At 64.2% G+C, this 196,093-nt stretch carries 188 protein-coding genes, 1 tRNA gene and 1 pseudogene; 48 read left to right on the plus strand and 142 right to left on the minus strand.

The window, feature by feature from the left end:
• Positions 1-359 (minus strand): annotated as a pseudogene (locus tag RUGAMON1_RS26425) (DUF3108 domain-containing protein); the annotation flags it as partial.
• 158 nt (positions 360-517) lie between these two features.
• Between RUGAMON1_RS26425 and RUGAMON1_RS26430 the strand changes: the two are divergent.
• A complete protein-coding gene (locus RUGAMON1_RS26430; protein ID WP_445233331.1) occupies positions 518-1,216 on the plus strand; it encodes a PhaM family polyhydroxyalkanoate granule multifunctional regulatory protein in 699 nt (232 codons plus the stop codon).
• A 24-nt stretch (positions 1,217-1,240) separates the two neighbouring features.
• Here RUGAMON1_RS26430 and RUGAMON1_RS26435 read toward each other — a convergent pair whose 3' ends face one another.
• The 5 genes from RUGAMON1_RS26435 to RUGAMON1_RS26455 all read right to left on the minus strand — a co-directional run bounded on the left by RUGAMON1_RS26435 (position 1,241) and on the right by RUGAMON1_RS26455 (position 6,503).
• The gene (locus RUGAMON1_RS26435; RefSeq protein WP_229224756.1) at positions 1,241-1,423 is read right to left on the minus strand and encodes a hypothetical protein; all 183 of its coding nucleotides are present in this window, start codon (positions 1,421-1,423) and stop codon (positions 1,241-1,243) included.
• A 165-nt stretch (positions 1,424-1,588) separates the two neighbouring features.
• Positions 1,589-3,316 (minus strand): tetratricopeptide repeat protein, encoded by a 1,728-nt coding sequence (locus RUGAMON1_RS26440; RefSeq protein ID WP_445233332.1) that lies wholly within the window; start codon positions 3,314-3,316, stop codon positions 1,589-1,591.
• Positions 3,313-4,038: a sensor histidine kinase gene (locus RUGAMON1_RS26445; protein ID WP_445233333.1), complete on the minus strand. Its 726-nt coding sequence runs from the start codon at positions 4,036-4,038 to the stop codon at positions 3,313-3,315. Before RUGAMON1_RS26445 ends, RUGAMON1_RS26440 begins: the two co-directional genes overlap by 4 nt.
• 144 nt (positions 4,039-4,182) lie before the next feature.
• Positions 4,183-5,946 (minus strand): FAD-dependent 5-carboxymethylaminomethyl-2-thiouridine(34) oxidoreductase MnmC1, encoded by a 1,764-nt coding sequence (gene mnmC1, locus RUGAMON1_RS26450; RefSeq protein ID WP_445233468.1) that lies wholly within the window; start codon positions 5,944-5,946, stop codon positions 4,183-4,185.
• Positions 5,943-6,503 (minus strand): DNA-3-methyladenine glycosylase I, encoded by a 561-nt coding sequence (locus RUGAMON1_RS26455; RefSeq protein ID WP_445233334.1) that lies wholly within the window; start codon positions 6,501-6,503, stop codon positions 5,943-5,945. The genes mnmC1 and RUGAMON1_RS26455 overlap by 4 nt, the downstream gene beginning before the upstream one ends.
• 83 nt (positions 6,504-6,586) lie before the next feature.
• Between RUGAMON1_RS26455 and RUGAMON1_RS26460 the strand changes: the two genes are divergently transcribed.
• Complete coding sequence (locus tag RUGAMON1_RS26460; RefSeq protein WP_445233335.1) at positions 6,587-7,045, plus strand: OsmC family protein; 459 nt, start codon at positions 6,587-6,589, stop codon at positions 7,043-7,045.
• Here the strand turns inward: RUGAMON1_RS26460 and RUGAMON1_RS26465 are convergent.
• Together RUGAMON1_RS26465 and RUGAMON1_RS26470 are read right to left on the minus strand one after the other, a co-directional pair.
• On the minus strand, positions 7,042-9,894 hold the full coding sequence (locus tag RUGAMON1_RS26465) for a diguanylate cyclase (protein WP_445233469.1): 2,853 nt from the start codon (positions 9,892-9,894) through the stop codon (positions 7,042-7,044). The two genes, RUGAMON1_RS26460 and RUGAMON1_RS26465, sit on opposite strands and share 4 nt — an antisense overlap.
• A gap of 189 nt (positions 9,895-10,083) precedes the next feature.
• On the minus strand, positions 10,084-10,602 hold the full coding sequence (locus RUGAMON1_RS26470) for a DUF4142 domain-containing protein (protein ID WP_445233336.1): 519 nt from the start codon (positions 10,600-10,602) through the stop codon (positions 10,084-10,086).
• A 130-nt stretch (positions 10,603-10,732) separates the two neighbouring features.
• On the opposite strand from RUGAMON1_RS26470, the gene RUGAMON1_RS26475 reads away from it, so the two are divergent.
• The 3 genes from RUGAMON1_RS26475 to RUGAMON1_RS26485 are packed head-to-tail and all read left to right on the plus strand — an operon-like array spanning position 10,733 to position 12,456.
• The gene (locus RUGAMON1_RS26475; RefSeq protein WP_445233337.1) at positions 10,733-11,098 is read left to right on the plus strand and encodes a COG4315 family predicted lipoprotein; all 366 of its coding nucleotides are present in this window, start codon (positions 10,733-10,735) and stop codon (positions 11,096-11,098) included.
• A 9-nt stretch (positions 11,099-11,107) separates the two neighbouring features.
• The gene (locus tag RUGAMON1_RS26480; protein WP_445233338.1) at positions 11,108-11,611 is read left to right on the plus strand and encodes an RNA polymerase sigma factor; all 504 of its coding nucleotides are present in this window, start codon (positions 11,108-11,110) and stop codon (positions 11,609-11,611) included.
• Positions 11,608-12,456 carry an anti-sigma factor family protein gene (locus RUGAMON1_RS26485; protein WP_445233339.1) on the plus strand — a complete coding sequence of 283 codons (849 nt, stop codon included), beginning with the start codon at positions 11,608-11,610 and terminating at the stop codon, positions 12,454-12,456. Before RUGAMON1_RS26480 ends, RUGAMON1_RS26485 begins: the two co-directional genes overlap by 4 nt.
• A 5-nt stretch (positions 12,457-12,461) precedes the next feature.
• Here RUGAMON1_RS26485 and RUGAMON1_RS26490 read toward each other — a convergent pair whose 3' ends face one another.
• Complete coding sequence (locus tag RUGAMON1_RS26490) at positions 12,462-12,953, minus strand: winged helix-turn-helix transcriptional regulator (RefSeq protein ID WP_116992689.1); 492 nt, start codon at positions 12,951-12,953, stop codon at positions 12,462-12,464.
• Between the two features lie 271 nt (positions 12,954-13,224).
• Here RUGAMON1_RS26490 and RUGAMON1_RS26495 point away from each other — a divergent pair, with 271 nt between their 5' ends.
• Positions 13,225-14,019, plus strand: coding sequence for a response regulator transcription factor (locus RUGAMON1_RS26495; protein WP_445233340.1), 795 nt, complete (start codon positions 13,225-13,227; stop codon positions 14,017-14,019).
• A gap of 32 nt (positions 14,020-14,051) precedes the next feature.
• On the opposite strand, the gene RUGAMON1_RS26500 is transcribed toward RUGAMON1_RS26495, so the two are convergent.
• The 3 genes from RUGAMON1_RS26500 to RUGAMON1_RS26510 form a co-directional block, all read right to left on the minus strand.
• Positions 14,052-15,599, minus strand: a complete 1,548-nt coding sequence (locus RUGAMON1_RS26500; protein WP_445233341.1) for a methyl-accepting chemotaxis protein — start codon at positions 15,597-15,599, stop codon at positions 14,052-14,054.
• A gap of 162 nt (positions 15,600-15,761) precedes the next feature.
• On the minus strand, positions 15,762-16,322 hold the full coding sequence (gene pnuC / locus RUGAMON1_RS26505) for a nicotinamide riboside transporter PnuC (RefSeq protein WP_445233342.1): 561 nt from the start codon (positions 16,320-16,322) through the stop codon (positions 15,762-15,764).
• Positions 16,323-16,365: 43 nt separating this feature from the next.
• Complete coding sequence (locus RUGAMON1_RS26510) at positions 16,366-18,360, minus strand: hybrid sensor histidine kinase/response regulator (RefSeq protein WP_445233343.1); 1,995 nt, start codon at positions 18,358-18,360, stop codon at positions 16,366-16,368.
• 158 nt (positions 18,361-18,518) lie between these two features.
• Here RUGAMON1_RS26510 and RUGAMON1_RS26515 point away from each other — a divergent pair, with 158 nt between their 5' ends.
• On the plus strand, positions 18,519-19,289 hold the full coding sequence (locus RUGAMON1_RS26515) for a substrate-binding periplasmic protein (protein ID WP_445233344.1): 771 nt from the start codon (positions 18,519-18,521) through the stop codon (positions 19,287-19,289).
• 24 nt (positions 19,290-19,313) lie between these two features.
• Here RUGAMON1_RS26515 and RUGAMON1_RS26520 read toward each other — a convergent pair whose 3' ends face one another.
• From RUGAMON1_RS26520 to RUGAMON1_RS26540, 5 genes are all read right to left on the minus strand, one after another.
• A complete protein-coding gene (locus tag RUGAMON1_RS26520) occupies positions 19,314-21,494 on the minus strand; it encodes a DUF6600 domain-containing protein (protein ID WP_445233345.1) in 2,181 nt (726 codons plus the stop codon).
• Between the two features lie 89 nt (positions 21,495-21,583).
• Complete coding sequence (locus RUGAMON1_RS26525) at positions 21,584-21,934, minus strand: hypothetical protein (RefSeq protein WP_445233346.1); 351 nt, start codon at positions 21,932-21,934, stop codon at positions 21,584-21,586.
• 49 nt (positions 21,935-21,983) lie between these two features.
• On the minus strand, positions 21,984-22,757 hold the full coding sequence (locus RUGAMON1_RS26530; protein WP_445233347.1) for a MipA/OmpV family protein: 774 nt from the start codon (positions 22,755-22,757) through the stop codon (positions 21,984-21,986).
• A complete protein-coding gene (locus tag RUGAMON1_RS26535; protein ID WP_445233348.1) occupies positions 22,757-23,401 on the minus strand; it encodes a response regulator in 645 nt (214 codons plus the stop codon). Before RUGAMON1_RS26535 ends, RUGAMON1_RS26530 begins: the two co-directional genes overlap by 1 nt.
• Positions 23,398-24,654: a sensor histidine kinase gene (locus RUGAMON1_RS26540; protein WP_445233349.1), complete on the minus strand. Its 1,257-nt coding sequence runs from the start codon at positions 24,652-24,654 to the stop codon at positions 23,398-23,400. Before RUGAMON1_RS26540 ends, RUGAMON1_RS26535 begins: the two co-directional genes overlap by 4 nt.
• 168 nt (positions 24,655-24,822) lie before the next feature.
• Here RUGAMON1_RS26540 and RUGAMON1_RS26545 point away from each other — a divergent pair, with 168 nt between their 5' ends.
• A complete protein-coding gene (locus RUGAMON1_RS26545) occupies positions 24,823-25,548 on the plus strand; it encodes a hypothetical protein (protein ID WP_445233350.1) in 726 nt (241 codons plus the stop codon).
• Positions 25,549-25,552: 4 nt separating this feature from the next.
• On the opposite strand, the gene RUGAMON1_RS26550 is transcribed toward RUGAMON1_RS26545, so the two are convergent.
• From RUGAMON1_RS26550 to RUGAMON1_RS26570, 5 genes are all read right to left on the minus strand, one after another.
• Positions 25,553-27,124, minus strand: coding sequence for an alpha/beta hydrolase family protein (locus RUGAMON1_RS26550; RefSeq protein WP_445233351.1), 1,572 nt, complete (start codon positions 27,122-27,124; stop codon positions 25,553-25,555).
• Between the two features lie 89 nt (positions 27,125-27,213).
• A complete protein-coding gene (locus RUGAMON1_RS26555; RefSeq protein ID WP_445233352.1) occupies positions 27,214-27,810 on the minus strand; it encodes a PEP-CTERM sorting domain-containing protein in 597 nt (198 codons plus the stop codon).
• Between the two features lie 97 nt (positions 27,811-27,907).
• A complete protein-coding gene (locus RUGAMON1_RS26560) occupies positions 27,908-30,256 on the minus strand; it encodes a beta-L-arabinofuranosidase domain-containing protein (RefSeq protein ID WP_445233353.1) in 2,349 nt (782 codons plus the stop codon).
• Positions 30,257-30,367: 111 nt separating this feature from the next.
• Entirely contained in the window at positions 30,368-31,438 is a 1,071-nt protein-coding gene (locus RUGAMON1_RS26565; RefSeq protein WP_445233354.1) for an SGNH/GDSL hydrolase family protein, read from the minus strand.
• A 35-nt stretch (positions 31,439-31,473) separates the two neighbouring features.
• On the minus strand, positions 31,474-32,322 hold the full coding sequence (locus RUGAMON1_RS26570) for a hypothetical protein (RefSeq protein ID WP_445233355.1): 849 nt from the start codon (positions 32,320-32,322) through the stop codon (positions 31,474-31,476).
• Between the two features lie 777 nt (positions 32,323-33,099).
• Between RUGAMON1_RS26570 and RUGAMON1_RS26575 the strand changes: the two genes are divergently transcribed.
• Genes RUGAMON1_RS26575 through RUGAMON1_RS26605 form a run of 7 tightly spaced genes read left to right on the plus strand, consistent with a single transcriptional unit; the run spans position 33,100 to position 38,527 of the window.
• Positions 33,100-33,594 (plus strand): DinB family protein, encoded by a 495-nt coding sequence (locus tag RUGAMON1_RS26575; protein ID WP_445233356.1) that lies wholly within the window; start codon positions 33,100-33,102, stop codon positions 33,592-33,594.
• A 45-nt stretch (positions 33,595-33,639) separates the two neighbouring features.
• Positions 33,640-34,173, plus strand: a complete 534-nt coding sequence (locus RUGAMON1_RS26580) for a glycine-rich domain-containing protein (RefSeq protein WP_445233357.1) — start codon at positions 33,640-33,642, stop codon at positions 34,171-34,173.
• A 25-nt stretch (positions 34,174-34,198) separates the two neighbouring features.
• On the plus strand, positions 34,199-34,939 hold the full coding sequence (locus tag RUGAMON1_RS26585) for a 2OG-Fe(II) oxygenase (protein ID WP_445233358.1): 741 nt from the start codon (positions 34,199-34,201) through the stop codon (positions 34,937-34,939).
• A gap of 37 nt (positions 34,940-34,976) precedes the next feature.
• The gene (argC, locus tag RUGAMON1_RS26590; RefSeq protein ID WP_445233359.1) at positions 34,977-36,044 is read left to right on the plus strand and encodes an N-acetyl-gamma-glutamyl-phosphate reductase; all 1,068 of its coding nucleotides are present in this window, start codon (positions 34,977-34,979) and stop codon (positions 36,042-36,044) included.
• An 8-nt stretch (positions 36,045-36,052) separates the two neighbouring features.
• Entirely contained in the window at positions 36,053-36,880 is an 828-nt protein-coding gene (locus tag RUGAMON1_RS26595) for a phytanoyl-CoA dioxygenase family protein (RefSeq protein WP_445233470.1), read from the plus strand.
• A gap of 4 nt (positions 36,881-36,884) precedes the next feature.
• Positions 36,885-37,574 (plus strand): hypothetical protein, encoded by a 690-nt coding sequence (locus RUGAMON1_RS26600; protein ID WP_445233360.1) that lies wholly within the window; start codon positions 36,885-36,887, stop codon positions 37,572-37,574.
• Positions 37,571-38,527, plus strand: coding sequence for an Ldh family oxidoreductase (locus tag RUGAMON1_RS26605; protein ID WP_445233361.1), 957 nt, complete (start codon positions 37,571-37,573; stop codon positions 38,525-38,527). Before RUGAMON1_RS26600 ends, RUGAMON1_RS26605 begins: the two co-directional genes overlap by 4 nt.
• Before the next feature lie 48 nt (positions 38,528-38,575).
• On the opposite strand, the gene RUGAMON1_RS26610 is transcribed toward RUGAMON1_RS26605, so the two are convergent.
• From RUGAMON1_RS26610 to RUGAMON1_RS26660, 11 genes are all read right to left on the minus strand, one after another.
• Complete coding sequence (locus RUGAMON1_RS26610) at positions 38,576-39,088, minus strand: DinB family protein (RefSeq protein WP_445233362.1); 513 nt, start codon at positions 39,086-39,088, stop codon at positions 38,576-38,578.
• A 343-nt stretch (positions 39,089-39,431) separates the two neighbouring features.
• A complete protein-coding gene (locus tag RUGAMON1_RS26615; RefSeq protein ID WP_445233363.1) occupies positions 39,432-40,211 on the minus strand; it encodes an enoyl-CoA hydratase in 780 nt (259 codons plus the stop codon).
• A 128-nt stretch (positions 40,212-40,339) separates the two neighbouring features.
• On the minus strand, positions 40,340-41,536 hold the full coding sequence (locus RUGAMON1_RS26620) for an acetyl-CoA C-acyltransferase (RefSeq protein WP_116992707.1): 1,197 nt from the start codon (positions 41,534-41,536) through the stop codon (positions 40,340-40,342).
• Between the two features lie 40 nt (positions 41,537-41,576).
• Entirely contained in the window at positions 41,577-42,029 is a 453-nt protein-coding gene (locus RUGAMON1_RS26625) for a PaaI family thioesterase (protein WP_008444563.1), read from the minus strand.
• Positions 42,030-42,099: 70 nt separating this feature from the next.
• Positions 42,100-44,499, minus strand: coding sequence for a 3-hydroxyacyl-CoA dehydrogenase/enoyl-CoA hydratase family protein (locus RUGAMON1_RS26630; protein WP_445233364.1), 2,400 nt, complete (start codon positions 44,497-44,499; stop codon positions 42,100-42,102).
• Positions 44,500-44,517: 18 nt separating this feature from the next.
• Positions 44,518-46,308: an acyl-CoA dehydrogenase C-terminal domain-containing protein gene (locus RUGAMON1_RS26635; RefSeq protein WP_116992709.1), complete on the minus strand. Its 1,791-nt coding sequence runs from the start codon at positions 46,306-46,308 to the stop codon at positions 44,518-44,520.
• Positions 46,309-46,363: 55 nt separating this feature from the next.
• Positions 46,364-46,984 carry a TetR/AcrR family transcriptional regulator gene (locus RUGAMON1_RS26640; RefSeq protein ID WP_445233365.1) on the minus strand — a complete coding sequence of 207 codons (621 nt, stop codon included), beginning with the start codon at positions 46,982-46,984 and terminating at the stop codon, positions 46,364-46,366.
• 270 nt (positions 46,985-47,254) lie between these two features.
• Positions 47,255-48,523 carry a DUF2264 domain-containing protein gene (locus RUGAMON1_RS26645; RefSeq protein ID WP_445233366.1) on the minus strand — a complete coding sequence of 423 codons (1,269 nt, stop codon included), beginning with the start codon at positions 48,521-48,523 and terminating at the stop codon, positions 47,255-47,257.
• 9 nt (positions 48,524-48,532) lie between these two features.
• Positions 48,533-49,684 carry a glycoside hydrolase family 88/105 protein gene (locus RUGAMON1_RS26650; protein WP_445233367.1) on the minus strand — a complete coding sequence of 384 codons (1,152 nt, stop codon included), beginning with the start codon at positions 49,682-49,684 and terminating at the stop codon, positions 48,533-48,535.
• Positions 49,685-49,787: 103 nt separating this feature from the next.
• Positions 49,788-51,098, minus strand: coding sequence for a BNR repeat-containing protein (locus RUGAMON1_RS26655; protein WP_445233368.1), 1,311 nt, complete (start codon positions 51,096-51,098; stop codon positions 49,788-49,790).
• A complete protein-coding gene (locus RUGAMON1_RS26660; protein WP_445233369.1) occupies positions 51,085-53,958 on the minus strand; it encodes a TonB-dependent receptor in 2,874 nt (957 codons plus the stop codon). Before RUGAMON1_RS26660 ends, RUGAMON1_RS26655 begins: the two co-directional genes overlap by 14 nt.
• 217 nt (positions 53,959-54,175) lie before the next feature.
• On the opposite strand from RUGAMON1_RS26660, the gene RUGAMON1_RS26665 reads away from it, so the two are divergent.
• Positions 54,176-55,195: a LacI family DNA-binding transcriptional regulator gene (locus RUGAMON1_RS26665; RefSeq protein WP_445233370.1), complete on the plus strand. Its 1,020-nt coding sequence runs from the start codon at positions 54,176-54,178 to the stop codon at positions 55,193-55,195.
• Positions 55,195-56,541, plus strand: a complete 1,347-nt coding sequence (locus RUGAMON1_RS26670; protein ID WP_445233371.1) for an MFS transporter — start codon at positions 55,195-55,197, stop codon at positions 56,539-56,541. Before RUGAMON1_RS26665 ends, RUGAMON1_RS26670 begins: the two co-directional genes overlap by 1 nt.
• Here the strand turns inward: RUGAMON1_RS26670 and RUGAMON1_RS26675 are convergent.
• Positions 56,538-56,921 carry an Hsp15 family ribosome-associated heat shock protein gene (locus tag RUGAMON1_RS26675; protein ID WP_445233372.1) on the minus strand — a complete coding sequence of 128 codons (384 nt, stop codon included), beginning with the start codon at positions 56,919-56,921 and terminating at the stop codon, positions 56,538-56,540. The two genes, RUGAMON1_RS26670 and RUGAMON1_RS26675, sit on opposite strands and share 4 nt — an antisense overlap.
• Entirely contained in the window at positions 56,918-58,081 is a 1,164-nt protein-coding gene (gene clsB / locus RUGAMON1_RS26680; protein WP_445233373.1) for a cardiolipin synthase ClsB, read from the minus strand. Before clsB ends, RUGAMON1_RS26675 begins: the two co-directional genes overlap by 4 nt.
• Before the next feature lie 87 nt (positions 58,082-58,168).
• Here clsB and RUGAMON1_RS26685 point away from each other — a divergent pair, with 87 nt between their 5' ends.
• Positions 58,169-58,969, plus strand: coding sequence for a substrate-binding periplasmic protein (locus RUGAMON1_RS26685; protein ID WP_445233374.1), 801 nt, complete (start codon positions 58,169-58,171; stop codon positions 58,967-58,969).
• 1 nt (position 58,970) lies between these two features.
• Here RUGAMON1_RS26685 and RUGAMON1_RS26690 read toward each other — a convergent pair whose 3' ends face one another.
• The 5 genes from RUGAMON1_RS26690 to RUGAMON1_RS26710 form a co-directional block, all read right to left on the minus strand.
• Positions 58,971-59,786, minus strand: coding sequence for an endonuclease/exonuclease/phosphatase family protein (locus RUGAMON1_RS26690; protein ID WP_445233375.1), 816 nt, complete (start codon positions 59,784-59,786; stop codon positions 58,971-58,973).
• A gap of 61 nt (positions 59,787-59,847) precedes the next feature.
• A complete protein-coding gene (gene nudB, locus RUGAMON1_RS26695; RefSeq protein ID WP_445233376.1) occupies positions 59,848-60,312 on the minus strand; it encodes a dihydroneopterin triphosphate diphosphatase in 465 nt (154 codons plus the stop codon).
• Between the two features lie 45 nt (positions 60,313-60,357).
• Positions 60,358-62,157, minus strand: a complete 1,800-nt coding sequence (gene aspS / locus RUGAMON1_RS26700) for an aspartate--tRNA ligase (protein ID WP_445233471.1) — start codon at positions 62,155-62,157, stop codon at positions 60,358-60,360.
• A 61-nt stretch (positions 62,158-62,218) separates the two neighbouring features.
• Positions 62,219-62,839, minus strand: coding sequence for a DUF502 domain-containing protein (locus RUGAMON1_RS26705; RefSeq protein WP_445233377.1), 621 nt, complete (start codon positions 62,837-62,839; stop codon positions 62,219-62,221).
• A gap of 25 nt (positions 62,840-62,864) precedes the next feature.
• A complete protein-coding gene (locus tag RUGAMON1_RS26710; protein ID WP_332853337.1) occupies positions 62,865-63,152 on the minus strand; it encodes an FmdB family zinc ribbon protein in 288 nt (95 codons plus the stop codon).
• Positions 63,153-63,337: 185 nt separating this feature from the next.
• Here RUGAMON1_RS26710 and RUGAMON1_RS26715 point away from each other — a divergent pair, with 185 nt between their 5' ends.
• Positions 63,338-63,703: a YXWGXW repeat-containing protein gene (locus RUGAMON1_RS26715; protein ID WP_445233378.1), complete on the plus strand. Its 366-nt coding sequence runs from the start codon at positions 63,338-63,340 to the stop codon at positions 63,701-63,703.
• An 18-nt stretch (positions 63,704-63,721) separates the two neighbouring features.
• On the opposite strand, the gene RUGAMON1_RS26720 is transcribed toward RUGAMON1_RS26715, so the two are convergent.
• From RUGAMON1_RS26720 to RUGAMON1_RS26745, 6 genes are all read right to left on the minus strand, one after another.
• The gene (locus tag RUGAMON1_RS26720; protein WP_445233379.1) at positions 63,722-64,315 is read right to left on the minus strand and encodes a methyltransferase domain-containing protein; all 594 of its coding nucleotides are present in this window, start codon (positions 64,313-64,315) and stop codon (positions 63,722-63,724) included.
• Positions 64,316-64,317: 2 nt separating this feature from the next.
• Entirely contained in the window at positions 64,318-65,886 is a 1,569-nt protein-coding gene (ubiB, locus tag RUGAMON1_RS26725; protein ID WP_445233380.1) for a ubiquinone biosynthesis regulatory protein kinase UbiB, read from the minus strand.
• On the minus strand, positions 65,883-66,485 hold the full coding sequence (locus tag RUGAMON1_RS26730) for a ubiquinone biosynthesis accessory factor UbiJ (protein ID WP_332853332.1): 603 nt from the start codon (positions 66,483-66,485) through the stop codon (positions 65,883-65,885). The genes ubiB and RUGAMON1_RS26730 overlap by 4 nt, the downstream gene beginning before the upstream one ends.
• A gap of 192 nt (positions 66,486-66,677) precedes the next feature.
• Positions 66,678-67,595 (minus strand): Tim44 domain-containing protein, encoded by a 918-nt coding sequence (locus tag RUGAMON1_RS26735; protein ID WP_445233381.1) that lies wholly within the window; start codon positions 67,593-67,595, stop codon positions 66,678-66,680.
• A gap of 13 nt (positions 67,596-67,608) precedes the next feature.
• Positions 67,609-68,343, minus strand: a complete 735-nt coding sequence (ubiE, locus tag RUGAMON1_RS26740; protein WP_116992725.1) for a bifunctional demethylmenaquinone methyltransferase/2-methoxy-6-polyprenyl-1,4-benzoquinol methylase UbiE — start codon at positions 68,341-68,343, stop codon at positions 67,609-67,611.
• A gap of 40 nt (positions 68,344-68,383) precedes the next feature.
• The gene (locus tag RUGAMON1_RS26745; protein ID WP_445233382.1) at positions 68,384-69,682 is read right to left on the minus strand and encodes an alpha/beta hydrolase family protein; all 1,299 of its coding nucleotides are present in this window, start codon (positions 69,680-69,682) and stop codon (positions 68,384-68,386) included.
• A gap of 141 nt (positions 69,683-69,823) precedes the next feature.
• Between RUGAMON1_RS26745 and RUGAMON1_RS26750 the strand changes: the two genes are divergently transcribed.
• Both RUGAMON1_RS26750 and RUGAMON1_RS26755 read left to right on the plus strand, forming a co-directional pair.
• Positions 69,824-70,000, plus strand: a complete 177-nt coding sequence (locus RUGAMON1_RS26750) for a hypothetical protein (protein WP_445233383.1) — start codon at positions 69,824-69,826, stop codon at positions 69,998-70,000.
• Positions 69,987-70,277, plus strand: a complete 291-nt coding sequence (locus tag RUGAMON1_RS26755; RefSeq protein ID WP_445233384.1) for a hypothetical protein — start codon at positions 69,987-69,989, stop codon at positions 70,275-70,277. Before RUGAMON1_RS26750 ends, RUGAMON1_RS26755 begins: the two co-directional genes overlap by 14 nt.
• A gap of 5 nt (positions 70,278-70,282) precedes the next feature.
• On the opposite strand, the gene RUGAMON1_RS26760 is transcribed toward RUGAMON1_RS26755, so the two are convergent.
• The 4 genes from RUGAMON1_RS26760 to RUGAMON1_RS26775 all read right to left on the minus strand — a co-directional run bounded on the left by RUGAMON1_RS26760 (position 70,283) and on the right by RUGAMON1_RS26775 (position 75,895).
• Positions 70,283-70,708 carry a gamma-butyrobetaine hydroxylase family protein gene (locus RUGAMON1_RS26760; RefSeq protein ID WP_445233385.1) on the minus strand — a complete coding sequence of 142 codons (426 nt, stop codon included), beginning with the start codon at positions 70,706-70,708 and terminating at the stop codon, positions 70,283-70,285.
• 17 nt (positions 70,709-70,725) lie between these two features.
• Positions 70,726-71,160: an HIT family protein gene (locus tag RUGAMON1_RS26765; RefSeq protein WP_445233386.1), complete on the minus strand. Its 435-nt coding sequence runs from the start codon at positions 71,158-71,160 to the stop codon at positions 70,726-70,728.
• A complete protein-coding gene (locus RUGAMON1_RS26770; RefSeq protein ID WP_445233387.1) occupies positions 71,160-75,179 on the minus strand; it encodes a DUF3683 domain-containing protein in 4,020 nt (1,339 codons plus the stop codon). Before RUGAMON1_RS26770 ends, RUGAMON1_RS26765 begins: the two co-directional genes overlap by 1 nt.
• Positions 75,180-75,403: 224 nt before the next feature.
• Positions 75,404-75,895 (minus strand): YqaA family protein, encoded by a 492-nt coding sequence (locus RUGAMON1_RS26775; protein ID WP_445233388.1) that lies wholly within the window; start codon positions 75,893-75,895, stop codon positions 75,404-75,406.
• 277 nt (positions 75,896-76,172) lie between these two features.
• Between RUGAMON1_RS26775 and ilvA the strand changes: the two genes are divergently transcribed.
• The 6 genes from ilvA (at position 76,173) to RUGAMON1_RS26805 (ending at position 82,165) form a co-directional block, all read left to right on the plus strand.
• Positions 76,173-77,708: a threonine ammonia-lyase, biosynthetic gene (gene ilvA, locus RUGAMON1_RS26780; RefSeq protein ID WP_445233389.1), complete on the plus strand. Its 1,536-nt coding sequence runs from the start codon at positions 76,173-76,175 to the stop codon at positions 77,706-77,708.
• A gap of 129 nt (positions 77,709-77,837) precedes the next feature.
• Positions 77,838-78,671, plus strand: coding sequence for an NADPH-dependent 7-cyano-7-deazaguanine reductase QueF (gene queF / locus RUGAMON1_RS26785; protein ID WP_445233390.1), 834 nt, complete (start codon positions 77,838-77,840; stop codon positions 78,669-78,671).
• A 339-nt stretch (positions 78,672-79,010) separates the two neighbouring features.
• A complete protein-coding gene (locus RUGAMON1_RS26790) occupies positions 79,011-79,493 on the plus strand; it encodes a PTS sugar transporter subunit IIA (protein WP_020704458.1) in 483 nt (160 codons plus the stop codon).
• 66 nt (positions 79,494-79,559) lie between these two features.
• Positions 79,560-80,495, plus strand: a complete 936-nt coding sequence (gene hprK, locus RUGAMON1_RS26795; protein WP_008444515.1) for an HPr(Ser) kinase/phosphatase — start codon at positions 79,560-79,562, stop codon at positions 80,493-80,495.
• 309 nt (positions 80,496-80,804) lie between these two features.
• Complete coding sequence (gene rapZ, locus RUGAMON1_RS26800) at positions 80,805-81,668, plus strand: RNase adapter RapZ (RefSeq protein ID WP_445233391.1); 864 nt, start codon at positions 80,805-80,807, stop codon at positions 81,666-81,668.
• Between the two features lie 98 nt (positions 81,669-81,766).
• Positions 81,767-82,165, plus strand: coding sequence for a VOC family protein (locus tag RUGAMON1_RS26805; RefSeq protein WP_445233392.1), 399 nt, complete (start codon positions 81,767-81,769; stop codon positions 82,163-82,165).
• Here the strand turns inward: RUGAMON1_RS26805 and RUGAMON1_RS26810 are convergent, their stop codons facing one another.
• The 11 genes from RUGAMON1_RS26810 to RUGAMON1_RS26860 form a co-directional block, all read right to left on the minus strand.
• Positions 82,166-82,540 (minus strand): VOC family protein, encoded by a 375-nt coding sequence (locus RUGAMON1_RS26810; RefSeq protein WP_445233393.1) that lies wholly within the window; start codon positions 82,538-82,540, stop codon positions 82,166-82,168.
• A gap of 96 nt (positions 82,541-82,636) precedes the next feature.
• Positions 82,637-83,101 carry an Lrp/AsnC family transcriptional regulator gene (locus RUGAMON1_RS26815; protein ID WP_445233394.1) on the minus strand — a complete coding sequence of 155 codons (465 nt, stop codon included), beginning with the start codon at positions 83,099-83,101 and terminating at the stop codon, positions 82,637-82,639.
• 6 nt (positions 83,102-83,107) lie between these two features.
• Positions 83,108-84,193 (minus strand): enoyl-CoA hydratase/isomerase family protein, encoded by a 1,086-nt coding sequence (locus RUGAMON1_RS26820; RefSeq protein WP_445233472.1) that lies wholly within the window; start codon positions 84,191-84,193, stop codon positions 83,108-83,110.
• Positions 84,194-84,225: 32 nt separating this feature from the next.
• Positions 84,226-85,167 carry an alginate lyase family protein gene (locus tag RUGAMON1_RS26825; RefSeq protein ID WP_445233395.1) on the minus strand — a complete coding sequence of 314 codons (942 nt, stop codon included), beginning with the start codon at positions 85,165-85,167 and terminating at the stop codon, positions 84,226-84,228.
• A gap of 101 nt (positions 85,168-85,268) precedes the next feature.
• Positions 85,269-85,628, minus strand: coding sequence for a ribosome hibernation-promoting factor, HPF/YfiA family (gene hpf, locus RUGAMON1_RS26830; RefSeq protein WP_026334892.1), 360 nt, complete (start codon positions 85,626-85,628; stop codon positions 85,269-85,271).
• Between the two features lie 77 nt (positions 85,629-85,705).
• Positions 85,706-87,184 carry an RNA polymerase factor sigma-54 gene (locus tag RUGAMON1_RS26835; RefSeq protein ID WP_445233396.1) on the minus strand — a complete coding sequence of 493 codons (1,479 nt, stop codon included), beginning with the start codon at positions 87,182-87,184 and terminating at the stop codon, positions 85,706-85,708.
• Positions 87,185-87,189: 5 nt separating this feature from the next.
• Positions 87,190-87,942, minus strand: a complete 753-nt coding sequence (gene lptB / locus RUGAMON1_RS26840; RefSeq protein WP_445233397.1) for an LPS export ABC transporter ATP-binding protein — start codon at positions 87,940-87,942, stop codon at positions 87,190-87,192.
• Between the two features lie 2 nt (positions 87,943-87,944).
• Positions 87,945-88,550: a lipopolysaccharide transport periplasmic protein LptA gene (gene lptA / locus RUGAMON1_RS26845; RefSeq protein WP_445233398.1), complete on the minus strand. Its 606-nt coding sequence runs from the start codon at positions 88,548-88,550 to the stop codon at positions 87,945-87,947.
• 10 nt (positions 88,551-88,560) lie between these two features.
• On the minus strand, positions 88,561-89,154 hold the full coding sequence (lptC, locus tag RUGAMON1_RS26850; RefSeq protein ID WP_445233399.1) for an LPS export ABC transporter periplasmic protein LptC: 594 nt from the start codon (positions 89,152-89,154) through the stop codon (positions 88,561-88,563).
• A gap of 12 nt (positions 89,155-89,166) precedes the next feature.
• Complete coding sequence (locus tag RUGAMON1_RS26855) at positions 89,167-89,709, minus strand: KdsC family phosphatase (RefSeq protein WP_445233400.1); 543 nt, start codon at positions 89,707-89,709, stop codon at positions 89,167-89,169.
• Positions 89,709-90,707, minus strand: a complete 999-nt coding sequence (locus tag RUGAMON1_RS26860; RefSeq protein ID WP_445233401.1) for a KpsF/GutQ family sugar-phosphate isomerase — start codon at positions 90,705-90,707, stop codon at positions 89,709-89,711. Before RUGAMON1_RS26860 ends, RUGAMON1_RS26855 begins: the two co-directional genes overlap by 1 nt.
• A 127-nt stretch (positions 90,708-90,834) precedes the next feature.
• Here RUGAMON1_RS26860 and RUGAMON1_RS26865 point away from each other — a divergent pair, with 127 nt between their 5' ends.
• Positions 90,835-92,817 (plus strand): monovalent cation:proton antiporter family protein, encoded by a 1,983-nt coding sequence (locus RUGAMON1_RS26865; RefSeq protein ID WP_445233402.1) that lies wholly within the window; start codon positions 90,835-90,837, stop codon positions 92,815-92,817.
• A 73-nt stretch (positions 92,818-92,890) separates the two neighbouring features.
• On the opposite strand, the gene RUGAMON1_RS26870 is transcribed toward RUGAMON1_RS26865, so the two are convergent.
• From RUGAMON1_RS26870 to RUGAMON1_RS26900, 7 genes are all read right to left on the minus strand, one after another.
• A complete protein-coding gene (locus RUGAMON1_RS26870; protein ID WP_445233403.1) occupies positions 92,891-94,078 on the minus strand; it encodes a GGDEF domain-containing protein in 1,188 nt (395 codons plus the stop codon).
• A gap of 80 nt (positions 94,079-94,158) precedes the next feature.
• The gene (locus RUGAMON1_RS26875) at positions 94,159-95,010 is read right to left on the minus strand and encodes an MOSC domain-containing protein (protein ID WP_445233404.1); all 852 of its coding nucleotides are present in this window, start codon (positions 95,008-95,010) and stop codon (positions 94,159-94,161) included.
• Between the two features lie 115 nt (positions 95,011-95,125).
• Complete coding sequence (locus RUGAMON1_RS26880) at positions 95,126-96,739, minus strand: NYN domain-containing protein (protein WP_445233405.1); 1,614 nt, start codon at positions 96,737-96,739, stop codon at positions 95,126-95,128.
• A gap of 116 nt (positions 96,740-96,855) precedes the next feature.
• Positions 96,856-97,659 carry a type 2 periplasmic-binding domain-containing protein gene (locus RUGAMON1_RS26885; RefSeq protein ID WP_445233406.1) on the minus strand — a complete coding sequence of 268 codons (804 nt, stop codon included), beginning with the start codon at positions 97,657-97,659 and terminating at the stop codon, positions 96,856-96,858.
• Between the two features lie 53 nt (positions 97,660-97,712).
• Complete coding sequence (locus tag RUGAMON1_RS26890; RefSeq protein WP_445233407.1) at positions 97,713-98,525, minus strand: response regulator; 813 nt, start codon at positions 98,523-98,525, stop codon at positions 97,713-97,715.
• The gene (locus tag RUGAMON1_RS26895; RefSeq protein ID WP_445233408.1) at positions 98,522-100,240 is read right to left on the minus strand and encodes a hybrid sensor histidine kinase/response regulator; all 1,719 of its coding nucleotides are present in this window, start codon (positions 100,238-100,240) and stop codon (positions 98,522-98,524) included. Before RUGAMON1_RS26895 ends, RUGAMON1_RS26890 begins: the two co-directional genes overlap by 4 nt.
• The gene (locus RUGAMON1_RS26900) at positions 100,237-100,965 is read right to left on the minus strand and encodes a Crp/Fnr family transcriptional regulator (RefSeq protein WP_445233409.1); all 729 of its coding nucleotides are present in this window, start codon (positions 100,963-100,965) and stop codon (positions 100,237-100,239) included. Before RUGAMON1_RS26900 ends, RUGAMON1_RS26895 begins: the two co-directional genes overlap by 4 nt.
• A gap of 180 nt (positions 100,966-101,145) precedes the next feature.
• Between RUGAMON1_RS26900 and RUGAMON1_RS26905 the strand changes: the two genes are divergently transcribed.
• Entirely contained in the window at positions 101,146-101,352 is a 207-nt protein-coding gene (locus RUGAMON1_RS26905; RefSeq protein WP_445233410.1) for a hypothetical protein, read from the plus strand.
• Positions 101,353-101,375: 23 nt separating this feature from the next.
• On the opposite strand, the gene RUGAMON1_RS26910 is transcribed toward RUGAMON1_RS26905, so the two are convergent.
• The gene (locus RUGAMON1_RS26910) at positions 101,376-101,885 is read right to left on the minus strand and encodes a YybH family protein (RefSeq protein ID WP_445233411.1); all 510 of its coding nucleotides are present in this window, start codon (positions 101,883-101,885) and stop codon (positions 101,376-101,378) included.
• A 157-nt stretch (positions 101,886-102,042) separates the two neighbouring features.
• The gene (ychF, locus tag RUGAMON1_RS26915) at positions 102,043-103,134 is read right to left on the minus strand and encodes a redox-regulated ATPase YchF (RefSeq protein WP_445233412.1); all 1,092 of its coding nucleotides are present in this window, start codon (positions 103,132-103,134) and stop codon (positions 102,043-102,045) included.
• A gap of 228 nt (positions 103,135-103,362) precedes the next feature.
• On the opposite strand from ychF, the gene RUGAMON1_RS26920 reads away from it, so the two are divergent.
• The 5 genes from RUGAMON1_RS26920 (at position 103,363) to RUGAMON1_RS26940 (ending at position 108,645) form a co-directional block, all read left to right on the plus strand.
• Positions 103,363-104,493: a sensor histidine kinase gene (locus RUGAMON1_RS26920; RefSeq protein ID WP_445233413.1), complete on the plus strand. Its 1,131-nt coding sequence runs from the start codon at positions 103,363-103,365 to the stop codon at positions 104,491-104,493.
• A complete protein-coding gene (locus RUGAMON1_RS26925; protein WP_445233414.1) occupies positions 104,490-105,257 on the plus strand; it encodes a LytR/AlgR family response regulator transcription factor in 768 nt (255 codons plus the stop codon). Before RUGAMON1_RS26920 ends, RUGAMON1_RS26925 begins: the two co-directional genes overlap by 4 nt.
• A 112-nt stretch (positions 105,258-105,369) precedes the next feature.
• On the plus strand, positions 105,370-106,371 hold the full coding sequence (locus RUGAMON1_RS26930; protein ID WP_445233415.1) for a formylglycine-generating enzyme family protein: 1,002 nt from the start codon (positions 105,370-105,372) through the stop codon (positions 106,369-106,371).
• 88 nt (positions 106,372-106,459) lie between these two features.
• Entirely contained in the window at positions 106,460-107,497 is a 1,038-nt protein-coding gene (locus RUGAMON1_RS26935) for a hypothetical protein (protein WP_445233416.1), read from the plus strand.
• A 2-nt stretch (positions 107,498-107,499) separates the two neighbouring features.
• Positions 107,500-108,645: an acyltransferase family protein gene (locus tag RUGAMON1_RS26940; RefSeq protein WP_445233417.1), complete on the plus strand. Its 1,146-nt coding sequence runs from the start codon at positions 107,500-107,502 to the stop codon at positions 108,643-108,645.
• On the opposite strand, the gene RUGAMON1_RS26945 is transcribed toward RUGAMON1_RS26940, so the two are convergent.
• On the minus strand, positions 108,632-109,903 hold the full coding sequence (locus tag RUGAMON1_RS26945) for an MFS transporter (RefSeq protein WP_445233473.1): 1,272 nt from the start codon (positions 109,901-109,903) through the stop codon (positions 108,632-108,634). The genes RUGAMON1_RS26940 and RUGAMON1_RS26945 overlap by 14 nt on opposite strands.
• 188 nt (positions 109,904-110,091) lie before the next feature.
• On the opposite strand from RUGAMON1_RS26945, the gene RUGAMON1_RS26950 reads away from it, so the two are divergent.
• The 3 genes from RUGAMON1_RS26950 to RUGAMON1_RS26960 all read left to right on the plus strand — a co-directional run bounded on the left by RUGAMON1_RS26950 (position 110,092) and on the right by RUGAMON1_RS26960 (position 116,762).
• Positions 110,092-111,915 carry a DUF885 domain-containing protein gene (locus RUGAMON1_RS26950; protein WP_445233418.1) on the plus strand — a complete coding sequence of 608 codons (1,824 nt, stop codon included), beginning with the start codon at positions 110,092-110,094 and terminating at the stop codon, positions 111,913-111,915.
• A 186-nt stretch (positions 111,916-112,101) separates the two neighbouring features.
• Complete coding sequence (locus RUGAMON1_RS26955) at positions 112,102-115,359, plus strand: DUF2339 domain-containing protein (RefSeq protein ID WP_445233419.1); 3,258 nt, start codon at positions 112,102-112,104, stop codon at positions 115,357-115,359.
• A complete protein-coding gene (locus tag RUGAMON1_RS26960) occupies positions 115,356-116,762 on the plus strand; it encodes a DUF3999 family protein (RefSeq protein ID WP_445233420.1) in 1,407 nt (468 codons plus the stop codon). Before RUGAMON1_RS26955 ends, RUGAMON1_RS26960 begins: the two co-directional genes overlap by 4 nt.
• On the opposite strand, the gene RUGAMON1_RS26965 is transcribed toward RUGAMON1_RS26960, so the two are convergent.
• From RUGAMON1_RS26965 to RUGAMON1_RS27000, 8 genes are all read right to left on the minus strand, one after another.
• Positions 116,725-118,029: an amidohydrolase gene (locus RUGAMON1_RS26965; protein ID WP_445233421.1), complete on the minus strand. Its 1,305-nt coding sequence runs from the start codon at positions 118,027-118,029 to the stop codon at positions 116,725-116,727. The genes RUGAMON1_RS26960 and RUGAMON1_RS26965 overlap by 38 nt on opposite strands.
• A 140-nt stretch (positions 118,030-118,169) precedes the next feature.
• The gene (gene pth, locus RUGAMON1_RS26970; protein ID WP_445233422.1) at positions 118,170-118,751 is read right to left on the minus strand and encodes an aminoacyl-tRNA hydrolase; all 582 of its coding nucleotides are present in this window, start codon (positions 118,749-118,751) and stop codon (positions 118,170-118,172) included.
• A 186-nt stretch (positions 118,752-118,937) separates the two neighbouring features.
• Entirely contained in the window at positions 118,938-119,573 is a 636-nt protein-coding gene (locus tag RUGAMON1_RS26975; protein WP_445233423.1) for a 50S ribosomal protein L25/general stress protein Ctc, read from the minus strand.
• A gap of 164 nt (positions 119,574-119,737) precedes the next feature.
• On the minus strand, positions 119,738-120,688 hold the full coding sequence (locus RUGAMON1_RS26980) for a ribose-phosphate pyrophosphokinase (protein WP_026334886.1): 951 nt from the start codon (positions 120,686-120,688) through the stop codon (positions 119,738-119,740).
• A 165-nt stretch (positions 120,689-120,853) separates the two neighbouring features.
• A tRNA-Gln gene (locus RUGAMON1_RS26985) sits at positions 120,854-120,930 on the minus strand.
• Between the two features lie 76 nt (positions 120,931-121,006).
• Positions 121,007-121,885 (minus strand): 4-(cytidine 5'-diphospho)-2-C-methyl-D-erythritol kinase, encoded by an 879-nt coding sequence (gene ispE / locus RUGAMON1_RS26990; protein ID WP_445233424.1) that lies wholly within the window; start codon positions 121,883-121,885, stop codon positions 121,007-121,009.
• 8 nt (positions 121,886-121,893) lie between these two features.
• Positions 121,894-122,532 (minus strand): lipoprotein insertase outer membrane protein LolB, encoded by a 639-nt coding sequence (locus RUGAMON1_RS26995; RefSeq protein ID WP_445233425.1) that lies wholly within the window; start codon positions 122,530-122,532, stop codon positions 121,894-121,896.
• Positions 122,533-122,542: 10 nt separating this feature from the next.
• The gene (locus tag RUGAMON1_RS27000) at positions 122,543-124,324 is read right to left on the minus strand and encodes a tetratricopeptide repeat protein (RefSeq protein ID WP_445233426.1); all 1,782 of its coding nucleotides are present in this window, start codon (positions 124,322-124,324) and stop codon (positions 122,543-122,545) included.
• A 146-nt stretch (positions 124,325-124,470) separates the two neighbouring features.
• On the opposite strand from RUGAMON1_RS27000, the gene mutM reads away from it, so the two are divergent.
• From mutM to mutY, 3 genes are read left to right on the plus strand one after another with little or no spacing between them, the layout of a single operon-like run.
• A complete protein-coding gene (mutM, locus tag RUGAMON1_RS27005) occupies positions 124,471-125,304 on the plus strand; it encodes a bifunctional DNA-formamidopyrimidine glycosylase/DNA-(apurinic or apyrimidinic site) lyase (RefSeq protein WP_445233427.1) in 834 nt (277 codons plus the stop codon).
• An 11-nt stretch (positions 125,305-125,315) separates the two neighbouring features.
• Positions 125,316-127,244, plus strand: coding sequence for a dynamin family protein (locus tag RUGAMON1_RS27010; protein WP_445233474.1), 1,929 nt, complete (start codon positions 125,316-125,318; stop codon positions 127,242-127,244).
• A gap of 14 nt (positions 127,245-127,258) precedes the next feature.
• Positions 127,259-128,389, plus strand: a complete 1,131-nt coding sequence (mutY, locus tag RUGAMON1_RS27015; RefSeq protein ID WP_445233428.1) for an A/G-specific adenine glycosylase — start codon at positions 127,259-127,261, stop codon at positions 128,387-128,389.
• Here the strand turns inward: mutY and RUGAMON1_RS27020 are convergent.
• Genes RUGAMON1_RS27020 through RUGAMON1_RS27060 form a run of 9 tightly spaced genes read right to left on the minus strand, consistent with a single transcriptional unit; the run spans position 128,386 to position 139,081 of the window.
• A complete protein-coding gene (locus RUGAMON1_RS27020; protein ID WP_445233429.1) occupies positions 128,386-128,769 on the minus strand; it encodes a hypothetical protein in 384 nt (127 codons plus the stop codon). The two genes, mutY and RUGAMON1_RS27020, sit on opposite strands and share 4 nt — an antisense overlap.
• A gap of 55 nt (positions 128,770-128,824) precedes the next feature.
• Positions 128,825-129,961 (minus strand): deoxyguanosinetriphosphate triphosphohydrolase, encoded by a 1,137-nt coding sequence (locus RUGAMON1_RS27025; protein ID WP_445233430.1) that lies wholly within the window; start codon positions 129,959-129,961, stop codon positions 128,825-128,827.
• Between the two features lie 12 nt (positions 129,962-129,973).
• Positions 129,974-131,617, minus strand: a complete 1,644-nt coding sequence (gene aroKB / locus RUGAMON1_RS27030) for a bifunctional shikimate kinase/3-dehydroquinate synthase AroKB (RefSeq protein WP_445233431.1) — start codon at positions 131,615-131,617, stop codon at positions 129,974-129,976.
• A 12-nt stretch (positions 131,618-131,629) separates the two neighbouring features.
• Entirely contained in the window at positions 131,630-133,900 is a 2,271-nt protein-coding gene (locus tag RUGAMON1_RS27035; RefSeq protein ID WP_445233432.1) for an Ig-like domain-containing protein, read from the minus strand.
• A gap of 43 nt (positions 133,901-133,943) precedes the next feature.
• Entirely contained in the window at positions 133,944-136,130 is a 2,187-nt protein-coding gene (locus RUGAMON1_RS27040) for a type IV pilus secretin PilQ (protein WP_445233433.1), read from the minus strand.
• Positions 136,127-136,672, minus strand: coding sequence for a pilus assembly protein PilP (locus tag RUGAMON1_RS27045; RefSeq protein WP_445233434.1), 546 nt, complete (start codon positions 136,670-136,672; stop codon positions 136,127-136,129). Before RUGAMON1_RS27045 ends, RUGAMON1_RS27040 begins: the two co-directional genes overlap by 4 nt.
• Positions 136,669-137,337 (minus strand): type IV pilus inner membrane component PilO, encoded by a 669-nt coding sequence (locus tag RUGAMON1_RS27050; RefSeq protein WP_445233435.1) that lies wholly within the window; start codon positions 137,335-137,337, stop codon positions 136,669-136,671. The genes RUGAMON1_RS27045 and RUGAMON1_RS27050 overlap by 4 nt, the downstream gene beginning before the upstream one ends.
• A 2-nt stretch (positions 137,338-137,339) precedes the next feature.
• Positions 137,340-138,005, minus strand: coding sequence for a PilN domain-containing protein (locus tag RUGAMON1_RS27055; protein ID WP_445233436.1), 666 nt, complete (start codon positions 138,003-138,005; stop codon positions 137,340-137,342).
• A complete protein-coding gene (locus RUGAMON1_RS27060; protein WP_445233437.1) occupies positions 138,005-139,081 on the minus strand; it encodes a pilus assembly protein PilM in 1,077 nt (358 codons plus the stop codon). Before RUGAMON1_RS27060 ends, RUGAMON1_RS27055 begins: the two co-directional genes overlap by 1 nt.
• A gap of 339 nt (positions 139,082-139,420) precedes the next feature.
• On the opposite strand from RUGAMON1_RS27060, the gene RUGAMON1_RS27065 reads away from it, so the two are divergent.
• On the plus strand, positions 139,421-141,781 hold the full coding sequence (locus RUGAMON1_RS27065) for a penicillin-binding protein 1A (RefSeq protein ID WP_445233438.1): 2,361 nt from the start codon (positions 139,421-139,423) through the stop codon (positions 141,779-141,781).
• Positions 141,782-141,806: 25 nt separating this feature from the next.
• Here the strand turns inward: RUGAMON1_RS27065 and cyaY are convergent, their stop codons facing one another.
• Positions 141,807-142,139, minus strand: coding sequence for an iron donor protein CyaY (cyaY, locus tag RUGAMON1_RS27070; RefSeq protein WP_445233439.1), 333 nt, complete (start codon positions 142,137-142,139; stop codon positions 141,807-141,809).
• A gap of 39 nt (positions 142,140-142,178) precedes the next feature.
• On the opposite strand from cyaY, the gene lptM reads away from it, so the two are divergent.
• Positions 142,179-142,361, plus strand: coding sequence for an LPS translocon maturation chaperone LptM (gene lptM, locus RUGAMON1_RS27075; protein ID WP_445233440.1), 183 nt, complete (start codon positions 142,179-142,181; stop codon positions 142,359-142,361).
• A gap of 5 nt (positions 142,362-142,366) precedes the next feature.
• A complete protein-coding gene (gene lysA, locus RUGAMON1_RS27080) occupies positions 142,367-143,644 on the plus strand; it encodes a diaminopimelate decarboxylase (RefSeq protein WP_445233441.1) in 1,278 nt (425 codons plus the stop codon).
• A 51-nt stretch (positions 143,645-143,695) separates the two neighbouring features.
• Here the strand turns inward: lysA and RUGAMON1_RS27085 are convergent, their stop codons facing one another.
• From RUGAMON1_RS27085 to RUGAMON1_RS27115, 7 genes are all read right to left on the minus strand, one after another.
• Positions 143,696-144,043, minus strand: coding sequence for a hypothetical protein (locus RUGAMON1_RS27085; RefSeq protein WP_445233442.1), 348 nt, complete (start codon positions 144,041-144,043; stop codon positions 143,696-143,698).
• An 89-nt stretch (positions 144,044-144,132) separates the two neighbouring features.
• On the minus strand, positions 144,133-144,255 hold the full coding sequence (locus RUGAMON1_RS27090) for a hypothetical protein (RefSeq protein WP_445233443.1): 123 nt from the start codon (positions 144,253-144,255) through the stop codon (positions 144,133-144,135).
• 53 nt (positions 144,256-144,308) lie between these two features.
• Positions 144,309-144,938 (minus strand): protein-methionine-sulfoxide reductase heme-binding subunit MsrQ, encoded by a 630-nt coding sequence (gene msrQ / locus RUGAMON1_RS27095; RefSeq protein WP_445233444.1) that lies wholly within the window; start codon positions 144,936-144,938, stop codon positions 144,309-144,311.
• A gap of 4 nt (positions 144,939-144,942) precedes the next feature.
• On the minus strand, positions 144,943-145,920 hold the full coding sequence (gene msrP, locus RUGAMON1_RS27100) for a protein-methionine-sulfoxide reductase catalytic subunit MsrP (RefSeq protein ID WP_445233445.1): 978 nt from the start codon (positions 145,918-145,920) through the stop codon (positions 144,943-144,945).
• 92 nt (positions 145,921-146,012) lie between these two features.
• Positions 146,013-147,167, minus strand: coding sequence for a c-type cytochrome biogenesis protein CcsB (ccsB, locus tag RUGAMON1_RS27105; protein ID WP_445233475.1), 1,155 nt, complete (start codon positions 147,165-147,167; stop codon positions 146,013-146,015).
• Between the two features lie 25 nt (positions 147,168-147,192).
• On the minus strand, positions 147,193-149,286 hold the full coding sequence (locus RUGAMON1_RS27110; protein WP_445233446.1) for a cytochrome c biogenesis protein ResB: 2,094 nt from the start codon (positions 149,284-149,286) through the stop codon (positions 147,193-147,195).
• Between the two features lie 122 nt (positions 149,287-149,408).
• Positions 149,409-150,089, minus strand: a complete 681-nt coding sequence (locus tag RUGAMON1_RS27115) for a c-type cytochrome (RefSeq protein ID WP_445233447.1) — start codon at positions 150,087-150,089, stop codon at positions 149,409-149,411.
• A gap of 137 nt (positions 150,090-150,226) precedes the next feature.
• Between RUGAMON1_RS27115 and yihA the strand changes: the two genes are divergently transcribed.
• Complete coding sequence (gene yihA / locus RUGAMON1_RS27120) at positions 150,227-150,955, plus strand: ribosome biogenesis GTP-binding protein YihA/YsxC (RefSeq protein WP_445233448.1); 729 nt, start codon at positions 150,227-150,229, stop codon at positions 150,953-150,955.
• A 29-nt stretch (positions 150,956-150,984) separates the two neighbouring features.
• Positions 150,985-152,001, plus strand: coding sequence for a porphobilinogen synthase (gene hemB / locus RUGAMON1_RS27125; protein ID WP_445233449.1), 1,017 nt, complete (start codon positions 150,985-150,987; stop codon positions 151,999-152,001).
• A gap of 98 nt (positions 152,002-152,099) precedes the next feature.
• Here hemB and RUGAMON1_RS27130 read toward each other — a convergent pair whose 3' ends face one another.
• The 12 genes from RUGAMON1_RS27130 to RUGAMON1_RS27185 form a co-directional block, all read right to left on the minus strand.
• A complete protein-coding gene (locus RUGAMON1_RS27130) occupies positions 152,100-153,335 on the minus strand; it encodes an ABC transporter permease (RefSeq protein WP_445233450.1) in 1,236 nt (411 codons plus the stop codon).
• Positions 153,332-154,534, minus strand: coding sequence for an efflux RND transporter periplasmic adaptor subunit (locus RUGAMON1_RS27135; RefSeq protein WP_445233451.1), 1,203 nt, complete (start codon positions 154,532-154,534; stop codon positions 153,332-153,334). The genes RUGAMON1_RS27130 and RUGAMON1_RS27135 overlap by 4 nt, the downstream gene beginning before the upstream one ends.
• Complete coding sequence (locus RUGAMON1_RS27140) at positions 154,531-156,522, minus strand: HlyD family secretion protein (RefSeq protein ID WP_445233452.1); 1,992 nt, start codon at positions 156,520-156,522, stop codon at positions 154,531-154,533. Before RUGAMON1_RS27140 ends, RUGAMON1_RS27135 begins: the two co-directional genes overlap by 4 nt.
• Entirely contained in the window at positions 156,519-157,190 is a 672-nt protein-coding gene (locus RUGAMON1_RS27145) for an ABC transporter ATP-binding protein (RefSeq protein WP_445233453.1), read from the minus strand. The genes RUGAMON1_RS27140 and RUGAMON1_RS27145 overlap by 4 nt, the downstream gene beginning before the upstream one ends.
• An 80-nt stretch (positions 157,191-157,270) precedes the next feature.
• Positions 157,271-160,855: a M1 family aminopeptidase gene (locus RUGAMON1_RS27150; protein ID WP_445233454.1), complete on the minus strand. Its 3,585-nt coding sequence runs from the start codon at positions 160,853-160,855 to the stop codon at positions 157,271-157,273.
• Positions 160,856-160,865: 10 nt separating this feature from the next.
• Complete coding sequence (locus RUGAMON1_RS27155) at positions 160,866-161,756, minus strand: ABC transporter ATP-binding protein (RefSeq protein ID WP_445233455.1); 891 nt, start codon at positions 161,754-161,756, stop codon at positions 160,866-160,868.
• Between the two features lie 131 nt (positions 161,757-161,887).
• The gene (locus RUGAMON1_RS27160; protein ID WP_445233456.1) at positions 161,888-162,724 is read right to left on the minus strand and encodes a hypothetical protein; all 837 of its coding nucleotides are present in this window, start codon (positions 162,722-162,724) and stop codon (positions 161,888-161,890) included.
• Positions 162,725-162,976: 252 nt separating this feature from the next.
• Entirely contained in the window at positions 162,977-164,872 is a 1,896-nt protein-coding gene (locus RUGAMON1_RS27165; RefSeq protein WP_445233457.1) for an FAD/NAD(P)-binding protein, read from the minus strand.
• 71 nt (positions 164,873-164,943) lie between these two features.
• Positions 164,944-168,090 (minus strand): efflux RND transporter permease subunit, encoded by a 3,147-nt coding sequence (locus tag RUGAMON1_RS27170; RefSeq protein WP_445233458.1) that lies wholly within the window; start codon positions 168,088-168,090, stop codon positions 164,944-164,946.
• 2 nt (positions 168,091-168,092) lie between these two features.
• Complete coding sequence (locus RUGAMON1_RS27175) at positions 168,093-169,241, minus strand: efflux RND transporter periplasmic adaptor subunit (protein WP_445233459.1); 1,149 nt, start codon at positions 169,239-169,241, stop codon at positions 168,093-168,095.
• Positions 169,242-169,380: 139 nt separating this feature from the next.
• Positions 169,381-170,736 carry an ATP-binding protein gene (locus RUGAMON1_RS27180; RefSeq protein ID WP_445233460.1) on the minus strand — a complete coding sequence of 452 codons (1,356 nt, stop codon included), beginning with the start codon at positions 170,734-170,736 and terminating at the stop codon, positions 169,381-169,383.
• Positions 170,733-171,461, minus strand: coding sequence for a response regulator (locus tag RUGAMON1_RS27185; RefSeq protein ID WP_116992802.1), 729 nt, complete (start codon positions 171,459-171,461; stop codon positions 170,733-170,735). Before RUGAMON1_RS27185 ends, RUGAMON1_RS27180 begins: the two co-directional genes overlap by 4 nt.
• A gap of 197 nt (positions 171,462-171,658) precedes the next feature.
• Here RUGAMON1_RS27185 and RUGAMON1_RS27190 point away from each other — a divergent pair, with 197 nt between their 5' ends.
• Positions 171,659-172,156 carry a Spy/CpxP family protein refolding chaperone gene (locus tag RUGAMON1_RS27190; RefSeq protein WP_445233461.1) on the plus strand — a complete coding sequence of 166 codons (498 nt, stop codon included), beginning with the start codon at positions 171,659-171,661 and terminating at the stop codon, positions 172,154-172,156.
• Positions 172,157-172,161: 5 nt separating this feature from the next.
• Here RUGAMON1_RS27190 and dsbD read toward each other — a convergent pair whose 3' ends face one another.
• On the minus strand, positions 172,162-174,132 hold the full coding sequence (dsbD, locus tag RUGAMON1_RS27195) for a protein-disulfide reductase DsbD (RefSeq protein WP_445233462.1): 1,971 nt from the start codon (positions 174,130-174,132) through the stop codon (positions 172,162-172,164).
• A gap of 113 nt (positions 174,133-174,245) precedes the next feature.
• On the opposite strand from dsbD, the gene RUGAMON1_RS27200 reads away from it, so the two are divergent.
• Positions 174,246-175,916 carry a M28 family peptidase gene (locus RUGAMON1_RS27200; protein WP_445233463.1) on the plus strand — a complete coding sequence of 557 codons (1,671 nt, stop codon included), beginning with the start codon at positions 174,246-174,248 and terminating at the stop codon, positions 175,914-175,916.
• Between the two features lie 54 nt (positions 175,917-175,970).
• On the opposite strand, the gene rplQ is transcribed toward RUGAMON1_RS27200, so the two are convergent.
• From rplQ to rpsJ (RUGAMON1_RS27355), 31 genes are all read right to left on the minus strand, one after another.
• Positions 175,971-176,369 (minus strand): 50S ribosomal protein L17, encoded by a 399-nt coding sequence (gene rplQ / locus RUGAMON1_RS27205; RefSeq protein WP_026334876.1) that lies wholly within the window; start codon positions 176,367-176,369, stop codon positions 175,971-175,973.
• Between the two features lie 242 nt (positions 176,370-176,611).
• The gene (locus RUGAMON1_RS27210; RefSeq protein WP_008444343.1) at positions 176,612-177,589 is read right to left on the minus strand and encodes a DNA-directed RNA polymerase subunit alpha; all 978 of its coding nucleotides are present in this window, start codon (positions 177,587-177,589) and stop codon (positions 176,612-176,614) included.
• A gap of 110 nt (positions 177,590-177,699) precedes the next feature.
• Positions 177,700-178,323 carry a 30S ribosomal protein S4 gene (gene rpsD / locus RUGAMON1_RS27215; RefSeq protein WP_008444341.1) on the minus strand — a complete coding sequence of 208 codons (624 nt, stop codon included), beginning with the start codon at positions 178,321-178,323 and terminating at the stop codon, positions 177,700-177,702.
• 224 nt (positions 178,324-178,547) lie between these two features.
• Complete coding sequence (gene rpsK, locus RUGAMON1_RS27220) at positions 178,548-178,952, minus strand: 30S ribosomal protein S11 (protein WP_008444339.1); 405 nt, start codon at positions 178,950-178,952, stop codon at positions 178,548-178,550.
• 14 nt (positions 178,953-178,966) lie between these two features.
• Complete coding sequence (rpsM, locus tag RUGAMON1_RS27225) at positions 178,967-179,332, minus strand: 30S ribosomal protein S13 (RefSeq protein ID WP_019923475.1); 366 nt, start codon at positions 179,330-179,332, stop codon at positions 178,967-178,969.
• A gap of 27 nt (positions 179,333-179,359) precedes the next feature.
• Positions 179,360-179,473: a 50S ribosomal protein L36 gene (gene rpmJ, locus RUGAMON1_RS27230; RefSeq protein ID WP_005663407.1), complete on the minus strand. Its 114-nt coding sequence runs from the start codon at positions 179,471-179,473 to the stop codon at positions 179,360-179,362.
• Positions 179,474-179,503: 30 nt separating this feature from the next.
• Positions 179,504-179,722: a translation initiation factor IF-1 gene (gene infA / locus RUGAMON1_RS27235; RefSeq protein ID WP_005663428.1), complete on the minus strand. Its 219-nt coding sequence runs from the start codon at positions 179,720-179,722 to the stop codon at positions 179,504-179,506.
• 18 nt (positions 179,723-179,740) lie between these two features.
• Entirely contained in the window at positions 179,741-181,075 is a 1,335-nt protein-coding gene (gene secY / locus RUGAMON1_RS27240) for a preprotein translocase subunit SecY (protein ID WP_445233464.1), read from the minus strand.
• A 32-nt stretch (positions 181,076-181,107) separates the two neighbouring features.
• On the minus strand, positions 181,108-181,539 hold the full coding sequence (rplO, locus tag RUGAMON1_RS27245) for a 50S ribosomal protein L15 (protein WP_116992806.1): 432 nt from the start codon (positions 181,537-181,539) through the stop codon (positions 181,108-181,110).
• Between the two features lie 27 nt (positions 181,540-181,566).
• A complete protein-coding gene (gene rpmD / locus RUGAMON1_RS27250; protein WP_036623375.1) occupies positions 181,567-181,749 on the minus strand; it encodes a 50S ribosomal protein L30 in 183 nt (60 codons plus the stop codon).
• A 10-nt stretch (positions 181,750-181,759) separates the two neighbouring features.
• Positions 181,760-182,278 (minus strand): 30S ribosomal protein S5, encoded by a 519-nt coding sequence (rpsE, locus tag RUGAMON1_RS27255; protein WP_026334874.1) that lies wholly within the window; start codon positions 182,276-182,278, stop codon positions 181,760-181,762.
• Positions 182,279-182,287: 9 nt separating this feature from the next.
• Positions 182,288-182,650 (minus strand): 50S ribosomal protein L18, encoded by a 363-nt coding sequence (rplR, locus tag RUGAMON1_RS27260; protein WP_020704378.1) that lies wholly within the window; start codon positions 182,648-182,650, stop codon positions 182,288-182,290.
• Between the two features lie 13 nt (positions 182,651-182,663).
• Positions 182,664-183,197: a 50S ribosomal protein L6 gene (gene rplF, locus RUGAMON1_RS27265; protein ID WP_116992807.1), complete on the minus strand. Its 534-nt coding sequence runs from the start codon at positions 183,195-183,197 to the stop codon at positions 182,664-182,666.
• Positions 183,198-183,207: 10 nt separating this feature from the next.
• On the minus strand, positions 183,208-183,603 hold the full coding sequence (rpsH, locus tag RUGAMON1_RS27270; protein WP_008444325.1) for a 30S ribosomal protein S8: 396 nt from the start codon (positions 183,601-183,603) through the stop codon (positions 183,208-183,210).
• Between the two features lie 14 nt (positions 183,604-183,617).
• A complete protein-coding gene (rpsN, locus tag RUGAMON1_RS27275; RefSeq protein ID WP_008444324.1) occupies positions 183,618-183,923 on the minus strand; it encodes a 30S ribosomal protein S14 in 306 nt (101 codons plus the stop codon).
• 7 nt (positions 183,924-183,930) lie between these two features.
• Complete coding sequence (gene rplE / locus RUGAMON1_RS27280; RefSeq protein ID WP_008444321.1) at positions 183,931-184,470, minus strand: 50S ribosomal protein L5; 540 nt, start codon at positions 184,468-184,470, stop codon at positions 183,931-183,933.
• Positions 184,471-184,476: 6 nt separating this feature from the next.
• A complete protein-coding gene (gene rplX, locus RUGAMON1_RS27285; RefSeq protein WP_008444319.1) occupies positions 184,477-184,791 on the minus strand; it encodes a 50S ribosomal protein L24 in 315 nt (104 codons plus the stop codon).
• A 9-nt stretch (positions 184,792-184,800) separates the two neighbouring features.
• Positions 184,801-185,169 carry a 50S ribosomal protein L14 gene (gene rplN / locus RUGAMON1_RS27290; protein WP_008444317.1) on the minus strand — a complete coding sequence of 123 codons (369 nt, stop codon included), beginning with the start codon at positions 185,167-185,169 and terminating at the stop codon, positions 184,801-184,803.
• A gap of 264 nt (positions 185,170-185,433) precedes the next feature.
• Positions 185,434-185,703: a 30S ribosomal protein S17 gene (rpsQ, locus tag RUGAMON1_RS27295; RefSeq protein ID WP_008444314.1), complete on the minus strand. Its 270-nt coding sequence runs from the start codon at positions 185,701-185,703 to the stop codon at positions 185,434-185,436.
• A complete protein-coding gene (rpmC, locus tag RUGAMON1_RS27300) occupies positions 185,700-185,891 on the minus strand; it encodes a 50S ribosomal protein L29 (RefSeq protein ID WP_020704377.1) in 192 nt (63 codons plus the stop codon). The genes rpsQ and rpmC overlap by 4 nt, the downstream gene beginning before the upstream one ends.
• 12 nt (positions 185,892-185,903) lie before the next feature.
• Positions 185,904-186,323 carry a 50S ribosomal protein L16 gene (gene rplP, locus RUGAMON1_RS27305; RefSeq protein ID WP_020704376.1) on the minus strand — a complete coding sequence of 140 codons (420 nt, stop codon included), beginning with the start codon at positions 186,321-186,323 and terminating at the stop codon, positions 185,904-185,906.
• Between the two features lie 2 nt (positions 186,324-186,325).
• Positions 186,326-187,129: a 30S ribosomal protein S3 gene (rpsC, locus tag RUGAMON1_RS27310; RefSeq protein WP_008444300.1), complete on the minus strand. Its 804-nt coding sequence runs from the start codon at positions 187,127-187,129 to the stop codon at positions 186,326-186,328.
• 10 nt (positions 187,130-187,139) lie between these two features.
• The gene (gene rplV, locus RUGAMON1_RS27315; protein WP_173595008.1) at positions 187,140-187,472 is read right to left on the minus strand and encodes a 50S ribosomal protein L22; all 333 of its coding nucleotides are present in this window, start codon (positions 187,470-187,472) and stop codon (positions 187,140-187,142) included.
• Positions 187,469-187,744: a 30S ribosomal protein S19 gene (gene rpsS, locus RUGAMON1_RS27320; protein WP_008444295.1), complete on the minus strand. Its 276-nt coding sequence runs from the start codon at positions 187,742-187,744 to the stop codon at positions 187,469-187,471. The genes rplV and rpsS overlap by 4 nt, the downstream gene beginning before the upstream one ends.
• Before the next feature lie 10 nt (positions 187,745-187,754).
• Positions 187,755-188,582, minus strand: a complete 828-nt coding sequence (rplB, locus tag RUGAMON1_RS27325) for a 50S ribosomal protein L2 (RefSeq protein WP_020704372.1) — start codon at positions 188,580-188,582, stop codon at positions 187,755-187,757.
• A complete protein-coding gene (gene rplW, locus RUGAMON1_RS27330) occupies positions 188,582-188,896 on the minus strand; it encodes a 50S ribosomal protein L23 (protein ID WP_008444291.1) in 315 nt (104 codons plus the stop codon). The genes rplB and rplW overlap by 1 nt, the downstream gene beginning before the upstream one ends.
• Entirely contained in the window at positions 188,893-189,513 is a 621-nt protein-coding gene (gene rplD / locus RUGAMON1_RS27335; RefSeq protein ID WP_026334873.1) for a 50S ribosomal protein L4, read from the minus strand. Before rplD ends, rplW begins: the two co-directional genes overlap by 4 nt.
• 3 nt (positions 189,514-189,516) lie before the next feature.
• Positions 189,517-190,173, minus strand: a complete 657-nt coding sequence (gene rplC, locus RUGAMON1_RS27340) for a 50S ribosomal protein L3 (RefSeq protein WP_020704370.1) — start codon at positions 190,171-190,173, stop codon at positions 189,517-189,519.
• Between the two features lie 216 nt (positions 190,174-190,389).
• Positions 190,390-190,644, minus strand: a complete 255-nt coding sequence (locus RUGAMON1_RS27345) for a DUF817 family protein (protein WP_445233465.1) — start codon at positions 190,642-190,644, stop codon at positions 190,390-190,392.
• Between the two features lie 114 nt (positions 190,645-190,758).
• A complete protein-coding gene (locus RUGAMON1_RS27350; protein WP_445233466.1) occupies positions 190,759-193,560 on the minus strand; it encodes a TonB-dependent receptor plug domain-containing protein in 2,802 nt (933 codons plus the stop codon).
• 305 nt (positions 193,561-193,865) lie between these two features.
• A complete protein-coding gene (rpsJ, locus tag RUGAMON1_RS27355) occupies positions 193,866-194,183 on the minus strand; it encodes a 30S ribosomal protein S10 (protein ID WP_005663509.1) in 318 nt (105 codons plus the stop codon).
• 359 nt (positions 194,184-194,542) lie between these two features.
• Between rpsJ (RUGAMON1_RS27355) and RUGAMON1_RS27360 the strand changes: the two genes are divergently transcribed.
• Positions 194,543-195,331, plus strand: coding sequence for a PEP-CTERM sorting domain-containing protein (locus tag RUGAMON1_RS27360; protein WP_445233467.1), 789 nt, complete (start codon positions 194,543-194,545; stop codon positions 195,329-195,331).
• 114 nt (positions 195,332-195,445) lie between these two features.
• Here RUGAMON1_RS27360 and rpsJ (RUGAMON1_RS27365) read toward each other — a convergent pair whose 3' ends face one another.
• Positions 195,446-195,763 (minus strand): 30S ribosomal protein S10, encoded by a 318-nt coding sequence (gene rpsJ, locus RUGAMON1_RS27365; protein ID WP_005663509.1) that lies wholly within the window; start codon positions 195,761-195,763, stop codon positions 195,446-195,448.
• Positions 195,764-195,891: 128 nt separating this feature from the next.
• The coding region (locus tag RUGAMON1_RS27370; protein WP_502806593.1) for an EF-Tu C-terminal domain-related protein at positions 195,892-196,093 on the minus strand (202 nt) is incomplete at its 5' end.

The raw sequence follows: 196,093 nt of genomic DNA on the forward strand, positions 1-196,093 counted from the left end.
CTGCTGCTCGTGCCGCTGTCGGCCGCCGGCGCCTCGGCGGCCGGCGCAGTGTCGGCCACCGCCACGGCCGGCGGCGGCGCCGGTTCCGGCGCAGGTTCGGGCGCCGGCTTGCGCTTGCGGGCCGGCTTGGCGGCCGGCGGCAAAGGCTGGACCTCGGCCGCGGGCGGCGTTTCCACATGCTTGGGCAGCGACAGGCGCAATTGAGCCGTCATCAGCGACTGCGGCAGCGGCGACGGCCGGTGCGACTGCGTCGCGAGGCGCTCGCCCACCCAATCGATCGCCAGGTAATGCAGCGCCAGCGTGGCTGCACATAAAACCAGCAGGCGGCGGCGTTGGAATAGATGGGTGCTTAAGCTCATGCCGCTAGTTTAACGTGTTCGGCCCGAGTCCGCGCCCATGCAGAAATGTTGTCAAAATCTTTTGAAGCACGCGCCTTTATCTGCTACGCTGGACGTTATTCCTACAGGAGACTTCCATGGCCCATACGCAAATGCCACACATACCAGGCGCAGCAGTAATGACGGATACGCTGGACTTCGTCAAAAACCTGTGGGGCAGCATGAGCGTGCCCGGCCTGACCGCACCGACGCTGTCGGTCGAAGAGCTGGACAAGAAGATCAGCGACCTGAAAGCCGTCGAGACCTGGCTCAACCTCAACATGAGCATGCTGCGCGGTAGCATCCAGGCGCTGGAAGTGCAGCGCGGCACCATCGCCACGCTCAAGTCAGTCGGCGCCAGCCTGGCGGCGGCGGTCAACCAGCCGCAGAACAAAGACCAAAAATCGATCTTCGACGCCAACCCTTACGCCTCGGCCTTCTTCCACCACGCCCGCGAGGCGGACAAGGACAAAGAAAAGGCCGCGGCGCCAACGCCGGCTCCAGCCCCCGCCCAGGCGGCGGCAGACAAGCCGGAAGCGGCGGCGTCGGACAAGCCGGCCCCCGCGCCGATGGCCAACCCGGCGATCTGGTGGAATATGCTGCAAGATCAATTCAAGCAGGCCGTGTCGACGGCGATGGCGTCCGAATCGATGATGGCCACGGCCGCGGCGCGCGCCACCGATACGGCCGCCAAGTTCGCCGCCGCCACCACGCCGGCTGCCGCCAAGGCCAAGCCGGCGGCAGCTGGCAGCGCCGGCACGCCGGCGGCCGCGACCAAGAAAGCCCCGGCCCGCAAGCGCGCGCCGGCCAAAGCCAAGCCGGCCGCCGTCAAGTCCTGATGGCCTGACGGAGCGCCGCGCCGCTTACGCCAGCCGCTGGATGCGGATGGCGTCTATCAGGCCGTCGGCCTGTCGCTGCACCTTCTCGATATCGATCAGGCCTTCCTCTTCGAGCTGTTTGGCGCTGTCGTGGGCGGTCTGAAAACTGTCCACGGTGTCGCCCTTGGCGGCGACCGGACGGATCCAGGCCACGCTGCCGACTTTCATTTTTGTATAAACTTCTTTTGCGATATCGCGCATATTTTAGTGCCCTTTATTTGCCCTCAATATTGACAGCGTATCAAGGCGCGGACAGGCCGCGCCTCGATTCAGTGTAATCATTTGCTGTCCCGGAAACAAGGCCGCCGCAGGCCCCGTTGTTGCGCCCAGCCGTCACTCATGGGCATCCGCATGCTTGTCCTGTATGGCGCCGTTGGCCGCTTCGTATTCGCTGGCGGCGGCCGCCGCCACCACGCCCGACATCGGCGCCAGCATCGCCAGCTGCTCCATCAGCTGGGCGAAGCGCTGCTGTCCCGGTGCGATGGCGTCGACATGCATCAGCACCTCGATCGCCTCGTCGGCCAGCTCGCGCACATAGCCGGTCTGCTGCAACTGCGAGATCAGGATCTGCGCGGAGTTGAACAGGATGCGCATATTGTGCGGCAGCGCCTTGCGCGCCACCCGCATCCACTCGACCGCCTCGACCAGCTTGCCGGTCTTCCACAGCAGCACGCCCTTGTTCATCATGTCCGCCGCTTCCTGGCGCGAGGCCTTGATCAGCTCCACGCCCTCGTCGGTCATGCGTGCCTTGTCGAAGATCTTCTGCACGTCCTCCAGCAGCGGCAGGTTGTCGTGGTTGTTGCGGGTGACGTAGCACAGCAGCCCCACCGGCGCTTCCTTGACGCCGACCGCGAACAGCAGCGTCGCCATATCGAGACAAGTCTCGGTGTCCGGCCGCTGCTTGGTTTCGTCGGCCAGCATCACTTCCAGCTCGTCGCCGGATTTGCGCGCGCGCCGGTAGTCGCCGGTCTCGTGATACACCAGCCCCTCGGTGATCTTGGCGCGCAGCTCGACCATGTCGCCGCCGAACTGGTGCACCGCCGCGTTCAGCAGGCGTATGGCTTCCTTGGTGTCGTTCTTCTGCGCGCACACGCGCGCCAGGCCGAAGAAGGCGTCCACCGTCTTCATCACCGAGTACTCGCCGATCTCTATGCATTTGCGGAAGGCCTTCTCGGCCACCGCGATCTTGTCCAGCTTGAGCGCGGTCTGGCCCAGCGCACGCTGGCGCGGCACCGAATTGGGCGACAGCTTGGCCGCCTTTTCCAGCACGCCGAAGGCTTCCTCGGTCTTGCCCTGCAACTGGAAGGCCTTGGCCAGCTGGTCGAAGGCGTCGATGTAGAAGCGGTTGTCGGCGATCACCGCCTGGAACATCGCCAGCGCCGCATTGAGCTCGCCGTTGTTCATCAGGATCTTGGCCAGGCCGCAGCGCGCCCAGTTGTAGTCGCGCTCCGCCAGCACCTGTTCGAACACCTTGCGCGCCTGTTCCGGTTCGCCGCTCTTGAGCAGCAGCGTGGCCTTCATGCGCAGCAGGTCGATTTCGTGCAGCGGATTGTGGGCCACCTGCTCGTCGCACAGGCGCGCCGCGCGCAGGTAGTCCTTGTCGGCGAAGGCCTGGTCGATTTCGCGGAAGATCTGCTTCTTGTTCCACACGCGGTTCAGGCGCGTCAGCAGCACGCCCTCGGTGATCGGCTTGATGATGTAGGCGTCCGGCTGGTGCTCGGCCGCGCCCATCACCGACTCCACGCTTTTTTCGGCGGAGACCATCAGCCACACGCTGCTGGGCAGCATCAGGTTGCGGATGCGCGCTTCCTCCAGCACCTGCTGGCCGTTCTTGCCGTCGCCGAGGTTGTAATCGCACAGCACCACGTCGTAGCGGGTCTTCGACAGCAGCACCATGGCCTCGCCGCCGCTGGCCGCCTGGTCGATATGCTTGGCGCCGAGGTTGCGCAGCGATTCGCGCAGCAGCTGGCGGATGCCGACAAAATCGTCGACCAGCAGGTAGCGCTTCTCGGCCCAATCGACAGCACCCTCCGCGACGGCGGTAATCGCTTCGACGCTCATGGCAGTCGCAGGACGAAACAGCCGCCGCCCAGGGTGCCGCCGTTTTCCAGCGCGATGGCGCCGCTGCGTTGGCGGTACTTGTGCATCTTCGCCACTTCGCTGGAGAAGTAGAGACCGAGGCCGCTGCTGTTGTTGAGGAAGTTGACGGCGCTGCGCTGGCTGTTCATGGCGCTGGCGCCGGCCTCCAGCAGCGACGGCGGGAAGCCGGCGCCGTTGTCCTCGACGCGCAGCTCGAGGTAGTCGCCGTCCACGCGCACCGCCAGGCGCAGGCGGTCGCCCGTGTAGCGGATGGCGTTGTTGATGGCGTGGACCAGCACCCCGATGATCAGGTCTTCATCCATGGTCCAGATGGCGTCCTGCGGGAAGTCCAGGTCGAGCGTGATGCCGCGCGACTGCAGCAGCGTGCGCGCCTGCCCCGCCACCTGCTCGACCAACTCGCTGATGCGGCAGGCCGCCGGATCGAACGGATAGCCAGGCTTGCCGACGTCCTTGTACAAGGCGAGCAGCTGGATCAGGTTGTCGTTGAGGCGTTTGGTCTGGTACAGCATTTGGCCCAGCTGTTCGTAGCCCGGCTGCTCAGGAGAGGCGGGCGTCGTCGCCAGCAGGTTCTCCAGCGTGCCATTGAGGACGCCGATCGAATTCTTCATGTCGTGCACAGTCGACGCCAGGAACATGAACAGCTCCGGCGATCCTTCGTAGTGCTGCGCATCTTCTTCATCCATCGTTCGGTTCTCCATGGACGGCGCCAGGCGCGAATGGGATTGTTATCAGTGCTGCATTATAGCCTGTGGATATAGCGGCGCCCAAGCAAGGATGGCGCCGCGCGGCACGGCGTTTGCGCGAACGCAACGGGGACAGGACCACGGCTACTGGCTGCGGCGGCGCTGTTTGAGCAGAAAACGGCCGGGATCGAGCGCATCGACCAGCACCGCTTCCAGCGGCGGCGGCGCGTTTTCCAGCTGCGACACCAGCAGTTCCGCCATCAGCGGCGCCCAGATCAAGCCGCGCGAGGCGTAGCCCAGCAGGCCATGCAGGCCGGGATGGCGCGGCACGTCGCGCAGCCGTTCCAGCCGGCCGGCGGACGGGTAGTCGGGCAGCGCGCCCGCCAGCGGCAGGCGGTCCGGCGCCGCGCAGCGGAAGCCGACCCGGCCCGCCAGCGGCGCGCTGGCGGCCAGGGCGGCGACGCTTTCACCCGGCACGATCTCGGCGAGGCGGGTCAGATTTTCCAGCTGGCTGGAAGCGCGCAGTTCGGTGTCGTCGTCGTTGTCGTAGGTGGCGCCGGCGCAGACGATGCCGTTGGCCGGCGGCGTGACGTAGGCCTCGCGGCAGACCACCAGCGGCAGCAGGGGCGGCGATGGCGCGCGGTCGTCATGCGCGTCGCGGGCGTCGTGTGCGGCACGGGCGTTGTGTGCGGCACGGGCGTCGTGCGCCGGATCGGGCACCGTCAGGTGCGTGACCTGCCCGCGCAAGCGCGACAGCGGCAGCTCGGCCGCCTGCGCGATGTTGATGGCGCTGGCGCCGTTGGCCAGCACCACCGTCGGCGCCTGCGCGATCAGCGTGCCGTCGCTGGCGCGCACCTGCCATTCGCCGTCCACGCGTCGCAGGTCGAGCGCCTCGGCCGCGAACACGCGCTGCAAGCGTTCGCCGCAGGCATCGAGCATGGCCTCGCACAGCGATGCGGGACGCACCCAGCCGCCCAGTTCAAACAGCCAGCCGCCGTGCGGCGTGGCGCCGCCCAGCAGTTCGCCGGCGGCGCCGGCCTCCAGCCAGCGCACGTACTCCGGCGGATAATCCCATGCCGCCACCACGTCCTGCTGCACCGTCGCATGGTCGGCGTCGCGCGCCAGTTGCAGCACGCCGCAGCTGGCCCCTTCAAATGCCTGGCCGACGCCGCCGAGCCGGCGCCACTCGCGCAGCGCGAAGGTGTAGGCGGCGCGGCTCAGGCGCGTGGGGATGTTGTCGTCCCTGGACAGCAGCGGCATGAAGATGCCGGCCAGGTTGCCGGACGCTTCCTGCGCCGGTGTCGCGTGGCGTTCGATCAGCGTGACCTGCCAGCCGTTGGCGCACAGGCGATGGCAGGCCGAGGAACCGGCCAGGCCGGCGCCGATCACGATCGCGCGGCGCACCGGGGCCGGTGGCGCTTCCGCTTGCGGCTTGCGGCTCCGGTAGACCGCGCTGAGGTCCTGCGTGCCGTCGACGGCCTGGCAGGCAAAGCCCGCCGCCGTCAATGCCCAGGCCAGCGCTTCATCCGGCGACTGCGCGTTCAGGGTGGCGCCCAGCATCGCCAGCTTCGCCAGGCCGCGCGCCAGCGACGCGGGGAACGAGGCGGCGACATGGAAGGCGTCCACCCGCGCGGCGATCTGCGGCAGCACCGCGTCCAGCGCGCCGACCAGCAGGTCCAGCGTGACGCGGCCGTCGTCGAGCAGGATGCGATGAAAGCCCGGCACATTCAGCGGCCACAGGGCGCGCAGCTGGGCGTCGGCCAACGTGTCGGCCAGCATGTCGACCGATGGCACTTGCGGCGTCACCGCCAGGTAGTGCAGCACGCCCTGCGGCGGCAGCGCGCGCCATTCGGCCATGAAGCGCTCGCCGCGGCCGAACTCCGTGCCGAGCACCACCCGCCGCGTCATCGCTTGCGCGCCCGGCAGAAGCAATCCGGCGCATGGTCGTTCACCATGCCGATGCCCTGCATGTAGGCGTAGATGATGGTCGAGCCGACGAATTTGAATCCCAACTTGGCCAGGTCCTTGGAGATGCGGTCCGACAGTTCGGTCTTGGCCGGACGCGGCCCCTCGGCGGCGGCCAGCGGCTTGCCGCCGACGTAGGCCCACAGCCACTGGTCCAGCGTGACGCCGCTGGCGCGCAGGCGCAGGTAGGCCTGGGCATTGGTGATCGCCGCCGCCACCTTCAGGCGGTTGCGCACGATGCCGGCGTCGGCCAGCAGCGCCGCCACCTTGTCGGCGTCGTAGGCGGCGATCTTTTCGGCGTCCCACTGGTCGAAGGCGGCGCGGTAGTTCTCGCGCTTGTTGAGTATCGTCTCCCAGCTCAGGCCCGCCTGCGCACCCTCCAGGTTCAGCATCTCGAACAAACGGCGCTCGTCGTGGCAAGGCACGCCCCATTCCTTGTCGTGGTATTCAAGGTAGAGGGGATTGGCCGGATTGGCCCAGCTGCAGCGCGTCTTGGTCATGGCTCGGAGGGATAGCGGAGAAGACAGCAGTATAGCAAGCGGCGGGGTATGATATAGGCCCCTTTCTATCGACGGAGCATCGCATGCAATTCGAAGCAAAGATTGAATGGACGCGCAACGGGCAGGATTTCCTGGGGCAGCGCTACAGCCGCGCCCACGCATGGCAATTCGACGGCGGCGCCACCGTGCCCGCCTCGTCGTCGCCGCTGTCGGTGCCGCTGCCGATGTCGGACGCCGCCGCCGTCGATCCGGAGGAGGCGCTGGTGGCCGCCGCGTCCAGCTGCCATATGCTGTTCTTCCTGTCGATCGCCGCCAAGCGCGGCCACACGGTCGACAGCTATCGCGACCACGCCGTCGGCGAGTTGGGCAAGAACGCTGCGGGGAAGATGGCGATGACGCGCATCGCGTTGCGGCCGGCGATCGTCTTCGCCGGCACGGCGCCGCCGGGCGCCGAGGAGCTGGAAGCGATCCACCACGAAGCGCACGACAAGTGCTACATCGCCAATACGCTCAATTGCGAAGTGGTGGTCGAAGCGGCCTAGGTTTCCAGGTCGCTGGAGAGGCCGACGCGGCGTCGTTCGCCGCCCAGCACCAGCGGTCCGGTCAGGTTGCTGACCAGCCGCACCTCGCCGTCCTCCACCGCCTGATCCAGATGCTGCATCAGGCGCGGGAAGATGCCGTCCGGCCGCGTGGCCGCGGTGCCGTACAGCGCCGCCCAGGCATTGCGGCCGGAACGCTTGGCGACATACAAACCCTGGTCGGCCAGCTCCACCACCTGCGACCATGACAGCAAGCGCGGTTGCTGCGGCAGGAAGGGGAAGCAGGCAAAGCCGATCGAACAAGTCTTGGACAACAACACGCCGTCCGGCAGCACGAATGCGCGGTCGGCCACGGCGCGGCGCATGCGCTCGGCCACCGCGTGCGCCTCGTCGCGATGCGTGGCGCGCGCCAGCACCAGGAATTCCTCGCCGCCCCAGCGGATCACATAGTCCGATTCGCGGAACACCTCGCGCAGGCGCTCCTGCATCTGCACCAGGATGGAATCGCCGGCCGCGTGGCCGTAGCGGTCGTTGACTTCCTTGAAGTGGTCCAGGTCGACCATGAAGAACACCAGATCGTTGGGAGCAATCAGGTCGCACTCGGTCAGCTCGCGATGCTGGCCGGCGTCGTAGCCGCGCAGGCTCAGGGCCACATCGGCGTCGACGTTTTGCAGGAAGAAGCGGCGGTTGCGCAGGCCGGTCAGCTGGTCGGTCAGGCTGACCTCCTCCAGCGCCTTGTAGGCCTGCTCCAGTTCCAGGTTCTTTTCCAGCAGCTGCTCCTGCGTCGCGCTCAGCGTCTTCAGGGTGGCCGCCACCTGGCGGTAGGCGCTGGCGTTGTCGAGCGCGATGGCGCCGTAGGCGCACAAGGTGCGGAAGATCAGCCGTTCGCGCTCGCCGTAGGCCGACGCCAGCAGCGACTGCACCGTCATCGCGCCCAGCACGCGCTCGCCCACCCGCAGCGGCGCGAAGATCAGGCTCAGGGTCGGCAGCGTGCCGGGGATCAGGTTGGGCGTGACATCGGCCTCGCCCAGTTCCACCAGGATCTCGCGCCGCTCGCGCACGCAGCGCGCCGAGTTGGCGTTCGGGTCCGACAGCGGCATCCGCACCGGCGGCACCGGCTTGCCGGCTTCCACGCCGAAGGCGCAGGCCAGCCATTCGTCGCCCGGCTCCAGCAGGAACACCGAGAAATGGGTGGCGTCGAGCAGGCCGTGCACGTGGCGGTCCAGCGCGCGGAACACCGCCGCCGCATCCAGGTGGGCGGTGATCTCCTGGCCGATGGCGCTCAGGTGCTCCAGCGTGGCGCTGGTCTGTTGCAGCACTTCGGCGCGCTGCGCCTCGGCCGCTGCCAGCTGGCGGTGATGCTCGCCTTCGGTCTGCGCGCGTTCGGTCTGGTACTGCACCTGCATCGCGATGGCGCGGTTGGTGGCCTGCTGGCTGTGGGTCTGGTCGCGCGCTGCGCTGGCCTGCAAGGAGATCGCGTAGGCGCGCGCGTGGTCGCCGATGGCCGCGTACTCGCGCGCGGTGGCGTCGAGCAGCGCGCCGGGCACCGTGTAGCCTTCGATGGTGGCGGCGATCTCCAGCGCCAGCTGCAGGTAATGCAGCACCGGATTGGCGGCCTGCATGTCGGCCGGCGGCGGCAACCGGTGGCGCGCGTGGATGTCGGCCAGCACATTGAGCGCGGCGATCTGGCTGGAGGCGTCGGCATGTTCGCGCGCCAGCGTCAGCGCGCCTTGCGCGGCGGCCAGCGCTTCCTCGGTGCGCCCCAGGTGCGACAGCGCGTGCGCCCGGCCGCGCCGCGCGCTGCTCTGGAAATCGGTCTGGCCCAGCGCGTCGCCGCGCGAGGCCAGGCGGGTGAAGCTGTCCAGCGCCGCCGCGTGGTTGCCCAGGTCCAGCGCCAGGTCGCCCTGGTATTCCAGCGCCACCGCGTAGGCGCGCGAACCGGCCAGCGGCGCCAGCGTGTTCAGGGCTTCGCGCAGCAGCGTTTGCGCGGCCTCGCGCTGGCCCAGCTGGCGCAGGGTTTCCGCCGTCTGCATCAGGCACATGCCGATGCTCAGCGGCCAGCCGGTGGGACGCGCCAGGTCCAGGCCGCGCTGCATCCAATCCAGCGCCGCCTCGTGCGCGTTCAGGCTGGTGAAGCCGTTGCCGATGTTGGTGGCGACGATGATGGCGCGCCGTATCTGCCCGGTCGCCAGCGCGGTTTCGTAGCTGAGCATGAGGTGGCCGATGGCGCGGCCGTAGTCGCTGCGCTGGAAGGCGCAGGTGCCGAAGAAGTCGCTGATCCAGCCGGCCGCCACCGGCGCGACGTCGGCCAGGTCGGTGCCGAAGCGTCCGCTCCAGCGCTGCTGCGCGGCCTTCCAGTCGCTGAAGGTGTCGCAGATGCCGGAGGCGGCGTCGATCACGTCGATGCGCACCGGGTCGCCGCCGGCGCGGGCGGCCAGCGCGGCCTGTTCCAGCCAGCGGTCGCCGGCGCCGCTGTCGCCGCGGTCATTGGCGACCCAGGCCAGCACCCAGCAGGCGTCGGCGCGCACGCGGTTGACCCTGGCAGGCGGGGCGGACGCCAGTTCCAGCTGCCGCAAGGCTTGTTCGGCCTGGTACTGGGCGGTATCGAGCTGGCCGTTCAGCCATTCCGCTTCGGCGCCGATCAGCAGCAGGCGGGCGCGCCGCAAGGCCGCCTCCGCTTCCGGCAGCATGGCCAGCAGCGGGGCGATCTCGGCGGACAGGGTTTGCGCGCGCAGCGGATCGCGCTGGCGCAGGTGCCAGGCGATCGTCATCAACAGCGGCAGGCGTGACGAACCGTGCGCTTCAGACAACTCCGCCTGCCAGCGCGCCAGCTCTTCATCGAGCGCAAACATATTCACCAAATAACTTCCTTTTACTGTGTGCCACCCGCTCCCGGTCGAAGCGGCAGGCGCCATTGCCTCAACGCATGTATGCGCTGTGACAGCATTATTCCACAGTTTACGGACCGCCCCGCCGGCCCTTGATAAGTCCCTGAAATCAAAGAGATTTTAGTTCCTTATGGAAATTATTTGACGCGGGCCTCAGTGTTTGGCCGGCGCGTTTTTGTCGCCCGTCATGGCTTGCACGGTTTGCAAGTGCTGGTCCACGGTCGGCTGCAGCTTCGCGGCCAGCGCCTTGACGTCGGCATCGCTGGCCTTTTTCTGGGCGTTCACGACAAACTTGTGCGCTTCATTGTGGTCGTGCACGCCGGCGTTGCTCAGGTAAGCCCGGTCGAAGGCCTCGCCGCTCAGGCTGTTCAGGCGTTCGGCCATTTTGCGGTGTTTGGCGTCCGGCTCGGTCGGCAACGTGACATTTTTGCTGCGCGCCACATCCTGCACCGCCTGCAAGCCCTTGGTGTGGTCGTCCACCATCTGCTGGGCGAAATTCTTCACTTCCGGCTTGCTCGCCTTTTCCAGCGCGATCTTGCCGGCCGCCACTTCCGCCATATTGGCCTGCGCCAGTTCTTCCAGGATGTGCTGATCGCCCTTGCTCAGATTTTGCGCGTAGGATGGCGACATGGCCGCAAACGCCAGGCCGGCGACAATGATGATTTTCTTCATGTTGTATCTCCCGTATTCAACGATCGGAGAATTTATTTTACGGTCAAGGGAATAATCCGGCCGTACCTTACGTATACGCACACAACGACGGTTCGCGCCGCCGTTCCACCCACTCGTCAAGGACCTTGCCATGAATACTGTCGCCCGCCTGTCTTCCCTCTTCGCCGCCCTGCTGCTGGCCGGCGCCGCCCATGCCGATACCGTCGCCAGGAAAGACGGCATCCTGGTCAATTCGGCCGGCATGACCGTCTACACCTTCGACAAGGACGCCGCCGGCAGCGGCACCAGCGCCTGCAACGGCCCGTGCAGCGAGAACTGGCCGGCCGTGGCGCCGGCCGCCAGCGTCGCCGCGCCGTATTCCACCATCACCCGCGAGGACGGCGCCAAGCAGCTGGCCTACAACGGCAAGCCGCTGTACCTGTTCAAGAAGGACACCAAGCCGGGCGACCGCAACGGCGACAACTTCAAGGACATCTGGCACGTGGTCAAGGACTAAGCACTGCCCATGCAAGACGAGCGCGACCGCCTGATCGCCTGCATCCCGCGCCTGCGCCGCTACGCGCGGGCGCTGCTGGGCGGACGCGCCGACGCCGACGACCTGGTGCAGGACACCGTCGAACGCGGCTGGGACAAGCTGGCCAGCTGGCGGCGCGGCAGCGACATGCGCGCCTGGCTGTTCGGCATCATGCACAATCTGCATGTGGACCAGCAGCGCCGGCCCGCGCTGGACACCGAGCCGCTCGACGACGAGCTGCCGCCGGCATCGGCCGACACCAGCAGCGACGGCCTGGCGCTGCGCGATATGGACCAGGCCCTGCAACAACTGCCGCCGGAACAGCGCGCCGTGCTGCTGATGGTGGCGCTGGAAGACATGCGCTACGACGAAGTGGCGGCCGCCCTCGATATCCCGCTGGGCACGGTGATGTCGCGCCTGTCCCGCGCCCGGGAAAGGCTGCGCCTGATCCTGCAAGGCCAGCCCGTGCCTGCCCCGTTAAAGGTCATCAAATGAATAGCCCCGTTACCGAAGCCGAACTGCAAGCCTGGGTCGACGGCCGCCTGCCGCCCGAACGGCGCGGCGCGGTCGACGCCCATCTGGCGCTGCATCCGGCCGAAGCGGCGCGGCTGCAAGCCTACCGCGACCACGACGCGGCGCTGCGCACGCTGTACCAGCCGCTGCTGGAACAGCCGGTGCCGCCGGCCATCCGCGCCCGCCTGATCGTGCCCGCGCAGAGTCACGGCTGGCGCGATTGGCTGGCCCCGCAAGCCGGGCCCGGCCACCCTTGGCCGCCGGCGCTGCGCGCGGCCGCCATGCTGGCGTTGACGGTCTGCGCCGGCGCCGCCGGCTGGCTGCTGCACGGCGCGGCCGACCAAGCGGCCGGCCGCCTGGCCGACGCCGACACCGGCGGCGCCGCCAGCCTGGCCGCGCTGCCACGCCGCGCCGCGCTGGCGCACGTGGTCTACACGCCGGAAGTGCGGCATCCGGTCGAAGTGGGCGCCGACCAGCAGGCCCACCTGGTGGCCTGGCTGTCGAAGCGGCTGGGGGCGCAACTGAAGCCGCCGCAACTGGCGGCGCAGGGCTATGCGCTGGAGGGGGGAAGGCTGCTGCCCGGCCAGAGCGGACCGGTGGCGCAATTCATGTACCGCGACGCCAGCGGCGCGCGCCTGACCTTGTACGTCTCGACCGAACAAGGCCACCACAAGGAAACCGGCTTCCGCTTTGCGCAGGAAGGCCAGGTCAGCGTGTTTTACTGGATAGACGGGCGCTTCGGCTATGCCCTGTCCGGCAACCTGGACAAGGCGGCGCTGGCCACCGTGGCCAACGCCGTCTACGCCCAGCTGGAACCGGCTTTGTGATCTCGTCAGGCGTGCTTGCTGATCTCGATCAGGCGCGATCGCATCAGATCGCTGGCGGCGGGGCCAGGCGCGAACATATAGTCCTCGTCGTTGATGGCCAGGCCGCTGTTGGCGTCGACCAGCACCTGATCGGCCGGCTTGCCGGTCTCGCGGCTGACCACCAGCAGGCTCGCTCCCTCCGGCGCCAGGTGGTCGTTGCCCCAGGCGATGAAGGCCAGCAGCACCGGCTTGAAGGCGCGGCCGGACTTGGTCAGCACGTACTCATAGCGCGGCGGACGCGCGCTGTACTGGCGGCGCTCCATCAAGCCGCCCTCGACCAGCCCGGCCAGGCGGCGGGTCAGCATGTTCGGGGCGATTTTCAGGCTTTTTTCAAATTCGTCGAAACGCGACAGACCGTAGAACGCATCACGCAGGATCAGGATACTCCACCACTCCCCGACTTTGCCCAGACTACGGGCGATGGGGCAAGGCATACGGCCAAAATCGGTATGTTTCATTTTTGACTCCTCGGTTCCAGGGGGTTAGCACATCACAGCGATTTCATTATTATCTATCCAAGAAACATGCGCTTTTGCTACAGGAGGCCACGGTTTTGATTGCGTAGAAATCTATTAAAAATATTTTGCGGATAGGCATAATTTGCAACAGTCATGCAAGCCGGGGGCGGAAAACGGGTGCGCAGGCTAAATCTGGAAAATAAATCCAAAACATAGGCATAATAGCTACTGGCGCGCTAAAACGTTATCAATCAGGTATCGAAGGTGGACCATGACTGCCAGCGACACACAACCCAGCATCCTGATCGTGGACGACTCCGCGTTCGAGCAGCGCATGCTGGTCGATCTGCTGAGCGAGCTGCCGTATAAAGTCTCGGTGGCCGTCAACGGCCTGCAAGGCTACCAGCTGGCGCTGGCCCAGCATCCCGACCTGATCCTGCTCGACGTGCGCATGCCCAATATGGACGGCTACACCGCCTGCCGCCTGCTCAAGGCCAATCCCGTCACCGAAGACATCCCCATCATTTTCCTCAGCGGCGCCGACGCCGACGAGGAACGCATCATGGGCCTGTCGATCGGCGGCGTCGATTTCGTCGCCAAGCCGTTTTCGCCGGGCGAGCTGGCGGCGCGCATCCAGGTGCACCTGAAGCTGGCCCGCCGCGCCAGCCGGCCGAGCGCGGCGGAGGCGCCCGGCGAGCCCCAGGAAGCGCACGAGGCCGATCCGGACGCCGTCATCGTCAACGCCGCCAAGCGCCTGATCGCCGACAACCTGTCCTCGCTGCCCGGCCTGGCCGACATCGCCCGCAGCGTCGGCACCTACCGCGAAAAACTGTCGCATGTGTTCCGCGAGCAGACCGGCATGACGGTGTTCGCCTTCATCCGCGAAACCCGCATCCGGCGCGGCGAGGAATTGCTCAAGGACACAGATATCGACGTCCAGGACATCGCGCTGATGATCGGCTTTAACAACGCCGGCAACTTCGCCACCGCCTTCCGCGAACGCCTGGGCGTCACCCCGAGCGCCTTCCGCCAGTCGATCCAGCATAAAAAAACGCCGCACGGCTGAAGCCGGCGGCGTTGTCCTGGGGCGCGGGGCCGTCAGCGCAGGCGGAACACCGCCACCACGCCGGCCAGGTTGGCGGCCTGCTCCTGCAGCGAACCGGCCGCCGCCGCCGCCTGCTCGACCAGCGCGGCGTTCTGCTGCGTCACCTCGTCCATCTGCACGATGGCCTTGTTGACTTCCTCGATGCCGGTGCTCTGCTCGCCGCTGGCGGCGGAAATCTCGGCCACCACGTCGCTGACGCGGCGCACGCTGGCCACCACCTGCTCCATCGTGCTGCCGGCCTGCTGCACCAGCGCCGTGCCCTTGTCCACCTGCTGCACCGAATCGTCGATCAAGCCCTTGATTTCCTTGGCCGCCGCCGCCGAGCGCTGGGCCAGGTTGCGCACCTCGGACGCCACCACCGCGAAACCGCGGCCCTGCTCGCCGGCGCGCGCCGCCTCCACCGCCGCGTTCAGCGCCAGGATGTTGGTCTGGAAGGCGATGCCGTCGATCACCGAAATGATGTCGACGATCTTGCGCGACGAGGCGCTGATCGAGTCCATGGTGGCGATCACCTCGCCCACCACCTTGCCGCCGTCGGCCGCGGTGCCGGAGGCCGACTGCGCCAGCTGGTTGGCCTGGCGCGCGTTGTCGGCGTTCTGCCTGACGGTCGAGGTCAGCTCCTCCATCGCCGACGCGGTTTGCTCCAGCGAGCTGGCCTGGCCCTCGGTGCGGGCCGACAGGTCCAGGTTGCCGCTGGCGATTTCCGCCGAGGCGGTGGCGATGGTGTCGGTGCCGCCGCGCACCTCGCCCACCACCCGCAGCAGGCTGTCGTTCATGGCCTTGAGCGAATGCATCAGCTGGCCCGTTTCATCGTTGCTGTTGCTGGCGATGTGGCCGGTCAGGTCGCCGTCGGCCACGCGGCGGGCGATGCCCACCGCCTCCTGCAGCGGCCCGGCGACGATGCGCGCCACCGCCGTCGCCAGCACCATGCTGACCACGATCAGCAAGGCCAGCGTGCCGAGGATCATCTTGCGCGACATCGAATACGTGTCGGTGGCCGACTTGTCGGCCGCGGCGCTGCCGTCGTCGTTGATCTTGACCAGGGCGTCGAGCTGCTCGTTGACCTGGCGGAACAGCTTGTTGGAGCCGCCGCGGAACAGCGCGCGCGCTTCATCCTTATTGCCGCCGCGCGACAAGCCCGCCAGCTTGCCGCTGGTGGCCAGATAGTCGTCCAGCGATTTCTGCAGCTCGGCGTAGATGCGCTTCTCTTCCGGCTCGGACACCAGCGCCGCGTACGAGGCTTGCTGTTTGCGCAAAGTTTCCAGCCGCGTCGCCATCGACTTGTCGGTGGCGCTCATCTCGGCTTCCTCGGTCAGCAGGATATGCGTGGCTTCGGAGATGCGGTAGCGCGACAGCGAGGCCTGCATCTGCCCCAGGTAGCGCACCGCCGGCATCCAGTTGGTGGCGATGTCGGTCGACGACTGGTTCACCTTGGCCAGCTGGCTCAACGAGAACAGGCCCAGGCAGCACGTCAGGGCGATCACGACACCGAACGCGACGATCAGCTTTTTGCCGATTCTTAAGTCGTAAAACCATTGCATGGCATCTCCTCTTGTAATTCCTTATGGAAATATCATGATAGAACGGGTGACCGCGAAAGTCACCCTTTCATTGCACGCCGGTCCAGCTCTGGCGCTATCGGTGCCGACGCTGCCGGGGGCGACGACCAGGCCCCGGGTTGTGCTTGTATATGCCGACAGAATCTACAGCGCGGCCATCTTGCGCTGCCAGAAGAACCAGGACACCAGCGCGTTGATCCAGTACGCCGCGTACAGCAAGGCGGTCAGGTGCAGGCCGCGGCTGGCGTACAGCGGCACCGAGATGGTGTTGACCAGCAGCCAGAACGGCCAGGTGTCGAGACGCCGCCCCATCAGCAGCAACTGCGCCACGATGCTGAACATCAGCACCGCCGAATCGATGAAGGGCGCGTAGGCGTTGGTATAGGCTTGCAGCATCAGGCCATAGGCGGCGGTGGCGGCGATGCCGAGGCCGACCATCCAGCCCAGCGCCGCCGGCCGGACGCGGCTGATCGGCAGCGCGCCGCCGCTGTCGCCGCGCAGCCAGCGCAGCCAGCCGATGAAACAGGTGACGATGAAGAACAGTTGCAGCGCGACGTCGGCGTACAGCTTGACGCTGTAGAACAGCGCGGCAAACATCGCGCAGCCGACCACGCCCAGCCACCACGAATGCACGTTGTTGCGTCCGGCCAGGACGATGGAGACCGTCATGACGACGTTGGCGGCGATTTCCAGGGGAGCGGTCAACAGGAGTTCCAATCCAGCATACAGTTTCGATCGCGGCGGGCCGCTACTGCTCCAACTGTAACACGGCTTGCAGCACGGCGATCTCGATCGGCTTGACCAGGTGGAGCGCGAAACCGGCCTCCTTGCTGCGCGCCTTGTCGCCCTCCTGGCCGTAGCCGGACAGCGCCAGCAGCTTCAGCTGCGCGCCGCCGGCCAGCCGGCGCAGATGGCCGGCCAGCTCGTAGCCGTCCATGCCGGGCAGGCCGATATCGAGGATGGCCACCTGCGGCATGGCGCCGGCGGCGGCGGCGATGGCCTCGACCGGATCGTAGGCCGCGACGGCGCTGTAGCCCAGCACGCCCAGCAGCTCGACCAGCGCATCGGCGGCGTCGCGGTTGTCGTCCACCACCAGCACGCTGGCGCCGCTGGCGGCGGCCTCCGGCGGTGCGGCCGGGGCAGCGGCAGGCTCAGGCGCGCCCTCGGCCAGCCCAACCGGCAGCGTGATGGTGAACGTGCTGCCGCAGCCCTCGCCGGCGCTGGCTGCGCTGACCTCGCCGCCGTGCATCTGCACCAGGTTGCGCACCAGCGCCAGCCCGACGCCCAGCCCGCCCTTGGCGCGGTCCAGCTGGCGGTTGCCCTGCACGAACAGGTCGAAGATATGCGGCAGCAAGTCCGGCACGATGCCGCAGCCGTCGTCCTTGACCTGGATCTGGATGGTCTGCTGCTGCAGCCGCGTGCTCAGCGTGATGTGGCCGCCGGCCGGCGTGTAGCGCGCCGCGTTGTTGAGCAGGTTGGACACCACCTGCGCCAGCCGCGCCGGATCGCCGTGCCAGCGCATGCTCGACACCTCGACCAGCAGGCGGTGGCGCTTTTGCTCCAGCAGCGGGCTGGCCATGTCGATCGCCTTGTAGAGCACGTCCGACAGCTGCACGGTTTCCTTGCGCAGCTCGACCTTGCCGCTGGCGATGCGCGAGACGTCGAGCAGGTCGTCGACCAGCCGCACCAGGTGGTCGACCTGGCGCTGGATCACGGCCTGCTCGTGGCCGGTGTCGGCGCCGCGCAGCTTCATCAGCTTGAGCGCGGTGACGATGGGCGCCAGCGGATTGCGCAGCTCATGCCCCAGCATGGCCAGGAATTCATCCTTGATGCGCGCCGACAGGTTGAGGTCGACGTTCAGGCGTTCGCTTTCGGCCATCGCCAGCGCCAGCGCGCGGTCGCTCTCGATCCGGCTCAGCGTGGCGCACACGGCGGCGGTGATCTGCTCCAGGAACTGGCGGTAGGGCTGGTCCAGCGGCAGCCGCGGCGACACCTGGAACACCAGCGTCAGGTCGTCGCACAGTTGCAGCTCGGCGCCGTGGATGACCACCACGCCGGCCTCGGCATCGGCGGCTTGCGCCGCCGCGCCGCGCCGCAGGGTGGCGCCGAGCAGGTCGCCCGGATTGCCGGCCACGCAGTCGGCCAGCGCGCCTTGCACCTGCGCTTCGTCACGGCAGTTCAGCAGGCTGCGCGCCAGCAGGTCCAGCGCGTGGCGGCGCCGTTCGGCCAGCACCTGGGCGGTGGTCTCGGTGCACACCACCAGCACGCCGCCCACCTGGTCGGCCTCGTCGAACACCGGGGTGTAGGTATAGCTCCAGTAGACGTCCTCGATGCGGCCGTTGCGCCAGATCGGCACCAGGTTGTCGGCATACCACCGCGGCTCGCCGCCATTGCGCACGCTGTCGATCTGCGGGCCGATGATGGACCAGGTTTCCGGCCAGCAATCTCGCCCGGCCTGCCCCAGCGCGGCCGGATGCTTGCCCTCGCCAAAGCAAGGCAGGTAGGCGTCGTTGTAGATCTGCACCAGTTGTTCGCCCCACCACAGGAACATCGGATGCACCGAGTGCATCACCAGGCCGGCCGCGGTGCGCAGCGAGGCCGGCCACTCCGCGACCGGCCCCAGCGGGGTGTGCTCCCATGCGTGGCGCCGCACCATGTCGCGCATGGTCGTTCCGGCGCCGATAAAGCGCCAGACGGGTTCGCACATGACGGTGGACAAGGCGGAGGAGGATTGCGCCGGCATAAGGGTTCCAGAGGCATAAAGCCAAAGTGTAGCAACTGTGCCATACAGGGGCGCACAATAGCGCAACGTTGCCAGAATTGCTTGCAGGCACGGCGATGTCCTTGACATTCCCGCTACATCTGGCAAATTGTAGCCATCAGAGAAGAAAGGGTTGCGCCATGCAAGCGGGTTGCGTCGGTTACGTCATGGCGTTCATGGTCGCGTCCGCGTTGCCGGCGCTGGCGGCGCCGTGCCAGATGAAAATGGCGCTGGAGCAATGGCCGCCCTATGTGTATTCCAAGCCCGACGGCCCGCCGTCCGGGCTGGACCTGGAGCTGGCGCAGGCGATCTTCAAGGAGGCCGGCTGCGCGCTGCAACTGCTGCCCGAGCTGCCGACCGCGCGCCGCCAGCGCCAGTTCGAGCTGGGCGGGCTGGACCTGCTGCTGGCCGCCTCCGACACCGCCGAACGGCGCAAGTACGCGCGCTTCAGCCTGGCCTACCGCTTTGAATCGGTGAGCATCTTCACCCGCGCCGCCAACCTGCCGCGCTACCAGAACGTGCGCAGCGTCGACGCGCTGGCCGGGAAAAAAGTGGCGCTGCTGGCGCCCAAGGTGGGCTGGTACGGCGCCGCCTATGCGCGCGTGCAGCCGCAGTTGCAGCAGGCCGGCCAGCTGAGCACCTTCCTCAACTTCGCGCAAGGCCTGCGCATGCTGGACGCCGGACGCGCCGACCTGATCCTCGGCGACACCGCCGCCCTGCGGCACGAAGCCAAAGAACAGGGCATCGTCATCGCGCCGCTGCCGTTCATCGTGCTGCGGGCGCCGGTGCATCTGATGCTCAACAAAAACAGCACCACCCAGGCCGATCTCGACCTGCTCAACGCCGCCATCCAGCGGCTGGAGAAGCAAGGCGTGCTGGCGGAAATCCGCGGCCGCTACGGCGTATCGTAGCCATCCCCGCCGCGCAGCGGCAGGCTATTCGTGCTGGGACTCATGCTTCGGATCCTTGCGCTCGGCCACGCGATGCGGCGGCGCCTCGGCGTGGGGACGGGCTTCGGGCTGGGCGGCCGGATGTGGCGCCGGAGGATGCTGCGCCACCGGCGGATGCACTTCCGCTTGTGGATGCGGCGCCGGCTGTGGACGGGCTTCAGCTGGCGGATGCGGCGGCGGCGGATGCGCCGCCACTTGCTGATGCGGCACGGACTGCGGATGCGCTTCCGGCTGCGGGTGCGGCACAGGCGGCGGACGCGACTCCGGCTGCGTGTGCAGCGCCGTCTGCGGATGCACCTCCGGCAGCGGACGCGGCGCGGACGCCGGATGCGATTCAGGCTGCGGGTGCAACGCCGTCTGCGGATGCGTTTCCGGCTGCGGGTGCGGGTGCGGCACAGGCTGCGGACGCGACTCCGGCTGCGTGTGCAGCGCCGTCTGCGGATGCACCTCCGGCAGCGGACGCGGCGCTGGCGCGGGATGCGATTCAGGCTGTGGCGGGCGTGCTTCCGGCTGCGGACGCGACGTCGGCTGCGGGTGCAAGGCTGCCTGCGGCGGTATCTCCGCCTGCTTCGGATTGTGCGCGGTCAGCGGCAAGGCCGGCGCGGCCGGTGCGGGAGGTTGCGCGCCATGTGCCCCGCCCTTCTGCGCCAGCTGCGGCTGCTGCGCGGCGGGTGCGGCTGGCGCGGCGGGCACGGCCGTCTTCGGCCGCTCCGCCCGCGCCATGCGGATATTGGCGGCTGCCTGGACGGCACCCGGCGCAGGCGTTCCTGCATGCGCCACCGGCGGCGCCGCCACCACGGCCGGCGCGGTCTTCGCCACCACCGGCCGCGCCAGAACAGCAGGCGCCGGACGCGCTCCCCCGGCTGCGCCATGCGGCGGCGCCGGCATGGGTCGCACCGCCGGCGCAGCCGCCAGCGGCGCGGCGGCCAATGCCTGCGGCGACACCCGCACCGCATTCTGGCGCACCGGCTGCGCCTGTGCGAACGCCGTGGCCGGCATCGCCGTCACCGCCTGCCGGTTCACATAACGCACATTGGTGATGTTGACGTTGTTGTAGACGTTGGTGATCTGCGTCTTGTTGACCACCGTATTGCTGGTATTGATGTTGGTGACATAAGTCGGGCTGGCCCGGTACGACGGCCGGTACACCTCGCGCGGCCCCAGCGGGAACCAGGCCACGCCATGATGGTCCGGCCGGTCGCCCAGCAGCAAGGTCGCCGCGCCCACGAACACCACCAGCGCCGGCGCATACACCGGGCGCTGCACCACCGGCCCCGGCACCCAGCCCCAGCCAGCCGGCGTTTGCGCCCAGCGGCCGTAGTGCGTCACCGCGAAGCCCCACGGCGCATCGTCAACCCAGGTCCAGCCCCAAGGGTCGACCCAGGACCAGTGGCCGTCGCGATACGGCGCCCAGTCCGGCGCCACGTGGGCCGGCATCCATACATTGCCGTAGCCCGGCACGTCGCGCCAGCTGCCGTTGTCGTCCAGGTCTTCGTAGCCCACCACATCGCTCGACACATAGCGCGCCGCCGCCGGATGCTCCAGGCGGCGGTCGCGCTGCGCCGACCACTGGTCGAAATCGTCGGCCGGCGGCAACTGGCCGACACTGAAATCCTGCAAGCCGGTGCCGGTGAAGCGATAAGCTTGTCCGGGATCGACCAGGTAGGAAGTGTTGTCGCCGTAGGCCTCGCCCTGGCCGTCGATCACGGCCACCTGGGTGGCGTTGCCGGAGGCGTCCACCTGGATACGGTAGTGGCCCGGCTTGCGGATGCTGAACGCCAGGTTGGGCGTGTCGATCTCCAGCACTTCATCGGGACGCAACTGGCGCACGCGCAGGTTCAGCCGCCCTTGCGACAGTTGCAGCTGGGTGGTGGTGTCGTTGGCGTTGAGCAGCGTGACCAGCGTCTCGCCGTCCATGCGCACGGCGGCCGGGCCGGCCCGCAGCTCATCGCGCGCGCCGGCCGCGGTCCACAGGCGGTCGCCCGCCACCAGCGGACGATTGATGCCCGCAGTTTGCCAGTCGTCCACGCCGGCGGCGGCGTAGCTCACGCCGCCGTTCACATAGGCCAGGCGCGCCACGCGCGCCGGCGGGTCGGCCAGCGCGGCGGCGCTGTACAAGCAGGCGGCGCTACCGAGCGCCAGCAAGAATCGGGATCGGATTGCCATAATGGGACTCGCAGAATAGACGTGAGCCCAACATAGCCGATCGGCGCGCTCCCTACTGTTCGTTGCCGCACGCCCGCGATGCCCCCGGACTACGGCAAGGCGGTCAACTTCGCGCAGTGACCAGCTTCCTCGACCTGGCACAGGGTGACCTTGCCGCCGCTTCGCTTGATCTGGAAGGCGGTCTCGCCAAAACCGAAGTCCGCGACAAACCGCCCCTCATGCATGTTCTTCAACGGCACCAGGCGATCTTGATTATCCGGACGGAGAACTGCGACTTGCTTATCCAGGTCAAATATCACCACCGATTTGGCGCCAAGCAATGTGTAGGGCATGGACCAGCGCCCGCCGACGCCGGTAGCGCCCGCCGCGTAACAGCTGTGCACGACGCCAGCCCCCAGCAAGGAAGTCATAAGGATGGTTTTAACGAAGTAGCGCATCATAAAATCTTAATTATTTAACAGTAATGTATAATTTATATCATATATTTTATTAATAGTGGTAACTCAGCGCGGTGCTGACGATGGCCCGGTTGCGCTGGCCCACCAGCGGACTGGCGGCGGCCTGCCCGCCCAGCCGGCTCACGCGCAGCCAGGTGTCCAGCGTGTACTTGTTCCCGAGCTGCCACGCCCAGGACGGTTGCAGATACACGCTCAACACGCCCTCGCGCGGCGCATACAGGCGATTGGGCTCGACCGCGGCCTGCTGCGCGGTCACGCCGAAATATTCCTGCAGATAGTGCTGGTTGGCCAGCAGCACGCCGGCGCCCAGCGACAGCGTATGGTGCGCCGCCACCGGCGTGGACGCTTCGGTCCACAGATGCGCTCTCAGCCCCAGGCCGCTGCTGCCGCTGCCGGCCATGATGTTCGCGCCGGCGCTGATATTGTGCTCCACGCGATAGGTGAGGAACAGGCCGGCCTCGGTGGCCAGGCCGCCGCGCTGGCCCGGCGTGTCGCTGCGCTGCTCCTTGGAACTGAAGCGCAGCTGCGGGCCGTATTCCAAGGCCGGGTCGTCCGACAGGTGCCAGCCCAGTCCCAGCCCGTCCTCGCTGTTCAGGTCGAGGAAGGCGCCGCTGCTCCACTGCACCCACAACGTCGGCAAGGCGGTGGTGCGGCGCTCGCCGCTCCTGTCATGCACCAGATCGTTCAGCGCCAGGCCGAAATAGATGTCCTGCGTATCCTCCGGCATCATCATGCGGGTCGGGCCGGCCTGCGCGGTGCCGCACGTCGACAGCGCCAACAGCGCCAGCAAAAACTTTTTCGTCATCAGATATGTCCCAGTTCCAGTCCGCGCAGCACCGCGCGCACCCGGTCGCGCACGCCAAGCTTGGCCAGGATGCTCGACACATGATTCTTGATCGTGCCCTCGCTCGGTCCCAGCGCGCTGGCGATTTCGCCGTTGTTGAAGCCGGCCGCCATCAGCGCCAGCACTTCGGTTTCGCGCGCGGTCAGGCGCTCGCCGGCGTCGCGCGGCGGCGCCGCGCCGGCGCTGCTTTCGTAGGCGCCGCGGGTGCGTTCGGTCAGCGCCGGCCGGAACACCGTGGCGCCGGCCGCCACCGCGCGGATGCCGTCGGCCAGCCGCTCCAGCGAGATGTCCTTGAGCAGGAAGCCGCGGGCGCCGGCGCGCATGCCCTCCAGCAGCGCCTCGTCGTCGTCGAAGGTGGTCAGCAGGATGGTCGGCGGCAGCAGCGCGGCCGACTGCTGCAACAGCGCGATGCCCGACAGCTGCGGCATGCGGATGTCGAGCAGCAGCACGTCCGGCTTGGTGGCCGTGGCCAGCGCCAGCGCGCCGGCGCCGTCGGCCGCCTCGGCCACCACGCGGATGTCGGGCGTCAGCGCCAGCAGGCCGCAGATGCCGCTGCGCACCAGCATCTGGTCGTCCACCAGCATCACGCGGATGATCGCCGTCATGCCGCCCCCGCGCCGGCCGGCAGCACGATCTCCATGCCGAAGCCGCGGCGCGGCCGGTTGCCGGCCTTGAGCTCGCCGCCCAGCAGCGCCAGCCGCTCGCGCATGCCGCGCAGGCCGTTGCCCTCTTCCGTCGCGCGGCTGCCGGCGCCGTCGTCCTCGATGCGCAGCAACACCGACACGCCGTCCGCCGCGCGCGCCAGTTCGATGTCCAGCCGGCCGGCGGCCGCGTGCCGCACGGCGTTGCTGATCGCCTCCTGCACGCAGCAGAACAGCGTGTGGGCCACCGCCGGCGAGGCGATTTCCAGCTCCGGCGCGAAGCGCAGCGCGATGCGCGGCTGCGGAATCCCGGCGCACAGGGCCGCCAGCGCCTCGCGCAAATCGATGCGCTGCGCGCCGCGCTCGCTGCCGACCACCACCCTGACCTCGGCCAGCAAGCCTTGCGCCAGCTCGCGCGCGGTGGTCAGCGCCGGCGGCGCGGCCGCGCCCGACTGGCGCAGCGACAGGTCCAGGTGCAGGTTGAGCGCGGTCAGGTGGTGGCCGACGATGTCGTGCAGGTCGCGCGCGATGCGCAGCCGCTCGGCCGAGCGCACCGTGTCGGCCAGCAGCAGCTGGGTCGCGCGCAGTTCGCCGTTGGCGGCCGCCAGTTCGATGCGGCCGCGCCGCTCGACCGCCGCCATATAGCCGATGCCGAAGGCGATGCCCTGCCACAGCGTCATCGTGCCCAGGTCCAGCAGCACTTCGCGCACCCAGCCGTCGCTACGGGTGTCTTCGTTGCCGGGCAACGGCGCCAGCACCAACAACACCAGCAGCAGCGCTTGCAGCGTCAGCCAGCGCAGGCCGCTGCGCAGCGCCAGCACCAGGCCCAGCTCGGCGGCCACCAGGTACAGCAACGAATGCGGATAACTGAGCGCGATCGCCATTTGCGCCGCCAGCATCGCCCGGCCCTGCCAGGCCGGCCGCCGCGCGCCGGCGCTGCCGCTGGTGCGCAGCCAGAACAGCAGCCCGAACAACAACATCAGCGCCACGTAGGCGATCAGGAACAGCAACACGGTCAGTTCGTCGCGGTCGGTGCCGGCGCGGATCGCCGACGGCGCCGGCGTGAACCAGCTGGCGGTCCATTGCGCCAGCTGGCCCAGCGGCGTATCGGTCTTGATGCCGCCGAGGCGGAAATGGCTGATATCGAGCGCGCCGCCGACCAGGCAGCCCAGCAGGCCGATGATGCCGATAAGATTGTGCTTGAAGCGGTGCAGCATGAGGTTCCTGGCGGGAGCATGAGTCGGGCCATGATACGCGAGGCCACCGGGCAACAACAGTGCTGGAAGTCATGTGGCATTTCCCCCACGCACAGGCGCTGCGGATGAGCGCGCGGCCGCGCTTTGACCTAGAATCGGCAGTCCCTGAACTCGCGTCCGCGCCCGCCGATGAAAACACTGCCGTTATGGCTCGCCGTCCTGCTGCCGCTGGCCGCCACCGCCGCAGGCGCCGGCGACGATCCGAAAGTGATCGTCAGCGCCGAGCGCGATTCGGAATGGAACAGCTACCGCCACGCCTACAAGGCGGCCGCCTTCTTCGCCTACTACACCCGCAGCCGGCCGCTGATCCAGGCCCACATGCAGATCCGCCCGCTCGACGCGGCCACCCCGCTCGACGGCCTGAGCCTGCACCTGGTGGGCGAAAAAACCGACACCACCATCGCGGTCGACGCCATCGGCCGCGCCGAGCTGCCCATGCTCAAGCAAGCCTACCAGGACGACGCCGTGCTGCGCCTGAACCGGCAGAAAGGCAGCTACTACTTCAGCGGCCGCTATTCGATCCGCGAGCACGCCGACGGCGTCTACGACCTGGCCGAACTGCGCGCCGCCTGCGAACAGCTGATCGGCGCGCAGCGCGAATCGGGCTACCGCATGCGCCTGTCCGGCAAGCAATGCCTGGGCATCAAATTCGTCTATCCGGCCGGCGCCGCGCCGGAAGTGCGCATCCAGACCGACGGCCCCGGCGGCGCCCTGCCGCTGGTCGACGCCCATCCGTTCGAAGGCAACTCGATGGGCATCTACAAGGTGGCGCTGTACCGCTACGCCGACTGGCCGCAACAGGGCAAGATCCTGACCCTGACCCCGCCGCTGGCCATCGGCACCTTGTACAACTAAGTCATCACTGGTAAGCCTTGAAGAAGTCGCGCGCCGCCACGTTGCAGCCGGCGAAGGCCATGTAGCCGTGGTAGTTGTTCGGATCGGCTGGATTGCCGTTGCCGGCGATCACCAGGCGCTTGGCTTCCGCGAACAGCGCCTTGGCGCCGGCGTACGGATCGTTGGGCAGCGAAGGCGTATCGACATCGAGCACCGTCACCAGATTGGCGGCGACGCCGTGGGCGTTGAAATAGGCCTGCGTCAGCGTGGCGTTATTGAACGGCACCTCGTCGTCGCCATTGCCGCCGCACATCAGCACCGGCACGGTCGGCACCCAGGTGCGCAAATCGTTCTTGAACCAGGCGGCGCGCATCGGATGCACGTGGGCGCAGTCGAGCGGCGCCGTGGCCGAGGTCACCGGACACGGATGGCTGACGATATCGTCGAGCAGCGCCGTCACGTAGGAAGACTTGAGCAGGCTCTGCTCAGGCGTGCCGTAAAAAGCCTGTTCGGACGCAGGCAGGCTGGCGTAGCCCGGCATGTCGCGCGCCAGCAGGTGCGGCGGCAACTTGCCTTTGGCGATCAGCGTATCGATCGGCAGCAGCGTCGGCGCCAGCGTCTCCATGGTGGCCGCGTAGCCTGGCTGGTACAGCTCGCTCGGAGCGGCATACAGATTGCCGTAGGCCTTTTGCCAGGCGGTGAACTGCAGCGTGAATTCCAGCATCGATTCGGCGCCGATCTGGGTCAGCCCGCGCAGCAGCTCGGGCGAACCGAGGCTGGCTTCATAGCTGACGCTTTCGGCGTAGTTGCCGCTCATCGGGGCCGACGCCGTCACGCTGATGCCTGCCGCCTGCATCGCGCGGTGGGTGGCCATCGTCACATAGCCGCCTTCGGAGTAGCCGGTCAGGAACAGCTTGCCATTCTCGCTGACCGGATGCGGCAGCTTGGCGAAGGCCTTGCGGGCGGCGGTCAGCGCATCGATCATGTCCTTGGACTGCTGGTCCGCCACGTGGTGCGGATGGTAGCTCAGGGTCGAGGTGTCGTAGCCGGCGTAGTTGGGCATGATCACGATGTAGCCCTGGGCCGCGTACAGCGCGGCGGCGGCGGCGCTGGTTTCGGCGTACGGCGCGCCGGGCGTCAGCACGCCCATGCGGATGTTGCGCAGCGGCGAACTGCCGTGGCCGTACATCAGTACCGGGCGCTTGCCGCTGCAGGCCGGGTCGCTGCCGTTGGGCGCCATCAGCGAACCGGAGGCGGTGGTGGTTTCGCCGGCCGCGCCGACGGTGCTGTATTCGAACTGGTGGAAATCGATGCTGCACTTGGGCTGGCCGGCGGCGGCCAGGATCTGCTTGCCGACGGTGCCGAGCCGGCCCAGCGCCTGCGCCATGCCGGCCGGATCGAGCGACTGCGCCAATGGCGGTGGATTGAACAGCAAGGCGCCGCGCGCGCCGGACGTGTCGGCCACGCCGACGGGCGGCGTCGGCACGTCGGGGACCGGGGTCGGGGTCGCCGCTGCCGGGGTGCCGCCGCCGCTACCGCAGCCGGTTAGCGCCGCGAGTAGCGCCGCGACGGCGAGGGTACTGAATGTCTTGTCCATGGAGTCTCCTGAATGAGGTGGTTCGTGGTTGAACCAGCCTGCATTCTGGAGATCGCCTCATGGACGCGCATGTGCCGGAAGGTAGACAGTCAGGCACGGCGCTGCTTGCGGCGCGCCACCAGGCCGAGCAGCGCCAGGCCGGCGCCCAGCATCGCATAGGTGTCAGGCTCCGGCACCGGAATGACGCGGCCGATGGCTTCGAATTCCGACACGGAGAAATGATTGTCGCCGGCGCCGGTGGTGCCGGAAATCATGAAGGCGGTGGCGATCACCGGCGCCCCCAGCACCACGCTGCCATTGTCCTGGCCCCAGGAGCGGTTCGGTATGATCACGGCGGCGTCGTGCCAGACGTTGGCGGTGTCGCGATACTGGACCAGATAATTGTTGTCATTGTCGGCCTGCAGGTTGAGCTGGCTGACCAGGGCGGTCTGGTTCAGCGTGACCATGACGGTATCGGCGCCGACATCGCCGGTCCAGAACACGGTGCCGGTATTCCACTGCGTGCCGATCGGCAAGTAGACGCCGTCGGTGACCGTGGACGCGGCGGCCAGCGCGCCACCGAGCCAGCCGTCGCTGTTGCCGAAACCGCTACCGGTCAACGTCACGGCGCCGTTCAGCGCCACGTTGTCAGCCAGCGCACTGCCGGCGCAGGCCATGCAGGCCAGCGCAATCGCAAGAGCTTTCATGTCTTCCCCTTTAGCAATATAAAATTGATAAGACGAGAAATCAGGATAGCATCAGCTCGCTAATGTTCAAGTCGAGCGTCTCGCGTGCGCGACAGTGTCATGCCAGCGTGTACAGCCTGACGCCGAACACCGGCCCCGCGGTGTGGCCCGGCTCCGGATCGAAGCGCACCACGACGCTGCCCTTGCCGCTGGTGAGGCGCGCAGGCACCGGATATTCCTGGTCGATGAACACACCGGGATGGTCGCCATCGAGCTTGACGCGCGCTATCCGTTCGCCGTCGATACTGATGTGGAAGTCGCGGTTGCGCTCCTCCCCCCAGTAGCTCGCCTGCAGCAGCAGCGGGCCGTCGGTGCACTTCATGCGGAAGCTGAAATAGCCGCCGGTGCGGGCATCGCGGCCATTGCGGCCACGGTAGGAAACGGGATAGGAGATATCCGATTGCAGGTCGTGATCGCGCTCCGGCTGCATCTCTCCCAGATGCATGACGTCCACCGAGCGCGCGGCCAGGTCCTTGAGGCGCGCCTCCTCCTTGCGGAAGCCGACTTCCGACGCGGCCCATTCGGCCTCCGTATAGACAGGGAAGTACACCGCCGCGCGCCGCTCGTACTGCGAGAAGAAGGGCGCAAACTTCATGTCGCCCGGCCGCCCGCTGCCCACGCTGCGGTACACGGACTTGCCCTGGTCCGCCGGCGCAAACGAAGCCAGGATGTTGGCGCCCACCAGCGCCGGCGCCAACCCGCTGAACGGCTTGTCGGCCGCGCCCAGGTCTGCCGCCAATACCATCGGGCCGCGCAGCAGCGCCACCACACGCTCGTTGCCGGGCGTGGATTCCAGCCGCAGATCCAGCGGCAGCGACAGGCGCACGCTGTCGCCCGCGCGCCAGCGCCGCCGCAGCAGCAAGTAGCCCTTATGTTTGCTGGCGGTCTGCGGTTTGCCATTGACCAGCACCTTGCAGGCGCCGGCCCACGACGGAATGCGCAGCGCCAGCGCGAACTCGCGCGGGCCTGCCAGGCGGCGCACTTTGAGCTCGATGTCGCCTTCGTACGGATAGCGCGTGTTCAGCTCCAGCCTTGCTGCGGCCGCCTTCCATTCCACCGTCGATGGGATGTAGAGGTTGACGAACAAGGTGTCGCCGTTCTCCCAGTAGATCGAATCGCCGTGCTTGGCGTGGCTCTCCATGCCGGACAGCACGCAGCACCAGAAGTCATTGTCCTCGCTGGAGTATTCACGCGCCACACCGGACATCAACGGCGTCATGTACGTGAACATGCCGGTGCGCGGATTCTGGTGCGCGAGGATGTGGTTCAGATGCGTACGCTCGTAATAGTCGAAGTAAGCGGCGTCGGGCGCCCAGCTGTAGAGGTGGCGCGTCATCTTCAGCATGTTGTAGCTGGCGCAGGCTTCGCAGGTCTGCTCGGTGATGTGGGCGGCGATGCTGTCCGGCGCGGAGAAGTATTCGCGGTCGCCGTTGCCGCCGATGACATAGCTGTGGTGCTGCGTGACGCGCTTCCAGAAGAAATCGACGGCGTCGGCGTCGCTGCGGCGGCCGGTCAGCTCGTGCAGGCGCGCCAGGCCGATCAGCTTGGGGATCTGCGTGTTGGAGTGCAGATTGGCCAGCTCGTCGCGGCCCTGCGTCAAGGGCAGCAGCACCTTGACGTGATACAGCCGCTGCGCCAGCGCCAGCCAGCGCTTATCGCTGGTGCGCGCATAGAGCTCGGCAAAGCTTTCGTTGATGCCGCCGTGCTCGCAGGCCAGCACCTGCTGCACCTGTTCGTCGCTGAGCGCGGCAAACACCTTGTCGATATAGCCCGCGAGACCCAGCGCCACTGGCAGCGCCTGCTCGTTGCCGGCATGGGACTGCGCGTCGAACAGGCCGGCGAAGACCTTGTGCCAATTGTACAAGGGCACCCAGCAACCATTCAGGTCGAAGCCTGCGGACCTGATCTCGCCGCGCATGATCTCAGGGAAGATTTCCTTGCCGTCGACCACCGCGCCGTCCTGGCGCTTGCGCATGAAGCCCGCCGCATAGCCGTCGCCGTGCGCCTGCTGCACGCGCGCCAGTTCGGCGACGATGTAATCGATGCGCGGCTTCAGCGCCGGATTGCCGGTTTGCGCATGCATCAGCGACAGCGCGGACAGATAGTGGCCCAGGCCCTCGCCCGCGATGGTGTCGGACTCCCAGCCGCCGTAGATGGCGCCCTTGGTCGGCAAGCCGGCAAAGCGGTGGTAATTGTGCAGGAAGCGGTCTGCGCTCAGGCGCAGCAAATAAGCCTGGTTGGCTTGCAGCGCGTCGGCGTAGACCGAGGGCAGCAAGCGGACAGATGATAGCGGTAGCGCCTTGGCGGTCGGCGGCACGCCGCCAGCCGTGGCGCCGATGGCGGTAGTGGTCCAGCCGGGAATCAATCCCAGACCGGCGGCGCCCCGCAATATCTGTCGACGATGCATACGTACCCCATGATAGATGGCTATCCACTAATGTACGTGCAGGAATGCCGGCCGTCTTGTGGCGGCGCCGCTAAAAGGATGACGAAATCGGCACAATTTGGCGCGAGCCGCTCACCATCCCATTTTCTTGCGGATGAACGTCGTCAGCTGCGCCGCGTTGGCCTGGTGCTGTTTGACGCGCGGATGGCCGCCAAAGCCGGTCCAGGGGAACACGATGGTATCGATCCGCCGGTCGCCGCCTTGCCGGATCTGGTCGACCGCAGCGCGCACATAGCCCGGCCATTTGGAGCCCTCCTGCACCGCATCCATGCTGCCCAGCGCGCACACGATGTAGGCCTTCGGATACAACGCGCGTATATTCTGCACGAAAGTACGGTAAGCCTGCACACGCTGCGCGTCGTCCGGCGGCGGCGACAGGCGCTTCTCGCGGTCGATCAGCCAGCGGTCGTTCTGGAACAGGTTGATGACCACCACGTCCGGCGTCCACGAGCGGAAATCCCATTGGGTGTCGTTGTTGCCGACGGCGCTGAGCTGGTCGTAAAAATCCGGCATCGTGAACGGGAACCAGCTGATCATCACGCCGATGCCGCTTTGCGAGATGATGTGCGCCTCCGCATCCAACGCCCGCGCCGTAATCGACGAGTAGGACATGAAATTGTTCTTGTCCTTCAGCAGATGGTCCGGCCCGTCGTCCGGCGACTCGTTGCCCATGCCGGTGGTGATGGAATCGCCGAAGAACTCGATATGACGCCGCTTGCGCGCCGGCGGCGGCAGCAGCTTGCCGCCATCGGCCAGCTCCAGGCCCTGGAACACCGTGCCGCCCTCCTCGCCTTCGGTGCGCTTGGTGATCAGGAAGCGGTGCGCGCCCGATCCCAAGCCGCTGGCCACCGCGTAAGTCTTGCCGCCCTGCGCGGCTTCGATGACCACCGGCTTGGCCAGGTCGCCGTCGATGAAGACGTTGAAGAAGTTCTTGCCCAGTTGGTCGTCCAGCTTGACCGCCAGGCTGGCGCCGGTGAAGTTGCCTTCAATACTGGTGCCGGGCCACGACAACATGGGCCGTGCGCGGTCGGCAAAGTCGATGCGCCCGGTGTACTGTAACTGCGCGTTATCCGCCTGGATCGCCACGCCGGCCAACGCCTGCCCGGCCAGGAAAAACGCCAACAACCCTGCTTTAAACTTCATCAAGACGTCTCCAATATTTCAATGGGATGTGACACTCAATCCGGGGTGGCCGAAAGGTGCAGATGCACGCGGCGATCGAGGCCCAGCGCCTTGATATCGGCGCCGAAGGCCTCCTCGATCAGGCGTGCCTTGAGTCCCGTGGCTTCCGCTTCCCTCAAAGCCCGCTCGATGATGGGCCGATAGCTGGCGGCTGAAGACGCCAGATAGAAACCAAAGTCGCCTGGATAATCCAGCAGCAGGTGCTGTTCCACCACCAGTTCGGGATGGGCGCGCGCCTCTTTCGACACCTCAATGACGCCACGCGGCAGATAATCGACGTGCCGGTTTTCCGCCGCCACCATCGCGTAAATCGTAGTCCACGGCGCGGCGTGCTCATACAGCGGCAAGCCCGCATTCTTCCATACTTTCACATCGCCCCAGCCGGCGCCGAAGCCGGCGATCAGCCTGGTACGCTTCAAATCGTCCACTGATTTGACTTGTGAAAAGACTTCCGTATCGGCTCGACGGATCAATAACACCCGCTGGCCGATCAAGCCATTGGTCAAGGCGTTACGCACCGGGACGATCTGCTCCTTGCTATCCTTGTCCTTCGATCGCATGCCGTAGAACAGATTGATGTCTCCCTTGCCCAGCATCCACCACATGCGGCGGGCGGGAATGTCTTTCACGTAGTGGAGATGGTAAGGTTGATGGATCAGCCGCAGAGACTCTTCCAGCAGGCGGATGAAGTAGGTGGCATGGCCATCGGACAACACCGCGATGCGCAGCTCAAGCGGCGCGGCCTCAGACGCAGAAGTGGACGCGGTCTCTGCCTCGCCAAATGCGGGGAGGGGTACAAACAGCATGCAAGCGAAAAAGCAGATGAACCGCGGCACGAAAAGCATTTTCGCGACTCCAGCGAACAATCGGGTCTTGTAGACTACCACAGGCTCTGCGGCGTAAAGGCCGACATGGCACACCTGGAATCCGGAAGCCGACTCACGGCTAAAGGATGCGGAAGTTGAGATTTTTCAGGGCTTTGACACGAAAGATGAGAATTTCTGGATTGCTAACTTTATAGGCAAAGTTAGCGACATAACTCCAGAGACGGGCGTCAGCGCAGCTTGTCGTTGGCAAGCTGGGCCTGCTCGGCACCCGTACCTACGCTTGTTTTTCTGATGCGGGACGCGATGGCGCGAAATTCGCGGGCAACCGGTCCCCTCCAACGTCGAGGTCCTCATGGGTACTGGCTCCGTCACTCGGCCAAGAGATAGAGAAACAACAGGAGCGCACCGCTGGGCGCCGCTCAGCTTGCACCAAAGTCCCCGCCGCTCTTGTACCGCGCCACCACCTGAGGAACGCCAGCATCGAGAAATGAAACGCAGCGGAAGTCGACGCAAGATTGTTGCAATATTTAGATTATATTTTTACTTATTTCTTGTTTTTTTTATATTCCCATGAAACACTCAAAAGGGTCTGCAAAAAACACTATGGTGCCATTTATTCAATGTACCAAGATTCATACGGTTCAGTCCATTTGAGACGCCTGTGACACCAGATGCAGTCATCGGGAGTGTGGTAGTTGTTGGGTGAATATCTGTTCAATTGATTGAAAAATAGACATTTTGTTTGCGGTGCGGACACCGGGCCAAGCCCCTGTGCTCGCCTAAACGGAGCTTACTATGACACCAGCATTGAAAACGGTTTCCCATCTTTTCACAACCTCGGAGCGCATGATCGCCGAGATCCTCGGCCACCTGGATGAAAAAAGCCTGCATTTCAGGCCATCCGAGGAAATGAACACCATCCTGCGTCTCTACGCCCATCTGTCCGTGCAGCGTCATCGCCTGCTCAACGCCTTGAACGATACCAAGGAAGCGAACCCTTTCGAAGCAAGCGCCGGCGAGTTTCCGCAGGCAAATGAGAAACCCGTTGCGAAGGCCAATGTCGACAAGGATTGGGCTGCCGTCAGCGCCGGCCTGCACCACACCTTGCAGGACTTGACCGAACACAAGCTGGCCGGTCCCGGCCGGGGCAAGGGGGTCTTTCCCACCGACGATGAAACCTTGCTCGGCACCATAGCCTTCATCGCCCACCAGGAGGCCTATCATATCGGCCAAATGTCCTTCCTGGCCCGCATGCAAGGCAAGCTGCCCAATGTTGGCCACCTCGGCTAATTCGGCCCCCCCCCCACTTTGTAGCCCCACTAGGAGAGAGAGACCATGAACGACAGCATTCAATTGCCTGAACTGAGTTTTGACTTCGTCGCCGCAGCACGCACCAGCACCGGCATTCTGGCCAAGTTGTGCGCCGACGAAGTGCGCACGCTGGCCCAGCGTTACCAGCGCTTCCTGGCCCTCAAGGCCATGCACCCGACGCGCGCGATCGCGCCCACCGAAATCATTGACGAGATGTGGCATCTGCACATGCTCCATCCGCGGGCCTACCACCGCGACTGCATGGCCTTCTTCGGCACCATTCTGGACCATGCGCCCGGCTTCGGTTCCGACGCGGCCACCCGTCCCGCGCTGCAACGCACCTTCGACCGTACCGCCGAACTGTGGGAACGTACCTACGGCGAACCGTATTCGATCGCCGGCCAGGATTTCCAGAACCTGATCATCTGCGCCGACGAGGAGGAGGCCGAGGAGGAGGAAGAGGAAGAAAAAGACGCACTGAGCGAACCACCGGCCCAGCCTGACGAGCCGCTCCAGAACGAACCAGACGCGCAGCAGCAGTTCAAACTGGCCGCCTAAGACGTTCTTCTCCTTGGGCTCCGCCGTGTTCAATCAGGCACTGTCGACCGACGCGATTGCCGCGTCCTTCCGCCAGCACGGCTTTGCCGTGGTTGACGGGCTACTGGACGGGGCTACTGCAGCCGCGCTGTGCGACGACATTGCCGCCGGCGCGGCGCAATTTAGTTTGGTCGCGCGTACCGGCGTCCATCCACGTCGCATGCTGTTTGAAACCGCACCATCGCCCGGCAAGCTGGCCGTGCTGCGCGAGCAGCTCGGTGTGGCCCAGAAAGCCGGACTGGTGACGGCGCTGCATGAACTGTGGGAGCCGCAGCAAGAACAAGGCGCCATTGCGACGGTGATGCGCCAGCTGCGCGCGCCCGCTACGCTGGCCTGGGTGGCGCAGCTGACGGGCGTACCGGTCGATACCTGCCAGGTCAGCGCGGTGACGCGTTTTCGGCGCGGCCATTATGTCGATCCCCATTCGGACCGGGTCGTCAAGTTCGGCAAGCGTCGCCGGATCGCCTTCGTACTGTTCTGCTCCCCGGACAGGCAATGCGGGGAGGGTGGCAATCTAGTCTTGCTGCGCAACGACGGCACGACCGAGATCTCGATCGCGCCGCGCATGAACCGCTTGGCCATGCTCGACGTCGAACGCATCCATCGCCACTTCGTGCCGGCCGTCACAGCCTACGACGGCGAGCGGCTTGCCATTCCCGGTTTTTATTGCGTCGCCCCTGTGGGGGGCATCGCTATTGACGTGCCACCCAGCGGGGGCGGCATTTGATGGGGCGTACACAAAGAGCGCACCCAGGAGGCAAGTCATGGAACAGGCACTGCGCGTTGGCATCATCGGACATACGGGTTACATCGGCGAGGAACTGATGACCTTGCTTGCCCGCCATCGTCAGGTTGCGGCTAGCACCATCACCCTGCCGCGCCCGGAAAGAAGCGCGGCTGCATCAGTGGGCGAATTTAACAAGAAGGCTCTGGGCGATGCGCGCCGTGCCTTGCGTCCGGACATTGCGCGCGCGCGCGTGATGCCCACGATGTCGCTGGACGAAGCCGAGCACAGCAACTTCGACGCGGTGCTCTTGGCCACGCCGCTGGAAGTGTCACTTGACCTGGCGCCTCGCTTTCTCGCGCGCGGCACGCGCGTCATTGACTTGAGCGGCGCCTTCCGCCTCAAAGACGCGCAAGCCTACAGTCGCCACTACGGCGCCGACCACCCCCACCCCGAATTGCTGGCCGAGGCCGTCTATGGCTTGTCCGAACTGGCCGGCCCGGCGCTGGCGACGGCGCGCCTGGTGGCCAACCCCGGCTGCCACGCGGCGGCCGTCTGCCTGGCGCTGGCGCCACTGTGTTCGGCAGGCTTGATCGCGGCGGGCAGCGCCGTGGTGTGCGACAGCAAGTCCGGCGTCAGCGGCGCCGGCAAGAAGGCCGTGGCGGCCACCCATTTTTGCGCTGTCAGCGACAATTTTCTGATCTATAACGCGTTAGCACACCGGCATGTCGGCGAAATCCTGGAGCAGACCGGCCTGGACGAAGCGCACTTCAGCTTCGTGGCCCAGCTGCTGCCGGTACGGCGCGGCATTCTTGCGACCCTGTATTTCAATCTGGCGCCCGGCAAGGACGCCGGCGACATCGGCGACGCTTACGAGGGCGCCTATGGCGCCAGCCCTTGCATCGGCATCTATGCCAGGGGAGCTTTTCCCAGCCTCGATTCCGTCGTCGGACGCAATGTTTGCCACATCGGCTATGACAGCGTCGAGCCGGGACGGCGCGCCGTGGTCGCGGTGGCGCTCGACAACTTGAGCAAAGGGGCCGCCGGTCAGGCCATCCAGAACCTGAACCTGATGTTCGGCCTGGACGAGACCGAGGGCTTGCACTGATGAGCAGCATGCTGTGCGCCAATCCCCTGTCGAGCACAATCGGCGCCAAGATCCGTAGCCTGGAGGTGGAAGGTTTCCTGGTTGTGCCCGATTTCCTCGACAGTGCCACCGTCGATGCGATCAGTGCCGAACTGGCGGCGCTCGAGATGCTGGTGCGCCCGGCCAACCGCCATCTGGCCGTGTATCGGGACGTGCATCTGGCGCCCTGTCCCGACGCCGTCGCCTTGATCGCCGAGGCGCGCATGCTCGCCTTCCTGCGGCGCGTGCTAGGCGACGAGCTCACCTGCATGTCGGCCAGCTATGCGCGTTACGCACCGGGCTACCCTGGCATGCCGCTGCATACCGACTGCCAACCCTACGGCTCGCGCCTGTTCGGCCCACTCGCGTCCGTGCCGGTGGCGCTGCGCGTGTTCTACTACCTCGACGAACTGACCGCGCGGCGCGCGCCGCTCAGGGTCGTACCCTATTCGCACCTGTGCCTGCACGGCGCGGCCCATCCCTACCAGCGCCTACGCCGCCATCCGGAAGAACAGACCATCGTCTGTCCGCGCGGCAGCGCCGTACTGATCAATCCACGCCTGTTCCACGCCGTTGGCCCGAATACCTCGTCTGCCACACGTGCCGTGTACACCCTGTCGTACCGCCCGGCCTGGGCCGGCCCGACCCGACGCGTGGCCGGCGGCGACCGCAGCCGCTTGCAAGCCTTGCCCGATCCGGTGCGGCGCCTGTTCGGACCGCCCAACGCGCGCCGCGCCGACCCCGCGCTGCCCTTGCGCGACGATCAACTCGTGCCCATTGGCGCCAGCCGATGGTTTGATGACCTGAAGGAGGAGTAAGCAAATGAAGATCGAATCCCCGTACCCCATATCGTTTTCCGGGATGCACGGCTGCGGCAAGAAGACCCTGCGCGACGGCCTGTGCAGCGCTATCGATGGCTACCACCCCATCCACTACAAGCTGCTCGAGCTCGGTCGCATGGTCGACGAGGACGGCCTGCATGTGTTCCGCGCCCGCGCCGGTGAACAAGACCGCCTCGTGCGCGCGGCCATAGCTCAAGGCGGGCAGCCGGTCACCAGCCGCCTCGGCATCCTCGATGTCGCCATCACCGCCTGCACCATGGCGCGCCTCGAGCGCATCGATGCGGACATCGTCGATGCCTTCGTCACCACTCTGGGCGACGACCTCGAACATGCCGCGCTGCCGCGCACGCTAGCCGTGGTGTTGACGCCGGCCGCCATCTTGCAGGAGCGCCTGCTGGCACGTGACCAGCAAGCCGGCGCCAGCAATACGCGCGGCCAGGCAAAGCTAGCCCGCATGGCCGCCTTCATGGAAGAGGTCTTCGTGCAGGGGATTTTCCCGCATCCCGTGATCGAGCGCCTGGTGGAGAGCTACCGCGAGCGCGACGCCCTGCTGGTGCTCGACACCGGCCAGCGCGACCGCGCCAGCGCCCTGGCCGACGTGCAAGCCTTCCTTGCTCAACGGCAGGGAAGCTCTGCGATGGCGCTGACCGAAGGCGGGGTGGCCGCATGAAGCTCCGCTACAGCCAGGCACAGGACATGCTCGCCAAAATCTTCGGCGCGACCGGAATGAGCGCGCACGAGAGCGATCTGTGTACACAGGAAATTCTCGATGCCGAATGGCGTGGCCGGACCGGCTATGGCCTGGAACTGGTGCCCATGATGGTCAAGTGGCACCGTGTCAAGAAACACGATCCGCGCATCGAGCTCGATCGCCCGGGGCGCGCCTTCATCGAAGGCGGCGACGCGGCCGGGCCGGTGGTGGCGGCGCTGGCGATGGATCTGGCGCTGCGCAAGGCACGCGAGGGTGGCATCGGCATCGTCGGCGCGCGCAACCGCTGGCCCTGGTATATCGCCGGCCACCAGTTGCGCCGTGCGGCGCAGGAAAACTTCATCGGCATGACCTGGAGCGCGGGCGTGTCGATCGTGGCGCCGTTTGGCGGCTTTCGCCCCGTCTTCGGTACCAATCCCATGGGCATTGCCGTGCCCGCCACGGGAGGACCGCTGGTGTTCGACACGGCCATGACGGCCGGCCCCGCCACAGCCTTGCGCGATGCGAAGAATACCGGGGGCGTCTTGCCCGACGGCCTGGCGCTCGACTCGGACGGCTTGCCCACCAAGGATCCTGAGCGCGGCCGCAAGGGCGCCTTGCTGCCGTTTGGCGCGCACCGCGGCAGCGGCCTAGCGATGATGATCGAACTGCTAGGCGGCGCCTGGGTCGGCGCCAAGACAGGCAAGAACGTGGCGGGTCCGCGCGGCTTCGTATTCCTGGTGGCCGATCCCGACCTGTTCGGCTACGGCGAGGGATTTGCCGAGCGGGCCGAAGGCTTGGTGGCGGAAATGCGCGCGGCGAGCAACACGCCTGGTGCCGTGCATATTCCGGGGCGCGGCGTAGTCGACTTCGAGCAGGCGGTCGAGATCGAAGAGGCACTGCATGCCAGCCTGATCGCCCTGCTGCCCAAGTAGGGAGGCCGGCGCGGGGACACAGCGTGCGTCCCCGCGCCGATTACGCGCTCAATGCGACAACGCACGGTCCGCCGTGCGGCGCGGCAGTGGCTGGCCGATGGCCTTGCGGATGCAGGCGATCTGTCCGATGTGATACGCCTCATGGAACGCGAAATAGCTGATCAGGCCAAGCAGGGTCGGATCGCAAGTTGGCAAATCATAGGACTGGGGGACAGCGAGGTCCTCGGCAGTGAGGTCGGCCAGCCGCCGTGCCAGCGCATCCTTTGATGCATTCCAGCGTGCCATCAGGGCCGGCAAATCGGGACGGCGCGCATCGCTTGCGCTGAGCGCTTCCGAGCCCCCCTTGTCGAAGAATTCCTGCCATGGGATGTCATTGTCCGCGCCCAGCAGCGTGAGCAGGCGCAGACGACCGACAAGGGCATGGCCGACTACCCAAAGGATCGAATTGGCACCCCCGGCCCGCTGTGCCTGGGCAGTCGTCGGCAGGCCAGACAGGGACTGCTCCATATAGTGGTCGGCGGCGCAAAACATGCTGGTGGCACAGCTCAAAGCAGCTTCCATAGACCATCCTTCGCGTGAAACAGAACACGTCCGCGCAGCGGCGCCTTCTACGGTTGACGATGTCAGGCGCGCGCAACGCGACAAAACATGTCGCCTGCACCAGCCGGACTGCTGGTACTTGCCGCTGCGCACCGCGTTCGCGATACGTCATGGCTTAGGCAAGGAAATCGCGATGCATCCTCCCCGCCAAGCCGACGTCGCCTCAGCTTGACTGTAAGATTATCATAACTTCAATGCACGCGGTGGCTTGTTAATTCGGCGCGGTCGCTGGCGTCTGTTGGCGCCGGCGCCGAATTGACCCAAGTGTCACTTTACGCTGAGTCAGCCCAATGCGGCTGTCAGTTCAATTGAACTTGGTGAAGTCCGGTTTGCGCTTTTCGAAGAAGGCGGTGAACGCTTCCTTGGCTTCCGGGGCGGCCAGCATGGCGCCGAAGAATTTGTTTTCTGCGGCGATGGCTTCGGTCACCGGGCCTTTGCGGGCGGCCTTCATCAGCTGCTTGGTGGCGCGGATCGAGCTGGCCGGCAGGGCGACCAGCTTGGCGGCCTGGCCTTCTGCGAACGCACGCAGTTCGGCGGCCGGCACGATCTTCGATACCAGGCCCATCTCCAACGCTTCCTGCGCCAGGAAGGCTTCGCCCAGCATCAGCTTCTCGGCCGCGCGCGGGTAGCCGGCGATCTGCGTCAGCAGGATGCTGGATGCGAACTCGGGGCACAGGCCCAACTGCACGAACGGCATCGAGAACTTGGCGTTGTCGGCCGCATAGACCAGGTCGCAATGCATCAGCAGCGTGGTGCCGATGCCGACCGCCGCGCCGGCCACTGCCGCCACTACCGGCTTGGTCGAACCGCTCAGCGCCATCATGAATTTGTACACCGAGCGTTCTTCGATGCCCGAGCCGTCGGTTGGACGCGCGGTCTTCATGAAGTCTTCCAGGTCGTTGCCGGCGGTGAAGATCTCCGGCTTGCCGACGATCAGGATGGCGCGCACGGCGGCGTCCTGCTCCGCTTCGTTGATGGCGTCGGCCATGCTCTGGTACATCGCCGAGGTGATCGCGTTCTTGCGTTCCGGGCGGTTGAATTCCAGCGTCAGCACGCCGTTGGTCTTGCTGCTCAAAATATCCATGTGATCTCCAAATGATTAAAGGGCGCCGTGGCGCCCTTTTTTTAACCCGCACCGCCATGCGGGGTCTGACCCCGTACGGGGTCAGACCCCTAAGCGGTAACGCGTGCGTATCGCTAAAGGATGCCGGGTTAGACGCGTTCGATGATACCAGCCGCGCCCATGCCTGCGCCTACGCACATGGTGACCATGCCGTATTTCAGGTTGTTGCGACGCAGTGCGTGCACCACGGTCGCAGCGCGGATCGCGCCGGTTGCGCCCAGCGGGTGGCCCAGGGCGATCGCGCCGCCCATTGGGTTGACCTTGGCTGGATCCAGGCCCAGGTCGCCGATAACGGCCAGTGCCTGTGCTGCAAACGCTTCGTTCAGTTCGATCCAGTCCAGCTGATCCTGGGTGATGCCGGCGGCTTTGCACGCATCTGGAATCGCGAACTTAGGACCGATGCCCATGATTTCCGGTGGCACGCCTTTGACGGCGAACGACGAGAACTTGGCCAGCGGGGTCAGGTTGTGCTCGCGCAGGAACTTCTCCGACACGACCAGCAGCGCGCCGGCGCCGTCGGACATCTGCGACGAGTTGGCGGCGGTGACCGAACCCTTGGCGGCGAACACTGGCTTCAGCTTGCCCAGCGATTCCACGGTCGAATCGGCGCGTGCGCCTTCGTCGGTGTCGACGGTGCGGGTCTTGATCTTGATCTCGCCGGTCGCCAGGTCTGGCGTGCGGGTGATGATTTCAACCGGGGTGGTCTCGTCCTTGAAGAAACCGGCCTGCTGCGCGGCGATGGCGCGGCGGTGCGATTCAACGGCGAACGCGTCCTGCGCTTCGCGCGAGATCTTCCATTGGGTCGCCACTTTTTCAGCGGTCAGGCCCATGCCGTATGCCATGCCGACGTTGTCGTCGGTGAACATGTTCAGGTTCATCGATGGGTGGTGGCCCATCATCGGCACCATCGACATCGACTCGACGCCGCCGGCGATCATCGCATCGGCTTCGCCAACGCGGATACGGTCGGCGGCCATGGCCAGCGCGGTGATGCCCGATGCGCAGTAGCGGTTGATGGTGACGCCGCCGATGGTCTTAGGCAGGCCGGCCAGCAGCACCGATTGACGGGCGATGTTGAAGCCCTGTTCCGCTTCCGGGAACGAGCAGCCGATGATGGCGTCGGTGATCAGCGCTGGATCCAGGCCAGGCGCTTGCGCCAGGGCCGATTGCAGCACGCGCACCAGCAGGTCGTCCGGGCGGGTCTTGTTGAACATGCCGCGCGGCGCCTTGCCGATCGGGGTGCGGGTGGCAGAGACGATGTATGCGTCTTGAATTTGTTTGCTCATTTTGTTCTTTCGAAAATTTTTGATCGAAGACTATGCGGAACTAGGAAGCCCGCTTCTCGGATAAATACCAATCCACTTGAACCTGTGCGGCCAGCGTGCCGGCGGCGTCGAAGATGTCGACTTCCACCGGGAACGCCACCTTGCCCTGCTCTTTCAGCTCGGCCTTCAGCGCGGCCAGATCGCCAGGGACGCGGCCTTCGGCGCGGGTGGCGCCCTTGGCTACTTTCTGGTACTGGATGCGCGATTCCTTGGCGACCGGGCGCAAGCCCAGGATCAGCTCCGCGAAGCCGCCAGCCATGGCCGCGCCGGAAGCCGTTTCGGCCAGCGTGAACAAGGCCCCGGCGTGCTGCGTGCCCAGGTGGTTATTGAGCTTCGGGTCCTCCGGCATCGACACTTTGGAAGTGCCGCTGCCGATCTCGTCGATCCTGATCCCCAGCAAGCGCACGAAGGGCAAGGTGTCCATCATTTGTTGCTTGATACGGTCATACACCATGCTTGGCCTCACGCGCAGTAGAACTTTGAAAACCAGCGATGCGGCGACCCGATTCAGGATCGACATCACGTTAATTGCGGACTGGCTTACCGGTCTGCATCATGCCCATGATGCGTTCCTGGGTCTTCGGATGGTTCAGCAGTTCCAGGAAGGCTTTACGCTCCATGTCCAGGAACCACTGCTCGTTCACGAACGAACCCTGGTCGATATCGCCGCCCGACACGATCTCGGCGATCATCTCGCCCAGCTTGAAGTCGTGCGCGGAGATGAAGCCGCCGTCGCGCATATTGACCAGCTGCGCCTTGATGGTGCCCCAGCCGTAGCGGCCGGTGACCTGCACAGGGGTCTTCAGTGGCGGACGATAGCCCTTGTCGAACATGGCGCGCGCTTCAACCTTGGCCACGTGCAGCAGCTCGTAAGGGTTGAACACGATCACGTCGTCTTCTTTCAGGTAGCCCATGGCCTGCGCTTCCAGTGCCGACTTCGACACGTTGGCGGTAGCGGCATTGGTGAAACCGGTTTTCAGGAATTGCAGGATGTCGGTGCCCTTGGCTTCCTTGAACGCGCGCACTGCCGCTTCTTTCAAGCCGCCGCCCGCAGGGATCAGGCCGACGCCCACTTCCACCAGGCCGATGTACGATTCGATCGACGCGACGCGCTTCGATGCGTGCAGCGCCATTTCGCAACCGCCGCCCAGCGCCAGGCCAGCAACAGCAGCCACCACCGGCACGTTCGAATATTTCATCGCCATGAAGGTGTCTTGCAGTTCGCGGATGATAGGGTCGACCGCTTTCGCGCCGCCCTGCATGAACGCAGGCAGTGCCGATTGCAGGTCGGCGCCGGCCGAGAACGCGCCGCCGTCGGCCGCGTCCGCGCTCCAGATCACCAGGCCCTTGAAGTTCTTCTCGGCTTCGGCCAGTGCTTTACGGAAGCCGGCGATCACGCCCGGGCTGATCACGTGCATCTTGGTTTTCAGCGAGATCACCAGGACGTCGTCGCCCGAGTGCCACAGGCGGACGTCGTCGTCTTCGTGCACGGTGGTGCCGGCGGTGCGGCCGTCGATGGCGCCCGAACCCAGTACCGGTGCGCGGAATGCCTGACGGTCGTAGACGGCCAGCGACGAACGCGGCACGAACGATTTCGACACTGCGGACCACGAACCTTCAGCGGTGTGGACGCCGCCTTTTTCAGCGACCGGACCTTCGAATACCCAGGCTGGCAGCGGCGCGTTGCACAGTGCGTGGCCAGCGTCGATGTCTTCCTTGACCCAGGTGGCCACTTGCGACCAGCCTGCGGCTTGCCACGTTTCGAACGGGCCGACGTTCCAGCCGAAGCCCCAGCGCATGGCGAAGTCGATGTCGCGCGCGTTGTCGGCCACGGTGTCCAGGTGGATCGCGATGTAGTGGAAAGCGTCGCGGAAGATCGCCCACAGGAACTGGCCTTGTGGGTTGGTCGATTCGCGCAGGGCCTTCATCTTCTTGACCGGATCTTTTTCCTTCAGGATGCGGGCAACGATGTCGGCAGCCTTGCCGCCGCCGGTGACGTATTCGCCGGTGGCGAAGTCCAGGCGTTGAATTTCCTTGCCAACTTTTTTGTAGAAACCGGCGCCGGATTTCTGGCCCAGCGCGCCTTTTTCCACCAGGCCAGCCAGCACGGCCGGGGTCTTGTAGACGGCAGCGAACGGATCGTTCGGCAGGTAGTCCTGCATGGTCTTGATCACATGGCCCATGGTGTCCAGGCCGACCACGTCCGCGGTGCGGAAGGTGCCCGACTTGGCGCGGCCCAGCTTGGCGCCGGTCAGGTCATCGACCACGTCCACCGACAGGCCGAATTTCTCAGCTTCGTGCACGATCGCCAGGATGCCGAACACGCCGACGCGGTTGGCGATGAAGTTAGGCGTATCTTTGGCGCGTACCACGCCCTTGCCCAGGGTGGTGGTCAGGAAGCCTTCCAGCTGGTCGGAAATTTCCGGCTTGGTGAACTCGGTCGGGATGATTTCGACCAGGTGCATATAGCGCGGCGGGTTGAAGAAGTGCACGCCGCAGTAGCGCGATTTCAGGTCGGCGTCGAAGCCTTCGGACAGCTTGGTGATCGACAGGCCCGAGGTGTTCGAGGCGAAGATCGCGTTGGCGGCGATGTGCGGAGCGACCTTCTTGTACAGGTCATGCTTCCAGTCCATGCGCTCGGCGATGGCTTCGATGATCAGGTCGCACTCGGCCAGCTTGGCCAGGTCGTCTTCGTAGTTGGCTACTTCGATCAGCGCGGCGTGGTCCTTGTTGCCCAGTGGCGCAGGCGACAGTTTTTTCAGGTTCTCAATGGCGCGCAGCACGATGCCGTTCTTAGGACCTTCTTTTGCCGGCAGGTCGAACAGCACCACTGGCACTTTGGCGTTGACGCAATGAGCGGCGATTTGCGCGCCCATCACGCCGGCGCCCAGCACGGCTACTTTTTTAACGATGAAATTGGTCATGTCGTTTCCTTTAAGTTCTTAGAACAGGTCGGCGTCGAGAGCCATCAGGTTGGCGGAGCCCGAACGTGCCTGGCGAATCAAGGTTGCAGTTTCTGGTTGCAGGCGGGCGAAGTAGAAGCGCGCCGTGGCCAGCTTGGCTTTGTAGAAATTGTCGCCGCTGTCTTCTTTGGCCAGGGCGATTTTCGCCATCTGTGCGAAGAAGTAGCTGTACACCATGTGGCCGACCACGCGCAGGTAAGGTACGCATGCCGCGCCGACTTCGTCCGGGTTCTGGAAGGCTTTCATGCCGATTTCCATGGTCAGCTTGGTGACCTTGTCGCCCAGGTCGCCCAGCGGGGTGACGAATTCGCTCATCGCTTCGTCGGTGCCGTTGTCTTCCACGAAGGCTTTGATCTTCTCGCCGAACTTGCGCAGCTTGGCGCCGTTGTCGCCCAGGATCTTACGGCCCAGCAGGTCCAGCGACTGGATGGTATTGGTGCCTTCGTAGATCAGGTTGATACGGGCGTCGCGCACGTACTGCTCCATGCCCCATTCGGAGATGTAGCCGTGGCCGCCGAATACTTGCATCGCTTCCGAAGTGGCGATCCAGGCGTTGTCGGTGATGAAGGCCTTGATGACCGGGGTCAGCAGCGCGACTTCGTCGGCGGCTTCCTTGCGCACTTCTTCGTCAGGGTGGTGCAGTTCGCGGTCGATCTGCAGCGCCACGTACGAAGTGAAAGCGCGCGCGCCTTCGGCGTAGGCCTTGCCGGTCAACAGCATGCGGCGGACGTCCGGGTGGACGATGATCGGGTCAGCCGGCATTTCCGGATTTTTCACGCCCGACAGCGAACGCATCTGGATGCGGTCCTTGGCGTAGATCAGCGCGTTCTGGTAGGCGATCTCGGTCAGGCCCAGCGACTGCATGCCCACGCCCAGGCGGGCCGCGTTCATGAACACGAACATGGCGTTCAGGCCTTTGTTCGGCTGGCCGATGATCCAGCCGCGTGCGCCGTCCAGGTTCATCTGGCAGGTCGAGTTGCCGTGGATGCCCATTTTTTCTTCGATGGCGCCGCAGGTGATCGGGTTGCGTTCGCCGACCGAGCCGTCTGCCTTCGGCAGGAACTTAGGCACCAGGAACAGCGAAATGCCTTTCGAGCCTTCCGGTGCGTCCGGCACGCGGGCCAGCACCAGGTGCAGGATGTTTTCCGCCATGTCGTGCTCGCCGGCCGAGATGAAGATCTTGTTGCCGGTGATCAGCCACGAGCCGTCTTCCTGTGGCAGCGCTTTCGAGCGCAGCATGCCCAGGTCGGTGCCGCAGTGCGGTTCGGTCAGGCACATGGTGCCGGTCCATTCGCCGGAGACCAGCTTAGGCAGGTAGACTTCCTTCTGGTGGTCGGTGCCGTGTTCTTTCAGGCACTCGTAGGCGCCGTGCGACAGGCCTGGGTACATGGTCCAGGCCTGGTTGGCCGAGTTCAGCATTTCGTAGAACGAATTGTTCAGCACGACAGGCAAGCCCTGGCCGCCGTATTGCGGATCGCAGGCCAGCGCGCCCCAGCCCGCTTCAACGTACTGCTTGTACGCTTCCTTGAAGCCTTTCGGCGTGGTCACGGTGTGGGTCGCTGCGTCGTGCTTGCAGCCTTCGCGGTCGCCCGAGTGGTTCAGCGGGAACAGCACTTCGGCGGTGAATTTGCCGCCTTCTTCCAGTACCTGGTTGATGATGTCGGCATCGACTTCGGCGTAGTCCGGCAGCGACTTCAGTTCTTCTTCCACTTTCAGGAATTCGTGCAGAACGAATTGCATATCCCGGATTGGCGCGACGTATTGACCCATGATTTTCTCCTGATGACTTTTGTAATGACTACGATGTGAATGAGTGTTTTTTACGTTATTGCTGTGCCACCACCGCGGATGGCGTTTGCGGATTTCGGTAGGTTTCGATCAAGCGCTCGAAGCCGGTGCCGGCCCGGCCCAGGCTGCCCGGAATGCGCAGGAAGCGCGCATCGTGGTGCAGTGCCAGGATCAGGCCGTACATCTCGTACACCAGCTGCTGCGGATCGGTGTCTGCCTTGAGGTCGCCGCATTCGACGCATTGCTGCACACAGCGCAGCAGCGCGCCCTGCCAGGCGCCGACCATGGCCATCAGCTCTTCGCGGATCGGACCTGGACGGTCGTCATACTCCACCGCGCCGCTGATGTAGATGCAGCCCGAGGCCACTTCCACGCTGACCCGCTTGACCCAGCGCGCAAACATCGACTTGAGCCGCTGGATGCCGCGCGGCTCCTTGACGCTGGGGAAAAACACTTCCTGCTCGAAACGATGGTGGTACAGCTTCAGTACTTCCAACTGCAAATCTTCACGCGAGCCGAAGTGGGCGAACACGCCGGACTTGCTCATGTTCATCTTGTCCGCGAGCAATCCGATGGTCAGGCCTTCCAGACCATCCCGGCTGGCCAAATCCAGTGCCACATCCAGGATTGCCGCGCGTGTCAGTTCGCCTTTGCGCATAAATTTAGTTGAGGTATTAATAATATTGCATCCCAAGGTAAATTATTCATGGAGAGAAAAGAGCATTCTGCTCCACTTGAATTTACTCCGTGTGAAAAGAATTGCGAACGCTCGTACTATTATCCACCGAGGGGTAAAAGTCAAACAGTACCGTTAGAGGTGGCGTTCTATTATCGCGACGCAACAGCGCTGTTGCCGAAAGGAACAACTTTCGGCAACAGCGTGGACGATGGCAGGAGTGGGAGATGGCTGGGCGACGGTGGCCGCAGCTCAGTATTTGACCGGATAATCCTTGGGGAACTGGCGGCCCGAGTAGGCCAGCTTCTGAGTCCAGTCCTGCGCCGGCGCGGTCCAGTAGGGATCGTTCTCAGGCAGGCCCAGCGACAGGAAACCTTCGGACGCGATGTACATGCTGCCGTTGTTGGAATACCAGTCGCCCAGCTCTGGATGGTGGCCGACGAAGCCGATGGTCAGGAAGCCGTCGCGGGTGAAGTTGCTGGGCTCAGACCACACGGCCTGGTGCGCCGCGTGCAGCGCCGCCCTCACCTGCCCGGCCGGCAGGCTGGCCGGCAACTGCCTGCGCCAGGCCAGCAGGCCCAGCGGCTGGAATACGGCGGTGCGGTAGGTCAGCGAGCGGCCGATGGGCGGATAGGTGCCAGTCGGCGAAATGAAACGCTCCAGGTGCTCGCTGTAGCGCTGCATGCGCTTGACGGCCTGCGCCAGCAGCTCTTCCGAGTTGCCGCCCCAGAAAGGCGTCTTGGCCCGCGCCAGCACTTCCAGGATCTCCACCAGCATCGGGTAGATCACGTAGGAGTTGTAGTAATCGAAGTGGAAGGCGTCGCCGTCCTTGATCCAGCCGTCGCCGGCATACCATTCGTTGATCTTGCGCACCGCCAGGCTGATGCGCATCTGGTCGTATTGCTCGCCGATCGACATCAGCCAGGCTTCGTTCATGGCGGCGAACAGCAGCCAGTTGGTGTACGGCGGATCGACCCGGCGCAAGCTCTTGATCTCGGCGACGATGCGCTGTTTGGTGATGCTGTCGAGCGGCTCCCACAGCGCTTTCGGCGCCCGCATCAGGGCGTTGGTGAAATAGGCCGAGTCGACCAGCGCCTGTTCCGGGCCCTTCCACAGCAGGTAGTCCGGGTTCTTCGGATCGACCGAGTTGGCATAGCTTTGCAGCGCCAGCTGCTGCAAGCGCTTGCGGGTCTTGCCCTCTGCCGTGCCGTCTTCCGGCAGCGCCAGCCATGGCGCTGCGCCGGAGATCAGGCGGCCGAAGCATTCCAGGTAGGTCACGCCCTGGTCGCGGCCGTCCCAGGTCGGGCTGAGCTCGACCGGGAAATTCTTTTTCAGTTTACCTTGCGCCATATTCGACAGCACCGGTTCGGCCATCCGTTGCAGCAGGCCGGCCATGTAGGCGCGCTCGCCGCCGGCGGCTGGCGATCTATCGGCGGCGGCGACGGCGCCGGCGCCGGCGCCCATCAAACCGGTGGCGGCCGAGCTGGCCAGCACCGCCTGCATGAAATTACGACGTTCCATCTTGTCCCCTTATTGTTGATCGAGTAAGCGTACCAGTTCCGCCGACGCCAGCAGGAAGGCGCCGACGCCGAAATCCGCGGTGGAATCCTGGTCCACCACCTGCCCCGGTATCGCGCGGTCGCCGATGGGCTGGACATAACCGACGCGCCCGTCCGGCTGCAAGGCCACCTTGCTCAGGTAGTGCCAGCTCTTGCGCACCACCGGCAGGAATTCGTCGCGCGCCAGCAGGCCGTGGTTGATGCCCCACAGGTAGCCGTAGGTGAAAAAGGCGGTGCCGCTGGTTTCCGGCCCCGGCGCGTGCTGCGGATCAAGCAGGCTGCGGGTCCAGTAGCCTTCCGGTTGCTGGGCGCGCTTGAGCGCCTGCGCCATGTCCTGGAAGCGGGCCACGTATTGCGCGCGGTGCGGATCGTCGGCCGGCAGTTCGTCCAGCACCCGCGCCAGCGCGGCGAACACCCAGCCGTCGCCGCGCGACCAGAAGTCCTTCTTGCCGTTGACGCTGGCGTGCGCCGGATAGACGTACTTGGCGTCGCGGTAGTACAGCTGCTCGGCCGGGTCGTACATGATGCTGTTGGCGTACTCGAAGTACTGGTGCAGCTTGTCCAGGTAGCGGCGGTCGCCGGTGGCCTTGTACAGCTTGGTCATCACCGGCATCACCATGTACAGGCCGTCGGACCACCACCAGTAATCGCTGCGCGGCGTGCTCATCTCGTATTCCATCACCTCGCGGGCGCGGGCGATCTTGCGCGGGTCGCGGTCCAGCTGGTACAGGTCGGCATAGGTCTGGAAGCAGATCTGCCAGTCGCCGAACAGCACGTGCTCGTCGGTTTCGCCATAGCTCAGCTGCCAGCGGCTCTTGTCTGTCGAGCGCGCGCCCATCCACTGGTTGTGCGCGGCCCAGGTCTCGGCATAGCGTCGGTAGTCCTCGTTATGCGTGACCTGGTAGGCCGCCATATTCCCCGTCTGATAGGCCGCCACATGCCAGAACGCCCATTGCTGCGCCGGCGTGCTGCGCTGCCAGTGGCCATTGACCTGCTCGATGATGGCGACCACTTCCGCCCGGCTGCCGCCGATGGCCGCGCCGTCGCCTGGCCGGGTGGCGCAGCCGCCCACGGCAAAAGCCAGCAGCAGAAAAAATCCTTGCGTGTATTTTTTGAAATTCATGGGACCGTTTGAAAAAAGGGCCGAAGGCGCAGGCGGGCCGCCTTCGGCATAAACACCCGGGAACCATGAAGGGGACCCGGTCTGGAGTGCTCTGTCAATCGCATCAAGGCTTCCACTGCCACACTTGCACCGGCGACGACGCGCCGGCGGACGCGCCCTCGCCGTCCAGCTGCCGCACGTCCTGCACGAACAGGTGCAGCTCGCCGCGACGTTTCCACAGTTCGGTATCGAACGACGGTTCCCATGCGCCCACCGGGGAGTCGCCCAGGTCGCGCACGGTCCAGCGCGGCCGGTGCAGATCGGCGATGGTCGCCACCGAGACCTTGTTGCCGCGCTCGGCGTCGCGGAACACCAGCAAGGCGCGGCGGCCGTTGCGACTACTGTCCACCATGATCTGCGGCCGCGACACCGGTATCGCCTTGGTGCCCAGGCCGCTGAGCGAAAACGGCGTGCGGCGGAAATCCAGGTCCAGCTGCCGCCATGCGCCGCCGTCCCGGTACAGCAGGTGGTACTGCGGCACCGCCGAACCTGCCGCGCGCCAGTAGCTGGCGATCACCGGCTGGCCGTCGGCGCCGGCCGCCATCGAAGTCTGATTGATCAGCTCGCTGTTCTGCGGAATGCGCGCCGCGTACTCCGCGCTGTCGGCCGTGATCGGCAAGGCATAGCGCTCACCGCTGCTGCGCTCCCACGTCAGGCCGCCGTCGCGCGAACGGGCGTAGGCCATGTCGTGGTTGCTGGCCACGTCCGGCGATTCGCGCCACACCCACGACAGGTGGACAACGCCGGCGCGGTCGACAAACGCCTGCCAGTAGGCGCTGCGCTGCCCTTCCCCGCCGATCAGATTGCTGTGCAGCCGGCTCCAGCTGGCGCTCGCCACGTCGTAGCGGTTCATCACCAGGTTGCCGTGGCCGGAGCCGCCGTCGCGGTAGAGGAACAGCAGGCCGCCGTCCGGACAGCGGAAGAACTCGGGATAGCTGGCCGACTCCTCGTCGCGCCCCAGCATCGCCGTTTCCGGCCCCAGCTCCAGCCCGCCGGGCTGCGTGCCGCGCGCATAGCGCAGGCGCTGGTTGTGCACGTCCCACGCCAGGTGCAGAGTGTGAGCGCCGTCGACCATGATGCTGATGCTGTTGTGCGCATCGGCCGCGTTGCCGCGATACTGCGTGCGGTGCAGGGTCCAGCGCGTGCTGCCCAGCTTGCGTTTGCCCAGCACCACGGCCGCATCCCGGTCGTAGAAGGCGATGTACTGCGTATCGCCGTCCGACACCAGCGAGTTCTTGCGAAACACCACGGCGTTGACCGAATTGTTGGCCCAGCCCGGCGCGACGTCGACCACGCGCGCGGGACCGGCAACACCGGCCCGCGCTGCGCAGGCCACGCAGGCCAGCAGCAGTAGCAGATGCTTAGAACTTGCCACGCAGCCCAACCTTGACGGTGCGGCCGTCGTACTTGGCGTAGTCCATGCGCGTCTTCTTGCCGCTGCCGTACTGGCCGCTGGCATCCTCGAAGTAGTCATAGGCCAGCGTGTTGGACAGGTTCATGGCGTCGAGGCGCAACTCCAGCTGCTCGCTGAGCTTGTAGCTGACGTTGGCGTCCAGGTAGCCACGTCCCGCGTGCCAACGGATCAGGTCGTCACCCAGGTTGCGCGGATTGTCCGGATGCAGCGAACGGCCCTTGTAGTTGTACGACATGCGCAGCGCCAGCGGTCCCCGTTCATAGTAGGCGGTGGTGCTGTAGGCATACTTGGGCACCGAGTTGACCGCGATCTCCTGGCCGGCGTTGGTGACCCACTTGGCGCTGTTGAACGGATCGATGTGGGTGTAGCTGGCCAGCGCGCCCAGGCCCTTGAACGGTTCCGGCAGGAAGGTGAACGCCTGCTGGTAGGACAGCTCGTAACCCTTGAGCGTCTGCTCGCCGGCGTTGGTGTAGCTGCGCAGGGTCATCGGCAGGCTCGGATCGACGCGGCCGTTGGCATCCTGGAAAATCGCGCCCAGCGCCGTGTCCGGCAAGCCCAGCGCGCCGAAGGTGGTGTTGGTGGTGTTGGCCACGGTGGCGTCGGTCAGCTTCTTCTTGAACACGGCGGCCGACAGCAGGCTGCCCGGCTGGAAGTACCACTCCAGGCTGGTGTCCAGGTTCTTCGACTGCTGCGGCTTCAGGCTGGCGTTGCCGGCGGTGGCCGAGTTGTCGAACGGGTTGGGGATGACGGTCTGCGCCGCGATGATCGACAGCGAAGCCCGGCTCACGGTCTTGCCCCACGAGGCGCGCCACATCAGACTGTCCGTCAAGTCCAGCGCCGCGCTGAAGGCCGGCAGCACATTGCTGTAGGTGCCCTGCTCATGGTTGGGAGCATAGACCAGGCTGGCGCCCTGCTGCTTGAAGTTGTCGATACCGGTTTCGGTGCGCGAGTAGCGCACGCCGGCGTTGAAGCGCAGCTCGTGGCCGCCGACCATGCCCTTGAAGTCGGACTGGATGAAACCGGTCGAGACTTTCTCCGTCGCACCAAAGCTCTGCGCCGGCGTGAAGGTCGCTTCCGAGTTGTAGGCCAGCGGATCGAAGGTCGAGAAGGTAGAGGCGCGGGTGAACGTGCCCCAGGCGTGCGGCCAGCCGGCGCCCATGTCCAGGTTGTCGATCGGCAGCGTGGTGGTCATCAGGCCGCGCATGCCGGCGTTGCCCAGTCCGTTGAGCTTGGCGGTGGCGGCGCTGGTGCCGTTGCGCTTGGCGATGCCCTTGGTGGTTTCCACATACACCAGGCCGGTCTTCAGGTGGCCGGTCCAGTCGCCGGGCAGGTCGTAGTCCCAGTCCGCCACCAGCCGGCCCTGCTTGCCCTTGTCGGTTTCGCGGGTCCAGGTGGTGCCGACGCCGAAGCCCTGGTAGTTGTTCAGGTCGGTGTAGCTGGCGGTGGACGACAGCGACGGGTAGACGTGGTCGGAACCGTAGCCGATGGTGGAGTCGACGCCGAAGATCTGGCCCGACAGCGTGTCCTGGTAGCTGACCGCGTTGCTGTTGTTGCCGCTCAGCTGGCCGGTCAGCACCAGCTTGTCGCTGGCGGTCCAGCGGCCGTTCAGCGCCGCATAGCCGAACTTGGTTTCATCCTCGCTGTAGGTGACGCCGCTGCTGTACGAGGTGTTGCCGAAAGTGCCGGTCAGCAGATTCGAGGCCGGATCGATCTGCACGTTCAGCGGCACCAGGCCGCTGTGGCCGGTCTGGCCGGCCGGCGCGGCGCGGTTGGTGGTCTTGCTGTTGCGGATCAGCAGGCCCATGTACATCTCGTCGCGGCTGTTGCTCAGCTTGGAACCCAGCACGTCCAGGCTCAGGTTCAGGTCGGCGGTCTTGTATTGCAGCGACGACACCAGGCCGTCGCGGGTGCGCTCGTTGGCCGAGCCGTAGAAGCGGTAGATGCGCGGCAGCAGCGCATTGTCGATCTGGCTGCGGCTGTAGCCGCCGAGGTTGGCGCGCGGGTCGTCGTAGTCGAGCTGCATCGCGAAGTTGCCCTTGACCGGGCTCTGGCTGCCCCGCGCCGAGCTGTTGTAGCCGCCGGTCGCCTCGAAGCCCGAGCGGTTGTTGGTGCTGGACGAATGCGACACGCCGGCCAAGAAGCCCCAGTGGCCCCAGGTGTTGGAAAACAGCGCGAAGCCCATCGGGTCGGCATGCTTGGACATGGTGTTGTACGACTCGGTCAGCGCATAGCGGATGGTGCGCTTGGGATTGTCGAACGGACGCGGGGTTTGCAGGTCGACCACCCCGCCCAGGCCGCCTTCGCTCAGCTCGGCCAGCGGCGACTTGTAGAAATCGACCCGGCCAAACAGTTCCGACGCGAACACGTCGTAGTTGAAGCCGCGCGCCGCGCTGCCGATGGTGCTGGTGGAGGTGGTGTTGACCGGCGCGCCGTTCAACGTGGTCACCGAGTACTCGGTCGGCAGGCCGCGGATCGAGATGCGCTGGCCTTCGCCCGAGCTTTCGTCGCGGTTGAGGATGATGCCGGGCACCCGTTGCAGCGATTCGGCGATATTCGCCTCGGGGAATTTGCCGATGTCCTCGGCCACGATGGAATCGCGCACGCCGATCGCCTGCTGTTTCAGGTTCAAGGCTTTTTGCAGGCTGGAGCGGAAGCCGGTCACCACCACCGTGGTCGGCTCGGCCGCGCCCTCCGCCGGCGCGGCGGGTGCGGCAGGTGCGGCCGGTGCGGCCGAGGCCGCCGTATCCTGCGCGGCGGCGTCCGCCCCGTAGGCAGCCGCCAGCGCCAGCGGCAGCAGAGAAGCGAGTAGTTTTTTACGCATTATTTCCCCCGTTGTTGTATGCAACAATCTAAAGTTCACTGTGTAGTTTTTTCACGCCGCGCCGGTGTCTCCCTAAAAGCGCGTCGCGCTGCTGCCTGATTTTTTGGCAAATCGCATATGGTCACGTTACCACCCATCGGACTCATCGTACAACTTAATTTTTCCGCAAAGACTGGCAAATATGTTGATTTGCTGCCGAATGTGGTATCGTGACCACATGGCAAAAGCAAGCAAACTCAGTGAAGTCGCGAAAATCGCCGGGGTCTCGCCGATCACCGCCTCGCGCGCAATCCGGGGCAACGGCTACGTGTCCGAGGCGGCGCGCACGCGCGTGCTGGCGGCGGCCGCACAGCTGAACTACACGCCCGACATGCTGGCGCGCCGCATGCGCGGCGACAAAAGCAAATTGATCGGCGTGTTCGTCAACCACTACGGCTCGCTGGTGCTGCATGAGATCACCAAGGCCATCAGCGACGAAGCGCGGCGCCAGGGTTACGACATCCTGCTGTTCAACGCCGAGCGCTTCGACCTGCCCAGCCGCACAGAAACCTGCGCCATGCTGAGCCAGCTGTGCGCCGGCCTGGTGCTGCTGCTGCCGAACGCGGCCGACGGCTACCTCGACGTGGTCGAGCGCCAGCCCCTGCCCTGCGTGTTCGTCGGCTTCGAGGCTCGTCCGATGAACTTGCCGGTGGTGGTGGTGGAAAACCGCATCGGCGCCCGCACCGCGGTCGAGCACCTGCTGTCGCTGGGACACCGCCGCATCGCCTTCATCGGCGGCACGGCCGGCACCGGCCAGGGCGCCGAACGCCTCAAGGGCTACAACGACGCGCTGCTGGCGGCCGGCGTGACGCCCGATCCGGCGCTGGCGGTGGACGGCAACTTCTCGCAGACGGGCGGCTATGCCGCCGCGGAACAATTGCTGTCGCTGGCCGAGCCGCCGACGGCGATCTTCGCCGCCAACGACGAGACCGGATTCGGCGCCATCGACGCCATCCACAGCCGCGGCCTCAAGGTGCCTGACGATATCTCGGTGATCGGCTTCGACGATATCTCGACCTCCAGCTTCGTCCACCCGCCGCTGACCACGATGCGCCAGCCCAACGCCGACATGGCGACGCGCGCCGTCGGCGAACTGCTGGCGCTGATAGAGGGTGGCGACAAGCAGGCCAAACGCATCGGCTTCCCGATGGACCTGGTGTTGCGCAGCTCCACCGGGCCGCTGCGCCGGCCGGGCTGATGGACAGCGACGGCGCCGTGGTCAGCACGCGCGTCGGCGGCAAACGCGCCGCCTTGGGCCTCGCCTCGGCCGGCCTGCTGGCGGTGCTGTTCTGGCTGTTGGTCGGCGACCTGGCGATCTCGATCCGCGAACGGGCCGCGCTGCCCAGCGGGCTGGAGCTGCTGCGCCGCAACGGCGCCTCCGACACCACCACCTCGCTGCTGATGTCGACCGTGCCCGCGCTGCTGAGCGTGCTGCTGGTACCCTTGCTCGGCTACCATTCGGACCGCCTGCGCAGCCGCTGGGGCCGGCGCCGGCCGTTCCTGCTGGTGGTGGCGCCGGTCGGCTGCGCCGCCATGCTGGGCCTGGCCTGCTCGCCGGCGCTAGGCGCGCTGGCCGATGCCGCGCTGGGCACGCTGTCGCCGGGACGCCGGCTGTGCAACCTGGCCGCCTTCAGCCTGTTCTGGACCATCTTCGAATGCGCCGGCATCAGCGCCGTGTCGCTGTTCACCGGCCTGGTCAACGACGTCGTGCCGCAGGGGCTGCTGGGCCGCTTCTACGCCGCCTTCCGCATCGTCGGGCTGGGCGTCGGCATCGCCTTCAACACCTGGGTGTTCGCGCTGACCGACCAGTACCTGGCCGAGATCCTGGTCGCCATCGGCCTGGTGTTCGGCCTGGCGCTGCTGCTGGTGTGCCTGATGGTTGACGAGCCGGCCTGCGGCGCCGATCACGACGGCCAGCGCGCCGGCGGCTGGCGCGCGCTGGCCGTGCCGCGCGCCCACGTGCTGGCCTGCTTTGCCCATCGCCCCTTCCTGTGGGCGGTGGCGGCCTTCATGCTGGCCAGCGTCACCTTCAGTCCGTTCAACACGTTTTACCAGTACTACGCCCACCTGTCCGGCATTCCAAAGGCGACGCTGGGCACGCTGACAGCCTATGGCTACGCCGTCTCCATCGCGTCCGCCTTCGGCATCGGCTGGCTGGTCGACCACTACGGCGCGCTGCGCGTGTCGAGCCGCATCATGGCGCTGTACTGCTGCGCCGCCGCGCTTGGCTACCTGAGCTTGGGCAACGCGGCCTGCTTCCCGTGGTTCTATCTGGCGCATGTGGTGGTGTCCGGCGCCTGGTTCACGGCGGCGGCGTCGATGCCGATGGCGCTGTTCCCCAAGGCCCGGTTCGTGCAGTACAACTCGAGCAAGGATTTGATGGTCGTGCTGGGCAATATCGTGGTCAGCGGCGTGCAAGGGCCGGTGCTCGACCTGTCCGGCCACGACTACCGGCTGACCTTGCTCAGCGGCGCGGTGTTCGCGCTGTTGTGCGTGCTGTGCCTGGCGCGCCTGCAGGCGCGGCCGGCGCCGGCGGACGGCTAGTCGTAATCGCTGGCCTTGCCCAGTTGACGGCGGTCGCGCTTGGTCGGCCGCCCTTTGAAATCCGCGCTCGGTTCGCGGAACATCTTGCGCTGCTCGGCCACGGTGGCGCGGCGCGCGACGCTGGCGTCGGTCTCTTCGTACAGGTTGCGGGCGATCGGCGCGGCCGCCCGCACGTCGGACAGGTTCATCACATCGACCTCCCAGCGGTCGGAGCCGTTGTCGATGTCCAGGGTGTCGCCGATGCGCAGCGCGCGCGCCGGCTTGACCTTGTCGCCGCCAAGCTTGACCTTGCCGCTGTCGACCGCCTCGGTGGCCAGCGAGCGGGTTTTGAAGAAGCGCGCGGCCCACAGCCATTTATCCAGTCTGACACTATCGCTCAAGCGTATTTCCCCACTGCGAAAATCCGCATCGCCAGCTTGTACGCGAAAAACGCGATCTCGTAGCCGACGCGGCGGAAGCGGCCGACGTGCTCGAAGTCGGCGTAGTTGACCACCACGCCGTCGGCGATGGCGGCCTCGATGTGCTGGCGCAGGTTGTGCGCGAAGACCGCATCCTTGATCACCACATTCGCTTCCTGGTTTAAGAACAGGCTCAAGCCGTCCACATTGCTCGAGCCTACGGTGGCCCAGTCGTCGTCGATCACCGCCACCTTGGCGTGCAACTGGGTCTTGTGATATTCCACCACTTTGACGCCGGCCGCAAGCAGCTTGGGGTAGAAGGAATGCGCGACCGCATCCTGCAGCCAGATTTCGCCGACGCCGATCAGCAACGTCACCTCGACGCCGCGCTGGGCGGCCGCCGCCAGCGCATGGCGGAACCTGGCGCCCGGCGCGAAATACGGATTAGCCAGCAGCACGCTCTTGCGCGCGCGCCCCAGCGCCTGCATGTAGGCGCGCTGTATCGTCCTGCGGTTGCGCAGATTGTCGCGCACCACGAAGCCGGCCTGCACCATGTTCTCGCGGGCGGCCTTGTTCACCTTGCGCATGTCGCGGTACAGGCCGATCCGCTTGATGATGCCCAGCTTGCCAAGGCGGCGCCACTGGGTCAGCGCCTCCAGCTGGATGGCAGCCACCAGCGGCCCGCGCACCTGCACCGCGAAATCCCAGCGCGGCGCCGACAGGCTAATCGCGTGGTTGTAATCGCAGTACATATCGTCGTTGATGTTGATGCCGCCGACAAAGGCGAGCTCGCGGTCGACCACGCAGATCTTGCGGTGGGTGCGGGTGACGCCGCGCTTGAACCAGGGATTGAACACGCGGTGCTCAACGCCGGCCTCGACCAGCTTCGCATGCATGCTGTTGACCTGGCGGCGGCCGGTGCCCCACCAGTCGGTGATCATGCGCACCTGCACGCCGCGCCGCGCGGCGCCGCTCAACGCCGCCAGCACCGCGCTGCCGGTGTCGTCGCCGGCAAAGATATAGGTTTCGAAATACACCTCGTAGCGGGCGGCGTCGATCGCGGCTATCAGCGCCGGAAAGAAATCGGTGCCCGTGTGGAGCAAGGTGACTTCATTGTCGGCGATAAAATTTACTGAGCGCATAGCTGGATTCTACCCTTGAGTTCCGAAATAAGGCGCTTCCATGGAAACGAGTCTATAATAAATTGCAACCCGCATGGAGCACGATGGATGCTGACCCGTAGTCTAATGACGTTGCTGGCGATGTGCTGGGCCCCGGCTATAGCCGCCGAGCTCGATGGCGACTGCCCCAAGGTGGTGCTGTCCGCCGATCCCGACTATCCGCCGCTGCACTGGTACGACGGCAATCAATTGCGCGGTCCCAGCATCGAGCTCGCCACCCGCATCCTGGCCGACCTGAAGATCCCCTATGAAGTGCGGTATGTCGGCCCGTGGAAGCGGGTGCTGGCCTATGCCTCGATCGGCAAGATCGATCTGGTGGCGACCCTGAAAATCCAGCCGGAGCGCGAACGCTACCTGGACTTTGTGCGCACGCCGGCGTTTCCCAATCCGGTGGCGGTGTTTGTTCCGCGCCAGCGCGCCTTTATCTTCAATACCTGGCAAGACCTGGCCAGCCACAAGGGCGGCATCGCGCTGGGCAATACCTTCGGCCAGGAGTTCTCGCAATTTGCCGCCGCCAATCTGCGGCTGGAGGAATCGGGCACGGCGGACAGCAATTTCCGCAAGCTGGGCCTGGGCCGCATCGACTATTTCGTGAGCGGCCTGTTCACCGGCGAGGCCTGGCTGGCGCGTCATGGCCGCAACGCGCAAATCGTGGCGATGCGCCCTTTCCTGGCGGAAGACAAGAACTATTTCGCCTTCTCCAAGTACAGCCCGTGCACCCGTTATCTGGACGCGTTCGAAGCGCGGCTCAAGGAGCTGGTGGCCAACAAGACCAACATCGCCATGCTGAACGCCAGCCTGCAAGGCCTGGACGTCAAGCTCGACAGCGCGACGCTGGGCCGCAAATAGTTCAGGCCAGCGTCAGGCTGGCGACGATGGGCGCGTGGTCGGACAGCTTGGCCCACAGGCTGCCGTGCATCACCTCCGCCGCCTCGACCTTGAAGCCGCGCACATAGATGCGGTCCAGCCGGAAGAACGGCAACGCCGCCGGAAAGGTGCGCGCCGGGTTGCTGCTGGACTTGCGGCGCAGCGTGCGCACGATCTCGTCAAGCGCGGAGTTGGAGCCGATCTGGTCGAAGGCCTCGACCACGCCGAGCGCATTGCGCAGTTCGCTGCCGAGGGTGTTGCGCCAGTCGTTGAAATCGCCGGCGATGATGACCGGCTCGCCGTCCGGCGCGGACGCGCGCACGGCCGAGATCAGCGCCTGGGTCTGGCGGCGGCGGCCCGCCTCGAACAGGCCCAGGTGCACCACATAGCAATGCACCGTGCCCTGCGGCGTCTCCAGCACGCAGTGCAGGATGCCGCGCTGTTCGTAGGCGTGGTCGGAGACGTCGTGGTTGGCCTGGTTGGCGATCGGGAAAGCGCTCAGCAGCGCGTTGCCGTGGTGGCCATGGTCGTAGATCGCGTTCATGCCGTAGGCGGCGTGGGCGTGGCGCGACTCGCCGGCGAAATACTCGTGCTGCGCGGCGGCGGGCCAGTGCTTGTGGCCGAAGTGTTCGGCGCCGTACTTGGCGGCGTTCAGGTCGTGCTTGCCCTGTACCTCTTGCAAAAAAACCACATCGGCGTCGAACAGGCCGATCGCCTGCTTGAGCGCCAGCACCCGCGGCTCGCTGCGGATGGCGGATACGCCCTTGTGGATGTTGTAGGTTGCGACTCGGATTTTCATATGACCATTCTAACCCTGAGTCCGCGATCGCGGCGTACGCCGCCACACATACCGGCAGCGATTAGCGCATCTGTTGCGGCAGCTGCTTAGGTAGCTGAAGAACGGCTTCGGCGTTGGAGGACGAGAAGCATTTGTCGGCCGCCTCCAGATACGGCAGCCAGACGTGGTTCAGGTGCTCGCGCGGGGCCAGCTTGATGGCGATGTCGCGCGGCACTTCGACGCTGAAGACGTGCTCGGTATTTTCCGTCACGCCGGGCGCGTAGCGGTGGCGCCACACCGGATAGATCGTGTAGACGTTGGACAGCTGCCAGTCGCGCAGCACGATGCGTTCACCGTCGGCGACGATGCCGGTTTCCTCGAACAGTTCGCGGCGCGCGGTGTCCAGCAGCGGCTCGTCGAGCGCGTCCAGCGAGCCGGTCACCGATTGCCAGTAACCGGGCCGGTCGGCGCGTTCGATCAGCAGCACTTGCAGGTCGGCCGTGTGGATCACCACCAGCACCGACTCGGGAATCTTGTAAGGCTTCATAGTTCGGATAAAAGAAAAGGCGCCGAAGCGCCCTTTCCATTGCAATTAGCTGGCTACTTTAGGCTCAGCCGCGCGCAGACGGATATGCAGTTCTTTCAACTGCTTCTCGTCCACTTCCGACGGCGCCTGGGTCAGCAGGCACTGGGCGCGCTGGGTTTTCGGGAAGGCGATCACGTCGCGGATCGAATCGGACTTGGTCATCAGGGTCACGATACGGTCCAGGCCGAATGCCAGGCCACCATGCGGCGGCGCGCCGTATTGCAGCGCGTCCAGCAGGAAGCCGAACTTCAGGCGCGCTTCGTCGGCGTCGATCTTCAACGCGCGGAACACTTTCGACTGTACTTCCTCGCGGTGGATACGGATCGAACCGCCACCCAGTTCCCAGCCGTTCAGCACCATGTCGTAGGCCTTGGCGATGCAGGCGCCCGGATTGGTTTCCAGCCAGTCTTCATGGCCGTCTTTCGGCGCGGTGAACGGATGGTGGGTCGCGGTCCAGCGGTCGGCTTCTTCGTCGTATTCGAACATCGGGAAGTCGATCACCCACAGCGGCGCCCAGACGTCGTCGAACAGGCCGGCTTTCTTGCCGAATTCCGAATGGCCGATCTTGACGCGCAGCGCGCCGATCGCATCGTTGACCACCTTGGCTTTATCCGCACCGAAGAAGATCAGGTCGCCGTCTTCGGCGCCGGTCAGTTCCAGCACCTTGGCCAGCGCGGCGTCGTGCAGGTTCTTGACGATAGGCGATTGCAGACCGTCGCGGCCCTTGGCCTTTTCGTTGACCTTGATGTAAGCCAGGCCGCGCGCGCCGTAGATGGCGACGAACTGGGTGTAGGCGTCGATTTCCGAACGTGGCATGTCGCCGCCCTTCGGTACGCGCAGGCCCACAACACGGCCGTTAGGCATGTTGGCGGCGCCGGAGAAGACCTTGAAGTCGACGTCCTTCATCACTTCGGTCAAGTCGGTGAACGACAGCTTGACGCGCATGTCCGGCTTGTCCGAACCGTATTTGCCCATCGCTTCGGCGAAGTCCATCACCGGGAACGGGTTAGGCAGCTCGACGTTCATGGTGTTGCGGAACACCTTGCGGATCATGTCTTCGAACAGGTCGCGGATTTCCTGTTCGGTCAGGAACGAGGTTTCGCAGTCGATCTGGGTGAATTCAGGCTGGCGGTCGGCGCGCAGGTCTTCGTCGCGGAAGCACTTGGTGATCTGGTAGTAACGGTCGAAGTTGGCCACCATCAGCAGCTGCTTGAACAGCTGCGGCGATTGCGGCAGCGCGAAGAAGTTGCCGGCGTTGACTCGCGACGGCACCAGGTAGTCGCGCGCGCCTTCCGGGGTCGACTTGGTCAGCATCGGGGTTTCGATGTCGATGAAGCCCAGCTCGTCGAGGTACTTGCGCACTTCCATCGTGACCTTGTAGCGCAGGCGCAGGTTGTTCTGCATCTGTGGACGACGCAGGTCCAGCACGCGGTGGGTCAGGCGGGTGGTTTCCGACAGGTTGTCGTCGTCCAGCTGGAATGGAACGGCCACGGAGGCGTTCAGCACTTCCAGTTGCGAGCAGACCACTTCGATCTTGCCCGACGCCAGGTTGGCGTTGACGGTGCCGGCCAGACGGTCCTTGACCACGCCGGTAACGCGCAGGCAGAACTCGTTACGCACGGCTTCGGCCGCCTTGAATACTTCAGCCTGCTCCGGATTGCACACGATCTGCACCAGGCCTTCGCGGTCGCGCAGGTCGATGAAGATCACGCCACCGTGGTCGCGGCGACGATGTACCCAGCCGCACAGGCTGACAGTTTGGCCAAGCAGCGCTTCAGTGGTGAGGCCGCAGTAGTGAGTACGCATTGAGGACATGTTTATTTCTCGGTTCAGGTTAAGTTACTCAGTTTATTCGGATGCAATTAATTTATTTGCCGGCGATTTCGATGGCCTTGGGCGCGTCTTCCGGCGCCACCACGCCCATCGAAACGATGTACTTCAGCGCCGCATCGACGGACATGTCGAGCTCGACCACGTCCTTGCGCGCCATCATCAGGAAAAAGCCCGACGTCGGATTCGGCGTGGTCGGAATGTAGACGCTGACATAGTCGCCCACCAGGTGGTTCTTGACGTCGCCGCCGGGGGTGCCGGTCAGGAAGGCGATGGTCCACGAGTTCTGGTGCGGATACGGGATCAGCACCGCCTTGCGGAAGGCATTACCGGACGACGAAAACAGCGTGTCGGACACCTGCTTGACGCTGGAATACAGCGAACTGACGACCGGAATGCGGGTCAGCAGTTTTTCCCACAGCTTGACCACGTAGTTGCCGACCAGGTTGTTGGTCAGCAGGCCGGTCAGGAACACGATCAGGACCGTCAGCAGCGTGCCCAGGCCGGGAATATCGAAGCCGATCAGGGTACGCGGCTGCCAGCGTTCCGGCACAAACAGCAGGGACTGGTCCATGGTGCTGATGACCAGGTTCAGCACCCAGGCGGTAATCGCCAGGGGCACCAGGATCAGCAAGCCGGTAATGAAATATTTACGCATCGATTACTCTTAGGGTGGGTGTGCTTCAGTCCGACTTCGTGCCGGAGGCGGGCGCGGCAGGCGCGGCCGCCGGCGTCTCCGTCGGAGCAGGCGCGGCCGGACCGGTCGCGGTGCCGGTCGCAGGCGGCGTGCCGCCACGGAAATCGGTCACATACCAGCCGGAACCCTTCAACTGGAAGCCGGCAGCGGTCAATTGTTTCTTAAACGTTTCTTTGCCACAGGACAGGCAAACAGTCAGCTGCGGGTCAGACATCTTCTGCAAGACATCCTTGGCAAAACCACAAGCCTCGCAGCGGTAAGCGTAGATCGGCATCCATTACTCCGCAAAAATCATCAAAACCCTGAATTATAAAGCTTTTTCCAGGCCGCTTGCCGGTTTCCTGTGGCCCGGGGCGGTCCAGGGGCGCCAGCCGCCGATTTCCGCGTTGTGCGGCCGCTCGCACATACAGCCCAGCAGGAACTCCTTATAACGGTGATACCAACCCAAAGGAGCTCAACATGATCAAGAAACTATTGCTTGCAGCCGCCATCGCGGCCTCCGCCGGTACCGTGACGCTGCCGGCGTCCGCAGCCGTCATCGTCGTACAAACCGCCCCGCCGGCGCCGCGCGATGAAGTGGCGCCGCCGCCCCGCCACGGCTACGTCTGGGCGCCGGGCTACTGGGACTGGAAACACAATCGTCACCTGTGGGTCAAAGGCCACTGGGAGCGCGAACGCCGCGGCTATGTCTATCACCAGCCGGTCTGGGCCGAACGCAACGGCCACTGGGAAATGACGCGCGGCAGCTGGGCGCGCGGCGACGCCGACCATGACGGCATCCCGAACGGCGTCGACAACCATCCCAACAATCCCCGCCGCAATTAAGGCAGCCACCCGTCTGCGCTAGCGGCGGCGCCAGACCATCCAGCGTTCCTTCCCCACGAACACGGGGATGGAATCGCTGACGGCGTCGTCGGCGATGCACTCGAAGTCCGCCTGCAGCAAGGCTTCCAGCTCGGCGCGCGTGATGCCGAACGGCGGCCCCTTGCGCGCATCGTCGAAGAAGAAGTAGCCGGCCAACAGCGTGCCCGGCGCCAGCAAGGCCGCCCAGCGGGCCGCCACCTGCGGCCGCATTGCGCGCGGCAAGGCGCACAGGAAAGCGCGCTCGTAAATCAGCTGCAAGGGCCGCTCCGGCCGCCAGGCGAAGAAATCTGCCTCGACCACGCGCGCCGCGTGCGCTCCGACCGCCGCCTTGCCCGCCGCCACCGCAGCCGGCGAAAAATCGATGGCCACCGCATCCCAGCCCGCATCGGCCAGGAAGGCCAGCTCGTAGGCCGAGCCGCAGCCCGGTATCAGCGTCGTCAGCGGTGCGCTGGCGGCGGCGAAGTCGCGCAGGGCCTGCGGCACGCCGCCCCGGTCCCAGGGCGTGAACTGGCGCTCGAAGCGCTCGTCCCAGAACGCCGGCGACATCGGGTCGCGCTGTGCAAAGTCCACCATGGTCAGATGAATTGATGCCAGCGCAGGTACAGCTGGTAGCCGGCCACACCGATGCCAAAGGCGCCGGCAAAATAAATCACAAAGCTCAGCAAGCGGTTGGTGCGCTGCTGTTCGTGGATCAGCACTTTGATCAGCTCGGTGTTATCGGACGGCTTCTCGCCCTGCTGCTCGAGCGCGCGGTGCAGCAAGCGCGGCAGTTGCGGCAGGATGTGCGTGTAGCGCGGCGCTTCCGCCTTCAGGCGCTGCCACATGCCCTGCCAGCCGACCTGCTCGGCCATCCAGTTTTCCAGGTAGGGCTTGGCGGTCTTCCACAGGTCCAGGTCGGGATCGAGCTGGCGGCCCAGGCCTTCGATATTGAGCAGCGTCTTTTGCAGCAGCACCAGCTGCGGCTGCACTTCGACGTTGAAGCGGCGCGAAGTCTGGAACAGGCGCAGCAGGATCTGGCCGAAGGAAATGTCCTTCAGCGGCCGGTCGAAGATCGGCTCGCAACAGGCGCGCACGGCGGACTCCAGCTCGTCGACCCGGGTTTCCTTGGGCGCCCAGCCGGACTCGATGTGGGCCTCGGCCACGCGCTTGTAGTCGCGCCGGAAGAAGGCCAGGAAGTTCTGCGACAGGTAATCCTTGTCGAAGTCGTTCAGGGTGCCGACGATGCCGAAGTCGAGCGCGATATAGCGGCCGAAGGTCTGCGGGTCGATCGACACCAGGATGTTCCCCGGATGCATATCGGCATGGAAGAAGCCGTCGCGGAACACCTGGGTGAAGAAGATTTCGACGCCGTCGCTGGACAGTTTTTTCAAGTCGACGCCGGCCGCTTCCAGGCGGTCGATCTGCGACACCGGGATGCCGTGCATGCGCTCCATCACGATCACGCTGTTGGAGCAGTAATCCCAGTGCATCTCCGGCACCAGCAGCAGCTTGGAATCAGCGAAGTTGCGGCGCAGCTGGCTGGCGTTGGCCGCCTCGCGCATCAGGTCCAGCTCGTCGTGCAGGTATTTATCGAACTCGGCGACCACTTCCTTCGGCTTCAAACGCTTGCTGTCGGCCCAGATGCGGCCTATCCATTCGGCCGCGATGTGCATCAGCGCCACGTCCTCGTCGATGGACTTCTTCATGCCCGGGCGCAGCACCTTGACCGCCACCTGCTTGCCGTCCTTGAGCGTGGCGAAGTGCACCTGCGCGATCGAGGCCGACGCCACCGGCGTGCGCTCGAAGCTGGCGAACAGCTGGTCGGGATGGGCGCCCAGCGACTTGCGGATCTGCGCGATGGCCAGGTCGGAATCGAAGGGCGGCACGCGGTCCTGCAGGTGCGACAGTTCCTCGACCAGGTCGGCCGGAATCAGGTCGCGCCGGGTCGACAGCACCTGGCCGAACTTGACGAAGATCGGCCCCAGGTCCTCCAGCGCCATGCGCAGGCGCACGCCGCGCGGCGCCGACAGGTCGCGCCAGAAGAACACGGTGTCGATCAGCTTGGCGATGCGCGGTTTCTTCAGGCCGGAGATGGCGATTTCGTCGAGGCCGTATTGCACCGATACCCGCAGAATCTTCAGCAGGCGTAAAAATTTCAACATCATTTGGGATCCAGTTTCTGTTCCAGTTTGGCCAGGCGCTTGGCGGCGCGCTCAACGTCGTCGCGCAGGCGCACCACGTCGGCCGAGAAGGCTTCCACCGTTTGCGGGCGGATCAGCACAGGTTTTTCGTCGAGCAGGAATTCGGCGACGTTTTCGGCCAGCTTCTGGTGGCCGTTCCTGACCGCTTCAAAGACCGACCTGGCGCCGGACACCATGCGCACGGCGGCGATCGGGCCCACCACTTTTTCCAGGTCGTGCTCGGCTTCCCAGCGCAGCGACTTGCTCAGGTTGGAGATGGCGTTGGCGAATTCGGCGTCGCCCTCGATCTGCACATAGGAAAACGCCCGTTCGCGGTTCTGCGCAATCAGCGGCAGGTCGGACAGCTTGACGCGGATGGTGACGCGGGCCGGCTCTTCGGGCGGGGCCGCTTCCAGCATGCCGTCGGCCGTCACGCGCAGGCGCAGCACGACGGCGCCGGTGTCGATGGCGGCGATCTTGCCGGCGTGGCGCTGCAATTCCTTGCGCGCCCACGGCTCCTGCGCCAGCAAGTGATTGATGGCGGCGCTGGCCGGCGCCGCGGCGGAGAAATTCGGTGGTGTCATTCGCTAACCATGAAAACAAAAACCGCAAAGCAAAACCGCCCGGAAATACGGGCGGTCTTGATCTTACCAGCTTGCCGGGCTTTACCCCTAAACCTCAGCTCCGCCGCCGGGGGCATCTCGCACTGCGAGATGCGGGCACCGCCCTCCCCGGACCCCGTACGGGGTCAGACCCCTATCCGGCCCTGCGGGGTTTTACGCGAGCTGTTGAATGCCAGCCAGCAGCCAGCCAGACGCACCGGAAACCGGCTTGGACAGGTTCCAGACCTCGTTGAACGGCTCGGCCAGCGCATCCGGCGCGGGCTTGATGGTGCCGGTGAACTTGACGCTGGCCAAGTAGTCGCTGTCGCTGGTTTCGATGCCCAGCAGCTCGGCGTCGATGGTGACGACGTCGGTGTAGTCCTTTTGCGCGCCGCGCTCGCTGATCTGCATCTTCAGCTCGGCAAACACCTCAGGGGTGGTGAATTCGCGGATATCGGCCGAATCGCCCTTGTCCCAGGCCGCCTGCAGGCGGATGAAGTTGCTCTTGGCCACGCGCAGGAAGGCTGGCGCGTCGAAGTCGGCCGGCACGCCCCACGGCGTGTGGGCGACCGGCGCGGCGGCCTGCTGGAACGGCTCAGGCTGCAAGCGCGAACCGATCTCCGGCGTGCCGCCGGATGGCGGCATCGCATACACATTGTTGCCACCGTTATTGCCACCAAATGCGGCCGGTGCTGGTTGCGAACGGCCGCGGATCAGGCGAATGACGAAGAACACCACGCCGGCCAGCAGCGCCAGCATGATCAGCGAGCCGAACATGCCGCCCATGGCGCCACCCAGGCCAAAGTGCGAGAACAGTGCGCCGATACCCAGGCCCAACAGCGCGCCGCCCAGGATGCCTTTCCATGGGCTGGCCGGCTTCGGTGGCATCGCGGCCGGTGGAGCGACCGGTGCAGGTGCCGCCTGGCGCGGCGCTGCCGGCGCCGGCGCGGCGGCCGGCGGCATGCGGTTGACGCTTTGCGATTGACGTCCGATCGAACGGCCGCCGCCCATCGGACGGGCCAGCGCCTCGCCCAGCATCGACAGTGCGGAAGCGGCCAATACGGCGCCGATCAGGATTTTCTTGATGTTCATGCTACTCCTATGACTACAGTTTGATACCGGTGTGTAAAGCGGCCACACCTGCCGTCAGGTTGTAATACGTCACGCGTTCCAGGCCGGCCTCTTCCATCATGGTCTTCAGCGTTTCCTGGTCCGGGTGCATGCGGATCGACTCGGCCAGGTAGCGATAGCTTTCGGCGTCGTTGGCGATCTTCTGGCCCATCCAAGGCAGGATCTTGAACGAATAGAAATCGTAAGGTTTCTGCAGCGGCTCGGCCACTTTCGAGAATTCCAGCACCAGCAGCTTGCCGCCCGGCTTGAGCACGCGGCGCATTTCCGCCAGCGCCTGGTCCTTGTGGGTCATGTTGCGCAGGCCGAAGGCAACGCTGACGCGGTCGAAATAATTGTCCGGGAACGGCAGTTTTTCCGCGTCACACAGCAAGGTGGGGGTCAACAGGCCGCGATTCAAGAGGCGGTCGCGGCCGACGCGCAGCATCGACTCGTTGATGTCGGTGAGCCAGACCTCGCCAGTCGGGCCCGCTTGCTTGGCGAACACCTTGGCCAGGTCGCCGGTGCCGCCGGCGATGTCCAAGCACTTGAAACCGGGGCGCACGGCGGCGTTGGCGATGGTGAAGGTCTTCCACAGGCGGTGCAGGCCGGCCGACATGACGTCGTTCATGATGTCGTACTTGGCGGCGACAGAATGGAAAACCTTGGCGACTTCGCGGACTTTGTCGTCTTCCGCGACGGTTTTGTAACCGAAGTGTGTGGTATTGGTCATGTTGGGCAGGCCTGTTAGTTTGCCTGCATTATACAAGACCCTACTGCGCATTCAGGTGGCGCCACTCCAGTCCCAGCGCGGTGCGCGGGCGAAAACCCTTCCACGGGGCTGGATCGGGCTTGATGGTGCCGTCCGCCCCCAGCGGCGGCAAGTCCAGATACGGCTGCAAGGGCTGCTGCTTGAGGTGGATGCCGAGGAAGGCCGTGACGAAATGCTGGTTGATGTTGTTGATGCGGCGGCTGTCCCACACCGGCTCGGAATAGGACATGAAGTCGTCGAAATTGGCCAGCATGGCCGGCGACGGCGGATTCGGCGCGGAGTTGTGGCGGCCGCCGACGTAGGTCAGCAGGTAGCGGTCGGCGTGGATGGCGCCCTGGAACAGGCGCAGCACGCCGTCCTGGTAGCCGGCCACGTCGTCCTGGTCGCCGCTGACGAACAGCGTCGGCGTGCGCACGCCGGCCAGGCCGGCCGGCTCCCACACCTGGTGCGCGCCACCCCACGGCGCGAACGCCACCACGGCCTTGATGCGCGGATCGCGCCGCGCTTCATATTGCGCATTGCCCTGCTGGTTGACCGCCAGCTTGCCGCCGGGAACATAAGCCACCGCCACCGGGCTGACGCCGGCGCCGACGGTGTTGAGTGCGCCGTAGCTGCCCATCGAATAGCCGACCAGGGCGGTGTTGTCGGCGTCGACCAGGCCGGACAGGAAATGACCGCTGCCCGGCTTGCCCCAGGCGGCCACGGTTTGCAGCACGAACAGATCGTCCTGCGCGCGGTTCAGCAGCGTGCTGGCGAAGCCGGCCTTGTCGGCGCGGGTCGATTCGGGATGATCGATCGCCACTACGACGTAGCCCTTGGAGGCGAGGTTCTCGGTCAGGTAGCTCATCTGCAGGCGCGAGCCGGGATAGCCGTGCGAGACGATCACCAGCGGATAGCCGCCGGCCGGCGCGGTCGCTGCCGGAGCCTGCGGCGTTGCATCGCGCGCGGCGCGGCCGTTGAATGTGAACGGCGTGTTGGGACGGGCCGGATCGTTCGGGCCGGAGCCCAGCACATCGGTATAAACCGTATGTTCTTTTTGGCCGGGCTGGAGCTGGGCCGGATACCACACTTCCAGCGTCAGTCTGCGGCTGTAGCGCGGGTTGGGCGTGGCGTCGCTGTAGCGCAGGATATCGAGCTGGTCCGCGTGCTCGGCCACCAGCGTGCGTACGCCGACCGGCAACGGTCCACGCGCCGCCAGCTCAGGCGCATCGGGCCGCGCGTCGCCGAAATATTCCTGAGCGCTTACAGGCGCGGCGATCAAGGCAGCCACCAGCACCATCCATCCACAAACACCCTTCATGCCAACTCCCATCAAGCGAAACCGCCAACTATCCCACGGCGCTGTGACAGCTTGATGAAATGACGGCGCGTTCGTTTGATATAGGCGAAACCGCCGTTAGCCGGACCGGCTAATCTGGCCGAAGCCACCAGAGGTTCCACCATGCTGCCCACCATCTATCTCGACACCTCCGTTATTTTCCACCTGACTGATCCGCCAAATCCCACCAACGCCAAGAAATTCCGGCTTCTGCGAGTCCTGATCAATGCGCAGCGGCTGCATCTTCCTGAACTGGTAACGCCCTTTGAACTGATGGAGAATCGCTATGAAAATATATGACGTAGAAATTCCTCCGGACCTGGAAATTCCTGAGTTGGACGATAAATCCCGTGCTGAGATCGATGAGCTGCATGATGAGATCGCACGCGACAGAGCCGAACGCAAACGGCTGGCAGAGATGTCACCGTACAAGGATTTGGAAAAAACCTGGCAACGGCCCTCGGTACAACAATTCGCTGAACCAGAGCCATCAATCGACGTTGAAGCGCTACGCCAGCTACCTCTGCATGTGCGCGCGATCTTCGCCTACGTGTTGCGTGAACACGTCACGCGCTGAGTCGCTTAGTGCTTATGGCCACAGCCGGTGTGGTTCTTTGAGCCCGGCCCGGTCAGCGTGACGCCGGTCTCGCGGCCGCTGTCGCCTTCGAAGCCGGAGGCGTGCAGGCGGTCCATGTAGTTGGCCCACAGCGCGTCTTTTTCATTGCCCAGCTTGTACAGATAGTCCCAGGTGTACAGCCCGGTGTTGTGGCCGTCGGTAAAAGTCGGCTGCACCGCGTAGTTGCCCACCGGGTCCATCGCCGCGATGCCCACTTCGCGCTTGCCCACTTGCAGCACCTCCTGCCCTTCGCCATGTCCCTTCACCTCGGCCGACGGCGAATACACGCGCAGCAGCTCGAACGGGATCGAGAACGAGGCGCCGTCGTCAAATTCGACGTCCAGCACTTTGGACTTGTTGTGGACGGTCAGGCCGGTAGGTTGTTTGCTCATACTTGCTTGCTCATTGCTTATGCTTTCAAACGTTCGATAATCGCGGCGTGCAGGGCCGGCAGCAGCGCGCGGCGCGCGGCCAGCACTTCCGGCGCCGACGCACGCTGCGCAACAGCCCAGGTCGGATTCGGGAAGTGCGCATCGTCCACATAACGCGGAATCACATGCCAGTGCACATGGGGCGTCATGTTACCAAAACTGGCCAGATTGCTCTTTTCCGGCGCCATCACCGCGCGTTGCGCGGACTCGACGGCCCACACCACATCCATCACGCGGCTGCGTTCGGCCGGCGACAGATCCGTCATTTCCTTGACGTGCGCATTCCACACCACGCGCGTGAAGCCCGGATACTCGGCCTCGTCCACGGCGACCACCGACAGCTGGTGATCGCCCCAGATCAGCGCCGATACCGGCATCGGCGCTTCCAGCAGCTTGCACAGATCGCAGGCCATTACACCAGCACCCGCTCGATGCCGCCGTCGTTGGCGCGCTTGACGTAGTCGGCCATCCAGTTCTCGCCCAGCAGGTGCTTGGCGATCTCGACCACGATGTAGTCGGCCGTGGTGCCGGCATCTTCACCGTAGCGCGACACGCCACCCAGGCAGGCCGGGCAGCTGGTCAGGATCTTCACTTCGCCTTCGAAGCCGTCGGCGCGCAGCTTGTCCGCGCCCTTGATGACTTCCTCTTCCTTGCGGAAGCGCACCTGCGTCGAGATGTCGGGGCGCGCGATCATCAGCGTGCCCGAATCGCCGCAGCAGCGGTCGTTTTTCTCGATCTTGACGTTGTCGTGCGTCTGGATCAGCGTGTTGACGGTCTTGGTCGCTTCCTGCAACTTCATCGGCGTGTGGCAAGGCTCGTGGTACATATAGCGCGTGCCGGTCACGCCTTCCAGCCGGACCTGTTTTTCCATCAGGTATTCATGGATGTCCATGATGCGGCAGCCCGGGAAGATCTTGTCGAACTCGTAGGTCGCCAGCTGGTCGTAGCAGGTGCCGCACGAGACCAGCACGGTCTTGATGTCCAGATAGTTGAGCGTATTCGCCATGCGGTGGAACAGCACGCGGTTATCGGTCATCATCTTCTCGGCCTTGTCGTACTCGCCGGCGCCGCGCTGCGGATAGCCGCAGCACAGGTAGCCCGGCGGCAGCACGGTCTGCACGCCCACTTCCCACAACATGGCCTGGGTGGCCAGGCCCACCTGCGAGAACAGGCGCTCCGAACCGCAGCCCGGGAAGTAGAACACCGCTTCCGTATCGGCATTGGTGGCCTTGGGATTGCGGATGATAGGGATGACCTTGTCGTCCTCGATATCCAGCAAGGCGCGCGCGGTTTTCTTCGGCAGGCCGCCCGGCATTTTCTTGTTGATGAAGTGGATCACCTGCTCGCGCACCTTCGGCTTGCCCACCGTTGGAGGCGGCGCCTTGGTCTGCTTCTTGGCGAACTTCTTCAGCAAGTCATTGCCCAGACGCTGGGCCTTGTAGCCGATGCCGACCATCGCCGCGCGGGTGGCGTTGATGGTGGCCGGATCGGTGGCGTTGAGGAAGAACATCGCCGCCGACTTGCCGGGATTGAAGCTCTTCTTGTCCATCTTGCGCAGCAGGTTGCGCATGTTCATCGACACGTCGCCGAAGTCGATGTTGACCGGACATGGGGTCACGCATTTATGGCAGACCGTGCAGTGGTCGGCCACGTCCTCGAATTCTTCCCAGTGCTTGATCGAGATGCCGCGGCGGGTCTGCTCTTCGTACAGGAAGGCTTCGATCAGCGACGAGGTCGCCAGGATCTTGTCGCGCGGCGAGTACAGCAGGTTGGCGCGCGGCACATGCGTAGAGCAGACAGGCTTGCACTTGCCGCAGCGCAGGCAGTCCTTGACGCTGTTGGCGATCTCGCCGATATCGCTTTGCTGCATGATCAGCGATTCGTGGCCCATCAGGCCAAACGACGGCGTGTAGGCGTTGGACAGGTCGGCTTCCATGCCGGCCAGGTTCAGCAGCTTGCCCTTGTTGAAGCGGCCTTCCGGATCGACCCGCAGCTTGTAGTCGCGGAACGGTCCGATTTCCTCTTCGGTCAGGAACTCCAGCTTGGTGATGCCGATGCCGTGCTCGCCCGAGATCACGCCGTTGAGCGAACGGGCCAGCTTCATGATGCGCGCGACGGCCTGGTGCGCCAGTTGCAGCATCTCGTAGTGGTCCGAGTTGACCGGCAGGTTGGTGTGCACATTGCCGTCGCCGGCGTGCATGTGCAGCGCCACGAACACGCGGCCGCGCAGCACGCGCTTGTGGATCGCGGTCGCTTCGTCGAGGATCAGCTTGTAGGCCGCGCCGTTGAAGATCTGGCGCAGCTGGGCGCGGATTTCCTGCTTCCACGTGACGCGGATGGTGCGGTCCTGCACCACGTCGAACAAGGTCGCGTCCGGCTGGGTTTTCAGGCGTTCCTCGAACACCGGCAGCAGCCGCTCCAGGCCCAGTTCGGCCAGTTGCGCGCTGACGGCGGTCAGCGGTTTGTCCAGCTCGGCCAGCAGGAAGGTCCAGCGCGCCGCCACCTGGGTCAGCAGCGCTTGCGCCTGCTCGGCGCGGTCGCCCATCATTTCTTCGTCGCCCACGCCGTCGTCGGCGTCGTCGCTCTTGCCGATCGGCAGATTGCCGGCCGCGAAGAACTGGTGCAATTCATCGGTCAGCTGCAGCTTGTTCTTGATCGACAGTTCGATGTTGATGCGCTCGATGCCGTCAGTGTATTCGCCCATGCGGTTGAGCGGGATCACCACGTCTTCGTTGATCTTGAAGGCGTTGGTGTGCTTGGCGATGGCGGCGGTGCGGGCGCGGTCCAGCCAGAATTTCTTGCGCGCTTCCGGGCTGACGGCGACGAAGCCCTCGCCCACGCGGGTATTGGCGATGCGCACCACTTCCGACGCGGCCAGCGCGACGGCGTTTTCATCGTCGCCGACGATGTCGCCGAACAGCGCCATCTTCGGCAGCACGCCGCGTTTCGACTTGGTGGCGTAGCCGACCGCGCGCAGGTAGCGCTCGTCCAGGTGCTCCAGGCCGGCCAGGCGCAGCGTGCTGAACTGCTCGCCCTTGGCCGGCAGGCCGTCCAGGTAATCCTTGATTTCGACGATCGACGGGATCGCGTCGCGCGCCTGGCCGAAGAACTCCAGGCAGACGGTACGGGCGAACTTCGGCATCTTGTGCAGGATCCAGCGGCTCGACGTGATCAGGCCGTCGCAGCCCTCTTTCTGGATGCCCGGCAGGCCGGCCAGGAATTTGTCGGTGACGTCCTTGCCCAGGCCTTCCTTGCGGAACTTGCGGCCTTCGATTTCCAGCAGTTCGGTCTTGAACGGCTCGCCTTTCGATTCGCCGCGCGCGGTCGGATGGGTCCACTCCAGCTTGAAGCGGGCCAGCGGCGTATCGTGGATCTTCGACAGGTTGTGGTCGAGGCGCGTGACTTCGAGCCAGTCGCCGTTCGGGTCGACCATGCGCCACGAGGCCAGGTTGTCCAGCGCCGTGCCCCACAGCACAGCCTTCTTGCCGCCCGCATTCATCGCGATATTGCCGCCGATGCAGGAGGCGTGGGCCGAGGTCGGATCGACCGCGAACACGAAGCCGGCCTTCTCGGCCGCTTCGGAAACCTTGTTGGTGATGACGCCGGCGCCGGTGTAGATGGTCGCGTATTCGCGGTCCAGGCCGGGCAGCACTTTCATTTCCACCGCGCCCATGTTGAGCAGTTTCTCGGTGTTGATGACGGCCGACATCGGCGTCAGCGGGATCGCACCGCCGGTGTAGCCGGTGCCGCCGCCGCGCGGGATGATGGTCAGTCCCAGCTCGATACAGCCCTTGACCAGGCCGGCCATTTCTTCCTCGGTGTCCGGGGTGAGCACCACGAACGGATACTCGACGCGCCAGTCGGTGGCGTCGGTCACGTGCGAGATGCGCTTCATGCCGTCGAAGCAGATGTTGTGCTTGTCGGTGTAGCGGCCCAGCACCTTGTTGGTGCGCTTGCGCAGATCGTAGACCTGCTTGAATTCCTCGCCGAAGTCGGCCACCGCCTTGCCGGCCGCGCGCAGCAGCTTGGCGACATTGAGGCTGCGTTCGCGCGCGGCCTCGTCATCCTGATTTGCGCCGGTGTCGTCGACGGTCAGGCGGCGCTTGTCCACCTCGGCCAGGCGGTGATGCAGCGCGTCGATCAGTTCCTGGCGGCGCTTCGGGTTGTCCAGCATGTCGTCCTGCAGATACGGATTGCGGCGGACGGCCCAGATGTCGCCCAGCACTTCGTACAGCATGCGCGCCGAACGGCCGGTCTGGCGGGCGCCGCGCAAGGCATCCAGCAAGCTCCACGACTCCTCGCCCAGCAGCCGGATGACGATCTCGCGATCGGAAAACGACGTGTAGTTGTAAGGAATTTCACGAAGGCGCGTGGCCTCGGGACCGTGGGGCGTTTCCGCCAGCAGAGCTTGGATTTGTGCAGGGGCATTCATTGTGAGATTGGACTTGTAGACTGAACCCGGGAGGGTCATTCTAGCGTATTGCGGCGCACCACGCCGGAACAGCCTTAGGCGGCAGAGGGGCTATCCGGGTTGCAACAACCCGCCAGAAATTTGCAAATTCCGGATTTTGTTGGCAATAACGGATAAATACCCGATATAAAACTGAATGAAATTCATGTGCAAACGCTTATGGCAATATGATAGCTTGCACAAAATTAGCCCAGCAATTGGCCGATACGATGCCAAACCCCGTCCGGCACGTACAACAGCAAAGCGGTCATGGTCAGGTAGCGCAGCAGTTTTCCGACCGCCATGTAGGCGATGCTGGGCCAGAAAGGCAGCCTGAGCCAGCCGCCCAGGGTGCACAGCGGATCGCCGATGCCGGGCAGCCAGGCCAGCAGCATGGTCTTGGCGCCGTGGCGCTCCAGCCAGTGGAACCAGCGGCTTTTGCGTTCCTTGGCGAACGATTGCTTGGCCTGGTAGCCCATCCAGTAGTCGACGGCGCCGCCCAGCGTATTGCCGACGGTGGCGACGGCGATGACGCTCCAGAACAGGGCCGGGTTGGCCTTGATGACGGCAAACACCGCCGGTTCCGAGCCCAGCGGCAGCAAGGTGGCGGAGATCAAGCTGATGATAAAGACCGACGTCAGGCCCACTTCCGGCGCCGCCAATACGTGCAGCAGCCAGGCGATTGCAGATTCGATCATCGGTTTCTTTGAGCGGAAGGAAAGGTGTCCATTATAATGAGTCGCACACCGCATGATTGAACCGTACGGCCGCGCAGCCATCCGCGCGCGGCCCGCGCCCCTGCTTCACCCGGTCACACGCCGGATAGTTAGCACTGAATGAGCAAAGCACCCAACCTGGGGTCAGGTCTGACATTCGGACACGAGCTGGTCCGTAACAGCAATTACGGACCAGCTCGTGTCCGAATGTCAGACCTGACCCCGGGGTTGAGCCCCGGAATCACACTGTTTGCAAACCATGACTATCGACTATCTGAAGAAAATCCTGACCGCGCGCGTCTACGACGTCGCTACTGAAACCCCGCTGGAACTCGCGCCGACGCTGTCGCAGCGCTTCGAGAACCGAATTTATTTCAAGCGCGAGGACATGCAGAGCGTGTTCAGCTTCAAGATTCGCGGCGCCTACAACAAGATGGCCCACCTGAGCGACGCCCAGCGCAAGCGCGGCGTGATCTGCGCTTCGGCCGGCAACCACGCCCAGGGCGTGGCGCTGTCGGCGGCGCGCATGGGCTGCCGCGCGGTCATCGTGATGCCGACCACCACCCCGCAGGTCAAGGTGGAAGCGGTCAAGGCGCGCGGCGGCGCCGATGTCGAGGTGGTGCTGCACGGCGAATCCTATACCGACGCCTACAACCACGCGCTGTTGCTGGAGCAGGAACAGAAGCTGACCTTCGTCCACCCGTTCGACGATCCGGACGTGATCGCCGGCCAGGGCACCATCGGCATGGAAATCCTGCGCCAGCATTCCGGCCCCATCCACGCGATCTTCGTGCCGATCGGCGGCGGCGGCCTGATCTCCGGCATCGCCGCCTACGTCAAGCAGATCCGCCCGGACATCAAGATCATCGGCGTGCAAAGCCTCGATTCCGACGCCATGGCGCGCAGCGTCAAGGCCGGCGAACGCGTCACGCTGTCCGACGTCGGTCTGTTCGCCGACGGCACGGCGGTGCGCCTGGCCGGTGAGGAAACCTTCCGCCTGGTGCAACAGTACGTGGACGACATCATCCTGGTCGATACCGACGCCATCAGCGCGGCCATCAAGGACGTGTTCAGCGACACCCGCTCGATCCTGGAACCGTCCGGCGCACTGGCCGTGGCCGGCGCCAAGGCCTATGTCGAGCGCGCCGCGCTGAGCAAGGACCCGGTCAGGAACGAAACGCTGATCACCATCGCCAGCGGCGCCAATATGAACTTCGACCGCCTGCGCTTCGTCGCCGAACGCGCCGAGCTGGGCGAAGCGCGCGAGGCGGTGTTCGCCGTCACCTTGCCGGAACAGCGCGGCAGCTTCAAGCGCTTCTGCGCGCTGGTCGGCCCGCGCAACGTGACCGAGTTCAACTACCGCATCAGCGACAAGGACGAGGCCCATGTGTTCTGCGGCGTGCAGATCGCCGACCGCAGCGAGTCCGGGGTGCTGGCCCGCACCTTCGAACAGAACGAGTTCAAGACGCTGGACCTGACCCACGACGAGCTGGCCAAGGCCCACATCCGCCATCTGGTGGGCGGCAAGAGCGCGCTGGCCAAGGACGAGCTGCTGTACCGTTTCGAATTCCCCGAGCGTCCGGGCGCGCTGATGCGCTTCCTGAACTCGATGGCGCCGAACTGGAACATCTCGCTGTGCCACTACCGCAGCCAGGGCGGCGACGTCGGCCGCATCCTGATCGGCCTGCAGGTGCCGGCCGAGGAAATGGACCAGTTCGCGCAATTCCTGACCACGCTGGGCTACCGCTACTGGGATGAGAGCGCCAACCCGGTGTACAAGCTGTTCCTGGGCTAACCCCGTCTCCCCTAAGCGACGGAGCATGCTCCGTCGCTTAGGGGTCAGACCCCGCATGGGGTCTGACCCCACCACGCTTGAGGGGTGAAACTGCGCTACCATTCACCTTTACCCGAATCACACATCGCCATGACCAACACCGTCGACTTGTCCCCACTGGGAAAAACCTCCGCCTACCGCACCGACTACGCGCCGGAACTGCTGTTCCCGATCGCGCGCCAGGGCAAGCGCGACGAACTGGGCCTGACCGGCACCCTGCCCTTCTTCGGCGTCGACATCTGGAACGCCTACGAAATCTCGTGGCTCAACGCGCGCGGCAAGCCGCAGGTGGCGATCGCCCGCATCACCGTGCCGGCCGACTCGCCCAACATCATCGAATCGAAGTCCTTCAAGCTGTACCTGAACTCCTTCAACCAGACCCGCCTCGACAGCGTGGTCGCGCTGAAGAACCTGCTGCAACAGGACTTGTCGAACGGCTTCGGCGCCACCGTCCACATCTCGCTGACCCAGCCGGAGGAATTCGGCATGGTAGAAATGGGCGAGCTCGACGGCTTGCTGCTGGACCGCCTCGACATCGACGTCGACCACTACCACCCGGCGCCGGAGCTGCTCAAGGCGGCACTGGACGAGGAACCGGTGGAGGAAAAACTGATCTCGCATCTGCTCAAGTCGAACTGCCTGGTCACCGGACAGCCGGACTGGGCCAGCGTGCAGATCCACTATGCCGGCCCGCAGATCGACCAGGAAAGCCTGCTGCGCTACCTGATCGGTTTCCGCGAGCACAACGAGTTCCACGAGCAATGCGTGGAGCGCATCTTCACCGACATCCTGCGCGAATGTCAGCCTCAGCAGCTGTCGGTGTACGCCCGCTACACCCGGCGCGGCGGGCTGGACATCAACCCCTGGCGCAGCAACTTCAGCACAGCACAGAAACCACCCAATCTTCGTGGCGCACGTCAATAAATCTGGCGCTTTTTCCAATCAAACAGGAAAAATCAGGCGTATGATATGCAAATGGGGCGCCGTTGTTGACCACAGCGCGCCATACGGCCCAACCGGCCTGAAAACGCGCAAATAATCGGAAATTCGCCCCAAGCCCTGGCGAAAAACCGGCGTTTTCCGTGATTTCTATTCAGAAATAGCGATTCCTTTCTTTGGTGCATAACAATCCAGCCCGCGCGCCGGCTGGCGGACACAAGCGTAACAACGGGCGCGCGCGATTTCCTGTTACATGGCGCAGAAACAAGCCTATAATTCTGCTCGCATGCCACCTTTGTGCGTTGCAACATTCTATGTCGCGTTATGAATAACCTTAGCAAAATACTCTCACTGGAAAACGTGCTGCTGGATCTGGAAGTCTCCAGCAAGAAGCGCGCGTTCGAGCAAGCCGGCCTGATCTTCGAGAACAACTGCGGCATCGCCCGCTCCACCGTGTCGGACAACCTGTTCGCGCGCGAGCGGCTGGGCTCGACCGGACTGGGTCATGGCGTCGCCGTCCCGCACGGCCGCATCAAGGGCATGAAAAGCCTGAAGTCGCCGCTGGCGGCCTTCGTCCGCCTGGCCGAACCGATACCGTTCGAGTCGCCCGACGGCAAGCCGGTCAACCTGCTGTTCTTCCTGCTGATTCCGGACCACGTCACCCAGCAGCATCTGGAGATCCTGTCCGAGATCGCCGAGATGTTCTCCGACGACGCTTTCCGCACCGCGCTGAGCACGGATGCGGATCCGAAATCGGTGCACTCGCGCATCATCAACTGGATGCCGAGCCTGCAGGCCGCGGGGTGAGATTTTCTTGGTCGTCAGACAATAGGTTAAACTAGGCATCAGTTCATCCTCATGTAAAGACGACCCATGCTGCAAACTCCGCTGACGATACAACGCCTCTACGACGACAATCGCGAAAGTTTGCAGCTAGGCTGGTTCGCCGGCTTCCCCGGCGGCGAACGCCTGATCTCCGGCGACGTCGCCTCGGCCGCCGACCAGGTCGGCCACTTGAACACCATCCACCCGGGCCGCATCCAGGTCTTCGGGCACCAGGAAATCAACTACTACCAGCGCCTGAAGTCGCTGACGCGCGCCCACGTCATCGGCGAGCTGATCGCCGGCGGCCCGCCGGCGCTGATCATCGCGCAGGGGCTGGAAACGCCGCCCGACATCCTCGCCATCTGCGACGAAAAAAACATTCCGCTGTTCTCCACGCCGCTGCCGGCCGCGCAGGTGATCGACTTCCTGCGCGTCTACCTGTCGAAGAAGCTGGCGCAGCGCATCATCATGCACGGCGTGTTCATGGACGTGCTGGGCGTGGGCGTACTGATCACCGGCGATTCCGGCCTCGGCAAGAGCGAGCTGGGCCTGGAACTGATTTCGCGTTCGCACGGGCTGGTGGCCGATGACGCGGTGGAGTTTTCGCGCATCGCGCCCAACATGATCGAAGGCCGCTGCCCGGCGCTGCTGCAAAATCTGCTGGAAGTGCGCGGGCTGGGGCTGCTGGACATCAAGGCCATCTTCGGCGAGACCGCCGTGCGCCGCAAGATGCGCCTGAAGCTGATCGTGCACCTGGTGCGGCGCGGCGCGGCCGACGAGGAAGTGGAACGCCTGCCGTTCCAGTTCCCGACCGAGGACGTGCTGGGCCTGCCGATCCGCAAGGTGGTGATCCCGGTGGCGGCCGGCCGCAACATCGCGGTGCTGCTGGAGGCCGCCGTGCGCAACACCATCCTGCAACTGCGCGGCATCGATACCCTGCAAGAGTTTATGGAGCGCCAGCGACAAGCGATGAGCGGAGATTGATGGCGCCAAGGAGCCTGCCCTTGCATGGGCAGGCCGTTCCGCAGGCACGGGACGATGTCCCGCGAATTCCCTGCTCCACCGCCAGCGACAAGCGATGAGCGGAGATTGATGGTGCCAAGGAGCCTGCCCATGCATGGGCAGGCCGTTCCGCAGGCACGGGACGATGTCCCGCGAATTCCCTGCTCCACCGCCAGCGACAAGCGATGAGCGGCGACTAAGCCGGCATCCAATAGCTTTTCCGCATCATTGCGAAAACTAAACATGGTCATTCTGGGCAAGTAAGTCCGGCCTGCGGTATCATCGGGGCCTATGCGCATCGTACTCATTACTGGTATTTCCGGCTCCGGCAAGTCCGTGGCCCTGAACGTCCTGGAAGACACGGGACACTATTGCGTCGACAATCTGCCGCCGGCCCTGCTCTCCAGCCTGGTGGACACGCTGGTTGCCGAAGGCCTGCAGGCGCTTGCGGTAGCGGTCGACGCGCGCAGTGCCGAATCGCTGGCCACGCTGCCGGCCGCCGTCGAACGCCTGCGCGAGCAAGGGCACGACGTCAAGGTCATGTTCCTGACCGCGAACACGCACTCGCTGGTGGCGCGCTTCTCGGAAACGCGGCGCAGCCATCCGTTGTCGCACGAATTGCGGCCGGGCCAGAACCCGGCGGCGCGCCGCACGCTGATCGAATGCATCTTGGAAGAGCGCGAACGGCTGTCGGCCATCGAGCAGCTGGGCCATGTGATCGACACCTCGGAGCTGAGCGCCAACAAGCTGCGCGCCTGGGTCAAGGACCTGGTGGCGATCGAGCGGGCGCCGCTGATCCTGTTCTTCGAATCGTTCGCCTTCAAGCTGGGCGTGCCGCTGGACGCGGACTTCGTGTTCGACGTGCGGGCGCTGCCGAACCCCTACTACGACCTGACCCTGCGCCCGCTGACCGGCCGCGACGCGCCGGTGATCGACTTCCTCAACGCCCAGCCGAGCGCGCTGGACTTGATGAACGACATCCGCGTCTTCATCGAGAAATGGCTGCCGTCCTTCAAGACCGACAACCGCAGCTACCTGACGGTGGCGGTGGGCTGCACCGGCGGCCAGCACCGCTCGGTCTACATGGCAGAGCAACTGGCGGCCTACTTCCAGCAATCCGAACGCGTCATCCTGCGCCACCGCGAGCAGGCCTAGAGGAAAAATTTTTTCGCCAGCGTGTCGATTTTGTGTGCCGTCACCCGTCGTAGGGATGAAGCACCGATTGCCTATTCCACCTCAACCAGGGAAACGCTATGAACAAACAGATCATCCTCAACCTGCCCGTGAAGGACCTGGACAAATCCAGGGCCTTCTTTGCCGCGCTCGGCTTTAGCTTCGATCCCCGATTCAGCGGCGAGAACGCGGCCTTCATGAACATTGTCGACGGCGCCATCCAGGCCATGCTGACGACCGAACCCTTCTTCAAGTCCCTGATCGACAAGCCCCTCGCGAACGCCAAGGAAGCCAATGAACTCGTCATATGCCTGAGTTGCGAAAGCCGGCAAGAAGTGGACAGCCTGATCGCCAAGGCCCTTGCCGCCGGCGGCCGCATACCGCATCCGCCCGAGGACCATGGCTTTATGTATGACCAGGGCTTCGAGGATATCGATGGCCACCTGTGGAACCTGGTCTGGTCGGCGCCGGAAGCCTGATCAGCGGCTCCAGTGCACCACTTCGATGGTGTGGCCGTCCGGGTCCTTGATCATGGTGCCGAAATAGCGCTCGTTGATGTCCGGCCGCAAACCGGGCTCGCGCAGCACGGTCGCGCCCTGGCCCATCGCCGCGTCGAAGAACTCCCTGGCCGCCTGCTGGCTGGGCGCGGAGACGGCCACATGGGTGCGATCGCCTGCCAGCGCGCCGTCGGCCGCCGATGGGTAGAGGCAAAAACTCCAGACGCCGTCGGCGCCGTAAATCACCTGGGTGGCGTCGCTGTGCTGCAGGGTGTAGCCCAGCGGCGCGAAGCAGGCGGTGTAGAAATCCGTGGCGCGCGGCAGTGCGCGCGTGCCGATGGAAACATGGTCGATCATGATGCGGTCCTCCTCAAGTTGGAAGGCCCATCATACTGAGCGGCGGTGAGACAAAATTGCATACTTGCCCGTCCCGATGCAAGAATTACCCGATCTTCACAACGGCACTTTGGTTTCGAACTTGGCGCAGTTCATGGCCAGCAAGCTCTTGTAGTTGCTGACGTTGTTATTCGACGTGAACACGCGCCGCGTGAAGGCCTGAAACGCTTCCATCGACACCGCCGTCACCACCAACATGAAGTCGAATTCTCCCGCCACTTCGTAGCAGGCCATGACGTCGGGCTCTTCGCGCATCAGCGATTCGAACATTTTCAGCAGCGAGGTGTTCTGCTGCTCCAGCTGCACCGTGACGAACGCCGTCAGCGGACGGCCGACGCGCACGCGGTCCACCAGCGCCACCTCCTTGACCAGCACGCCGCTGGCGCGCAACTGCGCGATGCGGCGCTGGCAGGTGGCGGCCGACGCGTGCACCTGCTCGGCGATGCGCCGCAGCGGGACGGTGGCGTCCTCCTGCAGCAGGTTCAATATCTGGATATCGAGTCGGTCCAGTTCAACGGCCATCGGCGCTTAGTCCAGATGGCGCAGCGGGTGGGCGTAGTCCGGCCACACCGGCTGGAAGAAGCGCTGCACCATGGCCTCGCTGACTTCGTCCAATGAGGCCGGCTTCCATTGCGGCGCGTTGTCCTTGTCGATGACCAGCGCGCGCACGCCTTCGATCACTTCGCCGTCTTCGAAGTTGTGGCGCACCAGCGTGCGCTCCATGCGCAGGCAGGCGGCCACGTCCAATGCGGCGCCGCGCTGCACCAGCTCGTGCGTCACGCACATCATCAGCGGCGAGCGCGTGGCCATCACCTGCAGCGTCTTTTGCGCGAAGGCGCCGTCGTCGGTTTTCAGCGAGGCGATGATGGCGGGCACCGAGCCGGCGCCGAAGTGGCGGTCGATGGCGGCGCGCTCGGCCGCCAGCTTGCTGTCGCCCGCCGCGGCCTTGAACGGCGCCGCGAAGGCGGCAATGGTGGCGGCCAGTTCCGCGCCCGGCGTAGCCTCAAGCAGCGCCGACAGTGCCGCCATCTCGCCGCCCGGCACAAAGTGATCGGCCAGGCCCGCATGCAACGCATCGGCCGCGCCGATGGTGACGCCGGTGACGCCCAGATAGCAGCCCAGCTTGCCCGGCGCGCGCGCCAGGAAATAGCTGCCACCCACGTCCGGGAACAGGCCGATGTTCACTTCCGGCATGGCCATCTTGGTGCGCTCGGTGACGATGCGCACGCGGCAATCAGGACCGCCCTGCGCCACGCCCATGCCGCCGCCCATGACCACGCCGTCCATCAGCGCGACGTAGGGCTTCGGATAAAAATGGATCAGGTGATTGAGCGCGTATTCCTCGGTGAAGAAATCCTCCACCAGCGCGCTGCCGCCCTGCGGCGTGGCGCGGCCGGCGTCGTAGAAGAAGCGGATGTCGCCGCCGGCGCAGAAAGCCTTTTCGCTGCTGCTGCGGATGACGACGGCGGCCACGCCGCTGTCGTCGCGCCACGCCATCAGCGCCTGCGTGATATCGCGCACCATCGCCAGCGACAAAGAGTTCAGGGCCTTGGGCCGGTCCAGTGTGATGAAGCCGGTTCCGTTGCTGACGCTGGTGTGGACGTATTCGCTCATGAGGGACATAGGGTGGTTGAGAAAACCCTATTCTACTGCGACTTGCCGGGCGCCAGATGCTCAAGCGGATTGGCCAGGTTGAGGTCGCCGCCCAGGCGCGGCTGGAAGTTGGCCTTGGCCGGCATCAGCTCCGCCCTGCCCTCGTGCCGCGCGTAGAGGATGGCGAACGACATCTCGCTGGCATTGGCCCGTTCCTGCGCAAAGCCGGTGGCCTTTTCCATCGCCGACGGATCTTGCGCGGCGGCCAGCGTGAAGCGCATCAACTGGTCCAGCTTGGCGGAGTGCAGGTCCAGGATGGACGCGCTCATCACCAGCGGCACGGCGGCGAACACGTGGTAGTGCAAGGCCTTGGCCGCGCGCTCCATTTCCGCCGGCAGCGAACCGTCCGCCGCCACCTGTCCCATCGCGTGTTCGAACACCTTACGGCCCCAAGCGAGGTAGCGCTCGTCATGCGTCACGCCGCCCACCGCCGTCACCGCCAGGCCCTCCCAGTAGTAGTGGTTATTGCGCGCGCCCTTGTGCGCGTCGGAATGCGCCATGGTGGCGTCGGCCAGTGTCTTGAACCAGGTTTCGATAGCCTGCTGCTGCGCCGGGCTGGCGGCCGGCTTGACGCGGGCGTAGCTCAGCGCCATGCCGCCCAGGGTCCACTTGCGCACGTACCAGGCCTGCTCGCTGGACAGCTTGCCCAGCAAGGCCCGCTGCCCGGCCCAGCTCTCCAGCCAGCCCAGCGCGCAGGCGGCGTTGCCCTGGCTGGCGTTCTGCGCCACCTCGGCCAGGAAGTCGTCGATCGGCTTGGTGTTGGCGATATTGCGCGCACGCAGCACCGGATCGATGACGGAGTGATGCGCATCCGAGTAATAGCTGTTGGCGTCGATGTCGATCACGGCCGGCGGCGGCGCAGGACAAGCCGAGGCCACGGCATCCGAAAAGGCTAGCGTCAGCAGCCATGCCGTAAATAGTTTAGCTCGTTTCATGCCACTCCCATTGGAAGAATTAGGAAAACGTTTACTCTAAACCATTTAGGCGCAAAAAAGGGCGCCTCTGCGCCCCTAGTTTGATGGTGCCGGGGCCGTTGTTATAGGGCGGCGGCAGCGGGTTCGTAGCTATCCGGGAGATGCTTGATCGCATCGTGGCCGTGCTCTTGGACCTTGGCTTTGTATTTCATGACCTGCCGATCCAGCTTGTCGATCAAGGTATCGATGGCGGCGTACAGGTCCTGCGACAGGCTTTCCACGTAGACGGTCTTGCCCGACATGCGCAGGTTGATTTCAGCCTTCTGGCGTTTCTCTTTCTCTTTGAGGTTATCTACAGTCAGGATGACAGCAATATCAATCACTTGATCAAAGTGGCGGGTGACGCGTTCCAGCTTGTTCTGCACGTATTCACGGATGGCCGAGGTCACTTCGAGATGATGTCCACTGATGGTGAGATTCATACACACTCCTAAAGATAATGTCGCTTCTTACGGTTAGTGCGGAGCCCATTACTGCCGGGCGCGCAGGAACCAAGTAACTACAAAGATTTACGGAGACTGACTGGCGGGATCTTCAACGCTTCGCGATATTTGGCAACAGTGCGTCGCGCAATCACCATGCCTTGTTCTCCCAGCATGTCCGCAATCTTACTGTCGGATAAAGGATTTTTCGGGTCTTCTGCTCCTGTCAATTGCACGATGAGTGCGCGTATCGCCGTCGAACTTGCTTCCCCCCCCGCTTCGGTGGCGACATGGCTACCAAAGAAATATTTCAACTCAAACATACCGTGCGGGGTCAGCATATATTTTTGAGTTGTTACACGAGAAATAGTGCTCTCGTGTAGTCCCAGTGTATCAGCAATTTCGCGAAGCACAAGGGGGCGCATGGCAACCGCGCCATGGGAGAAAAAGTTCTTTTGTCGTTCTACTATCGCTTGTGCAACGCGCAAAATCGTGTCGAAACGCTGGCGCATATTCTTGATCAGCCACTTCGCTTCCTGCAGCTGCGCGCCCATCGCGCCCTCGCCTTTTCCCTGCTTGAGCAGGTTGGCGTACATGGCGTTCACGCGCAGGCGCGGCATGACGTCGTTGTTCAGGCTCACTTGCCAGCCGTTGCGCGCTTTTTTGACGATCACGTCCGGCACCACGTAGTCCGACACGTCCGACGCGAACGCCGAACCCGGATGCGGATTGCACTGGCGGATGACGGTTTGTGCTTCGCGCAAATCCTCGTCGTCGCACAGCAGCGCCTTCTTCAATTTGTTGAAATCGCGCTGGGCAAACCAGGTCAAATGATTTTCAACGATGGCCAGCGCCATGCGCCGCGTCACCATCGGTATGCCCGGCAGGCGCTTGATCTGCAGCGCCAGGCATTCGGACGCGTTGCGCGCGCCGACGCCCATCGGGTCGAAGCTTTGCAGCATCGACAAGGCGGTCTGCAATTCGTCGATCTCCAACTCCAGCTCTTCCGGCAGGCGGGCCAGGATTTCTTCCAGCGATTCTTCGAGGTAGCCGTTCTCGTCCAGCGCGTCGATGATCAGCTCGACCAGCGCGCGGTCGCGCATCTCCAGCACCGTGACCCGCATCTGCTCCATCAGGTGCTCGCGCAGCGTGCAGTGGCTGGCCTCCAGTTGCGGACGCGAGTCCTCGTCGTCGGGCGCCTTGCTGCGGCCGGCGTCGCTCCAGTCGACGTCGGCGTCGCTGCTGGTGCTTTCGGTGTCGGCGGCCGGGCCGTCGTAGTTGTCGGCGTCGGCGGCCGGCGCCTCTTGCGCGTTGGGCGGGCCTTCGGGCGGCGCGTCGCCGACCGGGGCTTGCTGGCTGATGGCGCCGTCCGACAGCAGCCGCAGCGAGCGGTCCAGCGGGTCGTCGAGGCGCTCCAGCAGCGGATTATCGGTCAGCAGCTGTTCCAGTTCCTGGTGCAGCTCCAGCGTCGACAGTTGCAGCAGCCGGATCGACTGCTGCAATTGCGGTGTCAGCGCGAGGTGCTGCGACGTGCGCAGTTGCAAAGACTGTTTCATGGGTTTTACATACGGAAGTGTTCACCCAGGTACACGCGACGCACCGATTCGTTGGCGATGATGTCGTCTGGCCGGCCTGAAGCCAATACCGTGCCCTGGTTGATGATATATGCGCGGTCGCAGATGCCCAGCGTCTCGCGCACATTGTGATCGGTAATGAGGACGCCGATGCCGCGTTCCTTGAGGAAGCGCACGATGCGCTGGATCTCAATCACGGCAATCGGGTCGACCCCGGCGAATGGTTCGTCGAGCAGCACGAAGCGCGGGTTGGTCGCCAGTGCGCGCGCGATCTCCACGCGGCGGCGCTCGCCGCCGGACAGCGACAGCGCCTGGTTCTCGCGCAGCTTTTCGATCTGCAAATCGGCCAGCAGGGTATTGAGCCGTTCATCAATGGCAGCCTTGGATAAAGGCTTGCCGTCCACTTTCTGGATTTCGAGGACGGCGCGGATATTTTCTTCCACCGTCAGCTTGCGGAACACCGACGCTTCCTGCGGCAGGTAGGACAAGCCGAGCGAGGCGCGGCGGTGGATCGGCAGCGACGAGATGTCGGTGCCGCTGATATCGATGCTGCCGGCGTCCGACGGCACCAGGCCGACGATCATGTAGAACGAGGTGGTCTTGCCGGCGCCGTTGGGGCCGAGCAGGCCCACCACTTCGCCGCATTCGACTTGCAGGGACACGTCATGCACGACCTGGCGCTTGCCGTAAGTCTTTTGCAGGCCTTTGACGATCAGGGTGCTACCGCAGGAAGGTTCCATGCTTATTTCCCCGGCGTCGGCACAGGCGCCGGCGTTGCGGCCGGCACCGCCAGCTTGCTCGACGGCTGCAGCACCATGGTGCCGCGTCCGCCGCCCGGCTTGCTGTCGCCGGTGGGGGTGTTCTTGACCTCGAACACTTCCTTGCGGCTGTCGTAGGAAATGAATTCGCTGTCGACCTGGCTGCTCGGCTTGCTGCCTTCCAGGCGCTTGACCTGGGCCTTGGCGAACAGCTTGACCAGCTCGGTCTTGTTGTCGTATTCGATACGGTCGGCCTGGCCTTCGACCCATTGGTCGCCGGCGCCGTCGAGCTTCTGGCGGAAGGTGGCCTGCACGCCGGCGCCGCCGGTCAGCACCACGTACTGGTAGCCCTGCGGATCTTCGGTCACCACCGCCTTGGGCGATTTCATCAGCAGCGTGCCGCGCGTCAGCACGACGTTGCCGATGAAAGTCTTGATCTGCTTGACGTCGTCGGCGTCGGCCTGATCGAAGGAGATCTGGGTCGGCTTGCTGGAGTCGGCCTTTTCGGCGTGCGCCGGGGCGATCGCCGCGACCACGGCCAGCAGCATCGCCGCCGGCAGCATCACGCGTTTCATTACCATGTGTTTCATTTTCATTTCCTCATTTTGCCGCGTGCGGCGGCATCGTAATCGTTCCGCGGCCGCCCAGTTGCACCTGCAGCGTCGCGTTGTTGGCCTTCATGCCGTTGCCGTTGGCGACGGCGGTGCCCAGATGCAGTTCGACCGGGGCCTCGGTTTCCATCCGTTGCTCGTCCGGGAACACGGTCAGCGTCGGGGCCGTCATGCGCATGGCCTGCGCCTTGGGCGAGGCCGGACGCACCACGTCCACATTACCATTGAGTTTGACGCGCGTATTGCCCTGATCGACATGGGCGGTGTCGGCGTGAATATTCATCGGCGGCTGGTCGCCGGACAGGCTTTGCACATGCGGCTTGTCGATGTCCGATGAGTCGTCGACCGGCCGGTGGGTCAGCTTGTCGCCGGAGACGATATAGGCCGGCTGGCCGGCCTTGTTCATGCGTACCATGCTGAAGCGGTCGATGATGTAATCGGGCTCGTTGCGATGCTGGTCCACCTTCGCATCCTGGCCGGCCTGGTTGACCACCTGCACCAGCCAGAAGCTGCCGACGGCGACAAACACGCCGACCAGCATGATGACGGTCAGCTGCCAGCGATGGGCTGTCTTTTTACGCATGCCAGGCCCCCGTCACACCAGGAATTGCGCCATCACGCGCTCGTACGTGCCCTGCGCGTGCAGCAGCAGCTCGCACACTTCGCGCACCGCGCCGCGACCGCCGGCGGCCACCGTGGTGTGGTGGGCGCGCTCCAGCACTTCGGCGCGGCCGTTCGGCACGGCGACGGCGAAACCGACGCGCGTCAAGATCGGCAGGTCGACCACGTCGTCGCCGATGAAGCCGACCTGCTCGGCGGTGAGGCCGGTCTTTTCCAGCAGCGCGTTGAACGGGGTCAGCTTGTCATGGCCGCCCTGGTGCAGGTGGACGATGCCGAGGTCGGCCGCGCGCTTGATCACCTGCGGCGAAGTGCGCGCGCTGATGATGGCGGTCTGCACGCCGGACTCCTGCAGCAGCTTGATGCCCAGGCCGTCGTGCACGTTGAAGGTCTTCAGCGCTTCGCCGTCGGCGCCGTAGTGCAGGCTGCCGTCGGTCAGCACGCCGTCGACGTCGAAGATCATCAGCTTGACGCGCGCGGCGCGTTCCACATACGTGAATTTGCTAGCAGCGTCCGTCATCAGATCACCTTGGCGCGGGTCAGGTCGTGGATGTGCAGCGCGCCGACCAGCTTGCCGGCGGCGTCGGTCACCAGCATCTGGTTGATGCGGAACTGTTCCATCACGGCCACGGCGTCGACCGCCAGTTTTTCCGGCGAAATGCTGCGCGGGTTGGCGTGCATCACGTCGCGGATCACGACCTTGGTGAAGTCCTGGACTTTCTCGATCATGCGGCGCAGGTCGCCGTCGGTGAACACGCCGATCGGCTTGTCGTCGGCGTCGACCACGGCGGTCATGCCCATGCCCTTCTGCGTGATTTCCAGCAGCGCGTCGGTCAGCTTGACGTCGGCGGTGACTTTCGGCACCGCGTCGCCGCTGCGCATGACGTCGCGCACGTGGGTCAGCAGGCGGCGGCCCAGCGCGCCGCCCGGATGGGAGCGGGCGAAATCTTCTTCCTTGAAGCCGCGCAGGTCCAGCAGCGCGACGGCGATGGCGTCGCCCAGCGCCAGCGTGACGGTGGTCGAGGTGGTCGGCGCCAGGTTCATCGGGCAGGCTTCCTTGGCCACGGCCACGTTCAGGTGCACGTCGGCGATCTCGGCCAGGCTGGAGCCCGGCTTGCCGGTCATGGCGATGACCTTACTGCCCATGCGCTTGACCACCGGCAGGATGGTCATCAGCTCGGCGCTTTCGCCGGAATACGAGATTGCAATAAAGGCATCGTCGGCGGTGACCATGCCGAGGTCGCCGTGGGCCGCTTCGGCCGGGTGCACGAACAGCGCCGGGGTGCCGGTCGAGGCCAGGGTGGCGGCGATCTTGCGGCCGATATGGCCGGACTTGCCGATGCCGGACACGACGACGCGGCCCTTGCAGTTCAGCAGCAACTCGATGGCCTGCACCACGCTGTCGTCGGCGTCCAGGCGGGCGTTCAGGGCGGCGATCGCCTCTGCTTCGTTCTGCAGGGTGTCGCGGGCCAGCCGCAACGCATGCGCGGCCATATTTGCGTCAAAAGCTTTCAGCATTGTTTTTTCATGGGTTACACTCATGCCCAAGTATAGCCGAATTGAGAAAGCAAAAAACTTGCCAGTCACAACATAACGCCCGCGCCGGCCCACAAACAACGAAATTATATTTACTGGCTAGGTTGATATGACGTTTTCACCTTTGGAATTAACATTGTTGTTGCTGGGGAGCGCGGTGCTGGGCGTCGTCGCTTTCCGCATGATGCACCTGCCGCCGATGCTGGGCTACCTGGCGGTCGGCATCCTGATCGGCCCCCACGCGCTGGGACTGGCCGAGTCGAGCGAGGCGTTCCACTCGCTGGCCGAATTCGGCGTGGTGTTCCTGATGTTCTCCATCGGGCTGGAATTCTCCCTGCCCAAGTTGATGGCCATGCGCGGCATCGTGTTCGGGCTGGGCATGGCGCAGGTGGTGCTGACCATCGTCGCCACCATGGTGTTCGGCTGGGCCATCGCCACGCAACTGCCGTCGGGCATCCATATCAGCTGGCAAGCCTCGTTCGCGCTGGGCGGCGCGCTGGCCATGTCGTCCACCGCCATCGTGTCAAAAATGCTGACAGAGCGGCTGGAGCTGGAGAGCGAGCACGGCCGCAAGATCATCGGCATCCTGCTGTTCCAGGATCTGGCCGTGGTGCCGCTGCTGATCCTGATTCCGTCGCTGGGCCAGCGGCCGGACGCGCTGGTCGAGACGCTGGCCTGGGCCGGCGTCAAGGCCGTGATCGTGCTGGCGCTGCTGCTGTTCTTCGGCCAGAAGCTGGTGCGCGGCTGGTTCACCGTGGTGGTCAAGCGGCGCTCGCAGGAACTGTTCATGCTGAACCTGCTGCTGATCACGCTGGGCGCGGCCTGGATCACCGAGCGCGCCGGCCTGTCGCTCGCGCTGGGCGCCTTCGTGGCCGGCATGCTCATTTCCGAGACCGAATACAAGCACCAGGTGGAAGAGGACATCAAGCCCTTCCGCGACGTGCTGCTGGGACTGTTCTTCATCACCATCGGCATGCTGCTCAATGTGCAGATGGTGCTGGCGCACTGGTGGCTGGTGCTGGTGCTGCTGGCCGGACCGGTGCTGCTGAAGTTCGCGCTGATCGCCGGCCTGGCCAAGCTGTTCGGCGCCTCCGACGGCGTGTCGATGCGCACCGGCCTGGCGCTGGCGCAGGCGGGCGAGTTCGGCTTCGTGCTGCTGAACCTGGCCGGCGGCAGCCATCTGATGGATCCGTTCATCATCCAGGTGGTGCTGGCGTCGATGGTGCTGTCGATGCTGGTGGCGCCGTTCATCATCTCCAAGTCGGACCAGATCGTAATGAAGGTGTCGAGCAACGAGTGGATGATGCAGTCGCTGGCGCTGACCAAGATCGCCAGCCGCACCATGTCCACCAACAAGCACGTGATCGTGTGCGGCTTCGGCCGCAGCGGGCAGAGCCTGGCGACCCTGCTGGGCGAGGAGAATATCGACTACCACGCGCTGGACCTGGATCCGGAGCGGGTGCAGGAGGCGCAGTCCGCCGGCCGCCACGTGTCCTATGGCGACGCCGCGCGGCGCGAGAGCCTGGTGGCCGCCGGCATCTACCGCGCCAGCGCGGTGGTGATCACCTACGCCAGCACGCCGTCGGCGCTGAAGGTGCTGCACCTGGTGCACGAGCTGGCGCCGGCCTTGCCGGTGATCGTGCGCTCGCACGACGACACCGACCTCGACCGATTGAAAGCGGCCGGCGCGGCGGAAGTGGTGCCGGAACTGATGGAGGGCAGCCTGATGCTGGCTTCGCATGCGCTGGTGATGCTGGGCGTGCCCTTGCGGCGCGTGGTGCACCGGGTGCAGACGGCGCGCGAAGAACGCTACGCCTCGCTGCGCGGCTACTTCCACGGCGCCAGCGACGCCGGCGAGGAGGCCGACCTGGAGCGTTTGCATTCGGTCACCTTGAGCGGCAGCGCGGCCAGCGTGGGCAAGCCCTTGGACGAGATCGACGTGGCCGGCGCGGGCGCCGAGGTGAGCAGCATCCGCCGCGGCAAGGGCCGGCTGGAAGTGACGCGCGAGCTCGTGCTGGAAGCGGGCGATGTGGTGGTACTGCGCGGCACCGCCGAAGCCGTCAACCGCGCCGAGCAGCGCCTGCTGCGCTAGCCTTTACCCCGCACATCACGACAGGGTCAGACCCCTCGGGGTCTGACCCTACGACTGCGGCGCCGGCAACTTGTTAACCGCTGTGGGGTTGCGCCGCCGGATCGCGGCTGACGACGCGGTTGCGGCCGGTTTCCTTGGCGACGTACAGCAGAGTGTCGGCGTGCGCCACCCAGGCGCGCGCGACGGCCGCCGGATCGCCTTCGGCCTCGCCCGGATTCAGGCAGGCCACGCCGATCGACACCGTCACCGACAACTGCAATTCCTGCGACAGCGCGATCATGCTGCCGGCCACGCTGGCGCGGATGCGCTCGGCCACGAAGGCGGCGCTGTCCAGATTGGCGTCGATCAGCAGCACGACGAATTCCTCGCCGCCGAAACGCGCCAGCGCGTCCGAGGTGCGCAGCTCGTTCTTGATGCGGGTCGCCACCTCGCGCAGCACATCGTCGCCGCCGCCGTGGCCGACGGTGTCGTTGACGCGCTTGAAATGATCGATGTCGATGTACATGAACGAGATCGGATACTGCTGGCGCCGGGCGCGGGCGATCTCTTCCAGCAAGCGCCGGTCGATGTAGCGCCGGTTGTAGACGCCGGTCAGCGAATCGGTCAGGCCGATGTACTTGAGCATCTCGTTGCTGATGACGTTTTCCAGGCAGATGGCGATGATCGACGCCATGTGCTCGATGAAATCCGTGCCCAGGCTGGGCGTGAAGCGGGTCGGGTCGCAGCTGCCCAGGTTCAGGCTGCCGATGATGCGCTTGTTGCGCAACAGCGGCACCAGCGCCACGCTTTGCAGCCCGGCCGGCGGCTGCGGGAACGGCGTCGCATGGCGCCGCGCGTCGTACATGCCCAGCAGCGGCTTGGGCGTCGGCGTGTAGGCGTTGCGCTGGCCGAGGTCGAAACCCAGGTCGTCGAGCGCTTCAACGAAAATCAGTTCGGGGAAATCTTCAAACACCACGTCCAGCTTGGCCATGACGGTGCGGATGTCGGCGTCTTCGTCGATCAGCGTCAGGGTCACGCTGTCGAGCTCGGAGATCACCGGCAGCACGCGGAAGATGGTGCCTATCAGTTCGGGAAAATTGGCGGCGCTGACGATGTCCAGGTCGAACGCCTGGTGGCGGGTCATGATCGAATGGTTGCGCTCGGCCTGCTCCAGCAGGTAAGCCATGCGCGCACGCAGGGCCTGGTTTTCGGCCGCCAGATCCACCGCGCGCGCGGCGTGGTCAGTTGGCGGCGAGAACTTGCCGGTTGCAGTTTGCGTCATATTTGCCCTTACTCATCAGCTTGTTTCATGCCAGATGCCACATTACGCCAAGTTTTAGCTGTTGGGAATGGCTTGCTGCGTTAAAACGCCAAGGTAACGACGATTTCCTGCCCAACCCGCACGTGCTGGCCCTCTCCGGCGATCAGGATGCTGTTCATGCCGAAGCACAGGGCGCCGTCCAGCTCCGGCTTGGCGCGGTAGCCTTGCATCAGGTCCAGCGGATCGGGACCGAACTCGCCGGTGGCCTGGTCGACCGACGGCATAGGGCAACGCGAACAGGGTTTCACCGGCTTCAGCAGCGCATCGCCCAGCTGGAAGGTTTCGGCGTAGTCCTCTTCGAAGGCTTCGATGCCGGCCACGACCAGGTTGGGCCGGAAGCGGTTCATCGGGATGGCGTCGCGGCCGGCGCGACGCAGCTTGTCGTTCAGGTCGTCCAACGAGGCGGCGCCGGCCACCAGCATCGGGTAGCCGTCCGAGAACATGGTGGTGGCGGCCACGCCGTCGGTCCACTTCTGGCTGACGGCGCGTTCGGCCTTGGCGTGGAAGCGCGCCAGCCGGCACGGCACGCCGATCGCCTGACTGAACCATTCGGCGGTCAGGTCGTCGCAGTCGTAGGCCAGCACGGTGTCGTCCCAGACCTGGGTGGTGAGGGTGGGCGCTTGATCGGGATCGGGCAGGTCGAGCGGAATTTCCAGGCGCAGCATGCCGGGCGCGCGCAGTTCCAGCGTGCTGCCCTTGAGGTTGGGAGTGATCAGCGCCATGCGCGGATGTTCGCGCTGGGTCAGGCAGACGCCGGCGCCGTCGACCACCATCCATTCGCGGTCGTAGATCTGCGCGGTCATCAGGCCGGTGACGGTCAGCGTGGCTTCCTGCAAGGAGATGCCGCCGCAGGATTTGATCGGGTACAGCGTGATTTCGGAGAGGATCGGCATGCTCGGCACCAGTCGTTAGGCAGATGAAAACATTGCCATTATACGATCAACCGCGCGATCAACCGCGCGATCAGCACCGGCGGGCCGCTGGCGGCCCGCCTTTCCCCGGCCGGGATTACTCCTCGGCCTTGGCCGCTGCCTTGGCAGGACGCGGCGTGCGCGGTGCGGCCGGCTTGCGGGCCGGCTTGGCGGCCGCCTTGGCCTTGGCAGGCTTGGCAGTTGGCTTGGAGTCGGACTCGGCCGAAACAAGCGGAACAGGCGCCGGAGCTGGCGCTTCGACCGGAGCCGGAGCTGCCGCCGCCGGCTGCTCGCCGTTGGCCGCCGCAGCCCCCTTGCCGCCACGGGCGTTTTTCGCGTTCTTGCCGCCCTTGGCAGGCGCCTCGGCGTCGGCCTTCGGCTTGGCAGCCTCTTTCAGCTTGCGCGCAGGCGGTTTCGGGCCGCCTTTTTTCTTGGCTGGCGCCTCGTCGGCCACCACCGGCGCGCTGACGGCGACCGGCGCTTCGACCGCAGCCTGCGCCACCACCGGCGCTTCGGCGGCGGCTACGACCTCCTGCTGGCCCTGACGCTCGCCCTGCTTGCGTCCGCCGCGATTGCCACGGCCACGGCCACGGCCGCGCTCGGACTCGCCGGCCGCTGCGGCGGCTGGTGCTTCCAGGGCCTCAGGCGCTTCCGGCTGGCCGGCCTGTTGCTCCGGCTCGACATAGCTTGGCGCCGGCTGCTCGGCGTCGTCCTCGTCGCCATCGGTTTGCCCCGCGGCGCGGGATTGCTGCGCCTGGCGCTCGGCCTGGCGTTCGGCAAAGCGCTCGGCGGCGGTGCGGCCACGGCCACGGCTGCGGCGCGACTCCTGCTTGCCGCCATCCTGCGCCTCGGCCGGCGCGCCGTCCACCGACGACTCGCCCGGCGTCGCCACGCCGGTGCCGCGATACACGTAGGCGCCGGATTTTTCGTCACGACCGAATTCCAGCAGGCCGCGCGCCTTGCATTCCTCGATCAGGTTGCCGAAGGTGCGGAAGCCATAGTAGGACTCGCTGAAGTCCGGCTTGCGGCGCTTGATCGCTTCCTTCAGCACGGAGGCCCAGATCTTGCCGCTGTCGCCGCGCTCGGAGACCAGCGCCTCGAAAGTGTTGGCGGCGATTTCCACCGCCTGGTTGCGGCGCTTGTCCATCTCTTCGCGGCGCATGCGCTCCTCTTCCGGTGAACGCTTGACGGCCGGCTTGGCCTCGGGGCTGGCGTCGCGCTTGGCGCGGCGGCTTTCGCGCACCAGGTCGTCGTAGAAGATGAATTCGTCGCAGTTGGCCACCAGCAGGTCCGAGGTCGACTGCTTGACGCCGACGCCGATCACCTTCTTGGCGTTCTCGCGCAGCTTGGACACCAGCGGCGAAAAATCGGAATCGCCGGAGATGATGACGAAGGTGTCGACGTGCGACTTGGTGTAGCACAGGTCGAGCGCATCGACGACCATGCGGATGTCGGCCGAATTCTTGCCGGACTGGCGCACGTGCGGGATTTCGATCAGCTCGAAGTTAGCCTCGTGCATCGGCGCCTTGAAGCCCTTGTAGCGGTCCCAGTCGCAATACGCCTTCTTGACCACGATGCTGCCCTTGAGCAGCAGGCGTTCCAGCACCGGCTTGATGTCGAACTTGTCGTAATTGGCGTCGCGCACACCGAGCGCCACGTTTTCAAAATCGCAGAACAGCGCCATGCTGACGTTATCGTTGGAAGATGCCATGAAGAGTATTTTCTAGTGAAGGGTGAGACGGGCGCGGAAGGCAGACACTGCGCTCCGGCGAACAGGCAATCCGGCGATTATACCCAACAAAGCCGCCCGCGCGACGAACGCGACAACTAGCGGCACAGCTTGCGTTGCGCATCGGTGGCGCCGGACTGGCGCGGCAGCACCAGCTTGCAGGTGCCGAAAGCGTCCTGCCACGGCTTGTCGGCCAGCAGCGCGTCGGCCTGGCGGTTGAGGAAATCCAGCAGGTCCGGCTGGTTCGGCGCGGTGAAAAAAGCCCGTTCGAACACCGTGCGCGGCCGCGCCGACAGGTATAGCCAGCGGTCCAGGTCGGCGAACTGGCGGTGCAAGCGCGGCAGCGCACTGGCTTGCAAAAACGCCACCGGCACCCGGCGCTGCTGCAGCTTGAGCAGGCTGCGCAGTTCGGTGTCGGCGTCGTCGCGGCTCAGCTTGCCGCCCTTGACCAGCGGCTCCAGGTCTTTATAGCTGTAGCCCTGCACGGTGCCGATGCTCTTGCCGTACAGCGAGCTGTCGTCCACATACTCCAGCGGCGCGCTGCGCAGCGACGCCACCAGGTTGGCGTCGACCATGTAGTAGCGGCTCCAGCCCTGGCGCGCGCCGGCGCCGGCAAACCAGCGCGGGTTGGCCCAGGCCACCACGCCCGGCCAATGGGGTTGCTCCATCATCAGCTCGAGCCGGCGGCGCGGCAGCTGGGTGGCGACGAACTGGTAGCGGCCGTTGGAGCGTTGCGTCAGCCAGGCGGCCATCTTGTCGGTCAGGCTGCCGGGCGCGCCGGCGGCGAAGGTGGGGTCGGAATAATAGACATACAAGGGCAGGCTCTCGGCCGCCGGCGCAAGCCGCCCATGCAGCAGCAGCGCCAAGCCGGCGAGCAGTCCCCATGTCCTTGTTTTTTTCATGACAGCAATACTAACAGCAAGGCCGGACGGCGGCCAGCTCGGCCGGCCAGGCTTTACTCCGCCCTGGCGAACATGCCGACCATCGCCGTCACGTCGCGGCCGACGCCGCGATAGCCGATGAAGCGGCCGGTCTCGTCGAACATGGGCTCGCCGCTCACCTGCAGGTATTGCTGCACGCCGCCTATCGTCCGGCTGTAGACAAAGTCCAGGAAGGCCTTGCGCTCGGCGATATTCGATTGCAGCAGCGCGTGCTCGGCAACATTCCAGCCGCCGGTGTCGGTGCTGCCGATGCCCACCATGTCGGCCACCGGCCCGGACCAGTTGGTGAGCTGGCCGTCGACATCCTGCTCCCAATACCAGTCGGTCGACAGTTCGGCAAAGCGCTGGAAGCGCGCTTCGCTGGCGCGCAATTGCGCCGTGCGTTCCAGCACCGTGTATTCCAGCTGCTGGTTGTAGCGCTGCAGCTGGCGATGCAGCAGGCGCACTTCCAGCATATTGCGGATGCGCGTTTCCACCTCGACCAGCTCGAACGGCTTGCCGACGAAATCCTTGGCGCCGGCCTGCAAGGCGCGCAGCTTGTGGCTCGGCTGCGCCGTGATCACCAGCACCGGCACGTAACCGTCGAGCTCGATCTGCTTGAGCGCATCGAGCACGGCGAAGCCGTCCATGCCGGGCATTTGCAGGTCCAGCAGGATCAGGTCGTAATGGTGCTGCTGATGCAGGGCGCACACGGTGAACGGGTCCATCGTGCTGCTGACGTTGGTGTAGCCGGCGTTGGCCAGCATCTGCTCCAGCAGCATGACGTTCGCTTCCTGGTCGTCGACGATCAGGATCTGGGCGCGCAGTATTTCAGATGGATCTATCATGATGCGCTTCCGTTGGAACTTGTATGCAGGCTGCCGTGTTCGGCAGCATAGGCCAGCGCCAGGTCCAGCGCGCCCATGAATTCAATCACATTGATCGGCTTGGTCAGGTAGCGGAAAAAGCCGGCCTGGACTCCTTTTTCTATGTCGCGCGGCATGGCGTTGGCCGACAGCGCCATCACCGGAATGTGCGCCGTGGCGAGATCGTCCTGCAAGATCTTCAGGCAACCGTAGCCGCTCACGCCGGGCAGGTTGATGTCCATTAAAATCACATCAGGCTGGTAGGCGCGCGCCAGCTGGATGCCGCTGTGGCCGTCAATTGCGGTCAGCAGCTTGAGATCGCTGCGGCGCTGTATCAGTTGCTCCACCAGGCTCAGGTTGGCCGGGTTGTCCTCGATGTACAGCAGCGTTTTCAACGCGGCGTGGTCGCGGCCCTCGAACGGCGCCGACATGTCGAAGGCGGCGATCTCCAGCACCGGCTCGCTGCTGGCGGCCAGCTCGATCCAGAAGGTGGTGCCGACGCCGATCTCGCTGTGCACGCCGATGGCGCCCCCCATCAGCTCGGTCAGCTGTTTGGTCACCACCAGCCCGATGCCGGTGCCCTCTTCCGCGCCGTCTTCCTGCCCCAGCCGGTTGAAGGGCTGGAACAGCTGCGCCATCTGCTCGTCGCTCAGGCCGGCTCCGGTATCGGTCACGTTGATGCGCACCATGCCTTCGCTGCCGGCCGTGCATTCCACCGTCACCTTGCCGCCGCGCCGGTTGTACTTGATGGCGTTGGACAGCAGATTGATCATCACCTGCTTGACGCGCGTGCGGTCCGCATGCACGAAGAAGGGCTCGCTCAGCGAGGCGAAGAACAAGCGGATGCCGCGCTTTTCCGCCTGCGGGCCGATCAGCGCCTGGCAATCCCTGAGCACTTCGGACAGGCCCATCGACTCCTGCGACATCGTCACCTTGCCCGATTCGATCATGGCCAGGTCGAGGATTTCATTAATCAGTTGCAGCAAGTACCAGCCGCCCTTGAGGATCTGGTCCAGCGAACGCTGCTGCGAGACGCTGGGTGGCGGCTTGTCCGACGCCAGCAGCTGCGCAAAGCCCAGCACCGCGTTGAGCGGCGTGCGCAGTTCATGGCTCATGGCCGACAGGAATTCCGACTTGGCGCGGTTGGCCGTCTCGGCCAGCGCGCGCGCCGCCTCCAGTTCGACGTTGGTTTCCTGTAGCGCCAGCTGCTGCTCGCGCAGGCGCTGGTCCAGCAGGGCTTGTTCCCGCTCGACCTGCTTGCGGGCCGTGTTGTCGGTCCCCATCAGCAGGTAGCCGATGACTTTTTCCTCGGCGTCGCGCAGCGGGCTGACCGAGACGATGGCGGGGAAGCGGCTGCCATCCTTGCGGATATAGGTCAGCTCGTAGATGTCTTCGATGCCGCGCGAAGCCTTGAACACCAGCGCTTCAAAACCCGGCAGGATGGTCACGCCGGCTTCGATGCTGAGCGCGGCGGCGCGCGCGATGATTTCCTGCGCGTCGGAGATGCCGGCCGGCGTGATCTGGTTCACCACTTCGGCGGCGCTGTAGCCCAGCATGCGCTCGGCGCCGACGTTGAAAATCTGGATCACGCCCTGGGCATCGGTGGCGATGCTGGAGAAGTTGGCGCTGTTGTGAATCGCCATTTGCAGCGCGTCGGCCTTGAGCAGCGGGCTTTCAGGCAGTTGGATCGGTTTCATTGCAGTCCCTGGCGTTGGCGCACGTCCGACATCAGACGCGCGAATTCTTTTTTGACCACGCCATAGCATTCGCAGACGTCGGCTTCCAGGCCGGCCCGGTCGAGCACGGAGATATGGCCGCGGCGGTTGCTGATGTAGCCGTTCGCCTGCAGACGGCCGGCCGCCACCGTCACCCCTTCGCGCCGCACGCCCAGCATGCTGGCGATCAGCTCCTGGGTCATGGTCAGCTCGCTGGTCGGCAGGCGGTCCAAGGTCAGCAGCAGCCAGCGGCACAGTTGCTGCTCCACCGTGTGATGGCGGTTGCAGATCGCCGTCTGCGACATCTGGGTGATCAGCGCCTGGGTGTAGCGCAGCAGCAGGCGCATGACGGGCCCGGCGCGGTTGAACTCTTCCATCAGGATATGCGCCTTGAGGCGGTAGCCGTGACCGGAGGTCTGGACCATGGCGCGGCTGGGCGTGGTGTTACCGCCCATGAACAGCGAGATGCCGAGAATGCCCTCGTTGCCGACGCCGGCGATCTCGGACGAGCTGCCGTTCTCCAGCACATAGTGCAGCGAGACGATGGCCGACGTCGGGAAATACACGTGATCGAGCTTGCCGCCGGATTCGTACAGCACATCGCCCAGCCGCATCATGATCGGTTCCAGGTGCGGCGACAGGCGCGCGAACTCGGCGTCTAATAGCGCGGCCAGCAGGTGGTTCTGGTTGGGGTCGTTAAGACGCATGGAAACATTCCTTGTTCCAGTCGTCAGCTAGGTAGGGGTGGGGACGAAAAACGGTAATACTTCCACAGGGTAACACACATGGACGCCAACGACAGGTTTGCTGCAAGTCTGGAGTGCAGGCGGATTTCGGGCGGCAATCGTGCTAGTCTAAAGCACACATAGACATTCCAGAGAGGTTGTATGTCAATTTATCGTGCCGAAGGGCTGGAAGCATTCCGCAACTATGAGGCCGCCCTGGCGGAAGAGCATGCGATGGCGCACGAACTGGCGCAGTGCGCCAAGATCGAAGTCTACAACTTGCTGGCCGCCGACTTGTTCGAGCGTATGACGGCGGCTCGCGCCAAAACGCTAGCGGCGTTCAAGAGCGTCGAGGGCTTCAAGTCCTGAAATGTAAAAGATACGTCGCGCTTTTATTTTGGCGGCGCGGAGCCCGCGACGGGACTTCCGGGGACGACAGCGATATTCGTATTGTGTGCGGCGGTAATCAACCAATGACCGCCGCGCTTGACAAATACCTGGGTAAACAAACCTTCGCGAGGCGTGCGCGGTGTGCCGTCGGGATTCTTGTCGCCGCGCAGCCCCCACATTTGATGGGCGATGGCGACGTCCGGCTTGAGAAACCGTATATCCAATTTCAGGTTGGTCCAGACGCTGTCCTTGAACATCATTTCATGGACCAGCGTATGGTTTTTCTTGATCTCAGCCGGCCCGATCCATCTGCGGCCATTGACTTGAACAAAGTCAGCGTCGTCGGTGAAGAGGCTGGAAAGCGCCTCCATATCGTGGCGGTTCCAGGCGTCCTGCCAACGACTTTCGATTTGCTGGATCGCCAACTCGTCATCTGAAGGGGACGCTTGAACCGGCGACAGATCCATCGCCGCCAAGGTCATGAGTAACGCAAGCTTAAGTGGGAATCGCATCAATGCTCTCCTGCTGTCGTTGCAAATCAGGCCATGTTGATATTCTAGCTCTGATTTTGCGCCGATCAAGCACGATTCAATCGGCCAACAATCATGATGCGCCCCGCCCAAAACAAAGAAGCCCTGTATCGACAGGGCTTCTTCAGAATACTGCGCGTCAGACGTTGAACAGGAAGTTCAACACGTCGCCATCCTTGACCACGTATTCCTTGCCCTCGGCGCGCATCTTGCCCGCTTCCTTGGCGCCGCCCTCGCCCTTGTACTGGATGAAGTCGTCATAGGCGATGGTTTGCGCGCGGATGAAGCCGCGTTCGAAGTCGGTGTGGATCACGCCGGCCGCTTGCGGCGCGGTGTCGCCCACGTGGATGGTCCAGGCGCGCACTTCCTTCACGCCGGCGGTGAAGTAGGTTTGCAGGCCCAGCAGCTTGTAGGCGGCGCGGATCAGACGGTCCAGGCCCGGCTCTTCCATGCCCATGTCGGTCAGGAAGGCGGTCTTGTCGGCGTCGTCGAGGTCGGCGATTTCCGCTTCGATCGACGCGCAGATGGCGACGATGGGCGCGTTCTGGGTGGCGGCGTAGGCGGTCAGCTGGTCCAGCAGCAGGTTGTCCTTGAAGCCGGTGTCGGACACGTTGGCCACGTACATGGCCGGCTTGGCGGTGATCAGGCACAACTGCTTGATCAGGGCCATTTCGTCGGCGTCCAGGCCCATGGCGCGCACCGGCTTGGCTTCGTTCAGGTGCGGCACGATGCGCTCCATGATGGCCAGCAGCTTGGCGGCGTCCTTGTCGCCGGAACGGGCTTTCTTGTTTTCGCGGTGGATGGCTTTTTCCACGGTGGCCAGGTCGGCCAGCGCCAGCTCGGTCTGGATCACTTCGATGTCGTCCAGCGGGCTGACCTTGCCGGCCACGTGGATCACGTTGTCATCTTCGAAGCAGCGCACGACGTTGACGATGGCGTCGGTTTCGCGGATGTGCGACAGGAACTGGTTGCCCAGGCCCTCGCCCTGCGACGCGCCCGCCACCAGGCCGGCGATGTCGACGAACTCGACGATGGCGTTGACCATGCGTTCCGGCTTGACGATCTCGGCCAGCGCGCCCATGCGCGGATCCGGCACTTCGACCACGCCGACGTTAGGCTCGATGGTGCAGAACGGATAGTTCTCGGCCGGGATGCCGGCCTTGGTCAGGGCGTTGAAGAGAGTGGACTTGCCGACGTTAGGCAGGCCGACGATGCCGCATTGGAGACTCATGAAAAACCTTTAATTATCAATTTCGCCGGCAAGCGGCTGGTGAAAAACGGCCAGCGAGGGGCGTTTTCTGGATATTCTTGCTTTTTAAAGCGTTCAAGGGTCAATTGTACCTCCCTCGCAGCGACTCTTCAAAAAAACAGCCTTCCCGGACTTGCATTCCGTCGGCAATCCTGTCGATCCATCGCATTCCGCCCTGCCCGGCCATTCTTCCCGGCTACAATTGCCGCCATGAATATCAGTTCCTCTTTCCAACTGGCCTGGCGCTCGTTCTGGGTGTTAAAAAAACACCGCCAGGAGCCGCTGTGGGCGCAACTGGCGGTCGGCGCCGCCCTGGCGCTGCCGATCGGCTCCGTCATGATGCTCATTAACGGCCTGCTGACCGGGCGCGTGGGCGACCCCGGCTGGTGGCGCGCTTCGTTTCTGTTCAACCTGTTCATCTGCCTGTGCGTGGCCTATAGCATGCTGGCGATCACCCGCGCCGTCGAAAAACTGCTGCCGGCCGCCAGCATCGAACGGATTTCCGAGGCGGCCGACTGGCGCGCCGCGCTGCTGATCAACGCCATCGCCGTATCGGGCGTCGTGCTGGGCTGCGCGTTCAGCCTGAGTTTGTACACCTGGCTCACCGACTGGGATGCCTGGGGCAGTTTCATGAGCCACAGCGTGGCCCAGACCGAGTTCCTCGCCTTCGTCATGGTGGTGGCGGCGGCCAACTGGTTCTGGTGGCGCCTGCGGGTCAGGCAGGACCGGCTGCTGCACCAGGCGATGGAGGCCCAGCTGCGCCTGCTCCAGGCGCAGATCGAACCGCACTTCCTGTTCAACACGCTGGCCAATGTACAAAGCCTGCTCGATCGCGACACGCCGCGCGCCCGGCTGATGCTGGAAACCTTCACCGACTATCTGCGCGCCAGCCTGGGCCAGCTGCGCCACACCGACAGCACGCTGGCGGCCGAACTGGCGATGGTGCGCAGCTACCTGACGCTGCTGCAGATCCGCATGGAAGACCGGCTGCGCTTCGAGATCGACGCCAGCGACGAAGCCCTGGCGGCGACCTTGCCCACGCTGCTGCTGCAACCGCTGGTGGAAAACGCCATCGAACACGGACTGGAGCCGAAGATCGAAGGCGGCTGCGTCCGCATCCGCGCGCACGTCGTCGACGGCCAGCTCGACATCCGCGTCGACGACGACGGCCTCGGCCAGGACGGCCCGCGCCGTCCGCGCAAGCGCGGCAGCGGCATGGCCCTGCCCAACATCCGCGAGCGCTTGCGCACCCGCTACGGCGGCAAGGCGGCGCTGACGCTGGCGCCGCAAACGGTGGGCATGCAAGCCTCGCTGTCCATCCCCTACCGGACGCTGGCATGACGCGCGCGCTGATCGCCGACGACGAACCGCATCTGGCGCTGTACCTGAAGGAGCAGCTGGAACTGCTGTGGCCGGAACTGGAGATCGTGCACATCGCCCGCAACGGCGTGGAGGCGGCCGCATGCATCGAGGAACTGGAGCCGGACCTGGCCTTCCTCGACATCCAGATGCCGGGCCTGGGCGGGCTGGAAGTGGCGCAGGGCATCGAAGGCGAAACCCGCGTGGTGTTCGTCACCGCCTTCGACACCTATGCGGTGCAGGCCTTCGACCATTGCGCGCTCGACTACCTGCTCAAGCCGCTGAAGACCGACCGGCTGGTGCAGATGATCGAACGGGTCAAGGCCACGCTGGCCTTGCAGGCGGCCGGTCGCAGCGCGCAGCCCGATGCGCGCCTGTCGCAAGCGCTGCACCAGTTGACGCGCGGACCGGCGGCGCCGGCGCGGCTGCGCTTCGTGCGCGCCGGCCAGGGCGAGTTTGTGCACCAGATCGCCGTCAGCGACATCCTGTACTTCCACGCCGACGACAAGTACACGGTGGTGCAGACCACCGCCGGCGAGCACCTGATCCGCACCACCATCGTCGAGCTGTCCGAGCAGCTCGACCCCGAGCAGTTCTGGCAGGTCCATCGCTCCACGCTGGTCAACCTGGACTACCTGGCCGGCACCCGGCGCGACGAGAGCAGCCGCCTGTTCCTGCGCATCAAGGGCCATGCGCGCGAGTTGCGCGTCAGCCGCGCCTACGTCCACCTGTTCCGGGCGATGTAGGCGGCTGGCGATTCGTCGGCGCGGCTGTCGATTCGTCGCCTGCCGCTGCCGCCGGCGCCGGCCCTGTGGGATGTTTGCATTCTCGCAAACATTGATCCCATAGGACCCCGCAATGAAAAAAACCATTTCCCTGTTGTCGATGCTGATGTTGAGCTGCCCGCTGTTCGCGGCCACCGATCCCCTGCTCACGCCCTCCATGGTCACGCTCAAGGGCGGCGCATTCGTCATGGGCAGCACCGCCAATCCGAAGGACGATGGTTATCCGAACTCGGAGCCGCTGCACACCGTCAACATCAAGAGCTACCGGCTGTCCCGCTACGAGACTACCGTCGGGCAATTCCGCCAGTTTATCGAGGCCACCGGCTACAAGGCCGACGGCGATTGCTGGAAGCTGGCGGCCACCGACTGGGGCATGGACAGCGGCAAGGCCGGCTGGAACGCCGCCGTCAACGCGCCGGGCGACTACCATCCGGTGATGTGCGTCAGCTGGGACGACGCCCACGCCTACCTGCAATGGCTGTCGAAGCAAACCGGGCGGCACTTCCGTCTGCCCAGCGAAGCGGAATGGGAATACGCGGCGCGCGCCGGCGCCAGCAGCCGCTATCCCTACGGCGACGATCCGGCCGCGCTATGCCAATACGCCAACGTTTTCGATCGCAGCGGCAAGACCGCCATTACACGCATCACCGGCAAGGACCGCAAGGAAATCGCCTGCGACGACCAGGCCGAGCTGACCACGGTGGTCGGCATGTACCAGCCGAATGCCTACGGCCTGTACGACATGCTGGGCAACGTCGGAGAAGTGGTCGAAGACTGCCAGCACCTGAGCTACCAGGGCGCCCCCGGCGATGGCGCGCCCTGGACCACCGGCTGCGATCTGTTCCACGGCTCGTCCATGGTCATCCATCGCGGCGGCAGCTACAACAGCGGCCCGGCCGGCGCCAGCCCGACCTACCGCAGCCATACGGGAACGGACAACCGCAGCAGCGTGGGAGAAGGCTTCCGCATCGCCGAGGACGCCAGCGGCGATGCGGCCCTGGATGGCGGCGCGAGCGCCTTCGATACCGGCCTGGCGAAGGCGCAGGCCGCCGAACGGGGCCGCCGCGCAAAATAAACCCGCGCAACACCGCGAAAAAGGAATAGTGGACTTATTGCTGTATAGCACTATCATACAGACAGTGCTATCCGCAGGAGTCCACGCCATGCCAGCAATCGCCGCAACGGCCCCGATCTATATGCGCAGCAGGCGATTCGATCGCCTGTTCGTGCTGGGCATTCCCCTGCTCGCTCTGGCCGTGGGCGCACTGGCGCTCGGCTTCCCCCAATACTTCGTGCTGATCATTTCGCTGGACCTGGCCCTGCTGGGTTATCACCATGTCATCTCCACTTACACCCGCCTGCTGTTCGACCTGAAGTCGGCCCGCCAGCACTGGGCGCTGTTGCTGCCCTTGCCGGTGGCGGTGTTTGCCGGCGTCTACCTGCTGATCGGCTGGGGCGGATTGGCGGCGGTCGCCACGCTGTACATGCACTGGCAGTGGTATCACTACACGCGGCAAAGCGAAGGCATCAACAAGGCCTACGGCATGAAGACGCGCAGCGTCCAGGCCGGCAATCCCGTGTTCAACCGCATCACCTTTTACCTGGTGCCGGCCGCCGCCTTCCTGATGATGAGCGCGCGCCCGGACTCCACCTTTCTGGCGATGGAAGTGTGGAAGCTGCCGGTGCCGCAATGGCTGGCCCTGGCCGCGCTGGCGGCGGCGGGCGCTTGCCTGGCCTGGTGGCTGGCGGCGCAGCTGCGCGCGCTGTCCGCCGGCACGCTGGGCCGGCTGCATTTCGCCTACCTGTGCTCGCACTACCTGATCTACCTGGTGTCGTATGTCGCGATCCACGACATCACCAGCGGCTGGCTGGTCATCAACGTCTGGCACAACGCGCAGTACATCGCCTTCGTGTGGCTGTTCAACTCCAACCAGTTCAAGGGCGGCGTCAACCCCGAGCAGCGGGCGCTGTCCTGGCTCAGCCAGGAAGGCCGCTGGCCGCTCTACCTGATGGCCTGCCTGGCGCTGACCGGCGTGGTGTACCGCTCGATCGACATGTCCAATGCCTACTTCGCCAACTACACGCTGGTGCCGCTGGTGGTGATCGCCTACCAGGGCATCAATTTCCATCACTACATCGTTGACTCCATCATCTGGAAGCTGCGCAAGCGCGATGTCCAGAGCGCGCTGAAGATAGTCTGACCATGCCGCGCACCGGACTGGCCGGCAAGCCGGGCCGCTACCCTGTCCTCGATGCATTGCGCGCCGTGGCGATCCTGCTGGTGCTGGCGCGGCATTGGGCGGTCGCCTCGCAGGCCACGTTCGGCGTCGTGCCCGGCGGGCCGCTGGCGGTGTTGTCGGCCAATGGCTGGATCGGTGTCGACCTGTTCTTTGTGCTCAGCGGTTTCCTGATCGGCAGCCACTTCGCCGGGCCGCATGCGGCGCCGTTCGAGCGCGCCTCGGTGATGGAATTCTACCGCCGCCGCGCGTTCCGCACGCTGCCGCTGTACTGGGGCGTGATCCTGCTGTGCTGGCTGGGCGCGCCGTGGACGCTGGGTGCGGAATTCTCCAGCCTGTCCTTCGCCACGCACCTGCTGTTCATGCAGGATTATCTGGGGTCGGATGTCATGGTCACGCTGTGGTCGCTGGCGGTGGAGGAGAAGTTTTACCTGGCCACGCCATTGCTGCTGTTCCTGCTGACGCGGGTGGGTACGCGCTCCGCCTGCATGCTGCTGGCGGTGGTGATGGCAGGACTATGCTGGTCGATGCAGGCCAGCGCCCGGAACATCGCGCCGGGCGACTACCCTGCCTTCTTCTGGGCGATACGCGCGCCGTTTCATCATGCGGTGCTGGGCATCCTGGCAGGCGTGCTGGTCGCCGTCCAGCATGGCGCATCCAATATAGGGCGCGCGCCGCGCGCGCTGTTCCTGGCGCTGGCGATGCCGCCGCTGTTGCTGCTGACCTATAGGGATTGGCTGACACAGGGCGACTGGCCGACGGTGTGCTGGATCATCGCGCTGTCGTCCATGCTGTTTGCGCTGCTGGTGCGTTGCGGCCTGGCCGTCAATGCGCAGCTGCCTTCGTTTGGCGCCGCGCGTCCGCTGCGCTACATCGCCAGGCTGTCCTATGCGCTGTATCTGGTGCACTACCCGCTGATCGGACCCGCCACAAAAGTCTGCCAGGCCCTGCTCGGAGAAACGCAGCAGGCGCCCGTACTGGGCAGCCTGCTGTTCCTGGCGATCTACGGCGCCATGTCGTGGGCCGCCGCGTGGCTGCTGCACGTCGCATTGGAAAAACCGTTCCTGCGACTGCGCGACCGCCGCGCCGCTACCTGCCTTAACGCTCTTTGACGAACAGCGCGGTGATCATGCCGAGCACGCTCACGGCGATGACATAGTAGGCCGGCGCCAGCGGGTTATTCTTCAACATCAGCGCCACCACCACCGGCGTCAGGCCACCGAAGATGGCGTACGACACGTTGTACGAGAACGACAGGCCCGAGAAGCGCACCTGCGCCGGGAAGGCCTTGACCAGCACGCAAGGTACGGCGCCCACCACGCCAACCGTGAAGCCGACCAGCGCATACAAGGGCAGCAGCAGATCCGGCCGCGCGTGCAGCGTGGTGTAGAACACATAGGTGCTGATCGCCAGCAGCAAGGCGCCGCCGAACAAGGTGGTGCGCGCGCCGATGCGGTCGGCCAGCACGCCCGCCACCAGGCAACCGATGGACAGGCACAGCGTCGCCAGGGTGTTCGCCATCAGCGAGGTATGCGGATCGAAGCCGTAGATCTTTTGCAGCAGGGTCGGCGTCATCAGGATGACCACGACGATGGCGGCCGACAGCATCCACGTCAGCAGCATCGACACCACCACCGCGCCGCGATGATTGCGCAGCACGGTCTTGAGCGGCATTTCGGCGGCCAGCGCCTTGCGTTGCTGCAGCTCGGCGAAGACCGGCGTCTCATGCAGCCAGCGGCGCAGGTACATCGCGCCCAGGCCGAAGAAGCCGCCCAGCAGGAACGGCAAACGCCAGGCGCCGTCGGCCACCTGCTCCGGCGTGAAGGCGGTGTTGATGCCGGTGGCGACCACCGAACCCAGCAGGATGCCGGCGGTCAGGCCGGCGGTCAGCGTGCCGCAGGCATAGCCGATATGGCGCGCCGGCACGTGCTCGGACACAAACACCCACGCACCCGGCACCTCGCCGCCCACCGCCGCGCCCTGCATCACGCGCAGCAGCAACAGCAGCATGGGGGCCGCCAGGCCGATGCTGGCGTAGGTCGGCAGCATGCCCATCAGCAGCGTCGGCACCGCCATCAGCAGGATGGACATGGTGAACATTTTTTTCCGGCCAAACAAATCGCCGAAGTGCGCCATGATGATGCCGCCCAGCGGACGCACCACATAGCCGGCGGCGAAGATGCCGAAGGTTTGCACCATGCTCAGCCAACCCGGCATCGACGGCGGGAAGAACAGCTTGCCGATCACGGCGGTGAAGAAGACAAAAATAACGAAATCGTAGAACTCCAGCGCGCCGCCGAGGGCGGCCAGCGACAGGGTCTTGTAATCCTGGCGGGTAAGCGGCCGGGCGGGTGTGGCGCTTGGGTCCATGCCGGGGCTGGGGGCGATGGCTGCTGCGTTATCTTTTATCTGCATGTCTGGTCTCGCTTTTATTTGCATTTTTATGGGTAGCCGGTTTGCGGCAAGCATAGAATACGCAATTTTTCCGGCGATGAGTAAACCGGATCGACAAATGCTAGACTGCTGGGCGAAAATCCATCTCCACTTCGAGGACACCCATGCCATCTGCCCGCCCGCTTGCCGCGCTGACCACTTCCACCCTGATTGCCGCTTTGCTGATGGGCGCACCGCCCGTCACGGCAGCCGCCAAACCGGCGCAAACGCAGCAGGCAGGGCAAGCCCAGAAACAGCTGGCCAAGCTGGCGGCGGCCTTCCACACGGCGCGCTGCAAATTCGACCCGCTGCTGTTCGCCACCGCCAACGGCGACGGCCGTTATGACGACCAGCTCGGCCTGAATATTTCGCCCAAGGTGCGCGCGCAGCAGTTCACGCTGTACCGCCAGATGCAGAAGCAGCTGATGACGGTGCGCCGCGACCAGCTCGGCCAGCAGGAACAACTGACCTACGACCTGATGTCCTACGAACTCAACAACGCGATGCAGCTGGAGTCCTTCCCGGAACACCTGCTGCCGCTGAACCAGCTCGACAACGTGCCCAGCACCTTGGCCAACTACGCCGACGGCAACGGCTCGCAGCCGCTGGGCACGGTCAAGCAATACCAGGCCTATCTGAGCCGCCTGAACCAGTTGCCGGCATGGATAGACCAGGCCATCGCCAACATGAAGCTGGGCATGCGCAGCGGCATCGTGCAGCCGAAGGCGATCACGGTGGCGATGCTGCCGCAGTTCCAGAACCTGCGCAGCGCCACGCCGGAAACCAGCATCTACTACTCGCCGGTGACGCGCTTCCCGGCCGGCTTCTCCGACGCCGACAAACAGAAATTGACAGCCGCCTACCTGCACACGGTGGACAGCAAGATCGCGCCGGCGCTGACCCGCCTGGTCAGCTTCCTGGAAAACGAATACCTGCCGGCCAGCCGCGCCAGCACCGGCTGGGCCGGGCTGCCGAACGGCGCCGCCTGGTACGCCGCGCGCATCAAGGACAGCACCAACCTGCCGCTGACGCCGGACGCCGTGCACGCGCTGGGCTTGAAGGAAGTGGCGCGCATCCAGCAGCAGCTGGCCGCGCTGGGCCCCAAGCTGGGCTACGACGGTCCGGAAAAACAGTTGCCGCAATGGGTGGCGGCGCAGGAAAAATTCAAGATCTTCACCACCGACGAGCAGGTGCTGGACGCCTATCGCGCGATCTACGCGACCGTGCAAACCAAGCTGCCCACCTACTTCAGCCTGATCCCGAAAGCCAAGCTGGAGCTGCACCTGGAGCCCGAGCTGACGCGCGCCACCGCGTCCGACCACTACACGCCGTCGGCGGCCGATGGTTCGCATCCTGGCGTGTTCTGGCCGGTGGTCAACGATCCGAAAAAATACAGCCGGGTCGACATGGTCAGCCTGTTCCTGCACGAAGGCGTGCCCGGCCACCATCTGCACGCGGCGCTGCTGAAGGAACTGGACTTGCCGGACTTCCGCAAATTCAGCACCGAGAATCCGAACAGCGCGGCCTACACCGAAGGCTGGGCGCTGTACTCGGAAACGCTGGGCCGCGAGATGGGTTTGTATGAAGATCCGGTGGCCTACTACGGTCACTTGAACGCGGAAATGCTGCGCGCCGCGCGGCTGGTGGTCGACACCGGCATGCACGCCAAGGGCTGGAGCCGGGAGCAAGCCATCACCTACCTGGCCGACACGCTGGGCTGGAGCGAAGCGCGCGCCAAGAACCAGATCGAGCGCTATATGGTGTGGCCGGCGCAGGCGCTGAGCTACAAGATCGGCTCGCTGAAGATCCTGGAGCTGCGGGCGCGCGCGCAGCAGGCGCTGGGCGACAAGTTCAGCTATCAGAAATTCCATGAAGTCGTGATCGGCGACGGCACGCTGCCGCTGCCCATCCTCGAAGCCCGCGTCGACCGCTGGATCGCCGCCAAATAAAATTGGGGTCAGATCTGACATTCGGACACGACCTCTGCCGTAGTGGCCACTACGGCAGAGGTCGTGTCCGAATGTCAGATCTGACCCCCGCTGAGTTGATCTGACCCCCGCTGAGTTTGAGCGTTCCGATTGAGGAAATGTTGCAAAATGTGATACTTTGCGAGATTGCCTCAAGGGAGCCGCTCAATGGAATTCCTGTTGTTTATCTTCGGCGTGTTCACGCTGAGCGTCGCGTGGCGCGCGCGCACGGAAGCGAAGCAGGCGCGCAAGATCGCCACCGAATTGCAGCGGGAAGTGGATGCGCTGCGCGAGATGCAAACGACGATGCAACGCACCGCCGCACAGCAAGAACCACCGCAAGCACCGCAGCATGCAGCGCAGCCCGCGCACCCGGCCGCACCGACGCCTGCCTACGGGCCGATACCAACCACCATCCTGTCGCCGCGCCCACCGCAACCGACACCCGTGGCAGCGACGGCCACGCCGGCGCCAGCACAAGTGAGCGCACCGGCTCCGGTCGCGGCTCCCGCGCCCACAGCGCCATCGCCCCGCCCCGCTCAAGCCGAACCCGCTCCACCGCCGGCGCCCCGCCCTGAGCCAACGCCGCCGCGCTGGCTGGTGGCCGCCAAGGCCTGGCTGTTCGGCGGCAACCTGGTCGCCAAGCTTGGCTTGCTGATCCTGTTCATCGGCGTCAGCTTCCTGCTCAAGTACACGGCCGCCCGCGTCACGGTGCCGATCGAATTCCGCCTGGCCGGCATCGTGCTGGCCGACATCGCGCTGCTGGCCTGGGCCTGGCGCATACGCTTGAGCCGTCCCGCCATCAGCCTGCCGGTGCAGGGCGCGGCGCTGGCCGTGCTGATGCTGGTGACCTTCGGCGCGTTCCGCCTGTACCAGTTGATCCCCGGCTCGCTGGCCTTCGCGCTGCTGTTCGTGCTGACCGTCTTCACCTGCCTGCTGGCGGTGCTGCAAGACGCCATGTGGCTGGCCATCTTTGGCATCGTCGGCGGCTTTGCCGCGCCCATCCTGGCCTCCACCGGCGCGGGCAGCCACATCGGTCTGTTCTCGTACTACGCGCTGCTCAACGCCGGCGTGTTCGCGCTGGCCATGCTGCGCTCGTGGCGTCCGCTGAACCTGCTGGGCTTCGCGTTCACTTTCGCCATCGGCACCGCCTGGGGCGTACTGCGCTACACGCCGGAAAATTATCTGTCGGTGCAATTGTTCCTGCTGCTGTTCTTTGCCTTCTACGTTTCGATTCCACTGGCGTATGCAAGCCGGCAATCGCGGCAATTGACCACGCTGAAGAACTATGTCGACGGCACGCTGGTGTTCGGCACGCCGATGCTGGGCTTCGGTCTGCAATTTAGCCTGGTGCACGGCTACCCGTTCGGCGTGGCTTATTCGGCGCTGGCGCTGGGACTGTTCTACATCGGCCTGGCCACCGTGCTGCGCCGGCGCGACAAGGTGACGCTGCTGGCCGACGCCTTCCTCGCGCTGGGCATCGTGTTCGGCACGCTGGCGATACCGTTCGCGCTCGACGGCCGCTGGACTTCCGCCGCGTGGGCGCTGGAAGGCGCGGGCATCGTCTGGATCGGGCTGCGCCAGAAACAGACGATGGCCTGGATGTTCGGCCTGCTGGTGCAAGCCGGCGCCTGGCTGTCGTTCTTCGGCACCGTCACCGGAATGTCGCCGGAAAGCGCGATGGCATCCAATCTGTGGCTGGGCTTCATCCTGCTGTCGATCACCGCCTTCCTGATGGCGACCCGCTTCCGCGCCCAGCAGGACAGCGGCACCAAATTGTTTGCCGCGCTGGCGGCGCTGTTCCTGGCGTTCGCGTCGATCTGGCTGGTCGCCGGCGCCTGGACCGAAATCTTCCTGCGCACCGACGGCGCCAGCCAGGCCAACCTGCTGGTCGTCAGCGCGCTGGTGGCGGCAGCGGCGCTGTACATCATCGCGCACAAGATGGCGTGGCAACTGGCCAGCGGCTTCGCCTTGATTGCGCAGGCCGTTGCGGGCGTGATGCTGGCCATCCTGGCGCTGACGCAATGGAACTGGATCTCCGCGACACCCGACCTGTTCGACCGGCCGATACTGGGCGCGGCCATGATCTGCGCCGGCGCCCTGTTCAGCAGCTGGGCGCTGATGCGGCACGACGGCCAGGAGCCTGGCAGCGCCGGCTACGGCCTGTCGCGCCTGGCGATGTTGTGGGCCGGCCTGTGGTGGTTCGCCCTGATCCTGCCCGACCTGGCCGGCTGGCTGGCTATCCGCTACCAGATCGCCACCACCGGCGCATGGGCCAGCGACGACATCCTCGGCCCCAGCATCTACGGCATGCTGCTCGCCGCAGGCACCGTGGCCATCGTCATGCTGGCGCGCCGCCTGCAATGGCGCAGCCTGCGCGCGCTGACGGCGCCGGCCTGGGTCGCGCTCGCGGTCGCCAGCGCTCTGATGCTGGGCGGCCTGTATTTCGACAACCGGTTGCCCGCAGCATCCGTCTGGCTGGCCTACGCCGCGCTGTGGCTGGCCGGCGAATGGCTGCTGCGCGTCTGGCCCGCCAACAACTGGACGCTGCGCGAAGTCCCGCTGCAACTGCTGCACATCGTGCGCACCGGCGGCTTGTGGTTGATGATCTGGCCGGTCGCGGCGATCTGGATCACGCGCTGGCTGCACGGCGCCAACAGCGCCGAAGCGCAGCTGCTGGCCGACGCCGGCTGGGAGACCAGCGCCAGCTGGGCGCGCTTCATTCCGGCCTGGCTGATGATGGCCGCCGTCGGCTGGCTGATGCAGCGCAGCCGCGCCGGCGGCTGGCCGGTCGCGCCGCTGGCCGCCTGGTACCGGCGCTGCCTGATCCCGCTGGCCTGCGGCTGGGCGCTGCTGCTGGTCGCGGTCTGGAACCTGTCGCAGAACGGCGCGATGGCGCCGCTGCCCTACGTGCCGTTGCTGAACCCGCTGGACCTGACCACCTGCTTCGCCATGCTGATGGCCTACGGCTGCTACCGCCTGCTGCGCGACCTGGACGGCGGCGGCACGCTGCGGCCACCCCTGTTCACCGCCTGGCCGCCAAACTGGGTGGAGCCGCTGCCGCTGCTGGCCGCGCTGACCGGCTATGGCTGGCTCAACCTGGCGCTGCTGCGCACCGTCTCCAACTACATGAAAGTGCCGTACGAATTCGACGCCATGTTCGCCTCGCAATTCGTGCAGGCGATGCTGTCGCTGGTGTGGAGCGTCACCGCGCTGCTGATGATGCGCTACGCCGCCAGGCGCGTGCTGCGCGCCGTGTGGATAGGCGGCGCTGTGCTGCTGGCCCTGGTGGTCGCCAAGCTGTTCCTGGTCGACCTGTCCAACGTCGGCGGCGTCGAGCGCATCGTTTCCTTCGTCGGCGTGGGCGCGCTGATGGTCGGCATCGGTTACCTGGCGCCCTACCCTACAGAAACGGAAAAAGCATGAAAAACATCCTGATCGCGGCCACAGCCGCATCGGCCATTGCAGCGGCGTCGGCGGCGGCCAGCGATGCGCCGCAGGACTACACCCACCTGCTGCCGCTGACCGCCAGCGCCAAACAGGGCGTGTTGCAAGTGCGGCTGCCCAAGGATGTCTACCTGCACGCGCGTTCGCCGCTGCTGGACGACGTGCGGGTATTCGACGCCAGCGGCGCCTTGCAGCCGTTCGCGCTGCGCACGCCGGCGCCGGCGACGCGCACCAGCCGGCGCGACCTGCCGTCGGCCATCTTCCCGCTGATGAGCACGGCCGCATCGGCCGGGCAGCTGGACCTGGATGTCAGCACGGCCACCGACGGCCGCCTGCTGTCCGTCAAGGTCCGCCCCGACAACGCGCGCGACAAGCCCGCCCAGCCGCCGCACCTGGCGGGACTGGTGCTCGACCTGGGCAAGGACGCGGCCGCCACGCCGGTCAGCGCGCTGCGCTTCACGCTGCCGCCCGGCCAGCGCGAGTACAGCGCGCAAGTCTGGCTGGAGACCAGCGCCGACATGAAGCACTGGGATACCGTCGGCGCCGCCGACCTGAACTGGCTGGTCAACCAGGATGCGCAGACGCTGTCCAACGACCGGCTGGAGTTCGACGCCCGCAGCTTCCGCTATGCCCGGCTGAACTGGCGCAGCGGCACGCCGATCCAGTTCGCGGCGATCACGGCCGAGCAGCTGGTCCATGCCGATATCGCACAGCCCACCGAGCAACTGCTGCTGCAAGCGGCGACGGGCAGACAGGCGCAAGACCTGGTCTACGCCGTGCCGCCCGCCGTCGCGCCGAGCAAGGCCGGGCTGCAATTCAGCGAACCCAATGTCGTCCTGTCCGGTACCTTGGGCATCTACCGCGAGCTGCCCGCAAGGCAGGCTGGACAAGGCCCGGCCTGGCGCTTCGATGCGCTCACCAGCGCGACGTTCTACCGCATCGCGCAAGGCGCACAGGTGCGCAGTTCCGGCGACATCGAAGTGCCGCCGGTGCATGCAACGCAATGGGTGCTGCGGACCACGGCGCCAACAACGGCAAGGCCCGCTTTGCGATTGAGCTGGCAGCCGGCCACGCTGATCTTCCTCGCCAACGGCAACGGCCCCTACACGCTGGCGGTCGGCCGCGAGCGCGCCGCGCCGGCCGTGCGCGAGTTGAGCCAGGTCGCGCCCGGCTTCTCCGATACGGAATTGCAGAAGCTGGAACAGGCCAGCGCCGGCCCGGCGACGCAGCAGCAAGGCAGCGGCGCGCAGGACGCCACCGCGGCGCTGACCGCGGCCACTGCCGCCCAGCAGCGCCTGGTGGTGCTGTGGGGGGTGTTGCTGCTGGGCGTGGCCGTGCTGGCGTTTATGGTTTGGCGCTTGCTGCGCCCATCACGTTCATGACGGCCAAGGTCATCGCCTGGGCGGCGGTCTTGATCGATGGTTCCGGCACCGGCGCGTAGTACGGCGAGTGGTTGAAGGCGATCGGCTTGCCGCCCGGCTTGGCCGCTTCGGCCACCGCTTTCGGGTCGTAGACGCCGGTGAAGAAGAACATGCCCGGCACGCCCTCATTGACGTAGGCCGAGAAGTCTTCGCTGGCCGTCATCGCCGGCATGCGCGAGACGTTGGCGTCGCCGAAGGCTTTTTTCAACACGCCTTCGGTACGCTTGACCAGCGCGTCGCTGTTGTCGATGGCGGCGCCGCCGGTGATCAGCTCGACATCGGGCGCCGGTGCGTCGGCCATCGCGGCCGAGGCGTTGGCGACGCGGCGCACGCCGGCCAGCAGTTTCGCCCGTACTTCCGGGCTGTATGAACGTATCGTGCCGCGCACGCGCACCGTGTCGGGGATGATGTTGCCGACCGTGCCGCCGTTGATCGCGCCGATGGTGACGACGCCGAATTCCTTGGGATCTTTCTCGCGGCTGATGACGGTCTGCACGTCGACCACGAAGCGGGCGGCGATGGTGATCGGGTCCAGCGCCTTGTCCGGCGCCGAGCCGTGGCCGCCGCGGCCCTTGAAGGTGATTTCAATCGCGTCCGAGTTCGACGACACCGGCCCGCTGTTGTAGCCGATGGTGCCGTAGGCCAGCGGCCAGCTGTGCAGCGCGAAGGCGTAGTCCGGTTTCGGGAAGCGCTTGAACAGGCCGTCGTCCAGCATGGCCTTGGCGCCGCTGACGGTTTCCTCGGCCGGCTGGCCGATGAACATCAGCGTGCCCTTCCACTGCGATTTCAACACCACCAATGTGCGCGCCGCGCCCAGCCAGGCGGTCATGTGGACGTCGTGGCCGCAGCTGTGGGCCACCATCGTGTCCTTGCCGTCCAACAGCGCGTGCGCCTTGCTGGAATAGGCGTAGCCGGATTTCTCCTCCATCGGCAGGCCGTCCAGCTCGGTGCGCACCAGCACGGTCGGGCCGGCGCCGTTCTTGTAGATGGCCACCACGCCGGTCTTGCCGACTTTTTCCGTCACCTCGAAGCCGATCGCGCGCATCTCGGCGGCCAGCTTGGCGGCCGTGCGTTCTTCCTGGAAGGCGATTTCGGGATGTGCGTGCAGATCCTTGTAGATCGCATCGAGCTTCGGATACATGCCGTTGATCTGGCTGGCGACGGCGGAGGCGTCCTGCGCCTGCGCGGCGTGGACGATCAATAATGCGGCAAGCGGGAGCAGCTTCATCGGTGGTTTCCTGGTCTGGGGGATAACCGGACCAGCATACCACCACAGCGGGGGTCAGATCTGACATTCGGACACGGCCTCTGGTGTAGCAGGCACATACGGCCGAGCTTGTGTCCGAATGTCAGATCTGACCCCCGCTATCAGGCTGTATGCAACTTCATCGTGGCCGCGTCGAACTTGCCTTCGACGATCAGCGGCATCACCAGCAGCGACTTGTCGATCGCTTGCTCGATCAGCTCCTGGTCTTCGCGGCGCGGGCGGTGCAGCACGAAATCCGCCACCTGCTGCTGCAGGCTGAGCGTGCGCGGATGGCCGATGCCCAGGCGCAGCCGCCAGTAATCCTGCGTGCCGAGCGCGGCGGTGATGTCCTTCAGGCCGTTGTGGCCGCCCGAGGAGCCGCCTTTTTTCAGGCGCGCGGCGCCGGGCATCAGGTCCAGCTCGTCGTGCACGACCAGCACTTCGTCCGGCAGGATCTTGAAGAAGCGGCACAGCCCGCCCACCGACTGGCCGGAGCGGTTCATATACGTCTGCGGTTCCAGCAGATAGACTTCCTGGCCGGCGACCGCGCCCTTGGCCATCAGCGCGTTGTACTTGGTCTCGCGCTGCAGGCGCGCGCCGATGTCGTTGGCAAGGTTGTCCACCAGCCAGAAGCCGGCGTTGTGACGGGTTTGTTCGTATTCGGGGCCGGGATTGCCGAGGCCGACGATGAGGCGTATGGACATGAGATGCTCAGTCAAATAAACGTGATTATCGCGCAAACCCGCACTGCGGCCACATGGGGTCAGACCCCGTACGGGGTCTGACCCCTGCATCCGGGTTGCGGGGTCAACGCTCAAGCATAAAAAAAGCCCGCCTGGCGCAGGCCGGCGGGCTCTCCTCCTGCAACCGCCCGAAGGCGGCGTCAGTGATTACTTCTTGGCTTTAGCGGCTGGCTTGGCTTCAGCAGCTGGAGCTTCAGCGGTAGCAGCGGCTTCAGCAGCCACGTGACCAGCAGGTACCGAAGCGGTAGCGATGGTCAGGTTCGAACCGTGGGTGATCGCGGTGACGCCAGCTGGCAGAACCAGGTCGGCGATGTGCAGCGAGTGACCAACGTCGATGTTCGACAGGTCAACGGTGATGAACTCTGGCAGGTCTTTTGGCAGGCACGAAACTTCGATTTCGTTGGCTACGTGGCTGATGGTGGCGCCGTGCAGTTTGACTGCTGGGGACACGTCAGCGTTAGCGAAGTGCAGAGCCACTTTCATGTGGACTTTGGCGTTTGCATCAACGCGCTGGAAGTCAGCGTGCAGAACCAGTTGCTTGAACGCGTGGACTTGGAAGTCGCGCAGCAGCACTTGCTGGGTCTTGCCGTCGATTTCCAGATCCAGGATCGACGAGTGGAAGGCTTCTTTTTTCAGCGCGTGGTACAGCGCGTTGTGATCCAGCGAGATGGTCACTGGCGCTTCGGTACCGCCGTAGATGATGCCAGGGGTTTGGCCCGAATTGCGCAGGCGGCGGCTCGCTCCGGAACCTTGCAATTCGCGTTTGAATGCAACAACTTTCATGTGTAACTCCAAAAATAACAGGGCTCGCGCCCCGTGTTATGAAGCCCCCGCGACCAGGGTGCTTCGAAAATGAGCTGACTGCGCTCATGAAACTGGGAAAAGCAAAGGCGCGACAGGCAATTTATGCCTGTCGCGCCATGAAAAACTGGCTAAATCGTTTATCTTTAGTCGATAAACAGGGAGATAACGGAATCGCCCTTGATAATGCGTTTGAACGTCTCGGCCAGCAGCGGTGCGCAGGTCAGCTGACGGATCTTGCCGCAAGCCTTGGCCGCGTCGGACAGCGGAATCGTGTCGGTCACGACCAGCTCGTCCAGCGACGAATTGGTGATGCGCTCGATTGCCGGGCCGGACAGCACTGGGTGCGTGCAATATGCGATCACTTTCTTCGCGCCGCGCTCTTTCAGCACTTCGGCCGCCTTGACCAGCGTACCTGCGGTGTCGACCATGTCATCCATGATCACGCAGTTACGGCCTTCGACTTCACCGATGATGTTCATCACTTCCGAAACGTTGGCCTTCGGACGACGCTTGTCGATGATGGCCAGGTCGCAGCCCAGGCGTTTTGCCAGGGCGCGCGCACGTACCACACCGCCGACGTCCGGCGACACCACCAGCAGATCCTGGTAGTTCTTCTTCTGCAGGTCGCCCAGCAGAATTGGCGAAGCGTAAATATTGTCAACCGGAATATCGAAGAAGCCCTGGATCTGGTCTGCGTGCAGATCCATGATCAGGACGCGCTCGACGCCCGCTTCTTCCAGCATGTTGGCGACCACTTTGGCCGAGATCGCAACGCGCGCCGAACGCGGGCGGCGGTCTTGACGGGCATAGCCGAAGTAAGGGATAGCAGCGGTGATACGGCCGGCGGACGCGCGTTTCAGGGCGTCGACCATCAGGATCAACTCCATCAGGCTGTCGTTGGTTGGAGCACAAGTCGATTGCAGAACGAAGACGTCTTTACCGCGAACGTTTTCGTTAATCTCAACCATCACTTCGCCGTCCGAGAATTTCGAAACGTTTGCCTTGCCGAGAGGGATGCCGAGATTTTTAGCGACTCCTTCTGCCAATGCAGGATTAGCGTTGCCGGTAAAAACCATCAGGTTTTCGAAAGCCATTGGGAGTCCCAGAGATAGTCGATGAAAATTTTTGAAAAGTCGCCAGCGGAAACCGCGTGGCGCTGTACTTAGAACTTAGTTGAATGGTTCGCGCTAGGGCGATGCCATCTTTGCTCTACCTGGCCGGAGACTGCTAGTGCCTCGACGGGTCCAGATACAAACGAATGGCAGGGGAACAAGGATTCGAACCTTGGTATGCTGGAATCAAAATCCAGTGCCTTAACCAGCTTGGCGATTCCCCTACGCAACTGACTGCTTGTCGTTACATGGCCGGTATTTTACAGCCATTTTCACGCTAAGCCAAATTTTTTTACCGCCTCACAACTTTTCGATGATCGGGTGGCGATCCAGCGCTTTTGCCTTCCAGGCCTTCCACTTCGCCGGCACTTTTGCAAGCACCGCATCCGCTTCGTCCTCGGTTGCTACCGCACTGAACACGCAAGCACCGGAGCCAGTCATCCTGGCGTCACCGTAAGCACTGAGCCATTCTATCGCCTCTGCTACCGGCGGGAATAACTTCGTTGCCACTTGCTGCAAGTCGTTCTTTCCAAACCCTTTTAAATCGATTCGATTTTCGAGGTGGCTGGAAAAGTCCGTTATTATGACGACCGGAGTATCCCTTGTCAAATGTTCTGAGCAAAAAATTGCTGCAGTCGGCACCGCGACGCCCGGTTCGATGACGACATACCAACAATCCGGTGCTGTTACCGGCTGCATCGCCTCCCCCACGCCTTCGGCAAAGGCGGTCTGGCCGAAGATGAAGAAGGGGATGTCCGCGCCCAGCGGCAGGCCCAGCGCCATCAACGCTTCCTTGCTTAGACCGGCCTGCCACAGATAGTTCAACGCCATCAGCGTGGTGGCCGCATCGGACGAGCCACCGCCCAGGCCGCCGCCCATGGGCAGGATCTTGTCGATGGCGATGTCCACCCCGGGCGGCAGCGCGCCGGTGCGGCGCAGCACTTCGGCTTGCAGCAGCCGGGCGGCGCGGACGATCAGGTCGCTCTCTTCAGGCACGCCGGGCAGGTCGGTCACGCGGCGGATCTCATGGTCGCCGCGCAGCTCGAAGTGCAGCATGTCGCCGTGGTCGATCAGCTGGAACACGGTTTGCAGCAAATGGTAGCCGTCGGCGCGGCGGCCGTTCACGTGCAGGAACAGGTTCAACTTGGCCGGAGCCGGGCAATTCTTCAGACTGGTCATCGTGCTTCTTATTCTGCGTTCGGACGAATGGCGATGCGTATCGTCAGGTCATCCACCTGCCCCGCGCCTAGGCGCGTGAGGTCGATGAGTTTGGGTTGCGGCACAGGGGCTGCGCCGTTGCTTTGCAACGGCTCTTGCCAGCTGGCGTATTCGACTTTCCAGCCGTCGCGGGTGACGACCGTGTCGTTGGCCTGCGAGGCGACGAAGCGCTTGCCGCTGGCGTCGGTGGCGTAGCCTTGCAGCCATTCGCGCAGGCCGGAGACCGGCAGCGTCCAGCCCAGCGCCTGCGCGGTCAGGCTGTCGAGGTCGGACGCGGTGCGCGGCTCCTTGCCGCTTTGCTTCAACGTGGCCAATCCCGGCGTGACGCTGATGACGGCGAGGATCTGGCCGGTCGGCGAGATCAGGTTGACCTCGGTTGCGGTCTTGCTCTGCTGCCAGGTGAACTTGCCGATCAGCGATTCGCGCTTGCCGTCCTTGATGTAATGGATGGAGATGCCGCCGCCCAGCTCGATGTTGTCGCTGTAGGGCGCGACCACGGCGGCCGAGCGCGGCCCGGAGGTGGTGGCGCAGCCGGCCAGCACGGAAGCCGCCAACACGGTGGCCAGCATGGCGGCGGGCGCGCGGCGGCGCAGGTTCAATAAGGTCATCAGGTATCGCTTACAGGCTTTGGTTCAAACGGGCGAGCGTGCTTTTCAGCGCGTCGTTCTTCGGATCTTTGGTTTGCGCTTCCTGCCACATCTGCTGGGCGCCGGTCTTGTCGCCCTTGACGAACAATACTTCGCCCAGGTGGACGGCGATTTCAGGATCGCCGCGCAAGGCGTAGGCGCGGCGCAGCAAGGCTTCCGCTTCGTTCAGGTTGCCCATGCGGTACTGCACCCAGCCCATGCTGTCCATGATGAAGGGATCGCCCGGCGCCATCTTCATGGCCTTGTCGATCAGCGTGTAGGCTTCCGGCAGGCGCTCGTTGCGCTCGGCCAGCGAGTAGCCCAGCGCGTTGTAGGCGTGCTGGTTGTCGGGCGCGGCGATCATCACCTGGCGCAGCGCCTTTTCCATCAGTTCCACCTGGCCCAGCTTTTCGGCGACCAGCGCGAAGTCGTACAGCAGGTCGGGATTGTCCGGATAGCGCTTGACGGCGTTTTCCAGCACCGTGTAGGCGGCGCGGTTGTCACCGGCGTCGCGCAGGATTTGCGCGTCGGCCTGGAAGATCTGCGCCTGGTCGACCGCCTCGGACGGCTTCAGCTCGGCCAGCTGCTTGCGGGCTTCGTCGACATTGCCTTTGCGGGCCGTCAGCTGCGCCATCTTCATGCGCGCGGCCAGGTAGATTTTTTCATCGGAGCCATCGACCTTGTCCAGCCAGTTGTAGGCGGCGTCGAAGTCGTTGCGCTGCTCGGCGATCTGCGACAGTATCATCAGCACCTTGGACGGGTCGCGCTCGTCGCTCGGATGGTCGGCCAGCACCTTGACGAAGTCGGTGAAGTATTTTTCCGCGTTGGGGATGTCGTTGGACTGCATCGCGATCACGCCCAGCGCGTACAGCGTGGCCAGGTTGTCCGGCTGGTCTTTCAGCAGGGTCAGGAACTCCTTGCGGGCGGGTTCGGTCTGCTTGGCGTCGGCCAGGATGCGGGCATAGGCGGCGCGCACTTCGCGCGATTTCGGATATTTGTCCAGGAAGGTCGACAGCACCTTCAGCGCGGTGTCGATATCGCCGGACACTTGCGCCGTGGTCAGGATGGCCAGCTCGGAATCGGGCTTGATTTTCAGCGCCTGTTCCGCCTCGGCGCGCGAGCGCTCGTTGTCGCCCAGCGCGAAGGCGCCCTGCGCCAGGATCAAATGGCTTTCCAGCGTGCCGCTGTACGGCGCCAGCACGCGGTCTTCCAGCGCGAAGGCGGCGCTCTTGTCCTTGGCGCGCAGCAGGAACTGCTGCATCTGGAACATGGCCAGCGGGCGCGCCTGCACCGGCGCGGCCTTCAGGCGTTCGACAAAGATCTGCTCCGCTTCGCTCAGGTCGTCGTTGACGACGGCGAAGCCGAGGAAGTATTGGGTGGCCTCGTCCGAGTCCGGCGCCAGGCTGCGCCACAGGCGGATGGCCGACAGCGCTTCCGGCCCCTGCTTGGCGGTCAGCGCCATTTCGGCGGCGCGACGCGCCAGACGCGGATCGCGCGTCTGCTGCGCCAGCGCCAGCATGGTGATGTAGGCGCCCTGCCACTGCCCCTGTTTGAATTCCAGCTCGGCCTTGGTGATGCGGAACAGCATATCGCTGGTCAGTTCGACATCGGGCAATACCTCCGCAGCCGGCGCCGGTGCGGCGGCGAGCGGCACAGGGCTCTCCGCAGCCGCGTCGGCAGGCGCCGCAGCGGCGGACTCCGCCTCTTTTTGCGGCGCGACGGCGCACGCGGACAGCAAGGCGGACAGGGTTACAATGGCGAAAGCGTTTTTCAAGGGAAGATCCTGGCAAGTCGGCAAAAGGTACAGATGCATTCGGATTCTACGCGTAACGCCCCGATTGCGTCTTTTGACTAGTGTAACCAAATATTCCGACCCAGCCAGAGTGTCACCGCTCATTATTTCGACTCTTAGCCATCCAGATGCCAGAATTACCAGAAGTTGAAGTCACCCGGCGCGGGGTTGCGCCGCATATCGAGGGCCGCACCGTGCATCAGGTGGTGCTGCGCCGCGAGGGCTTGCGCTGGCCGTTTCCGGCGCAGCTGCCGCAGCTGCTGGCCGGCCACCAGGTGCTGCGCACCGGCCGCCGCGGCAAATACCTGCTGGTGCATTTCGACCATGGCACGCTGATCATCCATCTCGGCATGTCGGGCCACCTGCGCATCATGCCATCCGATATCGAGCCGGAAAAACATGATCATTTTGATCTCGTGGTCGAGACCCCGGACGGCCTGCGCGTGCTGCGCATGAAGGATCCGCGCCGCTTCGGCGCCGTGCTGTGGCACGACGACGCCGACGGTTTGCTGGAACACCACGCGCTGCTGCGCGAACTGGGCGTGGAGCCGCTGGAGGCTGGCTTCAGCGGAAAATTGCTGTACGATCAAACCCGGCAGCGCAGCGCGCCGGTCAAGCAGGTGCTGCTGGCGGGCGATATCGTTGTCGGTGTCGGCAATATTTATGCTTCGGAAAGCTTGTTCCGCGCCGGCATCAACCCGAAGACGCCGGCCAAGCGTATCAGCCTGGCACGCTATGAGAAGCTGGCGCAGGCCGTGCGCGAGATCCTGGCCGAGGCCATCGTCCAGGGCGGCAGCACGCTGCGCGATTTTATTAGCGTCAACGGACAATCGGGGTATTTCCAGCAAACTTATTTCGTCTATGATCGTGCAGGCGTACCCTGCAAGGTGTGCGCGGCGCCGATACGACAGATCAAGCAGGGACAGCGGTCCACGTTCTACTGCGTGAATTGCCAAAAATAAGGGCAGACATGATGGTCAGGGATTTCGAGCAATACAGCGCGTGGCGGCAAGGCGTGGTCACGGCGTTGAAAGATTATCAATCGTGGGTTGCTGGCGCGTCCCTGACCGACGCCGCCACCGACCAACGCATCGTGCGTACCCTGGCGCGGCTGGCCGACGACAAATTGTCGGTGGCCTTCGTCGCCGAATTCTCGCGCGGCAAATCGGAATTGATCAACGCCATTTTCTTTGCCGACTACGGCCAGCGCATCCTGCCGTCCGCCGCCGGCCGCACCACCATGTGCCCGACCGAGCTGATGTACGACGCCAGCTTCGCGCCGTCGATCCGTCTGCTGCCGATCGAGACGCGGGCCGAGAACCTGTCCACCAGCGATTACCGCGACCAGCCCGCCGCCTGGACCGTGCTGCCGCTGAACCTGGACGCCGGCGCCGACATGCACGAGGTGTTCAAGCAGGTCAGCATGACGCGCCACGTGCCGGTGGAGGAAGCCAAGCGCTACGGCCTGTACGACGAGGACGATCCCGACATGCCGGTCACGCTGGACGACGCCGGCCTGGTCGAGATTTCGCTGTGGCGCCATGCGATCATCAACTTCCCGCATCCGCTGTTGAAGCAGGGCCTGGTGATCCTCGACACGCCGGGCCTGAACGCGATCGGCACCGAGCCGGAATTGACGCTGAACCTGATCCCGAACGCGCACGCGGTGCTGTTCATCCTGGCCGCCGACACCGGCGTGACCAAGAGCGATATCGAAGTCTGGCGCAACCACATCGGCGCCGGCGCCGGCCGGCTGGTGGTGCTCAACAAGATCGACAGCATGTGGGACGAGCTGCGCAGCGAGGCCGAGATCAACATCGAGATCGAGCGCCAGCAGGCCAACGTGGCCCACGTGCTGGCGCTCGAGCCGCGCCAGGTGTTCCCGGTGTCGGCGCAGAAGGCGCTGGTGGCCAAGATCAACCAGGACCCGGCGCTGCTGGAGCGCAGCCGCCTGCAGACGCTGGAAGGCGCGCTGTTCAACGAGCTGATTCCGGCCAAGAAGGAAATCGTGCGCAAGCAGCTGAGCGAGGAGTTGCAGGCGCTGAGCGCGGCGCAGCTGGCGATGGTGAACGCGCGCAGCCGCGGCGTGGTCGAACAGCTGCATGAGCTGAAGGGCCTGCGCGGCAAAAACCAGAGCGTGATCGCCCATATGATGCGCCGCATCGACGTCGAGAAAAAAGAGTTCGACGCCAGCCTGTTCAAGCTGCAGGCCACGCGCGCCGTGTTCACGCGGCTGTCCACCGAGCTGTACACCTGCATGGGCATGGACATCGTGCGCGACGATATCGAACTGGTGCGTCAGGAGATGCAGCGCAGCCGCTTCTTCACCGGCGTGCGCGAGGCGGTGCGCAACTACTTCGAGCGCATCCGCGCCAGCCTCGACGCGGCCGAGCACAAGACGGTGGAGATCAGCGAGATGATGGGCGTGATGTACCGCCGCTTCTCCAACGAGCACGGGTTGACCTTGGCGCTGCCGATGCCGTTTTCGCTGGAGCACTACCGCGAGGAGATCGCGTCGATCGAGGCGATCTACTATAAGCAGTTCGGCACGGCGACCCTGCTGACCACCAGCCGCGTGGTGTTGATGGAGAAGTTCTTCGACACCATCGCCTCGCGCGTGCGCGGCTGCTTCCGCGCCGCCAACAACGACGCGGAGGCGTGGCTGAAGGTGATCATGGCGCCGCTGGAGGCGCAGATCCGCCAGCACAAGGATCAGTTGAAACACCGGCTGGCGTCGATCCAGCGCATCCACGATGCGACCGACAGCCTGGAACAGAAAATCGACGCGTTTGAAGGCAGCCAGCAGGCGCTGGAGGCGCAGAAGGCGCGACTGAATGAATTGGCCGGGCAGATCAGCATTGCCATCAACGCGGAATTCGTGGCGCTGGACGCCGCCGCTTAAAGCATAGGAACAGAATGAAGGTTGTAGCAGGTGAGAATTTTGCGGATCCCAGTTTCTCGGCCGATCTGATCGGCTGGCAAAAAGTACATGGACGCCATGTGCTGCCGTGGCAGAACACGCGCGATGCGTATCTGATCTGGCTGTCGGAAATCATGTTGCAGCAGACGCAGGTGTCGGCGGTGCTGGGTTATTACGCGCGCTTCCTGGAGCGCTTCCCTACCCTGCGCGACCTGGCCTCGGCGCCGGTCGAGGATGTGATGGCGCAGTGGAGCGGCCTGGGCTACTACACGCGGGCGCGCAACCTGCACAAGTGCGCGCAGCGCGTGGTGGCGGAGTATGACGGCGTATTCCCTTCCGATCCGCTGCTGTTGGCGGACTTGCCCGGCATCGGCCGTTCGACGGCGGCGGCGATCTCGGCGTTTTCCAGCGGCACGCGGGCGGCCATCATGGACGGCAACGTCAAGCGCGTGTTCGCGCGCGTGTTCGGCATCGACACCTATCCCGGCGAGCGCAAGACCGAGGAGGCGATGTGGCGCCGCGCCGAGGCGCTGCTGCCGGAGCAAGACATCGAATCGTACACGCAGGGTTTGATGGACATGGGCGCGACCCTGTGCACGCGCAGCAGCCCGTCGTGCGAACGCTGTCCGATGCAGCCGCGCTGCGTGGCGTTTTCCACCAACCGCACCAAGGACCTACCGGTGCGCAAGCCGAAGAAGACCAGCCCGGAAAAGCATGCGGTGATGCTGGCGATTATCGACGGCGGCCAGGTGCTGCTGGAACAGCGTCCGCCAAGCGGGATCTGGGGCGGTTTGTTGTCGCTGCCGGAGCTGGAAGGCCATCTGCTGGCCGAGGACGACGAAGTGGAAGCGGTCGATGATGCCGCGCTGATGCTGGCGGTGGGCAAGTTCGGCGAGATAGAATCGCACGAGCGGCTGTCGACGGTGACGCATGTGTTCACGCACTACAAGCTGCACATCGCGCCCTACCGCGTGACCTTGGCGCGCCGCCTGTCGATGGCCGCCGAGTCCGGCCACGTCTGGTACGACGCCGCCAAAATCCCCGACGCCCCGCTGCCGGCGCCGATCAAGAAGCTGCTGCTGGAATTGGTCGGCGACAGCAAGGCTGCGCAACAGCGGATGTTTTAAGGCCAAATCTTGACGACCGCAACCACCACGCCGGAAACGGTGAGGATGGTAGCAAAGGACCAGCGCACCATGCGGTTTTCAAGCTCGGAGATATCCAACCTTAGCGCAGCAATTTTTTCGCAGAGCTTACTGTCCACTGCGGCCAGATCCTCTTTCGTTACATAATTGGATTGGATCACGGCCACTCGAGCTTCCAGCTGGGCCATATCTTCCTTCGTCGCGTAATTGGACTGGATGACGGCGACCCGGCCGTCCAGTTTTGCCATATCCTCCTTGGTAACGGACTGGCCGCGTGTAGCCAAAGCCTCCGCCGCAAGCGAAGCAACCTCGACTTCAACCGAAGTCAGCCGCCGATCCAGTTGGGTGATTTGCTCGTCCATCGAGCTATCATGCGCCGAACACTGTTGGTGCTCAAGACCGCACGATTGAGCCCACTCAAAGCTCGTCGAGCGAGAACAAGCGGCGGTGTTCGCGGATCGCGTAGCGGTCGGTCATGCCGGCGATGTAGTCGGCGATCTTGCGCGCCTGCTTGCCGACGTCGCCCGATTTGTCCTGGTAGTCCGGCGGCAGCAGCACCGGCTCGGCCATGAAGGCGTGGTACAGCTCGCGCACGATGCGACTGGCTTTCACCCGCATGCGGTTGACCTTGTAGTGACGGTAGAGATTCTCGCGCAGGAAGCGCTTGAGCTCGGTCGCGTCCTTGCGCATCGGATCGGAAAAACGGATCAGCGGCGGCGCCGCGCGCACCTCGTCGATGCTCTTGGGCGCGGCGTCGGCCAGCAAGGCGCCGGAGGTGGCGATCAGATCATCGGCCAGCGCGGTGATCAGGCGGCGCAAGGTTTCATAGATCGCACGCCGGCCCGACAGGCCGGGGAAGGTCACCTGCACATCGCGCCACAGCCGCGCAAAAAACTCCACCTGCTCCAGCTGCTCGATGGTGATCAGGCCGGAACGCAGGCCGTCGTCGATGTCGTGGCTGTTGTAGGCGATCTCGTCGGCGAGGTTGGTCAGCTGCGCCTCCAGCGACGGCTGGGTGCGGTCGATGAAGCGCTGCGCCACCGGCCCCAGCAAGCGCGCATTGTTCAGTGAGCAGTGCTTGAGGATGCCCTCGCGGGTCTCGAACATCAGGTTCAGGCCGTTGTAGGCGCCGTAGTGTTCTTCCAGCTCGTCGACCACGCGCAGGCTTTGCAGGTTGTGCTCGAAACCGCCGTGGTCCTGCATGCATTCGTTGAGCACGTCCTGGCCGACATGGCCGAACGGCGTGTGGCCCAGGTCATGCGCCAGCGAGATGGCTTCCACCAGGTCCTCGTTCAGGCGCAGGTTGCGCGCCAGCGAGCGGCCGATCTGCGCCACTTCCAGGCTGTGCGTCAGCCGGGTGCGGAACAGGTCGCCCTCGTGGTTGAGGAACACCTGGGTCTTGTATTCCAGCCGGCGGAAGGCCGAGGAATGGATGATGCGGTCGCGGTCGCGCTGGAACTGGCTGCGCGAGGCGTGCGCCGTTTCGTCGAAGCGGCGGCCCACGCCGCCCGCCGAATGGGCCGCGTAAGGGGCGAGGAATTCGTCGGGCAGCATGCGAACCTCCGCTTAGATGCTGGCGGCCAGCGTGGCCAGCAGCAGCTCTTGCGGAGCGTTGGTGATGCTCGGCGCGCCCAGCGGCTTGAGCAGGATGAACTTGATGGCGCCGCCCTCGTTCTTCTTGTCGACCTCCATCAGCTCCAGCCAGCGCTCGGTGCCCAGGTCGGGCGCCTTGACCGGCAGGCCGGCCGCCACCACCAGCGCGCGCATGCGCGCCACGGTGGCCGCGTCGACCAGGCCCATGCGGTGCGACAGGTCGGCCGCCATCACCATGCCGCAGCCGACGGCTTCGCCGTGCAGCCACTCGCCGTAGCCCAGGCCGTTCTCGATCGCGTGGCCGAAGGTGTGGCCGAAATTCAGGATGGCGCGCAGGCCGCCTTCGCGTTCGTCCTGGCGCACCACGTCGGACTTGATCTCGCACGAGCGGGCGATGGCGTAGGCCAGCGCGCCCTTGTCGCGCGCCATCAGCTTGACGATATTGGCTTCGATCCAGTCGAAGAAGGCGGCGTCGATGATGGCGCCGTGCTTGATCACCTCGGCCAGGCCTGCCGACAGCTCACGCGCCGGCAGCGTCTCCAGGGTCGAGGTGTCGGCGATCACCGCGCGCGGCTGGTAGAACGCGCCGATCATGTTCTTGCCCATCGGATGGTTGATGCCAGTCTTGCCGCCCACCGAGGAATCGACCTGCGACAGCAAGGTGGTCGGCACCTGGATGAAATCGACGCCGCGCATATAGCTGGCGGCCGCGTAGCCGGTCAGGTCGCCGATGACGCCGCCGCCCAGGGCGATCAGCGTGGTCTTGCGGTCGGCCTTGGCGGCCAGCAGCGCATCGAAAATCAGCATCAGGCTGGACCAGTTTTTATATTCCTCGCCGTCCGGCAGCACGATGGAGGTGACCTGCTTGCCGGCCTGGCGCAAGCCGGCCTCGACGCGCTCCAGGTACAGCGGCGCGATGGTGGTGTTGGTGACGATGGCGACCTTGTCGCCGTTGACGTGACGGGCCAGCAGCGTGCCGTCTTGCAGCAGCGCCGGGCCGATCGAGATGGGATAGCTGCGCTCGCCCAGCTCGACATTTAACAGGATGGTGGATTCTTCGTTCATCGATGGTTCGGCTTGTGTGACGCAGTTGGGCGAGGCTTCGCAAGCCCGGGTTTCCAGCTGGGTCAGGATGGATTGAACCATCGATTGTACGTTAGGTCGGCCGGTATCGATGATGATATCGGCAATTTCCATGTACAAAGGATCACGGGTCGCCATCAATTCTTCGAGTTTCTTGCGCGGATCGGCCGTTTGCAGCAGCGGCCGGTTCTTGTCGTGCGCGGTGCGCTGCAGGATGCTGTTGACGGTGGCGCGCAGATAAATGACGGTGCCGCGCTCCCTCAGGTAGGCGCGGTTGTCGGGGTTCAGGATGGCGCCGCCGCCGGTGGCCAGCACCAGGTCGGGCTGGGCGGTCAGCTCGCGGATCACGTCCGCCTCCCGCCGGCGGAAGCTCTGCTCGCCTTCAATTTCAAAGATCCACGGGATCGAGGCGCCGGTGCGGGCCTCGATCTCATGGTCGGAATCGACAAACTTCAGTCCCAGCTTGCGCGCCAGGATGCGGCCGATGGTGGTTTTTCCCGCCCCCATCAGACCGACTAGAAACACATTTTGCATTGAACCCCGGTATTAATTTGTATTGGTACAGGACGTCACGTCGACGCCGTACGGGCTGTACCGGCCCGGCGGCGCCACCCCCGCCGTAATGAAGTCGCTCGCCAAATAGGGCAGCCGGGTTTTAGCAGTATACAGCGCCTCGGTGCCCGACACCTGGCCGCGGATGGTCAGCACCACATCGATCCAGTTGGCGTGGTCGCGCGCATACGTCAGCGACACCACGGCCTGGCCGTTGACGTCGGTGGTCGCGGTCGGCGTCACGACGACGGTACCATTGCCCGGAGTTAATATTCCGTCCTGGTTCACGTCTTCGCCCGGCTGCATGATGTTATCACTGTTGACGTCCTCGTTGGCGCAGGCCAGCGGCAGCGGGTTGGTGCCGGAAAGGTCGAGCACCCACGGGCCGGTGGTGCCGAGATAATACAGCTGGCCCTTGTAGTAGTAGCGCGGGCGCACCGAGCTGGTCAGCTTGATGCCGGCGGCCGGGTTGCCGGCGGCGTCGGTCACGGTCACCGCGTAGTCGAGCTGGTAGCTGGTCGTGCTCGGCACGCCGATGGTGTTGCCGGTGCCGGCGCTGATCGAGGCCGCGCGCCGGGCCACGGTCAGCTGGACCTGGCCGGTGGCGTTCGACGCCCCCTGCAGCTGGGCCTGCACCACCACGCCGTTCAGCTTGGTGTCGTTGGGGCCGGCGATGTAGCTGACCGAGGCGGTGCCGTCGGCGCCGGTGGTGACCACCGACGGCTGCGTCAAGGTGCCGCCGCTCGGGTCGCTGACGAAGGAGAAGTTGACCACGGCGTTCTTGACCAGGTTGTTCTCCGGCGTGCCGTCGAGCACGGTGGCGCGCAGCGTCGATTGCTGCACCGTGCTGCCGTTGGCGTTGACGCCGATGACCGCGGGGTCGGCCTGGACGCTGACGATCGCCGACGACGTGTACGGTGCGACGAACTCCAGCAGGCCCTGGGTCGCCAGGCCGGTGACGGTGGAGGTGGCGGTCAGCGTGGCCATGCCGGGATTGATAGCGCGCACATAGGCGACGGCGTTGCCGTTCACCAGCGTCAGCGCGCTGGTGGGTGTAGCGCAGCCGACGTCGGCGTAGATGGCGCCGCGCGAGGTGTTGAGCGTGACGCCGCCCGCCTGCGGCACGCCGCCGACGTCGCTGTGGATCGCCACCTTCTGGCAGCTGTTGATGTTGGCGAACGACTGCAACGCGCCGGCGCCGTCGACGCCGTTGACGGTGAAGTTGGTGGCGCTGACCACGATCGAGGCGTTGGCGATCTCGCCGGCCGAACGCACCACGATGGCGTCGGTGCCGGCCGTCTGCGCCGTATAGCTGAGCACCAGCTGGCCGCTGGAATCGGTGATGGCCGCGCCGCCACCCTTGACGCTGAGGCGGTTGGCGCCGCCGGCGCTGAAGGTGACCGCCTGCCCCTGCAGCGCGCCGCCGGCCGAATCGACCAGCTTGACGGTGACGTCGGTGGCGGCGCCGACCTTGATGGAGCTGCTGCTGTTGATGCTCAGCTTGTTGCCGGTCACCTTGATCGGCAGCGTCCGCGTCTGGGCGCCGGCCGCCGACGCGGTGATGGTGACGGTGCGCGAGGTCGGATCGCTGCCCCGGTCCAGCTTGGCCGTGACGCGGCCGTTGGCGTCGCTGACGCGGTTGGCATAGACCAGGTTGCCCGAGTCGACCTGCAGCGCCACCGCGACGCCCGGCAACACGTTGTTGGACGAATCCTTGACCACCACCGACACCGTCACTTCGCTGCCGGCCGCGCCGGACGAGGCCAGCTCGCCGGGGTTGGAGGTCAGCGTCAGCGTCGGCATCGCCGTCACCACCTTGACCACGATCGCCGTCGAGGTCACCGTGCCGACGCTGGCGGTGAGGGTGATCTCGCCCGCCGCCGGGCTATCCTTGATGCTGAGTTTTTCCACCACCTCGCCGCTGGCGTTGGTGATGCGGTTGGTATTGCTGACGATGCCGGCGCTGGCCTTGAAGGACACCGTCTCGCCCGCCAGGGCGCTGTTGTTGACATCCTTGACGATGGCCGTCAGCGTCACCTCGGTGCCGGCGACGCCGGACGAATCGATGGTGGCGGGGTCGGCCTTGAGGGTCACGGTGGCCACCTTGCTGACGACCGGCGGCGGCGTGGTGCCATTGCCGGTGCTGCCGGCCGAGCCGCCGCCGCCGCCGCAGGCGGCCAGCGCCGCGGCGACGCCGAGCGCCGCCAGCCAGCGGCCGCTGCGGAGTATGGGTTGGGTCAGTCCCGTGGGTAGCGCGTATGTCATGTCAGATCCTAGTTAAGCGAGGTACGTGTTCTTGAATACTCGATCAGCGCGTCGACAGCCGCTCGGCGACGATCTTGGGCGTGATAAAGACCAGCAATTCTGTCTTGTCGTTGGTGCGGCTGTTGCTGCGGAACAGATAGCCGAGCACCGGCACGTCGCCCAGCAGCGGCACCTTGGACGTGGTGTTGCGTTCGGTCTGCTGGTAGATGCCGCCCAGCACCACGGTGCCGCCGTTCTCGACCATGACCTGGGTCTTGACGTGCTTGGTGTCGATGGCGAAGCCGGCGCGGGTTTCCTGGCCGACGCTGTCCTTGTTGACGTCGACGTCGATGACGACGTTGCCGTCCGGCGTGATCTGCGGCGTCACTTCCAGCCGCAGGTTGGCCTTGCGGAACATGATCGAGGTGGCGCCGCTGCTGGTGGCCACCTGGTAGGGCAGCTCGATGCCCTGCTCGATCAGCGCGATCGCCTTGTCGGCCGTGATCACGCGCGGGCTGGAGATGATCTTGCCGGTGCCGTCCGCTTCCAGCGCGGACAGTTCCAGGTTGAGGAAGCGGTTGGCGGCCGACGAGAACAGGCTGACCGCCAGGTTGCCGGCGGCGGCGCCGTTGATGGCGCCGGCCGGCAGGTTGATGAACTGGCTGTTGCTGTAGCTGGCGTCGGTGGCCTTGATCTGGCCGGTCGTCTCGCCCACGCCGTTGATGTTGCCGCCGATGGCGACCCGGGTGTTGCTGTTGCCGAGCTGGTAGCCGGAGTCGCCGCCGCGCTGGGTGCGCAGGTCGGCAAAGCCCAGCTTGGCGCCGAGGTTGCGGGTGAAGGTGTCGCTGGCCTCGACGATGCGGGCCTCGATCAGCACCTGCTTGGAGGCGATGTCGGTCTTGGCGATCAGCTTGCGGATGTCCTCCAGCTTGGAGGCGATGTCGGTGACGAACAGCTGGTTGGTGCGCGGCTCGATGATGGCGCTGCCGCGCTTGGACAGGATGCGGTTCTTGCTGTCGCCGCCCTCCAGGCCGAACACGGTCTTGAAGGCGTCGGCCTTCTGGTAGTTCAGCTGGAAGATCTCGGACTTCAGCGGTTCAAGGTCGGCGATCTGGGCGCGCTGCTCCAGCTCCAGCTTTTCCTTGGTCAGCAATTCTTCCTTGGGGGCGATCCACAGCACCGAGCCGTTCTTGCGCATGTCCAAGCCCTTGGCCTGCAGCACCACGTCCAGCGCCTGGTCCCACGGCACCTCCTTCAGGCGCAGGGTCAGGTTGCCGCTGACGCTGTCGCTGGTGATGATGTTCAGGCTGGAGATGTCGGCGATCGCCTGCAAGGCCGCGCGTACTTCGACGTTCTGGAAATTGAAGGTCAGCTTCTCGCCGCGATAACCCTGGGTGCCCTGGGTCAGCTTGTTCGGGTCTTCCTTGATCGGCTTGACGTCGATCACCAGCTGGGTGTCGCTCTGGTAGACGGTCTGTTCCCACAGGCCGCGCGCCTCGATCGTCATGCGCGTGTTGTCGCCCTGCGGCACGGTGGTGACCAGCGCCACCGGGGTGCCGAAGTCGCTGACGTCGAGCCGGCGGCGCAGGCTTTCCGGCACGCCGGTCTTGAGGAAATCGACCACCACGCCGGTCGGGGTCTGGCGCACGTCGACCGCCACCTGGCTGTTGGGCAGGTCGACCACCACCCGGCCTTCGCCGTTGGCGCCGCGGCGGAAGTCCATGTCGCGCAGCAGTTGACGGCCGGGCGGCGCGGGCGGCGCGGCCACGGCCACCGGCAAGCCGCGGGCGTCGACCGCCTGGGCCAGGCCGCCGGAACCGTCGATGGTCAGGATCACGGCGTTGCCGTCGATGGCGGTGGCGTAGTTCAGGCTGCGCTTCAGGTTGAACACCAGGCGCGAGCGCTCGCCGGCCTGCACCACGTTGACGCCGCGCAGGTCGCCCAGGCTCAGCTCCTGCACGGTCTTGCCGGTGGCGTTGGAGGTGGCGCCGAAGTCCAGCGCGATGCGCGGCGGATTGGTGATGGCGAAGCCGATCGGCAGCTTGGCGGGCGGGTTCTTCAGCGAGATCTTGACGATCACGTTCGAGCCCTGCTGGTTGGCGCTGATCGCTTCGATGGCGTTCGAAGGCGGCGCCTCCGGCGCGGCCTGGGCGCGGACGGCGCCGGCCAGCTGCATGGCGAAGGCAAAAGCGAGCACCGGCATCCAGCTGGCGACGGCCAGGGCGCGCCGGGGCGTGATGTGAGCGGTCATTTGGTGTTCTCCTTGCTTTCCTGCAGTTCCAACTTGGACATGCGTTCGACCCAATCGCCGCCCGCATCCTGTACGATTTCCTTGACGCTGACGCTGTTGTCGCTGATGGCGGTGATCAGGCCGAAATTCTGGCCCACGTGCTGCCCCACAACCACATGGTGCAGGCTGCGATCAGCCTGCAGCAGCCCGTACAGCACGCCTTTCTGCTGAATGGTGCCGACCATCTTGACGGTGTCGAGCGGGAAGCTCTCCAGCAATTCCTTGCGCCGCTCCGTGTCCGGCTTGATGCCGTTGCTGCCCTTGGCCGATGCCTTGGCCAGCTCGGCCAGCAGCTTGTTGGGGTTGAAGGGGTCGATCGCGTCGGCCTGGGCGTAGGCGAAGGGGATGAAGGTCTTGGGCTCGGCCAGCGGCGGCACCGCCACCTTGGCCTGGGCATCGACCTGCTTCATCCAGGCGCGCACTTCCTGCACGTCGCTGTCGCCGCAGCCGGCCAGCAGCGCCAGCACGGGGGCCAGCAGCATCGCGGGGATCAAGGTTTTCATGATTTTTTCGCCGCCTTTTTCTTGTCGGCGGCGGCCTTGCGCTGGGCGCTGACCTCCTCGGGGTCGAGGTAGCGGAAGGTCTTGACCACCGCCTCCAGGGTCAGCACGCCGTCCTTGCCGGTGTTCAGGCTCATGTTGTTGAGCGTGACGATGCGCGACAGGTTGGCCATGTTGCCGGCAAAGGCGCCGATGTCGTGGTAGCTGCCGGTGACGCGGATGTCGATCGGCAGTTCGGCGTAGTAGTCCTTGACCACCACCTGGGCCGGCTTGAAGGACTCGAACTGCAGGCCGCTGCCGGTGCCGGCGCGGCCGATGTCCTTGAGCAGCGCGTCCATCTCGGCCTTGCTCGGCAGCTGTTTCTGCAGGCGGTCGACGTACTGGTCGACCTGCACTTTCTGCGCCCGCAGCGCGTCCAGGTTGACCGCCTGCGAGGTCTTGAACTTGTACTCGTCGCGCAGCTTGATTTCGGCCTGGGCGCCGGCTTCCTGTTCGTCGAACTGCGAGCTCCAGTAGCCGAAGTAGCCGGCCGCCACCACCGCCGCCGTCACGCCGATGCTGCACAGCACGCGCGGCGCCAGCGGCCACTGGCCCGGATGGCGGTCGCCGAGGTTGCGGAACTGGTCGGCCAGTTGCGCGCCCAGCAGATTGAGATTCAGCTTGGCCATGGTTATCCGCGCTCCTGGCTCTTGGCCGGCGACGGACCGGCGGCCGGGGCGTCGCCGGCGCCGGGCGCGGCGTTCTTGCCCTTGGCGCCGGCGGCGGCCGCATCCTTGTCGCGCGGCCGCTTGATGTTGACCGACAGGTTGAACTCCACCACCTTCTTGGCGGTCTTGCCCTGGCCCAGGCCGGTGGACTTCACTTCGACCAGTTCCGGCCGCTCCAGCCACGGCGACACGCCGGCCAGGTTGCCCAGCAATTCGGAGACCCGCTCCTGCGACTGCGCGTAACCGCCGATCGCCACCTTCTGGCCCTCCTGCTTGAAGCCCTTGAGGTAGACGCCGGACGGGATCTGCTTGACCAGCTCGTCGAGCAGATAGACCGGCTGGTTGCGGTCGCCCTGCAAGTCCTCCACCGCCTGCTGGCGCGCCTTCAGCGCTTCGATTTCCTGCTTCAGCGTGGCGATCTCGGCGATTTTCTTGTCGAGGCCGGAAATGGCCATCTTGATGACCTGGTTGCGTTCGTTCTGGATGGAGATTTCGCGGGCGTTGTAGCCGCCCACCAGCAGCACCACGCCGACGCCGACGATGGCGCCCAGCGCCAGCAGCGCGTAGAAGGCCGCCTTTTTCTGTTTGCGCTTTTCCTCGCGGTGCGGCAGCAGGTTAATTTTAATCATCAGCCGAACCTCCGCATGGCCAGGCCGCAGGCGACCAGGTAGGCCGGGGCGTCGATGCGCAGCTGCGACTCGCGCACCGAGGCGGCCAGCTGCATGCCCTTGAACGGCGAGATCACGGCGCTGGAGATCTTGGTGCGGCTGGCCACCAGCTCCAGCAGGCCGGGCAGCAGCGCGCAGCCGCCGGCCAGGAACAGCTGGTCGACCCGCGTGTAGGGGGTGGAGGTGTAGAAGAACTGGATCGCCCGCGTCACTTCCAGCGCCGCGCTTTCGAGGAAGGGCGACAGCAGCTCGGCCTGGTAGTTGTCGGGCAGGTCGCCGGATTTCTTGCGCGTCTCGGCCTCGTCAAAGCTCATGCCGTAGGAGCGCACGATGTCCTGGGTCAGCGCGTTGCCGCCGAAGGGCTGCTCGCGCTCGTAGACGGTGACGCCGTCGAGCATCACGGAGATATGGGTGACCTGGGCACCGATCTGGAACAGCGCCACCACCTGGCCGGCGCCCGCCTCGGGCAGCTGGGCGGTCACGCGGTCCAGCGCGGCGCGGGCGGCGTAGGATTCGATGTCCATCACGGTGGCCTTGAGGCCGGACGCTTCGGCGATGGCGACGCGGTCCTCGACCTTCTCGCGGCGCGAGGCGGCCAGCATCACTTCGATGTCTTCGGGCGAATTGGCGGCCGGGCCGATGACGTCGAAGTCCAGGCTGACCTCGTCGAGCGCGAACGGGATGTACTGGCTGGCCTCGGATTCGACCTGCACTTCCAGCTGGTCCTCCGACATGCCGGCCGGCAGGATGATTTTCTTGGTGATGACGGAAGCGGGCGGCATGCCCAGCGCCACCAGCTTGGTGCGGGTGCCGCTTTTCTTCCAGACCCGGCGCACCGCGTCGACCACCTGGTCCAGGTTTTCGATATTGCCGTCCACCACGGCGCCGCGCGGCAGCGGTTCGGCGGCGTAGCGCTCGAGCCGGTATTCGCCCTTGCCGCCCTGGGCCAGCTCGACCAGGCGCACGCTGGAGGTGCTGATGTCGATGCCCACCAGCGGCGGATTGCCTTGCCCCAGCAGGGTCTTGATGTCGATCATACGAGCCTCCCGGCGCCATGGCTGGCGCCCGTGCTTCTTTGCCGCCGAATCAATATTCGAACAGTTTGCATTTAGGAACTCGTTTGAAAACCAGCGTTTAGACTGCTTATGTAAGACCGTACATTAAATCCTGCCTATATAAGTGTAAAGGTATTTCTATTGTGCACAATTGCCGTGGTGTGAGGGTTTCACCACACTTTTTTGACACCCTGTAGCCTCAAAAACAACTCAGTTGTTTTGTTACTTACAAGCAAAAATCCCTGTCGTCCGGCAGTGCGCGCCGTGGGCCTTGCCGCTCGCTTATAATGGCCCGCATACATAACAGAAAGATCGAACTGCATGGCTTCTTCTTCCAATTCGGCACCTCCACCATCGAATCCGCCGGGCGCTTCCGGCAAATCCTCGGGTAAACCCGCCTCCCGCTTCTTCCTCCTGGCCGGCCTGTCGGTGGTCGGACTGGGGCTGGTCGGGCTGCTGCTGGTGGTGTTCGGCCTGGCGATGGCCTACCCCAACCTGCCCGAACTCGACACGCTGACCGACTACCGGCCGAAAATGCCGCTGCGCATCTTCTCGGCCGATAACGTGCTGATCGGCGAGTTCGGCGAGGAGCGCCGCAACCTGGTGCGCATCAAGGACATCCCCGATGTGATGAAGAAAGCCGTGCTGGCGATCGAGGACGACCGCTTCTACGAGCACGGCGGCGTCGACTACACCGGCATCCTGCGCGCGGCCGTGCACAACGCCACCGGCGGCGCCAAGCAGGGCGCCTCCACCATCACCCAGCAGGTGGCCCGCAACTTCTTCCTGTCGAGCGAACAGACGCTCAAGCGCAAGGCCTACGAGGTGCTGCTGGCCTGGAAGATCGAGAAGAACCTCAGCAAGGACCAGATCCTCGAGGTGTATATGAACCAGATCTACCTGGGCCAGCGCGCCTACGGTTTTTCGTCGGCCGCACAAATCTATTTCGGCAAGAATCTGAAAGACATTAGCGTGGCCGAGGCGGCCATGCTGGCCGGCCTGCCGAAAGCGCCGTCGGCCTACAACCCGGTGGTCAACCCGAAGCGCGCGCGCACCCGCCAGCAGTACATCCTGCAACGCATGCACGACCTCGGCTATATCACCGACAAGCAATACGAAACCGCCAAGGCCGAGGAACTGAAGGTCAAGACCGACAGCAGCGAGTTCGGCGTGCACGCCGAGTACGTGGCCGAGATGGCGCGCCAGCTGGTGTACGAGCAGTTCAAGGAGGACACCTACACGCGCGGCCTGAACGTCTTCACCACCATCACCAAGGCCGACCAGGACGCCGCCTACCTGGCGCTGCGCAAGGGCGTGATGGACTACGAGAAGCGCCACGCCTATCGCGGCCCGGAAGCCTACATCGACATCCCGCAGAACAAGGAGGAAGCCGACGACGCGGTCGAGACCGAGCTGGCCGACCACCCGGACAGCGACGACATCATCGCCGCCATGGTGCTGGCCGCCACGCCGCAGCTGATCACGGCCGTCACCGCCACCGGCGAGGAAATCAAGATCACCGGACCGGGGCTGGAGATGGGCCGCTCGTGGCTGTCCGACAAGGCCGCGCCGAACAAGCGCATCCGTCGCGGCGCGGTGATCCGCGTCATGCAGGAGGGTAAGGACTGGCAAGTGACGCAGCTGCCGGAAATCGAATCGGCCTTTGTCGCGGCCGACACCCACGACGGCGCCATCAAGGCCATGGTCGGCGGCTTCGACTACAACCGCAGCAAGTTCAACCACGTGACCCAGGCCTGGCGTCAGCCGGGCTCGTCGTTCAAGCCCTTCATCTATTCCGCTTCGCTGGAGCGCGGCCTGTCGCCGTCCACCATCATCAACGACGCGCCGATCTCGTTCGACGCCGGCCAGACCGGCGGCCAGGCCTGGGAGCCGAAGAACTACGACGGCAAGTACGAAGGCCCGATGACCATGCGGCGCGGCCTGACCAAGTCCAAGAACATGATCTCGATCCGCATCCTGCACAAGATCGGCGCCAAGTACGGCCAGGAATACACCACCCGCTTCGGCTTCGATGCCGACAAGAACCCGCCCTACCTGACCTTGGCGCTGGGCGCGGGCAACGTCACGCCGCTGCAGATGGCCGGCGCCTACGCGGTGTTCGCCAACGGCGGCTACAAGGTCAGCCCCTACCTGATTTCCAAGGTGACGGACGCGGACGGCAAGATCCTGTCGCAAGCCAATCCGGACAAGGCCGGCGACGAGAAGAACCGCGTCATCGACGAGCGCAACGCCTTCCTGATGGACAGCATGTTGAAAGACGTGGTGCGCTTCGGCACGGCGACCAAGGCGCTGGTGCTCAAGCGTCCCGACCTGTCGGGCAAGACCGGCACCACCAACGATTCGATCGACGCCTGGTTCGCCGGCTACCAGCCGCACCTGGTGGGCATCGCCTGGATCGGCTACGACCAGCCCAAGAACCTGGGCAACAAGGAAACCGGCGGCGGCCTGGCGCTGCCGATCTGGATCAGCTACATGCAGAAGGCGCTGAAGAATATCCCGATCGAGGAACGGGCGGTGCCGGAAGGCGTGATGCTGGTGGGCGACGAGTACTACTACGCGGAGAATCCGCCGGGCACCGGCGTGCACAACATCGACGGCGCCTCGCACGGCACGCCGGCCGAGGAAAAAGCCAAGGACGCCGTGAAAAACGAGTTGTTCTAGAATTGAGGGGCCTCGGCCCCTTTTTTTACGCTTCCAGCACCACCGGGCTGCCGCCCTGGGCGGTGACCATCTCGGACAGCGAGTAGAACAGCTCGGAACCGTCGCGGGTATTGAGCCACTTGCCGTCCTTCTGCTTGTAGTGGTAGCCGCCCGAACGGGAGGCTACCCACAGCTCCTGCATCGCGGCCTGGCTGTTGACGATGATCTTGGAACCATTGTCGATAAACTCGATTTCCAGCACGTTGCCGCTGCGGCTGCACTCGACGTCGAGCATGTCTTCGTCGTTCAGACGGTCCAGCGCGGCCGCGATGGTGGTGAGGGTGGCCTCGGCCTGCGCCAGGAATTCTGATTCGCCCATGCTACACTCCAGTATCTATAGTCAATCCATGATTTTATCGTGAAGTCCACATTCCGTTTGTTTATCGGCCCAGTTAGCGGCATAACCGCGCTGTGCCTGACCGTCTTGTTGAGCGGCTGCGGCCAACCCGGCCCGCTGTACCTGCCCAAGGCTCCACCGGCCAAGCCTGCCAAGAGCACTGAAGCTGCCCCGGTTCCATCCACTCCAGCACCCCAACAATAATCCTTATGTCGCAATTTTCCTATGTAAATGGCGTGCTGCACGCCGAGGGCGCGTCGCTTGCCGCCATCGCCGAGCAGTTCGGCACCCCGACCTATGTGTACTCGAAGGCACAGCTGCTGGCCAATTTCGCCTCCTACGCCGACGCCTGCGCCGGCCGCGACGCGCTGGTCTGCTACGCCATGAAGGCCAACTCCAACCTGGCCATCCTCGACCTGCTGGCGCGCCAGGGCGCCGGTTTCGACATCGTCTCCGGCGGCGAACTGCTGCGCGTGCTGGCGGCGGGCGGCGATCCGCGCAAGGTGATCTTCTCCGGCGTCGGCAAGAGCGTCGACGAAATGCGCCTGGCGCTGTCGCACGACATCCTGTGCTTCAACGTCGAATCGATCCCCGAGCTGCACCGCCTGAACGAAGTGGCCGGGGCTATGGGCAAGACCGCGCGCGTATCGCTGCGCGTCAACCCGAACGTCGACGCCAAGACCCATCCCTACATCGCGACCGGCCTGAAGGCCAACAAATTCGGCGTGGCCTTCGACGACGCGCTGGCCACCTACCGCGCGGCCGCCCAGCTGCCGCACCTGGAAGTGGCCGGCATCGACTGCCACATCGGCTCGCAGCTGCTGGACGACGCGCCGCTGCTGGAGGCGCTGGACCGCCTGATCGAGCTGATCGACAAGCTCGGCGACGAGGGCATCGTGCTGCACCACCTGGACATCGGCGGCGGCATCGGCATCAACTACGGAGAAGCGGGCGAAGCGGCGCCGGTGCCGGTGGGCGACTACCTGGGCCGCCTGTTCGCCCGCGTCGACGCCTGGCGCGCGGAACGCCACGACGGCAAGCCGATCAAGGTGATCTTCGAGCCGGGCCGCTCGATCGTCGGCGACACCGGCGTGCTGCTGACCAAGGTGGAGTTCATCAAGCACGGCGAAGAGAAGAATTTCTGCGTGGTCGATGCGGCGATGAACGACATGGCGCGTCCGGCGCTGTACCAGGCGTGGATGGACATGCAGCCTGTGGTGCAGGGCAAGCCTGGCGCGTTGACGTATGACGTGGTCGGTCCGATCTGCGAATCGGGCGACTGGCTGGCGCGCGACCGCGAGCTGGCGGTGGAAGCCGGCGACCTGCTGGTGATGCACAGCGCCGGCGCGTACGGCATGACGATGGCGTCCAACTACAACACGCGCGGCCGCGCGGCGGAGATCATCGTCGACGGCGGCATTTGCCACGTGGTGCGCCAGCGCGAAAACCCGGCCGACCTGTACGCGCTGGAATCGCTGATCAAGTAAGCCATTCAGCCAGCAAGCAAAAGCCGCCCGCCTCACCGCCGGCGGCTTTTTTCATGCAGTCAGCGTCTCGGCAAAGATATCTTTGATACTCTTGGCGTCGAAAATTCGATCGAACCAAAGATCCAGATCATCCATTTCAGCGTACTCGATACGGTTATTCAATCTTGCCGGGATCTTTCCAAAGCGTTTCGTCAGCAATTTCCGCAACCGCTCGCGATGTTCATACAGAGCGGCTTCATAACGCCACGCATCCGCGAAATTTTTGATAACAGGAACACCCATCACATGGCCCTCCTCAGCCACATTAGCTATCTTGATCTTACGCTCACGCGTAAGCCGCTGCAATCGGCGCGCGCTCCAGCGGCTCAAACCAGGCCACACGAAACGCAGTGGCGGCAAAATTATTGATCAAGGCAATCGACGAAGTTTCAAGCCTCGCTTGATCGATCAACAGATAACGCTGCGACGCTTGCAATGACAGCAAGTCATCAGGTACTGCTTAAATCCAGCTGGCGCACCCAGTCGCCCGGAACGAAACCGAGCAACAGGTCGCGCACCATTTCTGGGTACGCGAACAGTTGCTTGTATGCGGTGTCGTCTTCGCTGGCCATTCAGCCAGTCTAGCGAGGCGGGGCGCGCCGCTGTTGGGCGCGGGGGGGGGGCGTTAGCGTGCGGTTGCCGCGCCAGCCAGCGCCTTGCTGCGCGCCCAGTAGATACGCATCAGCAGCAGCGATCCTAGGATCACGCCGAAGATGATCGGCTGCGTGAAATTGTGCTTGCCCGCCTTCATCCACCAGAAGTGCAGGATGGCCAGCGGCGCGATCACGTACACCAGACGGTGCAGCCATTGCCAGCGCTTGCCGCCCAATCGCTTGACCATGGCGTTGGTGCTGGTCACGGCCAGCGGTATCAACAGCACGAAGGCGATGAAGCCCACCGTGATGAACGGCCGCTTCAGCACATCCTTCCACATCTCCTGCACATCGAAGAAATGATCGAACCACAGGAAGGTCATGAAGTGCAGAAAGCCGTAGAAGAACATGTACAACCCCAGCATGCGGCGCAGCTTGATCAGCCAGTTCCATTTGCTCAGCTTGCGCAGCGGCGTCACCGCCAGCGTGAAGCACAGGAAGTACAAGGTCCAGTCGCCGGTGCCGCGGGTGATGAATTCCAGCGGCTCGACCAGCTGCCCGGTCAAGGTCAGGTAGACCATGCGCGCCAGCGGCACCAGTGCCAGCAAAAAGATCGCGGTCTTGATCAGGCTGGCCTGCCGCGCGGTAGGATTGAATGCCATACGATCAGAAGAACTTTTTCAGGTCCATGCCGGCATACAGCGGCGCGACGTCGGCATAACCGTTGAACATCAAGGTCTTGCGCTTGCGGGCCAGGAAGCCGTCCTCGCCGATGCGGCGCTCGGACGCCTGCGACCAGCGCGGATGGTCCACTTCCGGATTCACATTCGAATAGAAACCGTATTCGTTGGGCGCCGACAGGTTCCACGAGGTGCGCGGCTGCTCCTTGACGAAGCGGATCTTGACGATGGACTTGGCCGACTTGAAGCCGTACTTCCACGGCAGCACCATGCGCACCGGCGCGCCGTTCTGGTTGGCCAGCGTCTCGCCGTACATGCCCAAGGTCAGCAGCGCCAGCGGATGGTTGGCTTCGTCGATGCGCAAGCCTTCGGTGTACGGCCACTGCAGCACGCGGCTGCCCACGCCCGGCATCTGCTTCTTGTCGGCCAGCGTGACGAACTCCACGTACTTGGCGTTGCCGGTCGGCTCGACCTTCTTGATGATCTCGGAGAAGGAGTAACCGATCCACGGTATCACCATCGACCAGCCCTCGACGCAGCGCAGGCGGTAGACGCGCTCTTCCAGCGGCGCCAGCTTCAGCAGCGCGTCGATGTCCAGGGTCATCGGCTTTTTCACTTCGCCCTCGATGCTCACCGTCCACGGCCTGGTCTTCAGCGTGTTGGCGTACATCGCCGGCTCGCTCTTGTCGGTGCCGAATTCGTAGTAGTTGTTGTAGCTGGTGGCGTCCTTGTAGGGCGTCTGCTTGTCGAGCGCCGAATAGGAGGGATTGAGCTTGGCGGCCAGCTTGGGATTGATGCCCTGCGCGAAGGCTTCGCGGTTGGCCATCTCCAGCAGCGCGGCGCTGCCGATGGCGCCGGCGGCAATCTGCTTGATGAAGCTGCGGCGCGATTCGTAGACTTCGCGCGAGGTGATTTCTGATGAAAACGGCAACTCGATGCCGTTGGGACTACGCTTGATCAGCATGCTGACTCCAAAGAAAGTGCAAGGTTGAGACTTGGTCGTCCCAATAGCCTGAACCTTACACCAATCTTGGCCAGCAAAAGTTCACATTGCGTTTACAACTTGCCGTAGGAATGCAAACCGGACAGGAACATGTTCACGCCCAGGAAGGCGAAGGTGGTCACCAGCAGGCCCACCAGCGCCCACCAGGCCGCCGGACGGCCGCGCAGGCCCGTCATCAGGCGCATGTGCAGCCAGGCCGCGTAATTGAGCCAGACGATCAGCGCCCAGGTCTCCTTCGGATCCCACGACCAGTAGCCGCCCCACGCCTCCGCCGCCCACAGCGCGCCGAGGATGGTGGCGATGGTGAAGAAGGCGAAACCGGCCGAGATGGCCTTGTACATGACGTCGTCCAGCACCTCTTCCGACGGCAGGCGGTCGACCAGGCGGCCCGAGGTTTTCAGCAGATAGGCCGCCGCCACCATTGCAGCCAGGGCAAAGTTGCCATAACCGATAAAGTTGGCCGGTACGTGGATTTTCATCCACCAGCTTTGCAGCGCCGGCAACAGCGGCTGGATGTCGGCGGCGTCGCGCGAGGTGGTGTACCAGAACAGGAAACCGATCGCCGCGGTGATCACCATGGTGACGAAGGCGCCCAGCTGGCGGGTGGCGTAGCGCTGCTCGAAGTACAGGTAGAACATCGCGGTGATCAGCGAAAACAGGATAAACACTTCGTACAGATTCGACACCGGGATGTGGCCGACGTCGGCGCCGATCAGGTAGGACTCGTACCAGCGCACCATCATGCCGGTCAGGCCCAGCACCACGGCGGCCCAGCACAGCTTGGAGCCGATGCTGGAAGCCATCTCCGAGCGCGCGGCCAGGCCTATGACGTAGAACAAGGTCGACAGGCAGAACATCACGCTCATCCACAGGATCGCGGACTGGCTCGACAACATCATGCGCAGCCAGAACTTCTTGGTGCCGTTATCCAGCTCGCCGGCGTACATGGCGATCGCGCCCAGCGCCAGCAGGGCCACCAGCGGCATCAGCCAGCGCGCCGGCTTCCAGTGCCAGCCCAGCGCGGCAAACGCCGGCGCGGCGGCCAGCAGGATGCCCTTCTCGTAGACGTCCATGTAGTGGCCGTAGGTGGCCAGGCCGTACAGCGAGCCGGCCAGCAGCGCCAGCGCGAACACCCAGTCGAACGCGGTCAGGCGCTTGAAGTAGCCGGGCGCCTGGGTATAGGTTTGGGTCGATTGCGTCAGTTCCATCATTTATCTCCGTGGCCGCTACAGCTTACGCCGATTGCGGCAGCTTTTCTTTCAAAGTTTCAAACTCGCGTTCGAAGTCCAGCGTTTTGCGCTGGGTGCTCATGGCCATCAGCGCTTCGGCGCCATTGCCGTCGTCCTTGATCCAGACCCACAGGCGGCGTTCGCGGATGTAGAACATCGAGAATACACCCAGCACCAGGAACACACAGCCCAGGTAGACCACCTTCTTGCCCGGCGAACGGGTGACCTGGAACACCGAGGCCTGGACCTGGGTGAAGTCGTCCAGCTGCAGGTAGACCGGCGCGCCGTAGAAGAAGGCGTCCGACAGGGCGTTGGTGGCCAGTTGCAGGAAGCGGGCGTGGTTCTCGTCGGCGCTGACCGGCTCCAGGCCGTCCCTGGCGCGCGCGGCCTGCCACAGGTCCCACAGGCTGCCGTTGAGGATCTTCATGAACACGTCGGCGGCCTTTTCCTGCTCGGCGCCCGGGATCTTTTCCAGGAACTGCGAGATGGCGAGGAAGCCGGCCGCCTTGTCGTTACCGGCGAAGATGGTCAGGCTCTTCTCGGCCGAGGCCTGCAATTGCCCACGCAGCGCGTCGCCGTTGGCGGACTGCGGCGTGGCGCGTTCGGCGTAGCGCTTGGCGGCGGCGGCGCGCAGGCCGGCGTCGCTGAGGGCGGCGCGCAGGCGCATCCATTCGGTCACGCTGTGGGCGTCGTCGGCCGGAATGCGCAGGAAGCTGAACGGGTCCGAGGGATTGATGCGCATGCCGGCCAGGAACACCGTGGCGCCGTCCACCGTCACCGGCTGCATGTAGTTCTGGTATTCGCGCGCCTGGCCGGTCTTGTCGCGCAGCTTGTAGGTCACGCTGGGGCCGACGTTCTTCAGGTCCTTGTTGTTGGCGTTGCGGCCGGCCGAGCCGGTGTGCTTGTCGAGGCTGTTGGCGAACTGCTCTTCCAGGCTCTTGCCCTTGGTGACCGCGCGCGCGTCCTGCGCGGCGGCCAGGTTCTCGACGTTGAACGGACGGAAGCCCGACCACTCGACGCTGTAGGCGTCGCCCATAGGCGTGCTGCCGCCCACTTCGCCGGCGATGGCGAACTTGGCGGTGCTGCTGCCCACCATCGGGAAGCCGGTGAGTTTGAGCTTGCTGCCGCCGTCGTCAAAGCTGGACTGGTAGATCGCCAGGCCCTTGTACAGCAAGGGTTTGTTGACTTCGATGACGGCCTTGACCACTTCGCCGCTGGCGTGGTCGCGCACTTCCACTTCGCTGGCGAACAGCTTGGGCATGCCGGTGGTGTAGAAGTCGATGGTGAATTTTTTCAGCTTGATGGTGAACGGCAGGTCCTGGATCAGCACGCCGTCGGGACGGGTGATGATGGCGCTTTCGCTGGACTGGCCTTCCGGGATCATGGTGTTGCCGCGGAAGGTGGGATTGCCCAGGCCGAGACGGCTCTGCGCCGGCACCGCCGAGATCAGGCCGCTGCCGTTGAACGGCACCTTGCCGAGGAACCATTCCTGCAGGCGGATCGGCACGTCCGAATCGAGCAGGCCGCCGATGCAGATGATGACGATGGCCGAGTGCGCGAAGATGTAGCCGAACTTGTTGGCCGCGCCCTGCTTGGCCGCCACCAGCGTGCCGTGGCCCTTGTCGACCAGCTTGACCTTGTAGCCGGCGTCGGCCAGGCGGGCCGAGGTCTGCTGCGCCAGCGCGGCGCGTGCCAGCGGCGAACGCCATTGCATCTTGTGGTGGAAATTGCGCAGCGAATTCTCGCGCACGTTCTCGCGCCAGCTGCGCATGTCCTTGAGCATCTTGGGCGCGTTGCGGATGATGCACAGCGAGGTCGACGTCACCAGCGCGGTCATCAGCAACAGGAACCACCAGGCCGAATACACGCCGTACAGGCCCAGCTTGCCGAACACCTCGAACCAGAACGGTCCGAACTGGTTGATGTAGTTGTTGGTCGCCTCGCCCTGCTTCATCACGGTGCCGACGATGGCGGCGATCGCGATCATCGCCAGCAGCGCGATGGCGAAGCGCATGGAGGAAATCAGTTCGACCACTTCGCCGACGATGGGGCGGCGGGTCTTCAGTTCGATGCCGGTGGTGCTGGGGCTGCTGCTCATGCTGGAACTATCTCAAAAAAAGTATGCTGCCGGCAGCATATCAACAAAAAGGGCAGCCCGCTTACGCTGCCGCCCTCTATGCACTATCAGCCACGCCGCAACCCGGGGGCGCGGCCAGCTGCTTATTTCAAGCCGGCGACGTAATCGGCCACGGCTTTCATTTCTTCATCCGACATGCGCTTGGCGATGGTGGTCATCTGCGCGCTGTTCTTGCGGCCACCGGCCTTGAACAGGCCCAGCTGGGCTACCGTGTAGTCCTGGTGCTGGCCGCCGATGCGCGGATATTGCACCGGGATGCCGGCGCCGGCCGCGCCATGGCAGCTGGCGCAGGCTGGAACGTTCTTCTCGGCGATGCCGCCGCGATAGATCTTCTTGCCCAGTTCAACCGTGTCCTTGTTCTTTGCTGCGCCCGGCTTTTGCGCCTGGGCGGCCAGCCAGGCCGAGATGTTGTGCTTTTCCTCGTCCGTCAGCATCTTCGCGTAGGTGGTCATGACCGGTTGATTCCGGTCGTCGCCCGAAAAGTTCACCAGCTGCTTGTACAGATAGCCTTCGTGCTGGCCGGCCAGTTTCGGATTGACGCTGATGGTGGAGTTGCCGCCCGCGCCGTGGCAGGAGACGCATGCCGGCAGGCCGCGTGCGTTGTCGCCGCTGTCGAACAGGGTGCCGCCTTTGGCTGCGTCGACTTTGGGCGCTGCCGCTTCGGCGTGGGCCGGTTTTTTTTCTTCTGCGGCGGTTGCGGTGCCCGCAATTGCCAACAGGGCCACCAACAAGGAAGTTACAAACGGTGAAAACGCACGATTCATTCAAGCACCCTCAAAAAAGTTTGTCGAAAGTATGCCGCAGGCTTGGCACGAGATGCTATGGCAACACTTCGTAACCACTCATTGTACAATAGCTTTCCAGCATATTTGCTCCCTTTTGTTGCATTTTTCCCCATCCCATGTCCAAACTCTGGCAAGCCCGCTTCTTTACGACCGTTAACCAATTGCGCGATCTGCCCGACACTACCGTGCCGGAAATCGCCTTTGCAGGTCGCTCCAACGCCGGCAAATCGACCGCCATCAACATCCTGTGCAACCAGAAAGGCCTGGCGTTCGCGTCCAAGACCCCTGGCCGTACCCAGCACATCAACTACTTCTCGATCGGCGGCGCGCACGTCGCGCAGCACCGCAAGGACCCGACCATCGTCGAGGAGATCGAGTGCCTGCTGGTCGACTTGCCGGGCTACGGCTACGCGGAAGTGTCCGGTTCAGCCAAGCTGCACTGGCAGCGCCTGCTGGGCGACTACGTCCAGCGCCGCGAACAGCTGGCCGCGCTGATCCTGATCATGGACTCGCGCCGCCCGTTCACCGACCTCGACATCCAGATGCTGGAATGGTTTGCCCCGACCGGCAAGCCGATTCATTGCATCCTGACCAAGGTTGACAAATTGAACCGCAACGAATCCGTCAATGTGCTGCGCCAGGCGAAAGCCAAGCTGGCCAGCTATGTCGATGAAGACGGCGAAGGTTTCCCGTTCACCGTACAACTGTTCTCCGCGCTCAAGCGCATCGGCATCGACGAAGCCAACGACAAGATCCTGGAACTGGCCGGCGTCACCGACGACGAAGCCGCCGCCCAGGTGCCCTTGATCGAAATGGAAGACGACGTCGAGCCGGACGAGCAATAACCCTTCAGCCTTCAGGAAAGTTTTTAGCGATGCACAATCCACACGTTTCCGCCCAATTCCCCGCCATCCGCATGCGCCGCATGCGCCGCGACCCGTTCTCGCGCGCGTTGATGCGTGAAAACAACGTCACGGCCTCGGACTTGATCTATCCGGTGTTCATCCTGGAAGGCACGCAGCAGCGCGAGCCGGTGTTGTCGATGCCGGGCGTGGAGCGGGTGTCGGTGGATGTGCTGCTGAAAGTGGCGCAGGAATGCGTGGAACTGGGCATCCCGGTGCTGGCGCTGTTCCCGGTGATCGACGCCGCCAAGAAGACGCCGGACGGCATCGAAGCCACCAATCCGGACGGACTGGTGCCGCGCGCCGTGCGGGCATTGAAGCAGGCGTTCCCGCAGCTGGGCATTTTGACCGACGTCGCGCTGGACCCGTACACCAGCCACGGCCAGGACGGCCTGATCGACGACAACGGCTATGTGATCAACGACGTCACCACCGACATGCTGGTACGCCAGGCACTGTGCCAGGCCGATGCCGGCGTCGACGTGGTGGCGCCGTCGGACATGATGGACGGCCGCATCGGCGCGGTGCGCGAGGCGTTGGAGGCGCACGGGCACATCCACACCCGCATCATGGCGTATTCGGCCAAGTATGCGTCGGCCTTCTACGGCCCGTTCCGCGACGCGGTCGGCTCGGCCAAGAACCTGGGCAAGAGCGACAAGAACACCTACCAGATGGACCCGGCCAACAGTGACGAAGCCCTGCGCGAAGTGGGCCTGGACTTGGCCGAAGGCGCGGACATGGTGATGGTCAAGCCTGGCATGCCTTACCTGGACATCGTGCGCCGCGTGAAGGATGAGTTCAAGGTGCCGACCTTTGCCTACCAGGTCAGCGGCGAGTACGCGATGATCAAAGCCGCCGCGCAAAATGGCTGGCTGGACCATGACAAGGTGATGATGGAGTCGATGCTGGCGTTCAAGCGCGCCGGCGCCGACGCAGTGCTGACCTACTTCGCGCTGGACGTCGCCCGCCTGCTCAAGGCGCAAAAATAAACAACGGGGGTCAGATCTGACATTCGGACACGAGCTCTGCCGTAACGCTATCTACGGCAGAGCTCGTGTCCGAATGTCAGATCTGACCCCCGTTTTTTTTAGCCGTCGCTGCGCAGGGCGGCGATCGGGTCGAGCGCGGCCGCCTGGCGGGCCGGGAACACGCCGAACGCCAAGCCCACGCCCACGCACAGCAGCACCGCCACAATCAAACTCAGCGGCGACCACGCGACCGACCAACCCGCCAGCGCGGCAATGCTGTAGGCGGCGATCGCACCCAGCACCACACCCAGCAAGGCACCGCTGACGGCGATCACCAGCGCCTCCGCCAAAAACTGTTCGACCACATCCCGCCGGCGCGCGCCCAGCGCCCGCTTCAGCCCCACTTCGCGGCGCCGCTCCAGCACATTGGCCAGCATGATGTTCATGATGCCGATGCCGCCCACCAACAACGACACCGCCGCGATCGAACTCATGACGATGGTGAAGATGCGCTGCGTCTGCTGATTCTGGCGATACAGGCCCATCGGCACGATCAGGTTGGTGTCGTCGGCGCCGCCGTGGCGTTGCGCGATCAGCGCCTGCAGCACGCGGGCCGCGCTGTCCGGCGCCACGCCGGCGCCCAGGCGCACGCTGATGCCGTCCACCTCGTCCTCGATGCGCTTGAAGGCAAAGCGCGCGCGCCCCGTCTCCCAGGGCACGAACAAACGCTCGTCATCCAGTCCCAGCTTGACGCCTTCGAAATCGGACTTGCTCTGCGCGCGGTCGGCCAGCACACCGACCACTTCCAGCCACACATGGTTGAGCTTGACCCGCTGGCCGACGGCCGGGCCGTCGCCGAACAAGGTGTGCGCCAGCCGCGCGCCGACCACGCACACCGGCGCCAGCGTGGCGCCGTCCTGCACCGCCAGCCAGCGGCCACTGGCCACCTGCATGCCGCCATGCGCCGCATACGACGGCGACACCGCATACGCGCGCCCCGTCACCACCTTGTCGCCCAGCACCAGCTGCTCGACCTTGATTTCCTTTTTCAACGCCACCGACTGCGCGCCCGGCACCACCGACAAGACCGCGTCGGCGTCGGCCGCGGACAGGCCCAGCGAACGCGTGCGGATTTCCTTCAGATGCTCGGGGTCGATGGCCTTGCTTTCAATGAGCACGTTGTCCAGGCCCAGCTCGGCCACCAGCCGCAGCGCCTCGCGCTTGCTGCCCTCGCCCACCGCCAGCATGGCGACGATGGCGGCGACGCCGAAGATCATGCCCAGCAAGGTCAATCCGGTGCGCAGCTTGCGCCGCTGGAGTTCGGTCAAGGCCTCCCGTATCAATGCCAGATTCATGACTTCTCCGCCGTCGACGGTGGCAGCAGCACGATGCGCGCTCCGGCCGTCAATCCGCTTTTGAGTTCGCTACGCACCGGGCCGCGCTGGCCCAGCTCGATCTTGTGCCGCACCGGCTTGCCCTGCTCGTCCGTGTAGACGGCGTAGCCTGAGCCTTCCTGCACCAGCGCCAGATTGGGCACGGTCAGCGCGGCCGGCCGGGTCACCAGTTGCACCGTGCCACGCAAGGCCTGGCCCGGCTTCAGGCCCAGCTTGAGCGCGGCATCGTTGGGAATGGCGGCGTCGAAATCGCTGTACTTGACCGGCGATTCGGTGGACGTGGTGCTGGCGCTGCTGCCGACGCGGGTCACGGTCAAGGTCAGCGCGGTGCCGGTGCCGGCCAGGCGCACCTGCACCGGCAAGCCGGCTTTCAGGCCGTAAGCCTGGCCCTCGGCCACGCTGAAGTGCGCCACCAGTTGCTGCAGGTCGGGCAAGGTGCCGAATTCCTGCCCGGCCGACTGGTTGGAACCGATCTCCGGCTTGGCGCCGTCCCAGCGCGGCACCAGCAGGAACACACCGTCGTGCGGCGCCACCAGTTCCAGCGCGGCCAGGCTGTCGCTGTTGCGCTTGGCGGTCTGCGCCACGCTGTCGCGCTGCGAGTGCAGCACCGCGCTTTGCGCCGCCGTGCGCGCCTGCGCCTGGCCGCCCTTCCAGTCCAGGTAGCTGCGCTTGGTGCTGAGGAAGCCGACGTCGGCCAGCGCGTCGAGGATGGTGTTGCGGGCGAAGATGGTCAGGTCGACCTTGGCGTAGCGCTGGCTCAGGCCGAGGTCGTCCTCGACCTTGGCCCGCTCGCCGGCCAGCGTGCTGCGCTCGACGGCGGCATTGCCGGTGTTGGCGGCTTCGGCGATGGTCTTGCGCAGCAGTTCCAGTTCGGCCTGCGACAATTCCATGCGGGCCTGCGGCGCGTCGAAGCGCGCCACCACGTCGCCCTTGCGGACGGCGCTGCCGTCGGCCACCATGGACACCAGCACGCGATTGCTCCAACCGCTGCCGGGCACAGGCAGCGTGGTGCTGGCGGCGGCCTTGATTTCGCCATCGACCGCCAGCGTTTCGGCCCAGGGCCGCGCGGCCAGCGTTTCGATGGCGCCGGGCGCGGTCGAGGCGTCGCCGCCGCAGCCGGCCAGCGCCAGCAACATCAATGACAGCAGTGTCTTGTTCATGGCTTGCGCTCCCTGCCGCGCGCGTCGGCGACCAGCACCGCCTGCACCGCGGCGCCCGGCTTGAGGCCCGCCGGTGCATCGTCAAACTGCAGTTCGAGATTGCGCACGATGGTCGATTGCGCGCTGGACTTGCCGTGGAAGGCCCGTCCCAGCGCGACCACGTGCGCATTGAGCGCCTGGTTCGCGCCCGGCACGGTCACGCGCGCCGCCTGCCCGATGTGCACGCTGGACGCCTGCGCCTCCGGCACGGTGGCGTTGATGTAGAGCTGGTCGGGATCGGCCAGCGTGGCGACCGACAGGCCCATCCACACCTGGCTGCCGACCACGAATTTTTCACCCGAGAAGCTGGTGCGGTACATCAGCAATCCCTTGCGCGGCGCCAGCACGGTCATCGCCGCCTGGCCCTTGGTCAGCGCGTTCAGTTGCAGCTGGGTGTCGGCCACTTCCGCCTGCAGGCCGGTGAGCTCGGCATGGCGGGCGCGGATCTGCACGGCGCGCTGGGTCACGGCCAGCTTGGCCAGCGCGTTTTTTTCGGTGCGCTCGATGACCAGCTTGTCGTAATCGACGCGGCGTATCAGCTCCTTCGGCTGGGTCGCCTTGCGCTCGGCCTTCTCCGCGTTGCTCTGTGCTTCGGCCACGGCCAGCTCGCCGGCGCGGTCGGCCTCGGCCTGGTCGAGCAACAGCTTTTCCAGCGCGCGCTGTTTTTCCTTCAGTTGGCCTTGCTGCTGCATCAGCTGGTTGGTGACCTCGCCCGCTTCGAATTGCGCGATCGGCTGGCCGGCGTTGACCAGCGTGCCCTCCGGCGCGATGCTGGCCAGCTTGTATTGCCACACATACGGAATGGACGGCGGCGATACCGGCAGCGCCTGGCGCGAGGCGATCTCGCCCTCGATGGCCGGCGGCTCGGCGGCGATGGCCGGCCGGCGCGCGGCGGCGGCGGCGGCGTGCGGTTCGGCAAACACGCTCATGCCCGCCACCAGCGGCAAGCCATGCCCTTCCGGCAGGCTGATCTTGACGCGGAAGTAGCGTCCGCTGCCCCAACTGGCGCGCGCTTCCGGCGCGCTGGTGATGGCGGCGATCTTGCCGGTCAGCGCGGCGCCGGGCAAGGCGTCGAAGCGCAGGCCAAGCTCCTGGCCTTCGGACAGGTAGGGCCGGTCCGCCTCCAGCACCCAGGCCGTGACGGCCATCTGGCCGTCGCCCTGCACCACGCCGGCGGCGTTGCCGGGCCAGGCCGAAGAGCCTTCCTCGAAGCGCTCGCCCTTCCACGGGCTGTAGCCGTGCACCACCACGCCGTCGCGCGCGGCGCGCACTTCGGACTGCTTCAGCTGGACGGTCTGGAAGGCCAGGTTGATCTGCAATTTCTTCACTTCCAGCTCGCCGTCCTCGCGGCGGCGGAGCACCGACTGGCGGTAGTTGTCGCGCGCTTCGAGCTTGATCGCCAGGTCGCGGGTGGCGCGGTCCAGCTCGGCCTGGAAGCGGTCGTAGTTCAGCGCCGTGATCTGCAGCTTGGGCAGCGCGGCGTCGACCTTGGCCTTGGCCAGCGCGGCCTCGGCGCTGATCAAGGCCTTCTCGGTGTCGATCGCACCCGCCTCCAGATTTGCGGTGTCGCGTTCGACGCGGGCGATGGTGCGTTCCAGTTCGGTCTTCAGGCGGTCGATATTCGCGGCGCCGCCGGTTTCGATGCGCAGCACCAGGTCGCCGGCCTTGACCGGCGTGCCCTCGGCCACGAAGTTGCGCAGCACCAGCGGCGACGAATTCGACGGCGGCACCACGATGGTCTGCGTGTCCAGCGCCTCGACTTCGCCGGTCAGCAACACCGGGCGCCTGGCCGGCGCCGGGTCGCCGGCGGCCGCATGTGGCGCGGATGAGGCTGCGGATGGCGCGGAGTGCGACGCGCTGGCGGACGAGACGGCGGCGGCAATGCCGGCGGCCAGCAGCGGCAAGGCGCACAGCACGGCGATGGTGGAGCGTTTCAGGCGCGGTCTCATGCGGCACCGGCGTCGATGCGGCCGTCGCGCAGGTGGATGGTGCGCTGGGCGCCGGCGGCGATGTCCGGGTCGTGCGTCACCAGCACCAGCGTCTGGCCGCCCATGTGCAGCTCCTTCAGCAGCGCCATCACGTCGGCGGCGCTTTTGGAATCGAGATTGCCGGTGGGCTCGTCGGCCAGCAGCAGCGCCGGACGGTTCAGCAGCGCGCGGGCGATGGCGGCGCGCTGCAACTGGCCGCCGGACAGCTGGCCCGGCAGGTGGCCGGTGCGCTCGCCCAGGCCGATGCGCTCCAGCAGCGCAACCGCGCGGCCGGCCGCTTCGGGATCGGCGTCGCGGGCGTAGCGCTGCGGCAGCAACACGTTTTCCAGCACGGTCAGGCGCGGCAGCAGGTGGAAGGATTGGAACACGAAGCCGATGCGGCGGTTGCGCACTTCGGAGGCGGCGTCGTCGTCGAGGGCGCTGATCTCGTCCTCGGCCAGGCGGTAGCGGCCGCTGTCGGGCCGGTCCAGCGCGCCCAGCACGTTGAGCAGGGTCGATTTGCCGGAGCCGGACGGCCCCATGATGGCGACAAACTCGCCGGGCGCGATATGCAGGTCGATGCCGTCGAGTGCACGGATGTCGTTGCCGCCCTGGCGGTAGGTCTTGCGGATCTCGCGAAGTTCTATCATCGGGGAAGTATCTCCGCCGATGATAGATTTGTCAATTCACTAACTTGTCATTTAGTGTAACGATTTTTCGCAAATCCGGTTTATTCGACGCTGACTTCCTTGCGGTTGTCGCGCGAGACGCGGTCGATCAGCTTGTTGTAGGGATCGACGCCGACGTCGAACGGCTGCTCCCTGACCGTGACGGTCACCACCGGGTCGCTGCCCTGCAACACGCGCTTGTCCGTGAACAGCACGCGCTCGTCGCGCTCCTTGGCCCCCTTGGCGCGGGCGAACACGGCGATCTCCACCGGCTCGTCGTACGCGCGCGGCGTCTCCTTGCCCTTGCCGTCCGCCTCCATCTTGGCCAGGTGCAGCGTCATCGTCACGTCCCACTGGCCGTCGGCGCGCTTGTGCGCCTTGGCCTCAGTCACGCGGTTGTCGTAGAAGACGATCTTCTCGAACAGGTCGGTGATCAACGCCTGCTTGTCCTGCGGCGCCTCGGCGCGGATATAGGCCAGCAGCTCGCGGCTGGTGGCGTACGGCGCCTGCTGGTAAGCCTTGTCGGTCAGGAAGCGCTTGAGCGCGCGGTTGAGCGCGGCCTCGCCGATCTCGTCGCGCAGGCGGTAGAACACCAGGCTGCCCTTGCGGTAGTGGATGTACTGCTGGTTTTCCACGCGCATCAGCGGCTGCTCTTCCACCAGCTCGCCGCCGCGTTCGCGCAGGTACTGGTCCAGCTCGAAGCGCAGGAAGCGGCGCAGCTTGTCGCGGCCGTATTCCTTCTCCATCACCATCAGCGCCGAGTACTGCGCCAGCGATTCGATCAGCATGGTCGAGCCCTGCATATTGGCGCTGACCACCTGGTGGCCCCACCACTGGTGAGCCATCTCGTGCGCGGTGACGTAGTAGACGTAGTCGATGTCATCCTTGTCGCGCAGGTCGGCGATGAAGCCGATCGCCTCCGAATACGGAATGGTGTTGGCGAACGATTGCGCGAAGCGCTGGTAGTTCGGGAACTCCAGCACCCGCACCTGCTTGTGCTGGTACGGGGTGTAGTTGGCCTCGAAATAGTCGAGCGACTTCTGCGCCGAGCTGATCATGCGGTCGACGTTGTAGGCGTGCTTGCTGTCGTAATAGATCTCGATCGGCAAGCCGTGCCACTCGCCCTTGCGCACGTCCCAGCGGGCCGACAGGTAGGCGAAGAACGGCACCATCGGCCGGTCCATCTTGTAGTGAAAATAGCGGCGGCCATTCTGCTCCCAGCGCTTCTGCAGGTAGCCGGGGGCGATCGCGATCTGGTCGGCGCTGGTCGAGACCGTGGTCTCGAAGTTGATCCAGTCCGCCTCGTCGCTGAAGATGGTGTTGGCGCGCGCCGACTCGTCCTCCAGCTTGGCCATGCGCACCGGCTCGCCCAGGCCGCGCTTGCGGCGTTCGTTGCGGTCGGTCAGCTCGATCTGCTGGTTGTAGCCGAAGTGCGGGAAGAACGCGGCGTTGTTGAAGAAGGTGCCGTTCAGGTTGACGCTGTCGGCGGCGCCGCTGTTGGTGAAGCCCTGGTTGTGCACGTCGACGTTGAACGACAGGTCCAGCCGCGCGCCCGCCGCCAGCGGCTGCGCCAGCTTGATGATGCTGAAGCCGGCGATCTTATCGTCCAGCACCACCTGGTGCGGCGGCAGGTTGTCGAAGCGCGTGTCGATCAGGGGATTGCTCTGGATGCGCAGCACGTCCAGCGGCGCGCCGGTCTTGTTTTCCATCAGGTAGCGGCCGCGGATCGCCACCCGGCGCTCGGTCGGATAGATGTCGACATCGGCGCGCACGTCGGTGATGCGCGGCTGCGGCAAGCCCTTGTACTGGCGGTACAGCTTTTCATAGCGGGCCAGATTGTCCATCGCCACATCGGACGCTTCGTACTTGTTGAGCACGTTGGTGTTGTAGAAGATCCAGCCGCCGCTGCCGGCAAAGCCGGCCAGCAACAGCGCCAGCGCGAAGCCGGAGCGGCCCTTCAGGCGGCCGGCCGCCACGCGCACGCGCTCGCGCCACGGACGCGCCAGGCCGCGCACCCAGAACGCCTGCGCCAGCACCAGCAGCGCCAGGGTGAACAGGCCCCAGTAGACGCCGAACCACGACCAGCCCTTGAGGAAGTGGCCGTAGCCGTTCATGTCCGAATAGCTCAGGCCAGGCAGGGAGGCGAAGTTGTACAGGTTGTGGTCGAAGTGCATGATGTTCAGCACGATCTGCGACACCATCAGCACGATCACCAGCAGGTAGCCGAGGAACTTGTTGTTGGTCAGCACCTGCAGCGCCAGCGCCATCATGCCCATCAGCACGAAGAACGCCGATTCCAGCAAGATGCCTTTCAGATACAGGCCCGCCTCGATCGGCGTGCCGCCCTTGACCAGCTGGAAGCACGCGGCCGCCAGCACGCCGGCCAGCAGGAAGCCGAAGATCACGCCGACCAACGCGATGGACTTGGCCAGCAACGGCGCCCAGTCCGGCACCGGCATGGCGTCGCTGACGTCGGCGATCTTGACCTGGCGTTCCTTGAAGATCAGCTCACCGGCATAGAAGGTCAGCACGATGATCAGCATGAAGTTGAAGCTGCTGGACAGGGTGCGCAGCATCAGGCCGGTGACCGGATAGACGGTGGTGCCGAAGTTGGCGCCGGCCTGGGTGGCGCCGCCGACGAAGTTCAGCACGCCGAACAGCAGCATCACCAGGAAGGGCACGCTCTTGAACACGCCCATGGCGTCGAAGCGCAGGATGTGCCAGCACTGGATCCAGCCGGTCGATGCGCCAAAGCGCGCCACCGTGCGCGGCAGCGCCAGGTGGGACGGCGCAGGCGCCGCGCCGGCGGCGTCCGGCTTGGCCTTGCCGAACCAGCGGCGGCCGGTGCCGGCGCGCTGCGGCTTGAACAACGCCAGCGTGGCGCCGAAGAAGATCAACGCCACCACCAGCCACAGCGCGCGGTTGGCCAGCAGGAAGCCGCTGAACGGCGGCAGGCCGGCGTTCGATTCGGCGGTGGAGAAGTAGCGCACGGCGCGGCTAAAGGCGCGCACGCCGAACGGATCGAGCAGCACGGCGGTCCATTCGTTGTTGATGTCGCGGGTGAACACGCCGGCCACGATCCACAGCACGAAGAAGCCCAGCACGCCGACATAGACCAGCATCATCGAACGCGTGGTGGAGGCCAGCAGCATCAGCAAGGCGCCGATGAACACCAGGTTGGGGATGACGAAGAAGCCGAAGGCCCACAGGTAGGCAAACAGCGGCTGCGGGCCGACGCGGGCGGTGTCGACCCAGGGCATCAACGGCCCCAGCAGCAGGCCGACGGCGATCAGCACGAAGATCGCCAGGCAAGCGACCAGCCCGGCGATGAAGCGCCCGGCCAGGTATTGGTACTTGCGCATCGGCGTGGCGAACAGCATGTCGGAGATGCCGACCTCGCTGTCGCGCAGCACGGTGCCGGCGATGAAGATGGTGACGATGAAGGTCGACACCACGGTGAACGAGCCCATCAGCTGAGCCACCACCACCGGCGCGTTGCGGTGCACATTGCCGATCGCGCCGCCGACCTGGATGGCGTCGCTGGTGGCGGCGCCGAAGGCCATCAGGCCCAGGATCATGCCGGTGACCCACAGCAGCGGCTGGCGCAGCTGGTAGCGCAAGTCGAATTTAAAGAATTCCATTAACATGGCGCGCCCCTCAGACCGCGGCGGCGGCAGCACGGCCCGCGTTGCGCACATGCAGGAAGTAGACGTCTTCCAGGTCCGCCTCCACCGCAACGAAACCATCGTCCGGCTGGCTGTCGGCAAACACGTTGATCTGCGGCTTGCCGCCGACCAGGCGGGTGTGCAGCACGTTCATGCGCTGCTGGTATTCTGGCAAGGCCTCGGCGCTGACGCTGCGGCGCCAGACCTTGTTCTTCAGCGTGTCGATGGCGGCCTGCGGCTCGCCCTGCAGCAGCACCTCGCCCTTGACGATCATCGCCATGCGCGGGCACAGGTCGGTGACGTCGTCGACGATGTGGGTCGACAGGATCACCACCACCTGCTCGCCGATCTTGGCCAGCAGATTGAGGAAGCGGTTGCGTTCGTCGGGGTCGAGGCCGGCGGTGGGTTCGTCGACGATCACCAGCCGTGGCGATCCCAGCAGCGCCTGGGCGATGCCGAAGCGCTGGCGCATGCCGCCCGAATACGTGCCCAGGCCGCGCTTGCGCGCTTCCCACAGATTGGTCTGCTGCAGCAGCGCTTCGACCGCTTCCTTGCGCTCGCCGCGCGCGGTCAGGCCTTTGAGCACAGCAAAGTGGTTCAACAGCACCTCGGCCGTGACCTTGGGGTAGACGCCGAAGTCCTGCGGCAGGTAGCCGAGCTGGCGGCGCAGCGCCTCGGGCTGGGCCAGCACGTCGAGGCCGTCGAAATGGATGCTGCCGCTATCGGGGTCTTGCAGCGTGGCGATGGTGCGCATCAGCGACGATTTGCCGGCGCCGTTGGGGCCCAGCAAGCCGAACATGCCGTTGGGGATGTCGAGGGTGACGTCGTTGATGGCCTTGACGCCGTTGGCGTAGGTCTTGCTCAGCTGTTTGATCGATAGCATGGAACACAATCTCCTGATAGGGAAACGGACGCAGTCCGCGGCAACGTTACCTTAAGATAAAGTTGCCAAGCTATCAGGGTTTTTGCGACCAGCGGCGGATTTCAGGGATCAAACCGTAGTTTTTTGGCAAATCAGCGCCCGGCGCCGCGCGCGTACTCGGGGAACATTTCCTTCAGCAAGAAGGCGATCAGCTCCTTTTCGTCTTCCTTGCGGGCGCTCATCGTCACCACTTTGCCCAGGCGGCGCGATTCCCATTCGAAATCGCCCGGCTTTTCCTTGCGGATGATCTTGACCATTTCCTTGGCCACGGCGGTCTCGATATCCTGCTCGGCGCCCTGCTCGACGTGGATCTGCTGCAGCCAGCGGCGCTTGAAGTTGGTGTTCCAGCCGCGGAACTTCACGTCGGCGCTGTGGTAGCTCTTGTCGACCTGGAAGATGCCGCCGGTGTCGTCCTTGTCGGCGCCGCTGGTGCGGCCCTGGGCGCCGGCGATGTTGCCCTTGGCGATGCGCAGCGAGCGCTCGGCGTCGCTCTCGGCCGGGGCGCTCGGCGCCGGTTGCGGGTTGTTGGCCTCGCGCGCGGCGCGGCGCTTGGCGATCATCTCGGACATGTCCTGTTCGGGCGGCGGCGTCATCGTCGCCTGCACCGGCGGCACATAGGTCTCCAGCTTGGGACGGATGGCGGCCGGCGCGTCCTTGGTGGCGACCTGCTTGCGCGGCGGCGGCGGCTTGGTGGCCTTGGACACTTCGGGTTTCTTCTGCTGCGGCTTGTTCTGCGGCTTGTCCGGCAGCGGCGCGATGTAGACCATCACCCCGCCCTTGGGCGGCGCGGAATGGGTGGTCTTCGGCGTGGGCGAAAGGAAGTAGTACAGCACGCCCAGCAAGTGCAAGGCGATGGAAATGCCGACGCCGATCCGGTTGGACTGCGACTTACGATCCCACGCGGCGAACCGCTCCCCAGCCTCAGGCAAACGCTGGCCGCAAGTTTCGCAATATTCGGAATTTGCAGAGAGTAAATGGGAATCGTGATGCAAAATAGCAAACCTTGGTTGGAACGAAGTCGACAAAATGCGGCCATAGTGCCAGAGTCCCACCGTTTTGGGAACCGCTGTGCAAGGCCATGATAACGCGCCGGACAGCGGCGCGTGCGCTCCAGGGAATTTATCAGGAACAGCTTACAAGTTCCGTGTCTTGACGGGTGTTACCGTATGTATCAATCGGCTTCACAAAGTGACGTGGCGCAACGCCGCCGAGGGGGCCGGGGCGGCCGCGTGGCGGATGTCGGGCTGGGGGATGGCGTCCATCAGGGCCACCATGGCGTGCACGCTGCGGTCCGCGTCCAGCACTTGGCGCGAGCGCATTTGCGGCCGGGGCAAGGCGTGCGTGTAGTAGTGCGCCCCCTCGACCAGGTAGCCCAGCGCCCACAGGTTGCGGGAAAGCTGGCCGAAGTCGTCACGCGGCCGGCCGGCGGGGTCGATGTCGAGGCCGCCGGGGTGGAAACTGCCGTTGAAATACGGCCGCGCCAGGCCTCTTTTGAGAATATTACGGATGAGTAAGGAATCGTCGCTGGCCGGGAAAAAGCCGTCCAGGCGGGCGATCAGCAACACATCGACCGCGTGTCGGACGACCTCGCCGCCGAATTGCGTGCTCAGCACGTAGCACGCGTTGCGCTCGTCGAGCTCGATGCTGCTGTGGGGCCCGGACTGGATCTCGATCACGCCGGCGTCCATCAGCGCCAGCAGTTCCTGGTTGCGCCGCAGCGGCGGCCCGAAGGCGCTGCGGTTGATGGCCGGGTGGTAGAGCTCGAGGAACTGGCGGTGCGAAGCCGGCGTCAGCCCGCCATGCTCGATCGCCGCCTGCAAGCTGGCGCGCACGTCGCGCAGCACGTCGGTGGCGGCCTTGATCGCACTGCCAACATTGCCCAGTTTTGCTTCGGCCAGGTCCTCGCGCAGCCAGCCGTCGAAGAATGCGCGGAACGCGTCCAGGGTGGCGAACTGGCGTCCGCGCAGCGGGAACAGCAGCTGGTCGATCAGCGCATCGTCTTCCGCCGTCAGCACGAAGCCGGCGGGATCCGGGACCGCCCCGGCCAGCGTGCCGCGGTAGACCCAGGCCATTTCGCGCTTGAGCAGCGGCAGCAGTTCGCGCTCGAAGTCCAGCTGGCGGCTGCCGCGCGAGACCAGCGCCAGGCGGCGCAGCGCGGCCACCGCGTCCGGCGTGAAATAGTGCGGCTGGTGGCGGCCGTCCAGTCCCTTCTGGTTGACGCCGCGCGCGGCGGCCGGCAGGCAGTTGCGCGAGCACAGGGTCAGCTGCGGCTCGCCGCCGGAACGCTGGTAGCGCAAGCCGTGCTCGCCGCGCACGAAGACCCCGCCCCGCCCCACCGTCAGCTCGGCGATGATGTCGTGCGCGCTCAGGCCCAGGCCCTGGATGGCGACGCGGGCGCCGGCGCCGATGCCGTTGAGCTGCTCCAGCGGATAGGCATGGCGGACAAAGGCCAACCGGCTGTTGTGGCGCGCATGCTCGCGGGCGAACTGGGCCAGCTTTTCGTCCAGCTCGCTGGGCTGATTGCGGCTGTGGCCGGTGGTCAGGAAGACGAAATCGCTGTGCACCAGGTAGCCGGTGTCGAGCTCGACGGCGCAACTGCCGTCGGGCAGGCGCCACATGTCGCGCGCGCGCAGGCGGTGGTGGCTCAGGCGCACGCTGGACGGCAGCGCGGCGGCGATCTGGCGGTAGGCCCAGGCCAGGTATTCGCCCAGCAGGCTGCGCGGCAGGTAGTCCGCTTCGGTGATGTCGGCGCCGCCGTGGTCGCCAAGTTGATAGTAGCGCTCGCCGACGCGGCGGTAGCCGGCCTGGCGCGCCCACGCCGTCAGCGAGGGCGTGGCGCACACCGGCGGGTACTGCACCGCGCCGGGCGCGGGAAACAGCGTGACCTGGCTGGCGATGGTGTTGATCAGCAGGTGCTGCGGCTGGCGCGTGCCGTGCACGCCAGGGCCGCAGTCGCCCGGTTCGATCAGGTGGAGGTCCAGCGGCAGCTGGCGGCTGGCGGCGATGGCGGCGATGCGCTCAAAAGCGCTGAGCCCGCGCGGGCCCATGCCGATGATGGTGACACTGTAGCGTTTCATGGGCAACCGTCCTTTATCGTGGTCAACTTGCCCATGATAAAGAAACGGTCTTTAAAGCAACTTGCTACCGCTCAATGCTTCACCGTGTTCACGGCCTTCAGTGGTACGGCGTGCACACCGTCGGCGGCCGGGACGTCGCCGGCGACCAGCTCGGCGTCGCTCATCGGTCCGCTGCCGCTGTACTTGTCGAGGAACAGGTAGATGACCGGCGTGATGTACAGCGTGATCACTTGCGAGAAGATCAGGCCGCCAACAACAGCCAGACCGAGCGGCTGGCGCAGCTCGGCGCCGGCGCCCAGGCCCAGCGCGATCGGCAAGGCGCCCATCAGCGCCGCCATGGTGGTCATCATGATCGGGCGGAAGCGCAGCACGCAGGCTTCGCGGATCGCCTCGGCCGGGGTGCGGCCTTCGTTGCGCTGCACGTGCAGCGCGAAGTCGATCATCATGATGGCGTTCTTCTTGACGATACCGATCAGCATCAGGATGCCGATGATGGCGATCATCGTCAGGTCCAGGTTGAACAGGCGCAAGGTCAGCAAGGCGCCCACCGCGGCCGACGGCAGGCCGGCCAGGATGGTCAGCGGGTGGATGTAGCTCTCGTACAGCACGCCCAGCAGCACGTAGATCACGCCCAGCGCGGCGATGATCAGGATCAGCTGGCTGCTTTGCGAACTCTGGAACACCGCCGCGTCGCCGCCGTAGTTGGTGATGATGGACGGCGGCAAATGCATGTCCATGCCCATCTGGTCGATCTTGGCGGTGGCCTTGCCCAGCGGGACGTCCGGCGCCAGGTTGAACGACAAGGTGATCGCCTGCAGCTGGCCCTGGTGGTTGACGGCGGTCGGGCCGATGGTGCGCTCGACCGTGGCAAAGCTGGACAGCTGCACCAGGTTGCCGCTCTTGTTGCGCACCGAGATACGGGTCAGCGCATCGTCGAACTGGCGGTCGGCGGTGGCCGCCTCCAGGATCACGTAGTAGCTGGCGGCCGGCGAATAAATAGTGGACACCTGGCGTTCGCCGAAGGCCAGGTAGAGCGCGGTGCGCACATCGCCGATGGCCACGCCGAGGTTGTTGGCCTTGTCGCGGTCGATCTTCAGCGAGGCCTGCAGGCCCTTGTTCTGCGAATCGCTGGTGACGTCGCGGAACTCGGGATCGGCGCGCAGCTTGTCGAGGTATTTTTGCGCCCAGTCGTTGAGCGCGCCGGGGCTGACCGATTGCAGCGTGTACTGGTAGCGGCTCTTGGACTGGCGTCCGCCCAGCTGCAGGTTCTGCACCGGACTCAGGTAGACCGAGATGCCGGCCACCTGCTTGGTGGCCTTGCGCAGGCTGTCCAGCACCTGCGGCATTTTCTGGCGCTGGCCGCGCGGCTTGAGCACCAGGAACATGCGGCCGCTGTTGCCGCCGCCGACGAAGGAGGTCACGTCCTGCACATTCGGATCGGCCTTGATGACGGCCGCCACGCGCTCCTGCAAGTCCATCAGCGAGGCCGACGAGATGTCTTCCGACGCTTCGGTGTTGACGCGGATCTGGCCCAGGTCTTCCTCCGGGAAGAAGCCTTTCGGTATCGTGATGTACAGCACCGCCGTCAGCGCGAAGGTGCCGATCGCCGCCGCCAGCACGATGTAGCGGTGGTGCAGCGCGATGTCCAGCGTAAGCACATAGCCGTTGCGCAGCGCGGTGAAGCCGGCCTCGAACCAGCGGCCGATGAAGCCGCCCTTGTCGTGCTCGGGATCGATGGCGTCGGCCGGCAGCAGGCGGCTAGCCAGCATCGGCACCAGCATCAGCGACACCGCGGCCGACACCAGCACCGACAGCGCCACCACCACGGCGAATTCATGGAACATCAGCCCGATCACGCCCGGCATGAAGAAGATCGGAATGAACACGGCCACCAGCGAGACCGAGATCGAGATGATGGTGAAGCCCATCTCCCTGGCGCCGATCAACGAGGCTTGCAGCGGCTTCTTGCCCAGCTCGATGTGGCGGACGATGTTCTCCAACACCACGATGGCGTCGTCCACCACCAGGCCGACCGCCAGCGTGATGCCGAGCAGGGAAACGTTGTCGAGGCTGTAGCCGAAGGCGTACAGCAGGGCCAGCGCGCCCAGCAGCGAGATCGGCATCGTGATGGCCGGGATGAAGGTCGCGGCCGCGCGGCGCAGGAACAGGAAGATCACCAGCACCACCAGGAAGATGGTCAGCAGCAGGGTCAGGTTGACGTCGTGGATGGCTTCGCGGATCGACACCGAGCGGTCGTTGACCAGGTTGATGTTGATCGACGCCGGCAACTGGTTCTTGAAGCGCGGCAGCAGGCGGCGCACGCCGTCGACCACCTGCACGGTGTTGGCGTCCGGCTGGCGCTGCACCAGCAGCACGATGGAGCGCTCGCCGTTGTAGCTGCCGGCGGTCTTGACCGACTGGAAGCTGTCCTCCACCGTCGCCACGTCCTTCAGGCGCACCGGCTGGCCGTTGCGCTGGGCGACGATCAGCTCGGCGAATTCGGAGGCCTTCATCAGCTGGGCGTTGCCCTGGATGGTCAGCGTCTGGCTCGGGCCGTCGAGGATGCCCAGCGGCGTGTTGGCGTTGGCCGACTTGATCGCCTGCTGCAATTCATCCAGCGTCAGGTTGCGGGCGTTCATCAGCTCGGACTTGGCGCGCACCCGCACGGCGAAACGCTTCTGGCCGTTGACGCTCACCTGCGCCACGCCCGGCAGCGTCGACAGCGACGGCGCGATCAGGTTTTCGGCGTAGTCGTTCAGCTCGGCCAGGGTCAGCGACGGCGAGTTCATGGTCATGAACAGCACCGGCGCGTCGGCCGGGTTGACCTTGCGGTAGGACGGCAGGTCGGTCATCTCGATCGGCAACTGGCGCTGGGCGCGCAGCAGCGCCGCCTGCACGTCGACCGCCGCTTCGTTGACGTTGACGCTGGGGTCGAACTCCAGCGTCAGCGAGGAGTTGCCCAGCGTGTTGGTGGAGGTGATCAGCGCCAGGCCGGCGATGGTGGAGAACTGCTTTTCCAGCGGCAGCGCGACGGACGAGGCCATCGTGTCCGGCGCGGCGCCCGGCAGGTCGGCCGAGACGTTGATGACCGGGGTGTTGTAGCTCGGCAGCGCGGCGACCGGGATGTAGAAGTACGACAGCACGCCGGCCAGTATCAGGCTCAGCGACAGCAGCACCACCATCACGGGGCGGCGGATGCATAACTCGGAAAGGTTCATGCTCAGCCTTTCTGTTTGGTCGCATCGGCAGGCTTGTCGGCCCCGGCGATACGCACCTTGCCGCCCGGCCGCAGGTTCTGCTTGCCGTCGACGATGACTTTCTCGTTGCCGCTCAGGCCGGACACGGCGGCGCTTTCGCCGAACGCGTACAGGCGCTTGATGTTGACCACCTTGGCCGACTGGTCGGCGTCGACCGCGTAGATGAAGGTGCCGCGGGTGTTGCTGATGATGGCGTTTTGCGGTATCACCATGGCGTCTTTCAACACCTGCGAGATAAGCTTGGTGTTGACGTACTGGCCCGGCCACAAACGGGTGTCCCTGTTGTCGAACTGGGCTTTCACGCGGATCACGCCGGCGACCGGGTCGACGGTGTTGTCGATGAAGCTCAGGGCGCCGCTGATCTCCTTGTCGGCGTTGCCCTGCACCACCTTGACCGGCACCGCGCCCTCGCGCTGCGCCTGCAGCAGGCCGGCCAGCGCCGACTCCGGCAAGGTGAACGATACCGTGATCGGGTCGAGCTGGGTGATGGTGGCCAGCGAGGTGGCCAGCTGCACCAGGCTGCCCGGATAGACGTTGATGGCGCCGACGCGGCCGTTCATCGGCGCGCGGATCGCGGTGTAGCTGGCGTCGACGCCGACCGAGCGGGCGGCGGCGACATCGGACTGCAGCAGCGCGCGGGCCGAATCGACCTGGCTCTTGAGCGTGTCGACGGCGCCCTGGGCGATGAAGCCTTTGGCCAGCAGCTCCGTCGAGCGTTTGTACTGGCGTTCGTAGTCGGCCAGCGCGGCCTGGTCGCGCGCGACCTGGGCCTGGGCCTTGTCGACATTGGCGCGCTCGCTGCGGTCGTCCAGCGTGAACATCAGCTCGCCCGATTTGACGAACTGGCCTTCCTTGATGTGCACCTTGGCGATGGTGCTGGTGGTTTGCGGATGCAGGTCCACCGTGCTGATCGGCGTGACGGTGCCGTTCGCTTGCAGCACCACCGGCACATCCTGGCGCACCGGCGCGATGACGCTGACGGTGGTCGGGCCTTGTGCGCCCGCGCCGCTGGCGGTTTTCGGCTGTTCGGCCGTTGAGTGCGTCGCGTACCAGACGCCGCCGCCTGCCACCACGATGGCGCCGACCAGGAATGCTAAGGAAGATTTTTTCATTATTTTTTGAACTAGGTTTACTGTCGAAAAACATTGCCGCCCTGCATCAGGCGGAATATTGTCGCATAGTATTTGCCGGGGAAACCGCGCCGTGGCCATCGGCGGGCGCTTTTTTCCGGGCGGGAATTGGGCGCGGGGTTTAGGCGCCGGCGTAATATTCGGGCACGATCAACGTGACCTCCAGGCCGCCTTCGGCGTGGTTGGACAGCATGACATTGGCGCCGTGCTGCTCGGCGATGTTGCGGGCGATGGTCAGGCCCAGGCCGGTGCCGCCCGATTCGCGCGAGCGCGAGGTTTCGATGCGGTAGAACGGTTCGAACACGCGCGCCATCTGGTCCTGGTCGATGCCGGGGCCGCCGTCGCGGATGCGGATGCGGGCCGCGCCCACCATGCGCTCGACGGTGACGTTGGCGTAGTGGCCGTACTTGACGGCGTTGTCGATCAGGTTGACCAGGCAGCGGCGTATCGCCAGCGGCCGGCCCATCAGCGCCATCGCCGCGCGGCCGCGCAGTTCGACCTGCTGGCCGCCGTCGGTGGCGTCGCTGCAGACGCTGTCGAGCAGCGAGTCGAGGTCCAGCGCCTGCATGGTTTCGGTGGTGTCCATGCTGCGCGCCAGGTCCAGGCCTTCCTTGACCATCTGCTGCATCGCCGACAGGTCGTCGATCAGGCGCTGCTGCAATTCCTGGTCGCCGACTTTTTCCAGCCGCAGCCGCAGACGGGTCAGCGGGGTTTGCAGGTCGTGGGTGATGGCCGCCAGCATCTGGGTGCGCTGCATGATGTGCTGGCGGATGCGCGCCTGCATGGCGTTGAAGGCGGCGCTGGCCTGGCGGATCTCGGCCGCGCCGCTCAGCACCAGCGGCGCGTGGTTGATGTCGTTGCCCAGGTCCTTGGCGGCCTGCGCCAGCTGCTTGAGCGGGCGCACCGTCATGCGGGTGACCAGGTAGGCCAGCGCGGCAATGCTGAACAGGAAGGGCAGTATGGCCATCAGTTCGCTATGGCCCGACGGCGGCGGCGCGCGCGGCGGCAGCACGGACAGCTTGAGCACCTGGCCGTCGTGCAGCTGGACGTTCATGGTCTCGCAGGTGCCGCGCCATTGGCTGGGCGCGAAGATGTTGTTGCTCTTGCGCGGCAGGTCGCACGCGGCCGGATGTTCGTCCAGCGGCCCCAGCTTGAGGCCGCCGCCCAGGCGCTGCTGCAAGGAGGCGGAAAACTCGGTCGGCGGCAGCGCGGTGGTCAGCGGCACGCTGGTCGCTTCCAGCCGGACGGTGCCGCGGTTGGCCATGCGCAGGTAGGTGGGACGCGAGGCTTCGGGCAGCACGTCGGCCGTGGTGATCAACTGTTCGGCACGCTCCAGCGCGTGAAAGTCCCGGTAGCGTTCCAACGCGCGCGTGCGCTCGCCCACCGCCAGCCACTGGGTCAGCGCCGCCGAGGCGACGATACCGAGCAGCAGTATCAGGAACACGCGCCCGGTCATCGATCCGAAGAAGGCTTTCAAGCTTGCGGCTCCACGGTGACGGTGCCGGCCAGCACGTAGCCGCCGTTGCGCACGGTCTTGATGATTTGCGGCAGGCGGGCGTCCTCGCCCAGCTTCTGGCGCAGGCGGCTGATCTGGATGTCGATCGAGCGGTCGAAGGGATCGGCGTCGCGCCCTTGGGTCAGGTTGAGCAGCTGGTCGCGGTTGAGCACGCGGTTCGGATGCTCGAGGAAGACCTTGAGCAGGCGGAACTCGGCGCCCGACAGCATGATGACGATGCCGTCCGGGTTGAGCAGGTGGCGCGCGGTCAGGTCCAGCGTCCAGCCGGAGAAGCGCAGCTGTTGCGCCTTCTCGGCGCCGCTGCCGACCGGCATCGCGTTACTGCGGCGCAGCACGCTGCGGATGCGCGCCAGCAGCTCGCGCGGCTCGAACGGTTTCGGCAGGTAATCGTCGGCGCCCATTTCCAGGCCGAGGATGCGGTCCAGCGGTTCGTTGCGGGCGGTCAGCATGATCACGGGCAGCGTGGAGTGGGCGCGCAGCTTGCGGCACAGGGTCAGGCCGTCGTCGCCGGGCAGGTTCAGATCGAGCACCACCAGGTCGGGCCGGCCTTCGTCGAGCAGCTTCCACATGGCGGTGCCGTCGGCGGCGCACAGGGCGCGATAGCCATTCGATTCGAGGTAGTCGGCCAGCAGGGTGCGGATGTCGCGATCGTCGTCTACGATCAAGATAGTTGATGTGGGTTCCATGTGCTAATTATCCCCAGTTAGACAGCGCGTGACCAATCACCAATTGTATCGTCTTGTATATCCCCCTAGGGGCGAAACATCTGGATACAAAATCCCCGCCCCGCGAAACTTGGCGGCAACCTTGCGCTGCCACTATGCATTCAAGCGCGGTGCCCACCGCATCGCGATACCTAACTTTCAATGATAGAGGAACGACCATGAACGTCTTACGCAAAAGCATATTGATCGGTTTTACCGTGCTGGGCATGGCGGCCGCGCAGGCCCAGGCGCAGGTGGACAATTCGGCGCCGCCGGCCGGCCGCCACGGCGCCGCTGTCAACAAGGAACAGATGGAGGCCAAGATGGCGGAGATGTTCGCCAAGCGCCAGGCCAAGATGCATGATCTGCTGAAGCTGACGGCCCAGCAGGAATCGGCTTGGGCCACCTACCAGGCGGCCATCGCGCCGGCCGCGACCGGCGGCACCTTGCCGGACCGCGCGGCCATCGCCAAGATGTCGGCGCCGGACCGCATGGCCAAGATGCTCGACCTGAGCAAGCAGCACCAGGCCAAGATGGAAGCGCACCTGGCCGCGCTGACGGCGTTCTACAGCCAGCTGACGGCCGAGCAGAAAGCCATCTTCGACGACCACAGCATGGGCGGCGCGCATGGCGGCCACGCCGGTCCGCGCGGCGGCTGGCACGGCCACCGCGGCTGAGCTGCTTAGTTCAGTCGCGCCAGGGATGCGGTGAACTTGGCCGCATCCTGGAAGCCGATGACGCGGGCGCCGTCGATTTCCTTGCCTTGCTTGTCGAACAGGATGATGCCCGGCGGGCCGAACAGGCCGAAGCGCTTCAGCATGGCTTTGTCGTCGGCGTCGTTGGCGGTCACGTCCACTTGCAGCAGCACGCTGTTGGCCAGCCGGGCGCGCACTTGCGGGTCGACGAAGGTCAGTTTTTCCATTTCCTTGCAGGACACGCACCAGTCGGCGTAGAAGTCCAATATGGCGGTCTTGCCGCCGCCGGCTGTACTGGCCAGCACGGCGTCGAGCTGCTGCACGGTCTTGATGCGCTGGAAGGCCAGCGGCGCTACATGCTTGCCGCCGGTCAGATGGGCCAGCGGCGCCAGCGGATCGCGGCCGCCGCTGACCACGCCCACCAGTTGCATCAGGCCCAGCACGGCAACGATGACGCCGGCCGACTTGGCCACCCACTTACCCCGATTCATCAGCAGGTACATGCCGTAGCCGACCAGCAGCGCGGCCCAGCCCATCATCTGCACCGCAGGCGGCAGCACCGGCGACACCAGCCACCAGCCCATCGCCAGCATCAGCACGCCGAAGAAGCGTTTGACCGCGTCCATCCACATGCCGGCGCGCGGCAGCAAGGCGCCGGCCGAGACGCCAACCAGCATCAACGGCACGCTCATGCCGACCGCCATCGCGAACAAGGCGCTGCCGCCGATGACGATGTCGCGGCTCTGGCTGATGTAGACCAGCGCGGCGGCCAGCGGCGCGGCCACGCAAGGACCGACGATCAACGCCGAGATCGCGCCCATCACGAACACGCCGGCCAGCTTGCCGGAAGATTGGCGGTTCGACACCGTGCTCAGTTTCGATTGCAGCGCGGCCGGCACTTGCAGCTCGTAGAAGCCGAACATCGACAGCGACAGCGCCGCCATCAGCAGGCCGAAGGCGCCCAGCACCCACGGGTTTTGCAGCGCGGCGGCCAGCCCCTCGCCCGCCAGGCCGGCGGCGACGCCGAGCGCGGTGTAGACAATGGCCATGCCCAGCGAATAGGTGACCGACAACAGCAGGCCGCGTCCGCGACTGCTGCTGGCGCCTTCGCCGACGATGATCGACGACAGGATGGGCACCATCGGCAGCACGCACGGCGTGAACGACAACCCCAGGCCCAGCAAGGCGAACAACGGCAGGATGACCAGCAGCTTGCCCGATTTGAGCGCCGCTTCAAGATGGCCGGAATCGCTGACCGGCACGACTGCCGCAGGCGGGTTCAGCGGCGGCAGGATGGTGGCGGTCGGCATCGGGATGGCGCGGATGGTGACGCCCGGCGTCACGGGCGCGGGCTTGCCTTCGCCTACCGTGGCGCTGACTGCCGGTGCTGCGCTGGCGGCCGGTGCGCTCGCAGCCGGCAGCACGGTCAGCGGCGCCGCCGTGGCGTTGATGGGCGTGGTTGCGGTTGCGGTGGTGGCGGCGGTGGTGGCGGCAGGCTTGGCGCCGGCCGGTGCGGCCGGCAACGGCACCGAACCGCTGGCGACCAGCGATGCCTTGTAATCCTGCGGCGCGTAACACAGGCCCTTGTCCGAACAGCCCTGCCCCACGGCCATCAGCGTGAACGGACCCTCGCCCTCCACCGGCAGCGTCATGGTGACGGTCTTGCGGTAGGTCTCGACGTTCTTCTGGAAGGTCTCGTCGAAGTGCACGGTGCCGGCCGGGATGGACAGCGCGCCCAGCTTGGCGCCGTTGGCGCTGAACTTGAAGCGCTCGCGGTACATATAGTAGCCGTCGGCGATCTGGAAACTGACCGACACGGTGTGGCCGTCGACCATGCGGGCCGAGAACCTGAACGCGGCATCGGGCTCCAGGAAACCGTCGTCGGCCAGCGCGGGACGCGCCATCAGCAGGGCGATCAACGACAGCAGCGACACGAACAGGCGGGCAATACGAAGCATGAGTTTTCTTTCAACGAAACGAGCACCAGCATAGTACACCGAGGCTACTCTTTGCGCCTGAGGCCAGTCTTAAAGCCTGCTAAACTCGGCTCTTTCCCGTGATGGAGCAGCCGATGACTACCCTACGCCCCCTGCTGTTTACCGCCTTGGCGCTGGCCGCAGGCGCCGCATGCGCCCAAGCCCCCGCCAGGGCGCTGGCCAGCGTGTCGCCGCAGGAGTTGTTGGACCATATCAGGACGCTGGCGTCGGACGATTTCGAGGGCCGCGCGCCGGGGTCACCGGGCGAGGCCAAGACCGTGGCCTACCTCGAGCAGCAGTTCAAGAAGCTGGGCCTGAAACCGGGCAATCCCAATGGCGGCTGGACCCAGGCGGTGCCGATGCGCGGCCTGCAACCGACGCCCAGCTTCAGCTACACGATAGGCGGCCAGACGGTGGCGCTGAATTTCCCGGAAGACTATGTGGCCCATTCGACCAGCCAGCCAACCAGCGTCAGCGTCGACAATTCCGAGATCGTGTTTGTCGGCTACGGCGTGCAGGCGCCCGAGTACGGCTGGGACGACTACAAGGGTGTCGACGTGCGCGGCAAGACCATCCTGATGTTGATCAACGACCCGGCCGTGCCTGATCCGGCAGACCCGTCCCGGCTGGACCCGGCCATGTTCAAGGGCAGCGCCATGACCTACTACGGCCGCTGGACCTACAAGTACGAGATCGCCGCCAAGCTGGGCGCGGCGGCGGCCATCATCATCCACGAGACCAGGCCGGCCGCCTATCCGTGGGACGTGGTACGCAGCGGCGGCAATGGCGAGCAGTTCAGCCTGCTGCACGACGGCGCCGATCCCGATGCGCCGCCGGTGCCGGGCTGGATCCAGCTGGACAAGGCCAGGCAGATGATGGCGGCCGCCGGCTACGATTTCGACACGCTCAAGCAGCAGGCGCTGAGCAAGGACTTCCGCCCCGTCAGCCTGAAGGGCACGGCCGACTTCAAGGTGACGAACACGGCGCGCACCGTCAATTCCAACAATGTGCTGGGCCTGATCGAGGGCAGCGACCCCAAGCTCAAGCATGAATACGTGATCTACAGCGCGCACTGGGACCACCTGGGCATCGACCAGCGCCTGCCGGGCACGCGCACGCAGCAGATCTATCACGGTGCGCTGGACAACGCGTCCGGCACCGCCGCGCTGCTGGCGCTGGCCAAGGCCTACAAGGCGCTGCCGAAGGCGCCCAAGCGCTCGATCCTGTTCCTGGCGACCACAGCCGAGGAACGCGGCCTGCTGGGCGCGAAATACTATGCGGCCCATCCGCTGTATCCGCTCAAACGGACGGTGGCCAACATCAATATCGACGGCATCAACGCCTGGGGCAAGACGGCGCAGATCGAGAACGTGACCTCGGGTCATTCCAGCATCGACGAGCTGCTGGTCAAGCATGCGGCCGCGCAGGGCCGGTTGATGGCGAAGGATGCACGGCCGGAGCTGGGCAGCTTCTACCGCGCCGACCAACTGGAGTTCGCGCGCGTGGGCGTGCCGGTGCTGTACACCAAGGCCCGCAGCCGCTTCCTGGACCAGCCGGACAGTTATGCGCACGAGGTGGTCGACCGCTATGTCGCACATGACTACCACCAGGTGACGGACAACGTCCGCAGCGACTGGGACTTCCGCGGCGGCGTGCAGGATATCCAGCTGCTGTTCCAGGTGGGGCTGGACATCGCCCAGGGGGCGACGCCGACGTGGAGCGCCGGCTCGGAGTTCAAGGCGGCCGGCGAGCAACGCCTGAAATAAAAAAAGCCAGGCAGAGCCTGGCTTTCTTTAATCACACGGTGACAACGGCGAAGATTACTCTTCAGCGGTTGGCGCTGCGTCGATGTCGGTGACTTCTGGACGGTCCATCAGCTCAACGTAAGCCATTGGAGCGTTGTCGCCAACACGGAAACCCATTTTCAGGATGCGCAGGTAGCCGCCGTTGCGGTTTGCGTAGCGTGGGCCCAGTTCTGCGAACAGCTTCAGAACCATTTCACGATCGCGCAGACGGGCGAATGCCAGACGCTTGTTAGCCAGGGTGTCGGTCTTGCCCATGGTCAGGATAGGCTCAACTACGCGGCGCAGCTCTTTAGCTTTTGGCAGCGTGGTTTTGATGGCTTCATGACGCAGCAGGGAAACGGTCATGTTGCGCAGCATTGCCAGACGGTGGGACGAGGTACGATTCAGTTTACGGAGGCCGTGACGGTGACGCATGGTACTTCCTTTCAGGTGTTTAAATCCGAGTTCTTCGATCGCTCACGTTTGAAGGGGAGCGCGGACCGGTTCTAGGGATATGCGCCCGGCACAACACGCGCCGGGCGGTACTACAACTACAAATCAGTTGATAACAGGACCGAACATCGCTGCGCGATGTCCAGCACTGCCACCCAATCTCAAATCAGTTGGTAACAGGGCAGAACATCGCTGCGCGATGTCCAGCACTGTCACCCAATTTGTTATTTTTCCAAACCAGCAGGCGGCCAGTTTTCCAGCTTCATGCCCAGGGTCAGGCCGCGGGATGCCAGCACTTCCTTGATTTCGTTCAGGGACTTGCGGCCCAGGTTCGGCGTCTTCAGCAGTTCGTTTTCCGAACGCTGGATCAGGTCGCCGATGTAGTAGATGTTTTCGGCTTTCAGGCAGTTGGCCGAACGCACGGTCAGTTCCAGGTCGTCCACTGGACGCAGCAGGATAGGATCGACCAGCGGAGCGCGCGAAGGAGCTTCGGCAGCGGCTTCGGTGCCTTCCAGGGCGGCGAACACGTTCAGTTGATCGACCAGCACGCGGGCCGATTGACGGATCGCTTCTTCCGGCGAGATGACGCCGTTGGTTTCGATGTTGATGATCAGCTTGTCCAGGTCGGTACGCTGTTCCACGCGAGCGGACTCGACGAAGTAGGAAACGCGGCGAACCGGCGAGAACGATGCATCCAGAATGATGCGGCCGATGGTCTTGTTGGTGTCTTCGGACAGGCGACGTACGTTACCTGGAACATAGCCACGGCCTTTTTCGACCTTGATCTGCATGTCCAGTTTGCCGCCGGCGGTCAGGTGGGCGATCACGTGGTCCGGATTGATCAGTTCCACGTCGTGTGGCAGATCGATGTCCGAGGCCAGGATGGCGCCTTCGCCTTCCTTTTTCAGGGTGAGGGTGACGGAGTCACGGTTGTGGACTTTGAAGACCACGCCCTTCAGGTTCAGCAGCAGGTCAACGACGTCTTCCTGCACGCCGTCGAGCGACGAGTATTCGTGTACAACGCCCGCGATCGTCACTTCGGTCGGCGCGTAGCCCACCATCGACGACAGCAGTACGCGGCGCAGCGCATTACCCAATGTATGGCCATAGCCGCGTTCGAACGGCTCCATCACTACTTTAGCGTGGCCGGCGCCCAGCGCCTCTACATCGATAATACGTGGCTTCAACAGACTGTTTTGCATGAAATGTCCTCTTCAATACCCTCGGCGCGTTAGGCCGATAAGGCTGATGGCATTAGTGAAAACGCCCGCTGGTCACAGCGGGCGGGTTTTGGTGCTACTTAGACTACAGATTAACGCGAGTACAGTTCGACGATCAGCGATTCGTTGACGTCGTTGGCGATCTCATTGCGCTCTGGCAGGGACTTGAAGGTGCCTTCCATTTTCTTGGCATCGACCGACACCCAAGCTGGCATGCCAACTTGTTCAGCCAGCGACAGCGCTTCAACGATACGCACTTGCTTTTTCGATTTTTCACGAACAGCGATGACGTCGCCGACTTTGACCACGTACGAAGCGATGTTGACCACTTGGCCGTTCACGGTGAACGCTTTGTGCGATACCAGCTGACGCGCTTCAGCGCGGGTGGAGCCGAAGCCCATGCGGTATGCAACGTTGTCCAGGCGGGTTTCCAGCAGCTTCAGCAGGGTTTCGCCGGTGTTGCCTTTGCGACGGTCGGCTTCTGCGAAGTAGCGACGGAACTGACGTTCCAGAACGCCGTACATACGCTTAACTTTTTGCTTTTCGCGCAGTTGGTTGCCGTAGTCCGAGGTGCGGGCACCCGATTTCACGCCGTGCTGGCCTGGTTTGACGTCCAGTTTGCACTTGCTGTCCAGCGAGCGACGTGCGCTCTTCAGGAACAGGTCAGTACCTTCACGACGGGAGAGTTTTGCTTTAGGTCCGATATAACGTGCCACGATGCTTCCTTTTTTTAAATAATAACGCCCCAGCCATCCTGCGATGGTTAGGCGCTAGTCTGATCCTCAGGGTGGGCCAGACGGTGGCTCAAAATGCGAATAACCCGCCGAACGTTGTTCGACAGGCGACAACAGCCGGGCAGTATAACCGTTTCCGGTCCCCTGCTCCAGCGATTTCTTCTAGTCGGAAGGAGGCGAAGCGAACTTCGCCGCCGACCGGACTATTAGATACGACGACGTTTTGGAGGACGGCAGCCGTTGTGCGGTACTGGGGTAACGTCCTGGATCTCGGTGATCTTGATGCCCAGGTTGTTCAGTGCGCGCACTGCGGATTCGCGACCAGGACCAGGGCCCTTGATGCGCACTTCCAGGTTCTTCACGCCGCATTCGACTGCGACTTTACCAGCTGCTTCGGCCGCAACCTGCGCTGCGAACGGGGTCGATTTACGCGAACCCTTGAAGCCAGCACCACCGGAGGTCGCCCACGACAGAGCATTGCCCTGACGGTCGGTGATGGTAATGATGGTGTTGTTGAAGGAAGCGTGAACGTGTGCGATACCTTCGGCAACGTTCTTCTTGACCTTCTTGCGTACGCGCGCTGCTGCTGCGCTGCTTTGTTGCTTAGCCATGTGATTTCCCTAGATTATTTCTTGAGCGATTGAGCGGCTTTGCGCGGGCCCTTGCGGGTACGTGCATTGGTGCGGGTGCGCTGACCGCGGACCGGCAGGCCCTTACGGTGACGCATACCGCGGTAGCAACCCAGATCCATCAAACGCTTGATGTTCATGGACAGCTCACGACGCAGGTCGCCTTCGACGATGAATTTAGCTACTTCATCGCGCAGCTTTTCCAGTTCGCTGTCGTCCAGATCCTTGACCTTTTTATCGGTCGCGATACCCGTTGCGGCGCAGATGAACTTTGCGCGTGGACGGCCTACACCGTAGATGGCCGTCAGGCCGATTACGGTGTGCTGATGATTGGGGATATTAACCCCTGCAATACGTGCCATTCGTTATTCCTCGATAAATAACGGTTATTAACCTTGACGCTGCTTGTGACGTGGTTCGACGCAGATTACGCGAACAACGCCCTTGCGCTTGATGATCTTGCAGTTGCGGCAGATCCGCTTGACTGAGGCGTTAACTTTCATTTTGCTCTCTCTTCTTGGTTCGATTTACAGTTACTTGGTCCGGAACACGATGCGTGCGCGGCTCAGGTCGTAAGGTGTCAGCTCTACCGTCACCTTGTCGCCAGGAAGAATGCGGATATAGTTCATCCGCATTTTACCCGAAATATGCCCGAGCACCACGTGTCCGTTTTCCAGCTTTACTCGAAATGTTGCATTCGGGAGATTCTCAAGAATCTCGCCCTGCATCTGTATGACGTCGTCTTTTGCCATTCGGTATGTTTACCGCGCTTATCGCGTCGGAATTCCGCCCTTGAAATTTGCTTTGCGCAGCAGCGATTCATATTGCTGCGACATCACGTAGTTTTGTACCTGGGCCATGAAATCCATGGTCACAACTACAATAATCAACAGAGAGGTACCGCCAAAATAGAATGGTACCTTCCACTCGGCTTGCATGAATTGCGGCAACAAACACACCAACGTAATGTAGACGGCGCCGGCCAGTGTCAAACGTGTCAGGATCTTGTCGATGTAACGGGCTGTCTGCTCACCGGGACGTATCCCTGGCACGAAGGCCCCGCTCTTCTTCAAGTTATCCGCTGTTTCCCTGCTGTTGAATACCAGCGCTGTATAGAAGAAACAGAAAAACACGATCGCAACGGCGTACAACAGTTCATAGATGGGCTCGCCTGGCCCCATCGAAGCTGCCAAATCTTTCAGGAACCGGACGACCGGGCTGGCCGTATCGGCACCCGTCGTGAACCAGCCCACGATCGTTGCCGGGAACAAGATAATCGACGAAGCGAAGATCGGTGGGATCACGCCGGCCATATTCAACTTCAATGGCAGGTGTGACGTCTGTCCACCGTAAATCTTGTTACCCACCTGGCGTTTCGCATAGTTCACCAGAATCTTGCGTTGGCCACGTTCGACAAATACCACGAAGAACGTCACCGCCACAACCAGGATCATGATGATGATCGCGGAGAACGCGCCGATCGCACCGTTGCTCACCGACGAGGCCAGGCCTCCCAGTGCGCCCGGCAGACCGGCAGCGATACCCGCGAAGATGATGATCGAGATACCATTACCGAGACCGCGCTCGGTAATTTGCTCGCCCAACCACATCACGAACATGGTTCCGGTCAACAGCGTAACGACCGTAACGAAACGGAATGCATAGCCTGGATCCAGCACCAGACCTGCCTGCGACTCCAGTGCGACTGCAATGCCCAGCGCTTGGAACGTTGCCAGCACCACCGTGAAATACCGGGTGTACTGGGTGATCTTGCGTCGGCCTGCTTCGCCTTCTTTTTTGAGCGCTTCCATCTGCGGCGAGACGATCGACACCAGTTGCATGATGATCGAGGCCGAGATGTAAGGCGTGATACCCAGCGCAAAGACTGTGAAGCGCGCGAGAGCGCCACCGCTGAACATGTTCAACATGCCCAGGATGCCACCCTCTTGCGACTTGAACAGCGCGGCCAATTGTACCGGATCGATCCCGGGAACCGGGATGTGAGCGCCGATACGATAAACCACCAATGCGCCAAGCAAGAACCAGAGCCGGCCCCAAGGGAAACCAGCCGCTGCACTTTTAGCAAGTTGTGGATTAGTCGCCAATTTTCGCTCCGATCAAGCTGTTAGCGGTCAACTCAGGCTACCGAGCCGCCGGCTGCTTCGATGGCGGCTTTCGCGCCAGCGGTCACTTTCAGGCCTTTGAGGTTCACCGCTTTGGTGATCTCGCCGGACAGAATGACGCGCACGTCGCGTGCCAGCACGCCCAGTACGCCAGCTTGCTTCAGGACCAGGATGTCGATGTCGCCAACGGCCAGGTTGTTCAGGTCGGACAGACGCACTTCAGCTTTGAAGGTGGCGTTGAGCGACTTGAAACCGCGCTTAGGCAGACGGCGTTGCAGAGGCATCTGACCGCCTTCGAAACCGACTTTGTGGAAGCCGCCCGAACGCGATTTTTGACCCTTGTGACCACGGCCCGAGGTTTTACCCAGACCGGAGCCGATACCGCGGCCGACGCGACGCTTGTAGTGCTTAGCGCCATCGGCTGGTTGTATGGTATTCAGTTCCATGATTTCTCCGTGTGTAAGCCCGGGGGCTTACGCAACTACTTTAACGAGGTACGAGACTTTGTTGATCATGCCGCGCACGGATGGGGTGTCCTGCAACTCGGCAACCGAGTTAACACGACGCAGACCCAGACCGCGAACGGTGGCACGGTGGTCTTCACGCGTGCCGATCAAGCCCTTGACCAATTGTACTTTGACGGTTTTAGTTGTCATAATGTCCACCTTAGCCCAGGATCTCTTCTACCGACTTGCCGCGTTTCGCAGCAATCTCAGCAGGAGTACTCATTTTTGCCAGACCATCCAGCGTGGCGCGCACCAGGTTGTAAGGGTTGCTCGAGCCGGTGGATTTCGCCACGACGTCGGTCACGCCCATTACTTCGAAGATTGCGCGCATTGCGCCGCCAGCGATGACGCCGGTACCTGGTTTAGCAGGCGACATCATTACTTTCGACGCGCCGTGACGACCGGTAACGGTGTGCTGCAGGGTGCCGTTCTTCAGGTTGACCTTGATCAGGTTGCGACGGGCTTCTTCCATTGCCTTTTGCACACCAACCGGGACTTCCTTCGACTTGCCCTTGCCCATGCCGATGCGGCCATCGCCGTCACCAACCACGGTCAGCGCGGCGAAACCCATGATACGACCACCCTTGACCACTTTGGTCACGCGGTTGATCGCGATCATTTTTTCGCGCATGCCGTCATCCGGCTTGTCGCTTGCCATTTTTGCTTGCATTTTTGCCATGATCGTTCCTTAGAACTTCAGACCGGCTTCGCGCGCGGCTTCTGCCAGCGCCTTCACACGGCCGTGGTAACGGAAACCGGAGCGGTCAAACGCGACTTCGGTAATCCCTGCTTTCAGTGCTTTCTCTGCGACGCGCTTGCCGACGATCGCGGCAGCAGCAGCGTTGCCGCCCTTGCCCGATTTGCCAGCCAGTTCGTTGCGCACTTCGACTTCTGCCGTGGACGCCGATACCAGAATTTTGGCATCCGGCGAGATCAGGTTCGCGTAGATATGCAGGTTAGTGCGGTGTACCGACAGGCGGTTCACTTTCTGTTGCGCGATCTTGATCCGGGTTTGGCGTCCGCGGCGCAGACGTGATTCTTTCTTGTCCATCGTCAGCCCCTAGTTACTTCTTCTTGGTTTCTTTAATCTTAACCACTTCGTCCGAATAACGGACGCCCTTGCCCTTGTAAGGCTCAGGGGAGCGGTAAGCGCGAACTTCAGCAGCCACTTGGCCCACTTGCTGACGGTCGATCCCTTTGATGATGATCTCCGTCGGCGTTGCGGTTGCGCAGGTGACGCCGGCTGGCATCGAGTGCACGACAGGGTGCGAGAAGCCCAGCGACAGATTCAGCTTGTCGCCTTGCGCTTGCGCCTTGTAACCCACACCGACCAGGTTCAGCTTTTTCTCGAAACCCTTGGTCACGCCGGTGACCATGTTGTTGACCAGTGCGCGCAGCGTACCGGACATGGCATTGGCTTCGCGGCTGTCATTAGCGGCGGCAAAGCTCAGGGTTCCTGCATTGTTTTCCACCGTTACCTGGCCGTTCAGGGCCTGGGTCAAGACGCCCAGCGGGCCCTTGACGGTGATCGCTGCTGCGGAGATGGCGACTTCAGCGCCAGCTGGCACAGCGATTGGCATTTTAGCTACACGAGACATGTCTAACTCCTTATGCGACGTAGCAAATAACTTCGCCGCCGACACCGGTAGCGCGTGCTTTGCGGTCAGTCATGACGCCTTGCGGAGTCGACACGATCGCCACACCCAAGCCATTCATCACAGTAGGGATCTCGTCTTTGCCCTTGTAGACGCGCAGGCCCGGACGGGACACGCGCTCAAGGCGCTCAATGACGGGACGGCCAACATAATACTTCAAACCGATTTTCAGTTCCGCTTTGCCACCAGCTTCGGCTACGGCGAAATCTTCAATGTAACCCTCGTCCTTGAGGACGTTGGCAATCGCAATTTTAACTTTCGACGATGGCATGGCCACGGTCGTCTTTTGCACGCCTTGGGCGTTACGAATGCGGGTCAGCATATCGGCGATAGGATCGCTCATACTCATTGCATATTCTCCTATTACCAGCTTGCTTTAGTCATACCCGGGATCTCACCACGCATGGCGAATTCACGGAGCTTGATACGGCCCAGACCGAATTTACGGAAGGTGCCGCGTGGACGACCGGTGACGGCGCAGCGGTTACGCTGGCGGGTCGGAGCCGAGTTACGTGGCAGCGCTTGCAGTTTCAGGCGCGCTTCGTAACGTTCTTCTTCCGACTTCGACTGGTCATCAATGATGGCCTTCAGCGAAGCGCGCTTGGCAGCAAACTTGTTTGCCAGGTCGACGCGTTTCTGCTCACGGTTAATCAGTGCGAGTTTTGCCATGATCTTCTTAGTTCCTGAACGGGAATTTAAAGGCGGCGAGCAGAGCTTTCGCTTCGTCGTCGGTCTTGGCGGTGGTGGTGATCGAAATATTCATACCACGCAGCGCATCGATCTTGTCGTACTCGATTTCCGGGAAGATGATCTGCTCTTTGACACCGATGTTGTAGTTACCACGACCATCGAACGAACGGCCATTGACACCACGGAAATCGCGCACGCGCGGCAGAGCCACGGTGATGAAGCGATCCAGGAACTCGTACATGCGAGCGCCGCGCAGGGTGACCATGGTACCGATCGGGTAGCCTTCACGGATTTTGAAACCCGCGATAGCTTTGCGCGACTTGGTGGTCACTGGCTTCTGGCCAGCAATCTTAGTCAGGTCGCCGACAGCGTGTTCGAGGACTTTCTTGTCCGCGATAGCCTCACCGACACCCATGTTCAGGGTGATCTTGGTCAGACGTGGAACTTCCATCACCGACTTGTAACCGAATTTCGCGGTCAGGTCAGCGACGACTTTTTCTTTATAGAATTCTTGGAGACGTGCCATGATTTCTTAAGCCTTCACTACTTCGCCGGACGATTTGAAGACGCGGACTTTTTTGCCATCCACTTCTTTGAAACCGACACGGTCTGCCTTGCCAGTCGCTGCATTGAACAATGCAACGTTGGACACGTGAATCGGCATAGTCTTATCGACGATACCACCTTGTACGCCAGTCATTGGGTTAGGCTTGGTCGCTTTTTTAGCGACGTTGACGCCTTCAACCACGACATGCTCAGCATCGATACGCTGCTGAACGACGCCACGTTTGCCCTTGTCTTTCCCGGTCAGAACGATGACTTCGTCGTTTTTACGAATCTTATCCATTACGACTCCTTACAGGACTTCCGGTGCCAGGGACACGATCTTCATGAACTTTTCAGTACGCAGCTCGCGCGTCACTGGTCCAAAAATACGGGTACCGATCGGTTCCAGCTTGGCGTTCAGCAGAACGGCAGCATTGCCGTCGAACTTCACCAGGGAACCGTCTTGGCGGCGAACACCTTTAGCGGTGCGCACTACCACGGCGTTATAAATTTCACCTTTTTTGACACGACCGCGTGGCGCAGCAACCTTAACGGTTACCTTGATCACGTCGCCGATGCCAGCATAACGGCGCTTGGAGCCGCCCAATACCTTGATGCACATTACTTCTTTGGCACCGGTATTGTCAGCCACTTCGAGCCGGCTTTCAGTTTGAATCATAGTATTCTCTTTCCCAACTTAAGCCGAAGAATCCACACAATGCGGACCTGCGGTCAGTCTTGGTCCCGCCAGAGCGCTCATGAAGAGCCCACTGTTTGGGTGCTTGACCTTCGTCTTGCTACTGACCGCACGGTTCAGCGTCTGTGGCCAGACACTTTGCGGCGTTACATGAACGAAGCCCGCAAGTATTACATACAACTCGCGGGCTTGCAAGAACTAATTGAAAATCGCCCCCGGCCCGAAGACCGGAGGCGACGACTTCAATTAAACGATTTGCGCGGCTTGCACCACGCGCGTCACGGTCCATGCCTTCGTTTTGGAGATCGGACGACCTTCCACGATTTCCACCGTGTCACCGGCTTTCACCTGGTTGGTCTCGTCGTGCGCGTGATACTTGTTCGAGCGCACGATGATCTTGCCGTACAAAGGATGCTTGACGTGACGTTCGATCAGAACGGTGACGGTTTTGTCCATCTTGTCGGACACCACTTTACCGATCAGGGTGCGCTTGAGCGACTTTACTGGTTCGGTCATTTGGCTTCCTTCGTGTTCATTACCGTTTTTACACGTGCGATATCGCGACGTACCTTCTTGAGCTGCGAAGTGTTGCTCAGCTGCTGCGTAGCGGTTTGCATACGCAGGCCGAACTGGGCCTTCAACAGGTCATTCAGCTCTTTTTGCAGAGCTGCCTGGTCTTTGCCGCGGAGTTCAGATGCTTTCATATTTCACTCCTGTTATTGGCCGACTTGACGGACCACGAAGGTGGTCGCCAGCGGCAGTTTGGCAGCGGCCAGGCGGAATGCTTCGCGCGCCAGTACTTCGTCTACGCCGTCCATTTCGTACAGGACTTTGCCCGGACGGATTTCAGCGACGTAGTATTCCGGATTACCCTTACCGTTACCCATACGGACTTCGGCAGGCTTGTTCGAAATTGGCTTGTCCGGGAAGATGCGAATCCAGATACGGCCACCACGTTTGATGTGACGGGTCATGGCGCGACGTGCGGCTTCGATCTGGCGTGCCGTGATACGACCACGGGCAACGGCTTTCAGACCGAACTCACCGAACGACACCGAAGTGCCGGTGCCATGCGAAATGCCGGTGTTACGGCCTTTCTGCTCTTTACGATACTTCCTGCGTGCTGGTTGCAGCATGATTATTCTCCTGCTTTCTCGGCCGGCTTGGCGGCAGTGCGAACACGAGCGCCTGGAGCCGCTGGCTTGGCGCCGGCGCCTGCTGGACGCGGACGGCCAGCTGGTTTGCCGTCGTCACGACGTGGGCCACGTGGCTTCTTCTCGTCCGGCGGGGTATCGATGACTGGTGCATCGCCGTTCGGCGCGCGGTCACCCTTGTATACCCAGACCTTGACACCGATGATGCCGTAGGTGGTCGAAGCTTCGCTGGTGCCGTAGTCGATATCGGCGCGCAGGGTGTGCAGTGGCACACGGCCTTCGCGATACCACTCTTTACGAGCGATTTCGATACCGTTCAGACGACCCGACGACATGATCTTGATGCCCAGGGCACCCAGACGCATGGCGTTTTGCATCGCGCGCTTCATGGCGCGACGGAACATGATGCGTTTTTCCAGCTGTTGAGCGATGGAATCGGCGATCAGTTGCGAGTCGATTTCCGGCTTGCGGATCTCTTCGATGTTCACGTGGACAGGAACGCCCATGATCTTGGTCAGCGCCGACTTCAGTACTTCGATGTCTTCGCCTTTTTTACCAATGACCACGCCTGGACGCGAGCTGTAGATCGTGAAACGTGCGTTCTTGGCTGGGCGCTCGATGACGATGCGGCCGACCGAAGCGTTCTTCAGCTTGGTCTTCAGGTAAGCGCGTGCCTTCAGATCTTCGTTCAGCATCGAAGCGAAGTTGCTGTTGCCCGCGTACCAACGCGATGCCCAGTTACGGGTAACCGACAGGCGGAAGCCGGTTGGGTGAATTTTTTGACCCATTTTTAGCTCCTTAGTTGCCGACGGTCACGTAAATGTGACACGATTGTTTCGAGATGCGATCGCCCCGGCCCTTAGCGCGTGCAGTGAAGCGCTTCAGGATCGGGCCCTTTTCGACGTAAATGACTTTTACGAACAGTTCGTCGATGTCGGCGCCATCATTGTGCTCGGCGTTCGCGATTGCGGACTCCAGCACTTTCTTGATGATGGTCGCGCCCTTTTTTGGGCTGAATTGCAGAATGTTGAGTGCAGCGTCAACTTTCTTGCCGCGGATCTGGTCAGCCACGAGGCGACCTTTCTGATCCGACAAGCGCACACCCTTGAGGATAGCTTTGGTTTCCATTATTTCTTCGCCTTCTTGTCAGCGGCATGGCCCTTGAACGTGCGGGTCAGCGCGAATTCACCGAGCTTGTGACCAACCATGTTCTCGGAAACGTACACTGGCACGTGCAGCTTGCCATTGTGGACGGCGATCGTCAGGCCGATGAAGTCAGGCATGATGGTCGAACGACGGGACCAGGTTTTGATTGGCTTTTTGTCTTTGGCAGCTTGCGCGGCTTCGACTTTTTTCACCAGGTGGGCGTCACAGAACGGCCCTTTTTTCAATGAACGAGTCATGTGCTACCCCTTATTTCTTGCCGCGGCGCGAGACGATCATGGAAGAAGTACGCTTGTTGCTGCGGGTCTTCTTACCCTTAGTCTGTTGGCCCCAAGGCGACACTGGATGACGACCAGCTGCAGTTTTACCTTCACCACCACCGTGCGGGTGATCGACCGGGTTCATGACCACACCGCGAACGGTAGGACGAACACCGCGCCAGCGCATCGCACCAGCTTTACCGATTTTACGCAGGCTGTGTTCGGCATTGCCGACTTCACCCACGGTTGCACGGCACTCGATGTGCACGCGACGCACTTCACCCGAACGCAGGCGAACCTGAGCGTAGGTGCCGTCACGGGCCATCAGGACCACGCCGGCGCCGGCGGAACGGGCCATTTGGGCACCCTTACCTGGCAGCATTTCGACGCAGTGCATGACGGTACCGACCGGGATGTTGCGGATCGGCAGGCAGTTGCCCGACTTGATCGGCGCTTCCGAACCATTCATCACTGCATCGCCAACGGACATGCCCTTGGTTGCGATGATGTACTGGCGTTCGCCGTCGGCGTAGCACAGCAGGGCGATATTCGCGGTGCGGTTTGGATCGTATTCGATACGTTCCACTTTCGCTGGAATGCCATCCTTCTGACGCTTGAAGTCGATCAGGCGATAGTGCTGCTTGTGACCACCGCCGATGTGGCGGGTGGTGATGTGGCCGTTGTTGTTACGACCAGCAGTTTTCGATTTTTTCTCAACCAGGGCTGCGAACGGACGACCTTTGTACAGGTCCGGGTTCACAACTTTCACCATGCCGCGACGGCCTGGGGAGGTTGGCTTCATCTTAACGAGTGCCATTATTTAGCCTCCTCGGAGAAATTGATTTCCTGGCCAGGTTTCAGGCACACGAAAGCACGCTTGGTATGGTTGCGGCGGCCGGTGTGAGCACCGGAACGCTTCTGCTTACCTTCGCGGTTGACGGTCTGCACCGATTCCACTTCCACTTTGAACAGCAGTTCAACAGCGGCTTTGATTTCTGGCTTGGTCGCGTCGGTGGTTACACGGAACACGATCTGTTCGTTCTTTTCCGCGACCATGGTGGCCTTTTCGGAAATGACCGGAGCCAGCAGCACCTTCATCAGGCGCTCTTCGCTAAATTTCAATGCGCTCATGCCAGCATCTCCTCAATCTTGGCCAGTGCAGCTTTCGTGACCAGGATCTTCTTGTAGAACACCAGGGACATTGGATCTGCGTGACGTGGTTCAACAACCAGTACGTTAGGCAGGTTACGCGATGCCAGTTCCAGGTTTTCGTTGGCGACGTCGGTGATGATCAGAACCGAGTCAAAGCCCATGCCGGTCAGCTTTTGCGACAGCAGCTTGGTCTTTGGCGCTTCGATCGTCAGGTCTTCGATGATCGTCAGGCGATCTTCGCGGGCCAGCTGGGACAGGATCGAGCAGATACCTGCGCGATACATCTTCTTGTTCACTTTGTGGGTGAAGTTCTCGTCAGGCGAGTTCGGGAAGATGCGACCACCGCCGCGCCACAGTGGCGACGACGACATACCAGCACGAGCACGGCCGGTACCTTTTTGGCGCCATGGCTTCTTGGTCGTGTGGTGGACTTCTTCACGGTCTTTTTGTTTACGGTTGCCGCTGCGAGCATTGGCTTGGTAAGCAACGACGACTTGGTGGATCAGGGCTTCGTTGTAGTCACGGCCGAAAATGGTGTCGGCGGCAGCTACGTTAGAGGCGGCTTGACCTTGAGCGTTCAAGAGCTTGAGTTCCATCGTTTAAGCTCCCTTCTTTGCTTTAACTTTGACAGCAGGCGATACGACAACCTGGCCATTTTTCGCGCCTGGGATCGCGCCTTTGACCAGCAGCAGCTGACGGTCGGCATCGATACGGGCGATTTCGAGGTTCTGCACAGTGCGGGTGACGTCACCGAGGTGGCCGGTCATGCGCTTACCAGGGAACACGCGGCCTGGATCTTGCGCCATACCGATGGAACCTGGAACATTGTGCGAACGGGAGTTACCGTGGGTAGCACGGCCCGAAGCAAAGTGGTGACGCTTGATGGTACCGGCGTAGCCTTTACCGATCGTGACACCTTGAACGTCGATCTTTTGACCGACTTCGAACAGGGAAGCAGCAACAACGTCGCCAGCTTTCAGTTCGGCAGCTTTGGCTGCGTCAACGCGGAACTCTTTCAACAGAGTACCAGCTTCGACACCGGCTTTAGCGTGGTGACCAGCAACAGCCTTCGTTACGCGGGAAGCGCGACGTTGACCGAATGCGACCTGAACCGCGGTATAACCGTCGGTTTCAGGAGTTTTGATTTGCGCAACACGGTTGTTCGATACGTCCAACACGGTGACTGGGATCGAATCCCCGTCATCGGTGAAGATGCGCATCATACCAACCTTGCGACCGAGAAGGCCAAGGCTCATTTTTTCTCCAATTCCCACCTACGATTGGGCGGGGATATGTTGAACTACTAAAATTAGTACGGACCAATAAAAAGACGTATCCATACCGAAGCCGGCTAGTGTAGCGCGAAAAGACCCTTGACGCAACAACTTAATACGAGGTATGTCGGGTTTCCGCGGCTTTACGGGGACGGCGGCGGCGGCGCGCGCAAACGCTGGCGCCATGCGGGCTGGCGCTCAGCGCTCAGGCACGTGGATGCTGGCCTTGATGTGCTTCAGATGGGCGACGATGGTAAAGGTCATCACCACCAGCAGCGACCAGGAACTCCACTTGCTGACGTGTACCGCCGACCAGGCGCCCAGCTGGTTGGGATAGCGCCACACGCCCCAGAACGTGCTGATATTCTCGGCCAGCCAGATGAAAAAGCCGATCAGCACGAAGGCCAGCAGCACCGGCATGCGGCGCTCCAGCGCAGCAAGCATGGTGGTCAAGGTTGAGTATTTGGCAAGCGACTCTAGCGCCGCGGCGCGCGCCTGTCCAGCAGCAACAGACGAAAAAAAACCGGGCAGCGAGTGCCCGGTTTTCAGACTTCCCGTTCCAAACGATTAGAACGTGTAGGAAGCGCTTGCTGCGAAGGTGCGGAACTGCGGCGTGGTGAACGTGTCACGATAGTTCACTTGCGCGTCCTTGTTCAACAGGTTGTTGATGTAGACACTCAGCTTCACGTTCTTGATACCGGAGTACGACAGGTTGTAGTCCAGCGTGGTGTTGCTGCGTACGCGTTCGCATGCGGGCATGTTGGCGGCGCTGACATTGCTGGTTGCGCAGAAGGTCAGGTTGTCGTCGCTGTTCAGGCTGTAGCCGCCGGTGTAGTTGACGGTGGCGCCGTGGTCGAACGCGCCAACTTTCAGCGAAGCACGCAGCTTGGTACGCAGACGCGAACCGGCGTCGTAGTTACCGGCGGAGTTCATGCCGTAGGCGTTGTCAGCCACTTCGAACACTTGGTAGTTCAGCGCGTAGGTGCCTTCCAGTTTCAGGCGCAGATCGCCGACGTTCTGGATCTTCACGCGGCCAGCCACGTCGAAGTCGAAGCCCGAAGCGCGGGTCTTGCCGCTGTTGACGTATGGGTTATAGACCAGGCCCAGCTTGCCAACGCCACCGAAGTTGACGGTGGTGCCAGGCGCATACTTCTTGGCCAGCGCGATGAACTCGTTGTCCGCAGCGGTGTTGTCCGTGCGCAGCAGTTGGCCGGCTGGCAGCGAAGCCTCGCCTTTCAGTACGTCGCCCACGGCGCGGGTGCCGATTTCGTCCTTGCGCTCGATATTGTAGTAGTCGAGTGCCAGGGTCCAGTTCTTGACCGGCTCAAACACCATGCCCAGCGTGTACGAGCGCGAGGTTTCCGGCTTCAGGTCAGGATTCGACGACACAAAGCTCGGCAGCGGAGCCTTGCAATCGTTGTTCAGGAAGGTGTTGGCGATCGCCTTGTCGGTGGTGGTCGCGGTTGGCGACTTCTGCACCAGGTCGTTCAGCGCGGTGGCGGTCGGGCAGCGACGCAGGTCGTTGACGTTGGTCGCGACGGAGCTACGACCCAGGCCGTTACCGGATTCAACGATGTTCGGCGCGCGGAAACCGCCCGAGACCGTACCGCGCAGCAGCAGGGTTTCGGTGGCATTGAACTTCAGGCCGACCTTAGGCGAGACGTGGGCTTCGCTGCCGCTGGTTTTGTCGGCGCGCAGAGCGGCGCTCAATTCCAGCTTCTTGACGACCGGGATGGTTGCTTCGGTGAACACCGCGTAGTGGCTGACGGTGTCCTTGACTTGCAAGCCGAAGATGCCGACTAGGTCGCCGCGCAGGACGTTGTCCGAACTCGCCATTTCATACGATTCGCGACGCAGGTCGGTACCCACGGCGACGCTCAGCGGACCGGCTGGCAGCTGGGCAACGGCGCCGGACACGGTGGCGTCGAAGAAGGAAATCTTCGATTTACCCTTGGTGGTACGGACCGGGAACATCGCTTCCAGCAGGGCCGGATCGTTTTTCTGGCCGAACTTGTAGGTGTTGTTGACGATCGCGTCGGTGTAGCCCTTGGCGCTAGGCGCGCGGGTGGCCTTGGTGGCCGACGAGGTCATGTAACCAGCCGCCGATTTCCAGTCGTAGTCGCCCAGGGTGCCGTTCAAAGCCAGCATGGCGCGGGTCTGGTCGGACTCGGTGCGGTTGAAGTTGAAGCCGTCGCCGGTGTCCAGCAGGCGCGCGCGCAGTTCGATCGCTTGCGGATATGGATTGCCGTTGTTGCCGATTGGCAGTTTCGGATAGGAGAACGGGCCGACCATCTTGCCGTCGATCGCGTTGTACCAGACGCTGGTGCCGGTGGTGGTGCCGCCGTTGTTGGTGCTGAACGGTGCAACGATGTAATCGTTGGTGGCGCCGGCTGTCATCAGCTCAAAGTTGGCGTCGATATTGGCGCCAATCTTGAAGTGGGTATTGCTCATCGCCGCATAGCGCTTGTTGTTGGTGGTCAGGCCAGTGCTCGGCAGCGCGTCCCATTTGCACAGCTTGTCGGTCGGGTCGATCTGGTCGGCCGGGCAGCCGGCGCCGGCGACGATCTTGGCGCTGTTGAAGAAGTAGTTACCGGTCGGCGAGTAGGGACTCTTGGCATCCCAGGTCGAGTGGCCAGGGGTCTTGCGGTACCAGTCAGGGTACTTGCCGCGCATTTCGCCCATGGTGTAGCCGTCACGCTTGTAGCCTTCGAAGGTGACGTAGGTGTTGAAGCCCTGCTTGTCGATGTCGCCGTAGCCGTAGATCGCCGAGACGCTGCGGTTGCGGTTGTCCTGGAAGCCGTCGGCGGTCTCGTAGTTGACCGTGACCTTGCCGCCTTCGTAGTCCTTGCGCAGGATGATGTTGATCACGCCGGCGATGGCGTCGGAACCGTAGATGGCCGAAGCGCCGTCCTTCAGGATCTCGATGCGCTCTACCGCGTCGGTCGGGATCGCATCCAGATTGGTGAAGTTTTCCTGGGCGCCGTCAGCCAGGCCGTACGGCGCAATGCGGCGGCCGTTGACCAGGATCAGGGTCGAGACCTTGCCCAGGTTGCGCATTTCGATGCCGGACGAACCGGTGGCGAAGCTGCCCGAGCTGGCGGTTGCCGAGTTGATGTTGGTGCTGGTGGCGCTCGACGAACGCAGCAGGCCCAGCACCGTGTGCTGACCGGTACGCTCGATATCGTCGCGGGTCAGGACCTGGACCGATGCGGCGGCTTCGTTGTCGGTGCGCTTGATGCTGGAACCGGTAATTTCGACGCGTTGGAGTTTAGGTTCGGTGTCAGCGGCTTGCTGAGCGTAGGCGTGCTGCGAGAAAGCGACGGTCAATGCGATAGCGATCGCACTTTTTTTAAAAAGTGGTTTATTCAAGAACTGCTCCCAGATGTGGTGTAGATAATCTGCGCGTTCGCTATCGTCCACCGGGGTAAGGTAGACCTAGCTTTTCACGTCTATCGCAAATTTTGCACACACATGGTGCAGGTGACAAGGGATACAGAACGTTACATTACAATTTAGTTAGTTTAGGAGTGTGTTTGTTGTTTTCCGGAACAATTTCCTTCAAAAACAATGGCCCAAACGACAATGGGGCCGGGCGCGTTCGCGTTGGCGAACAGGCCCGGCCCCATCATCAGCTGGCGGCGGAAAAACAGCTCCGCCGGCCGGCTTGAAAACGATTATTGCAGTTTGATTTCGACGTCGACACCAGCTGGCAGGTCCAGCTTCATCAGTGCGTCAACGGTCTTGTCGGTTGGGTCGACGATGTCCATCAGGCGCTGGTGGGTACGGATCTCGAACTGGTCGCGCGAGGTCTTGTTGACGTGTGGCGAACGCAGAACGTCGAAACGCTGGATGCGGGTTGGCAGTGGGACTGGGCCCTTGACAACGGCGCCGGTGCGCTTAGCGGTGTCAACGATTTCCAGTGCGGACTGGTCGATCAGCTTGTAGTCGAAAGCTTTCAGGCGGATACGGATTTTCTGGTTTGGTGCGGACATGATATTTCCTCAAAAGAGCGAACTGACAACTATGTAGCGTCAGCAATGTTTAAAAGAACGAGTTTGATACCGGCAAGGAGCCCGCCCTTGCAAGGGCGGGCCGCACGCAGGCGCGGGGCAAGCCCCGCGAATTCCCTGCTAAGCCCGATATGGTATCACACCATGCCGGCCGTGTTTCATCTCAGCGCTTAAAAATTAAGCGATGATTCGAGCCTGGCTTCGCCAGAAGCTGGTCGCAGGCTTTAATTTCGCCGGGCCGGCGTTGTCGCGCTGCAAAAAAGGAATGATTACCAAATTAACACATATTGGCGTATGATTATCAAAACAGCAATCCGCTGTGTCACTTGAGGAACACACTCATGAACTATCGCATCGCCGCCACCTGCCTCAGCCTAGCCTTGCTGGGCAATGCCGGACTGGCCCAAGCACAGATCGCGCACGCAAGCGCCAGCGTGTCCAACCTGCATTTCACCACCCTGGACCTGACACCGAATGATGGCGTTACCGGCGGCGCCATCTTCAACGGCAACGCGCAACGTAGTATTTATGGCTATTTGTGGCAGGACGAGACATGTTCCTCATGCGGCGACATCACACATCCCAGCGCGAACGAAACGGCAGAGCTGCGCTTCGACTCCGTCTACGCGCACACACTGACCCGTCAAGGTCCGATGTTCGGCGCCACCACCCGCTCCGAGGCCAGCGCCACCGGCGACATGACGATCAGCGGGCCGATCGCCTACACCAGATCGACCAATGTAGAAACATTTACCTTGCTGGCCCATACCTCGATCACCGTCTCAGGCCATGCCACCGTATACACCGATGGCAACGGCTCGCTGGGAAGCGGCAAGACTGCTTCCGACTACGCATACATCTTCATGGGTATGCGGCTGAGCCAGGCCGATCAGTTTAGCGCCGCCTGGGGCCTCGACAATTCGAACGACCAATATCCCTATGTAAAAAACGTGGACCTCGCCCAAGATTTCGCTATCACCTACACCAACAACAGCAACGTCAACCAGCGCGTGGATTTACACGCCGAGAGCAGCAGCAGGGTCGACGTGTCGCCGATACCTGAGCCGTCCAGCTTCGCCATGCTCGGCGGCGGGCTGCTACTGCTGGCGGCCCGCCGCCGCCGGGCCTGACGATCGCTGCGTGGCCAAAAGCAATGGGGCCGGGCGCGTTCGCGTTGGCGAACAGGCCCGGCCCCATCATCAGCTGGCGGCGGAAAACAGCTCCGCCGGCCGGCTTGAAAACGATTATTGCAGTTTGATTTCGACGTCAACACCAGCTGGCAGGTCCAGCTTCATCAGTGCGTCAACGGTCTTGTCGGTTGGGTCGACGATGTCCATCAGGCGCTGGTGGGTACGGATCTCGAACTGGTCGCGCGAGGTCTTGTTGACGTGTGGCGAACGCAGAACGTCGAAACGCTGGATGCGGGTTGGCAGTGGGACTGGGCCCTTGACAACGGCGCCGGTGCGCTTAGCGGTGTCAACGATTTCCAGTGCGGACTGGTCGATCAGCTTGTAGTCGAAAGCTTTCAGGCGGATACGGATTTTCTGGTTTGGTGCGGACATGATATTTCCTCAAAAGAGCGAACTGACAACTATGTAGCGTCAGCAATATTTAAAAGAACGGTTTTCGTACAACAGGGCCGACAAGGTATTACACCTTGTCGGCCCTGCTTTACATCAGCGCTTAAAAATTAAGCGATGATTTTAGCAACAACGCCGGCGCCAACGGTACGGCCGCCTTCGCGGATTGCGAAGCGCAGACCTTCTTCCATCGCGATCGGGTTGATCAGCTTGACGGTGATCGACACGTTATCGCCTGGCATAACCATTTCTTTGTCCGCTGGCAGTTCGATCGAACCGGTCACGTCAGTCGTACGGAAGTAGAACTGTGGA

Source organism: Duganella rhizosphaerae, from assembly GCF_040364205.1.
Taxonomy (GTDB): Bacteria; Pseudomonadota; Gammaproteobacteria; order Burkholderiales; family Burkholderiaceae_D; genus Rugamonas; species Rugamonas rhizosphaerae.

Excerpts from the sequence above, each read along its gene's own strand:
- rpsE (WP_026334874.1), bottom strand. The coding sequence starts at position 182,278 with ATGGCAAAAATGCAAGCAAAAATGGCAAGCGACAAGCCGGATGACGGC.
- RUGAMON1_RS27045 (WP_445233434.1), bottom strand. The coding sequence starts at position 136,672 with ATGAAAACCTTGATCCCCGCGATGCTGCTGGCCCCCGTGCTGGCGCTG.
- RUGAMON1_RS26610 (WP_445233362.1), bottom strand. The coding sequence starts at position 39,088 with ATGGAAGCTGCTTTGAGCTGTGCCACCAGCATGTTTTGCGCCGCCGAC.
- RUGAMON1_RS27020 (WP_445233429.1), bottom strand. The coding sequence starts at position 128,769 with ATGGACGAGCAAATCACCCAACTGGATCGGCGGCTGACTTCGGTTGAA.
- RUGAMON1_RS26445 (WP_445233333.1), bottom strand. The coding sequence starts at position 4,038 with ATGGATGAAGAAGATGCGCAGCACTACGAAGGATCGCCGGAGCTGTTC.
- RUGAMON1_RS27155 (WP_445233455.1), bottom strand. The coding sequence starts at position 161,756 with ATGCTATCGATCAAACAGCTGAGCAAGACCTACGCCAACGGCGTCAAG.
- RUGAMON1_RS26550 (WP_445233351.1), bottom strand. The coding sequence starts at position 27,124 with ATGGACAAGACATTCAGTACCCTCGCCGTCGCGGCGCTACTCGCGGCG.
- RUGAMON1_RS26895 (WP_445233408.1), bottom strand. The coding sequence starts at position 100,240 with ATGAAACCGATCCAACTGCCTGAAAGCCCGCTGCTCAAGGCCGACGCG.
- RUGAMON1_RS26690 (WP_445233375.1), bottom strand. The coding sequence starts at position 59,786 with ATGAAAATCCGAGTCGCAACCTACAACATCCACAAGGGCGTATCCGCC.
- RUGAMON1_RS26910 (WP_445233411.1), bottom strand. The coding sequence starts at position 101,885 with ATGCGATTCCCACTTAAGCTTGCGTTACTCATGACCTTGGCGGCGATG.
- RUGAMON1_RS26595 (WP_445233470.1), top strand. The coding sequence starts at position 36,053 with ATGCTGTGCGCCAATCCCCTGTCGAGCACAATCGGCGCCAAGATCCGT.
- RUGAMON1_RS27115 (WP_445233447.1), bottom strand. The coding sequence starts at position 150,089 with ATGAATCGTGCGTTTTCACCGTTTGTAACTTCCTTGTTGGTGGCCCTG.
- RUGAMON1_RS26810 (WP_445233393.1), bottom strand. The coding sequence starts at position 82,540 with ATGATCGACCATGTTTCCATCGGCACGCGCGCACTGCCGCGCGCCACG.
- aspS (WP_445233471.1), bottom strand. The coding sequence starts at position 62,157 with ATGCGTACTCACTACTGCGGCCTCACCACTGAAGCGCTGCTTGGCCAA.
- RUGAMON1_RS26760 (WP_445233385.1), bottom strand. The coding sequence starts at position 70,708 with ATGAGCAAACAACCTACCGGCCTGACCGTCCACAACAAGTCCAAAGTG.
- queF (WP_445233390.1), top strand. The coding sequence starts at position 77,838 with ATGACCAACACCGTCGACTTGTCCCCACTGGGAAAAACCTCCGCCTAC.
- RUGAMON1_RS26965 (WP_445233421.1), bottom strand. The coding sequence starts at position 118,029 with ATGAAGCTGCTCCCGCTTGCCGCATTATTGATCGTCCACGCCGCGCAG.
- RUGAMON1_RS26440 (WP_445233332.1), bottom strand. The coding sequence starts at position 3,316 with ATGAGCGTCGAAGCGATTACCGCCGTCGCGGAGGGTGCTGTCGATTGG.
- rplD (WP_026334873.1), bottom strand. The coding sequence starts at position 189,513 with ATGGAACTCAAGCTCTTGAACGCTCAAGGTCAAGCCGCCTCTAACGTA.
- RUGAMON1_RS26475 (WP_445233337.1), top strand. The coding sequence starts at position 10,733 with ATGAATACTGTCGCCCGCCTGTCTTCCCTCTTCGCCGCCCTGCTGCTG.
- RUGAMON1_RS27130 (WP_445233450.1), bottom strand. The coding sequence starts at position 153,335 with ATGAATCTGGCATTGATACGGGAGGCCTTGACCGAACTCCAGCGGCGC.
- RUGAMON1_RS26765 (WP_445233386.1), bottom strand. The coding sequence starts at position 71,160 with ATGGCCTGCGATCTGTGCAAGCTGCTGGAAGCGCCGATGCCGGTATCG.
- RUGAMON1_RS26570 (WP_445233355.1), bottom strand. The coding sequence starts at position 32,322 with ATGCTTTTCGTGCCGCGGTTCATCTGCTTTTTCGCTTGCATGCTGTTT.
- RUGAMON1_RS26825 (WP_445233395.1), bottom strand. The coding sequence starts at position 85,167 with ATGAAACGAGCTAAACTATTTACGGCATGGCTGCTGACGCTAGCCTTT.
- RUGAMON1_RS26530 (WP_445233347.1), bottom strand. The coding sequence starts at position 22,757 with ATGACGAAAAAGTTTTTGCTGGCGCTGTTGGCGCTGTCGACGTGCGGC.
- RUGAMON1_RS26490 (WP_116992689.1), bottom strand. The coding sequence starts at position 12,953 with ATGAAACATACCGATTTTGGCCGTATGCCTTGCCCCATCGCCCGTAGT.
- RUGAMON1_RS26645 (WP_445233366.1), bottom strand. The coding sequence starts at position 48,523 with ATGGAACGTCGTAATTTCATGCAGGCGGTGCTGGCCAGCTCGGCCGCC.
- RUGAMON1_RS26575 (WP_445233356.1), top strand. The coding sequence starts at position 33,100 with ATGACACCAGCATTGAAAACGGTTTCCCATCTTTTCACAACCTCGGAG.
- rpmC (WP_020704377.1), bottom strand. The coding sequence starts at position 185,891 with ATGAAAGCATCTGAACTCCGCGGCAAAGACCAGGCAGCTCTGCAAAAA.
- rplB (WP_020704372.1), bottom strand. The coding sequence starts at position 188,582 with ATGGCACTCGTTAAGATGAAGCCAACCTCCCCAGGCCGTCGCGGCATG.
- RUGAMON1_RS26865 (WP_445233402.1), top strand. The coding sequence starts at position 90,835 with ATGACGTTTTCACCTTTGGAATTAACATTGTTGTTGCTGGGGAGCGCG.
- rplP (WP_020704376.1), bottom strand. The coding sequence starts at position 186,323 with ATGCTGCAACCAGCACGCAGGAAGTATCGTAAAGAGCAGAAAGGCCGT.
- RUGAMON1_RS26750 (WP_445233383.1), top strand. The coding sequence starts at position 69,824 with ATGCTGCCCACCATCTATCTCGACACCTCCGTTATTTTCCACCTGACT.
- msrQ (WP_445233444.1), bottom strand. The coding sequence starts at position 144,938 with ATGGCATTCAATCCTACCGCGCGGCAGGCCAGCCTGATCAAGACCGCG.
- RUGAMON1_RS26670 (WP_445233371.1), top strand. The coding sequence starts at position 55,195 with ATGGACAGCGACGGCGCCGTGGTCAGCACGCGCGTCGGCGGCAAACGC.
- RUGAMON1_RS26435 (WP_229224756.1), bottom strand. The coding sequence starts at position 1,423 with ATGAAAGTCGGCAGCGTGGCCTGGATCCGTCCGGTCGCCGCCAAGGGC.
- RUGAMON1_RS26870 (WP_445233403.1), bottom strand. The coding sequence starts at position 94,078 with ATGACGCAAACTGCAACCGGCAAGTTCTCGCCGCCAACTGACCACGCC.
- mutY (WP_445233428.1), top strand. The coding sequence starts at position 127,259 with ATGAAGGTTGTAGCAGGTGAGAATTTTGCGGATCCCAGTTTCTCGGCC.
- nudB (WP_445233376.1), bottom strand. The coding sequence starts at position 60,312 with ATGAAGCCTTACAAGATTCCCGAGTCGGTGCTGGTGGTGATCCACACG.
- RUGAMON1_RS26615 (WP_445233363.1), bottom strand. The coding sequence starts at position 40,211 with ATGGATATTTTGAGCAGCAAGACCAACGGCGTGCTGACGCTGGAATTC.
- RUGAMON1_RS27175 (WP_445233459.1), bottom strand. The coding sequence starts at position 169,241 with ATGAAAAAATCTTCCTTAGCATTCCTGGTCGGCGCCATCGTGGTGGCA.
- rapZ (WP_445233391.1), top strand. The coding sequence starts at position 80,805 with ATGCGCATCGTACTCATTACTGGTATTTCCGGCTCCGGCAAGTCCGTG.
- yihA (WP_445233448.1), top strand. The coding sequence starts at position 150,227 with ATGTCCAAACTCTGGCAAGCCCGCTTCTTTACGACCGTTAACCAATTG.
- RUGAMON1_RS26520 (WP_445233345.1), bottom strand. The coding sequence starts at position 21,494 with ATGGCAATCCGATCCCGATTCTTGCTGGCGCTCGGTAGCGCCGCCTGC.
- rpmJ (WP_005663407.1), bottom strand. The coding sequence starts at position 179,473 with ATGAAAGTTAACGCCTCAGTCAAGCGGATCTGCCGCAACTGCAAGATC.
- RUGAMON1_RS26720 (WP_445233379.1), bottom strand. The coding sequence starts at position 64,315 with ATGGTGGACTTTGCACAGCGCGACCCGATGTCGCCGGCGTTCTGGGAC.
- RUGAMON1_RS27135 (WP_445233451.1), bottom strand. The coding sequence starts at position 154,534 with ATGAACAAGACACTGCTGTCATTGATGTTGCTGGCGCTGGCCGGCTGC.
- rpsC (WP_008444300.1), bottom strand. The coding sequence starts at position 187,129 with ATGGGTCAAAAAATTCACCCAACCGGCTTCCGCCTGTCGGTTACCCGT.
- RUGAMON1_RS27200 (WP_445233463.1), top strand. The coding sequence starts at position 174,246 with ATGACTACCCTACGCCCCCTGCTGTTTACCGCCTTGGCGCTGGCCGCA.
- RUGAMON1_RS27145 (WP_445233453.1), bottom strand. The coding sequence starts at position 157,190 with ATGATAGAACTTCGCGAGATCCGCAAGACCTACCGCCAGGGCGGCAAC.
- RUGAMON1_RS27110 (WP_445233446.1), bottom strand. The coding sequence starts at position 149,286 with ATGAGCAGCAGCCCCAGCACCACCGGCATCGAACTGAAGACCCGCCGC.
- RUGAMON1_RS26500 (WP_445233341.1), bottom strand. The coding sequence starts at position 15,599 with ATGCAATGGTTTTACGACTTAAGAATCGGCAAAAAGCTGATCGTCGCG.
- lptA (WP_445233398.1), bottom strand. The coding sequence starts at position 88,550 with ATGAAACACATGGTAATGAAACGCGTGATGCTGCCGGCGGCGATGCTG.
- RUGAMON1_RS27140 (WP_445233452.1), bottom strand. The coding sequence starts at position 156,522 with ATGAGACCGCGCCTGAAACGCTCCACCATCGCCGTGCTGTGCGCCTTG.
- RUGAMON1_RS26625 (WP_008444563.1), bottom strand. The coding sequence starts at position 42,029 with ATGGTGTATGACCGTATCAAGCAACAAATGATGGACACCTTGCCCTTC.
- infA (WP_005663428.1), bottom strand. The coding sequence starts at position 179,722 with ATGGCAAAAGACGACGTCATACAGATGCAGGGCGAGATTCTTGAGAAT.
- mnmC1 (WP_445233468.1), bottom strand. The coding sequence starts at position 5,946 with ATGACGCGGCGGGTGGTGCTCGGCACGGAGTTCGGCCGCGGCGAGCGC.
- RUGAMON1_RS27050 (WP_445233435.1), bottom strand. The coding sequence starts at position 137,337 with ATGGCCAAGCTGAATCTCAATCTGCTGGGCGCGCAACTGGCCGACCAG.
- RUGAMON1_RS26790 (WP_020704458.1), top strand. The coding sequence starts at position 79,011 with ATGAATAACCTTAGCAAAATACTCTCACTGGAAAACGTGCTGCTGGAT.
- msrP (WP_445233445.1), bottom strand. The coding sequence starts at position 145,920 with ATGCTGATCAAGCGTAGTCCCAACGGCATCGAGTTGCCGTTTTCATCA.
- rplX (WP_008444319.1), bottom strand. The coding sequence starts at position 184,791 with ATGGATAAGATTCGTAAAAACGACGAAGTCATCGTTCTGACCGGGAAA.
- RUGAMON1_RS26735 (WP_445233381.1), bottom strand. The coding sequence starts at position 67,595 with ATGAACATCAAGAAAATCCTGATCGGCGCCGTATTGGCCGCTTCCGCA.
- rpsH (WP_008444325.1), bottom strand. The coding sequence starts at position 183,603 with ATGAGTATGAGCGATCCTATCGCCGATATGCTGACCCGCATTCGTAAC.
- RUGAMON1_RS26485 (WP_445233339.1), top strand. The coding sequence starts at position 11,608 with ATGAATAGCCCCGTTACCGAAGCCGAACTGCAAGCCTGGGTCGACGGC.
- RUGAMON1_RS26660 (WP_445233369.1), bottom strand. The coding sequence starts at position 53,958 with ATGCGTAAAAAACTACTCGCTTCTCTGCTGCCGCTGGCGCTGGCGGCT.
- ccsB (WP_445233475.1), bottom strand. The coding sequence starts at position 147,167 with ATGGAACTGACGCAATCGACCCAAACCTATACCCAGGCGCCCGGCTAC.
- RUGAMON1_RS26470 (WP_445233336.1), bottom strand. The coding sequence starts at position 10,602 with ATGAAGAAAATCATCATTGTCGCCGGCCTGGCGTTTGCGGCCATGTCG.
- RUGAMON1_RS27170 (WP_445233458.1), bottom strand. The coding sequence starts at position 168,090 with ATGAACCTTTCCGAGTTATGCATCCGCCGCCCCGTGATGGTGGTGCTG.
- RUGAMON1_RS27150 (WP_445233454.1), bottom strand. The coding sequence starts at position 160,855 with ATGTTAATGGAATTCTTTAAATTCGACTTGCGCTACCAGCTGCGCCAG.
- rpsM (WP_019923475.1), bottom strand. The coding sequence starts at position 179,332 with ATGGCACGTATTGCAGGGGTTAATATCCCCAATCATCAGCACACCGTA.
- RUGAMON1_RS26635 (WP_116992709.1), bottom strand. The coding sequence starts at position 46,308 with ATGGGTCAATACGTCGCGCCAATCCGGGATATGCAATTCGTTCTGCAC.
- RUGAMON1_RS26605 (WP_445233361.1), top strand. The coding sequence starts at position 37,571 with ATGAAGCTCCGCTACAGCCAGGCACAGGACATGCTCGCCAAAATCTTC.
- rplO (WP_116992806.1), bottom strand. The coding sequence starts at position 181,539 with ATGGAACTGAATACCATACAACCAGCCGATGGCGCTAAGCACTACAAG.
- RUGAMON1_RS27210 (WP_008444343.1), bottom strand. The coding sequence starts at position 177,589 with ATGCAAAACAGTCTGTTGAAGCCACGTATTATCGATGTAGAGGCGCTG.
- RUGAMON1_RS26940 (WP_445233417.1), top strand. The coding sequence starts at position 107,500 with ATGCCGCGCACCGGACTGGCCGGCAAGCCGGGCCGCTACCCTGTCCTC.
- rpsK (WP_008444339.1), bottom strand. The coding sequence starts at position 178,952 with ATGGCTAAGCAACAAAGCAGCGCAGCAGCAGCGCGCGTACGCAAGAAG.
- RUGAMON1_RS26565 (WP_445233354.1), bottom strand. The coding sequence starts at position 31,438 with ATGAAGTTTAAAGCAGGGTTGTTGGCGTTTTTCCTGGCCGGGCAGGCG.
- RUGAMON1_RS27090 (WP_445233443.1), bottom strand. The coding sequence starts at position 144,255 with ATGGCCAGCGAAGACGACACCGCATACAAGCAACTGTTCGCGTACCCA.
- RUGAMON1_RS26510 (WP_445233343.1), bottom strand. The coding sequence starts at position 18,360 with ATGCCGGCGCAATCCTCCTCCGCCTTGTCCACCGTCATGTGCGAACCC.
- RUGAMON1_RS26855 (WP_445233400.1), bottom strand. The coding sequence starts at position 89,709 with ATGACGGACGCTGCTAGCAAATTCACGTATGTGGAACGCGCCGCGCGC.
- RUGAMON1_RS26430 (WP_445233331.1), top strand. The coding sequence starts at position 518 with ATGACGGATACGCTGGACTTCGTCAAAAACCTGTGGGGCAGCATGAGC.
- RUGAMON1_RS26875 (WP_445233404.1), bottom strand. The coding sequence starts at position 95,010 with ATGCCGATCCTCTCCGAAATCACGCTGTACCCGATCAAATCCTGCGGC.
- RUGAMON1_RS27065 (WP_445233438.1), top strand. The coding sequence starts at position 139,421 with ATGGCTTCTTCTTCCAATTCGGCACCTCCACCATCGAATCCGCCGGGC.
- RUGAMON1_RS27165 (WP_445233457.1), bottom strand. The coding sequence starts at position 164,872 with ATGAAACGCTACAGTGTCACCATCATCGGCATGGGCCCGCGCGGGCTC.
- RUGAMON1_RS27185 (WP_116992802.1), bottom strand. The coding sequence starts at position 171,461 with ATGGAACCCACATCAACTATCTTGATCGTAGACGACGATCGCGACATC.
- RUGAMON1_RS26545 (WP_445233350.1), top strand. The coding sequence starts at position 24,823 with ATGAAAACACTGCCGTTATGGCTCGCCGTCCTGCTGCCGCTGGCCGCC.
- rpsS (WP_008444295.1), bottom strand. The coding sequence starts at position 187,744 with ATGACTCGTTCATTGAAAAAAGGGCCGTTCTGTGACGCCCACCTGGTG.
- RUGAMON1_RS26995 (WP_445233425.1), bottom strand. The coding sequence starts at position 122,532 with ATGACCTTATTGAACCTGCGCCGCCGCGCGCCCGCCGCCATGCTGGCC.
- RUGAMON1_RS26650 (WP_445233367.1), bottom strand. The coding sequence starts at position 49,684 with ATGAATTTCAAAAAATACACGCAAGGATTTTTTCTGCTGCTGGCTTTT.
- rpsQ (WP_008444314.1), bottom strand. The coding sequence starts at position 185,703 with ATGACCGAACCAGTAAAGTCGCTCAAGCGCACCCTGATCGGTAAAGTG.
- RUGAMON1_RS26905 (WP_445233410.1), top strand. The coding sequence starts at position 101,146 with ATGTCAATTTATCGTGCCGAAGGGCTGGAAGCATTCCGCAACTATGAG.
- ilvA (WP_445233389.1), top strand. The coding sequence starts at position 76,173 with ATGACTATCGACTATCTGAAGAAAATCCTGACCGCGCGCGTCTACGAC.
- pth (WP_445233422.1), bottom strand. The coding sequence starts at position 118,751 with ATGTCCATACGCCTCATCGTCGGCCTCGGCAATCCCGGCCCCGAATAC.
- lptC (WP_445233399.1), bottom strand. The coding sequence starts at position 89,154 with ATGCGTAAAAAGACAGCCCATCGCTGGCAGCTGACCGTCATCATGCTG.
- RUGAMON1_RS27035 (WP_445233432.1), bottom strand. The coding sequence starts at position 133,900 with ATGACATACGCGCTACCCACGGGACTGACCCAACCCATACTCCGCAGC.
- argC (WP_445233359.1), top strand. The coding sequence starts at position 34,977 with ATGGAACAGGCACTGCGCGTTGGCATCATCGGACATACGGGTTACATC.
- rplC (WP_020704370.1), bottom strand. The coding sequence starts at position 190,173 with ATGAGCCTTGGCCTTCTCGGTCGCAAGGTTGGTATGATGCGCATCTTC.
- RUGAMON1_RS27190 (WP_445233461.1), top strand. The coding sequence starts at position 171,659 with ATGAACGTCTTACGCAAAAGCATATTGATCGGTTTTACCGTGCTGGGC.
- lysA (WP_445233441.1), top strand. The coding sequence starts at position 142,367 with ATGTCGCAATTTTCCTATGTAAATGGCGTGCTGCACGCCGAGGGCGCG.
- RUGAMON1_RS26770 (WP_445233387.1), bottom strand. The coding sequence starts at position 75,179 with ATGAATGCCCCTGCACAAATCCAAGCTCTGCTGGCGGAAACGCCCCAC.
- cyaY (WP_445233439.1), bottom strand. The coding sequence starts at position 142,139 with ATGGGCGAATCAGAATTCCTGGCGCAGGCCGAGGCCACCCTCACCACC.
- RUGAMON1_RS26465 (WP_445233469.1), bottom strand. The coding sequence starts at position 9,894 with ATGTTTGCGCTCGATGAAGAGCTGGCGCGCTGGCAGGCGGAGTTGTCT.
- RUGAMON1_RS26820 (WP_445233472.1), bottom strand. The coding sequence starts at position 84,193 with ATGAGCGAATACGTCCACACCAGCGTCAGCAACGGAACCGGCTTCATC.
- ispE (WP_445233424.1), bottom strand. The coding sequence starts at position 121,885 with ATGACCAGTCTGAAGAATTGCCCGGCTCCGGCCAAGTTGAACCTGTTC.
- hprK (WP_008444515.1), top strand. The coding sequence starts at position 79,560 with ATGCTGCAAACTCCGCTGACGATACAACGCCTCTACGACGACAATCGC.
- rpsJ (WP_005663509.1), bottom strand. The coding sequence starts at position 195,763 with ATGTCCGCACCAAACCAGAAAATCCGTATCCGCCTGAAAGCTTTCGAC.
- hemB (WP_445233449.1), top strand. The coding sequence starts at position 150,985 with ATGCACAATCCACACGTTTCCGCCCAATTCCCCGCCATCCGCATGCGC.
- RUGAMON1_RS26945 (WP_445233473.1), bottom strand. The coding sequence starts at position 109,903 with ATGGACCCAAGCGCCACACCCGCCCGGCCGCTTACCCGCCAGGATTAC.
- rplF (WP_116992807.1), bottom strand. The coding sequence starts at position 183,197 with ATGTCTCGTGTAGCTAAAATGCCAATCGCTGTGCCAGCTGGCGCTGAA.
- RUGAMON1_RS26815 (WP_445233394.1), bottom strand. The coding sequence starts at position 83,101 with ATGGCCGTTGAACTGGACCGACTCGATATCCAGATATTGAACCTGCTG.
- RUGAMON1_RS26685 (WP_445233374.1), top strand. The coding sequence starts at position 58,169 with ATGCTGACCCGTAGTCTAATGACGTTGCTGGCGATGTGCTGGGCCCCG.
- mutM (WP_445233427.1), top strand. The coding sequence starts at position 124,471 with ATGCCAGAATTACCAGAAGTTGAAGTCACCCGGCGCGGGGTTGCGCCG.
- rplE (WP_008444321.1), bottom strand. The coding sequence starts at position 184,470 with ATGGCACGTCTCCAAGAATTCTATAAAGAAAAAGTCGTCGCTGACCTG.
- rplN (WP_008444317.1), bottom strand. The coding sequence starts at position 185,169 with ATGATTCAAACTGAAAGCCGGCTCGAAGTGGCTGACAATACCGGTGCC.
- RUGAMON1_RS26560 (WP_445233353.1), bottom strand. The coding sequence starts at position 30,256 with ATGCATCGTCGACAGATATTGCGGGGCGCCGCCGGTCTGGGATTGATT.
- RUGAMON1_RS27360 (WP_445233467.1), top strand. The coding sequence starts at position 194,543 with ATGAACTATCGCATCGCCGCCACCTGCCTCAGCCTAGCCTTGCTGGGC.
- aroKB (WP_445233431.1), bottom strand. The coding sequence starts at position 131,617 with ATGCAAAATGTGTTTCTAGTCGGTCTGATGGGGGCGGGAAAAACCACC.
- RUGAMON1_RS26860 (WP_445233401.1), bottom strand. The coding sequence starts at position 90,707 with ATGCTGAAAGCTTTTGACGCAAATATGGCCGCGCATGCGTTGCGGCTG.
- rpsJ (WP_005663509.1), bottom strand. The coding sequence starts at position 194,183 with ATGTCCGCACCAAACCAGAAAATCCGTATCCGCCTGAAAGCTTTCGAC.
- clsB (WP_445233373.1), bottom strand. The coding sequence starts at position 58,081 with ATGCGCTCAGTAAATTTTATCGCCGACAATGAAGTCACCTTGCTCCAC.
- RUGAMON1_RS26890 (WP_445233407.1), bottom strand. The coding sequence starts at position 98,525 with ATGATAGATCCATCTGAAATACTGCGCGCCCAGATCCTGATCGTCGAC.
- RUGAMON1_RS26710 (WP_332853337.1), bottom strand. The coding sequence starts at position 63,152 with ATGCCGATCTACGCTTACCGCTGCGAGGCTTGTGGTTTTGCCAAGGAT.
- RUGAMON1_RS26745 (WP_445233382.1), bottom strand. The coding sequence starts at position 69,682 with ATGAAGGGTGTTTGTGGATGGATGGTGCTGGTGGCTGCCTTGATCGCC.
- hpf (WP_026334892.1), bottom strand. The coding sequence starts at position 85,628 with ATGAATCTCACCATCAGTGGACATCATCTCGAAGTGACCTCGGCCATC.
- RUGAMON1_RS26955 (WP_445233419.1), top strand. The coding sequence starts at position 112,102 with ATGGAATTCCTGTTGTTTATCTTCGGCGTGTTCACGCTGAGCGTCGCG.
- RUGAMON1_RS26950 (WP_445233418.1), top strand. The coding sequence starts at position 110,092 with ATGCCATCTGCCCGCCCGCTTGCCGCGCTGACCACTTCCACCCTGATT.
- RUGAMON1_RS26600 (WP_445233360.1), top strand. The coding sequence starts at position 36,885 with ATGAAGATCGAATCCCCGTACCCCATATCGTTTTCCGGGATGCACGGC.
- RUGAMON1_RS26925 (WP_445233414.1), top strand. The coding sequence starts at position 104,490 with ATGACGCGCGCGCTGATCGCCGACGACGAACCGCATCTGGCGCTGTAC.
- RUGAMON1_RS26455 (WP_445233334.1), bottom strand. The coding sequence starts at position 6,503 with ATGACCAAGACGCGCTGCAGCTGGGCCAATCCGGCCAATCCCCTCTAC.
- RUGAMON1_RS26885 (WP_445233406.1), bottom strand. The coding sequence starts at position 97,659 with ATGAAAAAAACAAGGACATGGGGACTGCTCGCCGGCTTGGCGCTGCTG.
- ubiB (WP_445233380.1), bottom strand. The coding sequence starts at position 65,886 with ATGATGTTGAAATTTTTACGCCTGCTGAAGATTCTGCGGGTATCGGTG.
- RUGAMON1_RS26975 (WP_445233423.1), bottom strand. The coding sequence starts at position 119,573 with ATGAAAGTTGTTGCATTCAAACGCGAATTGCAAGGTTCCGGAGCGAGC.
- RUGAMON1_RS26495 (WP_445233340.1), top strand. The coding sequence starts at position 13,225 with ATGACTGCCAGCGACACACAACCCAGCATCCTGATCGTGGACGACTCC.
- RUGAMON1_RS26900 (WP_445233409.1), bottom strand. The coding sequence starts at position 100,965 with ATGCGTCTTAACGACCCCAACCAGAACCACCTGCTGGCCGCGCTATTA.
- RUGAMON1_RS26515 (WP_445233344.1), top strand. The coding sequence starts at position 18,519 with ATGCAAGCGGGTTGCGTCGGTTACGTCATGGCGTTCATGGTCGCGTCC.
- RUGAMON1_RS26805 (WP_445233392.1), top strand. The coding sequence starts at position 81,767 with ATGAACAAACAGATCATCCTCAACCTGCCCGTGAAGGACCTGGACAAA.
- RUGAMON1_RS26705 (WP_445233377.1), bottom strand. The coding sequence starts at position 62,839 with ATGCGTAAATATTTCATTACCGGCTTGCTGATCCTGGTGCCCCTGGCG.
- RUGAMON1_RS27040 (WP_445233433.1), bottom strand. The coding sequence starts at position 136,130 with ATGACCGCTCACATCACGCCCCGGCGCGCCCTGGCCGTCGCCAGCTGG.
- RUGAMON1_RS26460 (WP_445233335.1), top strand. The coding sequence starts at position 6,587 with ATGCAATTCGAAGCAAAGATTGAATGGACGCGCAACGGGCAGGATTTC.
- RUGAMON1_RS26920 (WP_445233413.1), top strand. The coding sequence starts at position 103,363 with ATGAATATCAGTTCCTCTTTCCAACTGGCCTGGCGCTCGTTCTGGGTG.
- RUGAMON1_RS26540 (WP_445233349.1), bottom strand. The coding sequence starts at position 24,654 with ATGCTGCACCGCTTCAAGCACAATCTTATCGGCATCATCGGCCTGCTG.
- RUGAMON1_RS26555 (WP_445233352.1), bottom strand. The coding sequence starts at position 27,810 with ATGAAAGCTCTTGCGATTGCGCTGGCCTGCATGGCCTGCGCCGGCAGT.
- dsbD (WP_445233462.1), bottom strand. The coding sequence starts at position 174,132 with ATGCTTCGTATTGCCCGCCTGTTCGTGTCGCTGCTGTCGTTGATCGCC.
- RUGAMON1_RS27060 (WP_445233437.1), bottom strand. The coding sequence starts at position 139,081 with ATGATCGACATCAAGACCCTGCTGGGGCAAGGCAATCCGCCGCTGGTG.
- RUGAMON1_RS26525 (WP_445233346.1), bottom strand. The coding sequence starts at position 21,934 with ATGATGCGCTACTTCGTTAAAACCATCCTTATGACTTCCTTGCTGGGG.
- RUGAMON1_RS26580 (WP_445233357.1), top strand. The coding sequence starts at position 33,640 with ATGAACGACAGCATTCAATTGCCTGAACTGAGTTTTGACTTCGTCGCC.
- lptB (WP_445233397.1), bottom strand. The coding sequence starts at position 87,942 with ATGGAACCTTCCTGCGGTAGCACCCTGATCGTCAAAGGCCTGCAAAAG.
- RUGAMON1_RS26730 (WP_332853332.1), bottom strand. The coding sequence starts at position 66,485 with ATGACACCACCGAATTTCTCCGCCGCGGCGCCGGCCAGCGCCGCCATC.
- ubiE (WP_116992725.1), bottom strand. The coding sequence starts at position 68,343 with ATGACCAATACCACACACTTCGGTTACAAAACCGTCGCGGAAGACGAC.
- RUGAMON1_RS26980 (WP_026334886.1), bottom strand. The coding sequence starts at position 120,688 with ATGGCTTTCGAAAACCTGATGGTTTTTACCGGCAACGCTAATCCTGCA.
- RUGAMON1_RS27055 (WP_445233436.1), bottom strand. The coding sequence starts at position 138,005 with ATGATTAAAATTAACCTGCTGCCGCACCGCGAGGAAAAGCGCAAACAG.
- RUGAMON1_RS26630 (WP_445233364.1), bottom strand. The coding sequence starts at position 44,499 with ATGACCAATTTCATCGTTAAAAAAGTAGCCGTGCTGGGCGCCGGCGTG.
- RUGAMON1_RS26480 (WP_445233338.1), top strand. The coding sequence starts at position 11,108 with ATGCAAGACGAGCGCGACCGCCTGATCGCCTGCATCCCGCGCCTGCGC.
- ychF (WP_445233412.1), bottom strand. The coding sequence starts at position 103,134 with ATGAGTCTCCAATGCGGCATCGTCGGCCTGCCTAACGTCGGCAAGTCC.
- rplR (WP_020704378.1), bottom strand. The coding sequence starts at position 182,650 with ATGGACAAGAAAGAATCACGTCTGCGCCGCGGACGCCAAACCCGGATC.
- RUGAMON1_RS26640 (WP_445233365.1), bottom strand. The coding sequence starts at position 46,984 with ATGCGCAAAGGCGAACTGACACGCGCGGCAATCCTGGATGTGGCACTG.
- RUGAMON1_RS26935 (WP_445233416.1), top strand. The coding sequence starts at position 106,460 with ATGCCAGCAATCGCCGCAACGGCCCCGATCTATATGCGCAGCAGGCGA.
- RUGAMON1_RS26775 (WP_445233388.1), bottom strand. The coding sequence starts at position 75,895 with ATGATCGAATCTGCAATCGCCTGGCTGCTGCACGTATTGGCGGCGCCG.
- RUGAMON1_RS26930 (WP_445233415.1), top strand. The coding sequence starts at position 105,370 with ATGAAAAAAACCATTTCCCTGTTGTCGATGCTGATGTTGAGCTGCCCG.
- rpsN (WP_008444324.1), bottom strand. The coding sequence starts at position 183,923 with ATGGCAAAACTCGCACTGATTAACCGTGAGCAGAAACGCGTCGACCTG.
- rplQ (WP_026334876.1), bottom strand. The coding sequence starts at position 176,369 with ATGCGTCACCGTCACGGCCTCCGTAAACTGAATCGTACCTCGTCCCAC.
- RUGAMON1_RS26835 (WP_445233396.1), bottom strand. The coding sequence starts at position 87,184 with ATGAAACAGTCTTTGCAACTGCGCACGTCGCAGCACCTCGCGCTGACA.
- RUGAMON1_RS26665 (WP_445233370.1), top strand. The coding sequence starts at position 54,176 with ATGGCAAAAGCAAGCAAACTCAGTGAAGTCGCGAAAATCGCCGGGGTC.
- RUGAMON1_RS27025 (WP_445233430.1), bottom strand. The coding sequence starts at position 129,961 with ATGCTGCCCGACGAATTCCTCGCCCCTTACGCGGCCCATTCGGCGGGC.
- rplW (WP_008444291.1), bottom strand. The coding sequence starts at position 188,896 with ATGAGCGCATTGAAATTTAGCGAAGAGCGCCTGATGAAGGTGCTGCTG.
- RUGAMON1_RS26535 (WP_445233348.1), bottom strand. The coding sequence starts at position 23,401 with ATGACGGCGATCATCCGCGTGATGCTGGTGGACGACCAGATGCTGGTG.
- RUGAMON1_RS27010 (WP_445233474.1), top strand. The coding sequence starts at position 125,316 with ATGGTCAGGGATTTCGAGCAATACAGCGCGTGGCGGCAAGGCGTGGTC.
- RUGAMON1_RS26715 (WP_445233378.1), top strand. The coding sequence starts at position 63,338 with ATGATCAAGAAACTATTGCTTGCAGCCGCCATCGCGGCCTCCGCCGGT.
- RUGAMON1_RS26880 (WP_445233405.1), bottom strand. The coding sequence starts at position 96,739 with ATGGCATCTTCCAACGATAACGTCAGCATGGCGCTGTTCTGCGATTTT.
- RUGAMON1_RS26960 (WP_445233420.1), top strand. The coding sequence starts at position 115,356 with ATGAAAAACATCCTGATCGCGGCCACAGCCGCATCGGCCATTGCAGCG.
- RUGAMON1_RS26620 (WP_116992707.1), bottom strand. The coding sequence starts at position 41,536 with ATGAGCAAACAAATTCAAGACGCATACATCGTCTCTGCCACCCGCACC.
- rpmD (WP_036623375.1), bottom strand. The coding sequence starts at position 181,749 with ATGACAACTAAAACCGTCAAAGTACAATTGGTCAAGGGCTTGATCGGC.
- RUGAMON1_RS26755 (WP_445233384.1), top strand. The coding sequence starts at position 69,987 with ATGAAAATATATGACGTAGAAATTCCTCCGGACCTGGAAATTCCTGAG.